The organism is Bradyrhizobium sp. Pha-3 (genome assembly GCF_042258615.1).
GTDB lineage: Bacteria > Pseudomonadota > Alphaproteobacteria > Rhizobiales > Xanthobacteraceae > Bradyrhizobium.
Map to the genome: position 1 here is coordinate 8,247,755 of NZ_CP170152.1, position 225,191 is coordinate 8,472,945.

A 225,191-nucleotide genomic window follows, 5' to 3' on the forward strand; every position below is an offset into this window, starting at 1 on the left:
CTACTCCTTCGTGGAAACGTCAATTTACTGCGTGAGAATCTCGGCGAGGACGGGTGCGATGTAGCGGCGAAACTGTTCCGGATTCTCGCTCATCGGAAAATGACCGAGCTTTTCCATGATCGTGACGCTGGCGCCCCCTATTGCCGCTGCCGTCCGCCTCGTGTCCTCGGGCGTGCAGGAGAAATCATACTCGCCCGTGAGAAGATAGAGCCTGCATACTTTAGTATCGATTGACGCGATCCGGCCGCGCAGGTCGCCGTCGACACGGTAGAAATAGAGGTCGCCCTTGAACACGCCGGGGCCGCCCTGCTTGTAGGCCCACAGCGTTTCCATCCGCGCAGGCGCCGGGCTCTGCGGCGCAATCAGCCCCGACACCAGCGCGGCGCAGACTTCGCCGCCGTGAACGTCGGGGCGGTTCAGCCAGTCGGTGTCATACCACGGCGCCTGGAAATCGGCAGCCTCCAGCCCGATCAGCGCGCGGAACTCGGCGGCATGTTCGATCGCAAGGTTGAGCACGATGCGGCCGCCGATCGAGCAGCCCATCACGACAGGCTTCTCCAGCCCCAACGCACGGCAGAAGGCGCGGATGGTCTCGGTGTAGCCCGCGGTGGTGAGTTGGTATTCATCGCCGGTCCAGCTTTTCGGCGGATTCGACTTGCCATGCCAGGGCAGATCGAAGGCAATGACGCGGAAATTTTCGGCAAATTGCGCGTCTGCGAGCAGATGCCGCCACTGCCGCGCGTCTGATCCCGCGGTGTGCAGGCAGACCAGCGGAATGCCCTTGCCGTTCTCCTCGAAATAGATCCGGTGCAGCTCGCCGCCGATCTCGACGTGGACGTAGCGGCCGACCATCGGCTCGATATGACCGTTCATGATCGTGCCGCTCATGATACGGCCGCCGCGAAATGCTGCCGCGGCAGCGCCAGCAGGTCCTTGAAGTATTGCAGGTGCGCCATGAAGGGATGCAGATCGCCTTCCAGCACCGCCTCGCCGCGCTTGGTCAGCGCCAGGAGATCGTGCCAGCCGGGTCTCGGCTCGGCCTGCCAATACGCGGCCCAGGCCTGCGGCGTCGCGCGATAGGCAAAGCGCCACGAGCGCATCAGGACCGGCGAGGGCACGAGCTCGACGATGCGCCCAGTGCGGATCGCGGCGTGAAACGGCCGCGCCATCGGGCCGAGCAGGCAGTCGCAATCGAGCAGCCGCCCGCGCGAGACCAAGAGAGGCGCCTGGTCGAGCAATGCGGGAATGCCGGCAAACGCCGTCGTCACAGCGTCGTCGGTGGCGTCAGGCGATAGCGTCATCTGTCGGGGAGGTTTTCCTGCGGCGGACGCCCCATGATGACCGGAAGGGCGCGATCCCGCAAGGCGCCGATGCCCTTGGATACCCTTGGGTTCCCTGGATTATACGCTTGACCAGACGCGGCTTGCCGGTCAGGCGCGGAGCGGCGCGCCCTCCCCGCATGCCGCCAGGAACTGCCAATAGCTGCCAATCCGTCAGACCAAAGGCCGATTGAATTCCGCGGCTCGGCACGTTGCGGCAAGTCGCGGCAGGCCAATTGTCGCAGCCGCCGCCTTCGCTCTTCCGTTGCCCACCCGGTTCTGTCCAATGCGCTCTTACGTCCCTGCGACGACAGGGACGATCTGCCAACACCGAACAAGACATGGCCGCGATCGAACGCGGCCGCACGGGAGAGATCGAGATGTCGCACCGCAATTCCTTGATGGTCCTGCTCGCCGCCGCCGGCATGCTGGTGTCAACAGCGGTGCAGGCGCAGGAGTATCCGACCAAGCCGATCACGCTGATCGTGCCGTGGCCGGCGGGCGGCTCGACCGATATCTCGATGCGCGCGATCGCCGAGAGCGCCTCGAAGGTGCTGGGCCAGCCGATCGCGGTCGACAACAAGGCGGGCGGCGGCGGCACCGTGGGCCCCGCGACCATGGCCGCCGGCGCCAAGCCCGACGGCTACACCATCGCGCAGATTCCGATCACGGTGTTCCGCCTGCCCTTGATGCAGGACGTGTCATGGGATCCGGCGAAGGACTTCTCCTACATCGTCCACCTCACCGGCTACACCTTCGGCGTCACCACCAATGCGGAGTCGCAGTTCAAGACCTGGCAGGACGTGGTCGATTTCGCCAAGAAGAATCCGGGCAAGGTGACCTATGCGACGCCGGGCACCGGCACCTCGCTGCATATCGGCATGGAGCAGATCGCCTTGATGGCCGGCGGGATCAAGCTGACCCAGGTGCCGTTCAAGGGCGGCGCCGAGACCAACGCCGCAGTGCTCGGCCAGCACACCATGCTGCAGGCCGACTCCACCGGCTGGCGGCCGCTGGTCGACGCCGGCAAGCTCCGCCTGTTGATGGTGTGGACCGGCGCGCGCTCGCCGAACTATCCCGACGTGCCGACGCTCAAGGAGCTCGGCTATCCCATGATCTACGATTCGCCGTTCGGCATCGCCGGCCCCAAGGGCATGGATCCCAGGATCGTGGCCAAGCTGCACGATGCCTTCAAGAAGGCGATCGAGGATCCGGCGGTGATCGCAACGCTCGCCAAATACGACATGGTGCCGAACTACAAGAACACCGAGGACTACAGGAAGTTCGTGGTCGAGGTCACCGAGTCCGAGCGCAAGGTGATCGACACGCTCGGGCTAACGAAGAAGTAGGTCCAAGTCCGCCACATACACTGGCGTCATCCTGAGGTGCGAGCCGCGCTTGCGGCTCGCCTCGAAGGATGGACCGAGGCACCGTCGCCCTTCGAGGGCGTCGCTTCGCGCCGCCACCTCAGGGTGACGATACAAAAAGCGGAAACATCGCGCATGAACAACGACACCAACGTCAAACTCCGTCTCAACAACTCCGAGCTCTGGGGCGGGCTGATCGGGCTCGCGCTCGGCGGCTTCGTGATCTGGTCGGGGCTCAAGCTCAAGCTCGGCACCATCAACGATCCCGGCTCCGGCTACGTGCTGTTCTACACGGGCATCCTGATGTGCGTGTTCGCGATCTCGATCATCCTCGCGGCGGTCACCGAGGGCGGCCCGACCTTCGCCTCGCGCTGGGAGAACGCGCGCTGGGGCAAGCCGGTCCTCGTCATCGTCTGCCTCGCCGCCTTCGCCTTTGCGCTGGAGCCGCTGGGCTTCCTGCTGTCGGCGATCCCGCTGATGCTGTTGCTGCTCCGCGTGATCGATCCGGTGCGCTGGTCGCTGGCGATCCCGTTGTCCATCCTTGCCCCGCTCGGGATGTGGTGGGTGCTGAAGCACCTGCTCGCGATCCAGTTGCCGAGCGGCCTGTTCGAGATCGGTTGAGCGCCCATGGATACTCTCGTCAACGTCGCCCACGGCCTCGGCGTCGCGCTGCTGCCGGTCAATCTGCTCTATTGCTTCATCGGCGTGTTCATCGGCACGCTGGTCGGCGTGCTGCCCGGCATCGGCCCGATCTCGGCGATGTCGTTGCTGCTGCCGGTGACGCTGTCAGGCACGCCGGAGTCCGGCATCATCATGATGGCCGGCATCTATTACGGCTCGATGTATGGCGGCTCGACCACCTCGATCCTGGTCAACATCCCCGGCGAAGCCGCCTCCGTCGTCACCTGCATCGACGGCCACCAGATGGCGAAACAGGGCCGTGCCGGCCCTGCGCTCGGCATCTCCGCGTTCGGCTCCTTCATCGCCGGCACCTTCTCGCTGGTCGCCCTGATGCTGGTGGCGCCCTCGCTCGCCAGCGTCGCGATCGCGTTCGGCCCGGCCGAATATTTCAGCTTGATGGTGCTCGGCCTCGTCGTGCTGACCTTCCTGACGCAAGGCTCGATGGCCAAGGCGCTGCTGATGGCCTGCATCGGTGTCGTGCTCGGCCTGGTCGGGCTCGACAGCATCACCGCGCAGCCGCGGCTGACCTTCGGCCGCATCGAGCTGATCGACGGCATCGGTCTCGTGCCTGTGGTGATGGGCCTGTTCGGCGTCGCCGAGGTGCTGCTCAACACCGAGCAAGCGATCAAGCGCGACATCATCAAGACCAAGATCACCCAGCTGCTGCCAAGCAAGGAGGACTGGAAGGCCAGCAGCGGGCCGGTGGCGCGCGGCACCGTACTCGGCTTCTTCCTCGGCATCCTTCCCGGCGGCGGCGCCGTGGTGGCGTCGTTCGCGTCCTATGCGCTGGAGAAGCGGCTCTCGAAGCATCCGGAGCGCTTCGGCCATGGCGCGATCGAGGGTGTCGCGGGGCCGGAATCGGCCAACAATTCCGCGGCCGGCGGCGCCTTCATTCCGCTGATGACGCTCGGCATCCCGCCGAATGTGGTGATGGCGCTGCTGCTCGGCGCCTTCGTGATCCACGGCCTGCAGCCGGGACCGCTGATGATCTCGCAGAACCCGACGCTGTTCTGGGGCATTGTCGCCAGCATGTATATCGGCAACCTGATGCTGCTGGTGCTCAATCTGCCGATGATCGGCATGTGGGTGCAGCTGCTGCGGCTGCCCTACAATGTCCTGTTCCCGCTGATCATCCTGTTCACGATCATCGGGGTCTACTGCTCCAGCAACAACGTATTCGACGTCCATGTCATGATCGCGTTCGGCGTGATCGGCTATTTCATGCGCAAGCTCGGCTACGAGCCTGCGCCACTGGTGCTGGCCTTCGTGCTCGGGCCGATGCTGGAGAACAACCTGCGCAAGTCGCTGATCCTCTCGCAGGGCGATCTCATGACCTTTGTGGAGCGGCCGATCTCGGCGGTCTGCCTCGCCTTCGCGCTGGTGCTGCTGGTCGGCCCGCTGCTGCCGTCACTGCGCAGGAAGCGCGAGCTGGTGGCGCTGGATGAGGGGGCTTAGTGGGTGATTGGGCGAGGTTGAGCTGCGGCCGCGTCGAAGCTGCGCTCCCTCTCCCCGTTCTTACGGGGAGAGGGTTGGCGTGAGGGGCCGTCTCCGCGGAAGCGGTGATAGCTGTGTTCGCGGAGGCTCCCCCTCACCCGCAACGCATCTGACGATGCGTTGCGGCCTCTCCCCGCGCGCGGGGAGAGGCGAAGGAGAGCGCGGCACCATTCACCCCGTCTTCACCGGACGCGCGTTCTTCGGCGCCTGGGCCATCGCGCGGGCCAGCACCTGGGCTTCCTTCTTCAGCATGTCGGCGAGCTCGCTTTCGCGGCGGCGGATGCGGTCGGATGCCGCGCCGATCGAGAGCGCGGCGACCACCTCGCCGGCATCGTCGCGGACCGGAACGCCGACGCCGCCCATGCCGGGGAATGCAGCGTCGATCAGCACCGTGTGGCCGGCCTTGCGTGCGATCGCGATCCGCTCGCGCAGGAATTTTGGCGTGATGCGCGGCGATTTCGCCAGCCGCGGCACGATCACCTCGATCACGGCCTCGATCTCGGCGTCCGGCAGCCAGACCAGGAGCGCCAGCGCGCCGGCGCCGACCCCGAGCGGACGGCGGCTGCCGATCTGCAGATAGTTCGGTTGCAGCGGATGGCTGCCGACCGAGCGCGCCAGATACAGCGCCTCGACGCCGGAGCGCACCGACAACAGCGCCGTATCGGCCGAGCGCTCCGACAGCCGGAGCAGGCTCGGCTGCGCCAGTTCGGCGATGTCGACCGAGCGGCGCGCGCCGACCGCCATCACCCGCGCCTCCTGGCCGAGCTCATAGGTCTTGGCCCCAGTGACCCGGCTGACGAAGCCTTCCTCGATCAACGAGTTGAGGATACGCAGCGCGGTCGCCTTGTTCAGCGAGGTGGTGTCGGCGATGTCGGTCAGCCGCAGCGGCGAGCGCTGCGCCAGCACGCGCAGGATCGCGCAGACCTTCTGGATCGCGTTGAACTTGTCGGGTTGGCCCGGCTCCGGCGGCGGCCTCTTGCGGCTGGTCCGTGCGGTCGCAGTCGTGGAGGCGTTCATGCCTTGATCTTCCTTGCCTCAATCCAAGATCCTGAACCGGGCGCGACGAGGGACGCGCCCGGCGGACAACATCCTAAGACGGATGCCGCGCGCCGGACATCGTATACTTTCGTCAGATGAAACTTTGATTGCGACTATCTACGCTGCTTTGCAGCAACAACGACATTCGAATTTCGCTTCACGAAATCCACCACCATTTGAGCATGATCTTTTCGAAAAACCGCTTCGCACTTTTTCGGATCATGCTCTATGCCAGCCGCAGCCGGCGGATCTTGAACAGCGACCACAGGCTGAGCAGGCAGACGCCGGTGAGGTAGTAGCCCGGCGCGAGCTCGCCGATCGGCGCGAAGCCGCCCATCCAGGTCATGATCGCCGGGCCCATGCCGCCGAACAATGTGACGCCGATATTGTAGCTGAGGCCGAGCCCGGTCGCACGTGTCGCCGCCGGAAACAGCTCCGACATCAGCGCGGCGAGCGGCCCGTAATACAACGACTTGAGGACGCCGAGCCATAGCACGCCGATCAGGATGAAGGTCGGCGTCGGTCTGCCGGTGAGCAGCAGGAAGGCCGGGAAGATCGAGACCAGCAGCAGCAGCGCGAACAGGATCATGTGCGTGGTGCGCCCGATCCCGTCGGAGACGAGACCTGCGATCGGCGCCAGCAGCGCGACCGCCGTCTGCGCGGCGAATGCGGCGATGAAGCCGACCGACGGCGCGAGGTTCAGCGTCTTCACCACATAGGTCGGCATGTAGACGATCAGATAGTTGACCGCGGTCGACACCGCGAGCGCGCCGATCGCCAGCATCGTGGCGAGCTTCTGCCGCGCGAACACTTCCCTGACCGGCGAGTCCTGCTTGCCCGCCGCCGGCGGCGGCGTCGCATCGTCGACATGGTTGCGGATGTAGATGCCGACCGGGCCGATCAACACGCCGAACAGGAACGGCAGCCGCCAGCCCCAGGATTGCAGGTCCTCCGGGCTCATCAGCGATGTCAGCAGCGCACCAAAGCCGGCCCCTAACAGGCCGCTGACGCCCTGGCTGGCAAACTGCCAGCTCGCCACGAAGCCGCGCCGCTCCGGCATGTGCTCGACCAGGAACGCGGTCGAGGAGCCGAACTCGCCGCCGGCCGAAAAGCCCTGCACCAGCCGCGCCAGCATCACCGCGATCGGCGCCAGGATGCCGATCGTCTGATAGGTCGGCATCAAGGCCAGCACCAGCGTGCCCGCCGTCATCAACACGATCGACAGCATCAGCGAGGCCTTGCGGCCGTGACGGTCGGCATAGGCGCCGAGCACGATGCCGCCGATCGGGCGGATCAGGAACGACAGGCCGAAGCTGCCGAGGGTCAGCAGCAGCGAGGTGGTCGGATCATTGGCCGGGAAGAACGCCTTGGAGAGGTAGACCGCGAAATAGGCGTAGACCGAGATATCGTACCATTCGAGCGCATTACCGACCGAGGTCGCGACGATCAGGCGGGTGATGTTTTTCTTGGCGGCCGCAGTCGTGTGCTGCGCGTCAGCCGGCGTTGATAAAGTCATTCCGTTTTCCTTGCTGGCGTCGGGCGCCAGTTCTCCGCTCGTCATGCCCGGCCGTAGACCTCTTCCCCGTCACCCTGAGGAGCGCGAAGCGCGTCTCGAAGGGTCGACGGCCCCGCTGGTGGCCGCGCATCCTTCGAGACGCGCGCAAGGGCGCGCTCCTCAGGATGACGGGGAACAAGCGAGCCTAGCTCACCCCTTGCGCGGTGCCTCGCCGAGGTCCCAGAACAGGCCGGCCATGATGGTCAGCGCCTCCTCGGTCACCGGCAGCAGGATGTGCTCGTCGGGCGCGTGCTGCGAGCAGCCCGGATAGGAATGCGGCACCCAGATCGTCGGCAGGCCGAGGCCTTCCGAGAACACGTCGTTCGGCAGCGAGCCGCCGAAGTTCGGCAGCACCGCGGGCTCCTTGCCCGTGGTGGTGCGGATCGAGTTCGCCGCCCAGTCGATCCACGGGCTGTCCATGTCGGTGCGCGAGGCGCCAAAGCGCTGCGCGCCGGAGACCTCGACCATCGGAAAGCCGTTCTTGTGCAGATAGTCGCGCACCCCATCGATCACTTCGAGATACCTGGTACCGACAACGAAGCGGAGCTGCAGCACCGCGTTCGCCTTGCCCGGAATTGCGTTGGCGGGCTTGTCGATATTGCCTGACGACATCGCCAGCACTTCCAGCGTATTCCAGGCGTAGAGCCGCTCGGCCGCCGTCAGACCCTCCTCGCCCCAATCCTCCGCTAACGCCGGCTCGTCGGCCGTCGGCTTGATCTCGACGTCGGCGAGCGCGGCGCGGACGCGGTTCGAGATCGGCGGCGGCTTCAGGATATCGAGCTTCATGCGGCCCTTGCCGTCGACCAGACTCGCGATCGCGTTGACCAATATCGTCGCCGGATTGGCCAGCACGCCGCCCCAATTGCCGGAATGGTTGCCGCCCTCGCGCAGATTGACGTCGAGATGGATGCGGTTGCCGCCACGGCAGCCGAGGAAGATGGTCGGCCGCTCCACCGACAGCCGCGGCCCGTCCGAGGCAATGAACAGATCGGCCTTCAGCTCCTCGCGATGCGCCTCGCAGACCTCGCGCAGATCGGGCGAGCCGATCTCCTCGCCGGTCTCGATGATGAATTTGGCGTTGAAGCCGAGCTTGCCGCCGCGCGCCTGCTTCACCGCGCGCAGTGCGGCCATGTTGATCGAATGCTGGCCCTTGTTGTCGGCGGTGCCGCGGCCGTAGACGCGATCGCCCTTGACGGTGGTCTGCCAGGGATTGAGACCGTCGCGCCATTCGCCGACCATGCCGTCGACGACGTCGCCATGTCCGTAGGTCAGCACGGTCGGCCGCGCGGCATCCTCCTGGTAGTCGGCGATCAGGTAGGGGCCACGGCCGGCCGGTGACTCGATCAGCCGGGTCGTGAAATCGAGCTCGGCAAAAGCCGGCTGCAAATTCTCGACCAGATAGGCGCGCAGCGCATCGGCCTTGTCGGCATTCAGGCTCTCGGTCTGATAGCCGACCCTGCGGTCCAGATCCTGCAAGAACTGTCCCGATTGAAAATGCTCTCGCACATTTGCGATTGCGTCGGCCCGTGTCGCCATGATTGTTCCTTCGTCCGGTCGCGTCTTGGCATGATCCCGCCGGAAAGCTGTCTCGCACATCCGGATCATGCTTCTGCAGTGGCGCAACCTATCGGGATCGGATCGCGACCGGAAGGGCGTGAAATGCGAATGGGCCTTGCCAAAACGTGGGAAGTCGCAACAAGTTGATGCGGGACGCCCGGCATCGAACGGGCCACATTCGAGGCGGCGCTCAAGGTTTCGACCAAGGTTTCGACAATGACAAAACAAATCCGGCTCAACGCCTTTGCCATGAACTGCGTGGCGCATCAGTCGCCGGGGCTGTGGACACATCCGCGCGACCGCACCAAGGACTACAACAAGCTGTCCTACTGGACCGATCTGGCGAAGACGCTGGAGCGCGGGCGGTTCGACGGCCTGTTCCTCGCCGACGTGCTCGGCGTCTACGACGTGTACGCTGGCAACCCGGACGCGGCGCTGCGCAACGCGGCGCAGACCCCGGCCAACGAGCCGTTGATGCTGATCCCGGCGATGGCCGCGGTGACCGAAAATCTCGGCTTCGGCGTCACCAGCAACCTTTCGTTCGAGCCGCCCTACCCGTTCGCGCGGCGGATGTCGACGCTCGATCACCTCACCGGTGGCCGGGTCGGCTGGAACGTGGTGACCGGCTATCTCGATTCCGCGGCCCGCGGCGCCGGCAAGGACAAGCAGACCGCGCATGACGACCGCTACGAGCTCGCCGACGAATATATGGAGCTGGTCTACAAGCTCTGGGAAGGCAGCTGGGAGGACGACGCCGCGATCCGCGACGTCGCGCGCGGCATCTTCACCGACCCAAAGAAAGTCCATCGCGTGCAGCACGAGGGCAGCAACTACCGCCTCAACGCGATTCATCTGTCGGAGCCGTCGCCGCAGCGTACGCCGGTGCTGTACCAGGCCGGCACCTCGCCGCGCGGCCGGCAGTTCGCGGCCGAGCACGCCGAATGCGTCTTCATGTCGGGGCCGTCGGCGAAGGTGATCGGCCCGCGGGTGTCGGCGATCCGCGAGCTCGCCGCCGAGAAAGGCCGCAACGCGGCCGAGATCCTGATGTTCTCGATGATGTGCGTCGTGGTGGCGCCGACCGAGGCCGAGGCCAAGGCGAAATACGCCGAGTATCGCAGCCATATCAGCCACGAGGGCGCGCTGGCGCTGATGTCGGGCTGGACCGGTGTCGACTTCTCGACCTATTCGCTCGATCAGGAGGTCCGGCACGTGCAGAACGACGCCGGCCGCTCCGCGATGGACAACGTCACCCGCGCCGACCCCGATCGGGTCTGGACGGTGCGCGAGGTCGCCGAGCATGTCGGCATCGGCGGCGCCGGCCCCGTGGTGGTCGGTTCGCCCGAGCAGGTCGCCGACAAGATCGAGCAATGGTTCGAGGACACCGACGTCGACGGCCTCAACGTCGCGTTCGCGATCTCACCGGGCGATTTCGAGGATATCGCCGACATGCTGGTGCCGGAGCTCGTCAAGCGCGGCCGCTACAAGCGGGAGTATGCCAAGGGCACCTTGCGCGAGAAGCTGTTCGGCGCGGGCCGCGCAAGGCTCGACGCGACGCATCCGGCGGGGCGATATCGGGTGAAGTCGAACGCTGCGGCCGAGTGATCCTCCGTCATTGCGAGCGAAGCGAAGCAATCCATCGTTCCGCATATGCGGGACCATGGATTGCTTCGTCGCTTCGCTCCTCGCAATGACGAGGTTACGCCCAGCTCACCATCCCGTCATCCTGAGGAGCGCGCACTAGCGCGCGTCTCGAAGGATCGACGGCCACCGGCCGGGCCGTGCACCCTTCGAGGCTCGCTACGCGAGCGCCTCAGGATGACGGGGTGATTGCTCAGCTTGCTCAGTGTCATCACCCGCGCATGCGGGTGATCCAGTATCCCAGAGACCGCGGTGCTTGAGCCGAGAGGTCGCGGCGTACTGGATCGCCCGGTCAAGCCGGGCGATGACAGCGGTGGACGAGGATATAGCCTCACATCCTCTCAGGGTGACGGAGACGGATTGAACGCAACCCGCTCAATTCACCGAATTGCTGACCATCACCTCGATCAACTTCGCGCCGGGCCGGCTGAACGCCGATGTCATCACACCCTTCAGCTCCTGCGGGTCGGTGACCTTGATCGCTTCGAGCCCGAGCGAGCGGGCGACGCCGGTGAAATCGACCGGCGGATCGATGAAATCCATGCCCACATAGTTGTCGTCACCATGGAAGGCGAGCAGGCGCTGCTTGATGATGCGGTAGCCGCCATTGTTGACGATGACGAAGTTGAGCGGCAGCTTGTGATTGGCCGCGGTCCACAGCGACTGGATCGAATACATCGACGAGCCGTCGCCCGAATAGCACACCACCGGGCGCTGTGGATTGGCGAGGCTGACGCCGACCGCGGCCGGCAGGCCCCAGCCGATGCCGCCGGAGGCGAGCGCGTGATAGCCGTAGCGGTCGCGATGCGCCCGCAGCGCGAGGATCTGCCGCGACGAGGTCAGGCCCTCGTCGACCAGGATCGCGTTGTCCGGCATCGCCTCCACGACCTGCAGCGCCAGCCAATCGGGATCGATCGGCGAGGTCTGGCTCGCCTTCGAGATCTGCTCGACCAGCGCCTTGCGCTTCGCTGCCCAGTTCTTCGTCGATAGCGCTGCGAGGCCTTGCCCCGCACGCGTCTCCAGCGCGCCGCCGCCGAGCTCCTTCAATGCCGGGACCAGCGCGCGCAGCGTTTCCTTGACGTCGGCCTTGACCGCGATCTCGGCGCCATAGTTCCTGGCGAGATCGCTGTCGACCAGGCCGACCTGCACGATCGAGAGCCCGTCCGGCAGCGGATCGACCTCGCTATAGACCGACATTCGCAGCGGATCGCCGCCGAGCGCGATCAACAGATCATACGGCGCGAGCACATCGCGGGCGACCTTTTGAAGCCGCGCGATCGCGCCCATGAAGCTCGGGCTTTCGGACAGGAAATGCGAACCATAGGGCGTCGGCGATTGCCAGGCCGGGCAGCCCAGCGTCTCGGCGAGATCGGCCGCCTCGCGCAGTGCGTCGCTTTTGACGATCTCGTCGCCGACGACGATCACCGGGCGCTCCGCTTTGAGGATGCGCGCGGCCAGCGCCTTCAACGACTCCTCCGACGGCAGGACGCTGGTGTCGACCCGGGTGGAGCGGCCGAGCTCGATGCCGGCCTCAGCGTTGAGAATGTCGCCGGGCAGCGAGATGAACACCGGTCCCGTGGGCGGCGTGGTCGCGATCTTGGCGGCGCGGCGCACGATGCGCGGCAGGTCCTCCAGCCGCGTCACCTCGACGGCCCATTTGACCAAGGGAGTGGCCATCTGCACCAGCGGGCCATAGAGCACCGGCTCGGTCAGGCCGTGGCCCTGCTCCTGCTGGCCGGCAGTGAGGATCAGCGGCGTGCCGGTGAAGCTCGCATTGTAGAGCGAGCCCATCGCATTGCCGAGACCGGGCGCGACATGGACGTTGCAGGCGACCAGCTTGCCTGAGGCGCGGCTGAAACCATCGGCCATCGCGACGACCAGGCTCTCCTGCATCGCCATCACATAGGTGAGGTCAGGATGGTCCTTCAGCGCATGCATGATCGGCAATTCGGTGGTGCCGGGATTGCCGAACAGATGCGTGACGCCCTCGTCCTTCAGCAGCGCCAGGAATGCCGAGCGGCCGGTAATGCGATTCTTCATGTTCCCTCCAGGCCTGCCGGCGCGTTGGCCGACGGGGCGGGACGAGATGACCAAACTTGCGCCTGGGGAGCAATCGAGCGGCCGGTCATGGCCGCATTCCGCTGGCGCGCGCCTGGCTCTCGGGGCTCTTGATTTCACTGCGCCGGCCAGTCCCTCGAAAGCCGGCGTTGGGCAGACGTGAACCTCGACGGGAGCCATCGAATTGCGCGGCTGACTTTAACGCTACTTTAGCGAGAGTGTCCTAAAGCGACGATGGTTTGCCTTCATCAAGCACACAGACAAGCATGCAGGGCCCGCAGACGGCTCGCTTCGATCGCGGGGGTTCAGTCATGGACGCGCTGGCGGCCTGGAACGGAACCAGGCTCGATAGAGGACCGGGAGCGATCGGGCGCGAGAAGCCGGGGCTCTATGTCTTCCTGATCGCAGTCACGTCTGTGTACTACCTGTCGAACGGGCCGCTCCTGCTCGGCCACCTTGATCTCGGATGGCACCTCGCCGCCGGAGACCTGATCAGGGAGCGCGGCAATGTCCCCTTCCAGGATCCATGGTCATTCACCCTCGGCGACAGGCAATGGTACAATCTGTCCTGGCTCTGGGACGTGATCGCCAGCATGGTGTTTCAATACACGGGGTATATCGGTCTCACACTGTCAGTCGTTGCATGTGGCGCCGTCATCACCGGCTATCTTGCATCGATCTGCCTGCGCAGCGGCGCCTCGACACTTGCGGTTGGCATTTCCGTTCTCTCCGCGTGCCTGCTTTACCCGGCGTTCGTGACCGCGCCGAATTCCTATCTCGCCGCTTCGCCAAACACGCCCACCATGCTGTTCTGCGTCGTTTTCTACGCAGAGTGCCTGAAGCGAACCAGATGGTTCCTGCTGCCGGTGATGATGGTGCTTTGGGCCAATCTGCATGGCGGCTTTGTGCTCGGGCTTTTCATCATCGGCCTTTTTGGCGCCGCCTCCGTGCTCAGGCGGGACTGGGCAGGTCTTAAGATCTACAGTTTCGCAGCTGCCGGCTGCCTTGTCGCAATCCTGATCAATCCGCTCGGCTGGCACATCTACGACGGCGTCACGACGACGCTGGGCCACTTTGCGCAGGCGAACATCACCGAGTGGTGGTCTTATTCCGCGAACTTCTCCGTGCCCGGAAGCATTCCCGGTATCGTCTACATCGCGATATTTGCCGCGTTCGAGCTGCGTCATCCGGCTGCCTCGCCCGCTCCTCTGGAGTCGCGGCTGCTGTCCTGGCTGTTCCTCCTGCTGGGATTCTATCAATACCGGTACATGTCGTTCTTCTTCATGTTCGCGACGGTACCGCTGGCGCTTCACATCGACCGGGTGCTGCCCAAGCAACTGAACGACCTCAAGGTCCAGAGTTCGTTGCTGGTGGCCGGCATCGTCGCAATGTGCGCGCTGCCGCTGACGCTGGCATACGTCAAGCCGGCTCTCGCACTTCCGCAGCTGCTGTCGGAGCAGGATGCGCGCTATCTTCAAACCCATTTTCCGCATGCACGGCTGCTGAACCACTGGAACGTCGGCGGGCTCCTGATCTTCTACACACGGGGTGCGGTGCCGGTGTTCATCGATGGCCGGTCGGCCACCGCCTATCCCGATGAGCTGCTGCGCGACTATTTCAGCCTGATCAAATGGGAGATCGACGAGGCCGCCTGGGACGCCGTCCTCGCCAAGTACAAGATCGATACGGTGCTCTGGGTGAAGGCGCACGAACCGCTGAAGAGGTTCCTCGTGGACAAGAGAGGGTGGACAGAGGAATACGCAGGAACGGACGAGGTCATCTACGTGAAGCACTGACGCAGCTTCGGTGCGACCGCGGCCCGAGATTCAATCGGAACCGAAACTCCGCTAGAACATCCCCTCGCGCTCGCTGCGCTTCTTCTTTTTCGAGCGTTGCCAGACCACGCCGGGATAGCCCTTCAGCGGCACCAGCGGCTCGCCGGTGTAGGCCCAGTCCTGCAATTCCTCGATTGCGATGTGATAGAGCGGCTGCCGGCCGGTGCGTCCCGAGAACAGCGCGCGCGGGATGTTCACCATATGCGGCGACCGCGCGCGCTCGTAGATGACGGGCGTGCCGCAATTGGCGCAGAAGCTGCGCGCGGTCTTACTCTTCGCGTCCTCATAGCGCGAGAGCTCGCCCGCGCCTTGCGTGACGCGGAAGCGCTTCTTCCAGCTGCCGACATAGGTCGCATAGACCGCGCCATGGGCGCGGCGGCTCGCGGCGGTGTGGTCGTGCCAGGCCCAGCGCGCCGGCACGTCGATCTCGAACCGCACCTTGCCGCACAGGCACTGGCCGGCCGCGGGTTTTGCCAGCGCCACGGGCTTGGGCTTTTTCGTCGGCTCGAACTCGTCGTCCGGAAACATCGGGGTCTCCCGGTTTTGCTGGCCGAGCTATCGTAGCCCGGATGCAGCGAAGCGAAATCCGGTAACGGTTGATCCGCCGACAAAAAGGCCCCGGATTGCGCTGCGCTTCATCCGGGCTACGAAGTCAGGCCCGCGCCAGCTCGTCGTGGACAGGATAATCCGTGTAGCCCTTCTCCTCGCCGGCATAGAAGGTCGCGCGGTTGTACTTGGTCAGCGGATAGCCGCGCTGCAGGCGGCGCGGCAAATCCGGGTTGGAGATGAAATAGCGGCCGAACGCTATCGCATCGGCATGGCCTTCGGCGACCGCGCTCTGCGCGCTGTCGCCGACGAAATTGCCGGCCGTGATCAGCACGCCGCTCCACATCGGGCGGTACAGCACCATCGCGGACGGCACATTCTGCCAGTCGACCTCGGCGCGGCCGGTGCCCGAGGCGCGCGGCTCGATGAAATGCAGATAGGCGAGCCCGAACTTGTCCAGCGCCTTGATGGCGTGGCTGTAGAGCGGCATCGGGTCGGCCTCGCCGCTGCCATTGGCAATGCCGTAGGGCGAGAGCCGCACGCCGACCCGGTTGGCGCCCCACACCTCGGTCACCGCCTGCGCCACTTCCAGCAGGAAGCGGACACGGTTCTCGATCGAGCCGCCATACTGGTCGGTTCGCAGATTGCTGCGCGATTGCAGGAACTGCTCGATCAGATAGCCATTGGCGCCGTGGATCTCGACGCCGTCGAACCCGGCGGCAAGCGCGTTCTTCGCCCCCTGCCGGTAGGCCTCGACCATCAGGGCGACCTCGCCGGTCTCGAGCGCACGCGGCGTCTCGTAGTCGACCACCTTGCCGTCCGCCGTCATGCACTTGAACTCGGAGGGGATCGCGACCGCCGACGGCGCCACCGGCAGCGCGCCATCCGGCTGGAACGAAGAATGCGAGACGCGGCCGACGTGCCAGAGCTGCAGGAAGATCAGCCCGCCCTTGGCGTGCACCGCATCCACCACCTCGCGCCAGCCCGCGATCTGGGCCTCGCTGTAGATGCCGGGGACGCCGGGATTGCCGAAGCCGGTGGCGACCACCGGCGAGGCTTCCGCGATCAAGAGGCCGCCGGGCGTGGCGCGCTGCGCATAATATTCCGCGTTCATCGGCCGCGGCGCGAGGCTCGGCCGCGCCGCCCGCATCCGCGTCAGCGGCGCCATCACGACGCGATGCTTCAGCTCATAGGGACCGACCTTGAGCGGCGAAAACAGCGATGGAGAACTCATGCCTACCCCAATTATTCTTGTGTGGTTTCCGTTATAGTGTGAAAACCGGTTACCACTTTTCCGGACCATGCCCGTTATGTCACGGGTTCATCTTGTTCGCAAAAGCAGGTAGTGGCAATCTAGCGAACAGACAAGCAGGCTTGCCATGTCGAAAACGAGCGCCACATCGCTCCCCTCGTTGAGCGTCCGCATCGATCTCGATGCCGAAGACCGCATCGGACCGGGCAAGATCCTGCTGCTCGAGCGGATCAAGGAATGCGGCTCGATCTCGGCCGCCGGCCGCGCCATGGACATGAGCTACAAGCGCGCCTGGGACCTGGTCGACGAGATCAACCGCATCTGCCGCCAGGCGGCGGTGGAACGCCAGACCGGCGGCAAGAACGGCGGCGGCGCGGTGCTGACCCCGTTCGGCCTCTCCCTGGTGGCGCGCTACCGCAAGATCGAGCGCGATGCGGCCACCGCCGTGCGCAAGGATCTCGAGGCCCTGCGCAGCGACATCGGCAAGCCGAAGAAGGCCGCGGGGCGGTAAACGCAGGAACCGGCGGCCGTCGCAAGGGCGCTTACGAAAATATCGAAAACAACCCCATGCACAGTAGCCGGCGGCGGCCGGCGTTCGACAAGGCAGCTTGACGCGTCGGGCAAATCAGGGGTATATTTCTAATATTCCGAAATCTTGATGCGAAGCCGCGGCTCCTCCAACACGTCGTCCCTGCGAAAGCAGGGACCCATACGCCGCGGCAGGCCTTGTTGAACGGACTCGCCGTTCCGGCATCGCTCAACAATTGGCATTCGTGGTTATGGGTCCCTGCTTGCGCAGGGACGACGATGGGGATGGTTCTCGTTTCAAGGCGTCACAGGGTGGGCGCCAAGGGGCAAAAGCAATGCCTCTCCCCGCAAGCGGGGAGAGGTGAGAAGCCAGCCCTAGCCCGTCTTGATCCAGACCGCCTTGACGTTGAGATACTCCTCGACGTGCTGCTTGCCGGACTCGCGGCCGTAGCCGCTCATCTTGTAGCCGCCGAACGGCACTGCCGGATCCATCGCCTGGTAGCAATTGACCCAGACCGAGCCGGCGCGCAGGGCCTTGGCGAGCTGGTGCGCCTTGCTGACATTGGTGGTCCACACACCCGAGCCGAGGCCGAAGGTGGTGGCGTTGGCGCGCTTGATCAGCTCGTCCGGATCCTTAAAGGAGATCGCCGAGATCACCGGGCCGAAGATCTCCTCCTGCGCGATGCGCATGTTGTCCTGCACATTGGCAAACACCGTCGGCTGCACGAAATAGCCCTTCGAGAGCGCGCCTTCGGTGAGACGGCCGCCGCCGGCCAGCGCCTTGGCGCCTTCCTTCTGGCCGATGTCGAGATAGCCGGACACCCGGTCCATCTGCTGCTGCGACACCAAGGGCCCGATCTGGGTGTTGGGATCGAGGCCGTTGCCGACCTGCAGCTTCTTGCCAAACTCGGCGACGCGGCCGACGAATTCGTCATAGACCTTCTGTTCGACGAACAGCCGCGTGCCGGCGCTGCAGATCTGGCCGGAATTGGCGAACACCGCCATCGCAGCGCCCGGCACCGCGGCGTCGAGATCGGCGTCGGCGAACACGATGTCCGGCGACTTGCCGCCGAGCTCGAGCGAGACACGCTTGAGGTTGCCGGCCGAGGCACGGATGATCGATTGTCCGGTGACGTGCGAGCCCGTGAAGGCGACCTTGTCGACATCGGGATGCGAGGCGAGCGCGGCGCCCGCGGTCTCACCGTAGCCCGGCACGACGTTGACGACGCCGGGCGGAATGCCGGCCTCCATGCAGAGCTCGCCGATGCGCAGCGAGGTCAGCGGCGATTCCTCGGCCGGCTTCAGCACCACGGTGCAGCCGGTCGCGATCGCGGGGCCGATCTTCCAGATCGAGGCGGTCAGCGGCCCGTTCCAGGGGATGATCGCGCCGACCACACCGATCGGCTCCTTCAGCGTGTAGGAGAATATCTCGCCGGGCAGCGAGTTCTCGATGGTCTCGCCATGGATGGCGGTGGCCTGGCCGGCATAGTAGCGCAGCATGCCGAGCGAGCGCAGCTTGTTGCCGCGGGTGCGGCTGATCGGCGCGCCCATGTCGAGCGTGTCGAGCTGGGACAGTTCCTCGAAATTGGCCTCAACCAGCTCGGCGAGCTTGAGCAGCATGTTCTGCCGCTCGAACGGCTTCACCTTGCTCCACGGCCCTTCGAAGGCGCGGCGCGCCGCCGCAACCGCACGGTTGATGTCCTCGGCATCGCCCTCGGCGACGGAGGCGAGCAATTCGCCGGTGGCGGGGTTGTGGGTTTCGAATTTCTTGCCGGAGGCGGCGTCGACCCATTTGCCGTCGATCAGCATCTTCTTGTAGGAGCCATCGGCATAAGGATGGCGCGTGATCGGAATAGCCTGCGAAACAGCCATGTTTGCACTCCCTGTAAATGTCGGCTGAGGTCTTTTGGAAGCGTTATATCGGCGATTCTACAGCGCGGCCGCGAAACCGTAAAGCGAAGCAAGCGTTGTCGAGGGTGCCGCGCATGAAAACCTCCCATGCGCCTGCGTGGTGCGTGCAGTATGATAGGTAAGGGTTCTCTTGTTTGACGCGTTTTCTTCACGCGAACCGGGAACCACTTCGCTTGAAAACGCTATGCTAACCTCAGCCACAAATGTGTCCGGAGACCGACGATGCCCCACCCCGTGATATCAGCCGATCATGTTGCCGTGATCACCGGAGGCGCATCCGGCATCGGGCTTGCCGCCGCATTGCGGTTTGCCCAAGCCGGCATGAAGGTCTGCATCGCCGATCTCGGCGATGACAGGCTGAAGGCGGCTGCAGCAAAACTGTCATCTGCCGCACCCGGCGGCGCCGCCGACATCATGACGGCTGCGGTCGATGTCAGCCGCGCCGATGAGGTCGCAGGCCTTGAGGCCGCCGTCGCGAAGAAGTTCGGCGGCACCGACATCCTGATGAACAATGCCGGCATCCAGCCCGGCAGCGCGATGTTCGGGCCCGCGGACAATTGGCAGCGCATCCTCGGCGTCAATCTGTGGGGCGTCATCAACGGTACGCAGGCGTTCGCGCCCAACATGATCAAGCGCGGCCGGCCGGGACTGATCATCAACACCGGTTCCAAGCAGGGCATCACCACGCCGCCGGGCGATCCCGCCTACAACGTCTCCAAGGCCGGCGTGAAGGCGTTCACCGAGGCCCTGCAGCACGAGCTGCGCAACACCGACGGCTGCAAGATCACGGCGCATCTCTTGATCCCGGGTTTTGTCTTTACCGGGCTGACTGCGCGCGGCCGCACCGAGAAGCCGGCCGGCGCCTGGACGTCGGAGCAGACCGTCGACTTCATGATCGAGCACCTCAAAGCCGGTGATTTCTATATCCTCTGTCCCGATAACGACGTGCCGCGCGCGCTCGACGAACGCCGTATCCTCTGGGCTGCCGGCGATATCGTCGAGAATCGCCCGCCGCTGTCGCGCTGGCATCCGGATTACGGCGATGCGTTCGCCGCGTTCGTGAAGGGGAAGTGAACTTGTAGGGTGGGTGGAGCGCAGCGATACCCATCATCTCGCGGTGAACGCGATTGGTATCGCTTCGCTCCACCCATCCTACGCGGCTATTTATCCCGTCACCCTGAGGAGCGCGAAGCGCGTCTCGAAGGGTCGACGGCCCGACTGGGGCCGATTCATCCTTCGAGACGCCGCTTCGCGGCTCCTCAGGATGACGGTGTGGGTTAGCGAAGCGTAACCCACCTCTTCTCCCGCCGCGGCGCAAATGGTGGGTTACGCCTTCGGCTAACCCACCCCGCGACTCCGCTAATTCGCCCGCACTCGCACCGGCGTCGCCGGCTGCGCCACCAGCGCCTCGCCGAGCTCGCTCTGCTGGGCGCGCGGGATCGAGAAGCAGACGCTGAAGCCGTCCGACGTCTTGAGCGTCATCATGCCATGGGCCGGATCGGTCGACTGCTCGAGCACCCATGAATCCAGCGGATAGGCGTAACGCAGACTCTGGTCACCGAAACGGGTCTGCAGCGCCTTGCTGATCAGCCCGGGCAACGTCATGACCAGCGCGCCGACCTGGTTGATCGACAGGCGGATGGTCGCGGGCTCACCCTTGCCGTCGACGAATCCCAGCGAGATGGCGCAGCCGTCGGGCGCGACTTCGCAGGTGGTGAGCTCCTGGGTTTCGATCTGCATACCGGCACTCCGGGTCATTTCTTCATTATATTCATAAGAATATATCGCTCGGGCTGCCGGCGTCCAGCCGTTATTGCGGACCTCGCTTTGGCCGTGGCCCACCTGCCGCAACCGTGATATATGAAAGGATATAGCGAGGCCCGCGAAGGGCCCGTTTGACCAGGGAGAGCAAAGCCTATGAGTGATTACAAGCTTCTCATCGACGGCAAGATGGTACCCGGCGACCAGACCATGCCGGTGCTCAATCCGGCGACCGAAGAGGTGGTGGCGCAATGCCCCCGCGCCTCCAAGGAACAGCTCGACAAGGCCGTCGCCGCCGCGAAGGCCGCCTACCCGGCCTGGGCCGCCACGCCGATGGAAGAGCGCCGCAAGCTCATCATCAAGATGGCCGAGGCGATCGAGGCCAACACCAACGAGCTCGCGCACATCCTGACCAGTGAGCAAGGCAAGCCGCTCGCGGATGCCACCGGCGAAGTCATGGGCATGGCTGGCTTCTTCCGCTACCTCGGCTCGCTCGATCTGCCGATGCGCGTGGTCGAGGATTCCGGCGACCGCAAGGTCGAGGCCTATCGCCGCCCGCTCGGCGTGGTCGGCGCGATCATTCCCTGGAACTATCCGCTGCTGATCCTGGCGTTCAAGCTGCCGTCGGCACTGCTCGCCGGCAACACCCTGGTGGTGAAGCCTGCGCCCACCACGCCGCTGGCTTCGCTGCGCTTTGCCGAGCTGGTCAAGGACATCCTGCCGAAGGGCGTGCTCAACTTCATCGCCGATGCCAACGATCTCGGCGATCACATGACCAAGCACCCTGACATCCGCAAGATCTCCTTCACCGGCTCGACCGCAACCGGCCAGAAGGTGATGGCGAGCGCGTCGCAGACGTTGAAGCGGATCACGCTCGAGCTCGGCGGCAACGACGCCGGCATCGTGCTCGACGACGTCGATCCGAAGAAGGTCGCGCCCGGCATCTTCGAGGGCGCGTTCCAGAACTCCGGCCAGGTCTGCCTCGCCATCAAGCGGCTCTATGTGCACGAATCCGTCTATGACGAAATCTGCAACGAGCTGGTCGCGATTGCGAAGAACACCGTCGTCGATGACGGCTCCAAGCAGGCACCAAGCTCGGCCCGCTGCAGAACAAGATGCAGTACGAGAAGGTGAAGGCGTTCCTCGACGACGCCCGCAAGAACGGCAATGTGATCGCCGGCGGCGCCGCGATGGACCGTCCCGGCTATTTCATCGAGCCGACCATCGTGCGCGACATCAAGGAAGGCTCCAAGCTGGTCGACGAGGAGCAGTTCGGCCCGGTGCTGCCTGTCATCAAATACTCCGACAAGGATGACGTGATCCGCCGCGCCAACGCCACCACCTACGGCCTCGGCGCGTCGGTCTGGTCGTCGGATATCAAGCGGGCGCACGAGATCGCGACCCAGATCGAGGCCGGCACGGTGTGGATCAACAAGCACCTCGACATGGCCCCGAACATTCCGTTCGGCGGCGCCAAGCAGTCGGGCATCGGCACCGAATTCGCCGAGGAAGGTCTCGCCGAATTCACCCAGCTGCAGATCATCAACGGCCCGCCGGCCGCCTGATCCGAAGAACATGCGGCCGCGACGCCTTGGCTCCCCTTGGTTCCCCTTGGCTCCCCTTGGCGCCCCCTTGGCGCCGCGGCCGCCGCTTTCCTCCAAAACGAACAGAGCCCTTCATGTTCGATGCCCAATGCGACCTTGCCGCCCTTGTCTATGACGGCCATGACGATCCCGACGCCATCCTGCGCGACTTCGCCGGCGACCTGAAGGCGTGCGGCGCGCGCGTGGTCGGCATGGTGCAATTAGGCCAGTGCGCGGATTCCAGCCTGTCGGCAGTGCTGGTCCACAGCGGCGAGACGATGCTGCTGGCGCAGCCGCCGGCCCCGAGTACTACAAGTCCCGGTGCGACCGGCTGCAAGCTCGATCTGTCGCGGCTGCAGGACGCCGGCGTCCGCGTCGCCGATGCGCTCGCTGAAGGCGCCGATCTCGTCATCGTCAACCGCTTCGGCAAGCGGGAACGCGACGGCAAGGGCCTCGGCTTCGTGATCGAACGCGCGCTCGACGCCGATATTCCCGTCGTGATCGCGGTGTCACGCCAAAGCTTTGAGGACTGGATCAAGTTCGCCGGCGGGATGAGCGTGAAACTCGCCCGCGACCGCCACGCGCTGGATGCCTGGTGACGCAACGTCTCGCTGCGCACCGCGGCCCGGATCGCGCCGGATCACACCACGGTCTGCGAGGCGTTCAAGTAGAGGCGCTTTGTGGGGTGGGTTAGCTAACCCATCCAATTCTACTTATCCCGTCATCCTGAGGTGCGAGCGGAGCGAGCCTCGAAGGATGAACGGCCCGGCCGGTGGCCGTCGATCCTTCGAGACGCGCTACGCGCTCCTCAGGATGACGGGACATGCAGCGCTTGAAGGGTGGGTTAGCCGAAGGCGTAACCCACCGCCGGCTTCTCATCCGCACCCGCGTGTGTTGGACCAAGATGGTGGGTTACGCTTCGCTAACCCACCCTACAAGGCTATCCCCGTCATCCTGAGGTGCGAGCGGAGCGAGCCTCGAAGGATGAACGGCCCGGCCGGTGGCCGTCGATCCTTCGAGACGCGCTACGCGCTCCTCAGGATGACGGGACATGCAGCGCTTGAAGGGTGGGTTAGCCGAAGGCGTAACCCACCGCCGGCTTCTCATCCGCACCCGCGTGTGTTGGACCAAGATGGTGGGTTACGCTTCGCTAACCCACCCTACAAGGCTATCACCGTCATCCTGAGGAGCCGCGCTCTTGCGCGCGTCTCGAAGGATGCACGGCCCGGCTGGTGGCCGTCGATCCTTCGAGACGCCGCTTCGCGGCTCCTCAGGATGACGGGACATGCAGCGCTTGAAGGGTGGGTTAGCCGAAGGCGTAACCCACCGCCGGCTTCTCATCCGCACCCGCGTGTGTTGGACCAAGATGGTGGGTTACGCTTCGCTAACCGACCCTACAAGGCTATCCCCGTCATCCTGAGGAGCGCGCTCTTGCGCGCGTCTCGAAGGATGCACGGCCCGGCTGGTGGCCGTCGATCCTTCGAGACGCCGCTTCGCGGCTCCTCAGGATGACGGGACATGCAGCGCTTGAAGGGTGGGTTAGCCGAAGGCGTAACCCACCGCCGGCTTCTCATCCGCACCCGCGTGTGTTGGACCAAGATGGTGGGTTACGCTTCGCTAGCCCACCTACAAGGCTATCCCCGTCATCCTGAGGAGCGCGCTCTTGCGCGCGTCTCGAAGGATGCACGGCCCGGCTGGTGGCCGTGCATCCTTCGAGACGCGCGTTCCGCGCTCCTCAGGATGACGGGAGATGTAGAGTTAGCGAGCCCCACCATACAGACCACGCACGCGCCTACAGCGTTTCCTGCTTGTGGTCACAGTTCTTGCAGGTGAACTTGACGCGGGACTGGCCCTTTTCCGCCTGCACCCGGTTCGGCGCGCCGCATTTGCCGCAGACGGCCTCGATCCTGGTCGTCCCCTGCTTGATGACCAGGTTCCGCTTTTCCATGGTCTCGCGGATCAGGCGCTCGGCCTCCTCGCGCAACGATTGCTTCGACATTAACCCCACCGGTCATTGGTTTTGCGGGCGGCGTCATAGCACGACCCCGTGAAGCTTTGACAGCAGATATCGAACTCTAATTGTGAGTACATCCTAGAGCGTTTTCGAGCGAGGTGGATACCGGTTCGTGTGACGAAAACACATCGAAACGAAAATCTGGAGCCCGTTCCAGAACGAAAACGGCCCTAGACGATGAGCCGATCGACCGGCAGCCGGAAATGCCGCGGTTTCAGCGGCTTTGAGGGCCGGCCGATGCGGAACACGTTGATGAGGCGCAGATCGGTGCCGATCCTGCCGAGTTTGCGCAGCCGGTCGTTGAAATCAGGGTGATCGGCCAGCGCCGAGATCGGGCATGCCACGAGCCCGGCGCGATCGATCTCGAGCCAGCTGCGGTAGAAATGCCGTCCCGTCGTGAGTGGATCCTCACCGACCGGACGACAGAACAGGACGATCGCCGCGGCCGAGGCGGTCTTGGCGCTGTCTGACAGCAGCGATGCGGCGAGGCCGAGACGATCGAGCGGTTTGAACAGGGTGCCCAGCACAAAGCGGGCGGCGGTGGCCTCGACTGCGTTCATGGCAAGTGCGTCGCGATTGAGACCATCCAGCAGATAATGCGGATGGTGGGGCGACAGTCGCATCCATTCGAGCAATTCGGCCCGATACTCGTCGCCGTGGACAAAGGAGAACTCGGCCTGGTCGGCCCAGCCGGCGATATCGGCAATTGCCCGGCGATGACAGATGCAGATCAGATCGTCACGCGCGACGGCGAGCTGCACCAGCGGCGCGGGCTCATCCGGCGACGCCGCGAACTTGCCGCGCCACGACATGCGGTGCGCCACATGGCCGGCCAACGGATCGGGCACGACACCTTGCCTGATCGCAAAGCTGCAGAGCGCGGTAAATTGCGCCGACAGCGGCTGCTCGATCGTGGTCATAGCCGTGATCGCGAGGCCGCGGCGGTTGAGCGCGAGGCTCATGCCTTCCAGCGCCGCACCGTGCGACACAAGCACGTCGTGTCCGGCGGGATCCGCGACCGGCGCGCGCACGCAGGTGTCGTCGACCAGCGCCAGCCGCCCGTCGCCGAGCAGGCGCCAACGGGTCGGCTGGATGTTGTGGACGCTCGGCGCCAGCCGCGCCTCGGCGACCAGCTCGCGCAGCAAATCCGGTGTCAGCTCGCTCATGCCGCAGCCAGCCGCTTGGTGAACAGATGCAGCCGGTGCAGCGGCGTGGCGCCGGCCTTTTCGACCTGGCGCAGCGACGGACCGTTGATGTCGGCGATCCAGGTGCCGCCGAGCGTGCGGTAGCCGGCCTGCTGCAACGCCAGCGCGGTGCGGTACAGCATCGCGCCGTTGAGGCCGCGATTGTGCAGGTCGCGGCAGACCGACTGATAGATCAGCACCGCGCGCGTGTTCATCATGCGGTGCTGCACGAATTTGAACGGCGCTGATAACCCGATCCGGCCGCCGATCGCCTTGATCAGCGGATCGAGATCGGGGATCGCGATGATCGCGCCGGCGGGCCGGCCGCGATGATAGACCACGGTCGAAATCCGCTGGTCGATGATCCACATCATGTCACCGGCCTGGAACAGATATTCGGCCGCCGTCGGCGGCACGAACATCGGGTTGTCGGCAAAGCCGTCGTTGAGGATCAGGCGCGCATCTTCCAGCCGGACCTTGAAGGCGGAGCGCTTGATCGGCTGCCAGACGAAATCCGGATCGGCCAGCACCGCGCGCTGCTTGTCGCCGAGCAGCTGCTCCGGCTTGCCGCCGTCGAGCGCGATCTCGAACGTCGTCATCGGGAAGGTCGCGGCATAGCCGGCACGTTCGAGGTGGCGTGCGATATGCGGCGGCGACCACATCATGTCGGTGAACGGCGCATGATCGAACCCGTCGGTCATCACGCCGATCTGCTGCATCGCCGTGAGATTGAAATTGCCGGCGATGCGGGTCATGCCGCGCGCGGACAGCCACTGCTCGGCGGCGCGCAACAGCGCATCGGCGACATCGGGCTCGTCGACGCAGTCGAAGAAGCCGAACGCACCGTGGCGCGTGCCGTGCTTGCGGTTGGAGGCGTCGTGGATCGAGGCGGCGACGCGGCCGACCGGGCGGCCGTCGCGATGCGCCGAGAACAGCGCATAGCGGCCATGGCCTTCGCTGACGAACGGATTCTTCGCGGCATCGAACATCCGGTCGAAATCGCTCCACAGCGGCGGCGCGTAGAGGCTGTCGGGCCCATAGGCATTGAGGGCGGCGTCGAATGCCGCCTTGCGGTCGCCCTCCCGGATCTCGAGCGTCATTTGGCCTCCGGCGTCAACGCCAAGAGCCGCCGCACCAGCGCCAGCGCGGTTTCGGTGGCGGGATCGGCCGCGGTGACAGGCACCGCGAGCACGATCAGGTCGAGCGGATCATGCGCGAGCACGATGACATGGGAGGCGTTGTTCGCTGTCATCAGCGAGACCATGCGCTCGGCGGCAGGGTCGGTCGGTGCCAGCCGCCACGGCGCCTCGGAGCGGCGCAGCACGCGCCTCGCCGACAAGAAGTCGCGGAGCAGCGGCGGATCGTAGGGTACCAGCTCGTCTTCGCGGAAGCGCCGCGCGCTCTCGAAGATCGGATGCCGTGCGAGCTCGGCGATCAACTGCTCCCGTGTCTGCGCCGGCGACGCCGCGACCGAGTTGAGCACGCCCGGCTCCTGCGATTCGAACAGCGCCCGCAGCGCGTCCGTCATCAGGCCGATGGTCAACACGCCGGCGATCGCGACCGCGACGAACCGGACCATCTGCGCGGCGTCGACATCGGGCGCCATGAAGGCGGCGGCGAGCCCGAGCAGGCCCGAGGAAATCAGCCGCAGCGCCATCATCGCAAGGCCATGCCGGCGCGTCTCGGCGCCGCCGCCGGCGATCAGCATCACGGTCACTGTGAGCAGCGCCCCCAGCGCGCCAAGCCGGACCGGAATGTCGGGAAACAGCGTGCGGAAATCGGTCAGGATGAACGGGATCACGACCAGCGCCCCGACCGCCATGCGGCCGATGCTGCGGTTTTCCGAGGCCATCAGCGAGGCGCGGTCGCGCGTCGCCAGCAGCAGCGCGCAGGTCGCAAAGCCAACCAGCTGGAACAGGGCCAGCGCGACTGCATAAGTCATCGCAAAGCGCTGCAACCCGAACAGGCCGCCGAGGCCGAGCAGGATGCCGCCCGCGAGCGCTGCGATCTTGACCGCGCGCGGCGCGTGGCGGCGCAGGATGCCTTCGGTGACGATCAGCGCACCGAGCGGAATCAGCGCGGCCGGGATCACCGAGAGACGATCGAGCAGCCAGCTCCCGCTCCACCACGCGAGGCCACGGTCGAGGAACAGGGTTGCGATCACGCCGAGCGCGAGCAGCAGGCGGCGGGTCAGCGGGCTCCTTGGATCGCGCCGGTAGAACGTCATCATCGCCACCGCGACGCCGATGGCACCGCAGAGATTGACGATGGAATCGGCGATCACCCCCGAGGTCATGCGACGCCCGTCAATTGATCGATCGCCCGCCGCACCACCGGACGCATCAGGGCCGCGATCAGCGCATTGCGCGGCTTCTCGATCGTCGGCCGGTGCGGGTTGAGGAACCAGCCGCGGCAATCGGTGCCGGAGGTGCGGCCGAGGATCAGCGCGACCGCCTCATAGGCCATCAGCATGCCGGTCGAAATCACCATCGGCGCGAACGACATCCGGCTGCGGCGACCGGCCGCGACTTCGCCGGCGATCGCGAGGTCGACGTAGTTGCGCGAGGACGAATGCAGCATGACGTGCTCGATCTCGGCACGCATCGCGGCGCGACGGTCGTCCTCGGTGATATCGGTCCAGTCCTTAGCCAGGGTCGGGAAGCCGAGGCGCTCCTCGGGCCGCGGATCGTGCGGGCGCACCACGATCACCGACGGCAACGGCGACATATAGGCGTCGATCACGGTTGCGTCCGCGCGCTTGGCGGTCCGGTACAGATGCACGCCGGCGGCGATATCGTCCATGCCGTTGACGATGACCGGGCAGCGCTCGGCAATCCGGGCGAGCTCGCTGGTCCAGTTCTCGCCGAGCACCTCGACCTCGATGGTCGGGTTGATGCGTCTGGCGGCTTCGGCGGCGACCGCCGCCTTCTCGCGGCCGACCTCGTCGGCGAAGGCGAACACCTGGCGATTGAGGTTGGAGACCTCGAAGCGGTCGATGTCGGCGATCACGAACTTGCCGACGCCGGCGCGCGCCAATGCCATGAAGGCCGCGCCGCCCATGCCGCCGACGCCGCAGACGAACACCCGCGCCTGGCGCAGCAGCTGCTGCTCGTGCTCGTCGATGAAGCCGATGTTGCGGCCGGTGAAGGAGTAGTAATCGAAGTTCATCGCGCGGTCCCGTTTTCCGGCCTGCGCGGCCGCAGCGTGCCGAAGGCGCGGGTGTCGTCCATCCAGTAGACCACCGGCAGCACCAGCCGCTGCAACGCCAGCATCGCGGACGCCGCGAGCAGCGCCGGCAGCGAGCCCGAGGGCACCTCGCTCATCAGATAGCGGCGCGCGCCGGCAAGATCGACGCGGCCGATCTGCAGCACATCGTCGCCGCGGCCGTAATCCAGCTCGCGCTCGCAAAACTCGTTGTAGACAGCATTGCGATGTTTCGGCGCGATCTCAAAAGTCTTCTTCAGCGCATCCGAGCCACCGGTATAGGCATCGGTGATGACCGAGCGGGCCTCGTCGAAACCGGCCTCCTCGCCGACGCCGAACACCGCGCGATGCCGCGCCATGATGCCGCGCGCGAGCTGCAGATGCGCAAAGCTCTGCCGTGCGCCCGGCAGCGGCGGCGGAAACACGTCCGAGAACGTGTCGCTGACCATGCCGACCACCGCCGGCACCTGGGTGACGTTGGAGATCCATTTCGGCCGCAACCCGTCGCGGGCGAACAGCACCAGCGCGGTCAGGCCGTAGAGCACCCAGGACAGTCCCTGCCCGCGCACATCGGGATCGACCATGACGAGGCCGAGATGGGTCACCTCAGTGGGCTCGCCGTCGAGCGGCACGTCCATCACCGACAGCGCGTTGAAGGCGATCGGTCGTCCGGTGTCTTCCTCCGAGATCAAAGTGACAACGGCGCGCGACAGCCGCTCGGGCTCGCCGGAGAAGATGCCATAGGTCAGGCTCTCCTCGGGCAGCGTCTTGGCGGCAACGATGCGCAGCTGCCCGACCAGCGCGTCGAGCTCGTCCTTGGGCAGCGACAGGCCAGGGGATTCGACGATGCGGGTGCGCTGGCCGGCCTGGGTGCGCAAGGTGAGATCGATGGTCGGCTGCGACAGCGCCTTGAGCCAGAAGCCGCCATGGCTGCGCAGGCCGTCAAAGGCCGCGCGCGCCTTCGCAAAGCTCCTGCTGCCGCGCGAAGCGGGCGTGCGATTGTCGGTGGACGCCATTTCTCTGTCCCTCGGGCGGATCTCTGCACTTTGGCCTGTTAAAGAGCCATGAGCGCAACCTGACGCTGTTTGCCGCAGGGTAAACAAGGCCTTCCGGAAACGGAACAAGTTGGTCGTAAGAGGCCTGCGGCCTATCCACACCGTCATTGCGAGCGCAGCTCGTGGCTGCAGAGCGCCAGCTCCTTCACCGTCACCCTGTGAGGAGCGCGGAACGCGCGTCTCGAAGGGTCGACGGCCACCAGCCGGGCCGTGCATCCTTCGAGACGCGCTACGCGCTCCTCAGGATGACGGGACTGCCAAGTCTAGCGCCCGATCGGCGCAAAGCGTTTTAGGCAAAAGCGGCGAGTGCGAGACACCCGCCGCTCCGTCTTCGCTCCGGCTCAACCCGCCTTGGACACTTCCATCAGCAGGCGCTCGGCCTTGGCGTCCTCGATGCGGTTCACGAGCTTGCCGCTCTCATGGTTGTCTCGAATCGTCTTGGTCAGCGTGACACAGGTCTGGATCAGCATCACGATGCCCATCGTGAGGTAGCCCTTCATCCAGAGGTCGATCGGCAGGAAGAACACGCCGAGGGCAACGAGGAAGGCGGAGGCTGCGAAGGACGCGTAAGTGAATGTCACCCAGCCACTGCTGTGGGGTTGGATCGTCTGGTTCATTGTCGTCTCCTTGATGTTACGAGGTTTGAAGCTGGCTTGGTTTCAGGCTTGAGTTCTCAGGCGGCAGGCGGGCGCTTGGCTCTCAAGCGCGCCAGCACGTCGTCGGCCGTCGATTTCATCCGCGGGCCAAAGCCCTGCTCGGCGAGCTTCTCGGCGGTCGCGAGCGGACCCGAGGCGGTGTCGATCTCGAACAGCGCGTCATCCGCCGCCTGGATCTCCATCTGCCGCTCGCGCAGGCGCTTCAGCGTCGCTTCCGCTTCCGGCAGCGTCGATTCGTAGGGCCGCGCCGCCTCGATGCCGCTCCGGCGCAGCGAACGCACGGCTTCCGAGGCGCGGGCGAGACGCCGGCCGCGATCGAGTTCGGCAATGCGCGCCTCGGCGTTGGCGACGTGGCGCTTCAGCCGGGTGATCTCGGTGGCGAACAGCGTGCGCGCGGTCATCGCGGCGTCGCGTTCGGCTTCGAGGTTGGCGATCGCCTGCGCGGCTTCGCGGGCGAGGTCGTCCCGGCCGCCCTCGAGCGCCGCCGACGCGCGCACCTCGAGATCGGCGATCCGGGCATTGGTCGCCTCGAGCCGCCGGCCCTCCTGCGCGTCGCCGGCGATGGCCAGCGCCAGGGTTCGTTTCGAGCGGTCGACCGCGGCGGCGGCATCGCGCATCTGCTGGTCGAGGACGACCAGCGCGGTCCGATCTTGCAGTTCCTCCTCGGCTGCCGCCACGCTGCCGCGGAAAATCGTCAAAACAGTTTTGAACATTTGCCTACTCCCTGTTATGAGCATCGCTCATGAATATCTTCTACCACATAATGAGCACTGCTCAAGAATTATTTGAGCGACGCTCACGTATTCGGTTAACGACGGGTGAAACATGTCCAAGGCATTGGAACGACGAGCGAAACTGCGCGAAGCGCTGATCGAGGCGGCGGAACGGGCGATTGCGGCAAAGGGTCTCGGCGGCCTGAAAACCCGCGAACTGGCCCAGGAAATCGGGGTCGCCAATGGCGGCGTCTACAATCTGGTCGAGGACGTCGACGAGCTGATCCTGCGCGTCGGCTCGCGTACGCTGGCCCGGCTCGACGCTTCGCTGTCGCTGGCCGAGATCGGCGGCGCGGCGGCGCCGCGCGAGATGCTGGTGCGGATTGCGGTCGCCTATTGCGACTTCGCCGCCGACAATCTCGAACTGTGGCGCGCACTGTTCGAGCATCGCATGCAGCCCGGCAAGCCGGTGCCGGAATGGGCGATCACCGAGCAGATGGAACTGTTCCGCCACATCTACAAGCCGCTCGCCGCACTGTTTCCGCAGCGCTCGCCGGCGCAGCTCGGCGTCACCGCGCGCAGCCTGTTCTCCGCCGTGCATGGCATGGTCGCGCTCGGGCTCGAGCACAAGCTGATCGCGGTGCCGATCGGGGCACTGCGCAGCGAGATCTCGACCTTGACGCGCGCGATGGTCGACGGCCTGACGGCGAAGAAGGATTAGGCCGCCTGGCCCCAGGGGGCGCAGCGGTCGAGGTCAGAAAAGGGGGCAAGGCCACTTGCGGAATAGCCGGACCGTAGCTATCTACCTCGGATCGAGTTTCGGCCGAACGACTTGGCCTCGCCGCTGATAGCGTGCCTGACTGACGACCCTCACCCCCTGAACTTCGAATTAGCCTGCTGCGCCCTCGGGTGCGGCTCCAAACACGCATCTATACCAAAGGACGATGTTCCATGAGCATGGGAACTGTGAAGTGGTTTAACGGCCAGAAGGGTTTCGGCTTCATTCAGCCGGACGACGGCGGCCAGGACGTTTTCGTTCATATCAGCGCTGTCGAACGCGCCGGCATGAGCACCCTCAACGAGGGGCAGAAGATCTCCTTTGAGATCGTTGCAGACCGCCGGACCGGCAAATCTGCTGCGGACAATCTGCGCGCGGTGTAAGCTGCGACAATTAGCCATGCTGCTTTGACCACGGATGAACTGGCAAAGCCTCTGGTTACCCGACCCCGCGACTGGTCACCCGGCCGCGGGGTTCGCTTTATCAACACCGCGCGCAAGGCCCGCCAGGACCAGGACTTGAACCGTCTGCCGGCAAAGCGGCCTGCGCATCGAAGCAGCTGAGGTCGCGAGCGTGTCCACCAAGATCGATCCAGCTCCGCAGCACGACGACATCATGTACCCGCAGGTGCTCCCGTTCGTGCTGGTCCATTTGGGGTGTCTGGCGGCGATCTGGTCGGGCGTCTCATGGCCGGCGATTGCAATTTGCGTCGCGCTGTATTGGCTGCGCATGTTTGCCATCACGGCCGGGTATCATCGCTACTTCTCGCATCGGGCTTATTCGACCAGCCGGGCGTTTCAATTCATCCTCGCATTCCTTGCCCAGAGCAGCGCCCAGAAGAGCGTCCTGTGGTGGGCTGCGAAACATCGACATCACCATCTTCATTCCGATACTGAGCAGGATGTGCATTCACCCCGGCACAAAGGCTTCGTGTACAGTCATCTCGGCTGGATCTTCTATCGACAGCACGATGCGACCGATCTGACGAAGGTTGCGGATTTTGCGGCGTATCCGGAGTTGATGTGGCTGCACAAATTCGAGGTCTTGCCGGCGGTCGCGGTCGCAGTCCTGTGCTTCCTCATTGCCGGGTGGCCAGGGCTGCTGGCCGGTTTCTTCTGGAGCACCGTGCTGGTCTATCACGCGACGTTCTGCATCAACTCCCTCGCACATGTTCACGGACGCAAGCGATATGTGACGGGCGACGACTCCCGCAACAATTGGCTGCTGGCTCTGGTTACGATGGGCGAGGGTTGGCACAACAATCACCACGCCTATCAAAGCAGCGCGCGGCAAGGCTTCCGCTGGTGGGAGATTGATGCGACCTATTACGTCCTGGTGGCCCTGTCCTGGCTCGGTATTGTCTGGGATCTGAAGGCGCCGCCCGCGCAGGTTCTCCGCAACGAGCAGCGCCTGGGATCGCGTGTGATCAAGCGGACGGCTGAGCAGCTTGCCGGCCGTTTCAACCCCGAACACATTGCGCAGGCGATCAAATCCTCAATCCACGAAACCGGATTGTCGGTGCGGGACGCGCTTTTCCTGTTGCAGCATCGTGCCGATTTGCATCTGCCCAGCATGCCGACGCGCGAGCAGCTCTTGGCTGAAGCCCAGGCCATGTTTGCGAAGACGCCATCGTTGGACGACATCGTCGACCGTGCACACGAACTCCTGGTGGAATCGGTTTGCTTCCTTCTGGCCGTTCCGCCGCCGGTGGCCGCCGTAAACCCGAAAGCTTGAGGCAGCGGTAGCATTTTGCCTCGGGCATCCCCATATAAAGTCAATGAGCAACTGGCAAAAACCGAGCAAGCGCGAACCACCCAAGACCAAGGCAGAATTGCGCGAGATGCTGACCGAGGCCGTGCGTAACACGCCGAGCCCGGACCAGGTGTCGAAGCAGCGCCCGGTAAAAGCCAAAAAGACCGCGGCTGGTGCCGCCGACCTCGATTAAGCCCCACGCACCACCCGACCGGATCGCCCGCCCCGGGATACGACCGAATTCCATTCGCGACGAGCGCGAAGAATTTCGTGAAGGAGCAGCATGCGCAAGCTTCCCAAGCCCACCGAACAAGAGATCAATGAGGGACCCCAAGCGGTGTCTTTTCAGATTGCGAACGGAAACGCGCGGCAGGACTGCATCCTGCAAACCACATTCCCGACGAAGATGCAGGCGCACAAATATCTGCTTGCGAATTGGCCGACCTTCGAAAAGATGGCTCGCGATGCCCTCGCGGCGGGGACCATTGAAGGCGGCCAGATCAAGCTCGCGATGATCTGAACAGCCCGCGGAAACACCCAGACCTCACGGCTCCACCGTGTAGGCGCGCCCGGGTTCGAGCGCATAGATCGTCAGAAAGCGCAGCGGCCGTTCCGGGTCGCAATTGCGAAACAGCGTGTGCGGAACATCCGCCCGATCCTGCAAGGTCTCGCCTGCCCGATATCGTCGTGGCGCCTCGTCGCCATAGGCGGACTCGGCAACACCTTCGACGATGAAGATCACGCCGCCGACCGGATGCCGGTGCAGCGGAGCAACTCCGCCGGGCGGATAGGTCACCTCGGCAACGACAAGCTCGCGCTGATCGCCGGGCAGTTGCAGACGCTCGAGGGTCTTGCGCGTGACGCCGGCAAACCCGGCCTGCCGGGCGTTTGCCGGCCCCTCGTTGCTTTCAGCCATTGGAACCCTTTCGCGTCTCGCGCACGATTGTGTTCGGATCACATCGCAGAGCGATGACTATGGGGGCGCCGCAACGGCGCAACAAGGTGCCCGGACCATTTCTATCCGTGCAACACATCTGGGCTGAAGTCCTTGCCACCCCTGCCCCGGCGTTGCAGGATTCGGTTGCCGAAAACCTTCAGCAGTGGGCCTTGCATGAGAACGAGCATTATTGCGACGCGATTGTCGGGAGCGGCCGCCCTGGCGTTCATCCTTGCGGCATCAAGTGTCACGCCGGCGTCGTCGGCGCAGGCCGTGCAGGAATGCTCGATGTCGGTGACGCTGGCGGATTGGGGCGAGAATTCGACCGGCGATATCGACCTCGCGGCAGGCGAAAGCTGCCAGATCCCGATCGGGATCCGCGGCACGGTGACGGACTCGTCGATCTCGCAGAAACCGGCCTATGGCAAACTGAAGAAGATCAACGCATCGACCTTCGAGTACAGGGCGAAGGCCAAGTACAAGGGCAGCGATACGTTTGCCATCAAGGCAACTGGTCAGGGACCGAAGGCGTCCGGCACCTCGGTCATCACCGTGCACGCCACGATCAAGTAGTCGATTTCGAGACATCGCAGATAGCTTATCGCGCGCCGGACATACGGCGCGCGACCACCTAGCGCAAAAGGGCGCTAGGGTGTGGTAAGATTAGTTGAGTTGAAACGGCATCGAATCTTCACCTCTCCTTTGGGAGAGGTCGATTTGCGCAGCAAATCGGGTGAGGGGTTACGGTCTATCGAGAGGGCAAGAGCCCTCACCCGGATTGCACTGGACGATGCTTCGCATCGCCAGGCGCAATCCGACCTCTCCCCGGCGGGGAGAGGTGAACCGAAATCGCCGCGGGCCGATTCAACCAAATCTCATCCTGCTCACGCCGGCCGCGCGCCGGTGCGGATGATCGACCCGACATGCTGACCGCGCAGCGCCGCGGTGAGCCGGCCGGGGACCAGGCCATTCACGACCTGCACGCGTTCGATGTGCCGTGCATTGGCCATCACTTCGAGCAGCGCGGGATCGAACGGCAATGTCCCCTTCAGCTTGGCAAGATCGGCGAAGCTCGTCTCACGCAGCAGCTGGGCCTTCTTGCCGTCGGGACCATTCGGATCGTCGCTGTACACGCCGTCGACGTCCTCGACGATGGTGAGGCCGGCGGCGCCGAGCGCATCGGCGATCAGGAATGCACCGGTGTCGGCGCGATGCAACGGGATGCGCGAGGCCGGGAATTCATGATGGTGATACGGCGGAAACGCGCTGCCCACCACCGCGCGGGCCGCGGAGAGATGGATCGCAAGCTGGCTCGCGATGGTCGGATGCTCGATATAGGACACGCCCTCCGGCGCGAGCAGACAGCCGAGAATGTGGCCATTCTGGCCGGCCTCGCTCGCGGCCAGCGGCGCCAGCGAGCCGACCGGCAGACCGAGGTCGAGGCCGACGCTGTAGAGATGGCGGGCGCGGATGCCGGCGCCGGTCAGGATCAGCATGCGGTGCTCGGGCAGCAGCGAGCGCAGCTCGTCGACAACAGGCAGGATCGCCTCATGGCCGCGATCCATGATCGAGCGGCCGCCGATCTTCACCACCTGCACCCAGGGCAGCAGCGGGATCGGGCGTCCGCCGGCGACGGGACGGGTGAGATCGCTGTCGAGCAGGGTCTGGCGCGCGAGCGGCGAAGCGACGTGCTTGATGGTGTCATCCATGGTCGTGTCCCTGCTCAGTTCGCGGTGATGATGGTGCCGACATGCTCGCCCGCGAGCGCGCGGGTGAGATTGCCGGGGACGAGGCCATTGACGACCTGCACCTGGCGGACATGACGCGCGGTGGCGAGCAGATCGAGCACCGGGAATTCGAGGATCGAATCCTGCAATCCCTTGGCTTTCATCTCGGCGACCGAGATCTTCGGAATGAAAGTGGCGCTCTTCGACGTCTTGGGGTTCGCGGTGTAGAGGCCGTTTTCGTCCTTCACATAGATCATCGACTTGCAGCCGAACTGTTCGGCGACCAGGAAGCATCCGGCGTCGGTGCGGTAGGGCGGGATCATGCCCTCGGCTGCGGGCCGCATCCACAGCCCGTAAGGCGGCATGCCGCTGAAGATCACCGCGTTCACCTCGGCGAGATAGAGCGGCACGGCCGAGAGGCCGGCGCCGCTGACCGCGGAGATGCCGTGCTTGGCGAGCAGTTGGCCGAGCATCACCGCGTTCTGATCGGCAACCGAGGCGCCGAGCTGCGAGAGCACGCCGGCCGGCAGCCGAAGCCCGGCCGCGATCGAGTAGAGATGGCGGGCGCGGGTGCCCGCGCCGGTCCCGATCAGCATCTTGTGCGCCTTGCGGGCAGCGACGATCTCGTCGACCAGCGGATAGACCGCGGCGCGGCCGCGGTCGATGACGCTCTGGCCGCCGATCTTGATCACCGCCGCATCCGGCAGGATCCGGAAGTTCGACGCCGCCTCCGCCGTCGCCAGGAGCTGCGGATCGGTCAGCGACCGCTGCATCAGGAGCGCTTCAAGCTCCGCCGTCGTGCTTGTCATGAGAAACGTCCTTCCTCCAATGCACCTGGCATTGCTTCCGTCGGCCCCGCGACTTCCGAACCGGTCTCCCCCGGCGGCTCGCAAGGCCCGCATCCGAACTGCACTGGTAGCGATAGTCCGGGCGGGTCTCAAGATGCAATGGCGATGATGCCGCGCATCCGGCACGCATTTTGCCGACCGGCTCGCCTCACCGATCGGTCGCCGGCAGCTTGACGGTCACGCGCAGGCCCGAACGTCCGGCACCGGTCACATTTTCGAACAGAACCGAACCGGCGGCATGATCGACGATGCGCTTCACGATCGAGAGCCCGAGCCCGGCGCCCTCTCCGCTCGGCTGACCGCCGCGGAAGAACGGCTCGCCGATCCGCGCCAGATCCTGCGGCGTAACGCCCGGTCCGGAGTCCTCGATCTGGATGACGGCCATTCCGTCCTCCCTGGCGACGGCAAGATCGACAGCCCCTCCGTTGGGCGTGAACTTGATTGCGTTCTCGACCAGGTTCCGGACCGCCGAGATCAGGGACAGCTCGTCACCGTTCACCGCGACCACCTCGACCGTCGTGAAACCGAGATCGATGTTGCGCGCTGCCGCCTCAGGCAGCAGATCGGCGACGACGCCTTTTGCGATCTTGTCCAGCTCCACCGATACACGCGCGGTGGATGGCGCAGCGTCCTGACGCGCCAGCGCCAGGAGTTGCTCGAGCAGATGCTTGGTGCGCCGCATGCCGCTCTTCAACGCATCGAGCCGGTCGCGCGTCTCCGCCGGCATGTCGAGGGAAGCGAGATTTTCCGCCTGCAGGCTGAGCGCGGTGACCGGCGTTCGAAGTTCATGGGCCGCGTCGGCGATGAAACGCCGCTGCTGGTCCATCATGATGCGTACCCGGCTCAGCAACCCGTTGATCGAGCCAAGGAACGGCTGCAGCTCGCTCGGCGCGCCCGTCGCCGGCAGCGCACCGACGTCATCCACCCTGCTCGCATCGAGATCGCCGGCGAGGCGCAACATCGGCCGGAACGATCGCGCGATCACGAATGCCGTCATCAGCAAAAGGCACGGCACCAGCGCGCCGATCGGCAACAGCGTGCGCACGGCCATATCGCCCGCGATCTCGGTGCGGATCTCGGTCTGTTGCGTCACCGCGAAGCGGCTGCCGTCCGGCCGGGTCCGAAGCAGCGCGCGGACCGGCTGGCTGTGATAGACATCGTTGTGCAGCCCATCCGTCAGCCCCCAAAGCCGGCGATCGTCGGCGGAGCCGCGCGGCACCTCACCGAGCTCGACGACGGCGACCTCGGCTTCCGCATCGATGCCGGTGACCGGGCGGCTTTGCCGGATCGGAGCGCTGAGCGCGAAGCTGCCGATCTGGATCAGGACGGAGTCCTGCATCTCGATCGCTTCGCTGTAGGCCCATCTATAGGCCAGGAGTCCGCCGACGGCGCCCGTCAACAGGATGATCGCGGTGAGTCCGACGAACAGGCGTCCGCGCAGCGATCTCATCATCTCGAACGATCCACCATCCACCCGACGCCGCGCACGTTCCTGATCGCCGCGGCACCGAGTTTTCTGCGCACGGCGTGAATCAGGAACTCGACCGCGTTGCTCTCGACCTCCTCGCGCCAGCCGTAGATCTGGCGTTCGAGCTCGGCACGGGACAGGATCGTCCCCGGCCGCGCCAGCAGCGCCTGCAGCAGGGCGAATTCGCGTGCGCTGAGCACGGCTTTTTCTTCGCAGAAAGTGGCTTCCCGCGTGGCCGGGTCGAGATGAAGCTCGCCGTTCGTCAGCACCGGCGGCGCCCCGCTACCCTCGCGCCGCAGCACGGCGCGCATGCGCGCCAGCAACTCGGCGATCTCGAACGGCTTGACCAGGTAATCGTCGGCGCCGAGATCGAGCCCCCGGATGCGATCGTTCAGCGCATCGCGAGCGGTGAGAATGATCACGGGAAGGCGCGAGGCGCGCTCCCGGATCGCCTTGAGAACATCGAGACCGTCAGTCAATGGCAGGCCGAGATCGAGCAGCGCAATGTCGTAGGTCTCGCTGCGGCTGGCTTCGATGGCGAGATCGCCATTGCGCACCCAGTCGACCGCATAGGCGGCATCCCGCAGCGCCTCGACGACGGCGGCGCCGATCATCCTGTCGTCCTCCACCACGAGCACCCGCATCGCCCGGCAATCCATCCCGATCCGCACCGGGAGTACGCCCGGCAAACTGCGTCGCACCGATCAACCGGCGACGCTTCCGCGATCATATCAGCTTCCACTTAGCCGCAACTTAGGGGCTTTCGGCGTCCAAATGGCGGCCGCTCCGCCCACCTAAGCCGGGGCTAAGTCTCGCCGTGCACGCTCGCTTTCGAACCCGGCGGAACCGCCGCCCCTGTCAAAGTGGAGCTTCACACCATGCTGGATATCAGACCCATCGGCCGCAGCATGCTGAACAAGGTCCCCGAAGTCACCCTCGTCTTCTGGCTGATCAAGATCATGTCGACCACGGTCGGCGAGACCGGCGCCGATTACCTTGCCGTGCATGTCGGCCTTGGCACCAGTGTGACCGGCCTGCTGATGATTACGCTGCTTGCCGCGGTGCTGGCCATCCAGCTGCGGATGGACCGCTACGTGCCGTGGGTCTACTGGCTGACGGTCGTGCTCGTCAGCATCGTCGGAACGCAGATCACCGATGCGCTGACCGACAAGCTCGAGATCAGCCTTTACGTCAGTACGGCCGCCTTCGCGATCGCTTTGGCCGCGACCTTCGCGATCTGGTTTTCGGTCGAGCGGACGCTGTCGATCCACAGCATCGTGACCAAACGGCGCGAATTGTTCTACTGGGCCGCGATCCTCTTCACATTCGCGCTCGGCACGGCGGCGGGCGATCTTGCGACCGAAGCGCTGGGCCTTGGCTTCAACGTCGGGGTGGTCGCGTTCGCGGCACTGATCGCGGCGATCGCGGCAGCTTACGCACTCGGCGCCAACGCGGTGCTGACCTTCTGGCTCGCCTACATCCTGACGCGTCCGCTCGGCGCATCATTCGGCGACCTCTTGTCCCAGGCCCATGAGTACGGCGGCCTTGGCTTCGGCACGATCTACACCAGCCTGGCCTTCCTGACGGTGATCGTCGCGCTGGTCGCCTGGCTGTCGTTCGAAGGCGACGCCGGCGGAAAACCCGAGGCGTCGCCCGGCGCGTGAATTCGACATGCGTCTCGACGGACACCCATCGAAGCCCCTCACAAAGGAGAACCACCCATGAACAAGACGACACTCGGCCTTGCGACGGCGATTGTTGCGCTCGCAGTCATCCAGCCGCTCCCCGATGCCAACGCAGGCCTCAGGCTGCTGCCGCACACGCAGACGGCCGCCACGAGGCTCGGCGACCTGGCGCCATTTCGCAGCATCGCCGCCGATGTCGCGGCACTGGTCGACAAGGGTGACCTGGCCGGCGCCAAGACGCGGATCAAGGATCTCGAGACCAAATGGGACGAAGCGGAAGCCGGATTGAAGCCGCGCGCGGCTACTGACTGGCACACGGTCGACAAGGCGATCGATCGCGCGCTCGAGGCGGTGCGTGAGACCAGTCCGGATGCCGCCAAGTGCAAGAAGGCGCTCGCCGAGCTGCTGTCGATCATGGACTCGATGAAGGCCTGATCCATCCATCATTTCGACCAACGCCGGCGGCATTGTCCGCCGGCGACCCGGCCTCCCGGAGTGAAGAACCCATGGAATTATTATTGCGCGACACCGCCACGGATGACCGCGCGGGAAAAGTCCCCGCCGTCACGCTCGGCTTCTGGGTCATCAAGATTCTCGCCACGACGCTCGGCGAGACCGGCGGCGACGCCGTCACGATGTCGATGAATCTCGGCTATCTCGTCGGCACCGCGATCTTCGCGGTCATCTTCGCTGCTGCCGTCGCCGCGCAGATGGCAGCGAAGCGCTTTCATCCGCTGCTTTACTGGACCGTGATCATCGCGACGACGACCGTCGGCACGACATTTGCCGACTTCGTCGATCGATCGCTCGGAATCGGATATCTCGGCGGCTCATCGCTGCTCGCAGGCCTGCTCGTTATGTCCCTTGTTGCATGGCATCGCACCATGGGAACGGTCTCGATCGAGTCGATCGACAACAAGGCGGCCGAAACCTTCTACTGGATCACGATCCTGTTCTCGCAGACGCTGGGCACCGCGCTCGGCGACTGGATGGCCGACTCCACCGGCCTCGGCTATGGCGGCGGCGCGGTCGTGTTCGCCGCCGGCATCGCGATCGTTGCCGCCGCCTATCTCTGGACCAGAGTGTCGCACACGGTGCTGTTCTGGATCGCGTTCGTCCTGACCAGGCCGCTCGGCGCCACCGTCGGCGATTTCCTCGACAAGCCGCTCGATCACGGCGGCCTTGCGCTCAGCCGCTACACGGCATCGATCGCTCTCGCCGCTGCGATCGCGGCACTGGTCTTCATCCTGCCGCAGCGGGCGGGAGAGCACGCGTGAATGGCGTGCCCGGTCCCGGGCTCCCGGCATGCTCCCTGAGCTTCGATAGAGAACCGGCTCACCTCAAACAGGATCTGCTCGAACTGTCGATCAGGTCTTGTTCGGCGTGAAGATGACCTTGCCCTTGAATGCTGCCGCCTTCGCGATGGCCTCCGGGAATCCCTCGAGGCCATAGCTCTCGACCACCGGCGCGCTGATCGCGCCTGATGCGACCATCGGCACGAGATGGTCGTACATCCTGGCCAGGGCTTCATCGGTTGCAGTCTTGCCCCAATGGCCGAGCCAGAAGCCGCGGATGGACACCTCGTTGAAGATCACGCTCAAGGCCGAGCCGGAGAACGGCTGTCCGCTCATCGCGCTGTAGATGACGAGCACCGCCTTCGGCGCCAGGCAGTTCATCAGGTTTAAAGCTGATGTGCCGCCAACGACGTCGAGCGCCAACAGGATCGGTGCCCCGCCGGTCTCCTTGGCGACGCGCTTGGCCAGATCCGGTCCGTCGACCAGCACGATATCGCCGCCGACCGACTTGACCTCGTCGATGACGTCCTCGCGCCGGACCACGTTGACGGTCTTCAGCCCGAGCGACTTGGCAACCGCGATCACCGCCCGCGCCGTCGCTGAATTGGCGCCGTTCTGGATCACCCAGCCGCCGTGCGGGATCTTCACGAAATCGGTCAGCAGCAGATAGGCGGTCGCCGGATTGACCGCGATCATCGAGAGTTGCCGGACGTCGGCTTTCTCAGGCAACGGCCGCTGCCAGGACGCCGTGAACTTGACGCGTTCGGTCCAGGTCGGGACCGTGAACGGGATCAGCGTGCGGTCGCCGGCCTTCAGGTTCTTGACCTGCGATCCCGCGGCAACCACCCGCCCGACGCCCTCGATCCCGAGCGTGGCCGGCGGCGTCGGCAAATAGCCGTAGCGCCCCGCGATGATCATGAAATCCGAATTATTGATCGGCGCAGCCTCCACCGCGACCACGACCTCGTTGGGGCCCGGACTGCCGACATCGGGCACCTCGTTGAGCTTGACCACATCCTGAGCACGTCCGAACGCAACGACCTGAACAGCCTTCATGGCATCATCTCCCGGTTTCGTTGTGTACTACTAAGTACAAAATATGGATGGCGTCAATGGTCCCGACCGCCTTCACGGCAAGGTGAAGGCTTCACATCCGACGCGGGAGTACATAAAAGAGCGGTATGGCAAGGCCGCGCAGCTTCGATCCGGACGACGTCCTGGAAATCGCCCGTCAGGTATTCTGGCAGAAGGGTTTCCAGGCGACCTCGCTCGACGAGATCACGGCGGCGAGCGGCGTCGCCAAGCCCAGCCTCTACGCGGCCTTCGGCGACAAGAACGCGCTGTTCCTCAAGGTGCTGGACCGCTATCACGACGGCATCCTGGGCTGGGCCGAGCGCGTGCTGGCACAGCCTGTGCCCGCCCGTGAGGCGATCAGGCAGTGGCTCACCGGCTTCATCCCCTATTGCTCGGGCGAGAAGGGACAGCGCGGCTGCCTGTCGATCAATTCCGCGACCGACGGCTCGCTCGACCAGGCCGAGCTCCGCAGGAGCATCGAGCGCTACAACCGGCGGCTCGAAGAGCTGTTGCGCACGCGGCTGCGCACCGACCGCGCCCAGTTCGGCAAAGGCTTTGATCCCGACACCACCGCGCACACCATCATGGTGGTGCATGCCGGCCTGCTGGCGCTCGCGCACCAGAGGCCGGATTCGAAGCGGGTGAAGGCCGTGATCGACCAGGTGATGGGCCTGCTCGCCTGAACTTGCCGGCTCCGGCGGTACACTGCGCCCTCGCATGAATGTGAATATATGACTGACATCATCTTATTGATGCCGCGCGGGCGATGACCATGTCCGGATTGGCTGCTGGGCCTTTCCGGATCTGGGATCAGATGAACAAACCGTTTTGGCGTGCGATGCTTTTTGCCACCGGCTTGCTGGCGCTGCCGGCGATCGGCCCAGCGCAAGCCCATGATCACCAGCATCCCGAGTTGAACGGCTGGTACGAGAGCCTGCACAGCGGCAAGGGACCCTGCTGCGACGGCAGCGACGCGCAGCGCGTCGATGATGCCGACTGGGACACCAGGGACGGTCACTATCGCGTCCGCCTCGAGGGTGAATGGGTCGACGTTCCCGACGAGGCCGTCGTCGCCGGACCGAACCGCGCCGGCCGCACCATGGTCTGGCCGTATTACCTCGATGGCCATCCGCGGCCGCGCTGCTTCATGCCGGGCAGCATGGGCTGAACGTCAGCGAAGACGGCGCGCGTCGACGAACTCGGCTGATCAAAGATCCAGTTGGACCCGGTCCTCGCCGTCGCCATCCGGCTTCGCCGGCACGGCGCAGCAGATCAGTACCTCGTCACCGGCGACTTCGGCAGTCGGCTCCTTCAGATAGGTCACGGCGCCTGCCAGCAATCGGGTTCGGCAGCTTCCGCAATTGCCTTCCCGGCAACTGAACGCGGGGCTGAGGCCGCGCGCCTCCGCCAGTTCGAGCAGCGTTCCCGACTCCGGCGTCCAGCGCGCTTCTTTCATCGATGCGGTGAAGGCGACCGGGACCGGCGCGGTCGCAGCCGGCCGGCGCGGCGGCACTGTTGTGGCCACGTCCGGCTTCCGCACCAGCGACGATGGACCGAACGCCTCGGCGTGAATCCTGCCGTCGGCAATGTTGTAGCCGCGCAGGGCGTCATAGAGCGATTGGGTGAATTGCGGCGGCCCGCACAGATAGAAGTCGTAATCGTTGAACGGCAGAAGGCGCGACAGCAGCGCCATGTCGATCCGCCCCGCGGCGTCGTAGTCGACACCCTGCTCGGCGCCATCGACGTCACCGAGGACGCGGATGATCCTGACTGCGCCGCCTGCGGCATCGACCAATTGCTGCAATTCATCGCCGAACGCGCGGTCCTGCCTGGCACGCGCGGCCTGGAACAGGAAGGTCGGCCGGATGCCGCGGGTGCGCAGCCCTTCATAAACCACGTGGCGCAGCATCGCGAGCATCGGCGTGATGCCGACGCCGCCGGCGAGCAGCACCGCGGGCCGCTTCTCGCGCGCATCGATCGTAAAGCCGCCGCTCGGCGCCCGCGCCTCGATGACGTCGCCGAGATGGATATTCTCGTGGAGATGCCGCGACACCAGCCCGTCGCGCTTCACGCTGATGCGGTAGATGCCGTCCGATGGTGCGACCGACAGTGTGTAGGTGCGAATGACCGGCTTGTCGAAGCCCGGCAATGCGAGACGGATCGGCAGATGCTGTCCGGCCTGGTGCGGAAGCAGCCCCGCGCCGTCGTCCGGCTGCAGATGAAACGAACGGATCGAGCGGCTCTCGTCGACGATCCTGGTGACCCTGAACGGGCGCCATTGCGTGGCACGCTCCGCCGCGCGGAGCCGGTCGGCGGCCTGCGCCCAGTCGCCGGTCATCAGCGCATTCGGCGACCAACCTTCAGCCCGGAACGCCCAGCGCAGCGGCAGCGCGCCGCGCCTGCGCACCACGCGGCGGGCACGGAAGCGCCAGAGCCGTTCGGCACCCTGAAACGCCGCGATCTCCGGCGAGTCCAGGATCACCTCGGCGTCACCCGTCAGCTGCAGCATGTCGCCGCTTTCGAAATCGACGAACAGCAGCCCGGCCTTGCCGTTGACGAAGATGTTGCCGAGCGTGTTGAAGAACAGGTTGCCGGCGAAATCGGGGATCGTCAGCGTGCCGTCGGCGGCGACACGAACGAAACCTGCCTTGCCGCCGCGATGCGAGACGTCGACCTGGCGACGGTCCTCGCGCTCGGCATAGGACGCCACGAAGAACGTATCCGCCGCCGCGATCATCTCGCGCGCGGCCTGATCGAGCGTCGTGCCCTGCTCGACATCTCCGGTGAAAGCTGCGTCCGGCTCGCGCACAAAGGCGAAATCGCGCAGCTGGATGTATTGCGGACAATTGCCAAAGCTCTGATCGAGCTCGAAGCTGAGCGCCTTGCCTGACGACGCACGGAGCAGCCCGTTGGCACGGTTGCGACGCCGCGTGTGCAATTCTATGCCCAACAATCCGATCGCATCGCCCTCGCGCATGCCGTCGCTGACGGGATCGCTGGGGTCGGGCCGCGCATCGATCTCGAGGCTGCGCGGCGTCGGCGAGGCGATAAAGCCGGGCCGGCCGGCCAGCAGCGAGGCCCACACGTCGCCGCTCCGGTCGACGCTGCCGACCACGATGAAGGGGATCTGCGCGAAGAAATCGCGATGCTGGTCGGGCATGAAGTCCCGCACGGCGCGCTGGCCGACGGCCGCCATCTTCTCGGCGACGCCGACCTTGTGCTGGATCGCGATCTCGCCGGCATGCCAGGTCGCGAGCTTGCTCTTGGTCCGCCTGTCGCTCATCGCATCGCCCTCCCTTGCGGGGTTGGACGGGCGCGCCCGCGGGCACGCCCGATCCACCTGTCACGCAGCCGCCGCCAGGCCGGCGCGCGTCTTGGCAAAGGGCACGAAGCCCGGCAGCGCCTCGATCCGGCGCAGGAATGCATTGACGCGCGGATAGGCGGAGAGATCGACGTTGCCTTCGGGCGCGCTCGACAGATAGCTGTAGAGCGCCACATCGGCGATCGTCGGCTGCGCGCCGACCAGCCACTCGCGATCGGCAAGATGGGCTTCGAGCCGCTTCAGCAGAACATGCGCGCGAGCGATCACGTCGTCCGGATTGAACTTCGCGCTGAACACCGTGATCAGCCGCGCCGCGGCGGGCCCGAACGCGAGATCGCCTGCGGCAACCGACAGCCAGCGCTGCACGGCGGCGGCGCCCTTCGCATCCTGTGGCAGCCAGTCGGTGCGGCCGAGCTTGGTCGCGAGGTAGACCAGGATCGCGTTGGAGTCCGCAATAATGGTGCCGTCATCGTCGAGCACCGGCACCTGGCCGAACGGATTGAGCGCGAGGAATTGCGCCGTCTTGTGCGCCCCGGACCTGAGGTCGACGTCGACGACCTCGTGCGGAATTCCGAGCAAGGACATGAACAGGCGGGCGCGGTGCGCATGGCCGGAGAGAGCGAAGTGATAGAGCTTCATGGTGCCGTTCCTGATGTCGTGGACGGGATTATCCCGACCGAGACCTCAAGGTGGCCCATTGCATTGGATATTATAATTATCGCCGATGGAACTTCATTATTGCAGATATCGCAATAACGCCCATCATGGTGGGGCACAACGAAATTCGCGGCAGCCCGTCACACCTCGACAATCACGTAATTGTCCTCGATGTGCACCGGGAACGTCTCGGCGACATACGGCCCCTTCTGCAAGTCCGCGCCGCTTTCGACCGCGACCGGATAGGAGCGGATCCTGAATCGCTTGGGGTCGAACCAGGACTGGCCGTTGCGCATGTCGAATTCCCAGCCGTGCCACGGACAGCGCAGCATCTCGCCGACACGGTCGCGCTGATAGATGCCGGGCTCCGGCGACGTCAGGCGCGCCACGCAGGCCGCCTTCTCCAGCGGTGCGCCTTCATGCGGACAGCGATTGAGCAGTGCGAAGAACTCACCATTGACATGGAACACGACGATGTCGCGGCCCTCGAGGCCGAACACCTTGTTGCCGCCGGCCGGAATCTCACTGGTGCGCGCGACGATGTGACGGGCCATTGCAATCCTAGAACTTGTAAACCGCGCGGGCGTTGCTGTTGAAGATCTTGCGCCGCTCGGCGTCCGTCAGCGGCGTCTTGAAGGCGTAGCGCGCGTCGTCATAGTCCCAGTGCGGATAGTCCGACGAGAACAGCAGCCGGTCGATCCCGACCCATTCGATCAGCTGGCGCAGGTGCTTGGCTTCATCCGGCTCGTCGATCGGCTGGGTCGTGAACCAGAAATGCTGCTTCACATATTCGCTCGGCCTGCGCTTCAGATGCGGCACCTCGCTGCGGAAGCGTTCGAAATGCTGGTCCATCCGCCACATCGTCGCGGGGATCCAGCCGAAGCCGCCCTCGATGAACACGATCTTCAGTTTCGGGAAGCGCTCCGGAACGCCTTCCAGCACGAGGCTCGTGAGGTTCGAGGCCACCGTGTGCGCGTTCGACTGATGCTCCTCGCAATAATAGGACGGCCAGCCGCCGCCGGTCGGCGCATGCCCGCCATAGCCGCCGACATGGATGCCGAGCGGCAGATCGAGCTCTTGCGCGCGCTCGTAGATCGGCCAGTAGCGGCGGCGGCCGAGCGGTTCGTTGGCGCGCGGCGAGACGTTGATCTGGATGTATTCGCCGGTCTTCGCGCAGCGGTCGATCTCGGCGAGGCCGAGGTCGGAGCCGTCCTGCCCGACCAGGATCGAGGCCTTCAGGCGCGGATCGCGATGCGCCCAGAACGCCAGCTGCCAGTCGTTGATGGCGCGCTGGATCGCGGCGCCGAATTCCAGGTTCTGCTGCGAGAAGATGAAGAGGTCGAGCACCTGCAGGATGCCGAACTCGACATCGAACGGATCGAGGTGCTGCTTGCGCATGAAATCGAGATCGGAACCGGGCACGCCGCCGGTCGGCGGCCACGCATCGCGCCGCGCGATCAGCGGCGAGGAGCGCGGATACGGCGTGGTGCCGATATAGGGCGTGCGCAGATGGCTGCCATATTCCTTCAGATGCTGCTGCCAGCGCTTCGGCAGAAACTCGTTGAGATCGCTGTGCGCATGAATGCTCGGATGGATGTCGCAATCGATGATCTTGAGCCGCGTTGCGGCGGTGGTCTCCTGGTCGAGCATCGGGCGGTCGATGACGTCACTCATGCGATCCTCCATTGAATTGAGCCGGTGTGGCCGTCACCTCTCCCCATCGGGGAGAGGTCGGATTGCATCGCCAGATGCAATCCGGGTGAGGGCCTTACGGTCCCTCGTGAGACCCGCGCCCCCTCACCCGGCGCTGCGCGCCGACCTCTCCCCGCTGGGGAGAGGTATGAGACCGCCGATGTCGCGTCGAGCTTCGTCATGGTCAGGCGTCGAGCTTCAGACGCGGGAACGTTTCAATCGGGTTGTCCTCGCACATCCGCCTGACGATGCTGTCAGGCAAATACGGCGGGACCGGATCGTCGCCGTCGAACTGCCAATGCGGATAGTCGGACGCGAACAGGAACATCTTGTCGGAGCCGATCTGGTCGATGATATCGGCGACGCCGGTTGCATCCATCGGCGCATCGAACGGCTGCATGGTGACGCGGAAATGGTCGCGGATGATCGCGGCCGGTTCGCGCTCCACCCACGGCACCTCGACACGCACGCCACGCCAGGTCTTGTTGGCGCGCCACATGAAGGCGGGCAGCCAGCTGACGCCCGACTCCATCAGCACGACCGTCAATCCGGGATACTTCCCGAACACACCCTCATAGATCAGGCTCAATGTCTGCGCCTGGAACGCCTGCGCTTCGGCAAGATAATATTCGTAGCGATAGGACGGCCAGCCGATCGAGCTCGGCGCGCCGCGATAGGCGCTGCCGGCATGGATCGCGAGCGGCAGTCTGTATTTCTCCGCAGCCTGATAGATCGGCCAATAGTGCCGCCGTCCGAGCAGCATCTCGCCTTGCGAGGGCACCAGTACCGAGACGAAGCGATGATCACCGGCACGGCGCTCGATCTCCTCGACCGCAAGATCCGGTGCCTGGATCGGCACCACGATCGAGGCGCGCAGCCGCGTGTCCCTGGCAAGCCACTCCGTCGCGATCCAGTCGTTGATCGCCTTGCAGAAGTCCGCCGCCATGTAGGGATCGAACACCGCCTGCGCGCCGTAGACGACATTGCAGATGGCGTGACTTGCACCGAGCTGGTCGAACGCGCCGCGCTGCACCATGGCGAGATCGCTGCCCGGCTTGCGGCCGTCGGCCGGCCGCCAGTCGGTACGGCCCGACAGCGGCATCGACGGCGGATAGGAATTGAGGTCGAGCCCGTCGATGGCGCGGCTGACCACCTGTTCCTTCCAGTGATCGCTGAGATAAGGCAGCAGCGTGGTGCGCGTTCCCCCCACCGCGGGATGGATGTCGCAGTCGATGCGCGTGGCCGCCATGGCGTTCCCCGGAGTGAGCGTCTTGTCTTGGTTGTTGGCGGCATCGCTGCCGCAGAGCGGACTGTGACGCCGATGGCGCGATCGTGCAAGCGGGTCCGCGCGGGGCCGCCCTGCCCTGTGCGCGCAGCGCCCTCACCTGAAGTTGCAGAATGGCATGTGAACGGCATCACCCATTCAATTCACAAGGCATGCTAGCGATTCCGCGCCGCGGAAAGCGCAGATACAGGAGACGGGAATGAGACTTGGAATGAGACCTGGAATGAGACCTGGAATGAGATTTGGCCGATTGACGATCCTCGCATGTTCATTGTCACTGGCTTCGTCTGCCGTGTCGGCCGCACCCGCGGCCACCTCCGGCTCGGTCGCGCTGGCGCTTGCCGGCGTGGTGGCGCCCTATTCCTCGCTGCCGGCCAGGGAGAAGAAGGCGGTCGCCGCGTTCTTTGGCGGCGACAGCAATGTCCGCATCACCAGGAAGATCACCGTCACCGCCGACAAGGTCGTCTGCCGCGCCAGCAATGTCGACATCACCTCGCGCTCCTGCGCGCTGACCTTCGGCAGCAGGACCCACACCGTGAAGGGCAGCGAGGCCAACGCGATCTACGCGACCGTGGCGCTCGCCGGCGTTCCCGGCGACGGAGCCGCCGGGACGATCTACGAGGCGCTGTCGAAATTGTCCTGCACGCTCGATCCCACCGTGATCAAGGACAAGGCCGGCGGCGGCGCCGACTGCAGCTTCGAGCCGGGGAATTAGTGCTACGAGCCCAGGTCGAATAGCGACCGCGCCGGTGCTGCACTCCCTCTCCCCGTTCTTACGGGGAGAGGGTTGGGGTGAGGGGCCCTCTCCGCGTATCCGATGACAGCTGCGTTTGCGGAGGCTCCCCCTCACCCGGAACGCATCTATCGATGCGTTCCGACCTCTCCCCGCACGCGGGGCGAGGTGACACCAAATCGTTCGGCAAAAGCCGGGCTCAGGCCCCCACGACGACGCCCAGCCTGGCGGCCACGCGGCGTGCGGTTTCTTCCCGCTGCGCCGTGATCGCGCGCACGGCCTCGCGCGACTGCTGCAGGATCTCGGCTGGCGCGGTCTCCGGCGTGCCGCTGTCGAACGGCGGCTCCGGCGCATACACCATATAGAGCTGGATCGCGCGCGCGGCATCGTCGCCGCGCAATTCGGCCGCGAGCCGCAATGCGCCATCGATGCCTGCCGTGACTCCGGCGGCAAAGACAAAGCTTCCGTCCACCACCACGCGTTGGTTCACGGGCGTCGCGCCGAAGAATGGCAGCAGATGAAACGACGCCCAATGCGTCGTCGCCCTGCGCCCCTTCAGAAGGCCGGCCGCTCCGCAGATCAGCGCGCCGGTGCAAACCGAGAAGATGCGGCATGCCCCCGCCGCCTGCCGGCTGATCCAGCCGAGCACTTCCGCGTCCTCCATCAAGGCTTGCTGACCGAAGCCGCCCGGCACATGCAGCACATCGAGCGGCGGCGCTTCGGCCAGCGTCGCATCCGGTGTCAGCCGCAATCCCTTGATGTCGCGGATGGGCTCGGCGGTCTTGCCGTAGATGCGGTAGGTCGAATTCGGAATCCGCGACAGCACCTCGAACGGCCCGGTCAAATCGATTTGATCGACGCCTTCGAACAGCAGTGATCCGATCCGCAAGTGGACATCGTGAGCAATCATCGAACTTCCCTCAGACTTCGCGTGAACTTTCCCTGCACTATGGACAAAGCGAATCTAGCGCGGCACGTTTCGGCGATGACGCCAACCAGCCCACGTTTCTCGCCAAACGGCCGCCGCCTGATCGAAGTGCTGGCTTACCCGGCGGTGCAACTGCTCGATGTCACCGGGCCGTTGCAGGTGTTCGCATCCGCCAACGCGCTGGCGGCCAGGGCCGGCAACGCCGAGCCTTATGAGGTCCGCATCGTCGCCAAGGACGGCCCCACGATCGACGCGTCGGCCGGCGTCGGGCTCGCGGTGCACCCGCTGCCCGCCGTCAGCACTGCGGTCGACACGCTGGTGATTCCGGGCGGCGACGGCGTCAACGCAGCGGCGGCCGATCGCGTCCTGGTGGACTGGGTGCGCGGACGCGCCGGGCAAGCGCGCCGCACCGCATCGGTCTGCACCGGTGCGTTCCTGCTCGCCGCATCGGGCGTTCTCGACGGCCGTCGTGCCGCGACCCACTGGCAATTCTGTTCGGAACTCGCCGAGCGTTTTCCCGATGTTCGCGTCGAGTCCGATCCGATCTTCGTGCGCGACGGATCGTTCTGGACGTCGGCCGGCGTCACGTCCGGCATCGATCTCGCGCTCGCCCTGTTGGAGGAGGACCTCGGCCGCGCGGCGGCGCTTGCCGTCGCCCGCTATCTCGTGGTGTTCTTCAAGCGGCCCGGCGGACAGGCGCAATTCAGCGAAATCCTGTCGCTGCAAACGACCGACGACAGGTTCGGCGCGCTGCATGACTGGATCAGCGGCCATCTGGCCGACGACCTCTCGCTTTCGACACTGGCGAAACAGGCCGGCATGAGCGAGCGCAGCTTCAGCCGGCACTACGCCGATGCAACCGGGTTGACGCCGGCACGCGCGATCGAGCGATTGCGGGTCGAGGGCGCCCGGCACTTGCTCTCGGAGACGCGCCTGCCGGTCAAGCGAATCTCGCAGCGCTGCGGCTTCGGGTCCGAGGAGACGATGCGCCGCAGCTTCCTGCGCGTGCTGTCGACCACACCGCAGGACTACCGTGCCAGATTTGCGCGCTGAGACATGATGACGTTAGCGAAGGACTCCGCTTTACCTCGCCCCGCCTGCGGGGAGAGGCATAGGCCGCCTTCGGCGGCCGTTCTCAGGAACGCCGAAGCAGAGCTTCGGCTACGACGCATCGCCAGATGCGTTCCGGGTGAGGGGGAGCCTCCGCGAACACAACTATCGCCGTATTCGCGGAGACGATCCCTCACCCCAACCCTCTCCCCGTAAGGACGGGGAGAGGGAGTGCAGCGTCAACCATTCCAGGCGTGCGCCTGCAACGCCGGCTCCAGCGGTGGATTGGTCACGCTGCCGGTGTAGTTGGTGATGGTCGACGCCGCCACGATGGTAATCACCTCGAGCACGAGGTCCTTGTAGAACCCGGCCGCCAGGAATCGTTCGATCTCCTCGTCGTCGAGCCGCCCGCGCTTTTCGATCAGCGACCTCGCCAGCGTTGAGAGCGCGCCGAGGGTCTTGTCGGCAGGCGAGCGGCCGGCACGCATCGCGTCGACATCCTGGGGATCGAGGCCGGCCTGCAGGCCGAGCGCGGAATGCAGCGCGACCGCCCAGGTGCAGCCGTTGGTCACCGCATCGGTGAGCAGTACGGTCTGGATCTGCTGCTCGGTGAAGCTGCCGCCGTGAACCTTGTCGAAGATGCCGATGAAGCTCTGGATCAGCACCGGTGACGTCGCCATCGTCGCCGCAAGGTTCGGGATCATGCCAAACCTCGCCTCGACGTCACGCAAGGCGGGCCTTGCGGCTTCCGGTGCGGAGTCGAGCGTATGGACAGGAAAACGTGCCATTGAACTGCCTTTCACTGTGGTGATTGAACCCGAGGCCGCCGGACGCAACCGAGTAGTTGCGATCGACGTGCCGGCATCGGAGTTCGATGGGAGCTATCTAGCCGCGCCCGGACGCGCGCGTTCGCCAAACTCCCCACATTCCACGCCAGCCGCAGGGCCTGCGTTGACGCGCAGCTGCGTCGCGCGACACGCCCTCAAACGGCGGCACGGTCCTTCACCCGCCGCGTCACGATCCCGAGCAGGCGGCCGAGCGTGCCGGCGGCAGGGCCCTTCTTGCGGGCCAGCGCGAGCGGCGCGACGAGACCCGTGGCGCGGTCGAGGCGGAGATAGGACACGCCTGCGGTCTCCAGCCGCGCCATCGATTCCGGCACGATCGAAATCCCGAGCCCGGCCGCAACGAGGCTCAGCGTCGACACCATCCGCGTCGCCTCTTGCGCCACTTTCGGGCTGAAGCCCGCCGCACGGCAGGCGGCGATGATGCTGTCGTAGAGGCCAGGCCCGGTCGGGCGGCGGTAGAGGATCAGCGGCTCGTCGGCGAGCGAGGCCAGCGAAATCCGCCGGCGCGGGTCCTTGCGGGCGCGTGGATGATGATCGGGCAACGCGACCAGCATCTCCTCGTCGAGCAGATGCGTGATCGTGAGGTTCTCCAGCCGCTCGCTCGGCGAACGCACGAATGCGGCATCGAGCCGGTCGGCCTCGACCGCCTCGATCAGCTCGCCGGTCGAGGCCTCTTCCAGCGAGAGCGTGATCGCCGGCGCGCGCTCGCGCATTTCGCGCATCACGCCGGTGACGAAGGGATGGAAGGCGGCCGACGAGGTGAAGCCGATCGCAAGCTGCCCCTCCTGGCCGCGGCTCGCGCGGCGCGCGGCTTCCACGGCGAGCTCGGTGTCGCGCAGGATCGCGCGCGCCTTGCCGACGAAAGCACGGCCGGCGGCGGTCAGCTCGACCCCGCGCGGCTGCCGGCGAAACAGCGGCGCGCCGATCGCGGCCTCCAGCGCGCGGATCTGCTGGCTCAGCGGCGGCTGCTGGATGCCGAGCCGCGCCGCGGCGCGGGTGATGTGGCCTTCCTCGGCGACCGCGACGGCATAGCGGAGATGGCGCAGCTCGATCATCAGGGCGATCCATATGCAATAGATATGCAAATTCCCGTATCCATATATTGGATATTTGGCACGCGGCCAACTAAAGTCAGGTCAACAACGAACGAACCGGAGCCGCCCTGCCGATGGACGCCGTACCCGCCGCACAGACCGCCAAGCATGACGCACCTGATGTCGGCGAGTTGTTCACGGGCTTCTTCATTCTCGGACTGACCGGTTTCGGCGGCGTGCTGCCTCTGGCGCGGCACATGATGGTGGAGAAACGCCGCTGGCTGACCGGCGCCGAGTTCACCGACCTGCTCGGGCTCTGCCAGTTCCTGCCCGGCGGCAACATCATCAACATGTCGGTGGCGGTCGGGCTGAAGTTCCGCGGCATTCCCGGCGCCCTTGCTTCGATCCTCGGCCTGATCGCGGTGCCGACCGCGGTCGTGATCGGCCTCGGCGTGATCTATGGCCGCTTCGCCGACGATCCGGTGGTGCGTCATTTGTTCGGCGGTCTCGCCGCCGCGGCAGCCGGGCTCCTGATCTCGACCGCAATCAAGATCGCCTGGCCGTTGCGGCGCGATGTGCTTGGGCTTGTCATCGGCGCGTTCTGCGTGCTCGCAATCGCGGTGTTCAGATTGCCGTTGCTGCCGACACTCTTGACGCTCGCGCCGCTCAGCATATTCCTCCGGTCGAGGCAGGCGTCATGACCGCAACCCTCGTTACGCTCGCCCTGATCTTCGCCGAGCTCTCGCTGCTCGCCTTCGGCGGCGGCAACACCATCCTGCCGGAGATGCAGCGCCAGGTGGTCGACATCCATCACTGGATGACGGCGCAGGAATTCGGCGCGCTGTTCGCGCTGGCGCAGGCCGCACCGGGGCCGAACATGATGGTGGTTCCGCTGGTCGGCTGGCATGTCGCCGGCTTCCCGGGCGTATTGGTGACGTCGCTCGCCAAGTTCGGGCCGTCGTCGCTCGTCACCGGCTTCGCGCTGCGGCTCTGGGAACGCTTCAAGGACCGGCCGTGGCGCCGCACGGTGCAGGCCGGGCTGGTTCCGGTCACCGCCGGCCTCGTCACCGCCAGCGCCATCGTCATCACCCATTCGTCGACCTCGAGCTGGGGCACCATCCTGATCGCGGCCATGGTCGCGATCGCGACCACCACGACCCGCATCCATCCGCTGCTCGCGCTCGCCGCCGGCGCGGTGCTCGGCCTCACCGGCATCGGCCAGCCCTGACACAAGGCCGTTGCGGCGACGGCGCGTGCGCGCTTTCGCCGCAATGGATGTGACGTCGCCAGCGGCTATGTTGATGGTGCCATGATCGACACCTTGAGCATCGACACCCGCATTGCGCGCCTCGGTTTGCGCGCTGGACGTCTGCACGCAGGCACTTAGCCGGCCGGCGATCGCGCGCCGTCCGGATTCTCGACATCGTCAAAATCATAACGCCATCAAATCATTCGGCTCGTCGCGTCGCGCGAGACATCCGCGCGCCGGCGATCAACCGCAAAGATCATCCGACATGACCCGAACCATTCAGAACGACTTTACCGCTCCTGCATTGCCGCCGATCGTGATCGCCGCGAGCGAGGCGCGTCGGCTCAGCGCGCTGGCCGATTCCAGCATGGCGGTGTTTCCCCGCGTGGCCCAGTTCCTCGCCCGCGAGACCGACCGGGCCCGGGTCGTCGCCGACGATTCCGAACTGCCCGACGTGGTCCGCATGGGCGCGCGCGTGCGCTACCGCGACGACGAGACCGGTGACGTCAGGGAAGTCGTGCTGGTGTACCCGCACGAAGCCGACATCGCGCTGCGGCGCATCTCGGTGCTGACGCCGGTCGGCGCCGCGCTGATCGGGCTTTCAGTCGGACAGACGATCGACTTCCAGACGCCGAGCCACCAGACGCGCGCGGTGACGATTCTGGCCGTGAAGCAGCAGAGCTAGCGGCCGACCTGTCAACGCTCCACGTAAGGGAGCCACCAGCGGCGGGGTTCCCTCTCCCCTTGTGGGAGAGGGGTGTCACACGACGGGCTCTCTCAATATTCATACGGAGCGATCGGCGTTGCGATATCGACACCCATGCCAATCATCTCGCCCGTGGCCACCCCTCTCCCCACCCTCTCCCGCAAGGGGAGAGGGAGCCTGACGAGCGTGCTCAGCTCACGTAAACAGGTCGCGCCACTCGAGCACTAGGTAAGCGCAACTCAAGCCGCCAAATGGCACTGCCCCATCTCGAGGCCGTGCCTGCGTCCGCGCGCGATGCCCTCGGCGATCGCCTTCACGACGATCTCGGCATCGTCGGGGGAAAGATGGTCGAGCGGCTGCCAGGCGCGCAGGATATCGCGCGCGCGGTCGAGGTCGCTATAGATTGCAAGGAGAGGAAGCGATTTGATCGGCATGTCCGTGGCTCCCAACCGCAACTGCGCGAGCCTACCTCACCTGGGTAGGCGGAGCCATGCGTTCGGCAGCCGCGATTGCACGCTTTGCTGGTCGCCGATGCATGGCGAGAAGTCAGCAACCGGCTGCCATTGTGACTGGAGGCGCGACTGGCGCAGCTACAACACCAGCAACAGTCCCGAGACCAGCAAGATGCTGAGAATAATTCGCCGGAACAGCGCGTCATTGACGCAGCGAAAGACAAAAAGCCCGAGCGCTGTTCCTGCGAGGAGGGCCGGGATGCTGACGGCGAAGTCAACCAGGACCTTTGTCGACAGATCTCCTCGGATCAGCATGAGACCAAGTGCGAATATCTGCATGGCGGCGATGAAGGGTTGCACCATGCCGCGCTGTTCGGTTTTTGGCACGCCGTGGATGTCACACCATATGGTCGGTATTGCACCCGGCATTGCCGTCAGCCCGCCGACAAAGCCTCCGCCGAAACCGATCAATGCATTACGACCCGCATTCATCTGCAGGCGATGAGAAAGCACCGGCCGGAATAACGTGTAGGCCGCGTAGCAGGCGACCGCGAGACCGAAGCTCTCTCTGAATATCCGCGCGTCTGCTGCCTGCAACAACCAGACGGCGATCGGAACGCCAAGCAATCCGCCGACGACCAGTGCCGAGCTCTGCTTCCATCGGATGCTTTTTCGCAAGGCCCAAAGACCGGTGGCCTGCACGGTGATGCTGCACGCCATCATCAGCGGGACCGCCTCCAGTGGCGGGAGAACGTGTAGGAGAATCGCACCGGCCACAGCCGAAAAGGCAAAACCCGCGAGGCCCGAGACGAAAGCGCCGCAAAACACAGCGATGCTGAGCAGGCAAAACGACGCAATGTCGCCCATGAGCTAACCCTTTCGGTTCGCAATATCCGGGAATAACGACGCGGCGATCAGTCGGTGGACGACAGTCCGGGCGGCTCGGGCGCTGCCCCGGGATCGCTCTGGCGGGTCGAAGTCAACATTGTGGCTGCAAGGATGTGCACAATGACAAAGCAGATGGCGATCGTTGCCAGCAGCGTAGTCTCGCTCGGTGCCGAAACCCGAAGCTTGCGTTCGGACGACTTTTCACTGACCGACATTGTCATGTCCTCCAACATCGGACCGAGAGGCAAACCAGTGCCACCTGTCGTCGATCAGGTGACGATACCGACGACGGGTACGTTCTGCCTGCAGCCGTCGTGAATGGTGGAGTGCTTGAAGGAGGCGCCCAAGCCAGCCCTCTCTTCGGGAAGAGCTCGTGGAAGCGACGGAAAACAACGGATCGTTTCTGGTTGACGCCCTGCCGTCAAACAATGGTACGGCCGCTGCCGCGATCGACTGAAGCATCTTGCGAAACAACAACCCATAGAATACGCGGGTGAGACGCCGCGCCTTTTCTTCCAAGCGCATGACACGAGCACCTTGTGTGAGTGGCTGGATACGGCTGGAAGTATCGAACGGGACGCTGCGCCGCGCTTTAACGCGAGCTTAATTTTTTCTTATCGTTTGCTTGATTTTGCAGGGTGCGCTTGCTTTCGGGCCGGTGTACCGGTTCAATGCCCGCCTCGCGTGCACCTCCGAAGGCATTGTTTTGCTGTATTTATTTGACGAGTTTGTTCTCGACACCGACCAGCGGGAATTGCGCCGTGACGGACGTCCGATCCCGTTGCAGCCTCAGGTTTTTGACCTCCTCGAATATCTTGTCCGCCACCGCGCCCGGGTGGTGACCAAGGACGATCTGATCGGTGCGATCTGGGGCGGGCGCATCGTATCGGAGTCAGCGCTCACCACCCGCATCAACGCGGCCCGTACGGCAATAGGCGATTCCGGCGAGGCGCAACGGCTGATCAAGACCCTGCCGCGCAAGGGCGTCCGCTTTATCGGCGCGGTGCGGGAAGCACCCGGGGAGGTCGCGAACGCGGTCGCGCCTCTGAAGGTCGAAATCTCCACGCTGGTGGTCGGCCGGACAGCCTCCTTCGGGATGATCGACCAGATGACGCGGCAAGTATTGTCTGGCAAACGGCAGATGGCTTTCGTCACCGGAGAAGCCGGGATCGGCAAGACGGCCTTCATCGCCAAGGCGATCGAGCAGCTGACGGAACAGGGCTTCGATCAGCTCTATGGGCGCTGCACTGAACGCTTCGGAACGGACGAAGTCTTTCTTCCACTCATCGATGCACTGGTGAACCGCTATCGCGCAAACGGTCCGGAATTGATTTCGGCAGTTCGCACGCACGCCCCCACCTGGATACTGCAATTGCCAGGCGCCATCGACGCATCGGAACGCGCGGCTTTCCAGGATGAAGTGTTCGGCGCGACGCGCGAGCGGATGCTGCGCGAATTTTGCGATCTTCTGGAAGCGCTGAGCACCGGCCGCCCCTGGGTCGTTGTTCTCGAAGATCTGCATTGGAGCGACTTCGCGACACTCGACGTGCTGTCTCGCTTCGCGCGCGGGAACGGCAAGGCGCGCGTGCTGGTGCTCTGCTCCTATCGGCCGGCCGACAGTTCCGTCGGCGGGCATCCCATCCGTCGCCTGCACCGGGATCTCGAGATCCATGGATACTGCAGCGAATTGCGCCTCGATCGATTGTCGCGTTCGGAGGTCGAGCGTTACCTGGCGTTGCGCTTCGACGACGAGGAACTTGCCTCCAGCCTGTCAAAGCCCGTGTTTGAGCGAACGCTGGGACATCCCTTGTTCGTTGCCTCGCTGCTCAAACACTTGATCGACCAGGAGTCGATCATCGAAATCGACGGCAGATGGCGCCTGGCCTCGCAGGCGGCATTCACGCAAGATCGCATTCCGGACAGCCTCCTGCGCATGATCGGCCACGAGCTCGATCGCCTCACCGATCACGAGCGGCGTCTGCTCGATGTCGCCAGCGTTGCCGGCGAAGAATTTTCTGCGGCCCTCGTTGCGGCCGGCCTGTCCGACGATGCGATCGACGTTGAAAGGGACATCGAAGCGTCGATCCGGAAGGATCAAATCCTCGTTCGTTCGGGGGTTTCCGAGTGGCCCGATGGCACGTATTCGGGCTCCTACGCCTTTCGTCACATCCTCTATCAGAATATCATCTACCAGAATCTGCCGCCGGGGCACCGCGCGCAGACGCACAAGCGCTTGGGCAAGAGGCTGGAGGAGGCCTATGCCGGCCGCACTCCTGAAATAGCGCCCGCGCTCGCACTTCACTTTGAGCAGGGCCGCGACTTTCCGAGCGCGTTGCGCTACCTCAGGGAGGCGGCAACGAGCTCGACGAAACGCCTCGGCCATGCGGAGGCCGCAAGCTATCTCACCCGCGCGCTCGGCATACTCGATCGTTTCGATGCTGCCGACAAATTCTCGACCCGCGTCGCTCTCTTGCGGGAGCGGAGCTGGGCGCTTCGCTCGTGCGGCGACCTCGCCGGCTCGATCCGTGATTTGCGCGACATGATCGCTTGCGCCGAACAGGCCGGCGAGATCAAGCAGCAGCTCAACGGCCTCACGGCTGTGAGCAGTCTCTGCTTGCGGGTGGATCGCCACGCCTGCCTCGAAGCCGCCGAAGATGTCCTGTCGCGAAGCCAGGCGCTTGCGGACGATACCTTCAAGGCTCTGGTCCAGGGCAGCAGCGCGAGCGTCAACCTGTTCCTCAACGGCTGGCGCAAACAGGACGCCACGCTCTGCGACAGGGCGATCGAGCTGAGTGCGAATGCCACGAATTATGGCATCTTGATCAGGCGCAATGGAATATCCGGTATCGTTGATTGCTGGAGGTCGCGGTACCAGGAATGCCGCCGCGCCGGTACCGAAGGAAAGCGGTTGGCGCGGCTAGCCGGCGACGTTTACACTTTTGTTCTGTTCAACGTTCTTGAATCCATCGCGCTCATTCATCTGGGCGAGTGGCGCGAATTGCGACGTGAGATCACGACCGGCCTCGAACTGGCCGTCAGGAACGCGAACGGCCCCAGCAGCGCATTGTGCCGGCTGACGCTTGCATGGTTGCATGTCGAAGCGATGGACTTTGATGGAGCCCGGGAGCTCTGCGAAAGCGTCGACGACAGTCTATTGGTCGGCGATCAGTCGACGTACTTCCACAAGCGGGCCGTCCTCGCGAAGGCCTATGTCGGCCTGAACGATCCGTCGGGAGCTCGCAGGCAATTCGACGATATTGAGCGCCGCAGGCATGAAGAAGGCATCAACATCGAGTTTACCGCTGCGACGCAGGTGTATCATTGCCTCGGCGAATATTACTTGCAGGTTGACGACTTTAAGCAGGCTCAGAGCTGTGCACGCCGGCTCCACGACTATGTGGCTGCGGCTCCGGATCTCAATCACCTGGCCCAGGCCCACGGACTGCTCGCGCGGACTGCGCTTGCCTTGGGCGATTCGGCGGAGGCTCGGTTGCACCTGTCCCGCGCGCTCGAGATCGTCGACAGTGCCGACTTCCCGATTGCTTCCTGGCGGGTGTACCGCACGGCCGCCGAGATCTTCGCGAAGTACGGAGACCTCGACAGGGCGGCGACGTATCGCATGCGATTTGCCGAGACCATCCGAACCCTCGCGCAAAATTTCGAGCCCGAGGATCGGCTGCACAAGAGCTTGCTCGCTGTGTTGGCAACGCGAACAGCGCAACTCGAAGCGATGACCTCGCTGCCTTCGCGGCCCGCTTAGCCGACCGAAACCACAGCAAGATCAACACCGCTCATGACGGTCGGGTTGCAGGTTCGAGCCCTGCCCCGCCGTCAACGCGCGTTCCCATTACTGGGCGCCCGAGCCGCCCTGCACGATCTTCTCGTTCAGCTTCTGATCGACGGTCTCGACGGTGCGGTCGATCTCGGCGCTCGGCGTGCCGAGCTGGTGCGAGATCAGCTTCACCAGCAGATCGACGCGCTCGATGAAGGGCGCGCCGGCGGCGACCGCGCGGGCCGCCGAGGACGGCTTGAGCAGGCTTTCGGCCGCCTTGGCGTATTTCGCGAACGGCACCTGATCGGCAGGATCGGCGCCGAGCTTGCGCGCGATGGTATCGACATGGTCATAGATCGCTTGCGAGCGCGTCAGGTCGCCGTGGACGGCATCGCGGATCGATTGCGGCTCTGATGGCGTGATGCAGCGATAATTGCCGGTCAACAGCATCGACCATTTAGCCAGCGGCACGAACAGCGAGTCGAATACTTTCAACTTCACCGGAACGTCCTGGCCGTCGAGCGTCACCGCGTCGATGTCGGCCTCGAGCTCGCGCAGCACCTTGTTGTGCTTGTCGTCGGCGAAGGCGGAGGCCTTGAAGTTGGTCGGCAGGCCGACATGCAGCACGTTGGCCTTCTCTTCCGGCGGACGGAACGCCTGCGGATCCGGCGAGCACAGTGTCACGAGGCCCGGCTCGAAGCGCTCCCAGACCTGGGCGTTGGTGTAGGCCTCCTCGAGGTCCATGCCGGCGAGCGCGGGGATCCGCTTCAGATACGGCAGCGGCGGCATGTTCATGATCGACAGGCAGGGCAGCTTCGCCGCCGCGATCTTGATCATCAGCACGCGAACCGTGTGGTTGGTGTATTGCGGCTCCTGCATCGCAAGGCCGACCATGTCGTAGCGCGACACGTCGACATCGGCGGGCGTGACGGCGTCGAGCTTGCCCGGCAGGTCGCGCGAGAAGATCGAGCGATGCTCCTTCTCGTCACGCAGCTTGATGCGCACCTCGGTGCCGTCGCGGTTGATCAGGTCCGCAGTGTTCTTCCGGCACACCAGGGACACGTTGTGCCCCGCCATCAGAAGCTTGGTCCCCAGCAGGGAGCCGTAGGAAGCCCCAAGGATCAGAATGTTGCGCGCCATGCTCTCTCCAAAAGCGACTGGTGTATGGTATACCAGCGTCTATCGCAGATCGACAAGCTGCTGCCAAGGGGATTATCTCGCGTGCGGATTTTCGTTCCGCGATCAGGAAGGGCAATCGAGCTTGCAAGTCGCCGCCGACCCGACGGATCGGGCTGAAGAAATCCTCGTCTCAGCCTCCCGGCTGTTTGCCCGCCACTCCTATGCGAACGTGACGATGGAGCAGGTCGCGGCGTCGGTGCGGGCCGTGCCGGGCGCGCTGTACCACTATTTCCGCGACAAGGAAGATCTGATCTTCCACTGCTACCTGCGCGGCCTTGCGATCTATCGGCACGAAATCGAGGCGGCCGCGGAGCCCGGTATCGACGGGCTCGAGATCGTCAGGCGCTTTGTGCGCGGCAGGCTGCGGTCCGAAGCGCAGCGCATGATCCTGTTCACCGATATCGACGCGCTGGCTGCGCCCTACAGCAGCGAAGTTCATGCCAAGCGCTGGCAGAATGCCGCGTGGCTTGCGGACATTCTGGATCGGGGCGTGGCGGACGGCTCGATCGCCTGCGACGAACCGCTGCTCACGGCGGTGGCGCTGATCTCCATCCTGGACTGGGTGCCGTTCTGGCTGTCCGAACGCGACTACTACACGCGGCAGCAGGCGATCGATGCCATCGACGACATCATCACGCATGGCGTTTACCGGCGCGAGATTGCGGTTCCCGAGATGCCCGAACCGCTCAGCCTTGCCCCATTCCTGGAGTCGCGCGCGGCGTTGAACAAGCGGGCCGCGAAGTTCGACAGGATGCTTTCGATTGCCTCCGACAGCTTCAACCGCAGGGGCGCGTCAGGCACGTCGCTCGAGAGCATCGCTGTCGATGCGGGCATGACCCGCGCCGGCATCTACTATCACTTCAGCGAAAAGGAGAGCCTGTTGCTGGCTTGCCTGCGGCGCGGGCTCGCCGGCGAGATCAGTATTCGCGAGCACCTGCAGGACCACAGCCTCGGCGCATTCGATCACATCGTGCAGAGGATCCGCTTGTTGTTGATGCTGCACGACACGCCCTGCGGCCCGAAGGCGACCTACCACAACATCAACTATCTCAACGACGTCGACCGTAAAGCCTATGTCGGCGAGGTGCTGGCGACGATCCGGCGGGACCAGGACAGCTATCAGCGCTGGATCGACGAGGGCCGCTTCCGTCGCATCGATACCTACTTCGCAGAGCGCGTTCTGACCGGAATGGGCCATTGGTATCCGATCTGGTTCAAAAGCAGACGGGACTGGTCTCCAGCCGAGATCGCCGATCAGTTCGCGCGGTTGTTTCTCGCAGGTCTCAAGCCGCGCCGGCATCCGGCTTGAGCCGCCAATTCGCGGCCGCTGCTATCGCGATGCTGGAGCATCCGCGCGCTGGATGGAGGTCTTGGACGACATCGGTTCCAAGCTAGCGTGCCCGCGCAAGCCTCACCCAAAAGTTTACCTGTAATTCAAAACACCGACCCAATTCCGAAGACATATAGCCTATAACATCATGCTACCTTCCGCTAAAACTTGACGCCATATTCAAAGCGAAAGTTGCGGAGGCGCGGCAATTGGGGTTATGAGACGGCCTCGATCGCTGAAGATCAAGAAACACGAGCAAGGGAGAACGCGCGATGCATAAGCTGATCGTTGCCGCCGCGGCAGCGCTGACGGTGTTGGGAGGCGCGGCGTCCGCGCAGGAAACCATCAAGATCGGCTATATCGATCCGCTCTCCGGCGGCGGCGCCAGCGTTGGCGAAGGCGGCCTGAAGACGTTTCAGTATCTCGCTGACGAATTGAACGCCAAGGGCGGCATCCTCGGCCACAAGGTCGAGATCGTCCCGCTCGACAACAAGACTAATCCGCAGGAAAGCCTGGTGCAGGCGCAGAAGGCGGTCGACGCCGGCATCCACTACATCACCCAGGGCAACGGCTCGTCGGTCGGTGCGGCGCTGGAAGATTTTGTCACCAAGAACAATTCGCGCAACCCCGGCAAGGAAGTGCTCTACTTCAACTACGCCGCGGTCGATCCGAGCATGACCAACGAGAAGTGCAGCTACTGGCACTTCCGTTGGGATGCGAACTCGGACATCAAGATGGAAGCGCTGACCAACTACATGAAGGGCCAAGCGTCCATCAAGAAGGTCTATCTGATCAACATGGACTACTCGTTCGGCCAGTCGGTGCGCACCACGGCGCGCAAGATGCTGGGCGAAAAGCGGCCGGACATCCAGGTCGTCGGCGACGAACTGCACCCGATGCTCAAGGTCACCGACTTCTCGCCCTACATCGCCAAGATCAAGGCCTCCGGCGCCGACACCGTCGTGACCGGCAACTGGGGCCAGGACTTCGCGCTGCTGTTGAAGGCCGCGGCCGATGCCGGCCTCAAGGTCAACTGGTACACTTATTATGCCGGCGGCGCCGGTGGGCCGACCGCGATCAAGCAGACCGGCCTCGAGAACCAGGTGTTCCAGATCAGCGAAGGCGTCCCGAACTCCGGCAACAAGGCGGCGATGGATTTCGAGAAGGACTTCCGCGCCAAGACCGGCATTTCCGTGTGGTATCCGCGCGCCGTCAATGAGATGCGGATGTTCAAGGCCGCCGCCGAGAAGGCCAATTCGATCGATCCGGTGAAAGTCGCGGCCGCCCTCGAGGGCATGAAGTTCGAAGTGTTCGACGGCGGCGATGGCTTCATGCGCAAGGACGACCACCAGTTCTTCCAGCCGATCTACATCTCCTCGTTCGGCTCGCTGACCGACAAGGCCAAGGAGCCGTTCGACGAAGAGAACACCGGCTGGGGCTGGCACATCGTCTCCAAGATCGACACCGACAAGACGATGCTTCCGACCACCTGCAACATGAAGCGGCCCTGATCGGTCGCTGCAAGGCGCCTCCGCAACCACAGGGTTGCGGAGGCGTTCGTCTTCCGGCAGCGTGGTGGTGCCGTAGTTCATTTCACCGACAGGTTATTGATCACGTGAACCGTTCCAGTCTCAAGCGGGTGCGCCGTGGCTGAGCTCATCGTCATCTCGACACTCAACGGCGTCCTGTTCGGCATGCTGTTGTTTCTGCTGTCCAGCGGGCTCACCGTCATCTTCAGCATGATGGGCGTGCTCAACTTCGCGCATGCGAGCTTCTACATGCTGGGCGCGTTCTTCGGCTTTCAGCTCACCCGCTGGATCGGCTTCTGGCCGGCGCTGGTGATCGCACCGCTCTTGGTCGGCGTGGTCGGCATGGGCGTCGAGCGCTATGGCCTGCGCAACACCCACAAGCATGGCCATGTCGCCGAACTGCTGCTGACCTTCGGTCTCGCCTTCGCCATCGAGGAAATCGTCTCGATGATCTGGGGCAAGAGCCCGGTCGACTATCGGGTTCCCGCGGCACTCGACTTTCCGGCCTTCACTGTGTTCTCCACCAACTACCCCGCCTACAAGATCTTCATGCTGGTGGTCTCGGTCGTGATCTTCATCGCGCTGCTGGTCACGTTGAAGCGGACGCGGGTCGGCCTCATCGTGCAGGCCGCGCTGACCCATCCGAGCATGGTCGGCCATCTCGGCCACAATGTCGGCCGCGTGTTCATGCTGGTGTTCGGCGTCGGCAGCGCGCTGGCGGGTCTCGCCGGCGTGATCGCCGGTCCCTCGCTGGTGACGCAGTCCGACATGGCCGCGCTGCTCGGGCCGATCCTGTTCGTCGTCATCGTGTTCGGCGGCCTCGGCTCGCTGCCCGGCGCCTTCATCGCTTCGCTCCTGATCGGCTTGATCCAGACTTTTGCGGTCGCGCTCAATGGTTCGCTCGCCAGCGTGTTCGGCCCGCTCGATCCGAGCCTCGGCGCCTCGCCGCTGACCGACATCTGGAACGTGACGATCGCGCAGATCGCGCCGATCCTGCCCTATCTGCTGCTGGTGCTGGTGCTGATCTTCCGCCCCATGGGCCTGTTGGGGACGCGCGAGTCATGACGAACGCTGTGACCCCCGCTCCCGCAATGGCCAAAGAAGAGTCCAGCAGCGCCCTGAGCTTCTATGGCATCTGGCTCCTCGCAGCCGTAGCGCTGGTCGTGCTGCCGCTGGTGTTCTCCTCCGGCGGCTCGCTGACTTCGTTCAGCCTGATCGGCATCGCGATCATCTTCGCGCTCTCCTACAACATCCTGCTCGGCCAGACCGGGCTATTGTCGTTTGGCCACGCCGTGCAGTACGGCCTCGGCGGCTTCCTCGCCGTGCACGCCATGAATGCGGTCGCGAGCCACAACTGGCCGATCCCGCTGCCGGTGATCCCGCTGGTCGGCGGCATCGGCGGCATGGCCTTCGCATTGCTGGTCGGCTGGGTCATGACCAAGCGCGCCGGCACCGTGTTTGCGATGATCTCGCTCGGAATCGGCGAGCTGGTCGCCTCGTCGTCGCTGATCCTGCGCAGCGTGTTCGGCGGCGAGTCCGGCATCACCACCGACCGCACCTCGCTGATGCCGCTGTTCGGCTGGACCTTCGGGCCGCAGATCCAGGTCTACTACCTGATCGCGTTCTGGGTGATGGTCTCGGCGATCGCGATGCACGCGCTGACCCGCACGCCGCTCGGGCGGATCTGCAATGCGGTGCGCGACAATCCGGAGCGCGTCGAGTTCATCGGCTACGATCCGCATGTGGTGCGCTATCTCGCCTACATGTTCGCGGGCTTCTTTGCCGGCATCGCCGGCGGCCTCACCACGATCAATTTCGAGATCGCCAACTCCGCCTATCTCGGCGCGGCGCAATCAGCGTGGGTGCTGTTTTCCGCGTTCATCGGCGGTACCGCCTATTTCTTCGGCCCGATCATCGGCGCCATCCTCGTCACCTATCTGCAGCTCGGGCTGACCAGCGTCACCTCGGTCTGGCAGCTCTATTTCGGCGTCATCTTCATCGGCATCGTGATGTTCGCGCCGGGCGGCATCGCCGGCATCCTGATGAAGCACCGTCCGCTGATCCGCGCCGGCACCCTCGGCGCCGTGATCCCGTCCTATCTGGTCGCCGCGATCCCGACGCTGGCGTTTGCGCTTGGCATCATCCTGACCATCGAGACCGTCGCACGCTTCTCGGGTGGCGATCCGATCAACTTGCTCGGCATCCCCTTCGTCGCGACCGCGCCGACGACCTGGGTGGCCGCGGCGGTTCTGCTCGTCGGCGGCTTCCTGGTTGCGCGCATCACCTGGCGGCGCGTCGCGGAAGCCTGGGATCGCGCCGCGACGGTGGCCCGTGATCGGGGGTATCTGGCATGACCGCTGCCATCCAAGTCAACGCCGTCGAGAAGAGCTTCGGCAACGTCCAGATCATCCGCGACCTCAACCTGAGCGTCGCCAAGGGTGAGCGTCACGCCATCATCGGCCCGAACGGCGCCGGCAAGTCGACGACGTTCAACCTCATCAGCGGCCACATCAAGCCGACCTCGGGCGAGATCCGGCTGAACGGCGAGGTCACGTCGGGGCTGCGGCCGTTCGAGATCAACCGGCGCGGCCTGTCGCGCTCGTTCCAGGTCACCAACGTGTTCGCCCGCATGACGGTGTGGGAGAACGTCCGCTGCGCCGTGCTGTGGGCGACCGGCCACCGCTATGCGTTCTGGAAGAACGTCGACAATCTGCCCGAGGTCAAGCAGCGCACCGCGCAGATCCTCGACGACATCCATCTCAGCCATCGTCGCGACGTGCCGGCGGGCTTGCTCACCTATGCCGAGCAGCGCGAGCTCGAGATCGGCATCACGATTGCGGGCGGCGCCAGCGTCATCATGCTGGACGAGCCGACCGCGGGCATGAGCCACGCCGAGACCGAACGCGCCGTCGCGCTGATCCGCCGTCTCACCGAAGGCCGCACGCTCGTCATCGTCGAGCACGACATGAGCGTGGTGTTCGGCCTCGCCGACCGCATCTCGGTGCTGGTCTACGGCCACATCATCGCTTCCGGGACGCCGGAGGAAATCCGCGGCAATCCGAAGGTCAAGGAAGCCTATCTCGGCGAGGAGGTCGACTGATGCTCGAGGTCAGGAATCTCCACGCCTATTACGGCAAGAGCCACATCCTGCAGGGTGTCGATCTCGACATCGCCGCCGGCGAGGTCGTCAGCCTGCTCGGTCGCAACGGCGTCGGCCGCTCGACCACCGTCAAGGCGATCATGGGCGAGGTGCCGCCGCAGGGCACCATCCGCTTCAAGGGCAAGGACATCGCAGGCCTGCCGAGCCACAAGATCGCCCGCCTCGGGCTCGGCTATGTGCCGGAGCATCGCGACATCTTCCCGAGCCTGACGGTGCGCCAGAACCTGATCCTCGGCATCAAGGACCCGCGCCGCCCCGGCAAGTGGCGGCTGCAGGAGATGCTCGACATGTTCCCCAACCTCGCCCGCCGCGCCGACACGCCGGCCGGCGTGCTGTCGGGCGGCGAGAAGCAGATGCTGACCACCTGCCGCACGCTGCTCGGCGATCCCGAACTGATGATGATCGACGAGCCGACCGAGGGCCTCGCGCCGCTGATCGTGCAGCAGGTCGGCGAGCTGATCGCCCGGATCGCCAAGGCCGGCGTCGCCATCCTGCTGGTCGAGCAGAAGCTCTCGATCGCGATGAAGATCTCGAACCGGGTCTACATCATGGGACACGGCCGCGTCGTGTTCGAAGGCACCCCCGACCAGCTCAAGGCGAACGCCGCCATCCGCGAGGAATGGCTGGAGGTGTGAGGCGGGACGGCGGGATCAATCCGGCCGGAGCAACGCCACGACATCCCCCGCGCGCAGCGTCTGTCCGGGCTTCATCGGCACCGACGAGATGCGGCCGGCCGTGGGCGAAAGCACCGAGATCTCCATCTTCATGGATTCGATGATGGCCAGCACGTCGCCGGCCGCGACCCTGGCGCCCTCCTCCACCAGGATCTTCCAGATGTTGCCCGGCACTTCGGAGAACGCGCCGACCTGGCCATCGGGAATCCCCGTCGCAGTGGCCGTCGCGTCAATCGACTCGGCCGGCGCCTCGTCGAGCTTCATCTCGCGCCAGCGCTGGCGCTCGGCATCGAACGCGGCTTGCTGCGTCGCCTTGAACGCTGAGATCGACGGCCGCGCCTCGGCCAAGGACTTCGCATAGTCGGCGTAGGAGAACTCGCCCTGCTCGATCCTGATGTCGTATTGGCCGTGCGGGAATGCAGCGCGGGCGTCGAGCAGTTCGTCGGCGTCGACCGGGAAGAAGCGGATCTTGTCGAAGAACCGCAGGAGCCAGGGATGACCCGGCTCAAACACCCGCGTGGTGCGCCAGCTGTTCCAGACCTGGATGGTGCGGCCGAACAGCTGGTAGCCGCCCGGCCCTTCCATGCCGTAGATGCACATATAGGCGCCGCCGATTCCGACCGCGTTCTCCGGCGTCCAGGTCCGCGCCGGATTGTACTTGGTGGTCACCAGCCGGTGCCGCGGATCGAGTGGGGTTGCCACCGGCGCGCCGAGATAGACGTCGCCGAGGCCGAGCACGAAATAGTCGGCATCGAACACGATGCGGCGGACGTCGTCCTCGCTGCCGAGCCCGTTGATGCGGCGGATGAACTCGACATTCGACGGGCACCACGGCGCATCCGCACGCACCAGCTCCTGGTACTTGCGCATCGCCAGCTCGGCCTCTGGATCCCGCCACGACAGCGGCAGATGCACGGTGCGGCTCGGCACCCGCATCGCGTCGACCGGCGGTAATTCACGCTCGGTCCGCCGCAGCACATCGAGCAGCTTTGCTCGCGACAGCGCGGTGCCGTCATAATGGATCTGCAGCGAGCGGATGCCGGGCGTGAGGTCGATCAGGCCGCCGAGTTTTGCTTCTTCCAGCGCCTGCGCCAGCACATGCACGCGCAGCCGCAGCGCGATGTCGAGCTCCATCGGACCGTATTCGACCAGGAGATTGTCGTCGCCGGCGCGCCGGTAGACCACCGGGATCGGGCCGTCATCGTTGCGGCCGACGATCGCGGCGCCGAGCTCGGGCGCGCGCAGCACGGTGGGGCCGGCCACCGGATCGTCGCGTTTCACCGGAATGAAGCGGACGGTGTCGCCGGGCTTGAGCTGGCCGACTTTCCAGAGTTCGTCGCGCGCGACGACCGCCGGACAGACGAAGCCGCCGAGACTTGGTCCATCCGGTCCCAGAATGATCGGCATGTCGCCGGTGAAATCGATCGAGCCGACCGCGTAGGCATTGTCGTGAATGTTCGACGGATGCAGCCCGGCCTCGCCGCCGTCGGCGCGGGCCCAACGCGGCTTCGGACCGATCAGACGCACACCGGTGCGGGCGCTATTGAAATGTACCTCGTAGCTCGACGCGAACAGCGTCTCAATGTCATCGTCGAGGAAGAAGTCCGGCGCGCCATGCGGGCCATAGACCACGCCGATCTGCCACGCCGACGTCAGCTCCGGCCGCTCGTCCTCCGTCGCGCGCCGCGGCGCTGCAAGGCTCGACGGCTCGTCGCCGATATGCAGCACGTCGCCGGCCTTCAGCGAGCCCGTCGCATGGCCACCGAAGGCGCCGAGCGCAAACACGGCGCGCGAGCCCAGGATCTCGGGCACATCGATGCCGCCGCGCACGGCAAGATACGCGCGCTGGCCCGGGCCCTTGATGCTGCCGATGACAAGCGTCTGGCCGGCGCGCACCGCGACAGGCTCGTCGTAGGCAACGTTAGCGCCGTCGAGCGATGCCTTCATCCACGCGCCCGAGAGCGCGACGGTCGCATCGGTATTGAAACGCAAGGTCGGCCCGTTGACGGTCAGCTCCAGCGCGGTCGTGGTCTCCGGGTTGCCGGCCACGCGGTTGGCGAGACGAAACGAGCGCTCGTCCATCGGCCCGCTCGGCGGCACGCCGACATGCCAGAGATGCAGGCGGCCGGGCAGTTCCTGCACCCCGCTCTGCGCGCCGGGCGCGACGACATCGATGGTGCGGGGCCGGTAAGCGAAGGCGCCGAGCACGCTGGTCGCCACCTGCCCGCTGCGGAACACATCGGACGCCGCGATGGCGCGCAGATAATCTAGATTGGTCTCGATCCCGGCGACCACCGTGTCATCCAGCGCTTGCGTCAGCTTTGCGATCGCAGCCTCGCGCGTCTCGGCCGAGACGATGATCTTGGCCAGCATCGGATCGTAGAACGGCGACACCTCGGTGCCGGTCTCGATCCAGCCGTCGATCCGCGCGTCCGGTGAAAAGCTGACCTGTGTCAGCCGACCCGCGCTCGGGCGGAAGCCTGCGCCCGGATTCTCGGCATAGAGCCGCACCTCGATCGCCGCGCCCTTCGGCGTCAGCGCGCCGGCCTTGCCGAGCACGTCCTCGCCGGCCGCCTGCCGGATCATCCATTCGACGAGATCGACACCAGTGACCTGCTCGGTGACGGGATGCTCGACCTGGAGCCGGGTGTTCACCTCGAGGAAGTAGAAGTCCTCGCGCGCGACGTCGTAGATGAACTCCACCGTGCCGGCGGATTCGTAAGCGACCGCCTTGCCGAGCGACACCGCGGCCGCGTGCAGCCGCCGCCTGATGTCGGCGGAGAGCCCCGGCGCGGGGGTCTCCTCAAAAACCTTCTGGTTGCGCCGCTGCAACGAGCAATCGCGTTCGCCGAGCGCGACCACGTCGCCCTTGCCGTTGCCGAAGATCTGCACCTCGATGTGGCGCGCCCGGGCAACGAACCGCTCCAGATACACACGGGCATCGCCGAAGCTCGCGCGCGCCGTGCGCTGCACGGATTCAAACCGCTCACGCAGCGTCGCCATGTCGTGGCAGAGTTGCATGCCGATGCCGCCGCCACCCGCCGTGCTCTTCAGCATCACCGGAAAGCCGATCGCTTCCGCCTGTTGCACCGCCTCGTCGATGGTCTCCAGCAGGCCGGAGCCCGGCAGCAGCGGCACGCCGCTGCACTCGGCGATCTCGCGCGCGCGGTGCTTGAGGCCGAAGGCGTCAAGGTGCTCCGGCCGCGGCCCGATGAACGCGATGCCGTGCTCGGCAAGGCGCTCGGCAAAGCGTCGGTTCTCCGACAGGAAGCCGTAGCCGGGATGCACCGCCTGCGCGCCGGTCGCAAGACACGCCGCCATGATCGCATCGACGTTGAGATAGCTCTCGGCCGCCGGCGCAGGACCAATGCGCACGGCCTCAATGGCCTCGAGCACCGGCCGGGTGAAGCGGTCGGCGTCGGAATAGACCGCGACCGAACCGATGCCCATGCGGTGCAACGTCTTTCCGATCCGCCCGGCGATCTCGCCGCGGTTGGCAATCAGGACCTTGCTGAACATGCCTCACGCCTCCGGCTCGAAGATCGTGACGTCGAAGATCGTGACCTGCACCGGCGTCGGGAAGAAGCCGTTGCAGGGATTGTTGATCTGCGGGCAGTTCGAGATCAGGCACAGCACGTCCATCTCGGCGACCAACTCGATGGCGTCGCCCGGCTTCGAGACGCCGTCGACCACGGTGAAATTACCGGCGGGATCGATCGGTACGTTCATGAAGAAGTTCAGGTTCGGCACGATGTCGCGCTTCGACATGCCGTATTTCGCGGCCTCGATCACGAAGTTCTCGCGGCAGGCATGCTGGTAGCGGGTCTGGTGCCCGAACCGCACCGTGTTGCTTTCGCAGGAACAGGCGCCGGCCGAGGTGTCGTGCAGGCCGCAACTGTCGGCCACCACGCGCAGCATCACGCGCCCCTCGTTGGACATGATCCGTGTGCCGAGCCCGACATAGGCCGAGCCCTGTGCGCGCAGCGTATCCTGGCCGCTGTAGCGCTCGCCGAAGTCGTCGGCACGATAGAACAGCGTATCGACCGCCTGCTGGCCATGGGTATCCGTGATCCGCAGCGTCTGCCCTTTGCGGATGATGGCCGACCACGGCTTGCGCGCGGGAATTTCCACGTCGAGAACGGCGCGGCGACGGGTCTGAGCTGATTGCGTGGTCATCGCGCGGCTCCTTCGCTCGTCTCGCCGAGATACAGCGCATTGTTCTGATAGGCGCGGATCGCCTCGGCCGTCGCGGTACGGCACAGATCATCGGCGGCCGGCGCGCCCGCACGGTAGCGCACGATCTCCACGCTCGCTCGCGGATAGCTTTCCGCGGGATCGAGCGGATGCGGACAGTTCGACAACGCAATCACCAGGTCGATCTCCGCGCGCAGATCGACGAAATCCCCCTTCTGCCGGCGCGCCTCAGACCAGAAAAACTTGCCGTTCGCGTCGATCGCAACCGGCGCGAAGAAGCTGACGCAGGGATGGACGTCGCGCCGATCGAGCCCGAGCTTGGCCGCGGCGAGGATGAAATTGTCGCGCGTATTGCGGAAATTTCTGTCGCCGTATTTCGCCTGATTGGTCGCAGCCGTCGAGCCGCCGACCACCGCATCATGCGCGGCGCTGGTATCCTCGGTGATGCCGAGCAGCGCGCGCCCCATGTCCGACAGCAGCACGCGCCCCTTCTGCAGCCGCGCCGCCCACTGCACCTTGATGGTGTCGGCGTGATTGAGTCGCTCGGAAGGGTCGGCCGCGTTCCAGGCGAGCAGGCTGACGGTCGATGTCCCCGAATTGTTGACGATGCGCAGCACCTCGCCGCGGTTCAGCCGCGTGGTCCAGTACCAGCCGGCCGGAATCACCTCGCGATGAATGATCGCATCGGCAGCGATCGGCGCGGTGTCGCGCGAAGTCGGCTGTGGCAGCGCACGCGGCGCGTGCTCCTGCCCTGCCGCCTTCAGCTCGTTGTAGCGTCGGGTATGCGCCGCGATCTCGGCCTTCTGTTCCTCTGACAGGATCATGGTTGCTCCTTCAAGACGAGAGCGCCGGGCCGTCCCGGCTGATGCTCCGTGCCTGACCGGGTCGTCCCGATCGGAGCTGGTTGAACCGACGACCGCGGCTCGGCGCTGCGGCGTGGGAATATCTCGAGGTCGCGCGACACCGTGGCGCCGTAGCGCTCGCGCTCCTCGGGCCGATTGCGCTGCCGCTCCAGCGCGATCACGCGAGTCGCGAGCCCGAACGCCTCGCTGAGGTCATGCGTCACCATCACGACCGTCAGGTGGGTCTCGTTCCAGAGCCGCTTCATCAAGAGGTGAATGTCGGCGCGGATCCCCGGATCGAGCGCGCCGAACGGCTCGTCGAGCAGCAGGATCTTCGGCCCGCGCATGATCGCCTGCGCCAGCGCGAGGCGCTGCTGCATGCCGCCCGACAACGCGGACGGATACTTGCCCTCCTGACCCGCGAGTCCGACCTCAGCGAGCAGCTTCATGGCATCATCGGCGGCGGCGCGGCGCGCCGCGCCGAACAGCCGGGCCGAGAATTTGGCGTCGCGCAATTCGCGGCCGAGCATGACGTTCTGCAGCACGGTCAGATGCGGAAACACCGAGTAACGCTGGAACACCACGCCGCGATCGGCGCCCGGCTCGCCGGGCAGCGGCTTGCCGTCGACCAGGATCTGCCCGCGGCTCGGTTGCTCCTCGCCGAGCAGCATCCGCAGCAGCGTGGTCTTGCCGCAGCCGGACGGACCGACCAGCGCAATGAAGGCACGCGGCTCGACCTCCATCGTGATGCGCTCCAGCACGATGTGGTCGCCATATTCCTTCCAGACGTCGTCGAACCGGATTGCGCTCATTCCGCCCTCACCGACGCAAACCAGGGAAACAGCCTGCGCTGCAGGACGCGCAGTCCGACGTCGATCAGGAACGCCAGCAGCGTGATCCAGGCGACGTAGGGGATGATGACGTCCATCGCGAGATAGCGCCGCACCAGGAAGATCCGGTAGCCGAGCCCGGAGTCGGATGCGATCGCCTCGGCCGCGATCAGGAACAGCCACGCCGGGCCGAGTTGCAGCCGCAGCACGTCGATCAGCCGCGGCAGGGTTTGCGGCATCGCGACGCGCAGCGCGATCTGCCAGGTCGAGGCGCCGAGCGTCTGCGCCTTGACGATCTGCTCGCGCGGCAGCTCCTGCACCTTCATGGCGAGGTCGCGGATCATGCAGGGCAGCGTCCCGATCACGATCAGCGCGATCTTCGAGTTCTCCCCGAGCCCCATCACGATGAACAGGATCGGCAACAGCGCCAGCGGCGGCACCATCGAGGTGACGGACACGAACGGCCCGAGCAAAGCATTGGCGCCCGGCAACAGCCCGATCACGATGCCGAGGACGAGCGCCGCCACCGTCGAGATCGCCAGCGCCGAGCCCAGTCGCCCCAGGCTGGCCACGGTGTCAGCGGCCATCAGATAGCCCCCGGTGCGCGGGTCAACCTCGAACGCCATCTGCTTGACCGCCTGCACCATACTCGGCAGCGCCGGCAGCAGCTTGTCGTTGGGGTTTTGCGCGAGCCGCGCACTGGAGCCGGCAAAGTAGGCGATTGCGACCAACAGGAACGGCAGCGCGAGCAGATAGAATCGCGTCTGCCGTCCCGGCCGTATGTTCACAAGTCGCATGTCCGGCTCCTGCTTGAGGCAACGCGATGCGCGTCAGAGCTTGACGTCAAAGCTTGCCCTTGGCGGCTTCGTCCATGTAGGTCGGATCGAAGCGCAGCTTGACGTTCGACTTGTCGCCCAGCACCGACTTGTCGGCGAGCTCGATCCCGACGGCGTCGGCTGATTTCGCGCCCTTGCCCAGCAGGTCCTTGTCGAACAGGAACTTGCGGACCCGATCCATGGTCACACCGATGGTCTGGCTGCGCGTAAACGCTTCCGCGTCCGTTGCCTTGTCGAACAGTTTTGTGGTCGAGAGCTGGCTGTCGAAACCGGCGAGATCGGTGCCGGAGGCCTTGGCCATCGCCTCCTTGGCGGCCTTCGCCGCGGGATCGTTTGCCGTCATCCTGGAGACCGTCTCGTACCAGATTCCGACCAGCGCCTTGGCGAAATCCGGATTGTCCTTGGCGACCGCGGTGTTGACCACCATCAGGTCCATGATCTCGCCGGGGATCTGCGAGGAATCGAACACCTTCTTTGCGTCGGGCGAGCCGAGAATTTCCGTCACGATCGGATTCCAGGTCACGACCGCGTTGACGTCGGGCGTCTTGTAGGCGGCCGCAATATCGGCATCGGAGGTGTTGACGACCTTGACGTCCTTCTCGCTCAGCTTGCTGGTCTCGAGCGCGCGTGCCAGCAGATAGTGCGACACCGAGAATTCGACCAGATTGACGGTCTGCCCCTTGATCGCGGCGAGGTCGGATTTGTTCTTGAGGATCACGGCATCGTTGCCGTTGGAGAAATCGCCCATCACGACCGCGGTGGTGTCGACACCGCCTGCCGCCGGAATCGACAGCGCGTCCATGTTGGTGATGGTGACGGCATCATAGCCGCCGGCGGTGTACTGGTTGATCGATTCGACGTAGTCGTTGAACTGCTTGACCTCGATCGTGATGCCGTATTTGTCGGCCCACTTCTTGACGATGCCGGTGTCGGCCGCATAGCCCCACGGCATCCACCCGACATAGATCGACCAGGCGACCTTGAAGCTTTTCTTCGGTGCGGCGTCAGCGACGGATGCGGCCGCGAGCACGATCGCGCAGCCGGTGACAACAGAGCGGAGGAAGAAAGAGAACTTGTTCATTGCCGATCCCTCTTGCGAAACTTCACAAAAAGGGACTGGCGAAAAGACCATCGCTCCGCCAATCCCTTGGCTAACGAGGTCTCCCGGGCTTTTATCCCGCCGTGCACCTGCGGGGATGTCTCCCCCGCAAGCGGCTGCTCTCGGACCAGCACCTTGTCTTTCAAGGTCGGAACCCTAGCGGCCAACTCGACGCCATTGATGCACGAGGCGTGCCACAGCACCGGCGTTTGAATCTCATGAGATTTTTCGGCGCACACGGCGCGGCCGCGAGAGCGCCCTGCTTAAAAACTGCGCAGGCCTGCCCAGATTTGGCTCTGTCATTCCGTCGGCGACGTCAGCAGGATGCCTGCGGTCGCTGATGTCGAGGGGGACGTTCGATGCGCAGGCTTCTGAGTGCCATATGCGGTGACTTGTGGCGCGGACTGCATGGCCGCTTCGGTCTGATGCCGACGTGCGATCTCCAAGCACCTGGGCAGCAGTTGCCCGAATAACTTCGGATCGGTGCAGCACGGCATAGTCACGCCGGGGCACGGGCGGACTTCCTGTATTCGGCGGTCTCAGCGCGAACCAGGTCGCAGAATTGAAGCGCGAGACGGCTGCGCGGCCGTTGCGAAGGAAACAGCAGCACGGTCGTGATCTCGAGTTGTGGCGCGAACGGCTTGAGCACAATCCTTGCGCTTGCGAAATCCCGGGCCACGACCGGATCGACGATCGAGAAACCCAGTGCCTGCGCGACGAGCGCGCAGCGCTGCATGCTGTACTGGATCTCCGCGACCGTCCTGACTTCGACCTTGGCCTCATCGAAAATGCGTTCGAGGCGCAACCGATGCGGTGCGCCGGGAGCTGCGGCGATCATCGGCTCGCCGCGCAGGTCCTGTGGCACGATCGATCGCTTGGAGCGCAACCGGTGCCGGCCGGGCAGGACGCAGATCGCGTCGGTCGTCATCAGGAGTTCGTCGTCGACCGCGGCAAAGCCTGCCCGCGGCCGCGCCAGCCCGACGTCGCACTGCCCCGAAGCGACCAGGCTCCAGACCCGTTCAGGGCTGTGGACGGCCACCGACAGCATGATGCCGGGATTGCTCCTGGAGAAGCTGCTGACGATCCGCGGCATCAACGAATAGGTGAACGCCGGGAGGCAGGCGATCCTGAGCGTCCCGCTGCCGCGCTCGCGAATGCCGCGCGCGGCGCGTGCCAGATAGTCCAGTCCCACCTGGTTTCGTTCGACCTCCTGCAGGAAGATCTCGCCCTCCGGCGTCAACGTGACGCCGCCGCGCCCACGTTCGAACAGCGCGAAACCGATCTCGCGCTCCAGACGCGCGATCGCGCGGCTGACGAAAGGCTGCCCCACCCGAAGGCTCAAGGCGGCTTTCGTGATTCCGTTGTGGCGCACGACCTCGCGAAACAGGTCAACGTGTCTCGGATTCAGGGACATGACCAAACTGCATATGAACTGCCATTCCGGTCATTTGACGGCATAAGGGTTAGATGCGTCAATACGGCATGCAGCCCGCGAACAGTGATTCAAGCTTCCGTACCGACCGCATCCTGTTGACCCGGATCACCGGTCCGGAGTCCTCGCGGGTGAAGCTGCTTGGCGAGGCTGGCATGCTTCGGCAGCTCGATCGGGGCAGCTCCGACCGGGCAAATGCCGCGCGCCTCACGGCCGCGCTCAACCGGGCGAATGTCACGGCCGCGTTTGCACTCGAGGCCGCCCAGTCGGGCGACCTCGTTGGCCTCACCGCCTTCTCCACGATCGACCTGGAGGAGAAGCGGGCGACGCTGGCGCCTATCTGGAGCATCGGCCGGTTGGACGAGACGGTGCTGATGAGCCATGTCGCGCATCTCATGACACGGTACGCGTTCGAGGTGCTCGCCGTCGAGCGCGCCGAGGTGCATCTGGATTGGCGCCTGAGGCACGCGCACGATCTCTACGTCAGCCTCGGCTTCCGCTGCGAAGGAAGGCTTCGCGCCTATTTCGCGGCCGATGCGGGCCCGTCCGCCGATGCCGCGGTCCTGAGCGCGGTTCGCTGCGAATGGCCTGCCATCGCAGACCGGCAGCGCAGGGTTATCGCCAAGGAAGAATGGCGCGGCCGGCTTCCGTCCGACCGTCTCCCGTAATTGGTTCGCAGAACGTCGTCCCTGCAATGCACCGATTGCCGGTGCGGACGCTTGCGGTCTGCATCGCACTCACACCACGCCCAAGAGCGACGCGCGATCAATCAGATCTTCACGGTATTGATCGCGACACTTTCCTTGTAGGCCGGTCGCGCCGTGACGCGGTCGAGATAGGGCGTCGCGACCTCGCAAACCCCGACGCCGTAGTCGATCGCCCAAACCAGGCAGGTCGCGAGCAGGATGTCCGCGCTGGTGAACTGATCGCCCATCAGATATTGCCGGCCGTCCGACAGAGCGACTTCGACATGGCGAAGCTGCTGGCGAAAATACTCGGCCGCTTTCACGACCACATCCGGAGCATGGCCGTAGATATGGGCGAGGCCCTGGACGTCATGGCGGCGCATCACGTAGAGGCTGGTCGAGTCCAATTCGGCCACGATGAAGAAGCACCATTCCAGCCATCGTGCGAAATCGCGCTCCTCAACCGGAACGAGCGAGATGTTCGGGTTCGAGTAGTGGCGCGCCAGATAGGCGACGATGGCGGCACTCTCCCCGATCGTGAAGTCGCCGTCCTGCAGCAGCGGGATCTTCTGCCGCGGATTGAGCAAGGTGTATTCCGGCGTTTTTGTCTCGCCGGAGCGCGGCAGGATCGGCTTGCAGTGATAGTCCAGCCCCAGTTCGTGCAACGCCCAATGAGCCCGGATCGTCCGCGATGTCCCCACCCCCCATAACGTCAGCGTCTCAGGCATGACGTCACCATTTCTCGACGGAGGGCCGCAGATCCAGTTCATGGCTCCATCCGTCGCGGCTCTGCTGGTGCACGAACCAGTAGGCCTCCGCGATCGAGGACGTTCGCGTCAACGTGTCAGGCGGGATCTCTGATGCGTCGACGCCCGTGGCGGCCTTCATCCGCTGATGGATGGCCGGGCTGTCGACACCGGCATCGATCAGGAGATGCGCGACATGGATGCTCTTCGGCCCGAGCTCGCGCGCCATCGCCTGGGCGACCGCGCGCAGGCCGAACTTGGCGGATGCGAATGCCGCAAAGCCGCTGCTGCCGCGCACGCTCGCGGTCGCGCCGGTGAACAACATGGTGCCGCGGCCATGCCGCAGCATGTGCCGGGTCGCCTCGCGACCAACCAGGAAGCCGGCGAAGCAGGCGAGCTCCCAGGCCTTGAAGAACAGTTTTTCGCTGGTCTCATGCAGGTCCTTCTTGACGTTCGACCCGGCATTGAACAGGCAGACCTCGATCGGCCCGATCTCGCGCTCGACCCGCTCGCAAAGCTCCTGCACCTCGGTCTCGCGCCGCGCGTCGACACTGAGCGCGTGCACCTTGCTTCCGGCGCCGGTCAGCTCCTCCACCAGGGGACTCGATTTCGCCGCATCGCGCCGCGCGATGCAGACGGTGTAGCCGCCGGCGGCGAACCGCCGCGCCACCGCGGCGCCGATCGCATCCCCTGCACCAACCAGCAAGGCAGTCTTGTTTGTCTCGGCCATAGGACATCTCCCACCGACGGCGGTTGTTCAGTTCAGCAATAGTGACCTTGCGTGACCCGGTCGCTCAGACCGCGCGCACGGCCTTCTGCTCGATCATCTCTGCGATGGCGGCATCGCCGTAACCGAGGTCGGACAGCACCTGCTTCGTATGCTGCCCGATGCGCGGCGCCGGGCCGCCGATCGCGGCGGCATCGACGTCGAAACGCGCCGCGGGCTTGGGCTGCCGCACCGTGCCGACGCCTGGCTGCTCCAGCTCGGCGATCAGCCCGCGAGCGACCACCTGCTCGTTGGCGATGATCTCGCCGCGCCGGAGGATCGGCGCACAGGGCACGTCGGCTGCATCAAGCCGCGCCAGCCATTCGGCCGTGGTGTGTCTGCCGATATAGTCCTGCATCCTGTTGATACGCGCCGTTGCATTGACCGAGCGCGATGCCGGCGTGGCGAAGCGCGCATCGTTGGCGAGCTCCGGATCGCCGGTCGCCTTGCAGAAGCCCTGCCATTCGGAGTCGGAGATCGTCCCGCAGGTGAGATAACCGTCCGAGGTCTGAAACACGAGATCGGGACGATCGTTCGGATCGGCCGTCGCCTGCTCGCGGCCGACCACCGTGTATTGCATCATGCCTTCCGGCCAGAGATAGGCGATCATCGCGTCGAGCATCGCCACCTGGATATGCTGGCCGCTGCCGGATTTTTCCCGCGCGTAGAGCGCCGCCGTGATCGCCTGCGCGGCATAGACCGCCGTGGTCTTGTCGGCCACGATGGTCCGGATCATCTGCGGACGATTGGTCACCGGCTGCGCCTGGATATCGCAGAAGCCCGACAGGGCCTGCACGATGGGATCATAGACGCGCTTCTTTGCGTAGGGCCCGTCTTCGCCGACCCCGCTGATCGAGACATAGATAAGCCGTGGATTCTTCCGGCGCACCTCGTCCGGACCGAGCCCGAGACGTTCCATCGTGCCGGGCCGGAAATTCTGCACCAGCACGTCGGACTGCATGACCAGCTTGCCCAGCACGTCCCGGCCGGCGTCGGTCTTCATGTCGATCGAGAGCGAACGCTTGCCGCGGTTCGACGAGATGAACAGCGCCGAGAACTCGCCGGTCTTGTCGACATTGGCCCGGCTGCGGCGGGTAATGTCGCCGCCGATCGGTTCGACTTTCAGAACATCCGCGCCCTGATCGGCCAGAAACATGGTCGCGAACGGGCCCGAAACGACACCGGTCAGATCAAGTACGCGAACTCCCGCCAATGGCCCTGGCATGCTTTGCTTCCTTCTCCAATGCGCGGACGCGACCAAACCTTGGACGCAACCTCGGCATACGACGGACCGTGCGCCGGCGCTTGCGGGAAAGCGCCCCGACTTGCAAAAAAGCGCCGAAACTCACGTCCGGCCCTGCTGCCGGAACACGGACGGGCTGACACCCGTGGCTTGCCTGAACGTCGACGAGAAATGCTGGGCGTGACTGAATCCCGACGCCAGTGCGATGCTGGTCAGGCTCTCATCGGTGTCGCTGAGGCGACGCTTGGCGGTTTCGATCCGCAGGCCGAGCACATAGCGATGCGGGCTGGTGCCCATGCTCTCCTGGAACGCGCGCAGGAAATGCCGCTTGCTCAGGCCGGCAACATCTGACAGTGCCGACAACGAGATCGTCTCGCCAAGATTGGCCCGGACGAACGCCTCGATCCTCCGCAGCTTGAGCGCCGGCAGTCCGCCACGGCTCGGCGCCTTCGCCGGTTCCGCGCCGCGCGACAGCCGCGCCATATGGGCCAGCGCCTGGCTGGCCCAGCCTTCGGCGAACAGATCGAACAGATTGTCCGGCGTGGTCGCTTCCTGGCAAAGCTCGGAGAGACCGCGACAGAGCTGGTGATGGCCGAACGCAATCGCTGATGTTTCGATCAAGCCATTGAGACGGCTCTGCACGAATTTTGGGTCGAGGAAGACGACGACATAGTCGAACGCAGGCCCGACCGACCACTCGCCCTCGATCTCGGTACCGGCGGGAAACAGTGCGAGATTGGCCGCCCTGGAGAACTCATATTCGACGGGACGGCCGTTGATCGTGGCCTGCAACCGCGAGCAGCCGTTGCGGAACCAGAACAACGTCAGCTCAGGCTGGCGGAAGTGCCAGTTCATGCGGGGCCGCGAGGTCCGGCTAAGCAGCTCGACCCTGATCGGCTCTGATCGCGCGATGACGGATGACACAAGCTCACCGCCGACCTTGCGGACAAACCGCTCCGGACGCACTTCCTCCATGGGACATCTCCTCCGCGTTTGGCACGGATGGTAAGTTCCAAATCAGAATTGACGATCCGGAGCCGGAAATCCAGCCCTATGATGGCTGATCGCCAAGATGTTAGCGGGCAGCCGCGGAGGATCGCGCACGCGGCCGTGATGTCAGCCATTCTTGACTGATCATTCCAAATCTGTCATTTCCAAGCAATGGCAAGACCAAAGGAATTCATTGCGGAAGAGGCGCTCGATGCCGCGATCGGCGTATTCCGCGAACACGGCTATGAGGGCACGTCGGCGGAAATGCTGGTGCGGACGCTCGGCATCGGCCGGCAAAGCCTTTACGACACGTTCGGCGACAAGTGGCAGCTGTATCTTGCCGCGGTGCAGCGCTATGCCGCCCGGGAGACCGAGGCACATTTGTCAGCCCTGGCAAGCGAGCAGCGCGCGCTCGACGGCCTTCGCGCCATGGTCGGGCGCGTGGTGGACGACGCAGCGGAGGCGTGTCTTGGCGTCAATTCGATCTGCGAATTCGGCACCGCCAAGCCGGAGCTTACTGCTGTTCGTGACGGTTCGGGACGCGCGCTGACCAAGGCGATCGTGGCGCGAATCCGCGAAGCTCAGGCGCAGGGAGACGTGGCGGCGGAAATCGATCCGTCGAGCGCGACCGAATTCCTCCACGCATCGTTCGCAGGGATCCGGGTCGCCGCTCGCGGTGGCGCCGGCCAGCGGCGATTACGAGCACTCGGACAGCTGGCGCTGCGCGCACTCGCATGAGTTTTTTTGGTCTATTCTGGAATAAACATTCCAATAAACAGGAGATACGGAAATGATCGACACGAGATCGGAGAGACCACGTACCGCCCTCATATTCGGTGGCTCGCGGGGGATCGGCGCCGCGATTGCCAAGCGCCTTGCGGAGGAGAGGTTCTCGGTCGCCCTCACCTATGTGAGCAGGCCCGACAAGGCACGCGAGGTGTGCGACGCAGTTTCCGGAGCGGGAGGCAAGGCAATCGCGATCCACGCCGACAGCGGCGATCCCGCCGCGATCCGGCGCGCCGTCGCAGAGACCACCGATCAGCTCGGACTGCTTGATGTCGTGGTCATCAATGCGGGCGTGCTTCGTCTCGGATCGATCGAGTCATTCAATCCCGACGATCTCGATCTGCTGCTCAATGTGAACATTCGCGGCGTGTTTCTGGCGATGCAGGCCTCCACAGCCGCCATGCGTGACGGCGGGCGGATCATCACGATCGGAAGCAACACGGCCATCAGGACCGGCGCCGCCGGCGGTAGCGCCTATGCGATGACGAAGGCGGCGGTCGCCTCACTCGTGAAGACCGCAGCGCTCGACCTGGCCCCGCGGCAGATCACGGTCAACAATCTGCAGCCGGGACCGACGGAAACGGACATGACCGCCGGCATGGCCGATTGGCTGAAGGAGAGGATTCCGTTGCGCCGCCTGAACAGTCCGGACGACGTCGCATCGGCGGTCTGCTTTCTGGCAGGCACTGGCGCGAGCCTGATCACGGGCACCAGCATCACCATCGACGGCGGCTACGTTCTCTGATCGGGCGGCGTCATGTATGCGAGGAGGCGGCCGCGTTATCCGGCGACCCGGAGCGCGGTTACCGCGACGCAGGCGTTGCCGAACGGAATCAGCACCACCTGCGCGCCGTTCGGCAGCGCGATCGTCGCGAGGTCACCGAGCGCGCCGTTCTGCCCGTTGAGCTTGGCGAGCTCCGCAGCAACGGTCGGGCAGCTCTCCGCGCTCGGCGTCACCCGCACCAGATTGCCTTCGCAGGACGACCCGACCGGCGCGGCAAACACGATGCCCGCGGCGCGCTGGGCAGCGCTACCCTGGGGCGCCTGGTTTGGCGCAAGCGCGACCAGCGACTGCACCGAATGCGAATTGCCGGCCTTGGCATCCCACTGCGACTGCGCGGTGTAGTTGGAGTTCGTCGCCAGACCGCGGCCGAGCAACCCGAACAGATTGGCGCAGGTCGCGATGTTGCCCTGCCGTGCATGCTCGTCGAACACGGTCGGCTGCTGCCCCGCTTGCTGTGGCGGAACGGATGCCGCGGCCGCCGATGGCGTCTGCGCCTCCTGCGGACGTTGTTTGTGCGGCTGCGGCTTCGCAGCAGCGGCAGGCTTCCTGGCCGGCGCAGGCGTCCCTTGCTGCAGCGGCATCGGCTGCGCCTGCGCCGGCTCCATCTGCTGGGCATATCCGACGACGCCGGCCGCACTGAGCGCCGCCACGACGACCGCCGCGGAAATCAGGATGGGGGTCTTCAATCGCATCGGCGTTTTCATCTTCCTGTCCTGCAGCTCGATGCGGATCTCCGAATGCCGGGTCCGCATACCTCTCCTGGAGCCTCTTCCGTTCCGATTGAATCGGAACGGGGCTCCGGATTCTCGTTATGACGCGCTTTCTTCACGCGACCCGGCATCCACTTCGCTCGAAAACACTGTTGTGTCATTTCAGCTTCGCCAGCACGCCGGACAGTCCGTCGAGCGGCGCCTCCAGCATGATCGGGCCGCCTTGCAGCAGCGGATAGGACACCAGGCACGGCGTCGCCGCGCGGATGTGCCGCCTCAGCACATTGCCGATCGCGATCGTGGCAAAGCAGAAACTGGCGTCGCAGCGATCGGTCTGCGCGACGATGCGGTCGGGACTATCGCCCATTGCGAGCTCGATCTGCGCGCCGACGCCGGCGGCTGCGGGAACCCTCATCGCCATCAGCGGCTTGCCGTCGGCGGTCGCAATCAGCGACCAGTTGAAGGCAACCGCGCCCTGCGCGTTGACGATCGATTGCGTGATGTTGCAGACGCGGCGCTTCGATTTCAGGCTCTCGTCGCAGATCAAGGTCCAGTTCTTGAACGGCTGGATCATCCGCCTGAATTCGCCGAGCGTCTCGCCTTCCGGCACCACGACGTCCGATGGCTTCACGGCATAGGCGGGAGGCGGCGCGCCCTGCGCGCTTGCGCCCGCTGCCTCGCCGAGCCAGATCGCCAAAGCCAGACACGCTAGCCGCCTCGTCGACGTCAGGGTCAATTGAGCGTCAGGCTCACGCCGGCACTGACGCCCCACTCGCTGCCGGCGGTGGTCGCTGCCGCGTTGGTGCGCAGCCGGCCGTTCTCGCTGGTGTAGCCGATGCCGAAAGCGAGCGCGCCCTGGCTGCGCCAGACGCCGCCGCCGGCCGACGCGCTGATCTTGCCGGGCCGGTCGTCATAGCGCAGCGATGCGGCGGCCATGCCGATCGCCGCCGCGCGCCAGGCATCCTGCCGCACCTCGCCGATCTGGCCGTTGAGCTGCTGGAATGCGCTGTTGAGCTGGTTGACGTTGACCGCATCAGTACCGGCGACACCCGCCGCCACGTTGCTGATGGTCACGGGCCCGCTGCTGCCGCTGTTCAGCGTCACCTTGTTGGTGGTGTTGCCGGAAGCATCGGTGTCGTAGCGGATCGAGCTCGACGCGACCGCCTGCAGCTGGCTCACATTGACCGCGTCGGTCGCAGCCGATCCCGCGGCAACATTGGTGACGCGGCGTTCGGCCCCGGACGAGCCGACCGACACTTCGCCGGTCGCAACCCCCGCGACGCTCTTGCCGACGACGGGCGTATAGGCCGCATCGCTCAGATTGGCCGTGGTGGTCGAGTTCGCACCGAGCGCCAGCGAGTTGGCCGAAGTCGCCTTGGCGCCGGCGCCGATCGCGACCGAATTGTCGCCGGACGCGGCCGAGCCGTTGCCCATCGAGATCGCGTTCGCCCCGCTTGCGACCGACTGCGGTCCGATCGCGACGCTCTCAGCACCGACGGCAGAGGAATCCGCCGCTGAGGAGTTGGCGTGGAAATACTTGATGCCGCCGCTGCCGGTCGAGATGTTGTTGACCGTGGTATAGAGAGCATCGAGCGAGGTGTTGGTGGCCCAGAGCTGCGAGCCGTTGATCGCGTCCGTCGAGGTGGCGCTGATCTGGCCCGCGGCGACGTTGGTGACGGTGCGTTCCGCCCCGGCGCTGCCGACGCTGACGGTCGAGGTCGGCGCCGTGCCGGCGAAATTGTAGGTGGTGCCGCCGATCGAGGTGCTCTTGGTCGCGACCACTGCCTGTGTGGTCGAATTGGCACCGAGCGCGACGTCGCCGGCCTGTGCCGTCGCCTTGGCATTCGGGCCGAGCGCAACGCTGGTCGGGTTGGAGGTCTGGGATCCGGCGCCGATCGACACCGACTGGATGCCGCTGGCCTGCGCATTGGTTCCGAACGCGATCGAATCGGCGAAGTTGGATACCGAATTCTGGCCGATCGCAATGCCGCCGGGTGCGGTCTGCTGCACGGTCGCGCCAAATCCCATGCCGATGCCGTTGTCGCCATTGACCACGGTCTGCGGCCCCACCGCGACGGAATTGTTACCGACCGCAAGCGAGTCGGCGAGCGTCGAATTGGCGTGGAAGTATTTGGTCGTCGTGGTCGCGAACGATGACAGTGCGCCGGTCAGCTGCCGAACGGTGACGGCGTCACTCGACTGCGTGCCGTCGGCGACATTGGTGATCTGGCGATAGCTCGTCGCATTGCCGACCGACACCGCGCCGAGCAGCGCGAGATCGGTGGTGTTGTAGGGGATGATGGTGCCGCCAATGGTGCCGGAAGCCGGCGCGAGCGCGCGGTTGGAGATCGAACCCGAGCCGATCGCAACGCCGCCGGCCACCGTCGCCTGGGTATTGAAGCCGAGCGCCGTGGAATTGGCGGCGGTTGCCGACGCGGCGATGCCGGCGGCCATCGAATTCGCACCGGTCGCACCGTTGTTGGTGTAGTTCGCCAGCTGGGTGCCACCGTCGTTGACGCTGTAATAATGCGTCAGGCCGTTGCTGACGATGGTCGACAGGCTGTCGATCGCCGAAGTGGCGGCAAACAGCTGCGAACCGTTGATCGCATCGGTCGAGCCGTTGCTGATCCGTCCCGCGGCGACGTTGGTGATGGTGCGTTCGCTGCCGACCGTGCCGACGCTGACGGTCGAGAGCGGCGCCGTGCCGGCGAAGCTGTAGGCGGTGGTGCCGATGGTGATGCCTGACGTGCCGACCGCCGTCGTGGTCTGGCTGCCGGAGCCGAGCGCGATGTCGTTGGCATTCGCAGCGGTCGCGCCATTGCCGATCGACACCGAGCCGCTGCCGGTCGCGGTCGACACCGGCCCGATCGCAACCGAATTCGTTCCGGCGGCCGACGAGTCGGCCAGCGTCGAATTGGCGTGGAAATACTTGATGCCGCCGCCATTGTTGATGTTGTTGACGGTGGTCGCGAGACCGTCCACGGCCTGGTTGGTGGACCAGAGCTGGGAGCCGTTGATCGCATCCGTCGACCCGTCGTTGAGCCGTCCCGCAGCGACATTGGTGATGGTGCGCTCGGCGCCAACGGCGCCGACGCTGACGGTCGAGCCCGGTGTCGTGCCGGCGAAGCTGTACGTCGTGCCGTTGATCACGGTGTTGGGCGTACCGACTGCGACGGCGGTGACGCTGCCGGAGCCGAGCGCGACCGCATTTGCGTTCGAGGCGTTGGCATTGGCGCCGAGCGCGAGGGCATTCGCGACGCCGGCATTCGCATTGACGCCGAGAGCGGACGCCTGAACGCCGGCGGCCACCGAGTTCTGGCCGATCGCGGTGCTGGACGTGGCTGAGGCCTGGGCATTGGGTCCGATCGCGGTGCTGAACTGGCCCGTCGCCTTGGAGATGTATCCCAACGCCACTGAGTCGAGCGCCGATGCAGTCGATTGGTAGCCGGCGGCGATCGCATTGTCGCCGCTGGCGGCCGAGGCGTTACCAACCGAGATTGCGTTGGCGCCGGTCGCAGTCGACACCGGGCCGACCGCAACCGAGTCGGTCCCCACCGCGGCCGAATCGGCCAGCGTCGAATTGGCGTGGAAATATTTGATGCCGCCACCGGTGTTGATGTTTTCGATCGCCTGGTTGGTGGCAAACAGCTGCGACCCGTTGACCGCATCCGTCGACCCGTTGTTGAGCCGCCCCGCAGCGACGTTGGTGATGGTGCGCTCGGCGCCAACGGCGCCGACGCTGACGGTCGAGCCCGGTGTCGTGCCGGCGAAGCTGTAGGTGGTGCCGTTGATCACGGTGTTGGGCGTACCGACTGCGACGGCGGTGACGCTGCCGGAGCCGAGCGCGACCGCATTTGCGTTCGAGGCGTTGGCATTGGCGCCGAGCGCGAGGGCATTCGCGACGCCGGCATTCGCATTGACGCCGAGAGCGGACGCCTGAACGCCGGCGGCCACCGAGTTCTGGCCGATCGCGGTGCTGGACGTGGCTGAGGCCTGGGCATTGGGTCCGATCGCGGTGCTGAACTGGCCCGTCGCCTTGGAGATGTATCCCAACGCCACTGAGTCGAGCGCCGATGCAGTGGATTGGTAGCCGGCGGCGATCGCATTGTCGCCGCTGGCGGCCGAGGCGTTACCAACCGAGATTGCGTTGGCGCCGGTCGCAGTCGACACCGGGCCGACCGCAACCGAGTCGGTCCCCACCGCGGACGAATCGGCCAGCGTCGAATTGGCGTGGAAATATTTGATGCCGCCACCATTGTTGATGTTGTTGACGGTGGTGCCAATGGTGTCGACAGCCTGGTTGGTGGCAAACAGCTGCGAACCGTTGACCGCATCGGTCGACCCATTGTTGAGCCGTCCCGCAGCGACATTGGTGATGGTGCGCTCGGCGCCAACGGCGCCGACGCTGACGGTCGAGCCGGGCGTGGTGCCGGCGAAGCTGTAAGTGGTGCCGTTGATCACCGCATTTGGCGTGCCGACCGCAGCAGCCGTGACGCTGCCGGACCCCAGCGCAACATCGCCGGATTTTGCCGCTGCGGTTGCGCCGTTGCCCAGTGCGACATTGCCCGCAAGTCCGGCGGCGCCCGCGGTGGAGCCATTGCCGAGCGCCACGGAGCCCTGTCCGATCGCCTTGTTGTTGTTGCCGATCGCGACCGCGCCGTTGGCCTGGTTGGCGGCGGTGGCGCTCGCCGTGCCGTCACTGTTGGCGATGTTGTTCGCGCCGCCGGTGAAGGCGCCGGTGCCGCTGGCATAGCTGGGGTCGCCGATCGCCACCGCGCCGTTGCCAAAGGCGGTGTTGTTCGCGCCGATCGAGACCGCCTGGCCGCCGGTCGCCACCGCGTTGGTGCCCAAGGCCACCGCGTTGGCGGAACTGGCCGCGGCATTGTTACCGATAGCGATGGCGCTTGTAGCCGACGCCTTGGCGCCGATGCCGAGCGCGGTACTGGCGACCCCGCTGGCGTTGGCGCTGACGCCGGCCGCGAGAGAATTGTCTCCTGTCGCGTTCGCTGCAGATCCGAATGAGGAGGAGTTTTGACCGCTGGCAACGGCTGTGTTGCCAACCGCAGTGCTGGCGGCGGCACTTGCATTTGAGGTAGTGCCTATCGCCAGCGAACTCGTGCCGGCGGCACTGGCCCCAACGCCGGTCGCGATCGAACTTATGCCGGCGGATGCCGCATTGTTGCCGAGTGCGATGCCGCCCGTCGCTGCACTGTTGACGATCGCGCCAGATCCGATTGCAACCGAGCCTCCGGTGCTCAGCGCCTGCGCCTGATTACCCAAGGCGACGGCGAAATCCGCCGACGCCTTGGCGAGGTTGCCGGCGGCCAACGAACTGATGCCCGACGCGGCCGACTGGACGCCAAAGGCGGCGGCGTTGGAGCCGCTGGCATTGGCGAGGTATCCCACGGATGCGGCCCCTGTCGCGGAGGCGGTCGCCCCGTTACCAACTGCGGTCGCCTGGTTTGCCGAGGCCGTGGCCGACGTGCCGAAAGCGCTGGAGCCCGTGCCCGTCGCTGAAGCGCTTGGGCCGACGCTGGTCGACCAGGCCCCCGTCGCGGTTGAACCGGTGCCAAGCGCAACAGCCTCGAACGTGAAGCCGGCAGGCGCGGTCCCGCTGGCATTGGCATTCGTGCCGATGGCGATTGGAGACCCGCCGCCGGCTCCGGCGTTTGCTTTGGCGCTGACCCCGATGGCGGTGCCCGAACCGTTTGAAGATGAGGCGGAGGATGACAATCCAATGGCGATCGAGGCTCCACCGGAGGCGCTCGCCGTCGAGCCCAGTGCCAAGGCACCCACACCATTTGCAGTGGTGTTGACGCCGAAGGATGAGGATCCGTCCCCGGTGGAGTGCGCGTTCCCGCCTATGGCAAGGGCGTTGGTGCCGGTCGCGTTCGCAAACACACCCATACCGATCGCATTGAGGCCGTTCACAGAGTTGGAATAGCCCACGATGATCGAACCATCGCCGGTCGCGGTGTTGGAATCGCCGATTGCCAGGGAGTTCTGGCCATTCGCATTGGTATTAGCGCCAATGGCAGTTGCGGTGGTGCCGGCAGCGTGGGCGCCGCAACCAATAGCCGTGCTGCCTGCCGTTGCAGCGGTAGGATTGGTGCAGTTGGCGGGATTGCTCAAAACACCATTGCCGATGGCAACCTGCGCGAACGCCGCTTGCGGACTCATGATTCCCATCACGACAAGCAACGCGCAGACCGCTCCGCCGGCGCCGAGCGAACCAAGCCCCAGCCGATCGCGCTTCACGCCGAGCCTGCGATGCGCCTGGCGGAGCACCGCGATCAGCCGGCGCCGCAGCGAATGGCTGTTCGCATCGCCCGATGCGAGCCAGCTCCGGACGAAGCCGGTGCGGCCTTGACGCTTCAGCGATTCGGTTGAGTTGCGTACGACAACCATGGTGCGCCCCTTTTGTGACATCTGATCCAGACGTCGGGGGTGCCATGCCGCGGACTGGACCGACATGCGTGTCCTTTGGGAACGCATGTGGAGATATGAAGACCGCGCAAGCTGCGCCGGCCTTCCGGTCCTGGCCAACGATGTGTCGAACTCAACGAGCGCATCTTGCCACCCAGCGCTCGCTCGACTGCCCCATCAATGTGCCCCGAGTCGTCATATCAAAAATGATAGACACATATTTGACAACGTCACTCAGCAGGCCGTCCAAATAGCACGCAGATCGTCTCACAAGTTGAATGATTTGCTTGATGCACCGTGGGGTATTCCGCGCATCTTCAACCGGCAGTTGACCTGCGTCGCACGCGTTCACGCATCTCGCGCGGACTGACGCCGAATTCGCGGCGAAACGCGCGCGTGAAATCCGACGCAAGCTTGAAGCCGTGACGATAGGCGATCTCCTGCACCTGCCGGTCGGTGGATGCGACCAGTTCGGCATGTGCCGCGCGCAGCCGCTTGCGCAGGATATATCCAGCGACGCCGCCGACGTTCTCGAATGCACGGTAGAGGGCAGAGCGCGAGATCCGCAATTGCTGCGCAATGCGATCCGGCGTCAGATCGAAGTCGCCGAGATGCGTCTCTATATAGAGACGTGCACGCTCGAACAGCACCGATTCAATTGCGCCGCGCGCCTGCTCCAGCCGGTCCGAGGACAGCTGAATGCATGCGGCGATCATCTGCGCGGTCGCTCGCCCCGCCTGCCTCAACTCCTCCGGCGACATCAGGACCAGGCGCGTTTCAAGTCTGTCGAGATAGTCGGACAGCAGTTCGATCAGATTACCCGAGAGCAGAATGTTGCAGGCGTCGTTAAGCTGATCGGCGACGTCTGCGAATGACCGGCGCGGCAAAGCGAGCACCAGGCCATCATAGTCGGTGATGCTGCCGCGAAAATCGTCGTCGAGCGAGATCAGGAACATCGCGCCTGGCCCGGCGTGAACCCGCCGCTCTGCGGTTTCGAAGCGGGCTTCGCCGGAGCGCAGGCGGAACAGCCACCAGATATCGACCGGCGTGCCCTGCGAGGGCTCGACGACGCGCGCGAATGTTTGATCGGCAACGCGTCCTGACGTGAAGACGACGTCGGCCATGTTGCAGGTCAGGTACTCCACCTCGAATCCCTGCGCTGGGCTGTAGCCATCGGGCGGCGCGACGTCGATCAGCGAGGCCATCCGCGTCTTCCAGACCTCGAACTGTTCCGACGGCGGATAGAGTCGTGTCGTGAAAAGCCGCGGTACCGCCGGGACGATGTCCCTGATGTTCCGGGGTTCGCGCGGCAAGGGAACCTGTTCCAGGAGCTTCGCTGCGCTCGCCGGCCTATTGTCGTCTTCTTGCATGTAGTTTCGTCCCCGGTTGTCGCGACGAACGTCGTCTCAACGGAGGCGCATTCCCAAGGTTGCGTCGCCGGCCGCTGGCGGGCAGGCGATTTTCAGGCGGACAAGGAAGCAGCATTTTCGGATGCGGACATCACCCGCTTACGCCGGCCGCTCCTGATAGGGCCGATGGGTCCTGCGGCAGTCGGGCTCACACATGGCATTCATCATTGTCGCGTCATTGCCGGACCCGGCCCGGAAGCTCCGTCGCCGAGTCGGCCTGACTGGTCTAGAGAACAATCTGAGCGAGAACCAGAGCGGCGGCAACGCGCGCCGCGAAGAAATCCAAGATTGCGTCCATGCGATGCGATCGGGCAACGCATCATCGCCGTGTCTTCAGAAAAATTTCTCGATCTTCGCGCAGAGACGAAATGAATGTCGCGAGAGCGCAGCAGCTTAAGCACGGTACATGACACATCGCGAATCCGGCGCACGGGATTCGCGTCGACCGCGCCTGAAGACGCTTGCCTAATCATGCGGCATTCCACCTCGTGCGACGTCAATGCGATCGATGGGAACGGATCACGTGCGCCGCACGAGGCACACTCGTCGTGGCACGCTGCGGCATTTTCATATGAACGTCGAGATGAGGAAAGTAATGATGGCTCATTACATTCGCAGGTCGACCCGCCCGCTATGCCGGCGGGGCGAGCCTGATCGCCGGCACCTGCAACGCCGGCGGCGGAGCATGCGGTCCTCGATCCGCGCCGCCAGGCTATGCCTTGTGTTGCCCGATCCGGTCGAGCCATGCCGCAAAGCGCGGATGCTTCGAGAACCTGCCTTGCACGACCGCCAACTCCTGCTGGAAGACCGGCAGCGAGAGCACCCGTTCGATGTCGGGCTCCCTGATCTTCCAGATTCCCGGCGGGACGAAGCCGTGCACCTTGAGCTCATAGAGCTCGAAGATCGAGAAGATGATTTCATGCACAATTCGGCGCTCGTCCGGCGTCATCTCATTGGCGCCGCCGGTGCCCTCGTCATGGAACACCGCCGTTGGCAGGCGACGCCGCAGATCGGATATGCGCTCGGAATATCTGAGGAAGATGTCGGCGCCCAGACGCCGGTTGTTGGTGTGCAGCGCCGTGTAGATCGCGGTGATGCCGACGATGATGGTCCCGAGCGTCATGAACTTCAGGATATGATCGAGCACTGCGATGTCTCCTTCGACCTTCCGTGATCGCGCCAGGAGCCCTGTGCAAGCTGTGCTCCCTGCCCTTTATTGCCCGAGGCGCAGTGATCGTCGAGATGCGGATCACCGATTTGCACGACGGCGCAAGCCCACCGTCCGAGCCACCTCCAGGACCCTCGGCAGCGCACATTGGTAAAGATCGAGCAGAAGCCCCGCCGAATTGAGCCGGAAGGCCGCCCGCCTCGGAAGCCGGAACCATTCGGCTGGCCTTCAACCACGCCCGTTCCGGATCGCCATGCGTGGGCGCGGCGGCAGTTTGGCCCTCGACGAAAGTCGCGACAAATGGGCCGCGCGCCCGTCGTAGATTTGTAACCATCTTGCAAATCGTTATCGCGCAAAAGTCGCGGGCGGCCTTCACGCAACCTTTTGCAAACTCCAAACTGCCTACCGTCACCGGATATTATAGTGATAGTGGGGACGGGAATGGCTGGGCTGCGGCCGAATATCCCAATACGGCTCGGAACTGCAATCAGGGAACGGCATTCGGGCGTTGAGCGCGATTCCGCCGTTCCGTCGGTCGGAACAAGCTCGGAGGTCGAGCGCCTGCGCGGCGTCATTGCACGCCTGATGCACACGGCCGCGCATGACCAGCTGACCGGACTTCCGACGCGCAGCCTGCTGCTCGAGCGGCTGGATCTTGAACTGGCGCGCGAGGCCGATGACGGCGCGCGGATCGCGGTTCTGTTCGTCGATCTCGACAACTTCAAGCTGGTCAACGATTCACTTGGCCATAGCAGCGGCGACGAGGTGTTGTCCGAAATGGCCCGCCGCATCCTTGCCTGTCTCGGACCGGACGATACGGCGAGCCGGTTCGGCGGCGACGAGATGGTTGTTCTCCATCCGCGCGCCTCGGGCTCCTCCGGAGCTGATCTCGGCAGGCGGATCCTTGCAGCGCTGGCGGAACCGATCCTGCTCTCCGGCAAGGAAGTCGTGGTATCGGCAAGCGTGGGGCTCGCGCACTGCGCGCCCGGCACCAAGGGCGCCGAACAATTGCTGCGCGAGGCGGACACCGCCCTCTATGCGGCAAAGGTCCGTGGCCGTGCGCGATTGGCCGAGTTCAACGACGAGCTGCATGCCCGCGCCGAGAAGCGCGTTCAAATCGAATCCGATTTGCGGGCGGCGCTGCGGGAATCGCAGCTGTTCGTCGAGTATCAGCCGCAGGTCCGCCTGAAGGATGGACGCGTCGTCGGCGTCGAGGCGCTGGTGCGCTGGCGGCATCCCGAGCGCGGCATCATCTCGCCCGCCGACTTCATCCCTGTCGCCGAGGAATGCGGGCTGATCGTCAGGATCGGACGGCAGGTGCTGCAGGAATCCTGTCGCCAGCTCGCCGAGTGGACGAGGCTGATGCCGGGCTGCCCGCTGGCCATGACCGTGAACGTGTCGCCGCGCGAGATCGCGGAGCCGACCTTCATCCAGGAGCTCCGCCAGGTTCTCGCCAGCACCAATATCGATCCGACCGCTCTGTGTCTCGAAATCACCGAAAGCGTCATGATGAGCGCCCCGGAGGAAGTCGTCCAGGTGCTCGATCAAATCCGGCAGCTCGGCGTGTTCGTCGCGATCGACGATTTCGGCACCGAGCACTCATCGCTGTCGCGCCTGCGCGACATGCCGGCCGAAGTCCTGAAGATCGACCGTAGCTTCATCGACGGTCTCAGCAGCGAGCCCGGCGATACGGCGATCGTATCGTCGATCCTGAGCCTGGCCTACGCGATGGGCAAGCACACCATCGCCGAGGGCGTGGAACGGAGTGAGCAGGCCGCAATGCTGCTCCGCATGGGTTGCGACGTTGCCCAGGGCTATTTCTTTTCGCGGCCCGTTGCCGCCGAACAGATCGCGCCGATGCTGACCAGGGCACTCTGGCATCCGAGTTCGGGACGCGCGCTGCACGCCGCGCAGCCTGTGGAAGGACCGGTGCGGCGCGGCCATCATTATTTCATCGACGAATTCCTTGATCACATCGGGGCTCCCATGGGCACCAAGGCGACGGTCTCGCGATGATGTATCTCGTCATCGGCCTCAGCAATCTGGCGATCGGGCTGGCTTACGCGGGCCTTGGAGTCTTGTCGGCCTGGGAAACGGTCAGCCTGCATCGTTACCGCGGCTGGTCCCGCTTCGGGATCGGATTTTCGATGATGGCTGCAAGCTGCGGCCCGCATCATCTGGTGCACGGCTTCCAGGTGCTGCAGGGCGAGAGCGTGTCCTGGTCGATGCTCGCCGTCACCCTGCTCGGGCTGCCGGCAGGTTTGACATTTGTGTTCCTGCGGTTCGAGACGATATTGGGTGGGCAGGGCGAGCGATTGATCGCCCTCTCGCCGCATCGCGCGGTGTTGCTGGCCGGCGGCTTCGCCATCACGGCAGGCTGGCTGGCGGCCTGGGCGATGGCCCAGCCCGGCGCAAACATCCCGTTCCTTTGCACGTCGGCCGATCTCGCCGCGCGTGTGGCGACTCCGAGCACCTGGATCGACGTCGCCTCGGCCACGTTCTACGCCAATGTGTTCGTTACCGTGACCTACGGCCTAGTCGGTTGGTACCTGGCTGACCATCAGGTGCGCCGCTATCTGGCGACCGGTGTGTGGTCGCTGTCAGGGGCGGCATTGGCGGGCGTCTTCTTCTCCTGCGCGCTGATCCATCTCATTGACGCCACGACCCACGGCAGCGGATCGATGCTCGTCTTCGACCTGATCGGCATTCCGGCCTCGGTTTATTTCCTCTGGGTCGTCGAGCAACTGCACAGCGACTCCGTGCTGGACTGGAATCGGCGTCCGCTGGTCGGCGCCGCGGCCGCGCCGGCGCGGCCCTCACCCTGGAGCGGCAGGAACCTGCAGCACTGACCGGTCCCGTGGGTGCGATCGGCACCCGGCTTCCCTGCGCGCTCTTCAATGGAGGGCGCGAGAAGAAAGCCAGGACTCGGTCAGATCATGCCGCAAGAATGCGGCCTCATATTTTAGACGCCGTTTCGCGTGACGCCTATCCCGTCATCCTGAGGTGCGAGCGCAGCGAGCCTCGAAGGATGCACGGCCCGGCTGGTGACCGTCGATCCTTCGAGACGCCGCTTCGCGGCTCCTCAGGATGACGGAGCTAACGGCGGCGCATGCGCGGGCGATGACACTGAGCAAGCTGTTTGAGAGGTTGAACCAGAAGCCAGCCGTCAGGGCGAAGCGTGGCTTGCCGAGCCGTAGCTCGCGGCGACAGTCCGTCTTCGCTTTCACTTCGTTCAAGCTACGCCGGACACGCTTCGACCTGAAGGTCTCCGCGTGGCTGCGCCACGCGAAGCCCGAAGCAAGAAGGTCATGAAGCGTGGCTTGCCGAGCCGTAGCTCGCGGCCAAAGGCCCGCCTTCGCCCGTTGGGCTTCGGCGTGGCATCCTTCTCTCGCTGCGCAACGATAGGACCAGCTTGCTTGCGGCGACAGTCCGTCTTCGCTTTCGCAAGCTCAAGCTACGCCGGACACGCTTCGACCTGAAGGTCTCCGCGTGGCTGCGCCACGCGAAGCCCGTCAGGGCGAAGCGTGGTGGGTGCGACAGGGATCGAACCTGTGACCCCTACCATGTCAAGGTAGTGCTCTCCCGCTGAGCTACGCACCCAAAGCCGTGTTTGGATCGGGTCCCTATAACGGACGGCGGCGGGGCAGGCAAGGATACAAAGTGAAGGTTTTTTGGCGAATCAGGCCGCCAGCAACTTATTCACTTCGCTAACCAATTCCCTGAGGTGCACGGGCTTGGCCAGCACCTTGGCGTTTTTCGGCGCCTCCGAATCGGAATTGAGGGCCACCGCGGCGAAGCCGGTGATGAACATGATCTTGATATCGGGATCGAGTTCCGAGGCACGGCGCGCCAGCTCGATGCCGTCCATCTCGGGCATCACGATGTCGGTGAGCAGCATTTCGAACGGCTCCTCGCGCAGCCGCTGATAGGCCGACATGCCGTTGTCGTGCGGCGAGACCTTGAAACCCGCGTTTTCCAGCGCCTTGACCAGAAAGCGGCGCATATCGGTGTCGTCTTCGGCGAGAAGAATTTTCGGCATGGCAGGGATCGTCGAATCCGGCTTGAGGAGCAGTCCGAACAGTAAGCCCGACAGACGGTAAATTTCGGGTGAAATTTGCGTCAAGCCAGCGGCAAATGCGCGCCAGCCATTTGTGGACCGAACCACGCATCGAATCAACCTTGTGCGGCATTTCCCGCCTTTAAGACGCGTTCCAGCCCGCGCCACACTCTTTTCACTTGGCAGAATGATCGCGATTACCGACAATGCCCGCCCATAAATCTCCGCTTTTCCGGCAGAATCAGTTCTTGCGGGGCGAGGCGGACGCAAGGGACGGCGCCAAGGGAATGACCGAATTTGTTGGCGAGTTGTCGCCCCCGTTCGAGATCGTTGAGCCGCAGGCCTGGCGTGCGCCGATCATCTTCAATTCCCCGCATTCGGGCTCGGTCTACCCGGCCGAGTTCCTCGAGGCATCGCGAATCGATGTGGCGTCGCTGCGCCGCTCCGAAGACTCCTTCATGGACGAGCTGATCGCGGGCGTGAGCGATCGCGGCTTTCCGATCGTCCGGGTCAACTTCCCGCGCTCCTATGTCGACGTGAACCGCGAACCCTATGAGCTCGACCCGCGCATGTTCACCGGGCGGCTGCCGAGCTTTGCCAACACGCGCTCGATGCGGGTGGCCGGCGGCCTCGGCACCATCCCGCGCGTGGTCGGCGACGGGCAGGAGATCTACCGCGAGCGGCTCGACGTCGACGAGGCGCTGCGGCGCATCGAGGTGCTCTACAAGCCTTATCACCGCGCACTGCGCCGGCTGATCAACAAGGCGCACCAGGCGTTCGGTGCCGTGATTTTGGTCGATTGCCATTCGATGCCGTCGGTCGGGGTATCGCGCGACGAGCCGCGCCGGCCCGACGTCGTGATCGGCGACCGCTACGGCACGAGCTGCGCGCCGCTGCTGCCCGATCTGGTCGAGGAGATCATGAGCTCGCTCGGCTATTCGGTCGGCCGCAACAAGCCCTATGCCGGCGGCTTCATCACCGAGCATTACGGCAACCCGGCGAGCGGCCTGCACACGGTGCAGATCGAGCTCAACCGCGCGGTCTATATGGATGAGCGCCAACGCGAGCGCGCACCGCGCTTCGCCCAGGTGGCGGCCGACTTTGCGACGCTCGCGGATGCGCTCGCGAAAATTCCGTTCGGGGATCTCGGCCCGTTCCAGGCGGCAGCGGAGTAGACGATTTCGCCAACCGGCACCGGGTGCCGACGAAGACATGAACCAAGAATTCAAACTGGCGATGCGACAAGCGCCGAATTGGATTCTCAGTTCACTCGCAGAAATGACGGCCCAAAGAAAAAAGGGCCGCTTGAATGAACAAGCGGCCCAAGTCTAGGGAGGAAACGCCCAAGGAGGGCAGCGATAGCGCGAGGCGCTACCGCACCGCAACAATATGCGACCGCGCTGCACAAAACGCAAGAACTTTCGAAACATTTCTTCTGTAATGTTGGTAAGTCTGGCGAAACTGCAACACGGCCGGCGGACCAAATTAAGATGTTTGATATCAACATCTTACGTGAGAAATCGAGATCGGCCGGCGTTCAGCGCATAGCCTGTATACCAGAACTCGCAACTTCGTGATCCGCCCGGAAGCCAGGGAGACTTTCGAATCGAAGCCGAATCGAAAGTCCGGAACCGCGGCATCAGGCTGGGATAACGCTCCGTTAATCGTGCGCGCCGCCTGGGATTGAGCTAGGCAAGAGCACATCCGGTTTCTATCGCGTCGTTTGCGCATTTCAGGGACATGCCGTGACGGTCATCGACTTTACCGCCTTCATCGGCCGCCTCGCGACCGCATCCGGCGAAACCATCCTGCCCTTCTTCCGCACCTCGCTCTCGGTCGACAACAAGAGCTCGAGCGATTTCGATCCGGTCACCGAGGCCGACCGGGCCGCCGAAGCCGTGATGCGGCGGCTGATCAAGGCGAACTTCCCCCAGCACGGCATCGTCGGCGAGGAGTTCGGCAATGAGCGGGAAGATGCCGACTATGTCTGGGTGCTCGATCCGATCGACGGCACGAAGTCGTTCATCGCCGGCTTTCCGATCTGGGGCACGCTGATCGCGCTGCTGCACAAAGGTACGCCGGTATTCGGCATGATGCACCAGCCCTATATCGGCGAGCGCTTCTCCGGCGACAATGGCTCGGCGAACTACTCCGGGCCATCGGGCGAGCGGCGGCTCTCGGTGCGGCGCTGCGCCTCGCTGAAGGAGGCGACCGTCTTCACCACGAGCCCGCTGCTGATGAATCCGGATGACCGCGCCCGCTTCGGCCGCGTCGAGCACGCGGCGCGCCTGTCGCGCTACGGCGGCGATTGCTACTCCTATTGCATGCTCGCGGCCGGCCATCTCGACCTCGTGGTCGAGACCGAGCTGAAACCCTACGACATTGCCGGGTTGATCCCGATCGTCACCGGCGCCGGCGGCGTCGTCACCACGTGGGACGGCAAGCCGGCACAAGGCGGCGGCCGCATCATCGCAGCCGGTGATCCGCGCGTGCACGAAGCCGCGATGAAGCTGCTCAACGCCTGATCCTTGCCCCGCCTGATTTCTTGAGTTGCCGGGCGATTGATCTGCGCCCATCCTCACGGCAACGAGAAAAGTCAGGGATCGGCGCACATGACGATTTGCGGCAGTCTGCTGGCAGCCATTCTCCTGCTTCTCGCGCCAGTCACCGCGGGCGCCCAGGAGCTCCCGGCCAAGGAGTTCCCGACCAAGCCGATCCGGCTGATCGTGCCATTCCCGCCCGGCGGGCCGAACGACATCATCGCGCGGGTGATCGGGCAGAAGATCTCGGAGCTGATGAAGCAGCCGGTCATCGTCGACAACCGCGCCGGCCAGGGCGGCGTGCTCGGCACCGATGCGGTCGCGAAGGCTGCACCCGACGGCTACACGGTTGCGATCGCGAGCGCCGGCGCGCTGGCGATCAGCCCGAGCATGGAAAAGGTCGCCTACGACACGCAGAAGGATCTCGCGCCGGTGACGCTGGTCGCGACCGTGCCGGAGATGCTGGTTGTCGCCACCGACGTGCCGGCAAGGAACATGAGCGAGCTGGTCGCGCTCGCCAAGGCGCAGCCGGGCAAGCTCAACTTCGCCTCCTCCGGCCCCGGCAGCCTGCCGCATCTGGCCTGCGAATTGTTCAAGCTGACGGCGAAGATCGACATCGTGCACGTGCCCTATCGCGGCGCGGCGCCGGCGGTGAACGATCTGTTGGGTCAGCAGGTGCAGATGACCTTCCTCGACCTGCCGGTGATCCTGCCGCAGATCAAGGCGGGCACGCTGCGCGGAATCGCGCTCGGCGGCCGCGAGCGCGCCCCGACCGCGCCCGACGTGCCGACCACGGCGGAAGCCGGCATGCCCGACCTGATCATCGAGAACTGGTACGGCATGGTTGCGCCCGCCGGAACGCCGCCGGCGATCGTCGCAAAGCTGAACAAACTCGCCACCGATGCGATGGCTGATCCGACGGTCAAGACAAAACTCGCCGAGCAAGGCCTGACACTGGTCGGCGACACCCCAGAGCATTTCCGCGGCTTCATTGCCGCCGACATCAAGAAATGGGCGAAGGTGATCCAGGACGCCGGCGTGGTGACGGCGAAGTAAGCACGCGGTCAGCGCTGCGCTTCGGCCCGCAGATATTCCACCAGCTGCTTGGCCGCGCGCGGCAGTGCCTTGAAGCTGCGCGCGCAGATCGTCAACCGGCGGTTGGCCCAGGCGTCGCGGATCCTGATCGTTGTGATCGGCATCGCCGCCGCACAGCGCCGCGCCGCGGTTTCCGGGATCACCGCGATGCCGACATCGGCGGCGACCATCTGGCAGATGGCGTCGAAGCCGCGCAGGCGGGCGCGGAAGCGCAGCCGCGCCCCGAGCTTCGCCGCGTGCCGCGAAATATGGACCTGCAGCGCGGACGTCGCCGTGAGGCCGACGAAATCGCGGCCGACCACCTCCTGGAAGTCGATCTGGCGGCGGCCGCCAAGATCGCTGCGGCGTGATGCCACCAGCATCAGGCGGTCCTCGCTGAACAGGAAGCGTTCGACGCTGTCGGGCAGCGCGTGCTCGGCGGCGAAGCCGAGATCGGCGGCGCCGCTGGCGATCGCGGTCGCGATGTCGGTGCTCTCGCGCTCCTCGACGTCGACGCTGATATCGGGATGTTCGTGCAGGAACGCCGCCAGCGCCCGCGGCAGATGCTCCGACAGGCCCGAGGTGTTGGCGAGCAGCAGCACGTTGGCGCGGACGCCGCTGGCATAGGCGGCGAGATCGCTCTGCAAGGCCTCGACATTATGCATCACGATCCGCGCGTGACCGAGCAGGCTCTCGCCCGCCGCCGTCAATTCGACGCCACGGCGGCCGCGCTTGAGTAGCGCGACGCCGAGCGCCTCCTCAAGCCCCTTGATCCGCTCGCTGGCCGAGGCTAGCGCAAGGTTTGCGCGCGCCGCGCCCTGGGTGATGCTGCGTGCATCCGAAACCGCGATGAACAATTGCAAGTCGATCAGGTCGAACCGCATGACGTTTCCCGCCCCGCCCTTCGCGTGATCCGAAGGCTAACTCCGTAACCTCCAGATTGTGCCGATCGGCGCGATCGGTCAATGTGCAGTCATGGTCGACCATCTCCTGATCTTCATCGCTTTCGCCTTCCTGCTCGCCGGCTTCGTCAAAGGGACACTCGGCCTCGGTCTGCCGACGGTCGCGATGGGACTTCTAGCCACCACGATGGCGCCGGGTCAGGCGATTGCGATCGTGATCGTGCCGGCGATCGTCACCAATATCTGGCAGACCTTCGTCGGCCCCTATTTGCGCGACATCCTCAAGCGGCTGTGGCCGCTGATGCTCGGCACCGTGGTCGGAATCTGGATCAATGCCGGACTATTGACCGGGCCGTACGCGGCCTACGGCACCGTCGTGCTCGGCGCGCTGCTGGTGATCTACGCGATCGTCGGCCTGAGCAGATTCAACTTCAAGGTCAGGCGGCGCGACGAGAAATGGATCGGCGGCATCGTCGGCGTCATCACCGGGCTGATCTCCGCGGCAACCGGCGTCCAGGTCATTCCCTCGATGCCGTTCATGCAGGCGATCGGCATGGAGCGGGACGAACTGGTGCAGGCGCTCGGCGTCTTCTTCACAACCGCGACCATCGCACTCGCCTTCAACCTCACGGCCTCGGGCCTGCTGACCGCGGCCACCGCGCTGCCGGGAGCGGTCGCGATGGTGGCATCGTTCATCGGCATGTTCATCGGCCAGGCGGTTCGCACACGGATGCAGCCGGACGTCTTCCGCCGTTGGTTCCTGATCTCGATGATCCTGCTCGGCATCTATCTCGCCGGCAGCGCGCTGCTCAAGATCCACGGCTAGAGCATGATCCGGAAAAGTGCGAAGCGGTTTTCCCTCGCGACAAACGCGGAACGCGTTTGCGCGGAGATCACGCTCAAGTAACGGCTAGTGTGCTGAATGCGAAGTTCGTGCGATTTCGCGCAGCCGCTTTCACGAACTTCGCATTCATAAAGCACACTAGAATCATAAATTTGCTAGTGTCCTTATCGAATCCGAAGTTCGCTCCGAAGGAGCGGCGAATGATACGAACCTCGGATTCGGGACACTAGCGCGCCTCCAGCATGGCGACGCGGACGCCGAGATAGATGAAGAGCGCGCCGAGCGAGCGGTTGATCCAGGCGATCACGCCGGTCGATTGCCGGATGCGGCCGGCAGCCCGCGCCGCAAAGGCCGCGAGACCAAGGCACCACAGCGTGCCGCCGGTGATGAAGATCAGCCCGAGTACCAGGAAGGCGAGCGTCTTGTGGGCTGAGTCCGCCGCCACGAATTGCGGCAGGAATGCCAGGAAGAACAGCGCCACCTTGGGGTTCAGGATGTTGGTCAGCGCCCCCTGCCAGAACACACGCGAGATCGAGGTCTCTTCGCCCTGCCCGGCGATGTCAGCGATCGGCTTGGCGCGCGACAGCAGCATCTGCAGGCCGGTCAGCACCAGATAGGCCGCGCCGATCAGCTTGACGGCCAGGAACGCGGTCGACGACGCCATCAGCAGCGCCGACAGCCCGATCGCCGCGCCCAGCACATGGACCAAACAGCCGCAGCTGATACCGATCGCCGCAGCGGCTCCGCCGCGCCATCCGTGCTGAATCGTGCGCCCTATGATATAAGCGGTATCCGGCCCCGGCGTGACGTTGAGCAGCAACCCGGACAGGACGAACAGCCAAAGCTCGTGAATTCCCAGCATCTCGGCCACATTAACCTATGTAAGTAACGAACCCGAAAGGACGATCAGCCAACCTGCGCCATCGCAGCGACACACGAATTCAGTAGAGAAACGGACTGTACGATCCGTTGGTCGCATGCCAATTCCTGCTACTATGCATTATAGGTGCCCGTAAACCGCGCTTCCGCCGGACCCGGCCTGTCTTGTAAGTATGGGATTCGGTCACCTCGGCTAAGTGGCCAATTCCAGGGCACAGGAGATATGGAAAGACGGCTCGCTGCCATTCTTTGCGCTGATATCGCCGGCTATTCCCGCATGATGGGTGTCGACGAGGCGGGGACGCATGCCTCGTTCAAGGCGCACCGCAGCGCGATTTACCCGATCATCCTCAACCATGGCGGCCGCATCGTCAAAAACACCGGCGACGGCTTCCTGCTGGAATTTCCGAGCATCATCGGCGCGATCGAGGCTGCCGTCGCGATGCAGACCCTGATGGCCGAGCGCAACGAACATCTGCCGGCCGACCGCGCCATGCACTTCCGGATGGGCGTCCACATGGGCGACGTCATGGCCGACGAGGACGAGGTGTTCGGCGACGACGTCAACATCGCGGTCCGCCTCGAGACGGTCGCCGTGCCCGGTGGCATCGCGGTGTCGGACAAGGCCCGCACCGAGTCGGGGCGGCGGCTTGCCGTCAGCCTGGTCGATGCCGGCCCGCACCGCTTCAAGAACATCACCGAACCGGTCCATGTCTGGACCTGGGCGCCGGCCGGATCCGATCTCCAGGAGAAGACGCCGGACGACGGCCCGCATCTGCCGGGGCAATACCGGACCGCGATCGTCGGTGTGCTGCCGTTCGACAATCTGAGCGGCGGCGCCGACGAATATTTCTCTGACGGCCTGACCGAGGATCTGATCCACGCGCTGTCGCTGCAATCCTTCTACCGCGTGCTGAGCCGCAACTCGACCTTCGCCTATAAGGGCAAGAACGTTTCGACCCGCCTGATCGCGCGCGAAATCGACGCGACCTATCTGATCCAGGGCTCGGTGCGCCGCGCCGGCAACAAGATCCGCGTCTCCGCCGAGCTGATCGCGCCCGAGAAGGGCGAGCAGCTGTGGACCGGCCGCTACGACCGCGACATGGGCGACCTGTTCGCGATGCAGGACGAGATCACCGCCAACCTCTCCGCCGCGGTGGCCCAGGAGATCTACCGTGCCGAGGCCTCGGCACCGGCGCGCTCGCCGAACGCCGAACTGACCGCGTGGGATCGCTTCCTGAAAGGTCTGTCGCACTACTATCACCAGACCAAGGACGATTGCGAAACCGCGATCGCGCTGTTCAAGGAGGCGATCGAGCTCGACCCCGCGCTGTCGATCGCGCGCGCCTATCTCGCGCTGATCCAGATCCAGAGTGTCCAGTTCGGCTGGATTCCGAGCACGCGCGAATTGTGGGCCTCGTCGGTCAGCCTGGCCGAGAGCAGCGTCCGGCTCGACCCGCGCTCCTCGTTCGCATTTTCGCTGCTGGCCTATCTGCATGCGATGCAGGGCCACTACGAAGCCGCGATGGACGCCATCAAGCGGGCGATCGAGCTCAACCCCTACGACATGGGCGCCCGCGGCGTGCTCGGCATCTGCCATATGGTGATCGGCGATCATCGCAAGGCGGTCGATCTGTTCTCGACGGCGGTCCAGCGTGGCAACAGCGATCCGCGCTACCAATGGGCCGCGCTGAACGCGTTCAGCCATTATCTGCTCGGGCAATATGACGCATCGCTGTCGTGGTCGCGCGAGGGGCTGTATCTCAACCCGAACCATCTGCAGTGCCTCGCCGTGCGCGCCGCCGCGCTCGCCCAGCTCGGCCGCGCCGACGAAGCCGCGCAGGCGGCCGAGGCGCTGCTCGCCAACCATCCCCACCTGACGGTCGAACGTCACTTGCGCAATTTCCACTGGAAGAACCCGGCCGACATCGCGCTCTATCGCGATGGCCTCTTGAAAGCCGGCCTCCCCTTCGGCAAACTCGCTCTGGTTGCATCCAACTCGAAATTCGCCGCTGATTCCTGAGCGAATTCATCCACCGGTAATGGATGCTTTTTAAGCTGAAGCTTTTCAGGATGTGGTTTGATGTCCGATACGGCTGCAAGCGCGGCACCCGCCCCGCAGGTTTCCCCTGACAATCCCTGCCCGTTCCTGCGTGCGCTGGTCGCCGGCGACTATGTCGGCGGCCATGTCGTGCCGCTGCCCAAGCTGACCGAAACCATCGACCGTGCCACCGGCAAGACCGGCCTTCCGGCGCTCAGCGCCGGCGCCAAGATCTTCATGGTCGCGCAGATGGCCAACGGCATCGGCCCCTTCAGCCAGGTCCGCAGCCTGTTGCAGGGCGCGATCCTCGACGAATTGCGCAACGGCCCGCTCGACAAGCACGGCGCTGGCTCGCGCATCCTCGATCAGCATGCCGTCGTGCATGAGGACGAGATCGCGCGGCTCGCGACCTTCGGCTCGGACTACAAGGCGCCCGACGGCAGCGTCGAACGCGGGCTGTCGGCGGCCGAGATCAAGACGTTCATGGCCGCGAACTTCCAGCGCGCCAAGGACGAGCATCCGCCGTCCTACGCGATCCTGCACTGCTACTATCCGCTCTTGATGCTCGGCGAGTGGCCGGTGCTGCTCGACATCATGGGCAAGGGCGAAGGCAAGGACCGCTATCTCAGCGTCGCTGAGGTCAGGACCCTGTTCGTGGAAAAGCGCTTTCCCGACCGCATCGTCGCGCTGCTCAACGGCTGAGCCCGAGCCCCACAGACTGCTCACTTGAACAGCGGCGTGCCGGGCACGAAGGCGTCGAACGCCGCCCAGAATTGCCCGCGGTAGCGATCCTGCTCCTGCAGGATCTCGTGCTTGGAGCCGGCGATCACCAGATGCGAGCCGGCACGCAAATGGTAGGCGAACTCCTCGATCGCCGCCGTCGACACCACCTCGTCATTGCTCGCAGCCAGCATCAGGATCGGCTGGCGGATTTCGGTCGGATACGACATGCCGCGGAAGGTGCGCATCGCGGTGAACGCGGTGTCGGCCCAGGCGATCGTCGGCGCCGCGATGCCGAGCGTCGGGTCTTCTTCCAGGATCGCCGCGTTGCGGGCGTGGCGCACCGGGTCGCTGGTGACGGGATTACCAATGAAGGGCGCGAGGCCGACCAGTTCGTCGCCGCCGCCCGGAATGTAGCGGCCGCCCTGCCCGGCCAGTCGCATGATCCGGAGCAGCGCGCTCGGAAACAACGACACGCGCCCGCGTGGCAGGTCGATCATCGGCGCCGACAGCACCATGCGGTCGAACCAGCGCTTGCCGGCGTGCGCGACCCGCAGCATGACTGCGCCGCCCATCGAATGCGCCAGCGCGAAATAGGGCGGCGGGCAATCCGGCAGCACCACCTGCTGCACGAAGGTCTCGACGTCGACCTCGTAGTCGGCGAAGTCGCGCACGTAACCCTTGCGTGGATCACGCAGCCGCCGCGACGAGTGGCCCTGCCCGCGCCAGTCGATCATCGCCACCGCAAAGCCGCGGTCGCGCAGGTCGCGCACGGTCTCGAAATATTTTTCGATCATCTCGCCGCGCCCGCCGAACACGCAGACCGTGCCCTTGCGGCCGGGCGGCGGCGCCCAGCGCGCGAAGCGCAGCTCGGCCCCGTCAGGCGTCTTGATGGTGCCACTGACAACGTCGTCCGGAACCGGGTTGGCGGGGATCGAGACGAGCGTCATGCAGGAGACCGGAGTGGAGGGACAAGGTGGAGATCAAGGACGCCGGCGCCGAAAAAAGCGACGCGGTTTCCGCCTCTTGAACGCGACGTGACCCCTCCCATATCACCTCAGTGCAGGCCGCTACCAGTGTTTCGGACCCGGAACATCAGGCTGCACACATCTAAGCCCGGCCCGATGGCGGGCGGGTAACTGAAACAGTCGCTCATTGGAGGACTACCCTATGCGTAGCTACGACCTCACTCCGTTCTATCGTTCCACCGTCGGCTTCGACCGCCTCTTCAGCCTGCTCGATCAGGTGACCTCGGACGGCAGCCCCGGTTATCCCCCCTACAACATCGAGCGCACCGGCGAGAATGCTTACCGGATCAGCGTTGCGGTCTCCGGCTTCTCGCAGGCCGAGCTTTCGATCGTCGCGAAGGAGAACACGCTGACGATCAAGGGCGAGAAAACCGCCAACGAGAACTCCGGCAATAGCGCCGAAGTGCTCTATCGCGGCATCGCCTCCCGCGCCTTCGAGCGCGTCTTCCAGCTTGCCGACTTCGTGCAGGTGAAGAACGCTTCGCTCGAGAACGGCCTGCTCCACGTCGATCTCGTCCGCGAGATTCCCGAGGCCAAGAAGCCCCGCAGCATTCCGATCGGCGGCGGCGACAAGGCCCCGCAGGTGGTTGACGGCTCGGCCGGCAAGGTCGCGGCCTAAGCGGCACGTCCCGCGTCGGCAGATATTGGCTGAACGCGAAAACGCCCCGGGAAACCGGGGCGTTTTTTGTTGCGAAGGGCGGTAGCCCGGATGGAGCGCAGCGAAATCCGGGGTTGTTCGCCGCGGCGGGACCGCCCCGGATTGCGCGGAACCTGTCATCGGGCGCGCGTTCGCGCGACCCGTTGGCTCCATCCGGGCTACGCAGCGACGCTGGTCACTCCAGTCCCTGCACCTTGGGCATTTCCTGGGTCGGCAGGATCGCGGGGGCCGGTGCCGCCGGCGGTGGAGCGGCCTGACCGACGGTCGGAGCTTCGGCTTGCTGAACGGCCTGCGGTGCGGCCGCCTGGGCTTCGGCCGGCTTGGGCGCGGCCGCGGCCTGCTCGGCCGGAGCGGGCGCAGCTGCCTGGGTCGGCGCAGCGGTCGGCGGGACGGCCGCCTGGGCTGCCGGAGCGGCGGGAGCCTGGGCCGCCGCCGGCGCCGGACTTGGTGCTGATCTGGCCGCAAGCGGGCTCCGCTTCGGCACCGGCACGCGGCTGGCGACATGCGGGATCGGGAGCGGCGGCCGCGGCACCCTCGCCTGGATCGGCCGCAGCATCGGGCCAACCGGGCCGTAGGTGGAGCTCATCTCCTCCTCGTAATTGTCGCCGAGCCTATAGGCCGGGGTGAAGCGGACGATGTGCCCGTCGCGGGCGTCGATCACCAGCCGGCCGTCGTCGCCGCCCTGGTCGATCACCGAGATCGTGTAGACGAAGCCACGCTGCTGGGGCGCGCCGAGCGGCAGATAGCCGTTCTCGCGCAGCACGGTGTAGACCTCGACCGGCGGCAGCAGGCTCGGGACGCGGCCGAAGCGCGGCGGCGGCGGAACCTCGGGCATGGCAGCGTAGGGCCCGTCCATGTCCGATACCCTGACGAGAGCCGGGCTGCCGATCCGGGCGGACGTCACCAGCTGCGCCTGGGCCGAGGCTGCGCTGAGCGCGAGGGCGGCGGCTGCAACCGAACCTGTGAACAACTTCATCGCCGTAACTCCTGTCTGGCCGCGCCTCCAGGAGCTTCCCGCTCTCTTGCCGGCTTGCCGGGCGAAATTTCGGTTTGAATTCCGGCGGTCCTTGGTCCCTCCTTGGGCCAGATCACGGCGTGTTTGCTTCGAATCAGGGGCGCCGGGGCGCTCGCGGAGCTGTCCGATCCAAGCATGCGGGCGAGGACTTCCTCGCGCTTGTGTGATAGACAAAAATTTGGCAAGGTCGAGGTTAGGACAGCAGAGCTGTCTCAATTTCGAGGCCATTCCGGCATAGGGATTGCAACGAAACCTCGGCGCCCCGGGCTCCGAGAATGCTGCAGGCAGGGCCGTCCTTCAGGGGACGTTGAAACGCCCGTCGCCTGAATTTAGGAAAATGCGGCTCGCGGCGGACGAGCGGTGGCCCGGTGGGTGCCGCAACGTCCAAGGTGCGCCAAATGCGGTGAGGCCCCTTACGAAAGGGAGAGGACACATGAGCGGATCGGAATTCGAGCGCGAAACCATCGTGGCAGGCATGCTGTCGGCGACCGCGGACTCGAAAGCCGCCGATGCCGCGCATGATGCGTCCTTTGGGCCGCACACCCCGGAGCTTCATACCTGGCGCCCGCAGGCCGAAGGCCTGTACGACCTGAGCCTGGAAAAGGACTCCTGCGGCGTCGGTTTCATCGCCAACATCAAGGGCCAGAAGTCGCATCAGATCGTCTCCGACGCGCTGAGCATCCTGTGCAACCTCGAGCATCGCGGCGCCGTCGGCGCCGACCCGCGCGCCGGTGACGGCGCCGGCATCCTGGTGCAGATCCCGCACGCCTTCTTCGCGCGCAAGGCCGCGGAGCTCGGCTTCAAGCTGCCGAAGCCCGGCGAATACGCCATCGGCGCGCTGTTCATGCCGCGCGATGCGGCGTGGCGGAACGTGATCAAGAGCATCATCGCCGACGAGATCAAGAACGAGGGCTTCAAGCTGCTCGGCTGGCGCGACGTGCCCAGTGACAATTCCTCGCTCGGCGTCACCGTGAAGCCGACCGAGCCCTATCACATGCAGGTCTTCATCGGCCGCAACAATGCGGTCAAGACCGAGGACGATTTCGAGCGCCGGCTCTACATCCTGCGCAAGTCGATCTCGCAGGCGATCTATCAGCGCCGCGACCGCGGCATGGCGGGCTACTACCCGTGCTCGCTGTCGTGCCGCACCGTGATCTACAAGGGCATGTTCCTCGCCGACCAGCTCGGCAAGTACTATCCCGACCTGCATGAAGCGGACTTCGACAGCGCGCTGGCGCTGGTGCATCAGCGCTTCTCGACCAACACCTTCCCGACCTGGTCGCTGGCGCATCCCTACCGGATGATCGCCCATAACGGCGAAATCAACACGCTGCGCGGCAACGTCAACTGGATGGCCGCGCGGCAGGCCTCCGTGCATTCGGAAGCTTACGGTAAGGACATCAGCCGGCTGTGGCCGATCTCCTATGAAGGCCAGAGCGACACCGCCTGCTTCGACAACGCGCTGGAATTTCTGGTGCAGGGCGGCTACTCGCTGCCGCATGCCGTGATGATGATGATTCCGGAAGCGTGGGCCGGCAATCCCCTGATGGATGAGCAGCGCCGGGCCTTCTACGAATATCACGCCGCGCTAATGGAGCCGTGGGACGGCCCGGCCGCGATCGCCTTCACCGACGGCCGCAAGATCGGCGCGACGCTCGACCGCAACGGCCTGCGCCCGGCGCGCTACCTCGTCACCAAGGACGACCGCATCGTGATGGCGTCCGAAATGGGCGTGCTGAAGATTCCGGAGGACCAGATCGTCACCAAGTGGCGGCTGCAGCCCGGCAAGATGCTGCTCGTCGACCTCGAGCAGGGCCGCCTGATTCCCGACGACGAGATCAAGGCCGACCTCGCCAAGAGCCATCCCTATAATGACTGGCTGCACCGCACCCAGATCCAGCTCGAGGAGCTGCCGGATGCGCCGGCCAAGGGCGTGCGCTCCAACCTGCCGCTGCTCGATCGCCAGCAGGCGTTCGGCTACAGCCAGGAAGACATCACGATCCTGATGACGCCGATGGCCGCCACCGGTGAGGAGGCAGCCGGCTCGATGGGCAACGACACGCCGATCTCGGCGCTGTCGGACAAGCCGAAGCAGCTGTTCACCTACTTCAAGCAGAACTTCGCGCAGGTGACCAACCCGCCGATCGACCCGATCCGCGAAGAGATCGTGATGAGCCTCGTCTCGATCATCGGGCCGCGGCCGAACCTGTTCGACCTGCAGGGCGTCGCCTCGACGCAGCGCCTCGAAGTGCGGCAGCCGATCCTGACCGATGCCGACCTTGAGAAGATCCGCTCGATCTCCGACGTTCCCGAGACCCACTTCAAGTCGCGCACGCTCGACACCACCTTCCACGCCGGCTTCGGCGCGGCGGGCATGGAGCAGGTGCTCGACGAGCTCTGCGCGCGCGCCGAGGGCGCGGTGCGCGAGGGCATCAACATCATCATCCTGTCGGACCGCATGACCGGCACCGACCGGATTCCGATCCCGTCGCTTCTGGCCTGCGCCGCCGTGCATCATCATCTGATCCGCACCGGCCTGCGCACCTCGGTCGGCCTCGTCGTCGAATCCGGTGAGCCGCGCGAAGTGCATCACTTCGCCTGCCTCGCCGGCTACGGCGCCGAAGCGATCAACCCCTATCTCGCGTTCGAAACCATCCTTGCGATGAAGGATCGGCTGCCGGGCGCGCTCGACGACTACGAGATCGTCAAGCGCTACATCAAGTCGATCGGCAAGGGCCTGCTCAAGGTGATGTCCAAGATGGGCATCTCGACCTACCAGTCCTATTGCGGCGCGCAGATCTTCGACGCAGTCGGCCTCAAGGCTGACTTCGTCGCCAAGTATTTCGCCGGCACCCACACAAGGATCGAAGGCGTCGGCCTCGGCGAAATCGCCGAGGAGACCGTGCGGCGCCACACCGATGCGTTCGGTGACGGCCAGATCTACAAGAGCGCGCTCGACGTCGGCGGCGAATATGCCTACCGCACCCGCGGCGAGGACCATGCCTGGACCGCGGAATCGGTCTCGACGCTGCAGCATGCCGTGCGCGGCAACTCGCTGGAGCGCTACCGGGCGTTCGCCAAGATCCTCAACGAGCAGTCCGAGCGTCTCTTGACGCTGCGCGGCCTGTTCCGGATCAAGAGCGCCGAGGACGACAAGCGCAAGCCGGTCAAGCTCGAGGACGTCGAGCCGGCCAAGGACATCGTCAAGCGCTTCTCGACCGGCGCGATGTCGTTCGGCTCGATCTCGCGCGAGGCGCACACCACGCTCGCGATCGCGATGAACCGGATCGGCGGCAAGTCGAACACCGGCGAAGGCGGCGAGGAGTCAGACCGCTTCAAGCCGATGCCCAACGGCGATTCGATGCGCTCGGCGATCAAGCAGGTCGCCTCGGGCCGGTTCGGCGTGACGACGGAATACCTCGTCAACTCCGACATGATGCAGATCAAGATGGCGCAGGGTGCCAAGCCCGGCGAAGGCGGCCAGTTGCCCGGCCACAAGGTCGACGCGACGATCGCCCGCGTGCGGCATTCGACGCCGGGCGTCGGCCTGATCTCGCCGCCGCCGCACCACGACATCTACTCGATCGAAGACCTCGCCCAGCTGATCTACGACCTCAAGAACGTCAATCCGGACGGCCAGGTCTCGGTCAAGCTGGTGTCCGAGGTCGGCGTCGGCACGGTTGCCGCCGGCGTCGCCAAGGCGCGCGCCGACCATGTGACCATCGCGGGCTTCGAGGGCGGCACCGGTGCCTCGCCCCTCACCTCGATCAAGCATGCCGGCTCGCCGTGGGAGATCGGCCTTGCCGAAACCCATCAGACGCTGGTGCGCCAGCGGCTGCGCAGCCGCATCGCGGTCCAGGTCGACGGCGGTTTCCGCACCGGCCGTGACGTCGTGATCGGCGCGCTGCTTGGGGCCGACGAGTTCGGCTTCGCCACCGCGCCCTTGATCGCGGCGGGCTGCATCATGATGCGCAAGTGCCACCTCAACACCTGCCCGGTCGGGGTCGCGACCCAGGATCCGGTGCTGCGCAAGCGTTTCACCGGCCAGCCCGAGCACGTCATCAACTACTTCTTCTTCGTCGCCGAGGAGGTGCGCGAGATCATGGCGCAGCTCGGCTACAAGTCGTTCGACGAGATGGTCGGCCAGGTCCAGATGCTGGACCAGACCGCGCTGGTCTCGCACTGGAAGGCCAAGGGCCTCGATTTCTCCAAGCTGTTCGTGCGGCAGAAGGAGGAGAAGGGCCAGACGATCTATCACTCGGAAGGCCAGAACCATCATCTGGACGCCGTGCTCGACCGCCGGCTGATCGAGCAGGCGCAGGCCGCGCTCGATCGCGGTGCGCCGGTCAAGATCGAGGAAGAGATCAACAACACCGACCGCTCCGCCGGCGCGATGCTGTCGGGTGCGGTGGCCAAGATCTACGGCCATGCCGGCCTGCCGCTCGACACCATCCATGTCGGCCTGAAGGGCACGGCAGGACAGGCGTTCGGCGCCTGGCTCGCCAAGGGCGTCACCTTCGAGCTCGAAGGTGAAGGCAACGACTATGTCGGCAAGGGCCTTTCGGGCGGCTGCATCATCGTCAAGCCGCCGAAGAACTCCGGCATCGTGCCGGAAGAGTCGATCATCGTCGGCAACACCGTGATGTACGGCGCGATCGCGGGCGAATGCTACTTCCGCGGCATCGCCGGCGAGCGCTTCGCGGTGCGCAACTCCGGCGCGGTCGCGGTCGTCGAAGGCGCCGGCGATCATTGCTGCGAATACATGACCGGCGGCATCGTGGTGGTGCTCGGCAAGACCGGGCGCAACTTCGCGGCCGGCATGTCCGGCGGCATCGCCTACGTGCTGGACGAGAGCGGCGACTTCAACAAGCTCTGCAATCTCGCGATGGTCGAGCTGGAGCCGGTGCTGTCGGAGGAGATGATCAACGCCGACACCTACCACCACTCCGGCGATCTCGAGGCGCATGGCCGGGTCGACGTTTTCCAGAACCTGCTCGACTCCGACGTGGAGCGGCTGCACGTCCTGATCACGCGTCACGCCAAGCTGACAGGCTCGAAGAAGGCCGCCGAGATCCTCGCCGACTGGAAGAGCTGGCTGCCGAAATTCCGCAAGGTGATGCCGGTGGAGTACCGCCGCGCGCTGAAGGAAATGAAGGCCAACGCCGACGCCGAGCCGAAGATCGCGATCGGCGCGTAGTATCACCGGGCGTCATTCCGGGGGCGCGCATCAGCGCGAGCCCGGAATCTCGCCAAACCACTTCGAGACCTCCGGGTCTGCGTCTCGCGGCGCAGCCCGGAATGACGGACAACTGAGATGCAGGGGCATCGGGTTTCAATGGGTAAGATCACAGGTTTTCTCGAGATCGAGCGGCATGACCGCAAGTACGAGCCGGTCGCCGAGCGGCTCAAGAACTTCAACGAGTTCGTGATTCCGCTGAGCGAGAAGGACACGCGCGACCAGGCCGCGCGCTGCATGAATTGCGGCATCCCCTATTGCCACGGCACCGGCTCGACCGCGCCGGGCACGCCGGGCTGCCCGGTCAACAACCAGATCCCTGATTTCAACGACCTCGTCTATCAGGGCAATTGGGAAGAGGCCTCGCGCAACCTGCACTCGACCAACAATTTCCCCGAGTTCACGGGCCGGATCTGCCCGGCGCCGTGCGAGGCGTCCTGCACGCTCAACATCGACGACAACCCGGTCACCATCAAGACGATCGAATGCGCGATCGTCGACCGCGCCTGGGACAATGGCTGGCTGAAGCCGGAGATCGCAGCGCAGAAGACCGGCAAGAAGGTCGCCGTGATCGGCTCGGGCCCCGCCGGCATGGCCGCCGCGCAGCAGCTCGCGCGCGCCGGCCACGAGGTGCATGTCTACGAGAAGTTCGCCAAGGCCGGCGGCCTGCTGCGCTACGGCATTCCCGACTTCAAGATGGAGAAGAACATCATCGACCGCCGCGTGGCGCAGATGGAGGCCGAAGGCGTCACCTTCCACTACGGCAAGGCCGTGGGCGGCTCGACGCTAGGTGCGATCGATCCGCAGGAGCTCGCCAAGCAGTATGACGCGCTGGCGCTGACCGGCGGCGCGGAAGCCCCGCGCGACCTGCCGATCCCCGGCCGCGACCTCGCCGGCATCCACTTCGCGATGGACTTCCTGCCGCAGCAGAACCGCCGCGTCTCCGGCGAACCGCTGAACGGCACCGCCGACATCCTCGCCGGCGGCAAGCATGTCGTCGTGATCGGCGGCGGCGATACTGGATCGGACTGCATCGGCACCTCGTTCCGGCAAGGCGCGAAGTCGGTGACCCAGCTCGAGATCATGCCGGCGCCGCCCGAGCACGAGAACAAGGGCGTGACCTGGCCGAACTGGCCGCTGAAGATGCGGACATCGTCGAGCCAGGCCGAAGGCGCGGTGCGCGAATACGCCGTGCTGACGACCAAGTTCGAAGGCGCCGACGGCAAAGTGACAAAACTGCATTGCGTCAAGGTCGACGAAAAGTTCAAGCCGCTGCCCGGCACCGAGTTCACGCTCGACGCCGAGCTGGTGCTGCTGGCGATGGGCTTCGTGCATCCGGTGCACGAGGGCCTGCTCAAGACGCTCGGCGTCGAGCTCGACCAGCGCGGCAATGTCCGTGCGTCGCTGCAGGACTACCAGACCTCGCGCGCGAAAATCTTCTCCGCCGGCGACATGCGCCGCGGGCAGTCGCTCGTGGTCTGGGCTATCCGCGAAGGCCGCCAGTGCGCACGCTCGATCGACAGCTTCCTGATGGGCAAGACCGACCTGCCGGGGTAAGCACCTCGGCCGTCACGCCCCAGCCAACACTCAACTGTCATCGCCCGCGAAAGCGGGCGATCCAGTATTCCAGAGACGTCAAGGCTTGAACGGATAGGCCGCGGCGTACTGGGTGCCCCGCCTTCGCGGGGCACGACACCTCATTTCAGATACGGCTTCCGCGCCGCGCCGCTAGTTCTGCACCCGCACGCCCAGCATCACCACCGTCGATGCCGAGCTCTGTCCGGCGAGGTTCGAATCCAGCCAGTCGCGGCGCAGCGTGCCCTTGATCCAGAGGCTGCGGGTCATCTTGTAGATCAGATCGGCGGAGACCGAGTAGATCGTGTCGTTGCGGTTGTCGCCCTGGTAGTCGAGCGTGCCGTAGGTGAATTTGCCGATGCCGGTCAGCCAGCGGCGGAAGTCGTGGTCGACCTCGACGGTGTAGGTGCGCGACAGCACGCCGGAGGTGCCGGGCAGCGTGGTCTCGCCGAGCTGGGTATCGGAATAGAATTTCGCCGTGGTCAGCGGCGTCGCGGTCCAGGTCAGCGAGGCCGTCGTGAGCAGGCCCTCGAGCCGGTTGAGCCGTGGGTCGACGTAATCGCGCGCCGCGTAGCCGATCGAGATTTCGCCGAACAGAATCCGCGTGAATTCGAACGAGGTGCCGACCTTGGCGTAACCACCCGACGAATTGCGAGCGTAGCCGGAACGGTCGAAATAGAGATCGTGGAAGCGACTGTCGCCCTCCACTTCGATGAAGGGCTTTACCGCCGGGTTGAGCTCATAGCTGACGCGGCCGATGCCGCCATATTGCGTGAAGTTGCGGTCGTCGTTCGACGACGAGGTGCCGTCGGTCAGCTTCGACCATTGGTAGTCGGTGCGGTCGACGGTCCCGCCGAGCGAGACCTGCATGCGGTTGAAATGCTGGTCGATGCCGAAGGTGCCGCCGACCGTAGAGTAGAGCGGATATTTGGCGAGGCCGGCCTGCACGTTCGGGCTGCCGGGATTGTCGGTCGAGACCAGCATGCGGGCCTGCGCCGTAAGATGCGTATCCCTCGACACATCGAGACGGCCGTCGACATGGCCGGTGAAATTCGGACGGTCGATGTCGAGCGGCGCCGACAGCGGCGTGCCGTCGATCGGCGTGAGCTGGGAGCCGTAGCCGGTGAACGAGCCGCGCAGATCGGCGACGACGGCGTGGCGCTCCCAGTCCGACATCGCGACGAATTCCGGCGCGACCATGTAGAACGCCTTGCCTTGGGGCGAATTCAAGCGGCCCGGATTGGTATCATAGCCGGCCATCACCTCGACCGCGGTCTTGACCATGAACGAGCCGGCGTAATCGCCGACCGCGCCGAACGGATCGTCGTCGATCTTGAGCCGCCTGCGCGCCGGCTGGCCGATGATGGTGCCGGCCATCGCCGGCGGCAGCGGCGGCTTGCTGGCGGTCTCCGACGGCGGGATCGACAGCCGCAACTGCCCGGCTGCAGTCAACGGCTGTGGCGTGGGCGCCGGCGAGCCGGGCCCCGGCGGCGGCTTCGGCTTGGCCTGGCCCGGATAATATTTCGGCTTCAGGCGCTTCCGATTGAGCGAGTCATAGCCTGACGTCGCCGCGCCGTTGGCGGCAGGAAGACCGTAGGTCGGGACCTGTCCGACGCGGTCCGAGGTCGCTGTCGACGACGAGGCACGCCGGCCGGGATCAGCGTCGGGCAGCCTCAAGCCGTTGAGCGGATCCGTGGCATCGGCGGTGGTCCGGCGCAGCGGCGAATCCTGGGTGATCACCTGGCTCTGCCGGTTCGGGCTGAACAGATCCGGCGTCACGGTCTGGGCGCTGGCGAGCCCGGTCGTCGCGAGCAGCGCAAGGGTCGGCAAAAGGCATGGCAAAACCACGCGAACGCGGCGTCCGCGCCGATTTGGGCCGCTTGCTGGCCGCCGCCACACGATGGAAATACCCCAACGACTTCATGCACTTGACGTACGCATCTCGCCGGGCGGCGAAAAACGTCGTTAATGGAGTTAAAACAATTATGGTTAATGAGCCGTTGAGGATCCGCCGCCGCGCGTCGCATCGCGGAATCGAACGTGCTAAGGGAGACGCCCGGGTGCAAAACCCCTCCCCTGGAATCCGAAATGGCCAAACCGAAACCGCTGATGACCAAATCATCCGGCCCCGATGAAGGCGCCGTTCAGTCGGCGCTCCGCACCCTCGATGCCGAAGCAAGCGGCGTCGCTGCGCTTTCTGCGGCACTCAAGTCCGAGCTCGGCGCGGCGTTCACGGCGGCGGCCGAGCTGATCCGCAAGGCCAAGGGGCGGCTGATCGTGACCGGGCTCGGCAAGTCGGGCCATATCGGCCGCAAGATCGCCGCGACCTTCGCCTCGACCGGCACGCCGGCGTTCTTCGTGCACACCGCCGAAGCCAGCCACGGCGATCTCGGCATGATCACCGCCGACGACGCGATCCTGGCGCTGTCATGGTCCGGCGAGCAGCCGGAGATGCGCAATCTGATCGCCTATGCCGCGCGCTTCGGCATCCCGCTGATCGCGATGACCGCCGACAAGGACTCGACGCTGAGCAAGGCGGCCGACGTGCAGCTCACGATGCCGAAGGCCCGCGAGGCCTGCCCGCACAATCTGGCGCCGACCACCTCCTCGCTGATGATGCTGGCGCTCGGCGATGCGCTGGCGATCGCGCTGCTCGAAGGCCGCGGCTTCACCTCGACCGATTTCAGCGTGCTGCATCCGGGCGGCAAGCTCGGCGCGCTGCTGAAATATGCCCGCGACCTGATGCACAGCGGCGAGGCGCTGCCGCTGAAGCCGCTCGGCACCAAGATGTCGGACGCGCTGGTCGAGATGACCTCGAAGGGCTTTGGCTGCGTCGGCATCGTTGACCGCCACGGCCATCTCGTCGGCATCGTCACCGACGGCGATCTGCGCCGGCAGCTGACGCGCCCCGAACTTTTGACGCTGTCGGTCGACGAGGTCATGACCAGGACCCCGAAGACGATCAGCCGCGACACGCTGGCCGGCGAAGCGCTGGAGCTGCTCAACGCCTCGAAGATCACGACGCTGATCGTGACCGATGCGAATAAGCCGGTCGGCATCATCCATCTGCACGATCTGCTGCGCGCCGGCGTAGCGTAGGCCACGCTTCTCTCCGTCATTGCGAGCCAACGGGTCGCGCGAATGCGCGCCCGATGACAGGCTCCGCGAAGCAATCCATCTCTCCGCTTGCGGAGGCATGGATTGCTTCGTCGCTTCGCTCCTCGCAATGACAGCGATTACTTCGGAAACCGCGCCGCGGTCGCCTCCAGCGGCAGCGCCAGCGCGTTGGCGAGGTAGGAGACGGTGCGGTCGAAGCCGCACAGCAGGATGATCTCCAGCACCTGATCGTCATCATAATGCGCCGATAGCGCCGCGTACTCCGCGTCATCCAGCGTCGCGCGCGCATGCAGCGCATCGACTGCGGCGATCAACACCTGCTCGGCCGGCGACCAGCAGCCGGCATCGGCGGCACCGCGCACGGTGGCGCGGACCTGCTCATCCGACAGCCCGGCGGCGGCGCCGAACGCGGTGACATGCACGCCCCATTCATATTCGCAGGCGTTGAGCGCGCAGGTGCGGTCGATCACGATCTCGCGGTCCCGCAAGGGCAGCGGTCCGCGGTCGAGCAGGCTGCCGCCGCGAAACTTCTCCCAAGCGCGCGGGTGCCCCGCCATCATGCGGAACAGCACCAGCGGCGGCTTGCCGCGCATGATGCGGTCGAAATGCTGTTGAACATTCGCCGCATAGGGCGGATCGAGCGGCGCGATGCGTGACATGGGCTGATCTCGTTGCTACATTTACTGTAGCGTCACGCTACAATATCTGTAGCGACCGACGCAAGCGAGATTCATGAGGGACTGGCGACATGGCGAAGCAGGCTCCGACCGCAAAACCCGGCGTCCGCGGCTCACGGACCGGCCGCCCGATCATGGCGCTGCTCGATCTGTTGGGGCGGCGCTGGACCTTGCGCATCGTCTGGGAGCTGCGGGAGAGCGCACTGACCTCGCGTGCGCTGCGCACCGCCTGTGACGAGGCGTCACCGACGATCCTGCAGACGCGGTTGACCGAGCTGCGCGAGGCGGGGTTCGTCGAGCTGACCGATGATGGCTACGGCCTCACCGCGCTCGGGCGCGAGCTATTTGCGACCTTCACGCCGCTCAATCGCTTCGCCGAGCGCTGGAGCAAGCGCTAATTCTCTCCCTCTACCCGTTCTTACGGGGAGAGGGTTGGGGTGAGGGGCTCCCTCCGCGAGCGAGCCGATAGTTGAGACCTGTACCCCCTCACCCGCCGCGCAAGAGCGCGTCGACCTCTCCCCGCAAGCGGGGAGAGGTGACAAACAAGAGCGTCACCCGACAAAGCTAGACCGCGGCCACCGTCAGGCTCGCGCCATCGGCGCGGACCACCTTCACCCGGCTGCCGGCGGGCGCATCGGGGCCGGCGACGCGCCAGACCGTGTCGTCGATCCGCACCGTGCCTGATCCATCGACGATCGGCTTCTCCAGCGTGAATTCGCGGCCGACCAGGGCTTCGTTGCGGCGGTTGAGGAATGGATTGGTCTTGCTCGCCTCGGTCGCGCCTTTGGCAAAATGCCGCCACGCCGGCACCGCCAGCGCGGCGAACACCGCGAACATCAGGAGCTGCGTCTGCCAGGACGGCGTGAAGACGAACGACAATAGGCCTACCAGCAGCGCCGCGAGCCCGAGCCAGAACAGGAACACCCCGGGGGCCGCGAGCTCCAGCGCCATCAGGATGAAGCCGAAGATCAGCCAGTTCCAGGTACCCAGTGTCGAAAACATCTCGGCCATGACGTGACCTCTCAACGGTCTGAAGCCCCTCTCCCCTTGTGGGAGAGGGGTTGGGGTGAGGGGTAACAGTCTCTCTGCGGAGAGAGAGCCCTCACCCGGATCGCTGACGCGACGTAGCCGAAGCTCCGCTTCGGCGTTCTCAAGGACGGCCGCCGTAGGCGGCCTTTGCCTCTCCCACAAGGGGAGAGGTGAACGGAGTGCGCCGAAGCAATCATTGTCACGCCCTTACCGCTGCGGCGGCACCGGCGGTGGCGGGGTCGGACCTGCCGGCGGCACCGAGCCGCCGCGCCGCGCCGCAGCCGTGGCCGACGCCGCGCTCTCGCCAAAAGTGGCGCGGGCAATTTCGCCGATACCGGCGAGTGAGCCCAGCACGCTCGTAGCTTCGATCGGCAGCATCAGGATCTTCTGGTTCGGCGACTCCGCCAGTTGCCCGAACGCCTTGATGTACTTGTCGGCGATGAAATAGTTCAGCGCGGCGACGTCGCCCTTGGCGATCGATTCCGACACCATCTGGGTCGCCTTGGCCTCGGCCTCGGCGAGACGCTCGCGTGCCTCGGCGTCGCGGAAAGCGGCTTCGCGGCGGCCTTCGGCCTGCAGGATCTGGCCCTGCTTGGCGCCCTCGGCGCGCAGGATCTCGGACTGCCGCTGGCCTTCGGCCTGCAGGATGTCGGCACGCTTGACGCGCTCGGCCTTCATCTGCCGGCCCATCGCCTCGACGAGGTCGGCCGGCGGCACGATGTCCTTGATCTCGATGCGATTGACCTTGAGGCCCCACGGCGAGACCGCGGCGTCGACCACGCGCAGCAGCCGCTCGTTGATCTCGTCGCGATGCGACAGCACCTGGTCGAGGTCCATCGAGCCCATCACCGAGCGGATGTTGGTCATGGTCAGCACGATAATCGCCTGGTTGAGATTGGCGACCTCGTAGCTCGCCTTCGCGGCATCGAACACCTGGAAGAACGCGACGCCGTCCACGGTCACGGTGGCGTTGTCCTTGGTGATCACCTCCTGCTCGGGGATGTTGATCACCTGCTCCATCATGTTCATCTTGCGCCCGATGCGATCGAAATACGGCACGATCAGATTGAGGCCGGGCGACAGCGTGCGGGTGTATTTGCCGAACCGCTCGATGGTCCAGTCATAGCCCTGCGGAACGGTCTTGATCCCGGCGAACAGCGTGACGATGACGAGAAGAACAAACGCGATCGCGAAAATGTCGAAGCCAGTCATAAAGTCCTCCAAGGCGCCCCGAGACCCGCGAGACCGTCGCCAGGCACGGTCGTGCATTGGTCGGCAGGACCGCTCCGCCGGTTCAGCCGGCTGTTGTTCTCTCTAGCACATAGGAAGCGGTTGCCGGACTGCCAGATGCACGCAAGCTGAACGGCGGATGCATGAAGGCTGAACGAAGCGCGGTGTCCGCTGTCAGGGATCGTTAACAATCAGATCCGGCTTTCTTAAATCAAGCCGCGCTAGATCCAGCCCTGAAGCTCGCGCAGCACGAGCTGGCGGATCACGTCCATGCCGCCGTCGCTGTCGTTGAGGCAGGGGATGGCCGCGAACTGCTCGCCGCCATTGTGCCGGAAGATCTCGGCATTCTCCTGCGCGATCTCCTCCAGCGTCTCCAGGCAATCGGCGGAGAAGCCGGGCGTGACCACGGCAATTCGCCGCACGCCGTCCCTGGCGAGCTTCTCGACCGTCTTGTCGGTATAGGGCTGCAGCCACTCGGCATTGCCGAAGCGCGATTGGAAGGTGAGGGTTAGCCTGTCGGCATCAAGCCCAAGCCGCTTGCGCAGCGCGTTGGTCGTGGCAATGCACTGCGCCTGATAGGGATCGCCCTTGTCGACATATTCCTTCGGCATGCCGTGGAACGACGCGAGGATGATCTCCGGCTGGAAGGACAATGTCGCGAGATGGTCGTTGATCGAGACCGCGAGCGCCTCGATGTAGTCAGGGTCATCGTAGTAAGGCGGCGTCACCCGCAGGATCGGCTGCGCGCGCATGCCGGCCAGCACGCGAAACGCTTCGTCGCAGACGGTCGCCGACGTCGCAGCGGAATATTGCGGATAGAGCGGCACCAGCAGCAGCCGGCCGCAGCCTTGCGCCGCCAGCGCCTCGATGCGTTCCTGGATCGACGGATTGCCGTAGCGCATCGCCCAGTCGACCACAACATGGTCGTGATCGGCGATCGCCTCCGCGAGCTTGTCAGCCTGCGAGCGCGTGATGGTCTTCAGCGGCGACTCGTTCTTCTCGGTGTTCCAGATTTTCAGATAGTCTTGCGCCTTGCGGGCCGGGCGAACGCGCAGGATGATGCCATTGAGGATCAGCTTCCAGAGCAGGCCCTGGTCCTCGATCACCCGCGGATCGGACAGGAATTCCCTCAGATAGACCCGCACGCCGGCGGCATCGGCCGTATCCGGCGTTCCGAGATTGACCAGCAGCACGCCGACGCGCTCCGGCTTCGGCGCCGCGGCAGACTTCGCGCTCTCGAAGGGGATCACCGTGCTCATGATGGCCTTGCGCTTGGATACCTTCGCTTGGGGGCTTTGGGCTTCGCGCGTTGCTCCAACCTTGTCAAGCCGAGTGCGGGTTGGCTACGTTCCCGTCCCGTGAATGGGGAGGAACCATGACGATCGCCGAATGGTGCGTCTTCGGGACGCTGCTGCTCTCGCTGCTGACGATCGTATCGGTGAAATGGGCCGGCATCCGCGGTTTCGACAATTCGAAACCGCGCGATCCCGATTTCTACGACGACCCGATCCGCGCGCGGGCGCTCGGCGCCCACCAGAACGGCATCGAGGCCTTCCCGTTCTTCGCCTTCGCCGTGCTGCTCGCCGAATTCCGCGTCGGCCCGCTGCGGCTGATCGACGAGCTGGCGGTGCTGTTCCTGATCGTGCGGATCGCCTACGTCTTCACCTATATCGGCAACCGCCCGACGCTGCGCTCGATCCTCTGGAGCATCGGCTTTGCAATCAACATCGCGATCTTCCTCCTGCCGGCGATCAGGGGATATCTGACGAGCTGAGCGCGCAGCCTTCTTATCCGTCATCCTGAGGAGCCCGCGCTTGCGGGCGTCTCGAAGGATGCACGGCCCGGCTGGTGGCCGTCGACCCTTCGAGACGCGCTACGCGCTCCTCAGGGTGACGGATCAGGGGACAGCGCGGGACTAAGGACCTCAAAGACACGTCGCCCGCTCGGCCGCGACATAGCCGAACAGCAGCCCAAGTCCGAACAGCAGCACGAGCGCTGCGGCCGCGAATTCCAGGCCGCGCATGATCACCATGCCGCCGCCGTCGCGCGCGCCGCTCAGCCGCTCGGCCACGCCGCGCGCCGACACCGCGACCAGCGCGATCGCCGCCACCGTGATGGCGGTGCCGAGCCCCATCACGAAGGTCGCGGCGATACCCGCCCAGAACAGGCCTTGGGCCAGCGCGAACACCAGCACCAGGATCGCGCCCGAGCACGGCCGGATCCCGACAGTGAGGATTGCACCCAAGCCGCGCCGCCAGCCGCCGGGACCGGCGAGCTCGGCCGGCGTCGGCCCGTGCGAATGGCCGCAATGCTCGTCATGGACGTGCTGCGCGTCATGATCGTGGTCGTGATCATGATGATGATGGCCATGATCGTCATGCGCATGACGATGATGGTGCTCATGGCCGTGGTCGTGGTGATCGTGATCATGGTGGTCGTGATCGTGCGGCTGCGCGCCGGCCATCGCCAGCGCCGGCCGCGGCAGCCGCAGCGCGCGGAGGAAGCCGCCGCCCTTGACCCAGACCAGCCGGGCGCCGAACGCCGCGATCAGCGCGTAGCTGGCGATCTCGATCGCCTTCTCCGCCCCGCACATCGTCTTCGCCGTCGCGTTGAGCAGCCAGGCGCAGACCCCGACGATGACGACGGCAACCAGCGACTGCATCAGGGCCGAGGCGAACGACAGCACGATGCCGCGCCGCGCGGTCTCGCGATTGGCGACCATATAGGACGAGATCACCGCCTTGCCGTGGCCGGGGCCGGCGGCATGGAAGATCCCATAGGCAAAGGAGATCGCCAGCAGCGTCCAGACCGCCGACCCGTCGGATTTCGCTGCGCGGATGGTCGCCGAGATCTCGCGGTAGAATTCCGACTGTTTTGCCAATAGCCAGCCGACGATCCCGCCCTGCGGCTCCGCCGCGCGCGGCGCGCCGAACGGATTTTGCGCCAGCAGCGCATGAACCGCACCATCCAGCACCGCGAATGTCGCCAGCACAACGGCGGACACGGCGAGGCCACGCATCGCGCGGGAGACGATCGGCGTCATGGGCAATCCACCGTGATCTTATTGGCGAACATCATCGCGAAATTGCTGGCACTCCCATCGAGGAAATTCTGCTCGCCGAGCTTCTGCGCGGCGGCGGTGCCGTCGTTCGGCCGCTCGAACTGCATTTTGCACTCGGCCGCGGCGCCGACCAGCCTGACCGGCTCCTTCTCCGCGAACTGGAAGTCGATGAAGTAGGTCGGGTCGAACACTTCGAGCGAAAGCTGCCTGGCCTTGAACGGCGTCTTCACCGGCAGGGTGAAATGCAGCGTCAGCGCCGAATCCTTGTATTCGAGGAAGTAGTCGACCGGCTCGGTGAACTTCTGCTTCTTGCCGTCGCCCTTGGCGAAGGTGAAGTAGGCGTATTCCTTCAGCGACTCGACGTTGGTCTGCGCCAGCGGCGCCAGCTCCTCGCGGCTGTAGGCGCCCTTCACCTTGGTCTCGATGCCCTGCAGTGCATAGGTCGAGAACATGTCGTCGAAGGTCCAGGCGTGGCGGACCCCCGTGATGGTGCCGTCGGGCGCGTAGATCAGCTCGCTCTTGGCGACGATCCAGACATGCGGATGGGCCTCGGCGGCCGCCGTGCAGAGCACGACGGACGCCGCAAGCGCGAGCCCGGCGACCAGGCACTTCAGGGACTGCCGCACCTTCAGGCCGCCTCAGGCGTCTCGAGCAGGCCGCGACGGCGCAGCAGCGCGTCCGGCTCGGGCTCGCGGCCGCGGAAGGCGACATAGGCCTCCTCCGGATCGCGCGAGCCGCCCGACGAGTAGATGTCGTCGTGCAGCCGCTTGGCGGTCGCCGGATCGAAGATGTCGCCGGCCTCCTCGAAGGCGCCGAACGCGTCGGCGTCCATCACCTCCGACCACATGTAGCTGTAGTAGCCCGACGCGTAGTGGTCGCCGGAGAAGATGTGGCCGAACTGGGTCGGCCGGTGCCGCAGCGAGATTTCGGCGGGCATGCCGATCTTCTCCAGCTCCTTCTGCTCGAAGGCGCGGACGTCGCGGCTCGCCGCCGCCGGCTGGGTGTGGAATTCGAGGTCGACCAGCGCCGAGGAGACGAACTCCACGGTGGCAAAGCCCTGGTTGAACTTGCGCGCGGCGAGGAAGCGCTTGAGCAGGTCGTCCGGCAGCGCCTCCCCGGTCTGGTAGTGGCGGGCGAAGCGCTGCAGCACCTCGGGCCGCTCCTGCCAGTGCTCATAGAGCTGCGAGGGCAGCTCGACGAAGTCGGTGAACACTGACGTCCCCGACAGCGACGGGTAGGTCACGTTCGAGAGCATGCCGTGCAGGCCGTGGCCGAACTCGTGGAACAGGGTCCGCGCGTCGTCGGGCGACAGCAGCGACGGCGCGCCGTCGGCGCCCTTGGCGAAGTTGCAGACATTGATGACCAGCGGCGCGACGGCGCCGTCGAGCTTCTGCTGGTCGCGCAGCGAGGTCATCCAGGCGCCGGAGCGCTTGGAGGGCCGCGCGAAGTAGTCGCCGTAGAACAGCGCCTTGTGCTGGCCGTCGCGGCCCTTGACCTCCCAGACCCGTACATCCGGGTGCCAGACCGGCACGTCCTTGCGCTCGGCGAAGGTGATGCCGAACAGGCGGGTGGCGCAGTCGAACGCGGCCTCGATCATGTGGTCGAGCACCAGATAGGGCTTGATCGCGGAATCGTCGAAATTGGCTTTGGCCTGGCGCAGCTTCTCGGCGTAGTAGCGCCAGTCCCAGGCCGCCAGGGTGAAATTGCCACCCTCTTCGGTGATCAGCGCCTGCAGCGCATCGCGGTCGGCGAGCGCGCGCGCCCGCGCCGGCTTCCAGACCCGCTCCAAGAGGCCGCGCACCGCCTCCGGCGTCTTGGCCATGGAATCCTCGAGGCGGTAGGCGGCGTAGGTCGGGAAGCCCAGGATCTTCGCGGTCTCCTCGCGGAGGCTGAGGATCTCCACGATGGTCGCGTTGTTGTCGTTGGCGTTGCCATTGTCGCCGCGGGCCGTGAAGGCCTTGTAGACCTTCTCGCGCAGGTCACGCCGCGACGAGCTCTGCAGGAACGGCTCGACCGAGGAGCGCGACAGCGTCACGATCGCCTTGCCACCCATGCCGCGCTCTTCGGCCGCAGCCTTGGCGGCCGCCACAAATGTGTCGGACAGGCCGGCGCGGTCAGCCTCGCTGAGCTCCATGGACCACTCCTGCTCGTCGCCGAGCAGATGGTGGCTGAACGAGGTGCCGAGCTGGGCGAGGCGCTCGTTGATCGCGGCCATGCGGGCCTTGGCGGCATCGTCGAGCCCGGCGCCGGAGCGGTGGAAGCGGGTGTAGGTGCGCTCAAGCAGCCGCATCTGCTCGCCGGTCAGCCCGAGCGAGGCGCGCTTCTCGTGCAGCATGGCGATGCGGCCAAACAGCACAGCGTTCATCATGATCGGATTCCAGTGCCGCGCCATCCGGGGCGACACCTCCTTGTCGATCTCCAGGATCGCAGGGCTCGAATGGGCCGAGACCAGGTCGTAGAAAACCGCCGAGACCTTCGACAGCAGCTTGCCGGAGCGCTCCAGCGCCGTGATGGTGTTGTCGAAGTCGGGCAGTGCCGGATCGTGGGTAATCGCAGCCACTTCGGCCGAATGATCGGCGAAGGCCTGCTCGAAGGCCGGGAGGAAATGCTCCGGCTTGATCTCGGCGAAGGGCGGCGTCTCGAGCGGCGTCTGCCATGCCTTCAGGAGGGGGTTGGCGTGAGCGTCTGCGCTGGTTTCTGACATCGAATATCCCGTTTTTCGCCTTGAAAATGCGGTCCAATCTATATCACGCCATACGGCATTTTTGGGCCTTTTGCGCTTGATAGATGGGCACTTTTCGGAGAGATTGCGCCCCCTGAACAGGACCTATTCCATGAGCATGCAGCCCTCCACCGCAGGCACCGGCCGGATCCTCTGGCCGAGCGTCATCACCGTGATTTCGGCAGCGATTCTGATCGGCGCCGAAGTGTTCGGCGCGGCCTTCGCCGGCGGCTGGGCACTCGCGATCGCGCTCGGGCTCGGTGATCTCGGCGCGCATATCCTGCAGGCCGTGATGTTCGGCATCGGCGTCCTGATCATGATCGCGTTCATCCGCGCTGCGCAGCGCATCGAGCCGTTCACGCGTCGCGCGTGAGCTGAAGCGATTCAAGAAAGCGCTGCGGCACAGGGCTTAAACGCACACGCTTCGTTAGTCATTCTTAACAGCCGTTCATCTTCAGCGCCTGCTGCGCGCGAGATCGCAAGCACGCGTTAGGGAAATTTGTCGCTATCGCAAAAAAATTCTTGCGAAGCGAATTCAAAAGACTTATTTCCTGCCTTGCCCAATTTCGCACGTGCCTGTGGTCGTGTGTCAGTCGGTAGGTATCCGGACAAGAGGCCGGACAGCCGCCAAGGGGTGGAAGAACCGAGGGTCGCTTACGTCCATCAGGACACGAGGCGGCCAGCCTCCCTCTCCAGGGATGCCGTTGAAGGTCTCACCACTCTTTGCAACCGTGACTGGCAGCCGGAGGCGAACCGGCGCACCCCGCTCTCAACGGGGGACGCGACTTAAAGCAACGACGGATCGGGCTTTTTTGGTCTCTACCGGCAGTCCAACGCCGGCGCGGGCTACTGAAAAGGCTTGTCCTTCATTGCCAGGTGTGCGGGCGGGAAACTCTCCCAACCAATCCACGGCAGCACAGTCTGGTTTGAGTCTTTTGGCTTTCGTTGCGCCTCCATCGCGCAATGCGGCCAGAGCACTCTTATCCGACGTCACGTTGATGCGGATCCCGTCGCTGGGGCCGTTGGAGAGTGCCATGACCGAACGTATCCAGGAATTCCTGCGTCACCGCCGCAGCGAAGGTCTCGACACCGAGCCGTGCCTCGTCGTCGACCTCGAGGTCGTGCGCGACAACTACCAGACCTTCGCGAAGGTGCTGCCGGACAGCCGCGTGTTCTACGCGGTGAAGGCCAACCCGGCGCCCGAAGTGCTGGCGCTGCTCGCCTCGCTCGGCTCCTGCTTCGACACCGCGACCGTCGCGGAAATCGAGATGGCGCTGGCTGCCGGTGCGACACCGGACCGCATCTCCTATGGCAACACGATCAAGAAGGAGCGCGACATCGCGCGTGCCTTCGCGCTCGGCATTCGCCTGTTCGCGGTCGACTGCGCCGCCGAGGTCGAGAAGATCTCCCGCGCCGCTCCCGGCGCAAAAGTGTTCTGCCGCATCCTCTATGATTGCGCCGGCGCCGAGTGGCCGCTGTCGCGCAAGTTCGGCTGCGATCCGGAGATGGCGGTCGACGTGCTCGACCTCGCCAAGCGCCTTGGTCTGGAGCCGTGCGGCATCTCGTTCCATGTCGGCTCGCAGCAGCGCAAGGTGAAGGCGTGGGACCGTGCGCTCGCGATGGCCTCGACCGTGTTCCGTGACTGCGCCGAGCGCGGCATCAACCTCACCATGGTCAACATGGGCGGTGGCTTCCCGACCAAGTATCTCAAGGACGTTCCGCCGGTCCTGCAGTATGGCCGGTCGATCTTCCGCGCGCTGCGCAAGCATTTCGGCAACCAGATCCCGGAGACGATCATCGAGCCGGGCCGCGGCATGGTCGGCAATGCGGGCATCATCGAGACCGAAGTCGTTCTGATCTCCAAGAAGAGCGACGAGGACGAGGTGCGCTGGGTCTATCTCGACATCGGCAAGTTCGGCGGTCTCGCCGAGACGATGGACGAGTCGATCCGCTACGCTATCCGCACCCCGCATGACGGAGCGGACATGACGCCGTGCGTGCTCGCGGGCCCGACCTGCGATAGCGCCGACGTGCTGTACGAGAAGCTGCCGTATCCGCTCCCGGTGACGCTCGAGATCGGCGACAAGCTGCTGATCGAAGGCACCGGCGCCTATACGTCGACCTACTCGTCGGTGGCGTTCAACGGCATTCCGCCGCTGAAGACCTTCCACATCTAAGCCGCCTCCTGATCGCGGCCTGATAAACCGGGAGCCGGCCCCGCCGGCTCCTTTCCGATCATTTTTGATTTTTCTGAACGACGCTTGCGCGGCGTGCGACATGCCGTTGCAAGCGGGGACTGACGTGCCATGACTGCAAAACGGAACACCCCCGTTGCCCTCATCCGAAATGCTGCTCCGTTCGCGATCCGTGCGGAGCGGGCTTCGGACGTCGTTGCGCGCGAAGCGCTGCTGGATGCCTGCTTTGGCGAGAACCGCCATGCCCGCACTTGCCAGCGCCTGCGCGACGGACGCGCGCCCGCCCAAGGCCTGAGCCTTGCGGCCGTGCGCCAGGACGGCCGGCTGGTTGGAACCGTGCGGCTGTGGCACGTCAGCGCGGGGGGCCGCAGCGCGCTGATGCTGGGGCCGCTGGCTGTCGACGACGACTGCCGCGGCCTCGGCGTCGGCGCCGCGCTGATGCAGCGCGCGCTGGCCGTGGCGAAGGCCCGTGGCCACGGCGCGGTGATCCTGCTTGGCGATGCGCCCTATTACGCCCGCTACGGCTTCACCGCCGCCAGCACCGGTGAATTGTCGCTGCCCGGCGCATTCGAGCGCGAGCGGCTGCTCGGCCTCGAACTGGTCGAGGGCGCGCTGGACGGCGCCTGGGGCATGATCACGCCGACCGGCGCACCGCTGCCCAAGAGCAAGGCATCGAGCAAGGCAACCCGCAACCGGAAGGCACCGCTCGCTGTGCCGCACGCGGCGTAAGGCGGGCGCCATGGCAGAGAACCTTCCCGCAATCGACGGCGCGCGCCCGCGTTGGCGCGGTCTCGTCACCACGGTCATGCTGGTCCTGATCACGGTCATGATCGTCAGGGATATCCTGATGCGGCGCTGGGCCGGCACGCCGCCGTCGCCGCCGGACACCACGCAGCAGTCCCACTAGTGTGCTGAATGCGAAGTTCGTGCGATTTCGCGGCAGCCGCTTTCACGAACTTCGCATTCATAAAGCACACTAGAATCATAAGTTTGCTAGTGTCCTTATCGAATCCGAAGTTCGCTCCGAAGGTGCGGCGAATGATACGAATTTCGGATTCGGGACACTAGCGCCGGCCGCAAGGCCCAGAATCCCAACTCAGAATCTGGGGGTTGCGCGGGCGCCAAAAATGCCCGTAAACCCCGCGCAATGCCATTTTCAGCCGAGGTCCGAGATGTCCCGCCGCCTGATTTCCACCGGCTCGCCGTTCGAGAAGACCGCGGGCTACAGCCGTGCCGTGATCGACGGCGACTTCGCCTTTGTCGCCGGAACCACCGGCTACGACTACACCGCCATGACCATGCCTGATGATGTCACGAGCCAGTCACGGAACTGCTTCAAGACCATCGAGGCTGCCCTGAAAGAGGGAGGCTTTGCGATGGCCGACATCGTCCGTGCGACCTACTACCTCACTGACATCAGTGACGTGGATGCCCATTTCACGGTCTGCGGCGAGGTTCTCGGCGACATCCGCCCGGCCGCAACGATGCTGATCGTCGCGGGGCTCTACAAGCCCGAGATGAAGGTCGAGATCGAAGTCACCGCAAAGCGACGCAACCCCTGATCCACTCTACCCGCCGCTCGGCGCTCTCCTGGAGAAAATGATGAGCCCCTCCTCGCAGATCTACGCGAAAATCACCGGCCCCATTGTCATGATCGGCTTCGGCTCGATCGGCAAAGGCACGTTGCCGATGATCGAGCGGCATCTCGATTACGACAAGTCGCGCATCACCGTGATCGATCCCAAGGATGAGGGCCGCAAGGCCCATTGCGAGCAGCAGAATGTCAAATTCATCCAGCAGGCCGTGACCAAGGACAATTATCGCGACTTGCTGACCCCGCTGCTCACTGAAGGCGGCGGCCAGGGCTTTTGCGTCAATCTGTCGGTCGATACCGGCTCGACCGACATCATGGAGCTCTGCAACGAGCTAGGCGCGCTTTATATCGACACCGTCAACGAGCCCTGGCTCGGCTTCTATTTCGACTCGTCGAAGGGCCCGGAAGCGCGCTCCAACTACGCCCTGCGCGAAGTGACGCTGGCCGCCAAGAAGGCGCGCCCCGCGGGCTCGACCACGGCCGTCTCGTGCTGTGGCGCCAATCCCGGCATGGTCTCGTTCTTCGTCAAGCAGGCGCTGCTCAACGTCGCCGCCGACCTGAAGCTCAATGCCCCGAAGCCGAAGACCAAGGCCGAGTGGGCGGACCTGATGCGGCAGGCCGGCATCAAGGGCATCCATATCGCAGAACGCGACACCCAGCGCTCCAAGTCGCCGAAGGAACCTGATGTCTTCGTCAACACCTGGTCAGTGGAAGGTTTCCTGTCGGAAGGCGTGCAGCCGTCCGAACTCGGTTGGGGCACCCATGAAAAATGGATGCCCGAGAATGCGCATACCCACGAAGCCGGCTGCGGCGCAGCTATCTATCTGATGCAGCCGGGCGCCAACACGCGCGTGCGGACCTGGTGCCCGACCCGCGGCGCACAGTATGGCTTCCTCGTCACCCACAACGAGTCGATCTCGATCGCCGATTACTTCACGGTGCGCGACGCATCGGGCACGGCGATCTACCGGCCGACCTGCCACTATGCCTATCATCCGGCCGACGATGCGGTGCTGTCGCTGCATGAAATGTTCGGCCGCGCCGCGAAGATGCAGGAGAAGCACCACATCCTCGATGAGAACGAAATCGTCGACGGCATCGACGAACTCGGCGTGCTGCTGTTCGGCCACGACAACAACGCTTATTGGTACGGCTCGCAGCTCTCTATCGAGGAGACCCGCAAGCTCGCGCCCTATCAGAACGCGACCGGCCTGCAGGTGACCTCGGCCGTGCTCGGCGGCATGGTGTGGGCGCTGGAGAACCCGAACGAGGGCATCGTCGAAGCCGACGAGATGGATTTCGATCGCCTGCTGGAAATCCAGCTGCCGTATCTCGGCCCGGTGAAGGGTTTCTACACCGACTGGACTCCGCTGACGGATCGTCCGGGACTGTTCCCGGAAGACATCGACACAAGCGATCCCTGGCAGTTCAAGAATATCCTGGTGCGCTGACCGCGCAGCGTACGTTGAGAACGAAAATGCCCGGCTTTGCGCCGGGCATTTTGCTGTCTGGTGTGCTGAATGCGAAGTTCGTGCGATTTCGCGGCAGCCGCTTTCACGAACTTCGCATTCATAAAGCACACTAGAATCATAAGTTTGCTAGTGTCCTTATCGAATCCGAAGTTCGCTCCGAAGGTGCGGCGAATGATACGAACTTCGGATTCGGGACACTAGCGCCGTTCACCTCGCCATGTAGTCGAACGCCACCGAGCCGAGGCCGAGCGTCAGGTCCGCCTTGTAGTGCAGCGCCGAGACCACCTCGCGCACCGGCAGGCGGGCGACGTCGCACAGTGCGTGCGGAAACAGGCCGAGCGCGGCGGGGCCGGTCCAGGCCTCCTTCAAGGTGATGTCGTCGAGATGGAAGCGCACCAGCTCGCAGATCCGTGGACTGCCGTCGACATGCGGAATGATCTTCAGGATGAAGTTCGGCGCCTTCATCGCGTTCAGGACCGTGTCGTGATCGACCTTGTGGTACTTGTAGCCCATCGTGGCGGAGGCGCAGAGCACCGAGCCGTAATGTAGCGAGCCGACGAGCACGTCGCTCTCGACCGCGATCTTGGGCCGCGCCAGCTTCTTCGGAAATCCCCACAGCTCGCGGCCGCCCGCGATCGGGGCCTCGTCGTCGAGATACATCGCGTGGGTATAGGCCCCGAGCTCGCCCTTGAAGCGGACCGGGATCACCTGCCCGGTCTCGGTGTAGTCGCCGAAGCCGGTCGAGTCGGGCATGCGGATGAATTCGTACTTCACGACAGGCTCGGCGACCTCGAGCGGCTCCGGCACCACGGCCGCCAGCGCTTCGGGGTCGGTCTTGTAGGTGATGATGAAATATTCGCGGTCGAAGAACCGGTACGGCCCCGGCGGGAACGACGGGTTGGTGAGCGGCATCGAATAGGCGGTGCGCCGGACGTCCTCGATCTTCATGAAAGGCCCCATCTGTCGTTGGCAAGATGACAGATTATGGCGGGCGCGGGCGGCGGAAGCGAGACCGTATAATCGGCAGCGTCAGTCAAATGCGCGTCACAATGCGTCGGCCGGACGCACCTATTTCTTCTCGATCGGCGGCGCGATCTTCTCGGCGGGCGCCGGCGGCAGCACCGGTTTGGCGCCGGCCTTTTGCGCGTCAGCGTCGGGACGCGCAGGCTCCGGTGCCGGCGTGGTCGGCCGCTCGCCGCCGGGTTTTGTCTCGGCGGGCGGCGTTGTCTGTAGCGGCTGGGTTGCCTGCGCCATTTCCTGCGGCGGGGCAGCGTTGATCGCGTGCAGCGACAGCACCGCAATCGCAACGCCCGCCACCACCAGCGTGGAGGCGATCAGCACGTCGTTCCGCAGCCTGGTCCGATCCGCAGCCATCTCGTTCACCCCGCGATTGTCAGCGAAGTCAACGATCCGGCCGACGCAAGGTTCCTGAGTGCAGCGTGTTGGAGCCCCGCCTCAATCCGTGGTGCTGACTTCCCAGGTCGCGTGCCGCACGCCGGGCTGATGCTGCAAGTCGACCACCACCGCGTTCAGCTCGTTGGGTTCGACCGCGGTGGAGACCAGCGTCGCCACGATCTCCAGGAAGTCGTCGCCGGCCTCGACCACGTTGACGTCGGCGACCGGATAGTTCGCCGCTTCGAGCTTCTCCACCAGGCGGTCGCGCATCGCGGGCAACGCTTCGGGGGTGACGGCGAGCTTGAATTCATAGGTCGCCTCCGAGGCCTTCTCGTTCAGCGGAATGCGGTTGATGGCGTTGACCAACGGGCGCAGCAGCGTGTTGCCGGCGATCACGAACACGGTCAGCGCCGCCGCCTGCGCCACCAGGTCGGCGCCGGCGCAGGAGCCGACCGCGGCCGAGGCCCACAGCGTCGCTGCGGTGTTGAGGCCGCGCACGTCCATGCCCTGCTTCATGATGACGCCGGCGCCGAGGAAGCCGATCCCCGACACCACATAGGCGATCACCCGCACTGCGCCGTCGGCGCCGGCCAGGTGCATCGCGAGATCGACGAAGGCGGCCGCGCCGACCGCAACCAGCACATTGGTGCGCAGCCCCGCGGTGCGCTGCCGGTACTGGCGCTCGGCCCCGATCAGGGTGCCGAGCACAAAAGCTGACGTCAGGCTGACCAGCGTGTCGATGAAGTCGGCGAGCTGGAATGTGGTGAGAAATCGCATGACGCCGCCGATTCTTCCCCGCCCGAGAACGATGCAGCGATCTCTTACATTTCCACGATGCCCGCGTCACCATCTTCCGTGCCGTAGGCGAGCAGCGTGCCCTTGGCATTCCACCCCAGCGCGGACACCGCGGTACCGGCATTCCGGCGCACCAGGATCTCGGCGCCATCCTCGAGCCGGACCATCAGCACGGTACCGTCGGCATAGCCGACCGCCATGATGTCGTTCTTCGGATGGCAGGCGACGACTGCGACCCGCGCCGGCATCGGCGCCAGCATCGCCGGCTCCTTGCCCATCGGGCCGTCCTTGCTGGTGAACGGCCAGACGATCACGGTATCGGCGCCCGAGGTCGCGAGCCCCTTGCCGCCGGCGCTCCACGACATCGAGCGCACGCGGCCCGGATAGCCGCTCATCCGCATGTGCCGGTTGTCGGCGAGCCGCCAGCCATGCATCGCGGCTTCATGCATCGCCGTGACGAGGAATTTGTTGTCCGGGCTGAAAGAGACCGCGAGATGCGAGCCGGCCCATTCCAGGAATTCCGGATTGGCGGCCATGTTGGGAAACCACAAGGTCACGCCGTTGTAATGCGCGATCGCGAGCCGCAGGCCCTTCGGCGCGAACGCCAGTCCGCCGACGGTCGACGGCACTTCGAAGGTTTTCTCTTCGCCCTTGGGATTGCGCACGAAGGCGGTCTTGCCCGCGGACCACGCCACGGTGCCGTCGCTGTGCAGGGCGACATTGTCGATCCAGCGCCGCTTGGCGTCGGTCGCAATCGTCGAGATCTCGCCCCTGGCGTCGATCGCGATCAGCTTGCCGTCGTCACCGCCGGTGACGAGCCGCTTGCCGTCGGAGGCCGCGCACAGGATGGCGCCGAAATGCGTCTCGGTCCGCGTGATCTCGCCGTCGGCGGTCGCGATCGCGACACTCTCCTCGGCGCCGACGAAGAACGCGCGGTCGCCAAGAAAATGCACCGAACCGACCGCCGCGCCGAGCGGAAGCTGCTTGACGCGATCGGTGATCGACACGATGGAAGAAGGGGCCTCGCCCGGATCGAACTCTTTCATCACGTGGTGATGCACTGCTCGAAGCCGTCGCGGATCGCCTGCTCCGGCAATTCGCGACCGATGAACACGACGCGGCTTTCGCGCTTCTCGCCGTCCTTCCACTTCCGCTGGTGGTCGCCCTCCAGCATCATGTGGACACCCTGGAACACGTAGCGGTCATCATCGCCGGTGAAGGCGAGGATGCCTTTCGAGCGCAGGATCTTCTGACCCTCGGTGGCGACGAGGTTCTGCAGCCAGGGCATGAACTTGGTCGGATCGAGCGGCTTCTCCGAACGCAGCGACAGCGATTGCATGTCCTCGTCGTGATAGTGCTTCAGCCCGCCATGGCCGTGATCGTGGTGATGGTGATCATGATCATGGTGATGACCGTGGTCGTGATGATCGTGGTCGTGACCGTCGCCGGCATCGAGGAAATCCGGCTCGATCTCCAGGATGCGGTCGAGGTCGAACGCGCCGCGCTCCAGCACGTCTGACAGTCCGACCTGGCAACGCTCGGTACGGTGCAGTTTTGCGTACGGATTGATGCCGCGGATGCGGGCCTCGACCTCGGCAAGCTCGGGCTTGGAGACGAGGTCGGTCTTGTTCAGCACGATGACGTCGGCGAACGCGATCTGGTTCTTGGCCTCCGGCGCGTCCTTGAGGCGGTCGCTCAGCCATTTGGCGTCGGCGACGGTCACCACGGCGTCGAGCCGGGCGTTCTTCTGCACGTCCTCGTCGACGAAGAAGGTCTGCGCGACCGGCGCCGGATCGGCAAGGCCCGTGGTCTCGACGATGATGGCGTCGAACTTGCCCTTGCGCTTCATCAACCCGTCCATGATGCGGACAAGGTCACCGCGCACCGTGCAGCAGACGCAGCCATTGTTCATCTCGAACACTTCCTCATCGGCGCCGATGATGAGGTCGTTGTCGATGCCGATCTCGCCGAATTCGTTGACGATGACGGCGTATTTCTTGCCGTGGTTTTCCGACAGGATGCGGTTCAGCAAGGTGGTCTTGCCGGCGCCGAGATAGCCCGTCAGCACGGTCACTGGAATTTTTTGCGAAGCTTCAGCCATAACAACTCCGAGGAACTTGGGGTCGCGCTCAATCCCGGCAAGGGGGCCCCTGCCCTAGTTGGCGAGCGCGCTGGTCAGGGCCTTTATATTGTGCCTGACCATATCAATGTAAGTGGGTGCCTGGCCCTTTTCGGCCGTCAAACTGTCCGAATACAGGGTCCCGCCGACCCTGGCCCCGGTCTCGGCCGCGATCCGCTCGATCAGGCGCGGATCGCTGATATTTTCGAGAAAAACTGCCGGAATTTTCGCGAGCTTGATCTGGGCGATGATGGCGGCGATATCGCGTGCGCTGGGCTCGGAATCGGTCGAGACGCTGAGCGGCGAGAAAAACGTAATTCCGTAGGCGTCGGCGAAATAGCCGAAGGCGTTGTGGGTCGAGATCACCTTGCGCCGCGCGTCCGGTATCTTCGCTACCGCCTCATGCACCTCGCGGTCGAGCGCCTCGAGCTTGGCCAGGTTGGCGTCGGCATTGGCCTTGAAGGCGGCGGCCTGGTCAGGCGCCGCGGCGATCAGCCCGTCGCGAATATTGACGACGTAGATCTTCGCATTGGCGACGGATTGCCAGGCATGCGGATCGTCATGGCCGCCCATCTTGCGCGGCATGATCCCCTTGGTTGCCACCACAACCGGCGCCTTGCTGCCGGAAGCTTGCAGCAGCCGCGGCAGCCAGCCTTCGAAGCCGAGGCCGTTGATGACCAGCAGCCTGGCGTCGGCGACCTTCTTGGCATCCGCCGGCGTCGGCGCATAAACATGCGCGTCGCTGTCGGGCCCGACCAGCGCCACCACGTCGACGCTGTTGCCGCCGACATTGCGCACCATGTCGGCGAGGATCGAGAAGCTCGCGACGACCTTGATGCGCTCTTCGGCACGCGCCGCGCCGCTCGCCAGCATCAGTGCCAGACAGATCAACCCGAATAACCGCCGCATCGTCCTCACGCCTCGAGATGGCGGCCGGGAAACAGCTGCCGAACCAGGCCGCTGACATTGCCGAACAGCAGCGACACAATATAGAGCCCCGCCGCAACCAGGATGATCGCGGGGCCGGAGGGAATCCGGGTCTGGTAGGACAGCACGAGCCCCGCATAGCCCGAAACAATCGCGCTCGCGACCGCGATGCAGATCATGGTGGTGATGTCGCGCGACCAGAACCGTGCAATGCCGGCAGGCAGGATCATCAGCCCGACGCCGAGCAGCGTGCCGAGCGCGTGGAAGCCGTTGACGAGATTGACCACGACCAGCGCGAGGAAAGCGAGATGCGCCGGCGCGCCGGCGCGACTGACGGTGCGCAGGAACACCGGATCGACGCATTCGATCACCAGCGGACGATAGATCACCGCAAGCACCAAGAGCGTGATGGTGGCGTTGAACGCGATCACCAGCAGGGTCTGGTCGTCCATCGCGAGGATGTTGCCGAACAGCACGTGCAGCAGGTCGATATTGGTGCCCTTGATGGAGACGATGGTGACGCCGAGCGCGAGCGAGACCAGATAGAAGGTCGCGAGCGAGGCGTCTTCCTTCAGCTCGGTGGTGCGGGCGACGAGGCCCGCGAGCAGCGCCACGGCAAAACCCGCGATCAGGCCGCCGGTCGTCATCGCGAACAGATTGAGCCCGGACAGCAGGAAGCCGATCGCGGCCCCAGGCAGAATCGCATGTGCCATGGCGTCGCCGACCAGGCTCATCCGCCGCAGCATCAGGAACACGCCGATCGGCGCACCGCCAAGCGACAGCGCGATCACCGCCGCGAGCGCGCGGCGCATGAACTCGAATTCGGTGAAGGGCGTGATCAGCGCGTCAGTGAGCATCGGCGTCAGGCGGCTCGTGAGCGCGGATCGGCGGCGCAGGCCGCGGCACTGTCGTCGAACGCCTCGCACATCCGCATCGCGACGGTCAGATTGTCCGGCGTCAATGTCTCCGCGGTCGGGCCCCATTCCACCGGGCCGCGCGCCAAGAGCAGCGTTTCCGGGAAATTGTTGCGCACCATGTCGAGGTCGTGCAGCGCCGCCAGCACCGTGCGGCCCTCGCCGTTCCAGCGCTTCACCAGCGTAAGGAGATCGGCGGTGGTCTTGGCATCGATGGCGTTGAACGGCTCGTCGAGCACGATCAGGCGGGCGTCCTGCAACAACACGCGTGCGAACAGCATGCGCTGCATCTGGCCGCCGGACAGCGTGCCGATCGGGCGGTTCTCGAAGCCGTTGAGGCCGACGGAGGCGAGCGCCGCCAAAATCTTGTCGCGCGCGGCCTTGCCGATGCCGCCGAAGAAGCCGGTCGAGCGCCACAGCCCGGTACCGACGAAATCGAACACCGAGATCGGAAACGTACGGTCGATGTCGGCGGATTGCGGCAGATAGGCGATGTCGCGGTGGTCGAGCCCGTCGAGATCGATCACGCCCGACAGCGGCTTCAGCACGCCGGCTATGCCGCGCAGCAGCGTCGACTTGCCGGCGCCGTTCGGGCCGATCACGGCCAGCAGCGCGCCCGCCTCGACCGCGCCGTTGAGATGATGCACGGCCGGGTGGCGGTCATAGCCGAGCGTGACGTCGCGGAAGGTGACAAGCGCGCTCATGGTCACCTCATCGCCAGCCAGACGACGCCCCACAGGCAGGCAGAGACCGCGAGCGCCGCGGCCAGCCGGGCGGGCACCGGCATGCGGAGGATCGACCAGGGCGCGGCCTGGGCCGGATGCGCCGCGGGGCCGTGGCTGTGCCCATGGGGATGGGCGTGGCCGTGATGGTGATGGTCGTGGGTGTGCGTCTGCGCCATGGGAAAATTGTTATATTATAACATAACGCGAGTCTACCAACGAGGAACTCATGGCCGCTCCGCAAAACCGGGAGAGATTCGAGCTGCGCCGGCAGAGTGAGGCCCTCGTCTACAGCTGCGTCCGCAAAATCCGCCCCGATGGAACCGCCGGCTACCAGTGACAGGAGCAGGATTTCTGGATGGAACATCCGGCCGGACTGGGGCTGGGTGGCCTGGGATCCGGCGAACCGGTCCTGCACCGGCCGGCCCTGGGACGTGCTGCCGGCCGCCCAGGGCGGTCACCCGCCGGAAGGCGACTGGGTGAGCCGCAAGGGGGCGAAGTCATATGTCTACAGCCTCGTCTATGTGGGTTAGCCGGACGCGGGCTCGCGTGCAGTTCTCTCCAGCGTCGTCCTGGCGAAAGCCAGGACCCAGAACCACCGCATTCAGTGATGAACGGGCTCGCGGCCCCAGCGTCGCGCAACAATTGACAGTTGGGGTAATGGGTCCTGGCTTTCGCCAGGACGACGATGAGGATGGTTCTCGATTCGAAGGAGAGACGGGAGCCAGTCTACTGGCACACCGGCGCGGTCAGTTTCGGGTCGGCTGGTCTTGCTGACCAATACCCCCGCTGACCGAGTTCCGCATCGTTTGTCGCGGGAGCACATACGTAGCTTGTCTTGCCAACGCACATCGGCGAGCCAATCGAGAAGATGAGGTTTTCGTAGATGCGATAACTGCCGATCCCGGACGGCAGATCGGTCGGCGGCGAAGTGGATCCGCCCAAATAGGGCTGTGAGGAAACGCCCGGCGCCCTGTCTTGCGCCGCGGCCGCTTGAAGGGAAATCAAGAGCGTCAGACACGTGACGATGCGGAGCATGATCCCTCCGGTCAAGGAATGCCGGCGAAGCGTCGGGCCACTTCCGGCGCGGGAAACGCACGGGCAGGTCGCAACGGAAGCGCTAGCAGGCCAATATGACACTTGCTTTGCAGGTTGGTGCGCCCCGATCGCAAACAGGTTCAGGCAGCCGGCCCTGCTGACACCATGCTGTCAGCAGGACGGGCGTACGCAGACCTCGTGCGGGTACAACCCCGGCCGGGGATTGGGAGGCAGCGCGGCATGCATGATCGCTCGTCGGAGGTCGCCCAAGAGCGATCGACCCTGATCACGCTCGTTCTTGGGCTCGGCGCGTTCCTGATCCTGTTCGATGTGACCGCGGTCGTGGTCGCGATGCCCGGCATTGCGAAGGACCTCGGGTTCGCCGTTGCCGGCTCCGCCTGGGTCATAGACGCCTACAGCCTTGCCCTCACCGGCGCGCTATTGGCATCAGGCGCGCTCGCGGACCGGTTCGGGCGGCGGCGCGCGATGCTGGCCGGCAACATGGTGTTTCTGCTGGCGTCGATTGCCTGCGGCGCGGCGACGAGCGGTCCGTTGCTGCTCGCCGCTCGCATGCTGCAAGGTATCGGTGCGGCCTTCCTGAGCACAGGCGCGATTGCGCTGATCGCCGGGGCGTTTCCGCATCAGGGTCAGCGGGCACGGGCCTTCGGCACCATCGGGGTGATCTCGGGCGTCGCCATGGCGCTGGGTCCGACGCTGGGTGGCCTGCTCGCCGCGTGGTTCGGCTGGCGCTGGATCTTTTATGCCAACATCCCGGTTTGCCTTATGCTGGCCCTCGCCGTGCCGCGGGTCGTTGCCGAGACGCATGAGCCGGACGGACGTCCGCTCGATCCCAAGGGTATCGTACTGCTGACATTGTCGCTGGGTCTCGCAATCGACGCGCTGCTGAGGCACGACGCCGCATGGGTCGTGAGAGTGGCTGGCCTGATCGCGAGCGCGACGGCGACCTTCGCATTCGTCTGGCAGCAGTGGCGCAGTCCGCATCCGGTGCTCGACCCACGCGTGTTCGCGACGGCGCCGATGATCGGGGTCGGTACATCGCTGACATCCATCCAGTTTGGTTACTGGGCGGTCCTGGTCTATCTGCCGCTGTTCCTGAGCGCCGGCCTGCATGTGAGCATGGAAGTGGCGGGGGTGGCACTGTTGGCGGCGACGCTGCCGATGCTGCTGGTGCCCTTGCTGGGAGGTCGCTTCGTCACCCAATGGGGCTGGCGGCTGTTCTTCATGGTGGCGCTTGGCATCATCGCATCGGGAGATGTGTTGCTCGTGGTGGCGGCGCTGTCCGCCGACGCTGCGATGCGCGGCGTCGCAACGGTTGCCGGCATGCTGACGATCGGCATTGGAGCTGCCCTGGCCAACCCGCAATTGGGAAGCGTCGCCCTGGCGCTGGCTCCGTCCGCGCAGGCCGGTATGACCTCCGCCATGACCATGATCGTCCGGCAGGCCGGCTTTGCCATCAGCATTGCCGCGCTGGGGGCGGCGCTCGGGACAACGGAAACGGCGCCGGCATTCGCGGCTCCGTTCATCCTCGCAGCGTTCGGGGCCATCGCCGGCGTGGTTGCCGCGGCGGTCCTGTTTCCTGCAGCGGTGAGCGGAGCGTCGGTAAGCCGGACGGAGCAGCGGTAGGAGTACGCCGCCATCCTCCCGTCATTCCGGGACGCGCCTCTTGGCGCGAGCCCTCAGGTGCGCAATTGCGCACCGGGGAATGACGAGGAGAGGGATGCGCTACGCCTCCCTTGCGTAGCTCTTCAACCTTGCCTCCAGCACCGCGATCACCTGGTCGCGAACCGGATCGCGGGAGCCTTTCAGCCAGGCGGCGGCGAGCGGCAGGCGGCCGGTGCTGCTGCCGCGCTTGAGCCTTAAGGGAACGAAACGCACGCCCGGGATTGCCATCCGTGCGGTCCAGCGCGGCACGATGGCGACGCCGAGCCGCGCTGCGACCATGTTGACGATGGTCTGCTTCTCGTCGGCGATCTCCTGGATGCGCGGCGTCAGCCCGGCCTCGTCGAACAGCTTTGTCGTGAGGTCGTGGCTATGCGGCCGCGAGCGGCGCTCCGGCACGATCAAGGGCTGATCGGCGATATCGGGCAGCACGATCTGCTTGCGCCGCGCCAGCTTATGCTTGTGCGACAGCGCCACCACGGCGGTCTCCTGCAGCAGCGGAAAAAACTCGATGCGCCGGTCGGGCCGCTCCGGCGGGCGCACGAAGGCGAGATCGAGCGCGCCCGACAACAGCTTCGGAAGCAGCCGGATGGTCTTCTCCTCGAGCAACTGCACGGCAACGTCCGGATGGGCGGCACGGAGGTCGCGCAGCAGCGGCGGCAAGAGGCCGGCCGCGGCGCTGTCGATCGCGCCGATCCGGAAGCGCCGCGCCTGCGGCTTGCGCAGGCGGCGGCGAAAGCCGTCCTCGATCGCCTCGGCGCGGCCGAGCAGCGCCCGTCCCTCGCGCAGCAGCACAGAGCCGTCCTCGGTCAACGACACCGCGCGCGTGGTGCGCGCGAACAGCCGCACCCCGAGATCCTCCTCCAGCAGCTTGATGTGGCGCCCCAGCGCCGACGGCATCATCTGCAGGCGCTGCGCGGCACGGCCGAAATGCAGTTCCTCGGCAGCTGCCACGAAGCAGCGCAGCTGGTGAAGTTCCAAGATGGAGGGTTCCTTTTCCTCCCGTCATTGCGAGGAGCGAAGCGACGAAGCAATCCATCGTGCCACATATGCGGTTGCAATGGATTGCTTCGCTGCGCTCGCAATGACGGCGCCGAGATTATATCATTTTTTTGTATAAACCGGCGCGGATTGAATCGGAAGGGCGCGCGCCTCTAGGCTTTCCGGTGGCGCGGCGAAATGCGCCGTCCCAACAAACAAGACGAACCCCCGAGGAAGCCCATGGAAAGCGAGATTGGCACGCGCGTGTTGCGCAAGATCTCACTGCGCATCGTGCCGTTCATCATGCTGCTGTACTTCGTGGCCTTCATCGACCGCGTCAATATCGGCTTCGCCTCGCTGACCATGAACAAGGACATCGGTCTGTCGCCGACCGTCTATGGCTTCGGCGCCGGTATCTTCTTCTGGGGCTACTTCCTGTTCGAGGTGCCCTCCAACATCATTCTGCACAAGATCGGCGCGCGGATCTGGATCGCGCGCGTCATGATCACCTGGGGCCTGGTCTCGGCGGCGATGGCGCTGGTGCAGGGCGCGACCAGCTTCTACGTGCTGCGCTTTTTGCTCGGCGCCGCCGAAGCCGGCTTCTTCCCCGGCATCATCCTCTACCTCTCTTACTGGTTCCCGGCGCGGCAGCGCGCCGCCGTCACCGCGCTGTTCATGGCCGCGGCGCCGCTCTCGACCGTGCTCGGCTCGCCGGTGTCGGGCGCGCTGCTGGAGATGGACGGACTGTTCGGCTTCAAGGGCTGGCAGTGGCTGTTCGTGCTGGAGGCGGTGCCCGCCGTGCTGCTCGGCTTCGTCGTGCTCGGCTTCCTGACCGACCGTCCGGAGCAGGCCAGATGGCTCGCCGACGACGAGCGCGCCTGGCTGGTCAAGACCATGAAGGCCGAGACCGAAGGCAAGGCCGCCACCGCGAGCCACAGCATCTGGCGCGGCCTTGCCGATCCGCGCGTGCTGGCGCTGTCGCTGGTCTATTTCGGCACCTCGGCCGGGCTCTACACACTTGGCGTGTGGGCGCCGCAGATCATCAAGGCGTTCGGCCTGTCGTCGCTGCAAGTCGGCTTCCTCAACGCGGTGCCGGCGACCGTTGCCGTGATCGCCATGGTGTTGTGGGCGCGGCATTCCGACCGCACCGGCGAACGCACCTGGCACGTCGTGATCGCCTGCTTGATCGCGGCCGCAGGACTTGCACTTGCCGGATTGTGGACCGGCCTCGCCGCCGTGATCGCGGCGCTGACCCTGGTCAATATCGGCATCTCCTCATCCAAGCCGCCGCTGTGGAGCATGCCGACCATGTTCCTGTCAGGCTCGGCCGCCGCGGCCGGGATCGCCACCATCAACTCGATCGGCAATCTCGGCGGCTTCGTCGGCCCCGCGATGATCGGCTGGATCAAGGAACGCACCGGCAGCTTCGAGGGCGGCCTGTATTTCGTCGCTGGCCTCCTGGTGCTGTCGGCCGTGCTCACGCTGCTGCTGTCGCGCGCGCAAGCCGCGCCCGCACCAGCCGAACCGCAACCCAATCCCGTGCGAACCCACTAACCACATATCCGGAGACAACCATGCGTACCCATTCCATCGCCGCCATCCCCGCCGACGGCATCGGCCCCGAAGTGATCTCCGCGGGGGTCCGGGTGCTTCAGGCGCTGGCCAAGCGCAGCGGCGACATCAGCTTCAACGTCAAGACCTTCGACTGGGGCTCGGATTATTACAAGAAGCACGGCGTGATGATGCCGGCCGACGGGCTCAAAGACCTGAAGAACTTCGACGCGATCTATTTCGGCGCGGTCGGGGCGCCCGACGTGCCCGACCACATCACCCTGTGGGGCCTTCGGCTGCCGATCTGCCAGGGCTTCGACCAATACGCCAATGTGCGGCCGACCAAGATCCTGCCCGGCGTCGCCTCGCCGCTGCGCAATGTCGGCGTCGGCGATCTCGACTGGGTGATCGTGCGCGAGAATTCCGAGGGCGAATATGCCGGGATGGGCGGCCGCGCGCACCGCGGCCTGCCGGAAGAGGTCGGCACCGAGGTTGCTGTCTTCACCCGGGTCGGCGTGACGCGGATCATGCGCTACGCGTTCCAGCTCGCGCAGTCGCGGCCGCGCAAATTCCTCACCGTGGTGACCAAGTCGAACGCGCAGCGCCACGGCATGGTGATGTGGGACGAGATCGCCGCCGAGGTGGCGAAGGAATTCCCCGACGTCACCTGGGACAAGATGCTGGTCGACGCCATGACGGTGCGGATGACGCTCAATCCGAAGAGCCTCGACACCATCGTGGCGACCAACCTGCACGCCGACATCCTGTCGGATCTCGCAGGTGCCCTGGCCGGCAGCCTCGGCGTCGCGCCCACCGGCAACATCGACCCGCAGCGCCGCTTCCCCTCGATGTTCGAGCCGATCCACGGCTCGGCCTTCGACATCACCGGCAAGGGCATCGCCAATCCGGTCGCGACCTTCTGGACCGGCGCGCAGATGCTGGAGCATCTCGGCGAAAAGGACGCCGCAGCGCGCCTGATGGCCGCGGTCGAGAAGGTGTGCGCGGCCGGCGTGCTGACGCCCGACGTCGGCGGCAAGGCGACAACCAAGGAAGTGACCGACGCCGTGATCGACGCGATCCATGGATCGAATGTGTGAGGGGGCGGTAGCCAGCCGCGAACTCCGTCCGCCTCTCCCGCTTGCGGGCCCACAAGCGGGAGAGGCAGCCGGCCAGCGTGCTCACCTGACAAGGGCGCTGGCGCGCCCCTTCCAATACCAGCAACCGGGGAACACGCTTCCGAACGGAACGGCCAGGATGATGATATCGGCCTTGACGGCCTCCTGGACCGACGCAGCCTTGATATTCTTGCCGAGCCTACCGACGAGATCGGCCAGCGACGCAGGCCCGCGGCTGTTGGCAAGCAGAACATCGATGTCGTTGCGGGCGAATTGGGTGGCGAGCGCGGTGCCGATGGCGCCGGAACCGATGATTGCGTAGGTCATGATGCTTTTCCTTCTTGCTGGTTGCTATGGAGGGATGAGGTTCTGGCCGCGCCGACGACCGGCGCTTCGGTGGAGATCACGCCGCCCGGAACAAGCGGGCGTCGGGAAGAGGAGTGAATTCGGTTTCGCCCGGCACGCCGGGAAAGCGGCGGTCGCGCCAGTCCCGCGCCGCCTGCGCGATGCGTTCCTGGCTGCTGGAGACGAAATTCCAGTAGATGTGGCGCTTTTCGCCGAGCGGCTCTCCGCCGAGCACCATGAGGCGGGCGGCTCCCGATGCGAGCAGCACGATCTCCGCGCCCGGCTTGAACACGACCAACTGGTCCTGGCCAAAGCGGCCAGTCTGGCCTGCGACCTCGATTGCGCCGCTCACGACGTATACCGCACGCTCGACGTGCTCGGCGCTGATGGCAAAGCGCGCGCCATCCCTCAGTGCGACATCGGCATTGAACAGGTCTGAGAAGGTGCGCGTCGACGAGCGGAGACCGTGCAATGAACCTGCGATCAGTCTGAGCGTCGCGCCTTCACCCTCCATCTGCGGGACATCGGCGGCGGCGAGGTGCTGGAAGCCGGGCTTTGTCTCCTCGTACCGGAGCGGCAACGCAATCCAGCTCTGAAAGCCGAAAACCGTCCCTCCGCTGGCGCGCACCAGGTCGCCGCTTCGCTCCGAATGAACGATGCCCCGTCCGGCCGTCATCAGATTGACCTCACCCGGGCTGATCGTCTGGACATAACCTTCACTGTCGCGGTGGACGATCTCGCCGTCGATCAGGTAGGTCAGCGTGGAGAGGCCGATGTGCGGATGGGGACGCGAGTCCAGGCCTTCTCCGGCACGGAAGGTGACCGGACCGAAGCTGTCGAGGAAGATAAAGGGACCCACCATCCGCCGTTGCGCGGAGGGCAGCGCCCGTCGCACCTGAAAACCATCGCCCAGGTCCCGGACGTTCGGCAGCAAGACTTGCTCGACTTCGGCTGAGTTGAATAAGGTCATGGTCACCTCCTCGAAAGCGTCATCGCTTCCAATGGCCACGATCTAAGGCGATTTGGCTTATCTACGAAACTGGCATAATCTTGAAGGAAACGTTCTAGGAAATCGATATGGCTTCAGATCCGGGCACGCCGACACTCGATCAGTTGAGAGTCTTTCTGACTGTCGTCGATGTCGGCAGCTTTGCGGGAGCAGCCCGCAAGCTCAACCGCGCGACGTCGGTGATCAGCTACTCGATCTCCAATCTCGAGGCGCAACTCGGCGTCACCCTGTTCGACCGCGAATCGACGAGGAAGCCTCAATTGACCGAGTTCGGTCGCACGGTGCTTGCGGAGGCTCGCACGGTTTTCAACGGAATTGACGGGCTTCGCGCCAAGGTGAAAGGCCTTCTTCAGGGACTCGAGCCTGAAGTCCATCTCGCGCTTGATGTGATGCTGCCGACCGCGCGCATCGTCGATGCATTGAAGGCGTTCCGCACCGAGTTTCCGACCGTCACGCTCCGCCTGCACATGGAGGCGTTGGGCGGAGTAACTCAATTGCTGCTCGATCGGATCGCGACGATCGGGGTGAGCGGACCGCTGCCCGGCGACGCGGGCGTGGTCGGCGTCGAGCGCATCGGTGTCGGCAACGTCGTTCTGATCCCCGTCGCCTCGCCAGATCACCCGCTGGCGCGCGCCGCCAAGAACAAGCCCGGGGCGGGACGGGATCATGTTCAGCTCGTATTGACGGACCGTTCGCCCCTCACGGGCCGGACCGACTTCGCCGTTGTCAGTCCGCGCACCTGGCGTCTCGCCGACCTCGGATCCAAGCATATGCTGCTGAAGGAGGGCATCGGCTGGGGCAACATGCCGGTGCCGATGGTGCAGGAAGATCTTGATTCAGGACGATTGGTTCATCTCGATTTGCCCGACACCAAAGGGGGCATCTATAGCCTCGAGGCCATCTATCGGGCCGATACACCTCCTGGGCCCGCCGCTGCCTGGCTGATCGCGCGATTCGAAAGCCAGGTTGCGAATGCGACGATAACGGCAAAGCTAAACCGGAAGCCTTCCAGGAAGTCCGGTAAGCCAAAGAAGAAAGGTGGCCGTGCGAAGTCGTGATGGCCAGGCTTTCCTGGCGGTGCGACCCGGACCGAACGTGCTTCGTTCGATAAATTCGAACCTATGCATCGATACTATTCGGCTATTGCGACATGATCGGGACTGGCAAACCCCGAGCATTCACGGCCTTCCATAATGGATGGTCGGTTACAGGAAGGAAAACTGTCATGTCCCAATACGCTAGTATTTCGCAGAGCGACGTCTCCGGTCGGTTTGATTCAAGCCTCGCCCTGTCTGTTGCATCGCTGGCCGGGCGGGTTCTGCTCAGCGCAATTTATCTGATTTCCGGGCTCTCGAAGCTCGCCGCGCCGGCTGCCACGATCGGCTACATTACATCCGCCGGCCTTCCCTTCGCTCCGCTCGGACTTGCCATTGCCGTCGTTGTCGAAATTCTCGGCGGCGCAGCGCTGATCGTCGGTTATCGTACGCGGTTCGTCGCGTCGATCCTGGCGGTCTTCACGGTGGCGACGGCACTCGGCTTCCACAGCAACCTGGCTGACCAAGGCCAGTTCATCCACTTCTTCAAGAATATCGCAATGACCGGCGGTCTCCTGCAGGTCGTCGCATTCGGTGCCGGTCGTTTTGGCCTCGACGCTCGCCGAACTTGATCTGATACGTGGGAGGGGAGCGCGGCGCGCTCCCTTCCCACCATTGCCGCTTCAAATCGCGGCGATCTGCGAGAAGCCTCACATGTGAACGAAATCACTTTGCTTGGCCTGCCGCACAATCCGCCACCGATCGCCCCGCCATCCGCGCACCTCTGTCCGGAGCATCTACCGCCAGCTGCGCAACGCTACCGAAATTGAGTCGCGCGGGCTCGAAGGCCGCTACGGCCTGATGTCTCGGCAGCCGTAAAGGTCGTCACCCGTGAACATCCTGCCTCGGCCGTCAGGAAGCATCACCACCGATCAATCGGCTGCAGATACCACTCCAGTCGGTCTGCTACTCAGCCCGTCGATTTGCTCATGCCCTGTCAATTGTAGAATCTGGAGAAGCGCCGACGCCAGCGCTTCCTCCAGTTTATCGACGCGGCCAGAGGATCTGAACGCAATATAACGATCCGGCCCCACGAGCACCGCCCCTTCCGGCCCGAACTCTCGCTGCTTGGTCCAGGCACAGCGCGCAACGACGTAGTCACCCGAGAGGATGCCAACGCGAACCGCCAAGAGATCATACCCAGTTTGTCTGCCTGCTTTCGCGCCGCATCGATCCACGGCTGGCCATCCTCGCCGGCGATCAGGACGAACTTGCCGCCATGCACCAGAGTGTTGAGATCGAGCGCGCCCTCGTCATCCATCGCGAACTGGAGGTGAAACACCCACTCCTCCGACTTGGTGCCCCAGTTTTTGGGCCCCATGGCCACAAGAACGCCGCTCGCCCACGAGCCACCGAAGTCTGGATTGACGAGCCAGCGGATCAACACGTCCTCATCCTGGAGATGCTTTGAAAAGTCATACGACAGATGGGTGGACACCATCCGCATGAGAAGACGCGGTCGCCGAGTTCGGTATCCCAAAAGGCTTGTTGGCTCGGATTGTCTCTATGCTTTTCCAGCCAACGATCATGGGCAACGACCGCCAGTTCGTGCGCCTCACGCTCGGTCAGAGACTTCGGACCCGTCCGCAAGTTGGCCCAGCGAGCCTCCAACTCCGCGAGAGCCTTCGCGTGCCGCACCTTCGCCTCGGCGGGATCGCGGGTCTGAAGGCTGACCTTCTGCTCGCGCTTGCCGATAAGCTTGCGCAGGTCGTCGGGTACGACTTTTCGGATCTGATAGATCCCTGTTTTCGGATGCTTCCAAGGACGTGACATTGCGAGCGGCATTGTCCCACCTGTTTGTACCAACGAGGTAGCGCCAAGCCGTTGAATTTGCTGAATTGCTTTGGATATCAGGCCCTTAGGAGAGCCGTGGTGCCCAGGGGCGGGATCGAACCATCCGGCTTCGCCCTTCGGGCTACGCCGGGACGAGCCTTCGTGCGGATGGCTTGTTGGCTACGACAGCACTGAGCTGGATGGTGCCCAGGGGCGGGATCGAACCATCCGGCTTCGCCCTTCGGGCTACGCCGGGACAAGCCTTCGTGCGGATGGCTTGTTGGCTACGGCAGCACTGAGCTGGATGGTGCCCAGGGGCGGGATCGAACCACCGACACTGCGATTTTCAGTCGCATGCTCTACCAACTGAGCTACCTGGGCAAACCCGCGGGGCCGAAAAGGCCGAAGCGAGCGGGCGGTTTATAGAGAGGTCGGGGCGCTGTGTCCACCCGCCTTCGCCAAAGGCTTCGGCGCGGCGGGCCCGGCGCGCGCCCTTTCCCCAACTTGTTGGGAAATCTTGGCTATTCCGGGTCTTCCACGTCGTCCTCGCGGCCGGGAACGACATAGCGGCCGCTTAGCCAGCGGTTGAGGTCGACGTCGCGGCAGCGCGACGAGCAGAACGGGAGAAAGGCCTGCTGGGCGGGCTTGCCGCAGATCGGGCAGGCGCGCGGGGTGGCCGGCGGTGTTCGGGCTTGATCAGTCATGGCTGGGACGGAGTGTACACCCGTTGGCAATCGAGGAGGCGGCCGCGTGTTTCGCTCTCGCGCCGGCCCACTTCCCTTCTCCCCGCTTCTCCGCCGAAGCCTTGGCGAAGGCGGATGTGGGAGAAGGTGGCGCGCAGCGCCGGATGAGGGGTCTCTATCCGCGGAGGTAGACCCCTCACCCGGAATTCAAGCTTTCGCTTGAATTCCGACCTAAGAGCGAGCTTCGCTCGTCTCGGCTCCCACAAGGGGAGAGGTGCACCGCCGATGCCGCAGGAGATGTGGATTACCTTAAACCGCGACGGCGTTGAGCCAGCCGTGGCGGATCGGAAAGCCCTCGCCGCCGAGCAGGGTCACGGTCTCGTAGAGCGGCAGGCCGACCACGTTGGTGTAGGAGCCGACCATCTTGACCACGAAGGATCCGGCAATGCCCTGCACGGCATAGCCGCCGGCTTTGCCGCGCCATTCGCCGGAGCCGATATAGGCCTGGATGTCGTCGTCGCTGAGCCGCTTGAAGCGCACGCGGGTTTCGACCAGGCGCTGGCGGAACGCTTCGCGCGGCGTCACCACGCAGATCGCGGTGTAGACGCGGTGGTTGCGGCCCGACAGCAGCCGCAGGCACTGCGCGGCCTCGTCGACCAGATTGGCCTTGGGCAGGATGCGGCGACCGACCGCGACCACGGTGTCGGCGGAGATGATGAAGGAGCCGCGCAGATCGTCGTCGAGCTGCACCGACTTCAGCGCCGCGTCCGCTTTCGCACGCGCCAGGCGGTTGGCGCAGGCGCGCGGCAACTCGCCCCGCCGCGGGGTCTCGTCGACATCGGCCGGACGCAGCGCGTCGGGCTCGATGCCGGCCTGGTTGAGCAGGGCCAGCCGCCGCGGCGAACCGGAAGCAAGAACGAATTTGGGACGGCCTAGCATGCGGGCTTTTGGGCTGAATCGGGGGGACGGACGCGGGCGGAACCTATCGGATGGGGCATGGATGCACAACCTTGGAACCGGCTGCGAATCGCGCTTCCCCGTGGCCGACAAGGCCCCATAAGCACAGCTGTTTGTCAGTCTGGCGACAAGGGCCGACCTTGCGAATCGGAACACGCGGGTCCCTGCGCTGAGCCTCACAAATTCGCCACACCGGCCTTGGTGGTGAAGCGGCGGCGGATGCGCAGCAACAGGCCATCGCAGACCTCGCGATAGGCGGCGAGCTTCTGCTCGCGGTTGCCGCTGGTGCCGGTCGGATCAGGGGTCGGCCAGTACTCGACAGCGGCGGCGAGCGTCCGGGTCAGATCCAGCGCCTTGTGGTGCGCCTCGGGCGACAGCGTGATGATGAGGTCGAAGTTCAGCCCCTCCCAGTCCTCGAGCTCCTCGAAGGTCTGAGGCTTGTGGCCGGAAATGTCCTGGCCGAACTCGGCCATCACGGCGACGGCGAACGGATCGAGCTCGCCCTTCTTCACGCCGGCGGAGCGCACATAGACGCCTTGCGGAAACATCTGCTGCAGCAGGCTTTCCGCCATCGGCGAGCGCACGGCGTTGTGCCCGCATGCGAACAGCACGGCCTGGGGGTGGCGCGCGCGCGGCGCTTCCATGCGATCAGGCTTTTTTCGACCGGGGTACGCCCCCGTCGTCTGGCGAAGCGGAGATCATCTTCGGGATCATGCGCCTTCACCCTTCCAGTGCAGCACAGTGATCAGCGTGAACAGCCGCCGCGCGGTCTCGAAATCGACGCGCACCTTGCCCTTGAGCCGCTCCTGCAGCGTGCGCGAGCCCTCGTCATGGATGCCGCGGCGGCCCATGTCGATCGCCTCGATCTTGTCCGGTGTCGCGGTACGGATCGCCTGATAGTAGCTGTCGCAGATCATGAAGTAGTCCTTCACGACTCGGCGGAACGGCGTCAGCGACAAGAGATGCGCCACCACCGGCGCGCCGTCCTCTTTCCTTATATCGAACATCAGCCGGTTGCCGGTGATTGCTATATGCAGGGTATAGGGCCCCGGCCCGGCTGCGCCTTCGGGCGCGAACAGGTTCTGCTCGACCAGGTCGTAGATGGCGATCGCCCGCTCATGCTCGATGTCGGGCCCGGAACGGCCGATCGATTCCTCGTCGAGCGTCACCGCGACGATGCGATTGTTAGAATCCTCGTCGTCTGGTGGCTTGTTCATGAGAGGTTGAGGCGCAATCCGACGGAACGTGAATGGGCATCGAGACCCTCGGCCTGGCCGAGCGTCATCGCGGCGGGCCCGAGCGCACGAAGCTGATCCGGCCCGCACCGCAGGATCGAGGTTCGCTTCATGAAGTCAAGCACCCCGAGGCCCGAGGAGAACCGCGCCGAGCGCGCGGTCGGCAGCACGTGGTTGGAGCCGCCGACATAGTCGCCGATTGCCTCCGGAGTATGGGGCCCGAGGAAGATCGCCCCGGCGTTGCGGACCTCTTTCGACAGGCCCTCGGCGTCCGCGGTCATGATCTCCAGATGCTCGGCCGCGATCGCATTGGCGAGTTCGACCGCATCGTCGAGCTTTGCGACCATGATGATCGCGCCGAAGTCGTCCCACGAGGCGCGCGCGATCGCCGCACGCGGCAGCGTCGCAAGCTGCGCCTCGACCGCGCGCTCGACGTCGGCGGCAAGCCGCGCACTATCGGTGATCAGGATCGACTGCGCGCTGACGTCATGCTCGGCCTGCGCCAGCAGATCGGCCGCGATCCAGTCCGCATTGCCGGTGTCGTCGGCGATCACGAGCACCTCGGAGGGGCCGGCGATCATGTCGATGCCGACCTTGCCGAACACCAGCCGCTTGGCGGCGGCCACATAGGCGTTGCCGGGGCCGACGATCTTGGCGACCGGGGCGATCGTCGCGGTGCCGTAGGCCAGCGCCGCCACCGCCTGGGCACCGCCGACGCGGTAGATTTCCGAGACGCCGCCGAGATGGGCGGCCGCGAGCACCAGCGGGTTGAGCTTGCCGTCCGGCGCCGGCACCACCATCACGACCCGCGGCACACCGGCGACCCTGGCCGGCACCGCATTCATCAGCACCGAGGACGGATAGGCCGCGGTGCCGCCGGGCACGTAAAGGCCGACCGCATCGACCGCGCTCCAGCGCCAGCCGAGCTCGACGCCGGCGGCGTCGGTGAAGCGCTCGTCCTTGGGCAGCTGGCGGCGGTGAAAGGTCTCGATCCGGTCGCGCGCGAATGTCAGCGCCTCGACGGTCTTGGCGTCGCACGCCGCAACCGCGGCGTCGATTTCGGCGGCGGTGATGCGCAGGCCGGCGGCGTCGATGTCGAGCCGGTCGAACTTTTTGGTCGCCTCGAGCAGCGCCGCATCGCCGCGGGCCGCCACGTCATCGACAATGGCGCGGGTGGCGCGCTCGACGTCGGCCGATACCTCGCGCTTGGCCGCCAGGAATTCGCGGAAACGCTGGTCGAAATCGGCGCTCTGTCGGTCCAGGCGAACGGGCATGGCGGCTTTCTTAGGAAGAATTCGGGTCCCTGCTCAATGGCGCGGCGGATAATGGCCGTCAACCCTTGGGGCTGCGTCATTCCGGAGCGATGCGAAGCATCGAACCCTCAGGGGCGCAATTGCGTCCCGAGAATCTCGAGATTCCGGGTTCGGCCCTGCGGACCGCCCTGGAATGACAAGCTCAATTACCCCGGCGCCACCCCGAGATCGTCGGCTCCGAGATCGGTCAATTCGCACTCCAGGCACTCGACATCGAGCCGCAGCGCCGCCCCCTGGCCGAACATCAGGAGTGCACTGCCGCCCGGCGGGTCGGAGGCATGGAATTCGATCCCGAGCAGTTCCAGGGTGGCCTCCGGGGCCTCCAGGTCGATATTGCGCGACTTGCATGCCAGCACCCGGTCGAACCTGAGGGCGGCGATCAGACGGCGCGAACAGGTGGCACCGGCCAGGGTCTGCTCCCAGTCCAGCCGGTTCAGGCCGACCACGAGGCGTTTCTCGTCCTGGCGCCAGACGATGTCAGCGGGCTGGACGCGGGCGTCCTGCACATGGGCGGAGATCACCGCGAGGTCATCGGCATCAAGGGCGATCAGTTTCAGGGGAGCAGGCGAGGACATGACGGTGGTTATAACGCCTTCGGCTGCCGGAGGTAGCACGTGGCCAAAGGAAAATCCGGCTCGAGGGAACCGGTCCTGCCGCCGCCGCCGTCAGAGGCTGTTGATGTCCTCGCTCTCCAGCACCGGCCTCGGGTAGCCGTCGCGGGCCACCTTGAGCATGGCGCGGCCGAGCTGTTCCGAGGTGGTCATGTAGCTCGGGGCAACGCGCACCAGCAGCGACAGCAACGGCGAGGTCGCGACATAGATCGCCTGCACCCAGCCTGTCTTGGAACGGACCCCATGCAGCGGCTGGATGCCGGCGGGCCGGAACATGTAGGCGGCCTTGAACGGCAGCTTGAGCAGGTCGTTCTCGGTCTTGCCCTTCACCCGCGCCCACATCACCGCGCCCTGCTCGGTGGAATCGGTGCCGCGCCCAGTGACATAGGTGAACACCAAGCCGGGATTGAGCCGAGCCAGCGCCGTCGCCGCAGCCAGCGTGATGTCGTAGGTCAGATGACGGTAGCGCGCCTCGTCCATGCCGATCGAGGAGACGCCGAGGCAAAAGAAGCAGGCGTCGTAGCCCGCCAGCTGCGGCTCGATCGCGCTGTAGTCGACGAAATTGTCGCAGGTCAACTCGACGAGCTTGGCGTCGCGCTGCCCGGTCGGGCTGCGCCCAACCGCCAGCACGCGCTCGACGCCGGGATCGAGCAGGCACTCGCGCAGCACGCCCTGCCCGACCATGCCGGTCGCACCGAACAGGATGACCTTCATATCGATGCCCCGCTGCTGCTCGATCCGCTCACGCGGCGGTCGCGACCTGATCGAACGATACACCGGTCAGCGCCGCTGAGATATCCCAGAGCCGCGCCGCCACCGCCGCGTCCCTGGCATGCGGCATAATCCGCGCCGGCTTCGGCGGCCCCTTCAACTCGTAGAACCCATCCGGCCCGTAATAGCCGCCGGGTTCGGCCGCGGGCGATGTCGCCGCAAACAGCGTCGGCAGCGCGCCGGCCGCGGCCGAATGGCTCATGAAGGGCTGCAGATATCTGCCGAGCCGCCACGACAGGCTCTCGGTGCCGGGACCATTCGGGATCAACTCGGTCCGCGCGTAGCCGGGATGCGCGGCATTGCTCATCAGCCCCCAGCCATTGATCGCGCTGCGGCGTTGCAGTTCGAGCGCAAACATCAGCATCGCAAGCTTCGACTGGCAGTAGGCACGCCACGGCGCGTAGGAGCGCCGGGCCTGCAGATCGTCGAAATTGATGGCGCCGGAGCGATGCGCAAGGCTCGAGAGATTGACGACGCGGGTGTTTTGGCCGCGGCGCAGCTGCGGCAGCAGCAGCGCCGTCAGGGCGTAGTGGCCGAGATAGTTGGTGCCGAACTGCATCTCGAACTCGTCCGACGTGACCTGCCGCTCCGGCAGCGCCATCACGGCGGCATTGTTGATCAGGAGATCGAGCGCCGGATGCGTGGCGGCAAAGCGCCCGGCGAAATCGGCGACCGATGCGAGGCTCGCGAGGTCGAGCGTTTCATAGGTGACCGCAGCATCGGGCAGCTGCCCGCGGATCCGCGCCAGTGCATCCTGCCCCTTGGCACCGTTGCGCCCGGTCAGCACGACGCTGGCGCCGGCGCGTGCCAGCTCGAGCGCGGTTTCAAAGCCGAGCCCGCCGGTTGCGCCTGTGATCACGGCGGTCCTGCCGTCTTGCCGCGGAATGTCTGCAGTGCTCCAGCCGGTCATGCTTATATCTCCTCGCAACACGATTCGGTTCTGACGGTTGTTCTCGGTTCTTGCGGTTCCAGCCGCGCCCGATGAAATGTGCACTAAGTGCATTTTTGCAAGAGGTGAAACATTTGAAGCGTTCCGCGTCCGCGCGAAGGTCTGCCAAGCCCCGGCAACCCAAGGAGAATTCGGCGCCGCCCGCCGCTTCGTCCGGCCTGCGCGCGCGCAAGCGGCGGGAGACAAGGGAACGGCTGACCCGTGCGGCGATGGCGCTGTTTCTCGAGCGCGGCTTCGAGGCGACGACGCTCGACGACATCGTCGCCGCGGCGAACATCTCGCGCCGCACCTTCTTTCATTATTTCGCCTCGAAGGAAGACGTGGTGTTCGCCTGGCAGGAGGACGGCAGCGCGGCGCTGATCGCAGCGGTCGCCGCGCGCCCGGCCGCCGAATCCATGCTGCAGGCGGCGGAGAACGCGATCGCCGAGATGGTCAGGCAGCTCGATCCGCGCGAGGCGGTCGCACTGGCGCGGCTCAAGCGCGACAACCCCGCACTGCAGGCCCGCGATCAGGTCAAGTACGAAAAGCTCGAGCGCGAGCTCGCCGACGCGCTGCTCAAGCGCGGCGGCAACAAGGCGGACCGGATGAAGGCCCGGCTGGTCGCGATGATCGCCACCGGCGCGATGCGCGTCAGCGGCGATCTCTGGGCCGCCGACGGTGCACGCGAGAAACCGGAGCTGGTCGCCAAGCGACTGTTCGCCGCGGTCCGCGCCATCTTCGAGTGATCGCGCGCTCCACCCTCATACTCTCAGTGAGCCGTGCTGGCGCAAACGTAAGGTGAGCACAGCAGTCGGGCTCCCTCACCTGGCTGTCAGTGAATCTGCGCGATGTTGAGACGCGCAGCCCGCCCGTCAACCCTTGATGAACGCCAGCAGATCCTTGTTGATGGTCTCCGCCTCCGTCGTCGGCATGCCGTGCGGAAAACCCTTGTAGGTCTTCAGCGTGCCGTTCTTCAGAAGCTTGGCCGAGAGCGGGGCGGAATCGGCATAGGGCACGATCTGGTCGTCGTCGCCATGCATCACCAGCACCGGCACGTTGATCTTCTTCAGATCCTCGGTGAAATCGGTCTGCGAGAACGCGACGATACCGTCGTAATGCGCCTTGGCGCCGCCCATCATGCCCTGCCGCCACCAGTTCTGGATCACGGCTTCCGACGGTTTCGCGCCGGGCCGGTTGTAGCCGTAGAACGGCCCGGCCGGAACATCGCGGTAGAACTGCGAGCGGTTGGCCGCGAGCTGCGCCTGCAGGCCGTCGAACACCGACTTGGGCAGGCCGCCGGGATTGGCCGCCGTCTGCACCATCAAAGGCGGCACCGCGCTGAGGATCGCGGCCTTCGCCACCCGGCTCTCGCCGTGGCGGGCGATGTAATGCACCACCTCGCCGCCGCCGGTGGAATGGCCGACATGGACGGCATTCTTGAGGTCGAGATGCGCGGTGACGGCCGCGAGGTCGTCGGCATAGTGATCCATGTCATGGCCGTCGGCGACCTGGGCGGAGCGGCCGTGGCCGCGGCGATCGTGGGCTATGACACGAAAGCCGTGACCCACGAAGAACAGCATCTGCGCGTCCCAATCGTCCGACGACAGCGGCCAGCCATGGCTGAACACGATCGGCTGGCCCGAACCCCAATCCTTGTAGAAGATCTCGACGCCGTCTTTGGTGGTGATAGTGGGCATCTGATTGCTCCTTTTGGTGGCACTGCATCATTCCGGGGCACGCGGAGCGTGAACCTCAAGGGCGCAATTGGGCCCGGGGGAAGCCAGAGACTCAGGTCGAGATTCCGGGTTCGCGCTTCGCGCGCCCCGGAATGACAGGAGTGATCAGGCGAACGTAACCGGCCGGAACCGGCGCCACGCACCGATGATCACTACGGCGAAGAACACCAGCACGATGCCCTGCACCACCGCAAACACCGGCCCGGACGGCGGGTTCGGCGGCACCGCCGGCGCCAGCGCCTGCAGCGCAGGCACTTTGAGGAAGCTCTGGATAACGAGCACGAAGACGTTGAGATAGAGCGAGACCATCGCGGTCACGATATAGATCGGGCGCCAGGCGCCCTTGAGCTGCATCGCATACAGCGCGATGCAGGCGATCGCGAGCAGCACCAGCGAGAGGCCGCCGATGATGTGCGAGGGCAGCAGCTTCTCGGTCACCAGAGGCGGGATCACGAAGCCGGTGGCGTTGGTCAGGATCGTGAGGATGAGGAAGATCGCGGTCAGGCCGGGCATCGCGCGCGAGCCGAGCAGGCCGAACATCACGATCACGCCGGCGACGATTGCAATCAGGCTGATAATGACGTGCACAAGCACTAACGTCGTCATGTGGCGCACTCCCCGTTGAGACCCGCGCGCGAGGTTACGATGCGTGCCGGAAAATTGCTACATGCTTCGATGGCAGGACGGCCGACATCTCTCGAAATTCCCGGCGCCGGCCGTTGTTTAAGAATTTCGCACCGATGTCACACGCCGCGATAGCTGCGCCTCGTGAGAAGCTGAATCAATAATAGCGCGGGATCGGCCCGTTATGCGGTGTCTTGCGCTTCGACAGGTCGAACAGCACCTCGTCGACATAGCACCAGCCCCAGCCTTCCGGCGGATCGTACCCCTCGATCACGGGATGGCCGGTGGCATGGAAGTGCGCTGTCGCATGCCGGTTCGGCGAGTCGTCGCAGCAGCCGACATGGCCGCAGGTCCTGCAGATCCGCAAATGCAGCCAGCGGCTGCCGCTCTTCAGGCATTCCTCGCAGCCAAGCGCGCTCGGCGTGACATCCTGGATGCCGGCGATATGGGTGCAGCCTTTTGTCATTTCGGTCCCTCGTGCGGAAGCAATTGCTTCGAGTTCAGCTCAGCGCATTCGCTCGCCTAACCCGTCATCCCCGCGCAAAGGCTTCGCCTTTGTCGCTGGAGGAGCGCGAAGCGCGTCTCGAAGGATCGACGGCCACCAGCGGGGCCGATTCATCCTTCGAGACGCGCGTTCCGCGCTCCTCAGGATGACGGGGATAGTGCTGCACCGACATTGCTACAGCGACGGGCTGCCGTCATCGGCGAGATAGCCGTGCAAAGCCGCAACGACTTGCGCGCCCTCGCCGATCGCACCGCCGACGCGCTTGACCGATCCGGAGCGGACGTCGCCGACTGCGAACACGCCGGGCACCGTGGTCTCGAGCAGCGGCACGGCCGGCGCGCCCTCGCCGTTCTGCACGCCGGTCATCACGAAGCCGCCGCGGTCGACCTGCACGCCGCAACCCTCGAGCCAGCCGGTCGCCGGATCGGCGCCGACGAACAGGAAGAGATTGCGGATATCCATGGTGAACTCGTCGGGCGCGAGCCGGCTGCGCCAGCGCACGCGCTCCAGCGTCTCCGCGCCTTCCAGCCCGGTCACCTCGGTGTTGAACATCAATTCGATGTTCGGCGTCGCCTCGATGCGCTCGATCAGGTAGCGCGACATGCTGGCCCCGAGCCCGCCGCCGCGGATCATCATGTTGACCCTGCGCGCGTGCGCCGACAGGAACACCGCCGCCTGGCCTGCGGAGTTGCCGCCGCCGACCAGCACGACATCCTGCTGGGCGCACAGCCGCGCCTCGATCGGCGAGGCCCAGTACCAGACGCCGCGGCCCTCATAGCTCTCGAGATTGTCGATCGCCGGCCGGCGGTAGCGTGCGCCGCTCGCGACCACCACCGACTTGGCGCGCAGCGTGTGCCCGCAGCCGGTGGCAAGCGTGAACGCGCCCGACGCCTTCGAGCAGTCGAGCGATTTGATCGAGACCGGAATCAGCATCTCGGCGCCGAATTTCTGCGCCTGGTTGAAGGCGCGCCCGGCCAGCGCCTGGCCGGAAATGCCGGTCGGGAAGCCCAGATAGTTTTCGATCCGCGCGCTGGCGCCGGCCTGACCGCCGAAGGCGCGGGAATCGAACACCGCAACCGACAGTCCCTCGGAGGCCGCATAGACCGCGGTGGCGAGCCCGGCCGGACCGCTGCCGACCACGGCGACGTCGTAGAGCTTTTCGTGTGCGCTGTTGCCGATCATGCCGAGCGCCATCGCAAGCGCGGTCTCGGACGGATTGCGCAGCACCGTGCCGTTCGGACAGACCACCAGCGGCAGCTCGGCGCGCGTCGGCGAATAGCGCGCCACGAGGTCGGCGGCATCCTTGTCGGTCTCGGGATCGAGGACGTGATGCGGCTGGCCGTTGCGCGCCAGGAAATTTTGCAGCGGCGCCATGTTGCCGACCGACGCCGAGCCGATCAGCACCGGCCCGCCGGCGCCGCCCTGGATCAGGCTGACGCGGCGCAGGATCAGCGCGCGCATGATGCGCTCGCCGAGGTCAGCCTCGGCAACCAGCAGCGCACGCAGCCGCTCGGGCGGCAGCAACAGCGTATCGACGGGACCCTCGGCATGGCCGTCGACCAGCGCGGCGCGGCCCGAGAGCTGGCCGATCTCGGCGAGGAATTGCCCCGGCCCCTGGTCGATGATCGGCGTGACGCGGCCGAGGCCATCGCGCTGGGTAATCGACACGCTGCCCGACAGCACCACGAACATGCCGGGACCGGGCGTGCCGGTCTCGAACAACGCCTCGCCGTCCTTGTACGCGCGCGGCTCGCCGAAGCGGCGCATCCGCTCGATCTCATGCGCCGTCAGGGTCGGAAAGGTTTGCTCGTGGCGCGGGAAAGCGTTGGCGGTTGCGTTCAATCGGTCGATCGTCTCATCCATGGCCATCTCGGCGACTCGCTTCTTGTTGCAACACACGCCAACCGGCCGGAGTTTCGATTCTCACTAGAACCAGAACCCAGGCCCTGGCTTGTCGTTTTGCCGGATTTTCTGCACGAACTGATGTCCATCTCGCGCGAAATCGCTCTAGCGACCCGGCTCGCTTCCGCCGGCGTCGTCTCGTGAGCCGGCTTCTGGCGAGCCGTCTCCTAGTGAGCCGTCTTCTAGTGAGCCTTGGGCGGGTTCGGAAGCCACATCCTCGCGACCGCGCGCCTGCGATTTCCGCCGCTTCAGATTTTCGCGCAGCGCCAGCTTGAGACGATCCTGTCGTGAATCCTTCACGCGGGCTCCGGCCTGCCCGCCGCCCTTGTCGTGCTCACCTGTCATTGCAAAATTCTCGAACCGCCGTCGCGCCTTCCCCGAGGCCGAACATAGCCAAAGGCCGCCGCCCGCGCACCCTGCCCGGTCGGCCAGTTGCGCCAGGCCGCATGATTCGGCGGCTGGACGAAATCCGGCTTCCCGGCATGATCGGAACCCAATCTGACCAGAATCGGCCGGATTGGGCAGAATCACCGGCGAGGAACGCCGATTTCTGCCGATTTCATCGCCAACAGGGGTGCTGTTTCGCTTGCGCCAACGGGAGGCCTGTGGCAAGAACCGCCCGCTTGGACGGGCCCTTGGGGCCGATTCAATTTTTCCCGGGCACGCTGCCGTAGCTCAGTGGTAGAGCACTCCATTGGTAATGGAGAGGTCGACAGTTCAATCCTGTCTGGCAGCACCAGGATCTTCCCCAGCGATCGCTGCCGTTATTGCGGGCACCGCCGCGTTCACCGCATCAATGCGCGAGCAGCAGACCCGCCCCGCCGATCAACAGCACGACGTAGAACGCGAACACACTGCCGACCCATTTCCAATCGATCTGTCCGTGTTCGGGGCTCAGGCTTTCGATGATGCCGTGCATGATGATTTCCTCCAGAAGCGTTTTCGAGCGAAGTGGGTACCGGTTCGCGTGAAGAAAACACGTCAAAACAAGAATCCGGAGCCCCGTTCCGATTCAATCGGAACGGAAATGGCTCTAGAAGTCGCATGGGCGGCGTATAGCCTGCACCTCGATCACGTCATGTGACTCACTTCACACTTCAACGTCGCGGAACGGACCCAAGAGTGACTGGCCCAGAACTGACGAAACTGCGCGAACATCTCGGCGAGGCACTTGGGCGAAAGCTGACGGCGGCTGACATGGCAAAGCTGTGCGGGCTGCCGGCGGACGGCGGCGCCGAAAAACTCCGCAAGTGGGAGGTCACCGGCCCGACCCCGAAGGTCGCAGGCCTGCTGCGCGTGCTGGCGATGGCGAGCGAGCACTATCCGATCCTGGAGAAGTTCGACGTGTTCGATCGGCACGACGTTCCGGTCAAGGATCGCGCCGCACGCCGCCAGGCGTTCCGCGAGCAGATGCGCGACGACGTGCGCAAGCGACTGGACTAGCGGACGGCCTGGTTAACGGAGCAAGCGCGTCGCGCACGGTGCGTTAAGCCTTCCGTCATTCCCGCTTAAGCGTTCGTTAGGCACAACAAAACGTTTCACCGCAAAGGGTGCGACTTAACGTGCCAAGTCGTCATTCGGTGACAGCATTTTATTCAAATGCGGTCTAACGCATCGCCATGGATGGCGCCATTCACGCCGCGCCTCATGACTTGTCCGGAGACTGCCCTATGAAGAAGTTCCTGCTCGCAACCGCAGCCGCAGCTGTTGCCGTCGCTGCCTTTGGCGCGACCGCCCAGGCCGCCGACCTCGGCTCCCGTGGCTATTACCAGAAGGCGCCCGCGCCTGTTTACGCCGCGCCGCTCTACAACTGGACCGGATTCTATCTCGGCGGCCATCTCGGCGGCGTGTTCTCGCAGAACAACACGTTCAACGGCCTCGCGCTGTCCGACTCCAGCGCCCGCTTCATGGGCGGCGTGCAGGGCGGCTACGACTGGCAGCTGTCGCCGATGTGGGTGATCGGTCTCGAAGGCCAGTATTCCTGGGTCGGCGGCCACCAGCTCAACGCGATCTTCCCGGGCGGTTACGTCTACAACAACAACCAGCGCGGCATCGCCTCGATCACCGGCCGCGTCGGCTACACCTGGGGCCCGGGCCTGATCTATGTGAAGGGCGGTTACGCCTATTCCGACAACAACGAAACGGTGACGCTCGGCGGCGCGCAGGTACCCTTCGCGCTCAGCGACAACCACAGCAACGGCTGGACCATTGGCGGCGGCGCCGAATACATGTTCGCGCCGAACTGGTCGGCCAAAGTCGAGTACCAGTACTACGACTTCGGCGACAGCCGCTTCACCGCGCCGGGCGCGCTGGTGCCGGTCGGCAGCTTCCACAATGACGAGCACACGGTGAAGGCGGGCCTCAACTACCGCTTCAACCTCGGCAACCTCGGTGGCCCCGCTTACGGCCGCTACTGAGGTTATGGACAACCACAACCGAGAGTGGAAAGGCCGGCTCACGCCGGCCTTTTTGCGTCCGATCGCGCGCATCGATTCCGCACAGCGAACCAAGACGGCGCCGACGCGCGGCAGCCCTGAAAAATCCGGCAGATCGTCGCAATTTTCCCGATTTTGTTAACCCGCCGCACCGATACTCCCGCGCCGGGGAAACATCCAAGAGTAGTGGCCAGGGGTAGTGGTCCAAGGGGCAGGGGCAATGGCGTTTCGATTCAAGCTCGGCAAACCAAATCTCAAACGTATCCGTCTGCCGCAGATGGGCGTCAGGGGCAGCCTGTTCGCGGCATTCGCCGTGATCGCGGGCATGGCGCTGGTGATCAGCGCAGGCGCCGGCATCGTGCTGCATCAGCTCGGCGGCACCATGAGCGATCTCTCCGGCCGCGACATTCCGCGGCTCGCCGCGAGCCTGCAGCTTTCCGCGCAGAGCGCCTCGCTCGCAGCCCAGGGGCCCGGCCTGCTCGCCGTGCAGAGCGAGGATGCGCTGAACGATCGCACCAAGAAGGTGCAGGAGGTCGCGCAGCAGACCAATGCCAAGCTTGGCGAGATCATCGAACTCGGCGCCGACAAATCCGTCGTCAGCGCGCTGCAGGAGAACGTCAAGAACACCGACGAGGCCACCAAGAGCCTGATCTCGGCCGCGCATGAGCGGCTCGACGTCGGTGCGCTGCGCGACAAGCAGTACAACGCGCTGCGCAAGGCGCAGGGCGCTTTCGTCTCTGCCGCCGGTCCCGCGATGCTCGACGCGCAGACCCGGCTCAACGCCATCCTCGCCGCGGCCGACGTCTCCGCCGACGCTGCCACCGAAGCGGCCCGCACCGTCGGCCAGATCGGCAACGTGCTCGCCGCCGGCAATTTGATGGCCGCCGATATGACCGCGGCGCTGTCGGCCAATTCCAGCGAGACGCTCGATGCGATCGAGGCCGAGTTCAAGAAGGGCCGCGAGCGCGTCAAGTCCAACCTCGAGGACCTGCCGAACAATCCGGCGATCGTTGCCGTGCGCGACACCGCCGAGAGGCTGCTGGTGCTCGGCGAAGGCAAGACCGGCGTGTTCAAGATCCGCCAGAAGGAGCTCGACTCGATCGATTACGGCCAGACCATCCTGGAAGAGACCCGCAAGCTCAATGTCGGGCTCGGCATCAGCGTCCAGCAATTGGTCGACGCCGTGCAGAAGGAAACCGATGCGTCGACCTTCCAGGCGCGGCAGCAGATTTCGCTCGCCACCACGGTGATGATCGGATTGGGCGCGCTGACGCTGGTCGGCTCGTTCCTGTTCGTCTGGCTCTATGTCGGGCGCAACATCCTGCGCCGCATCCGCGGCCTGCAGCGCTCGATGCAGCTGTTGTCCGACGGCGACCTCGACACCGAGATCCCGCAGAGCCGCCAGCGCGACGAGATCGCCGTCATGGCCGACTCGCTGCAGGTGTTCCGCGAGAGCATGATCGAGGGCCGCGAGCTCACCGAGAACCAGAACAAGGACCGCTCCGCCAAGGCCGAGCGCGCCTCGCGCATGGAGAAGCAGATCGCGACGTTCGAATCGACGGTCCGCACCGCGCTCGGCAGCCTGCAGACCGCGGCGAACTCGATGCAGTCGACCGCGCAGAGCATGTCGGCGACCGCCGACCAGTCGAGCGCATTGGTCAACGCGGTCGCCTCGGCAGCCGAGGAAACTTCGGTCAACGTGCAGACGGTGTCGGCCGGCACCGAGGAGTTGTCGTCGTCGATCTCCGAGATCGGCCGCCAGGTCGTCACCTCGGCGGAGATCGCCCGCAAGGCAGTCGAGGAAGCCAGCGCCACCGACACCACCATGCAGGGCCTTGCCGACAATGCCGCGCGGATCAGCGTCGTGGTCGACCTGATCCAGACCATCGCCTCGCAGACCAATCTGCTCGCGCTCAACGCTACCATCGAGGCGGCGCGCGCCGGCGAGGCCGGCCGCGGCTTTGCCGTCGTCGCCTCCGAGGTGAAGAACCTGGCGAGCCAGACCGCCAAGGCGACCGAAGAAATCCGCCAGCAGATCGTCAGCATGCAGGAAGTGACGACCACGGCGGTCACCGCGATCCGCAACATCTCGAGCACGATCGGCGAGATCAACGACGTCACCACCGCGATCGCCGCCGCGGTCGAGGAGCAGGGCGCGGCGACCCGCGAGATCGCCCGCAACATCCAGCATGCCGCCGGCGGCACCAGCGAGGTGTCGAGCAACATCGTCGGCGTCTCGACCGCCTCGGCCGAAGCCGGCACTGCCGCCGGCGAGGTGCTCAGCGCCTCCGATGCGCTGCGCCGCGAGGCCGACGTGCTGCGCTCCGAGATCGACGGCTTCCTGTCGAACATTCGCGCGGCGTAGGCAGATATTCCGTAGCCCGGATGAAGCGCAGCGAAATCCTGGGCCGCACGTCGTGGATCGACTGGCCCCGGATTGCGCTTCGCTCCATCCGGGCTACGGGGCCACCCCATTCTCCGGACGACTATCTGATTTTTCGGCTGGCGCGGCGGCCCGGGTCCCGCTAAGTCGGTAGCATGCATACGAAGACCGACAGCCTTCCCTCCTCGGCGGAGGCACTGCGATACCCTTGGGAGAACCACCCCGGTCACGACCAGGTCGTGGAGGTGGCGCCCGGCGTGCTGTGGGCGCGGCTGAAGCTGCCGTTCCGCCTCAACCACGTGAACATCTATCTGCTCGCCGACGGCGACGGCTGGACCATGGTGGATGCCGGCTTCGGCAACGAGGAATCGATCGCGGCCTGGACCACGCTGTTCGAGGGACCGCTGAAGCACATCAAGGTCACCCGGCTGATCGTGACGCATTCGCATCCCGACCATGTCGGTCTCGCCGGCTGGATCACCGAGCGCTTCGACTGCCCGCTGTTCATGTCGCAGGTGGAATACCTGCAATCGGTCTATCACCAGAACCGCGGCACCGAGGAGCGGCGCAACGCGCAGCGGCTGTTCTTCCGCCGCCACGGCATGGACGAGGACCTGACCGAGAAGCTGCTCGGCCGCGGGCAGGATTATCTGAAGCGCGTCTCGGTGCTGCCGCCGTCCTATCACCGCCTGACCCATGGCGACGAGGTCGTGATCGGCACCCGGCGCTTCAAGGTGATCACCGGCGGCGGGCATGCGCTCGACCAGGTGATGCTGTATTGCGCCGCCGACAAGCTGTTCCTGTCCGCTGACCAGGTGCTGAGCAAGATCTCGCCCAATGTCAGCGTTTGGGCGGTCGAGCCCGAGCAGAACTCGCTCGGCGAGTACCTGGCCTCGCTGGCGAGCCTGACCACCACCCTGCCCTATGACGTGATGGTGCTGCCGGGCCATGGCGTGCCGTTCTACGGGCTGAAGACCCGGATCAAGCAGCTCGCCGATCACCATGAGGAGCGCTGCCGGCTGATCGCCGAGGCCTGCCGCCAGGTGCCGCAGACGTCCAAGGAACTGGTCCCGGTGGTGTTCCACAAACACGTGCTGGACGAGCACCAGATGGGCTTCGCCGCCGGCGAACTGGTCGCCCATGTCAATTACATGCTGGTCGAGGGCCGCCTGACGGCCGAGATGCACGACGACGGCATGCTGCGCTTCAAGACGACCTGAGCCCGGCCGGGCCGTAATGCCCCGGGCAATTTGACCAAAATCAAGCCGGAAGGACGGCCGCTAGGGCAATTTGCCCAACTCCAACGCATGCCCAGATGTGGGCCAATGCATGGACATTAGAGCTGGAAAAGCTCTAAGAAGAGGCAGCTTTTCCGGTCAGGTTCCGCTTTCTGGGTTCGCCGATGAATTACAGCCAGTTTTTCCAAACCGCCCTCAACCGCCTGCATGACGAGCGGCGCTACCGGGTGTTCGCCGACCTCGAACGGATCGCGGGACGCTTCCCGCACGCGACCTGGCATTCGCCGAAGGGCAGCCGCAACGTCGTGATCTGGTGCTCCAACGACTATCTCGGCATGGGCCAGCACCCCAAGGTGGTCGGCGCCATGGTCGAGACCGCGACCCGGGTCGGCACCGGCGCCGGCGGCACCCGCAACATCGCGGGCACCCATCATCCGCTGGTGCAGCTCGAGGCCGAGCTCGCCGACCTCCACGGCAAGGAAGCCTCGCTGCTGTTCACCTCGGGCTATGTCTCGAACCAGACCGGCATCTCGACGCTCGCCAGGCTGATTCCGAACTGCCTGATCCTGTCGGACGCGCTGAACCACAACTCGATGATCGAGGGCGTGCGCCAGGCCGGCTGCGAGCGCCAGATCTTCCGCCACAACGACGTCGCGCATCTCGAAGAGCTGCTGATTGCCGCCGGTCCCGACCGGCCGAAGCTGATCGTCTGCGAGAGCCTTTATTCGATGGACGGCGACGTCGCGCCGCTCGCCAGGATCTGCGATCTCGCCGAGAAATACGGCGCCATGACCTATGTCGACGAGGTGCATGCGGTCGGCATGTATGGTCCCCGCGGCGGCGGCATTGCCGAGCGCGACGGCGTGATGCACCGGATCGACGTGCTCGAGGGCACGCTGGCGAAAGCGTTCGGCTGCCTCGGCGGCTATATCGCGGGCCGCGCCGAGATCATCGATGCGGTGCGCTCCTACGCCCCGGGCTTCATCTTCACCACCGCGCTGCCGCCGGCGATCTGCTCGGCCGCCACCGCTGCGATCCGCCATCTGAAGACCTCGAACTGGGAGCGCGAGCGCCACCAGGACCGCGCCGCCCGCACCAAGGCGATCCTGACCGCCGCCGGCCTGCCCGTGATGTCGAGCGACACCCATATCGTGCCGCTGTTCGTCGGCGATCCCGAGAAGTGCAAGCGCGCCTCCGACCTGCTGCTCGAGGACCACGGCATCTACATCCAGCCGATCAATTATCCGACGGTCGCCAAGGGCAGCGAGCGGCTGCGCATCACGCCCTCGCCCTACCATGACGACGGCCTGATCGACGCGCTGGCCGAGGCCCTGCTCCAGGTCTGGGACCGGCTCGGCCTGCCGCTGCACCGGAAGTCGCTGGCCGCCGAGTAACCCTATCCGCGTCCACCCCCGAATTTGGGCCGGCCGTGCATCGCACCGCCGGCCCTTTGCGTTATAATCCTGACACCCGGCCCCTCCCGGCGGCCGGGACAGGAGATGAGCAGCGATGCTGCACGACTGGGGCGTTATCGCCACGGCGTTCGCCTACATCGGATTGTTGTTCTTCATTGCCAGCCGCGGCGACCGGATGTCGGCGGGTGCGCGCGGCCGCGCCAGCCAGTGGATCTATCCGCTGTCGCTGGCAATCTACTGCACCTCCTGGACCTTCTTCGGCTCGGTCGGCTTCGCCACCCGCACCAGCGTCGACTTCCTGGCGATCTATGTCGGCCCGATCGTGATGATCGGGCTGTGCACCCCGCTGCTCCGCCGCGTCATCGCGCTCGCCAAGTCGCAGAACATCACCTCGATTGCCGACTTCATCGCCGCGCGCTACGGCAAGAGCCAGGCGGTCGCGGCCACCGTGGCGCTGATCGCGATCATCGGCTCGGTGCCCTACATCGCGTTGCAGCTCAAGGCGATGGCCTCGTCGCTGGAAACCATCCTGAGCGAGGACCAGGCGTTCTCGAAAATCCCGATCATCGGCGACATCGCGCTGATGGTGACGCTGGCGATGGCGGTGTTCGCGGTGCTGTTCGGCACCCGCCACACCGATGCGACCGAGCACCAGCACGGGCTGATCCTGGCGATCGCCGCCGAGTCCATCGTCAAGCTGGTCGCCTTCATCGCCGCCGGCGCCTTCGTCACCTTCTGGATGTTCTCGCCGGTCGAGCTCTATGAGCGCGCCCTGAAGACGCCGGAAGCGGTGCGCGCGATCGAATATGTGCCGTCGATCGGCAATTTCCTGATCATGACGCTGCTGTCGTTCTGCGCGATCATGCTGCTGCCGCGCCAGTTCCACGTCAGCGTGGTGGAGAACTCGAACGGCGCCGAGGTCAGCCGGGCGCGCTGGCTGTTTCCGCTGTACCTCGTCGCCATCAACGTGTTCGTGATTCCGATCGCGATCGCGGGCCTCGTCATCTTCCCGTTCGGCGCGGTCGATGCCGACATGTTCGTGCTGGCGCTGCCGATCGAGGGCAATTCGCAACTGCTCAGCCTTGCCGTCTTCGTCGGCGGGCTGTCGGCAGCGACCGCAATGGTGATCGTCGAATGCGTCGCGCTCTCGATCATGGTCTCCAACGACATCGTGCTGCCGCTGGTGCTGCCGCGCAGCGATGACGCCCGCGCCGGCCAGAAGGACTTTGGCGACTTCCTGCTGAAGGCGCGCCGCTTCTCGATCTTCGCCATCATGGTGATGGCCTATTTCTACTATCGCGCGCTCGGCAACACCCAGCTGGTCGCGATCGGCCTGCTGTCCTTTGCCGCGATCACCCAGCTCGCGCCGGCCTTCTTCGGCGGGCTGTTCTGGCGCCGCGCCACCGCACGCGGCGCCATGGCGGGCATGCTGGTCGGCTTCGCGACGTGGCTCTACACGCTGTTCATCCCGAGCTTCCTGGAAAACTCGACCACCGGCCTGATGCTGCTGCAGCATGGGCCGTTCGGGATCGAGGCGCTGCGGCCGCAGGCGCTGTTCGGCGCCGACCTGCCGCCGCTGCTGCATGGCGTGCTGTGGAGCCTTGCGCTCAACATCCTGACTTACGTCGTGTTCTCGTTGGCGCGCGCGCCGTCCTCGATCGAGCTGTTGCAGGCCGACGTGTTCGTGCCCAACGCGCTGGCCCCGATCGCGCCGAGCTTCCGGCGCTGGCGCACCACGGTGACGGTGCAGGACATCGAGAGCACGGTGACGCAATATCTCGGCCCCGACCGCACCCGCGAGGCGTTCGCCGCGTTCGCCGTCGACCGCAACGTCGTGCTGCTGGCATCGGCGCCGGCCGATTTCGAGCTGCTGCAACACGCCGAGCGGCTGATCGCGTCCTCGATCGGGGCGGCGTCCTCGCGCCTCGTGATGTCGCTGCTGCTGCAGCGGCGGACGGTGTCGGCCAAGGCCGCGCTGAAGCTGCTCGACGACTCGCACGCCGCGCTGCATTTCAACCGCGAGATATTGCAGACCGCGCTCAATCATGTGCGCCAGGGTATCGCGGTGTTCGACGCAGATTTGCAGCTGATCTGCTCCAACCGCCAGTTCTCCGAACTGCTCGCGCTGCCGCCGCATCTGGTGCAGCTCGGCATACCCCTGCCCGAGATCCTCGAATTCATGGGCGCGATCAGCCCGCCGCCGGTCGGTGACAGCGACAACCTGCTGCAACTGCGGCTGCGCGCCTACACCACCGAGGGCGAGCCCTATCTGGAACGCTTTACCGACCGCCATCTGGTGATCGAGGTGCGCGCCAACCGCATGCCGGGTGGCGGGCTCGTCCTCACCTTCTCCGACGTCACGCCGAGCTTCGAGGCCGCGGAGGCGCTGGAGCGCGCCAATGCGACGCTGGAAAAGCGCGTCCGCGACCGTACCGAGGAGCTGACGCGGCTGAACTCGGAACTCGCGCTCGCCAAGGGCATCGCGGAAGACGCCAACGCCTCCAAGACGCGCTTCCTGGCGGCGGCCAGCCACGACATCCTGCAACCGCTCAACGCGGCGCGCCTCTATGTCACGAGCCTCGTCGAACGCAAGAACGGCGGCGAGGATTCGCGCCTGGTCGAGAACATCGACGACTCGCTCGAGGCGATCGAGGACATCCTGGGTGCGCTGCTCGATATATCGAGGCTCGATGCCGGCGCCATGACGCCGGCGATCACGAGCTTCCGGATGGCCGACCTGATGCGCTCGCTGGAGATCGAGTTCATGCCGATCGCCCGCGACAAGGGCCTCGATCTGCGCTTCGTGGCCTGCTCGCTGCCGGTCGAATCCGACCGCTCGCTGCTGCGCCGGCTGCTGCAGAACTTCATCTCCAACGCGATCAAATATACTCCGCGCGGCCGCGTGCTGATCGGTTGCCGCCGCCGCGGCGACGCGCTCCAGATCAGCATCTTCGATACCGGCGTCGGCATTCCCGTGCAGAAGCGCGGCGAGATCTTCAAGGAATTCCACCGCCTCGAGCAGGGCGCCCGGATCGCCCGCGGCCTCGGCCTCGGCCTGTCGATCGTCGAGCGGCTGGCGCGCGTGCTGAACCATCGCATCGCGATTTCAGCCAATGTGAGCGGCGGCTCGGCGTTCTCGGTCACCGTGCCGGTCGCCACCGCCGTCAACCATACCGCGGCCGTCACCACCGCCACGCCGCTGTCGAAGACGCCGATGAGCGGCTCCCTGATCGTCTGCATCGAGAACGATCCCGCCATTCTCGACGGCATGAAGACGCTGCTGACGGCGTGGGACGCCGAGGTGATCGCGGTGCTCGATGCCGACGGCGCGATCAGCGCGATCGAAGCCGCCGGCGGCCGCGTCACCGGCGTGCTGGTCGACTATCACCTCGACCGCGGCAACGGCGTCGCCGCGATCCGCGAGATCCGCCGCCGCTTCGGCGACGGCATTCCGGCGATCCTGATCACCGCCGACCGCAGCCCCGCGGTGCGCTTGGCCGCACGCGAGGAAAACATCGCGGTGCTGAACAAGCCGGTCAAACCGGCCTCGCTGCGCGCCCTGCTCGGACAATGGCGGACGCAACAGATGGTGGCGGCGGAGTAGCGGCGAAGCCTTGTGATTTCACCGTCATCCTGAGGTGCGAGCGGAGCGAGCCTCGAAGGATGCACGGCCCGCCTGGTGGCCGTCGTCCCTTCGAGACGCGCGCAAGAGCGCGCTCCTCAGGGTGACGGAACGAAGGGCGCGGCGATGACGGCTAACTCGACGGCGTGCCCTGGCGCCACTGGCCGCCTGCGATCTTCGCGGCGGCGATCACAGCCTGGGTGCGGCTTTCGACGCCAAGCTTCTGCAGGATGGCCGAGACATGGGCCTTGATGGTCGCTTCGGAGACACCGAGCTCGTAGGCGATCTGCTTGTTGAGCAACCCCTCGGACAGCATCATCAGCACCCGCACCTGCTGCGGGGTCAGCGTCACCAGACGGTCGCGCAGCCGCGTCATGTCGGGATCGCCCGCCGCCGACAGATCGGTGTCCGGCGGAACCCAGACGTCGCCCTCCATCACCTTCATGATGGCGTCACGCAGCGTCTCGACGCCGAAGCGCTTGGGGATGAAACCGGAGGCGCCGAAATCGAGCGAGCGGCGGATGGTTCCGGCATCGTCGCTGGCGGAAACGATGACTACCGGAATCGCCGGATATTGCGCCCGCAGATAGATCAGACCGGAAAAGCCGCTGATCCCCGGCATGCTCAGGTCGAGCAGGATCAGGTCGACATCGGAGTCCCGCTCCAGGAGCGCGGTCAGATCCTCGAACGATCCGGCCTCGCTGATCGTGGCCGAACTCACGACGCTGGACACCGCCTGACGCAACGCATCGCGGAACAGCGGATGGTCGTCGGCGATGACAAGATGAGTATTGGCAGCAGCAGTCATCTCAGTCCCACAAGCGGGCTTTTGCAAGCCCGCGCCGTTCGGTTGTCGCCCGCGCGGCAGTATCACGCAAGCCCTTGATAATACCAGATGCCAACGCAGTTAACCCGCCGAGCTTGTGCGCCGCAACAGACGCACGCGGGGTCGTTCCATCCAACTCACGCCTCGAAAGATAAGTTCAAGCGTGTAAAAGCCAAAAGTCTTATTGGGACGGGTTTCACTGCGATGTTACCGTCGACTTAAGCCTAAGGCCCATTCGGGCCTAACCCGCCAGCCGGGGGCGAGCATGGCAGCAAAATTTCGGGGGGAGCAATCCAGATGTCCACAATGACTGCAACTTCGGCGCGGCCCGCCGGCATGACGAAGGATGAGCGTTTCGTCATCCTGGCGTCGTCGCTCGGCACCGTGTTCGAGTGGTACGACTTCTATCTCTACGGTTCACTGGCCGGCATCATCGGCGCGCAGTTCTTCTCCGACTATCCGCCGGCGACGCGCGACATCTTCGCGCTGCTGGCCTTTGCCGCGGGCTTCCTGGTGCGTCCGTTCGGCGCCATCGTGTTCGGCCGGGTCGGCGACATCGTCGGCCGCAAATACACCTTCCTCGTCACCATCTTGATCATGGGCCTGTCGACCTTCATCGTCGGCCTGTTGCCCAGCGCCAAGACCATCGGCATTGCGGCGCCGATCATCCTGATCTCGCTGCGCCTGTTGCAGGGCCTCGCGCTCGGCGGTGAGTATGGCGGTGCGGCGACCTACGTCGCCGAGCACGCGCCAAACGGCAGGCGCGGCTATTACACCTCCTTCATCCAGACCACGGCAACGCTCGGACTGTTCCTGTCGCTGCTGGTGATCCTGTTCACCCGTTCGATCACCGGTGAGAAGGACTTCGCCGACTGGGCCTGGCGTATTCCCTTCCTGGTGTCGGTGCTGCTGCTCGGCATCTCGGTCTGGATCCGGCTGCGGCTGAACGAATCGCCGGTGTTCCAGCGCATGAAGGACGAGGGCAAGAGCTCGAAGGCGCCGCTGACGGAGGCCTTCGCCAACTGGGGGAACGCCAAGATCGTGCTCCTGGCGTTGCTCGGCGGCACCATGGGTCAGGGCGTGGTGTGGTACACCGGCCAGTTCTATGCGCTGTTCTTCCTGCAATCGATCCTCAAGGTCGACGGCTACACCGCGAACCTCCTGATCGCCTGGTCATTGCTGTTCGGCACCGGCTTCTTCATCGTGTTCGGTGCGCTGTCCGACCGGATCGGACGCAAGCCGATCATCCTGGCGGGCTGCGCGATCGCGGCGCTGACCTTCATTCCGATCTTCAAGATGATCTCCTCCAACGCCAACCCGGCGCTGGAGAAGGCGATCGAAACGACCAAGGTCGAAGTGGTTGCCGACCCCGCAGGCTGCGGCGACCTGTTCAACCCGGTCGGCACCCGCGTGTTCACCGCGCCCTGCGACACGGCCCGTGCCTTCCTCGCCCAATCGTCGGTCAAGTACGCGACGACTTATGGCGCGGCCGGCTCCGGCGTGAAGGTCGTGATCAACGGCAAGGACGTCTCCTACGCCAACGCCAAGGACGGCAATGCGGCGATCGCCGCCGCTGTGGCCGCCGCCGGCTATCCGAAGGCGGGCGATTCCGGCATTGTGAAGATGTCACATCCGTTCGACATCTTCCGCCCGCAGGTCGCGGCCGTGATCGGATTGCTGTTCATCCTGGTGATCTTCGTCACCATGGTGTACGGCCCGATTGCCGCGATGCTGGTCGAGTTGTTCCCGACCAAGATCCGCTACACCTCGATGTCGCTGCCCTATCACATCGGTAACGGCTGGTTCGGCGGGCTCTTGCCGGCGACGGCGTTCGCGATCGTGGCCTCGACCGGTGATATCTATGCCGGCCTCTGGTATCCGATTATCTTCGCGGCCATTACCGCGGTGGTCGGCGCGATCTTCCTGCCGGAGACCAAGGACGTCGATATCAGCAAGACTTGATCGGCTGACACAGCCCTTTCGACGAACCGGCCGCGGAGCGATCCGCGGCCGGTTTCATTTTTGCGCGTGCTTCGCGATCAGGCCCTGGTCGCCCCGATGAATTGCAGCACGACCTCGCGCCGGTGCGCCCGGGCGCGATGCTCGATCAGATAGATGCCCTGCCAGGTGCCGAGCGCCATCTCGCCATCCAGCACCGGGACCTGCAGCGAGGTCGCCGTCAGCATGGTCTTAATGTGCGCCGGCATGTCATCGGGGCCTTCGGTGTCGTGACGCCAACCGCCGTCTTCGGGCGCCGCGCGATCGAGCGCCGTCATCAGGTCGACCAGCACCGTCGGATCGGCATTCTCCTGGATCGTCAGCGAGGCCGAGGTGTGACGGATGAACAGCGTCACCGCCCCCTCGCCGGCGCGCACCTCGCGCAGGAATTTTGCGACCTCGCGCGTGATGTCGGTGAAGCCGGCGCCGGGCGTTTCGACCGTCAAGCGCGACGACACGATGCTGGTTGCCGGGACCGAGGCTGGCGCCGAGCGCGACGTTTGCTTCGATGAACTCATCTAATCCTCTATTGTGCTGAATGCGAAGTTCGTGCGATTTCGCGGCAGCCGCTTTCACGAACTTCGCATTCATGAAGCACACTAGAATCATAAGTTTGCTAGTGTCCTTATCGAATCCGAAGTTGGCTCCGAAGGTGCGGCGAATGATACGAACTTCGGATTCGGGACACTAGGCCGGGACGACGCTGTAGAAACAGCGCCGGCGTCACCTCAAATCTTGCCGCCGTTGACGTCGCGCTGTACGCGGTTGGCCATCTCGATCAGCCGCCGCCAGGCCCGCTCGACGAACGACATCATGCGATCCATGTCGCGGTCGCTCGGCAGCGGAATCTCGATCTTGCGCTCGCCCTCCGCGACCTTCGGCTCAGCCTTCTTCAGCGAATCCGATTTCGGCAGCGCCTCGTCGGTCTTGGCCGATGGTGCGCCCGCGGCGAGCTCGCCTTTCAGCTTGTCATTGTCGGCTTGCAGGCGGCCGACCTCTGCATCCAGCGCCGCCCGCTCGTCGGGCACCATGTAACAGGCCCAGCCGGCGCTGGAATTGGTGCAGGTCGACACCGCGCCGGTGCGGGTGTCGAGCCGTAGGAAGCCATCGCCGGCCGGCGACAGCGCATAACGGCCGTTCTCTGTATCGGGCGCGGTTTGCGCGAGCGCCGCGCCGCTTGTGATCAGGATGGCAACAATTGCGATGGACAATTTCGAGGACGACATCGCGATGGGCATGGCTTGCTCCGCCTCAACCTGATTCCTGCCCCTAGACCACAGAGCTATAGGGCTTGCGGCCTGACTTCAACGCGTCCTCCAGCAATTCGATCCGGTCCTGCCCCCAGAAGACCTCGCCATCGAGTACATAGCCGGGCGAGCCGAACACGCCGGCATCCAATGCAGTCTGGCGATTCTGCTCATAGGCGGCGCTGATCGCATCGGACCCCGAGCGCTCCACCAGCTGCCGGCCGGGCAAGCCAGCATCGTCGGCGAGCTTCACCAGCGTCTCAGCATCGGCAAGATTGAGCTCAAGCTCCCACACCGCGGGATAGGCGCGTTGCAAGAACGGCTCGGGGTCGAGGCCGGCCTCGAGCAGCGCAATCACGACGCCATCGGCAAGCCGCCCATTGAACGGCCAGTTGGCCGGCTGCAGGTGAAAATTGAGCCCGCGCTTGTCGCGCCAGCGCTGCAACTCGATCATTCGGTAGCGCTACCGCACCGGATGGCGCTGTGCGAGCGGCAGCCCGCCGGTCTCCGAGAACAAATCGACCAGCAGCACGGGCCGGTAATTTACCTTGATATCGTAAGCCTTTACGAGCCGCACGAAGGGTTTGTGGCCGATATAGGCCCAAGGCGATTGCAGCGAGAAGTAGTAATCGATCTGGCGTGACATGCGGAACCTTGACTGCGTGAGGTGGTAAGGACTTTCGGTGATCCCAGCAGAGCCGGAAATGCCAGGCAACATCGCTTCAAACCATACAAGCTGTTGCACTGCGAACACTGCGTCACTCTGACCTTGAATATCTCCAAATAAATCCAGCAGAATCAAAGCAATAACTGGTTACGACGCAATCTTGACTTGATTAGACGCGGTAAGTATGGTCCGCGCGGCTTTTGACGGGGACGGGCGCAATTTCCATCATCCGCGGCATCGGTTAGTGTTTGCAGCATGGCTGAGAACACCAACGACGGCGCAGATGGAAGTCGCGATCAATCGCCTCCTGACGAAGCTGCGCTTTCCGCAAGGCTCGGAAGTCTCGATCATCGGTTGTCAGAAATTCGCGACAGCCGCAGGAGCAAGACTGATCAATCCGGTACTGAAAGCGGGGACAGTGCCGCCAGAGCTTCGGCGATGGCGCTCGGTTTTCGTCTTTCCTCGGAGCTGATCGCGGGCGTTGCCGTCGGAGCGGCGATTGGCTGGGGGTTCGACCGTTTGCTGTCGACGTCGCCATTCGGCTTCATCGTGTTAACGCTGCTCGGCTTCGTCGCCGGCGTGGTCAACGTGGTGAGGTCCGCGGGCGTGGCCTCGGGCAAGCGCTGAGCGCTGGCGGGAAGTCACGACATTTGAAATTCGATTACCGGCACGATGGCCGGTGGACCAAGAGCCGCGCGGATGAAAATCGACCCGATCCACCAGTTCAATATCGAGCCCCTCTTCACGCTCGGCCACATCGGCAATCACACGATCGCCTTCACCAATTCGTCGCTCTTCATGCTCATCGCGGTGCTGCTGATCGCGCTGCTGATGCTGGCGAGCGGCCGGGACCTGGTTCCGGGGCGTCTGCAGTCGGTCGCCGAGATCTCCTACGAATTCGTCGCCAGCACCGTTCGCGGCAACGCCGGTGCGGAGGGCATGAAGTTCTTCCCGCTGATCTTCTCGCTCTTCATGTTCATCTGCGTCTCGAACCTCGTGGGCATCATCCCCTACACCTTCACGATCTCGAGCCATCTGATCGTTACCGCAGCCCTTGCGCTGTTGGTGTTCTTCACCGTTCTGATCTACGGCCTCTACAAGAACGGCCTGAAATTCTTCAGTATCTTCGTCCCCCACGGCGTTCCGATCTACATCCTGCCGCTGGTCATGTTCATCGAGATCCTGTCGTTCTTCCTGCGCCCGGTCTCGCATAGCGTTCGTCTGTTCGCCAACATGCTGGCCGGCCACATCGCGCTGAAGGTGTTCGCGGGCTTCGTCGCGATGCTCGGCTTCTCGCTCGGCGCGCTCGGCTGGTTCGGCGGCGTGCTGCCGCTGGCGCTCACGGTCGCGCTGTACGCGCTCGAACTGCTGGTCGCATTCCTGCAGGCCTACGTGTTCGCGATCCTGACCTGCATCTACCTCAACGACGCCATTCATCCGGGACACTAAGCGGTCCGGGGAATCTCCACCCACCAATCTGTCTATCTTTCTCAAGGAGCTACAAATGGAACCGGCAGCAGCAAAACTTATCGGCGCGGGCATCGCGTGCATCGGCATGGGCGGTGCGGGCGTCGGCGTGGGCATCATCTTCGGCAACTACCTCGCCGCTGCGGTGCGTAACCCGTCGGCCGCTCAGGGCCAGTTCGGCAACCTGATCTTCGGCTTCGCCGTGACCGAAGCGCTCGGCATCTTCTCGCTGCTGATCGCGCTGCTTCTGCTGTTCGTTCCGCTCTGAGCGGCAACCCGGTTCCGCATTAGCGGCAACCCGGTTCCGCTCTCGCGGTAACCCGTCGCGCCGCCCGATGGTCATCTCAAGGGCGGCGCGCATGACAGCAACAGGAGAACACCGTGGCTGAGAGTCATGGCGAGGCAAAAGGCCAGAATGCCGGCGCCCACACCGAGGCCGATGGCGGACATCACGGCGGAACCTTTCCGCCGTTCGATTCCTCCAATTTCGCTTCGCAGCTGGTGTCGCTGGCGATTGCATTTGTCGCGCTCTATCTGATCGTGTCGCGTATCGCACTGCCGCGCGTCGGCGGGACGATCGATGCACGCCAGAACAAGATCGAGGGCGATCTGGCCGAGGCGCAGAAGCTGAAGGACGAGTCCGACGCGGCGCTGAAGGCCTATGAAACCGAGCTGGCGAACGCGCGTTCCAACGCGCAGGCGATCGGCAACGAGACCCGCGAGAAGCTGAACGCGGCCTCGGAAGTCGAGCGCAAGGCGCTGGAAGAGAAGCTGGCGGCCAAGCTCGCCGACGCCGAGAAGCAGATCGCAACGACCCGGACCAACGCCATGAGCAACGTCCGCGGCATCGCGGCGGATGCGGCCGGCGCCATCGTCCAGCAACTCGCCGGCGTCACGCCGGACGCGAATGCGGTCAACAGCGCCGTCGACGCGTCGCTGAAGGGATAGACGATGTTTTACGAACCGGAAACCTGGGTTGCGATCGCCTTCGTCATTCTGCTGGTCGTGTTCGGCTACCTCGGCGTCCATCGCACCCTGCTGACGGCGCTCGATCATCGTGCCGAGCGCATCAAGGCCGAGCTCGAGGACGCCCGCCGTCTGAAGGACGAGGCCAACAAGCTGCTCGGCGAATACAAGGCACGCCGCGCCAGCGCGGAGCGCGAAGCCGCCGACATCATCTCCAACGCCAAGGCCGAAGCCGAACGGATCGCGGCTGAAGCCAAGGCCAAGATGGAAGATTTTGTCACCCGGCGGACCAAGACCGCCGAAGGCAAGATCGCCCAGGCCGAGGCACAGGCCGTGGCCGATGTGCGTGCCGCCGCGGCCAACGCCGCCGTGACCGCCGCCTCGACCATCCTGTCGCAGTCGGTCAAGGGCTCGGTTGCCGACGACCTCGTCGGCAAGGGCATCGCCGAAGTCCGCTCCAAGCTGAACTGACGCGATCACACTTCTTTCCGGAAAAGGCCGGCGCGAGATCATCGCGCCGGCCTTTTTCTTCGTTCCTGCTGCTTCCTTATTCTACCGGCCCCGTCACGGCGGCAGCCGCTACTTCTTCTTGTGCGGCGCGCGGGGCTTGGGCTCCGGCTTCAGCGCCTGCGGATCGAAGCCGATATAGAAGACATAATCGTCGTTCTCCGCGGCCGACGGCGCCGGATAGACGACATCCTCGGCGACCAGGCTGAACGGCACGCTGCCGCTGTCGTCCATCTGCACCGTGGTGGTGTAGGCCTTGGTGGCGATGGTCTTCTCGCCGACGCCGCCCTTCACCACGGCGACGCGCAGCGGCACCTGGATGGTCGGCGGTGCGCCCTGGGGGCCGACGATGACCCGCCCCTGGATACCGATCTTGGCCGTGATCTGGCCGCTGTTCAGATTGCATTCCCGCGCCGTGCGCGTGATCGAGGCCAGGAATTTGACGTCGTTGCCGACCGCTTCCTTGCCGTCCACAGCGACCGAATAGGTCGAAGCCCCGGAGCGGATCTGCACCGGCGGGCAGGTTAGCCCGGCGTCGGCATCGTTGAGCGGCTGCGGCGCCGCTGGCGTCGCCGGCTTCGAATCCGACGAACCGCCGCCGAACAGGCTCTTGAAGCGGTCGCTCAGCGACTGCGCCGAGCCGGCCTCCGGCAGCAGGGTGGCACCGAGACCGATCGATACCGCCGCCGCGAGCGCGAACCTGATCACCCTGTCACCCATCAATACCCTCAAATCTCAAAACCCGGTTCCCCGTTTCGCGGGCGTTATAGCAAGGCAATGGCGGCGAACCCAAGGCATCTAACAGGGCATCCAGGAGGCGCCGGGCGGCGGGCCCGCCATCAGCCAACAGGCTTAAGATTCAACCGCGGAAATCCTCGTGCAGCAGGCCGAACAGCAGGTGGTCCTGCCAGATCCCGTTGATGCAGAGATAGCGCCGCGCCAGGCCCTCGCGGGTGAAGCCGCATTTCTCCAGCACGCGGATCGACGACGCATTGGAGGGAATGCAGGCCGCCTCGATGCGATGCAGGTTGAGCTCGCCGAACAGCGAGGGCAGCAGCACCCGCAGCGCCGTCGTCATGTAGCCGCGATGGGCGTGCGGCAGGCCGACCCAATAGCCGATCGTGCCGGCCTGCACGATGCCGCGGCGGACATTGGCAAGCGTGATACCGCCGATCATCACCCCGTCCGATTCGCGGAAGATGATGAACGGATAGGAGCGGTCGGCGGCGATATCCTCGCTGTAGCGGCGCAACCTGCGGCGGAAGCCCGCGCGGGTCAGGTCGTCGGAGGGCCAGATCGGCTCCCATGGCGTGAGATAGGCGCGGCTGAACTCGCGCAATTGCGCCCATTGCGGGAAATCCGACATTTGCGGCGCACGCAGCAAAAGCCCGTGACCCCGCGGCATCAGTGCGGCCGGTCCACCAGACGGCAAACGAAACAGGGCCATGGCCCAACACTCCCCCGCCGGACTACTTCTCCCTCGCCCGCTCTTGCGGGGTCAAGACGAGCAAAGCTCGCTCTTGGAGGGTCGGGGTGAGGGCCCTTTCCGCAGCCTCAATCTGCGGCTCGACCCCTCACCCGAAGCCTTCGGCCATAGCCGAGGCTCCGCCTCGGCGTATGTCCGTCAACGGCCGCCGGTAGGCGGCCCATGCTCTCCCCGCAAGAGCGGGGCGAGGTCAGCTCAATCCCTAATGCAGCAGCGTCTTTGCCTTCGACTTCGTCAATCCTTCCGCAAAAGACACCGCCGTGTCCAGACCCCTGCCGCTGCCGAGTGCAACAACGGCGGGCCGGCTGCGCGACAGCAGCGCGCGGGCGGCGTTGCGGCTCGATTCGACGCTGACCGCGTCGATCCGCGCCACCAGCTCTTCCACCGTCTGCGGCCGGCCGTAGGCTAGCACATGGCGTGCCAGCTGCTCGGCCCGGGATGAACAGCTTTCCAGCGCCATCAAGAGGCCGGCCTTCATCTGCGCCTTGGCGCGGGCGACCTCGGCCTCGGTCAGGGTTTCCACCGCGTCATTAATGACGTCGACGATGACTTCCATCATTTCCGGCGCGTCGGCGGGATCGGTCCCGGTGTAGAGGCCGAAGAAGCCGGTGTCGGTGTAGGGGGCGTGGAAGGTGTAGATCGAGTAGCACAGCCCGCGCTTTTCGCGCACCTCCTGGAACAGCCGCGACGACATCCCGCCGCCGAGCGTGTTGGTGAAGACCTGCAGCGAGAACAGCGACAGGTCGGTCTGCGGCACGCCTTCGAGCGCCAGCGTCAGATGCGCCTGCTCGAGATCGCGATGCACCACCCGCGAGCCGCCCTTGCCGAACATCGCGGCCTGCGGCTTCGGCGCCGGCGTGGCGTCGAAGCTGGCGAATTTCGCGGCGACGTCCTCGACGACGCGCTTGTGATCGACGGCGCCGGCGGCGGCGACCACCATATCCGGGGCGCGATAATGCGTCGACAGATAGCCGCGCAGCGTGTCGCGGTTGAAGGCCTTCAGCGTCTTGGCGGTGCCGAGCAGCGAGCGGCCCATCGGCTGGTCCGGATAGCAGAGCTCGTTGAGGTGCTCGAACACGACGTCGTCGGGCGTATCCTGCGCCGCGCCGATCTCCTGCACGATGACGCTCTTCTCGCGCTCCAGCTCGTCCGGCACGAACGACGGATTGGCGAGGATGTCGGAGAGCACGTCGAGCGCCAGCGGCACGTCGGCCTTCATCACCCGCGCGTAATAGGCCGTGGTCTCGGTCGAGGTCCCGGCATTGAGGTCGCCGCCGACCGCCTCGATCTCCTCGACGATCTCGCGCGAGGAGCGCCGCGCGGTGCCCTTGAACGCCATGTGTTCCAAGAGATGCGAGATGCCGTGCTCGTTCGGCTTTTCGTCGCGCCCGCCGACCCCGGCCCAGACCCCAAGCGCCGCGGTCTCCAGATGCGGCATGGTGTCGGTAACGACGGTCAGGCCGCTCGGCAGCTTGGTGATTTCAACACTCATCAGGCAACTCCCTGCTTGGCGGCACGGCTGACCGACTGCACGAAGCGCTCGACCTCGGCGGAATCATTCTTCATGACCGTCATGTGTTCGGATTTCGTCATCAGGCTTCCGAGCCAGGCCGGCAGCTGCGGACGCACCCCGCAGGCGGCCTCGACCGCATCGGGGAATTTGGCCGCATGCGCGGTCGACAGCACGATGTTCGGGATCTTCGAGTCCGAGGTGTCGCGATCGGCAACCGCAAGCGCCACCGCGGTGTGCGGATCGACGAGATCGCCGGCCTCACGCCAGGCGGCGCGGATCGCGGCCGCCGTCTCGGTCTCGTCGGCGCGGCCGGCGTCGAAATCACGGCGCACCGCGGCCAGCGTCGCATCCGGCAGCACGAAGCGGCCGGACTGCTTCAGCGAGGCCATCAGGCGGCGCACTTGATCGGCGTCGCGGCCGCTCGCCTCGAACAGCAGCCGCTCGAAATTCGAGGACACCTGGATGTCCATCGACGGCGACGCCGTCGCATGCACTTCGCGCACCTCGTAATTGCCAGTCTTCAGCGTGCGCGGCAGGATGTCGTTGACGTTGGCGGCGATCCGCAACCAGCGGATCGGCAGCCCCATGCGCTTGGCGACATAGCCCGCGAAGATGTCGCCGAAATTGCCGGTCGGCACCGTGAAATCCACCGTCCGCTGCGGCGCGCCGAGCGCCACCGCCGAGGTGAAATAATACACCACCTGCGCCACGATGCGCGCCCAATTGATCGAGTTGACGCCCGACAGCGCCACCTGGTCGCGGAAGCGATGGTTGTTGAACATCTCCTTCACCAGCGCCTGGCAATCGTCGAAGGTGCCTTCGATCGCCAGCGCATGGACATTGGCAGCGCCGGTCGTCGTCATCATGCGGCGCTGCACCTCGGAGATGCGCCCGTTCGGGAACAGCACCACGAGGTCGGCATTGTCGAGATTGGCAAAGGCATCGACCGCGGCGCCGCCGGTATCGCCCGAGGTCGCGACCACGATGGTGGTGCGTTGCGCGCGCTTGGCCAGCACATGATCCATCAGCCGCGAGATCAGCTGCATCGCGACGTCCTTGAACGCCAGCGTCGGCCCATGGAACAGCTCGAGCAGGAACTGGTTCGGCCCGACCTGGTCGAGCGGCACGACGGCGGGATGGCGGAAGGTGGCATAGGCCTCGTTCGCCATGCGGCCGAGCTCGGCGTCGGAAATCTCGCCGGCGACGAACGGCCGGATGATCTCGACCGCGACCTCCCAATAGGGACGACCGAAGAAGGCCGCGATGGTCTCGGGCGACAATTGCGGCCAGGTCTCGGGCACGTAAAGCCCGCCGTCACGGGCAAGCCCGGTCAGCATCACATCGCAGAAGCCAAGCACCGGGGCCTCACCCCGGGTCGAAATATACCGCGTCAAACCGCCCTCCAAAGGCTTCGATTAGAGCCTTAAGCCTTTGATATCATGGATTTATCGAGTTCGCCGCATGCGACCCGATGTGGTTCACCATAGAAGATCGGACCGGCAATGGGTAGCCCGAAGCACGCGCGCCGGGGGAGCGAGGAGCGGTGAATTTCGTCGTGACGGAATGGATTGCGTGCGGCTCTCTCCGTTCGTCATCCTGGCGAAAGCCAGGATCCATAACCACTGCATTTGGTGATGAACGGGATGGCAGCCCCAGCGTCGCGCAACAATTGAGATTCGGGGTAATGGGTCCTGGCTTTCGCCAGGACGACGAGGATGGTTCTCGGCTCAAGATGCGGAATTGCGCATCGTGGAGTGGCGTCGGACAGAATTGGGAAATACGCGCCCTAACCGCTCGGCGGCGCCAGCGGCTGCACGATCTCCTGGAACGGCGGCAGCGCTTCGCAGCGCGCGGCGTGGGCCTTGAGCGCTGGATAGTGCCCATCGAAAAGATGCGGATGCGCCTCGCCGGTGAAGCGGAGCGCGCAGGCCACTGCGATATCGGCGTGACCAATGCGATCGCCCAGCCAATACGGCGACGGCACCGCCGCGCGCTCCCTCTCCAGCACCGCGAGCACGCCGGAAATCTGCGCCTCGCAACGCTCGACCCACAGCTTCAACTGCTCCTTGCGCAGCACGCGCTCGTAGACAAGGCTCACCGACTTGTCGGCGAGCCCGGTCGCCAGCGCCGTGATGCGCAGATGCCTGCGCCGCTCGGGCCCCGAGCGCGCAATCATCGCCCGCTCCGGCCCGACCAGTTCGTCGAGATAATCCAGGATTGCACTGCTCTCGATCAGCGCCTCGCCATCATCGAGCACCAGCGTCGGCACCCGCCGCACCGGATTGTAGGCCGCAACCTTCTCCGCATCGCTGAAGGTCGACCACGGCTTGTGCTCGAACGGCAGTCCATAGAGCCGCAACGCAATCGCGGTGCGGCGGACGAAGGGCGAGTCGTACTGGCCGATCAGGAACATGCTTGCATACTCGTCATTGCCGGGCTTGACCCGGCAATCCATCGCTCCAAGAACTTTCTTCGAAGCAAGATGGATGCCCGGGTCAAGCCCGGGCATAACGACGGAACAAGCGGGTTGCGCTTTGCATCATCCTAGATGGCTTGCGCTGCGTTGCAACCGGATCATGATCCGGTCTCGCTACCCGATCACCGGCACATGCCGCGCCGCATCGCGCGGCAATCTGCCGTCGAGCCTGGGATCGTCGGCCACCTCGATCTGCCGCTTGAACGCACGGAAGCCGGAGCGCTGGTAGAACGCGATCGCGGAGGGATGGTCGAAGGTGCAGGTGTGCACCCAGACACGGCTGACGTCGCCCGACCAGGCGATCTCGAGCGCGCGGTTCATCAGGAAGCGCGCGGCGCCGGTGCCGATGAATTTTGCGGTGACGCCGAAATAGAGCAGCTGGCACTCACCCGGCTCGCTGAAATCGAGTTCGAGCAGGCCTTCATCCTGGCCGTCGACGACCAGCCCGTAGAGCTCGACGCCGGGCGCGTGAATCCGCCCGGCGAGATCGGCGGCATCGAGCCCGGTGCGGGTGAACCACAGCCATTCCTCGCCGACGCGGCGGTAGAGATCGCGGTACCAATCGAGCGCCGGCGGCTCGACCCTGCGCAGGCGCCACGCGCCCGGCGGATCGTTGCGCGACGGCGGGCGCTCGGTCATTTCCAGATGTGTGACGACGGCGGCGACCGTGCCGCGGGGAATGTCGGAAGTGCCGTCGGGCAGCAGCATCGCGCAACCTTTTTTCTGCATTGTCGGCGCGACATATCCGCATGTCGCGGCAGATGCAATGCAACGCCGCGTAACAATGTTACCGATTTGTCAGTGGGCGTTTTGGCGAATCAGCGGCTCCATGTGCAGAGGGCACCGGAGCAACCACCGTGTCGCGCCATCATGCGCTGCCGCCGATCATTTATACGCCGCCGCCACCGAAGCCGAAGTCCGCGCGGCGCCGGCGAGGCGTTGGTTATGCGTATGGTGCGAATGCAACTGGTGAGGCTGCCGACATCGAGGATGGTGCATCGCTGCGCAGCGCTCCGATGCTTCCGCAACATGCGCGACCGGTCGAGACCGTCGAGCCGCGCGCGCCGTCACCGAACGGCAAGCTCAGCGACGACACGCTGCGCGCGATGTTGGAGCTGCAGGAGAAGCAGACGGGGTTACCAGCCACACCCGCTGTCGCTCACTCGAGCGGATAGACCAGCTTGAACCCGTTTTGAGGAGGGCTCCCCATGCCCTCCCGCATTCCGTTAATTGCCAACCCACACATTGCCGTAAGAGTCGAAATCGTCCTTCGGCTTGTAGCCAGAATCGCGCAGGTTCCGCGTATGCATCGCATGGTCGCTGACATCGCCGCTGAGACTGGCGTTGGCGTTGAGCACGGCAGGGCTCAGCGCTGTACCCATCACGAGGTGGCTATGGTGGGTCCGGTGTCCCGCCGTTCGTGCATCAGCAAGTGCCGCCGTGGAGAGAGAAGCAAGTGCGATCGAAACAAGAATGATTTTCGTCATGGCCAGCTCCTGTGAATTAACCAGTCGAGCTTTCAATCGCTTCCAGAAAATTCGTTCTCGCGCCGCATGTGAAAATCGCCACAGCGCGGCGTCGATCACGATCGATCAGACTAACAGGTGGAAGCCACCTCTTCTTGGACCCTCGCGCACAACGCAACGGGAAGTCCGTGCGCAAATCGCAAACGCTCGCTGCAAGAGATCCAGCCGCGTCGCCAGGTCGATGGCACAAAGTGAATAAAGTGAATTGTGGCGGACGGCCGCAGCGCTCGTTGGCATTCGCGCATGTGCGTCCCGCGTCGCGCTTCCGCCTTCAGGAGAAGCTGGAAAAGTCAGCGCGGCGCTTGCCACACACTCGCTGTCGTCCCTGCGAAAGCAGGGACGACAGCGGAGTTTGTGGCGCAGCCAGTGAGACCTGACCGCCTCTCACCGCGGCGTCAGCGCGATCGCCTCCGCGGTCGCGGCTTCCACCGCCGGGCGGCTGTAGAGCAGCGGCACATACTGGCCCGTCGCCCACAGCGGCGCTAGGTCGCGGTAGTGGCCGCTGAACGGATCGCCGGACTGGCCTGGTGTGTTGATGGTGCGGCTCGCATCCCAATTGCCGACATCGAGCACCATGCGGAACGAGGCGCCGGAGATCAGATGATAGTCGGAGCGGCGATAGGTGGCGGCGCGCGGTACGTTGGCGGCACCGCCGAAGGCGAGCGGACCGACCGACATCTGCGCGGCAGTTGCCTTGTCGGCGAGCGGCATCAGCGCGTGATCGAACCTGGCGACATGCAGGCGGCCCCAGCGCCACATGGACGCATCGGGCCCGAGCTTGTCGGCGACATCGGCAACGGCCGCGCCGAGGCTGTCGCGCAGCACGCGGTCGCGTCCGCCGGCGGGATCGCTGCCGAGCGCCGCATCAGGCTTTTCGAGATAATCGACGATCGCGGAGATGCTGGAGGCTTCTGGCGCGATCAGCTCGGCCGCCTTCGGCGCCGTGGTCTTGAGCAGCACCGGGCCGAGATGGTTCGCGATCCAGACCTCGTAGACCGCGGCCGCAGCACTATCGGCTGCGTCGCGCGCGTCCCACGCCTTCAACAGATCGAGGCCCTTCCTCACATTGGCATCGTCGGATGACAGCGGCTTCAGCAATGCGACGAGGCGCCGCGCGAGCATGCCGGTGTCATCGTTCTGCAAAGCCATCGCATCCGCCAGCGTCACCTTGCTGTTGGCCTGCAGCACCTCGACGATGCGCTGCCAGCGCGCGCTGTCGGCCCATTCGAAGCCGACCCTGCGCTCGTTGACCGGATAATCCGCCGGCAGGTTCATCTGGTTGGCGGTGGCGATGAAGCCCTGCTTCGGCTGGTACTGCTTCGGCAGCTCGTCGAGCGACAGAAAACCCTGCCACTCGTAGCGGCCATCGCCCGGCACCGGCATCAGCCCATCGAAGCTGGTGCGGCGCGGCGTCTTGCCGGCAGCAACCCAGCCGATATTGCCTGACGTGTCGGCATAGACCTGGTTCTCCGACGGCGCGCCCCAGCGCCGCATCGCGCCGAGGAAGCCGTTCCACGACTTCGCGGTCATGTAGTCGGACGAGCCGAAATAGGCCGAGGTGCCCGGCTCGAACCAGATCGAGCGCACGGCAAACGCATGCTTCTTGTCGGCGTCGACATAGATCACCGGGCCATGGCGGGTGAACTTCAGCTCGAGGTCGCGGTCGGCTTCACCCTTCACCGCCTCCTTCTCGTGCACGATGCGCATGTCCTCCCAGCCGGTGCCGTAGCGGTATTGGTTCGGATTATCAGGGTTGAGCTCGTAGATGTAGAGGTCTTCCTGGTCGACGTTGAAGATGGTGAGGCCGAACGCGATGGTATCGTTGTGGCCGATCGAGATGCCCGGCAGCGCCGGCTCGCCGGCGCCGATCACCGAGATGCCGGGTGCGTTGAGGCCGACGATGTAGCGCAGCGACGGCACCGAGTGCTCGCGATGCGGATCGTTGGCGAGGATCGGCCGTCCCGTCGCGGTGCGCGACGCGGCGATCACCCAATTGTTGGAGCCGATGGTGTCGCGCTGCTGATCGGCCTCGGCCAGGAATTTGTCGGGATCATGCGCCAGCGCCGCCTTCTGGTCCTTCGGCGCGGCGAACTTCACCGGGCGCGTGGCCAGGTCATAGGCCGCGAGCACGCCCTTCGGCACGCTGCACGGGTCGAGCCCATCGGGGATCTTGGTGGTCCAGGTGGGCTCGAGCTTGACGCGGAAGCGATCGGCATCGAGGCCCGCGGCGCAGGCGACCAGCGCGCGCTTCACCTCGGAGGCGACGTTGCGGGTCAGGCCATGGCTGCGGACGCGCACGACATCCTCCGCCGACCACAGGTCCGGCATCGTGCCCGCGATCCTGAACTCGATCGGCAGCGGCCGCTTGCCCGCCTTGACGTCGGCGACATAGGCGTTGACGCCGGCGACGAAGGCCTCGGCATAGGTTTTCGCCTTCGGGCCATAGGCGGCCCATTCCGCGTTGATGTCGCCGCGATAGAGGAAGAGCCGCAGCGCCTTGTCCTGCTCGGCATAGGCGGGGCCAAAGTCTTTCGCCAAGAGACCGAGGCCGCGCTTGCGCCAGAGATCGATCTGCGAGAGCCGGTCGCGCGCGGCGTTGAAGCCCTGCAGGAAGAACAGGTCGTGCTCGTTGCCGGCATAGATGTGCGGAATGCCCCAGACGTCGACCAGTATCTGGCCCGGAGCCTTCAGCCCGGCGACGTCGGTCTTGACCTCGCGCGCCGCGACAAGCGCGCTCGCCTTCTCGCGCGCGACGGCAGGCGCGGCGAGCCACGCGGTGCAGAGCGCGGCGGTGAGTAGTTTCGCGACGCGGTTGAGATCCGTGTTCATGTTGTTCTCCGATGGTTGTTATTTTTGGTACGAGACTTGATCCGGGTTTTTCAGCCGGCGCACTACTCCCCCTCGTCGCTCGCCAGCACGCCCTTTACCGCGCGGGCCCAGCCGGCGAGCTTGCGGTCACGCGTTGCCTCGCTCATCGCCGGCCTGAAGCGGTGCTCGAGCCGCCAATTGTCGGCGAACTTCGCCGGCTCCGGGTAGACGCCGGCCTCGAGGCCGGCGAGATAGGCCGCCCCTAACGCCGTGGTCTCCTGGATCATCGGGCGATCGACCGGCGCGTTGAGCAGATCGGCAAGCCGTTGCATGGTCCAGTCCGACGCCGTCATGCCGCCGTCGACGCGCAGCACGGTGTTGGCGGCATTGGCCTCCGGCCAGTCGGTGCGCATCGCGGCCCACAGGTCGAAGGTCTGGTAGCAGACGCTCTCCAGCGTCGCATGTGCGAGCTCGGCCGGGCCGGTGTTGCGGGTCAGCCCGAACAGTGCGCCGCGCACCCGCGGATTCCAGTAGGGTGCGCCCATGCCGACGAAGGCCGGCACCAGGTAGACGCTCTGCATCGAGTCGGATTTGTCGGCAAGCGGCCCGGTCTCGGCGGCGTGCTTGATGATGCCGAGCCCGTCGCGCAGCCATTGCACCGCGCTGCCGGCGACGAAGATCGAGCCCTCCAGCGCGTAGGTGCGCTGGCCATTGAGCTGGTAGGCGATCGTGGTGAGCAGCTTGTTCTTCGACGCCACCGGCGTGGTGCCGGTGTTGAGCAGCGCGAAGCAGCCGGTGCCGTAGGTCGACTTCATCATGCCGGGCTCGAAGCAGGCCTGGCCGATGGTCGCGGCCTGCTGGTCGCCGGCGATGCCGGAGATCGCGATCGGGCCGCCGAACAGGTCAGCCGTGCTCTCGCCGAACCGGGCGGAGGAATCCTTCACCTCGGGCAGCATCGAGCGCGGCACGCGCAAGAGGTTGACGAGGTCGTCGTCCCACGCACCGGTGTGGATGTTGAACAGCAGCGTGCGCGAGGCGTTGGTGGCGTCGGTCGCGTGTACCCGTCCGCCGGTGAGCCGCCACAGCAAATAGCAGTCGACCGTGCCGAACAACAGCTCGCCGCGCTCGGCGCGCTCACGCGCGCCCGGCACGTGATCGAGGATCCAGGCGACTTTCGTCCCCGAGAAATAAGGGTCGATGATCAGGCCGGTCTTGGCCGAGATCGCGGGCTCATGGCCTTCGCTCTTCAGTTTGGCGCAGATGTCGGCGGTGCGGCGGTCCTGCCAAACGATGGCGCGGTGCACGGCCTGGCCGGTGGCGCGGTCCCACACCACGGTGGTCTCGCGCTGGTTGGTGATGCCGATCGCGGCGATGTCTTTCGCCTTGAGGCCTGCCTTCTCCAGCGCCTCGCGGCACACCATCACGGTCGAGGTCCAGATGTCCTCCGGCTCGTGCTCGACCCAGCCGGAGGCCGGGAAATGCTGCGGAAACTCCTGCTGCGCGACCGCGGCGATGGAGATGTCGCTGCGAAACACCATGGCGCGCGACGATGTGGTGCCCTGATCGATGGCCAGCACGAAAGACATGAGCGTTTCCCTTAAGGCGTCGTAACAGGCGCCAAGGGAGCGGATTACCGCGGCGAGGTCAAGATTGCTGGTGCGTGTGGCGGGATGGTCGAAGCAAAAGCCCGCGACGGAATCAGCCCCGTCATCCTGAGGAGCGCGAAGCGCGTCTCGAAGGATGCACGGCCTCTAGCCGGGCCGTCGCCCCTTCGAGACGGCCGCTACGCGGCCTCCTCAGGGTGACGGTGACAGACTGGATGCCGGGAGAGAAGCGGCCAGACCGATCACATCGGCCGGTAGGTCCGCACGTCGGAGGGGACGTTGACGCCGATCTTGATCGCGCCGACCGAGCGGATGATGTCGTCGCCGAGCAGCTGGGCGAAGCAGGCATAGCCCCAGTCGTTCATGTGCAGGCCGTCGGCGGTGACGAAATCGTCGATCGGGATCGCCTGTTTCTCGTGCCAGTCGCGCATCACCTCGAAGCGCGGGAAGATGCCGACATGGCGGAGCGCGGCGATGCGGCCGAGCAGCTTCACCATGCCGCGCGCGCTTTCCGGGCGCTCGGTGACGCGCGGCGAATATTGCGGATCGACCAGCACGACGTCGGCGCCGTCGGCTTGGATCCGCGCCACGCCGTCCTCGACCTGCCTGGCGGTCTCGGTGGGATCGAGGTTGCGCAGCACCGCGTTGGTGCCGACCTGCCAGATCACCATGTCGGGATGCACGTCGAGCACTTCGGTCTGCAGCCGCTTCATCATCTCGGGCGCGTCCTCGCCGCCCTTGCCGCGATTGAGCACGCTGATGTCGGCGGAGGGATACTGCCGACGCAGCTGCGCGGCGAGGCGGTTGGGATAGGTGAATTCCGGCGCCGACGAGCCATAGCCCTGGGTCGAGGACGAGCCGAACGCGATGATGACGACCGGCTTGCCGGCGGCGAGCTTGGCTGCGACATGCGGCAGCGAGCCGGTGCTGTTCGGCACGCCGGTGGGCTGATGGCAGGGCACGCGGTGGAAGATGTCGCTGGCGGATTTCGCCACCTGCTTCACCTTGTCGAGCGCCTTGGCGGCAACGCTCGGCTGCTGCCGCCCGGCCGCATCGCCGGTAGTCGCGGCGGGCTTCGCTGCATCAGGCTTTGTAGCTTCAGCTTTGGCGCCGGGCGACAGCGCCGCATGCTGGTCGGCCTGGCCGGTCTGCGCGCGCAACGGCACGACCGAGAGCGGCGAGAGCAGCACGAGCGCCGCAACGGCGCACAGACTCCGCCCTGCGACAGAGCAAAAAGGGAAGGCAAAACGCATCAACTCTGCTTCCTCTAATTCTGCTGCACCGGACCCAGATGGGCCGCATCGATCACGAATTTCGCCAGTGCGCGGCCGAGACAGGCATGAACCTTCTTGGCCAGATCGACACCATGCGAGGTGCTGAACAGGTCAAAATATCCGGCGTCGCTCCACTGCTTCATAATTGCGAACCGGTCGAACAGCGGAACGTCGTGCTGCTGCGCAACCACCTTGATATTGTCGAGATATGGCGGCGCAGAGATCATCGTTTCCGTACGCGGGCTGTATTGCAGATTGACCAGCACCACGTCGGTCCCGGCGCCCCGCAACGCAACAACGCCATCGTTGATGGCGGTGCGGAAATCGTCAGGATCGACTGCTCGCATAGCATCGACCGTCCCGGTCTGCCAGATAACCAAAGTAGGCTTTTTTGCTTCGACAAGCTTAACGAGGGTTCCCGCGGTCTCCTCGGCGGTGCTCTTTGCCTGTAATTCTACGGATAGATCGATGGTTGCGGTCGGAAACGCCTCCTTCAGCGCCGCCTGCAGCGTGGCCGGATAGGCACTCGCCTCGTTGCCGGGGATGGTCGAGGAGCGGCTGCCCACCACCAGCACGCTGAGCGGCTGGTTGGCCTTCACCGCGTCGGTGACCTTCGGCAGCGAACTCTCGCTCGAAAGCAGATAGGCCGGCACGTCGCAGGGCGGCGCCGGTGCAGGCTGCTCGGGGGCGTCGCCGGCGCGCGCGGGCGCTGCCGCCAAACAGGCGGCCAGCAGCATCAGGCCCAGCATCGTCCGCGCGGACTTCATGCTCCCCCTCCCGCCAGATCGGCGTTGCCGGCGGCACCTTTTTTCGAGGCGCCTTTGTCGGCGGAGTGCTTGTACCACGAAATAATCCACGCCATGCCGCACATGATGAGGATGCCGCAGACGCTGATCAAGGCGTGCAGCGCAGCACCGCCCGACACTTCGGCAAGCACGAAGTGACCGGCAAAGGCGAGGAAGACCCCGAGACAGAATATCTCAAGCGAATGCTGGCCACACAGGATCAAAGGTCGCAGCCAGGGCGATTTCAGCCCTGGCCAGTCCCTCGGCAGGAAGCGTACGGTGAGGGCTGCGAGCGCCAGGAAATGCGCAAACCGCAACACGTCCAGGTCAGTCTTGTTGATCGGATACATCCACTGCTCGATCACCTTCGGCATGATGTGGCCGAGCTGCGGCACGTACCAGGTCAAGGTCACAAAGAACGCCGCGACCAGATAGACGATGCAGATCCACATCGTGATGTTCGAGGACAGGATGCGCGACATCCGCCGCGCGCCGCCGAGCGCGCACCAGGCGCCGAACACGAACAGCAATTGCCAGGCGAACGGATTGAACGCCCAGAAGCCGTTCGGATAGGCCGAGAGATAAAGATCGAACTGCCAGGTCAGCGCATAGAGCAGGACCGACAGGCCGAGCGTGACATCGGGCTTCCACTTCATCAGCCACAGGATCAGCGGCAGGAACAGCATCAGGACGATATAGAGCGGCAGCACGTCCATGTTCACGGGGCGGAAGCGCAGCAGCAGCGCCTGCACGATGGTGACGTCGGGCTGCTTCAGGAAGTCCATGATCCCCATTTCTTCGCTGTAGAGCGGGTTCTCGAACGAGGTCGCGACATAGGAGATCTCGGCGAGGAAGATCGTGAACAGAAAGACATGCGCGACATAGATCTGCCAGACCCGGCGCAGGATGCGCGCGGTCGCGATCACGAAGCCGCCCTCCAGCATCGCGCGGCCATAGACGAAGGCGGCGGTATAGCCGGAGATGAAGATGAAGATCTCGGTGGCGTCGGAGAAGCCGTAGTTGCGGATCGTCAGCCAGGTCAGAAGATTGGTCGGCAGGTGGTCGATGAAGATCAGCCACAGCGCGAGCCCGCGGAACAGATCGAGCCTGAGCTCGCGCTCGCCGGTCGCCGGCAGCGTGATCGCGGGCGCCGCAACCTTCGCCTTGACCTCGGCATCGGCTTTGGCGTCAGCCACCGGCGAACCGGCTATGGGATCGGCAATCGAGCTCATCAAACACCGTGTCAGCTGCGGGCGCCCGCAGGCCGTGCTGAAAAGATAATATCGGTCCGCAACTTGCCGACAAAGCACAGAGTGCGGCGACATGCGGCCGCGCTTTAGAGCGGAACTATGTTGAAACCGCGATGAACAGGCGGCCCCCGGGACCGGCTTTTCACGGCCTGCCCAGCGATTGGTTCCGGCTGACCAATTGGCTATGATAGGCGCCTGTTTGCGCGTGATCCGGCCGAGAACGGATTCTGCGCCGAGATCATCGGATTGAGCCGTATGTACCGCGCCGTTACCCGCCAGATCGAAGTCACCGTCGAGCCGAATTTCATGCCGGAGCGCTCGTCGATCGACCGGCGCGAATATTTCTGGTCGTACAAGATCGTGATCGTCAATTCGGGCCCGGAAACGGTGCAGCTGCGGACGCGGCACTGGATCATCACCGACGCCACCGGCCGCCGGCAGGAGGTGCGTGGCGAGGGCGTGGTCGGCGAGCAGCCGGTGCTCGCGCCCGGCGAGCGCTTCGAATACACCTCAGGCGTGCCGCTGCCGACCGCTTCCGGCTTCATGACCGGCAGCTACCAGATGGTCACCGAAGCCGGCGAGCGCTTCGACATCGACGTGCCGACATTCTCGCTGGATAGCCCGAGCCCGGACGGGAAAAGGGTGTTGAATTGACGCGCGTCCATGCGCGTCATCGCCGGACTTGACCCGGCGATCCATCGCTTCAGCAAACGCTTTTGCTATGATGGATGGCCGGGTCGAGCCCGGCCATGACAGACTTATGACTCCACGCCGGCTTCCTGCGGCGTGAACTCGTAGACCGACGAGCAGAACTCGCAGGTCACGACCACCTTGCCGTCCTTGACCATCTCGGCGCGATCGTTCGGCGCAAAGCTCTTCAGCATCGACGACACCGCATCACGCGAGCAGGAGCACTGCGCGCGCAGCGGTTGCGGGTTGAAGACGCGCACGCCGCGTTCGTGGAACAGGCGGTACAACAGCCGCTCGCCGGAGAGATCGGGATCGATCAGTTCGACGGCCTCGACGGTCGAGATCAGCGACTGCCCCTCGACCCAGGCATCGTCATCCGGCACGCTGTGCGTCGCCGTGCCCTCCGGTGCATCGCCGGGATGCAGATCGGCCTGCTTGGCGCGTTCGGGTGCCTTGGGCAGGAATTGCAGCAGGATGCCGCCGGCACGCCAGTGCAGCTTGCCGCCTTCGCCGCCGCGCATCTCCTCACCGACCGCAAGGCGCACCCGCGTCGGAATCTGCTCCGAGCGCAGGAAATATTCGTGGGCGGCCTCTTCCAGCCCGCCGCCGTCGAGCGCGACCAGTCCCTGGTAGCGGCTGGTGTTCGAGCCCTGATCGATGGTCATCGCAAGGTGGCCCTTGCCGAGCAGTTCACCCGAGCTCTGCCCGTCCTTGAGGCGCGCCACATCGTAGCGCGCATAGGCACGCAGCCGGTCGGGTGCCTGGAAATCGACGATCAGGAGCGAGACCGGACCTTCGGTCCGGGTCTGCAGGATGAAGCGGCCCTCGAACTTGACCGACGAGCCGAGCAGCGTCGTCAGCACGATCGCCTCCCCGAGCAGCTTGCCGACCGCGGGCGGATAATCGTGCTTGTGCAGGATCTCGTCGAGCGCGGGGCCCAGCCGGGTCAGCCGGCCACGCAGGTCCAGCGCGCCGACCTCGAAGGCCAGCACGGCATCGTCGACAGGAACCGCCGAGGGCGCGCGAATGGGCGTCTCGGCCTGGATTTTGATGTCGGGGGATTGTGAAACCATGGCGCTCTATCTGGGGTCTCGGACCATGAAATAAAGGGGTTCACTCAGCGAGAGATCGTCGTCCCGGCGAAAGCAGGGACCCAAAACCACAAGAGTTTGTCGTGACACAAGGCGTCTCCCCTTGTGCCTTTTCCACGGGCCGCGGCGTATGGGTCCCTGCTTTCGCAGGGACGACAGCATTGAACGCGTTACGCGACCGTGTCGAAACACCAGGCCAAAATGCCCTTCTGCGCATGCAGGCGGTTTTCCGCCTCGTCGAACACCACGGATTGCGGGCCGTCGATCACCTCGTCGGTGACCTCCTCGCCGCGATGCGCGGGCAGGCAGTGCATGAACAGCGCGTCCGGCTTGGCGAGCGACATCAGCTTGGCATTGACCTGATAGGGCTTCAGCACGTTGTGGCGGTGCTCGCCCTCCTTGTCGCCCATCGACACCCAGGTGTCGGTGACGACGCAGTCGGCGCCGCGCACCGCGGCTTCCGGATCGGTGCCGAGCATGATCGGCGCGCCGGTGGCCTTGATCCAGTCCCGCATCGGCTTCTTCGGCGAGAGCTCGGGCGGCGTGGCAATGTTGAGATTGAATTTGAACCGCTCGGCGGCGTGCGCCCACGAGGCCAGCACGTTGTTGTCGTCGCCGGTCCAGGCCACCGTCTTGCCCTCGATCGAGCCGCGGTTTTCCTCATAGGTCATGAGGTCGGCCATCACCTGGCAGGGATGCGAACGCCGGGTCAGGCCGTTGATGACCGGCACGGTGGCGTGAGCGGCGAGCTCGAGCAGCGCGTCGTGGTTGAGGATGCGGATCATGATCGCATCGACATAGCGCGACAGCACGCGCGCGGTGTCGGCGATGGTCTCGCCGCGGCCGAGCTGCATCTCGGCGCCGGTTAGCATGATGGATTCACCGCCGAGCTGGCGCATGCCGACGTCGAACGACACCCGTGTGCGGGTCGACGGGCGCTCGAAGATCATCGCCAGCGTCTTGCCTTCGAGCGGCTTCCTGCCCTTCTCATGCGCCTTCAGCTTCGCCTTCATGGCAGCTCCGGCAGAGAGCATGTTGCGCAACTCGCCGAGCGGCAGCTCGTTGATATCGAGGAAGTGACGGACCGGCTTGCTCATTATCCGGCCGCCTTCTTCGGCTGTGGCGCCGATAGCACAGAGCAGGCGCGCTCGAGCGCGACGATCGACTGGTCGATCTCGGCTTCGGTGACGATCAGGGGCGCCAGGAACCGCACCACATTGTCGCCGGCGCCGACGGTGAGCAGCTTCTCGTTGCGCAGCGCGGCGATCAGATCGCCCGACGGCACCACCGCCTTGACGCCGATCAACAGGCCCTCGCCGCGCACCTCCGACAGCACGCCGGGATAGCGGTCGACGACGGACGCGAGCTTCTGCTTGAGCAGCAGCGACATCTTCTGCACGTGCTCGAAGAAGCCGGGCTTGAGCATGACGTCGAGTACGGCATTGGCGGCGGCGACCGCGAGCGGATTCCCGCCGAAGGTCGAGCCGTGCGAGCCCGGCGCCATGCCGGCCGCAGCCTGCGCGGTCGCCAGCACCGCGCCGATCGGGAATCCGCCGCCGAGCGCCTTGGCCAGCGACATCACGTCGGGCGTGACGCCGGTGCGCTTGTAGGCGAACAACTCGCCGGTGCGGCCCATGCCGGTCTGCACCTCGTCGAAGGCGAGCAACAGGCCATGCTCGTCGCACAGCGCGCGCAGCGCCCTGAAGAAGGCCTGCGGCGCCGAGCGCACGCCGCCCTCCCCCTGCACCGGCTCGATCAGGATGCCGGCGGTGTGCGGGCCGATCGCCTTCTTCACCGCCTCGATGTCGCCGTGCGGCACCTGGTCGAAGCCGTCCATCGGCGGGCCGAAGCCTTCGAGGTATTTCGCCGAGCCGGTCGCAGCCAGCGTGCCCAGCGTGCGGCCATGGAAGGCGCCTTCGAAGGTGATGATGCGATAACGCTCGGGATGGCCCTTGGAGAAGTGGTGGTGGCGGACCAGCTTGATCACGCCCTCCATCGCTTCCGCGCCGGAATTGCAGAAGAACACGAAGTCGGCAAAGCTCTGCTCGCACAGCCGCGCGGCCAGCACCTCGCCGTCCGGGCTCTTGAACAGGTTCGACATGTGCCAGAGCTTGGTCGCCTGTTCCTGCAGCGCCTTGACCAGATGCGGATGCGCATGCCCGAGCGCGTTCACCGCGACACCCGAGGTGAAATCGAGATAGCGGTCGCCGTTGGTTGCGATCAGCCAGGCGCCCTCGCCGCGCTCGAAGCCGAGATCGACCCGAGCGAAGACGGGGAGCAGATGCGACGAGGCGTTGGTCATGGCGTTCACTGCCGGTTTGAAGCCGTCAATTGCTGCGCGCCTTGACGCCAACGCAGCAACCGCCAGCTTCGGAAAACAAAACGGCCGCCTTTGCGGGCGGCACGTGGCGGGCATTCTATGCTGCGGTCAGTAAGTGTCAATCGTCACGAACTGGCCTTCCTGCAATGCGAAACCAGCGCAATCCGGAGCATTCCGGTGCGGTGGAAAAGCCTCATAGCAATGCTTAACTGTGTGGGAACATGTGGACGCACGGCCGCGGACTCTTGCGCCAGAGTCACGCCATATTGTAGCGTTTGGCCTGTCGGGTACGACATCTCGTGCGGCAGTACTGGACCCTCTAAGTAGCCTTCGTGTCTCGCGTAAACGTTCGGGCGCAACACCGTGCCCGGCGAGGGCTAAGGGATTCTGGCCGCAGGGATATTTGTCCAGATTGGCTCGCAGCGCCGCTCCGATGACTGGCCGGCGCCATGCGAAAGGAAGAATGCGATGACTGTATTGACCTGGTCCGACGATCGCGTCGAGCAGCTGAAGAAGCTCTGGGAATCCGGCCTCTCGGCCAGCCAGATCGCGGCGGAACTTGGCAATGTGACGCGAAACGCCGTGATCGGCAAAGTACATCGACTTGGCCTCTCCGGCCGCGCCAAGGCCCCCTCCACGGCTGCACCGCGGCAGCGCAAGGCCCGCCCCGCCCAGCACATGATGCGGGTGGCGCGCCCGGTCTCGCGCGGCAACACCGCACTCGCTCATGCCTTCGAGGTCGAGATGGAGCCCGATCCGATCTCCTTCGACAACGTTGTGCCGATGAGCCAGCGGCTGTCGCTGCTCGAGCTCAACGAGGCCACCTGCCACTGGCCGGTCGGCGATCCCTCGAGCCCGGAATTCTTCTTCTGCGGCGGCAAGGCGCTCGCCGGCCTGCCCTATTGCGCACATCACTCGCGCGTCGCCTACCAGCCCGCCGCCGATCGCCGGAGGCCGTCGGCGAAGCCACAGATCAAGTAAGCACTCGGGAAACTGCCTGGACTGCAAAAACAAATCCCCGCCAAAGCGGGGATTTTTTTGTCCGTAGCTACAGCACGGCCTTACGGCTGCGGCTCGGCCTTCGCGAAGCGGTCGTCGAGCGCGTAGCCGGCGCCGCGCACGGTGCGGATCGGATCCTGCTCGCGGCCCGGATTGAGCAGCTTGCGCAGGCGGCCGATATGCACGTCGACGGTGCGCTCATCGATATAGATGTCGCGGCCCCAGACGCTGTCGAGCAGCTGTTCGCGGCTGAACACGCGGCCGGGATGCTCGAGGAAGAATTCGAGCAGCCGATACTCGGTCGGACCGAGATCGATCGGACGGCCCGAGCGCGCCACGCGGCGCTTCTCGCGGTCGAGCTCGATGTCGCCATAGGTCAGCACGGTCGCAAGCCGCTCCGGGCTCGCGCGGCGCAGCAGGCCCTTCACCCGCGCCAGCAGTTCCGGCACCGAGAACGGCTTGACGATGTAGTCGTCGGCGCCGGTGGCAAGCCCGCGCACGCGCTCGCTCTCCTCGCCGCGCGCGGTCAGCATGATGATCGGAAGCTGCTTGGTCTCGGGCCGCGCCCGCAGCCGGCGGCACAGTTCGATGCCGGACAGGCCCGGCAGCATCCAGTCCAGTACCACGAGGTCGGGAACGCGCTCCTTCAGGCGGGTGTCGGCATCGTCGCCGCGCCCCACTGTTTCGACATCGTAGCCTTCCGCATCGAGGTTGTAGCGCAACAGTGTCGTCAGCGCTTCCTCGTCTTCGACTACCAGAATGCGTGCGCTCATCGGTTTAAGTTCTCTCTCTGTGGTGATCCGTTGCCCAGACGCAAACCGAAACGCTTACTTTCCTGAGCATAATCCCCGCGGAAACGACTTGTCGTGAAGACAATCCGGCTCCGCGCCTGCGGATCATGTCCTAGGTACCCGGCACCGTGGTGGCAAAGTTGGTCATGTCGCCCTTCGGGCGCTTGTCGGTGATCTGCTGGCCCTCGATCATGTAGAACACGGTCTCGGCGATATTGGTGGCGTGATCGCCGATCCGCTCGATGTTCTTGGCGCAGAACATCAGGTGGATACAGAACGAGATGTTGCGCGGATCCTCCATCATGTAGGTCAGCAGCTCGCGGAACAGCGAGGTGCAGATCGCATCGACCTCCTCGTCGCCCCTCCAGACGTTCATCGCCGCCGGCAGATCGTGCGCGGCATAGGCGTCGAGCACCGACTTGACCTGCGACAGCACGAGGTCGGTCATGTGCTCGAGGCCGCGGATCAGCTTCAGCGGCTGGAAATCGCTTTCCAGTGCCGCGACGCGCTTGCCCATGTTCTTGGCGAGGTCGCCGATCCGCTCGAGGTCGGTGGCAACGCGCATCGCGCTGACGATTTCGCGCAGGTCGATCGCCATAGGCTGGCGGCGGGCGATCGTCAGCACCGCGCGCTCTTCGATGACGCGCTGCAGATTGTCGATCTCGATGTCGGCGGCGACCACGCGCTTGCCGAGCGCGACGTCGCGACGGATCAGCGCGTCGACCGACTCGGTGATCATCCGCTCGACGAGCCCGCCCATCTCGGCGACCAGGCGGGTCAACTCCTGCAGGTCGCTGTCGAATGCCTTGGCGGTATGTTCAGAAGCCATCATCTCTCTCCTCAGCCCGGTCAACCGAACCGGCCGGTGATGTAGTCCTGGGTACGTCGATCGCTCGGCGAGGTGAAGATCTTGTTGGTGTCGTCGAACTCGATCAGCTCACCGAGATACATGAAGGCGGTCTTGTCGGAGACGCGGGCCGCCTGCTGCATGTTGTGGGTGACGATCGCGATCGTGTAGTCCTCGGAGAGTTCCTGGATCAGCTCCTCCACCTTGGCGGTCGAGATCGGATCGAGCGCCGAGCACGGTTCGTCGAACAGGATCACCTCGGGACGCACCGCCACGGTGCGCGCGATGCACAGGCGCTGCTGCTGGCCGCCGGAAAGCGACAGGCCGGAGGCGTTCAGCTTGTCCTTGACCTCGTTCCACAGCGCGCCGCCGCGCAGCGCCTTCTCGACCCGGTCGTCCATCTCGGACTTCGAGATCTTCTCGTAGAGGCGGATGCCGAAGGCGATGTTCTCGTAGATCGTCATCGGGAACGGCGTCGGCTTCTGGAACACCATGCCGACCCGTGCGCGGAGCAGATTGAGGTCGAGCTTGGGATCGAGAATGTTGGTCTGGTCCAGCATCAGCTGGCCGACCGCGCGCTGGCCCGGATAGAGATCATACATCCGGTTGAAGATGCGCAGCAGGGTCGACTTGCCGCAGCCGGACGGGCCGATGAACGCCGTGACGCGGTTGGTGCCGAGCGTCAGGTTGATGTTCTTCAGCGCGTGGTGCTCGCCGTAATAGAAGTTGAGGTTGCGCACCGTGACTTTCGGAGGCGCTTCCGGCAGCGGAACCTGGGGAACCTGGCTCGCGGCAGTCGTGGAGACGGAAAGCTCGGTCATTTTGCGGCCCTTTCGGCACCAAGGATACGCGCGCCGATATTCAGCGCGAGCACGGTGAAGGTGATGAGCAGCGCACCGCTCCACGCCAGCTCTTTCCAGTAAGCGTAGGGGCTCTGCACGAAGTTGTTGATGGTCACCGGCAGGTTGGCCATCGTCTTGGTCAAATCCCAGCTGAAGAACTGGTTCGACAGCGCGGTGAACAGCAGCGGCGCGGTCTCGCCGGCGACGCGGGCGGTCGCCAGCAGCACGCCGGTGATCAAGCCGCTACGCGCAGCACGATAAGCGATCCGCTTGATCACCAGCGAACGCGGCAGGCCGAGCGCGGAGGCCGCCTCGCGCAGCGGATTGGGCACCAGCAGCAGCATGTCCTCGGTGGTGCGCAGCACGACCGGGATCACGATCACGGCGAGCGCAAGGCTGCCTGCGATCGCCGAGAAGCCGCGCATCGGCACCACCACCGCGCCATAGATGAACAGGCCGATGATGATCGAAGGCGCGCTGAGCAGGATGTCGTTGATGAAGCGGATCACCGAGGTGAGCTTGTCGTGCTTGCCGTACTCCGCAAGGTAGGTGCCGGCGAACAGGCCGAGCGGCGCGCCGATGCCGACGCCGATCACCGTCATGATGACCGAGCCGACGATGGCGTTGAGCAGGCCGCCATCGGTCGAGCCCGGCGGCGGCGTGTTCTGGGTGAACAGCTGCACGCTGAGGCCGGCAAGGCCGTTGTAGAGCAGCGTGAACAGGATCAGCGCCAGCCAGGTGACGCCGAACAACGCCGCGCCGACACAGAGTGCGCGAATGACGATGTCGCTGCGGCGGCGGGATTTGTAGATCGGGTTCATGGCGCTATTTCCCCGCTTTCGTTTCAAGCCGCATCAGCATCAGCCGGGCGCCGGCGAGGACGAAGAAGGTCAGCACGAACAGCAAGAGGCCGAGCAGGATCAGGCCGGACTGGTGCAGGCCGTCGCTCTCGGCGAATTCGCTGGCGATCGCCGCCGAGATCGTGGTGCCCGGCGCGAAGATCGACGACGAGATGCGGAACGAGTTTCCGATGATGAAGGTCACCGCCATGGTCTCGCCGAGCGCGCGGCCGAGCGCCAGCATGATGCCGCCGATCACGCCGACCCGGGTGTAGGGGATCACGACGCTGCGGACGACTTCCCAGGTGGTGCAGCCCATGCCGTAGGCGGCCTCTTTCAGAACCGGCGGCACGGTCTTGAACACGTCGACCGAGATCGCGGTGATGAAGGGCAGCACCATGATGGCGAGGATCAGCGCGGCGTTGAACAGGCTGAGATAGGACGGCGGACCTGCGAACACCGCGCCGAGCACCGGGATGCCCTCGAATATCCTGATCATGAAGGGCTGGAACGTGTTGGCCAGGAACGGGCCCAGCACGAAGAAGCCCCACATGCCGTAGATGATCGAGGGGATGCCGGCGAGCAGCTCGATGGCGATGCCGATCGGCCGTCGCAGCATCTGCGGGCAGAGTTCGGTGAGGAAGATGGCGATGCCGATGCCGACCGGAATGGCGATCAGCATCGCGATGACGGAGGTGATCAGGGTGCCGTAGATCGGGCCGAGCGCGCCGAGCACCGGCGGATCGGCCGAGGGCGCCCAGCGCTGCGTCCAGAGGAAGGCGAAGCCGTATTCCTTCATCGCCGGCCAGGCGCCGGCGATCAGCGACAGGATGATGCCACCGAGGATCAACAGGACCGAAATCGCCGAGACACGGGTGATCCAATAGAAGGTGAGATCGCCCAGCTTGAAAGCGCTGAGGGCCTTGGCGCGATCGTAAGGTCCGGCGGCTTCCATCACATCGCTCTGAACAGCCATGTCTGCCACGCCAATCCCCTCATTACCATGTGAAAGCTACGCAAACCGCTACGCCCCGAAGCGATCTTCACTGACGCATTTGGCCGGGCGTCGTTCCGGGTGCGCCTCCCGAGGCGCGAGCCCGGGACCCGCCCCGCGTTTCTTGCCGCGGTGATGAAGCCCAGGTCTCAATCGGTCGACCTGTGCCGCCCTTGAGAGGCGGCACAGGCGTCGTTCAAAGCGTCGGACTTAGCTCTTGATGTCCGACGACCAGGTCTTCTCGATCAGCTTGACGACCGAGTCCGGCATCGGGATGTAGTCGAGCTCTTCGGCCGCCTTGTCGCCCTTCTCGAAAGCGTACTTGAAGAACTTGAGCGCTTCCTGCGAGGCCGCCTTGTCGGTCGAGTCCTTGTGCATCAGGATGAAGGTCGCCGCGGTGATCGGCCAGGAGGCTTCGCCAGGCTGATCGGTCAGGATCACGTAGTAGCCGGGAGCCTTGGACCAGTCGGCATTCGACGCAGCGGCCTGGAAGGCGGCGATGGTCGGCTGCACGGTCTTGCCGGTCTTGTTGACCAGCGCGGTGTAGGTCAGCTTGTTCTGCTTGGCATAGGCGTATTCGACATAGCCGATCGCGTTCTTGGTCTGGCTGATGTTGCCGGCAACGCCTTCGTTGCCCTTGGCGCCAACGCCGACCGGCCATTCGACCGCGGTGCCGGAACCGACCTTGGACTTCCAGTCGGCGTTCGACTTGGAGAGGTAGTCGGTGAAGTTGAAGGTGGTGCCCGAACCGTCCGAACGGCGCACGACGGTGATCGCGTCGGCCGGCAGGGTCAGCTTCGGATTGAGCTTGGCGATCGCCGCATCATTCCACTTGGTGATCTTGCCGAGATAGATGTCGCCGAGCACTTCGCCCGAGAGCACGAGATCGCCCGACTTGATGCCTTCGACGTTCACGACCGGAACGATCGCGCCCATCACCATCGGCCACTGGACGAGGCCGTCCTTCTCGAGCTGCTCGGCCTTGAGCGGCGCGTCGGTGGCGCCGAAGGTCACGGTCTTGGCCTGGATCTGCTTGATGCCAGCGCCGGAGCCGATCGACTGATAGTTCAGACCGTTGCCGGTCTCCTTCTTGTAGGCGTCAGCCCACTTCGAATAGATCGGGAACGGAAACGTTGCGCCCGCGCCGGTAATATCGGCAGCGAAGGCCGACGTCGAAGCGGCGACCATGCCGGCAGCGACGATTGCTTTAATGAAATTCATGGGGTGGTCTCCATCTTGTGAGCGAAGCGCCAATTGCGCCCGATCGCGCCCACGCCGGTCCATCTAGGACCGGTCGGTGCCGCTTTTACGAAGGTTGGATGACAGTTGGATGACAGAGCTAAGTAGCTGGAAACGCTTAGCTTTGGGTCGGTAATGGGGTCTTCGGCCGGGGAAAACAGGCGGTAAAAGTCGCGCCATTCTTCGGCACGCTCTCGATCAGAAGACGCCCGCGATGACGGTTAAGAATATGTTTCACCAGCGATAATCCGAGGCCGGTTCCGCCCTGGTTACGGCTGTCGCCGACGTCCACCCGGTAGAACCGCTCAGTCAGCCGCGGCAGGTGCTCCGGGGCGATGCCGGGGCCGAAATCCCGTACCATGACACGGATTTCGGAGCTCCCCTCGCCCGATGCGCCCGAAACGGCCTGATTGAGCGACACTATGACGCGGCCGCCCGAGGCGCCGTATTTGAGGGCGTTCTCGATCAGGTTCTCGAACAGGCGGAGCAGTTCCTCTCGGTCGCCGGCGATCGTGACCGGGGTCGGTGGCAGGTCGACGTCGATCTCGACCTGGCGCTCGCTGGCGAGCGCCTCGAGCCCGTCGGCCACCTGCCGGATGATCGGCACGATATCGATCGACGCCTCGGGCCGCACATGGGCCGACAGCTCGACCCGCGACAGCGACAGCAGGTCGTCGATCAGCCGCGCCATGCGGGTGGCCTGGGTGTGCATGATGCCGAGGAAGCGCTCGCGCGCCCGCACGTCCTCACGCGCCGGTCCCTGCAGCGTGTCGATGAAGCCGGACAACGCGGCGAGCGGCGTGCGCAGCTCGTGGCTGGCATTGGCGACGAAATCGGCGCGCATCTCCTCGACCCGGCGCAGCGGCGTCAGATCGTGGAAGGTCATCAGCATGCACTTCTCGGTGCCGCCGAACTGGGTCGGCACCGGCACCGGCGTGATCACCAGCTCCATCCAGCGATCGACCGGAACGTGGTCGGAGTAGGTGGCGCGGCGCGGCTCGGTGGTCGCGATCGCCTCGCGCAACGCAGTGATAATCTCCGGCGAACGCAGGGCAAATTGCGCCAGCTCGTTCTTGCGCAGCGCCGGCGCAAGCTGGGCCGCGGCGGTGTTGAGATGGATGACGCGGCCGGCGCGATCGAGCAGCACGGCCGGGTCCGGCATGCCGGCGACGACGGCGCTGACGGCGGTCGCCTCGACCGGATTGCCGTGGCGGACATCCTCGCGCGAGGTGCCGGCATCATGCAGCCGCCATGGCACGAGCGCCGCAGCCGCGATGCAGACGAACACCGCGCAGGCGCGCACCAGCGACAACTCGCCGAGCGCGACCACGACGCTGAGCGCCAGCGCGGCAGCGAGCAGGATCAGCGCGGAATGGCGCAAGCGGTCGGGCCAAGGCGAGAAGATCGATTGCGGCGTATCGTCAATTGCCATCGCGGCGGCTTTCATCCCGTTGGTTCATGTCTCGCCCAGGCACGGTCACATCGACCTTCCCTCGGGAGGCATCGGGCCGCGTCATCAGACCCCGGAATCACCGCGCTTGCGGACCAGAACCGCCTCATGGTGCGGTTCGGCGCGGGGACCCGAATCAGTCTGCGGCAGCCGTTTGAGTCGGGCGCCGACGATAACCTCCCGAAACGTCAGCAAGATTACAGATATGACGAACGGCGCAATATAGTAGAGCAGGCGGAACAACAGCATACCGCCGAGCAGGTCCTCGCGGTCCATCTGCCAGAGGCCGACCAGCATGGCGGCGTCGAACACCCCGAGCCCGCCGGGGGAGTGGCTGGCGAAACCGAGCAGGGTCGCCGACACGAAGATGACCGCGACCACGACGAAGCCGAGATTGGGCTCGTCCGGCACCAGCACGTACATCGCCAGCGCGCAGAAGCCGAGGTCGACGATGCCGATCGCGATCTGCAGCAGCGTCAGCGGGCCGCCGGGAAGGGTCACCGTCCAGGGACCGCGGCCGACCACCCGCGGCTGGGTCCAGACCCAGACCACATAGGCGACCAGCGCAATGATGATGCCGCACGCCAGGGTGCGGTTGAGCCAAGGCGGCAGCTGGTCGATGTTGGCTGCGGCTTCCGGATGATAGGCGATGCCGAGCCCGAGCACGGCGGCATTGCCGAGCCAGAAGGTCAGGCCGGCGAGAAAGCAGATCTTGGCGACGTCGATCGCGTTCAATCCCCAGGCCGAATAGATCCGGTAGCGCACCGCGCCGCCGGTGAAGACGCTGGCGCCGACATTGTGGCCGATCGAATAGGAGGTGAACGCCGCGAGCGCATTGACGCGATAGGGCACGTGGGCGTGACCGATCGCGCGCACCGCGAACAGGTCGTAGAAGGTCAGCGTGAAGTAGCCGGCTGCGACGAACAGTCCCGCCAGCGCGATTTGTCGCGGCTCGGTGCTCTTGATGGCCTCGAGCACCTCGTTGGTGTCGATGCCGCGCAGCATGTGATAGAGGACGTAGCAGGCGATGCCGATGACGGCGATGCTGATGACAACACCGAGCCGGTGCAGGATTTGCTTCTGGCGCAGAAACGCCATCGCCCTGCGTATTGCTTCCAGCATCTAGACCTCGAATTGCGATCCCGCGACGGCGGCTCCCGGGCGAACCCCGCCGGCGCTTCGCTGTGCCCCGACCCCTGTAGCGCGTTTTAAGCCGGAGTGGAATTCGTCAAACGACAATAAAAGACGCATCTTCAAGATATTAGGGATGATTCATGACAGCGGGTGCACAAATATGCGCGTTTCTCGCCACCTTCGACAAGTCTTGACATCGACGCGCGGCAGTTGGCCCGCCCAGCAATGCGCGAGACCATCCGGGAAACTACGGGAAGCGTGAGCGACGCGGGCGCCCGCGCAGCGAAAATCGCCGCCGCAATGGTCATACGGCGGCGATGAGGCAAAGCCTGCGTCAATTTTTATGCCCGTGCCGCAGCCACTGCGGTGACGATTTCGGCGGCATCGGGGAAATGCCTCTTGGCGCGACGGGCGATCACTTTGCCGTCAAGCTTGATCTCGAAGACGCCGCCCTTGCCGGGCACGAGCTCCGGATCGAGCCCGAGCCGTTCGCGCAGCAGCGCGGCGGCCTCCCTGGCGCGCTTCTCGTAGCCGCAGGGACGGCAATAAATGATCGAGAGGTCGGTCATGGCGTGCCCTCCCATCCACTCATGCTGCGAGATGTTGCGCGTTCACGGCTTCGATCCCAGCGATCCACCCTGCAACCGAGCGACCGATCGCCTCCGGATGATCCTCCTGCAGATAATGCGCGCCGGCGCCGAGCTGAATGACCGCGCAATGCTGCAGCCTCGCCGCGAAATCCGCCGCGAAGGCCGGCGACACCAGGGCGCCGGGAGACCCCGCGAACAGCAGCTTCGGATAGGTCGATGCCGCAAGCGCTGCGTGCGCCGTGGTGAGCGCCTGATCGACATCGGCCGGCTCGCCCGCGATCGGAAGCTCGCGCGGCAGCATCAATATCGGCTTGCGGCTGTCGCGCGTCACAAACGGCGCGCGATAGGCTGCCATCTCTTCCTCACTCAGCTTGCGCAGCATCCCGTTCGGAAGAACGCGCTCGATGAAGGCATTGCCTTCCAGAATCATCGCCTCGCCCACATTTTCGGTCCTGAATTTGCGAAAGGTTTCTTCGCGCACGCCGTGATCGGGATCGAAATCGCTCCATGTCGACATCGGCCGGATAAACTCCATGAAGGCGAGCCCACGCACGAAATCGGGACGCCGGGCGGCAAGATGAAATGCGAGCGCCGTGCCCCAATCCTGCGCCACCAGGTAGGCGGATGAGACGCCAAGCGTTTCGATCAGGGCATCGAGATAGCGCACCTGGTCCCGGAAGCGATAGGCGATGTCGGGCTTGCCGGACGCGCCAAAGCCGATCAGGTCGGGCGCGATGCAATGCGCCACCGGCGCCACCAACGGCAGGATGTTGCGCCAGATGTAGGACGAAGTCGGGTTGCCGTGCAGGAACAGCGCCACCGGCGCATTGCCGGCGCCCGCCTCGCGAAAGGCCATGGTGGTCGACAAGACATCGCGATGCTGAAGGAACACAGATTCGGTCATCACAACTCCCTGAACACAGTTTGGAAGACGATTGTCTTGAAGCGCTCGAGCGGCGTGTGCCCACGCTCCACCTTCATGCGGAGAATGGCGCCCTGCCAGGACGCGAGCAGGAACTCGGCGAGTTCTTCGGGCGCAAAGTCAGAGGCGATCTCGCCGGCCTTCTGCCCTTCAGCGATGCAGGCCGCGAACGGCCCGCGCCATTCCTGAAAGATTTCCGACAACCGCGTGCGCAGTAATTCGCTCGAAGCGGACGCTTCGAGGCTGAGGTCGCCGATCAGGCAGCCCCGCAGAAAATCGTCCGCTTCGAGCCGCCCGGTGATGATGTCGAGGTAGCGCTTCAACCGCATCCGCGGAGTGAGCGAGGTGTCGTCAAGCGCCTGCGCCACAAGCGATCGCGTCTGCGCAAAATAGCGGTCGAGCACTTCGGACGCGAACCGCTCCTTCGAGCGGAAATGGTTGGTGAACGAACCCTGCGGCGCGCCGGCGGCGGCGGTGACGTCGCGCACGCTGGTGCCGTGATAGCCGGTCCGGAACATTTCCTTCAGGCCGGCGTCGAGGATGGCATCGCGGAGAGATGGTTTTGGCATGGAGACCATTTAATACGCACGTACGTATTGATGTCAAGCGACAAGATGCACGCGGCTCGCCGCGCGCCTGGGCGACGCCGCTCAGACCTGCTGGATCAAGGGTTTGGGGTCAGCTCGCGGGCCTGCTGCGCGAAACCACCCAGTCGCGCAACCAGGAGCCGATCGCGCAGCCGATGAGATAGAGCGCGAACATGACCAGGAAGAGATCGAGCCAGTAGCCGAAGCGGCCGGGCACGACCCGCGCAAACGACGCCGCCACCAGCGCGGCGGCGAGCAGCGCGAGCCAGCGGATCCACACCTTCGAGACGCCCTGCGCCCGATGCACCACCGCGATCCAGCCCATGCAGAAGCCGAGCAGCGCGGCGCCGAGCAGCCAACCCCAGAAGAATGTCGCGAGCACGGTCATCGCTACTTCACCACGAATTCGATGCGGCGGTTCTGCGCCTTGCCGTCTTCACTCTCGTTGCCGGCGAGCGGCTGCGTGCTGCCATAGCCGATCGGCGTGAAGCGATTGGCAGGCAGTCCGGCGCGCACGAGATAATCGACCACGGCCTGCGCGCGGCGCTCCGACAAGGCCTGGTTGGCCGCCTCCTCACCGTCGCTGTCGGTATGGCCGGCGACTTCGATCGTCGCATTGGGACAGCGCATCGCGGTCTCGATCAGGCGGTCGAGCAGGCCGGCGGAGTCAGGGACGATGTCGGCCTTGCCGGACTCGAAGCGGATCTTGCCCTTGGAGAGGATTTCGGAAAACAGCTGCTGGCACACCGTCGGATCGACCGGCGCCGCCGCCGGCTTGACCGTGACCTCGGCCTTGTACTGCCAGCCCTGCGGAAAGTCCTTGCCGAGCCCGTCGCGGATCTGGCCGGCCGCGGCATCATACAGCGCATCGCCCGACAGCTTCACCTCACGGTCCGAGACCACGAGCGTCCCGGTCGACAGCCGCGACAGCGCGCCGAGCGCAGGCACCACCGCCGCCGCAAAACCTGAGGGGGCGCCGATGCTGGCCTTGAGATTGTCGACCACCTTCTCGCTGAAGAACTTGCGGCCGGCGGCGGCGACCAGCGCGGCATGCACGTTGTTGTCGGGCACGTAGCCGGTCAGCGTCAGCGTCACCGCGACCGGATCCTTGTAGGCCTGGAACACGAAAGGCGGCGCCTTGATGTCGTTGGCGGCGATCGAATAGCCGTCCGGCAGGTTCTTCAGCGCCGCCGCGACCGCTTCGCGTCCGCCGAGCTCGCGCGCCATGCCGGCGAGAGCAACCTTGTTGTCGGTCAGCGTGATCTTGCCTTCCTTCAGCTTGCCGATCTGATCGAGCAGCAACAGCGCCGCCGGATCGAACCGCGACGGCGCGCCGCGGGCGAGCGCCATCTGATCCACCACCTCGACACCGCCGAGGCTGGCCTTCGCGGCCTCGGTCAGCTTGCTTTTGCTCGACGGCAGCGGCGCATTGCCGCCAAGCGTGACCCGCACCACGTCGCGTTCGGCGGACCACACAAAGGGCTTGGCTTCGGGAACGAGGCGGGTCTCGTCGTTGACCAGCCGCACGCCCGGCACGGCCTCGACCGATGCCACTGCGCTGAGACGGCCGTCCTCGGAGAAGGCGTTGGCCGCAAAGGTCACGTCGCGGCCGTCGACGCTGATGCGGCGCTTGTCGAGCACGGTGTCCTTGAGTGCGGCATTGGAGCGCGCAGCAAGATCGGCCTCGACCGTTCCGGTGCTGGTCCAGCCCGCGATACCCCACAGGACGACCAGTGGAATCACCCCCGGCCACCACTTGCTACTCCACTTGAAAAGTCCGTGCATTCAGCGTCCTGCGGGGTCGGGAAGCAGAGAGAAAACAAACCCTTGGCCTACTGTCAAACCCCAAATCGGCTGCCATGGCGGGGCCGCCATGTTGGACCGGGATAACAGTTTCTTCAGTGGTCTTTCGCTAAGTTTGCGGCGGAATGCAAATCGGCCAGCCCGTGCCCCCATGAAACAACTCCGCAACACCGTGATCCGTGCCGGGATGGAGGCGTTGTATTTCTCGGGTGCACATATCCTGCTGCGGCCGATCTTCGCCGGCGTCGGCACCATCTTCATGCTGCATCACGTCCGCCCGCGCCGCGCCGACGTGTTCCAGCCCAACCATCATCTCGAGGTCACGCCGGACTTCCTGCGCGCGATGCTGACGCATCTCCGCGCCCTCGACGTCGACGTCGTCAGCATGGACGAGGCGCACCGCCGCCTCACCGAACGGAATTTCGCGCGGCGCTTCGCCTGCTTCACCTGCGACGACGGCTACCGCGACAACCGCGATTTCGCGCTGCCCGTCATGCGCGAGTTCGGCGCGCCGTTCACGGTCTTTGTCGCGAGCGATTTCGCGGAAGGCTGCGGCAAATTGTGGTGGATCGCGCTGGAGCGGATCATCGCGGCAGCATCGGCGATCGAGGTGCCGATCGCCGGCGTCATGACGCGGATCGACACCGCGACGCCGCAAGCCAAGCGCACAGCGTTCGGCCGCATGCACGACTGGCTGCGTTCACTGCCGGGCGAGAAAGAGATGCAGGCAGAGATATCAGCGCTCTGCGCCCGCCACGGCGTCGACGAGGCCGGCATCGCGCGCGAGCTCTGCATGTCCTGGGACGAGTTGCGCGGCTTTGCCGACGATCCGCTGGTCACCATCGGCGCGCACACCATCACCCATTGCAATCTCGCCAAGCAGAGCGAGACCATCGCATCGTTCGAGCTCGCCACCAGCCGGGCGCGGATCGAGGACGCGCTGCAGCGTCCGGCGCTGCATCTCGCCTATCCCTATGGCGACCGGATCGCCGCCGGGCAACGCGAATTCGCCCTCGCCAGATCGATCGGCTTTCGGACCGCGGTGACGACGCGGCCGGGCATGCTGTTTCCCGAAAGCGCCGACCATCTGACGGCGTTGCAGCGGGTCTCGCTGAACGGCAATTACCAGGACGCGCGGCTCCTGCCGGTGCTGACCTCAGGCGCCGCCACCGCGGTGTGGAACGGCTTTCGCCGCATCGACGCGGCGTGATACGCGCCTGCCTGTAGCCCGGATGGAGCGAAGCGCAATCCGGGACAGTCGCATCGGATGACGCTTCCCCGGATTTCGCTTCGCTCCATCCGGGCTACTGATCCCTTCCCACTTCTTGACTCGATCCCCGGCCGCGCCCAGAACCATCGGCAACGCAATGGAGGAGCGCATGTTCAAGGATCTGTTCTCACTGAAGGGCCGCGTCGCACTGGTGACCGGAGGATCGCGCGGCATCGGCAAGATGATCGCAGCCGGCTTCCTCGCGCAGGGCGCCGCCAGAGTCTATATCACCGCGCGCAAGGCAGGTCCCTGCGAGGCCACCGCCCAGGAGCTCACAGCCGCCTATGACGGCGAATGCATCGCGCTGCCGATCGACATCTCGACCGTCGAGGGCTGCGAGAAGCTCGCCGGTGAGATCATCAAGCGCGAGCCGAAGCTCGACATCCTGGTCAACAATGCCGGCGCGGCATGGGGCGCGGACTTCGACGAATTCCCGGAGAGCGGCTGGGACAAGGTGATGGACCTCAACGTCAAGTCGATCTTCTTCCTGACCAAGGCGCTGGCCAAGCCGCTGCGCGCGGCGGCGACGCATGACAAACCGGGCAAGGTGATCAACATCGCCTCGATCGACGGCATCTTCGTCAACCCGATGGAGACCTATTCCTATGCCGCGAGCAAGGCCGCGGTGATCCATCTGACGCGGCGAATGGCGACGCGCCTGATCAAGGACAACATCAATGTCACCGCGATCGCGCCCGGCGCCTTCAAGTCGGACATGAACCGCGCCGCGCGCGACCACGCCGACGAAGTCGCCAAGCGCGTTCCGTCGCGACGCGTGGGCAGCGACGAAGACATGGCGGGGACCGCAATCTATCTCGCCTCGCGCGCCGGCGACTACGTCGTGGGCAACACGATCGCGGTCGATGGCGGCGTGGTCTACGCGACCGCAGGGTTGGAGATCGCGGGGTAAGCGACCGCGCCTCTCACGCCCATCAGAGCATCACTGGTCATACACAAGGGGCGCCTCGCCCGCAGCGGGGCGCCTTTTCCGACGCCTCCGGCCAGCTCCATCTGAAGCACGCCGCCAGATCTCACACACGCGATGACGTGAACTTCCGTTTCACATCACTCGCGCGAGACATCACAGGGGGCTCCGTCAAAGCGGACGCGCGCGGCATGGATATCCGAATAGCGACGGTCGGCCCAATCGATGAGGCTGGCCATCGGGTCCAGCAGGGATTGGCCTAGCGGGGAAAGGCGATATTCAACGCTCGGCGGCTTGGTCGGAAAGACATGGCGGGTGATAAGTCCGTCGCGCTCCAGGTCGCGCAACGTCTGTGTGAGCATGCGCTTCGAGATGTCGCGGATGGCTCGGCGAAGCTCGCCGAAACGCTGCGGTCGCGTCGCAAGCGTCATGATCATGAGGATGCTCCACTTGTCGCCGATGCAGTCGAGCACATCGCGCACCGGGCAATGCACGGGTTCCGCTGACTGGGCGTCGTCCGATTGATATCGGCTGAAGCGCTCGATCGCGCTCAATGCGTCGCTCATGCCGGTCCCCTTTTCCTGTCCTGGTTACAAAAAACTGCCTCCTTACGGTGCAGGCCCGAGGTCTCTATGTGAGACCTACCCTAGAATATAGACCATTTAGCACCCGGAGAATACGCATGTTTCTAGTCACTGGAATCACAGGAAAAGTCGGCGGCGCAACCGCCAGGCATCTGTTGGCGCAAGGCAAGAAAGTACGCGCGCTGGTTCGCGACCGCGCGAAGGCGGCAAACTGGGCGGACCAGGGCGTGGAACTGGTGGACGGTGACTGGAACGACACGGCCGCCATCGAGCGGGCGCTCAAGGGCGTCGACGGCGCGTTTGTCATGTTGCCTGCTGTCTGGGCTCCCTCGCCGGACTTCAAGGAAGCCAAGGGCGTCATCGCGAACTATGTCGAGGCGCTGACCAAGGCCGCGCCGCCGCGGGTCGTCGGGTTGTCATCGATGGGGGCGAACAGAACGAGCGGGCTGGGGATGATCACGGCCCTGTCGTTGCTGGAGCAAGGCTTTCGCAAGCTGACATCGCCGACCGCCCTCGTGCGCGCCGGCGGCTTTTTCGAAAACTTCCTTTACGGCCTGCACGTCGCCCAGGGCGGCACGCTCCCGGTCTACTACAACCCGACCAACCGGAAATCGACCATGGTCGCGACGAACGACATCGGTGCCGAGGTGGCGACGCTGCTGACAGGGCCGGCGTGGTCGGGGCATCGGGTCATCGAACTTGGTTCGATGATCAGCGCGGATGAAGTCGCAGCGCAACTGGGCGATGTCATGCAGCGCGAAGTCAGGGCCTTCGCCGTCCCGCGGGCTGAGTGGCCGGCGGCATTCGAGCAGTTCGGTATCCCGAAGGGCCAAACCGGACCGGCTGAAGCGATGTTCGACGCCGTCAACGCGGGCTGGATGGACCTCGGCGTAGCGGGCACGGAGCGCGTCGCCGGCACAACGCTTCCCCGCGATGTCTTCGCGGCGGCCCAGAACGCCGCGGCGGCGTAGGTCCGCGGATCGGCGATGAGATGCGACTTTCGGACCTGTTCCGGAAATTCGCATCTCCCTCGGAATGAATGCGTCGCGGCCGGCCGTCTCTCCGCGACGCCCTCATCAGAAAAGGATGGACAATGTCAAAGATTTCTCTGCGCCAAGTCTCGGCCTTGGCGCTTGCAGCTTTCTTCGTCGTGGGATCGCTCAGCAACATCTTCGCCCCTGGGTCAATCTACGAAGAATACCTGCGGTGGGGATACCCGTACTGGTTCCATTTCGTAACCGGATCGCTGGAACTCACGACCGCCGCTCTGCTGGCGCGGGCACGGACGCGGCTGTGGGGCTCGGTGCTCGGCTGCACCGTGATGTTGGCAGCGCTCGCGACCGTCACATTCCACGGCGAATACTGGCACGGCGTGGCGCCGCTTGTCGTGGCAACACTATCGATAGTCGTCGGCTGGATTGCCTGGCCGAAGCGGCTCCCCAGCCCGGCATGACTGTCGCCACTGGCGGCCGAGGAATGTCCGCGTGCGAACGGCGAGTAAGCGCCCCCTATTCGTCGTTCAAAGGCTCGACGCGAACGCGTCGACCAGCTCGTCGAAGGCTTCGGCTCTTTCCCACTGCGTGGCGTGGCCGGCACCGTCGATCACCTGAACCTGGCCGCGCCACAATGTCGGCGCGGGCAGCCGTTGCAGATAGCCGAGATCGACCATCTGTTCCTCGCTGCCATGCACGATCGCCAGCGGAACCCGGAGGCCGCGCACGATCTCGACCTCGTCCGCGAAGCGGCCGGCCTGCACGCTGGCGCCGAGATAGCCGCGCGCGTTGCCGTCGGTACGGCGGAAATCGGTGTCGACGAACGCGGGCAACGGCGCATAGTCCGGCGCGAAGACCGTTTTCAGCCAGGCCGCGATCTCTGCATCGCTGGGCGCGGGCGTGAAGGTGGTGGCCGACAGCCCCTTGAAGCCGGAGAACCCGTCAGGCGTCTTGGCGATCGGCGGCGTACCGAAAATCATCAGCCCGGCCGCCATCGGCAAGGATGGGGCTGCGTTGAGCACCGCGTGCCCGCCGAGGCTCCAGCCCACCACCACCGCGTTCTTCAGGCCGAGCTCCTTTGCGGCCGCCGCAATGCAGCTGGCGTAGCCCGCACCCGAATAACCATGCCCCGGATCGGGCGCAGGCGACGAGCTGCCATGGCCGGGAAGGTCGATCGAGACCAGCCGGTATTTGGCGCCGAGCGGCCCCTGGAGTTGCTTCTGCCAAATCTGCGACGACGATGAATTGCCGTGGATCAGCAAGATGTCGCGGCCAGTACCCGCGCTCTCGAAGCCCGCAATCGTCTGCTCACCGAACTGGAGCTTGAACGGACGCAGGGTCGGCCCCGGAAAGGTCTCTTCGCTCATGATGGCACCGCCGAAATCCCGAACCGCGGCAACCGGCGCAAGCCGTCATTGCGGTCCATGTATTGAAGCTGCGTGATCTCCGCGCGAACACATCGCGCTTGTCAAGCTGGGAAGCCCCAGCGCTTCATCGCGCGGAGCCAACGCACGTCTCAAAAAGAAAAGGGGCAAGCCAGGACCTTCTCGGCTTACCCCTTTTCGGCCCCTCCGGGAGGAGAGGAACTGCCAGCTGATGATCAGCTCTCGATTCTCACATATTCGAAGTCGCCGGGCTTGTTGTCGATGCCGACCTTGGGCGCCGAGATCCAGGAGGCGAACTCGCCGGGTTCGGTCACCGGCTTCATCAGCGAGGCGATGAAGTCGCCGTCCGCAGTCGACGGCAGCCAGTCGTTCTTGCGCTTGGCCCAGGTGGCGTCGTCGATCAAGAGGCCATCGGGCGTCGCATGGATGTCCTTGAACTCGCCGATCTGGCGGTGGAAGGCGGTGTTCGGCACCGTGAGCTTGTAGTCGATGCCTGCGGTGGAGATCACCTTGTTCCAGCGCAGCATGCCCTTGACGCAATCCTGCGTGTAGTCGTCGCGCAGCCGCATGTTGAGCGCGGTCAGCGCCGGCTCGTCGACCATCTTGATCTGGCCGTCCACCATCTTCATGACCGGATAGGTCGAGCTCTTGAGCTGGTGATCGTCCTCGATCGTGGTTTCCTTGTAGCGGCCCTTGATGCCGGCGTTGAAGGCGTTCGCCGCATTGGTCGACACTTCGGAGCCGAACAGGTCGAGCGACAGCGAATAGTGCAGGTTCAGCTTCTTCTGGATGGTCGGAAGATCGATCACGCCGAGCGCGCGGATCCTGGCAATGTCGTTCGGATCGGTGATGCCGGCTTCGTTCATCGCATCGCAGGTGCGCTGCACGACGCGGGTGATGCCGGTCTCGCCGACGAACATGTGGTGGGCTTCCTCGGTCAGCATGAAGCGGCAGGTGCGCGACAGCGGATCGAAGCCCGACTGCGCCAGCGAGTGTAGTTGCATCTTGCCGTCGCGGTCGGTGAAGTAGGTGAACATGAAGAACGACAGCCAGTCCGGCGTCGCCTCGTTGAAGGCCCCCAACATGCGCGGCGAATCCGCATCGCCCGAACGTCGGCGCAACAAATCGTCGGCTTCCTCGCGGCCGTCGCGGCCGAAATACTTCTGCAGCAAATAGACCATCGCCCAGAGATGGCGGCCTTCCTCGACATTGACCTGGAACAGATTGCGCATGTCGTACAGAGAGGGCGCGGTCTTGCCGAGATGGCGCTGCTGCTCGACCGAGGCCGGCTCGGTGTCGCCCTGGATCACGATCAGGCGGCGCAGCATCGCGCGATGCTCGCCGGGGACTTCCTGCCAGGCCGGCTTGCCGTAATCCTCGCCGAACGGAATGACGCGGTTCTCTTCCTGCGGCGCAAGCAAAATGCCCCAGCGATATTCGGGCATCCGAACGTAGTCGAACTTGGCCCAGCCGCGCGGATCGACCGAATAGGCGGTGCGCAGATAGACCAGCGACTCCTGGAAGCCGTCCGGACCCATGTCTTTCCACCAGTCCATGTAACCGGGGTGCCAGCCTTCGAGGGCTTTCAGCACCTGGCGGTCTTCGGCGAGATTCACATTGTTCGGAATCTTGGTCGAGTAATCGACGTTCATGATGTTCATGGCAGCCTCCTTGGGGCAGATTTCTTTCGTCATGGCCGGGCTTGTCCCGGCCATCCACGTCTTGCTTCGGTAAAGGAAGGAAGACGTGGATGCCCGGCACAAGGCCGGGCATGACACAGCAAATTTCCTACACGCGCGTCATGTCGAATTGCGCCTTCTGGCCGGTGCCGTAGCGGCGCAGCGCGCCGTCCTCACCGACCGCGTTCGGCCGCTGGAATATCCAGTTCTGCCACGCCGTCAGGCGCGAGAAGATCTTCGATTCCATGGTCTCGGGACCGACGAAGCGCAGATTGGCCTCCATGCCGGTGAGACCGTCGGGCGAGAACGAGGTGCGCTCCTCGAAGAACACGCGGACCTCGTCGTCCCAGTCGATGTCGTCGAGCGCGAAGGTGACGAGGCCGAGCTCCTCGGCCTCCTCCGCATCGAGCGCCTTGCCGATCGAGCCTCGCGCGCGCTCCAGATCCATTGGGTCGGCCTGGAAGCGGGATTGCAGCCGGGTCAGGCCGTGGCTCATCGGATAGGGCCCGAAATTCATCGCCGTCAGCTCGATCGCCGGCGGCGGACGGTTATCGCCCTGCTTCTGGCCGATCAGCATGTAGGAGCGGTCGGCGGCGAACACGAGCTCAGCGAGGGTGCCGACGAAGCAGGAGCCCGGCTCGACCAGCGTCACGAGGGTGCGCGAGGTAACGTCGATGCGCTTGAGCACGCGCTTCCAGTAGTGCCTGACCTCGTTGACCAGCCAGTGCGCCTTGTTGGCCTCCATGAACGCGTCATAGGACACGACATTGGCGCGGTCGCCGTGGCTCTTGAACACCAGCATCGCGATCTCGAGCTCGTTGATGCGCAGATGCAGGATCGCATCGTCGAGCTCGCGGGCGACCTGCAGCGGCCAGAACGAAGCGCCCTGTCCGATCATGCCGTCGATGTCGGCAGGCGCTGTGGCTTCCGGCGCCTTGATCGAGATGGTGGCGATGCGCGCGGCGCGATCGATGTCGACGCTGACGAAGCCGTAGCGGATGGCGCTGTCGTCGATGGTGCGCGTCAGCGGCGCGAGCGCGATGCCTTTGCCGGTGCCGTTGCGCTTCGACCTGGCGGCGAATTCCTTGACGCGCTCGGCGAGCTTGCCCTCGAGCTTGGAGTTCGGCGCGATCTCGTCGACCAGCCGCCACTGCACCGCGCGCTTGCCCTTGATGCCTTCCTCGATGGTGCAGAAGAAATCGGCGTGGTCGCGGCGCACCTTGCGCTTGTCGACCACACGCGTGAGGCCACCGGTGCCCGGCAGCACCGCGAGCAGCGGCACTTCCGGCAGCGCGACGGCCGCGGCACCGTCATCGGCCATCATGATGTGGTCGGTCGCGAGCGCCAGCTCATAGCCGCCGCCGGCGGCGGTGCCGTTGACGACGGTGATGAAGCTCTGGCCGGAATTCTCGCTGGAATCCTCCAGGCCGTTGCGGGTCTCGTTGGTGAACTTGCAGAAGTTGACCTTGTGGGCGTGCGTCGAGCCCGCCAGCATGCGGATGTTGGCGCCAGCGCAGAACACACGGTTCTTGCCCGAGCGCATCACCACGACCTTCACCTCGGGATGTTCGAAGCGCAGCCGCTGCACGGCGTCCGCAAGCTCGATGTCGACGCCGAGATCGTAGGAGTTCAGCTTGAGCTGATAGCCCTCGAACAGGCCGGCGTTCTCGTCGACGTCCATGGTCAGCGTCGCGACGTCGCCGGCGACGTCGAGCTTCCAGTGCCGGTAGCGCGACGGGTTGGTCTGGAAGTCGATGTACTTCGCCCCGCCTGCAAGGACGCGATCGTCACCAGCCATGGGCCACCCTTATCTGTTGTTCGTTTGAAGGTTCATTCGTCGAGGTCTCATGCACAATAATGCATGTTTCTGGTTTCGTCTAGTTCAAACCGCAAAAACATGCATTTTGTTTCATGTTCGGAAAATTCACTCGCTGGGCCAATGGCCTGGCACCGGCACCAAAAGTCAGGCCGCCAGCGCCGGGTCGTCGCGGAGGGCTGCGCTGGCGAATTCGGTGACCGCTTCCAGCGTGACCGCGGGCGCCTCGCGATGCGGCGAGTGGCCGGCGCCCGCGATATCAGCGACATCGACCGGGCAGTAGCACTCGTCCTGGGCGATCTCGACCTGACGCATGGTGCCGTATTGGTCGGCTTCACCCTGCACGATCAGCACCGGCACGCGGATATAGGCGAGATATTCGGAGATATCCCAGTCGCGGAATGCCGGATCGAGCCAGGCGTCATTCCAGCCATGGAAGGCGTTGTCGACATCCTTGTGCCAGCGCGCCAGCTTCTCCTTCAGATTGGTGGTCTCATACGCCGTCTTGATCTCGGCGATCGACTTCACCGAGATGTCCTCGACGACGAAGTGCGGCGCGAGCAGCGCAAGGCCTTGCAGGCGATGATCCTGATGCGCGCCGGCATAGATCGCCGCGATCGACGCGCCGTCGGAGTGGCCGACCAGCAGGCCGCGTTTAAAGCCGATCTGATCCAGAACCTTCGGCAGCACGTCCAGCGCCTCGCGATGCATGTAGTCGACCGGACGCGGCAGCTTCGCTGGCGACGAGGAGCCATAACCCGCGCGCGAATAGGCGAACACGCCGGCGCCGGTCGCAGCCTGCAGCTTCTCCGGGAAGTCGCCCCACAGCCCGACGCTGCCGAGGCCTTCATGCAGCATCACGAGGGTCGGCGCCGTCTCGGGTGACGGACCGATCATCCGGTATTCGAGATCGGCGCCGTCGATGGTGAGGAAGCCGGATGGGGAAAGGGTCATCATGTCTGTCGTCCCGGCGAAGGCCGGGACCCATACGCCGCGGCCGTTGTTTTGAGAGATGCTGTTCGACGGCTTTGCGTAACGGCGCAAGCCTGTGGTTACGGGTCCCGGCCCTCGTGCGCAATTGCGCGCTAGGCCGGGACGACGTGGGGAGCTAGTGCTCGTGTTCCCGCAACTTGAACCGCTGGATCTTGCCGGTCGCGGTCTTCGGCAGATTGTCGACCACATCGATCCAGCGCGGATATTTCCACGGGCCGATCTTCTGCTTGACGTGCTCCTTCAGCGCCTCGTGCAGGCCGGCCGCCGAACTCTCGGGCCGCAGCACCACATAGGCCTTCGGCTTGAGCAAGCCTTCCGGATCGGCCTCCGGCACGACGGCGGCTTCCAGCACCGCGGGATGGGTGATCAGTGCGCTCTCGACCTCGAACGGCGAGACCCAGATGCCGGAGACCTTGAACATGTCGTCGGCGCGGCCGCAGAAGGTGTAGCGGCCGTCGGCATCGCGCGTGTATTTGTCGCCGGTGCGGGTCCAGGCACCCTCGAAGGTGGCGCGGCTCTTGGCGCGCTGGTTCCAGTAGCTCTCGCCGGCCGAGGGTGCATCGACCAGAAGCTCGCCGACCTCACCGTCAGCGACATCGGCCCCGAGTTCGTTGACCAGCCGCACCTTGTAGCCGGGCACCGGACGCCCCGAGGAGCCGTATTTGATGTCGCCGGGCGCATTCGACAGGAAGATGTGCAGCAGTTCGGTCGAGCCGACGCCGTCGAGGATGTCGACGCCGAACCGCGCGCGCCAGGCATTGCCGACCGATTCCGGCAACGCCTCGCCGGCCGAGGTGCAGACGCGCAGGCGATCGCCGCCGGACTGCGTCTTCGTCGCCTCGTCGTTCAGCATCGCCGCGAACAGGGTCGGCACGCCGAAGAAGATGCTGGGATGATATTTGTTCATCAGCGCGAACATCACCGCCGGCGTCGGACGTTCCGAATTCAGGATCGTCGTCGCGCCGACCGACATCGGGAAGGTCAGCGCATTGCCGAGCCCATAGGCGAAGAACAGCTTTGCCGCCGACAGGCCGACATCGTCCTCGCGGATGCCGAGCACCTGTTTCGCATAGGTCTCCGCCGTCGCCGCGAGATTGGAATGCAGATGGCGCACACCCTTCGGCATGCCGGTCGAGCCCGACGAATAGAGCCAGAACGCCGGCTCGTCGGCATGCGTCGGCACGGTCGCGAACACGTCGCCCTCGCGCGCGATCTCGTCCGACAACTTCTTGTGGCCGTGCGCATCCTTGCCGGACACCACGACATGCTCGAGGTCGGGCATGCGGGCGATGATGTCCTTCACCACAGGCAGCAGCGCCTCGGAGACAAACAGCACGCGGGCGCGGCAATCACTGAGGATGTAGGCGTATTGCTCTGATGTCAGCAGCGTGTTGAGCGGCACCGGCACCACGCCGGCGCGGATCGCGCCGAGGAACACGATCGGGAAATCGACCGTATCCAGCATGATCAAGGCGACCCGCTCTTCGCGGCGGACGCCGAGCCGGTGCAGCATGTTGCCGACGCGGCGGGTCTGCTGCTGCAACTGGCCATAGGTGATTTGCGAGACCGTATCGTCGAACACGACCTTGTGGCCGCGGCCCTCGTCGACATTGCGGTCGAGCAGCCAGGTCACGGCATTATAAGGCACCGCGTTGGTCGTCATGGCCCGCTCCTCAGGTCCAGGCGCGGCGCGCCTGCCCTCTCCCGTCAAGACTTAAGAATTATAATTCATACAAAGCCACCACATTGGCTTGCTGTCAATCCTCGTCGGCATTATGTTTCCTAGACCATTGGGTCTGATTCCAGTCGGAACAGCACCCGCGCGTCGCACAGGGATCATGACCTCAGCCAACGATCCGGAAACCGACTTCCTCGAGCAGCTCGGCCAGCGTGTGCGCACGACACGCGGCCTGGCCGGCATGTCGCGCAAGGTGCTCGCCAAGGTCTCCGGCATTTCCGAACGCTACATCGCCCAGCTCGAAAGCGGCAAAGGCAATGTCTCGATCGTGCTGCTGCGCCGTGTCGCAGGCGCGATGGGCGCGCATCTCGAGGACCTGATCCCCTCGAGCGAGCCGGTTCCGGACTGGGCCGTGATCCGCGATCTCCTGCGCAAGGCTTCGCCGAACCAGATCGCGCAGGCCAAGGACATGCTCGCCGGCAGCAGCCCGCTGGCGCCGCGCGGCGCCTCGTTCTCAGGCATCGCGCTGATCGGCCTGCGCGGCGCCGGCAAGACCACGCTCGGGCGGATGCTGGCGAAGAAGATCGGCTGGAGCTTCGTCGAGCTCAACAAGGAGATCGAGGCGCAGAACGGCCTGTCGGTTGCCGAGATCATCGCGCTGTACGGCCAGGAAGGCTTCCGCCGCATGGAGCAGGCCGCGCTGACGCAACTGCTCGCGCGCAAGGAATTGATGGTGCTGGCGACCGGCGGCGGCATCGTCTCCGAGGCGCTGACCTTCGACCTGATCCTGTCGTCGTTCTACACGATCTGGCTGAAGGCCGAGCCGGAAGAGCACATGGCCCGCGTCCGCCGCCAGGGCGACCTGCGCCCGATGGCCGACGATCGCTCCGCGATGGCCGAATTG

General features: G+C 65.1%; 213 protein-coding genes, 3 tRNA genes, 2 pseudogenes and 1 riboswitch (1 of these 219 cut by a window edge). Of the genes and pseudogenes, 85 read left to right on the plus strand and 133 right to left on the minus strand.

Annotation, left to right across the window (positions count from 1 at the left end; translation table 11 throughout):
- Positions 1–24 precede the first annotated feature (24 nt).
- Positions 25–888 carry an alpha/beta fold hydrolase gene (locus tag ACE10Z_RS38550; protein ID WP_375785354.1) on the minus strand — a complete coding sequence of 288 codons (864 nt, stop codon included), beginning with the start codon at positions 886–888 and terminating at the stop codon, positions 25–27.
- Positions 885–1,301, minus strand: coding sequence for a hypothetical protein (locus tag ACE10Z_RS38555; RefSeq protein WP_375785355.1), 417 nt, complete (start codon positions 1,299–1,301; stop codon positions 885–887). Before ACE10Z_RS38555 ends, ACE10Z_RS38550 begins: the two co-directional genes overlap by 4 nt.
- A gap of 419 nt (positions 1,302–1,720) precedes the next feature.
- On the opposite strand from ACE10Z_RS38555, the gene ACE10Z_RS38560 reads away from it, so the two are divergent.
- The 3 genes from ACE10Z_RS38560 (at position 1,721) to ACE10Z_RS38570 (ending at position 4,822) form a co-directional block, all read left to right on the plus strand.
- Positions 1,721–2,668: a tripartite tricarboxylate transporter substrate binding protein gene (locus ACE10Z_RS38560; RefSeq protein ID WP_375790027.1), complete on the plus strand. Its 948-nt coding sequence runs from the start codon at positions 1,721–1,723 to the stop codon at positions 2,666–2,668.
- A 153-nt stretch (positions 2,669–2,821) separates the two neighbouring features.
- A complete protein-coding gene (locus tag ACE10Z_RS38565) occupies positions 2,822–3,307 on the plus strand; it encodes a tripartite tricarboxylate transporter TctB family protein (RefSeq protein WP_375785356.1) in 486 nt (161 codons plus the stop codon).
- Between the two features lie 6 nt (positions 3,308–3,313).
- Entirely contained in the window at positions 3,314–4,822 is a 1,509-nt protein-coding gene (locus ACE10Z_RS38570) for a tripartite tricarboxylate transporter permease (protein ID WP_375785357.1), read from the plus strand.
- Positions 4,823–5,032: 210 nt separating this feature from the next.
- On the opposite strand, the gene ACE10Z_RS38575 is transcribed toward ACE10Z_RS38570, so the two are convergent.
- The 3 genes from ACE10Z_RS38575 to ACE10Z_RS38585 all read right to left on the minus strand — a co-directional run bounded on the left by ACE10Z_RS38575 (position 5,033) and on the right by ACE10Z_RS38585 (position 8,990).
- Positions 5,033–5,878, minus strand: a complete 846-nt coding sequence (locus tag ACE10Z_RS38575) for an IclR family transcriptional regulator (protein WP_375785358.1) — start codon at positions 5,876–5,878, stop codon at positions 5,033–5,035.
- A gap of 247 nt (positions 5,879–6,125) precedes the next feature.
- Positions 6,126–7,415: an MFS transporter gene (locus tag ACE10Z_RS38580; protein ID WP_375785359.1), complete on the minus strand. Its 1,290-nt coding sequence runs from the start codon at positions 7,413–7,415 to the stop codon at positions 6,126–6,128.
- 189 nt (positions 7,416–7,604) lie between these two features.
- Positions 7,605–8,990 carry a M20 family metallopeptidase gene (locus ACE10Z_RS38585; protein ID WP_375785360.1) on the minus strand — a complete coding sequence of 462 codons (1,386 nt, stop codon included), beginning with the start codon at positions 8,988–8,990 and terminating at the stop codon, positions 7,605–7,607.
- A gap of 237 nt (positions 8,991–9,227) precedes the next feature.
- On the opposite strand from ACE10Z_RS38585, the gene ACE10Z_RS38590 reads away from it, so the two are divergent.
- Positions 9,228–10,613: an LLM class flavin-dependent oxidoreductase gene (locus ACE10Z_RS38590; RefSeq protein ID WP_375785361.1), complete on the plus strand. Its 1,386-nt coding sequence runs from the start codon at positions 9,228–9,230 to the stop codon at positions 10,611–10,613.
- A gap of 411 nt (positions 10,614–11,024) precedes the next feature.
- On the opposite strand, the gene ACE10Z_RS38595 is transcribed toward ACE10Z_RS38590, so the two are convergent.
- A complete protein-coding gene (locus ACE10Z_RS38595; protein ID WP_375785362.1) occupies positions 11,025–12,689 on the minus strand; it encodes a thiamine pyrophosphate-binding protein in 1,665 nt (554 codons plus the stop codon).
- Positions 12,690–13,018: 329 nt separating this feature from the next.
- On the opposite strand from ACE10Z_RS38595, the gene ACE10Z_RS38600 reads away from it, so the two are divergent.
- On the plus strand, positions 13,019–14,503 hold the full coding sequence (locus tag ACE10Z_RS38600) for a hypothetical protein (protein ID WP_375785363.1): 1,485 nt from the start codon (positions 13,019–13,021) through the stop codon (positions 14,501–14,503).
- Positions 14,504–14,554: 51 nt separating this feature from the next.
- On the opposite strand, the gene ACE10Z_RS38605 is transcribed toward ACE10Z_RS38600, so the two are convergent.
- Positions 14,555–15,070 carry a GFA family protein gene (locus ACE10Z_RS38605; RefSeq protein WP_375785364.1) on the minus strand — a complete coding sequence of 172 codons (516 nt, stop codon included), beginning with the start codon at positions 15,068–15,070 and terminating at the stop codon, positions 14,555–14,557.
- A 124-nt stretch (positions 15,071–15,194) separates the two neighbouring features.
- On the minus strand, positions 15,195–16,322 hold the full coding sequence (locus ACE10Z_RS38610) for an alkene reductase (RefSeq protein ID WP_375785365.1): 1,128 nt from the start codon (positions 16,320–16,322) through the stop codon (positions 15,195–15,197).
- A gap of 145 nt (positions 16,323–16,467) precedes the next feature.
- Between ACE10Z_RS38610 and ACE10Z_RS38615 the strand changes: the two genes are divergently transcribed.
- Positions 16,468–16,851: a winged helix-turn-helix domain-containing protein gene (locus ACE10Z_RS38615; RefSeq protein WP_092123946.1), complete on the plus strand. Its 384-nt coding sequence runs from the start codon at positions 16,468–16,470 to the stop codon at positions 16,849–16,851.
- Between the two features lie 392 nt (positions 16,852–17,243).
- On the opposite strand, the gene ACE10Z_RS38620 is transcribed toward ACE10Z_RS38615, so the two are convergent.
- Complete coding sequence (locus ACE10Z_RS38620) at positions 17,244–18,740, minus strand: aldehyde dehydrogenase family protein (protein ID WP_375785366.1); 1,497 nt, start codon at positions 18,738–18,740, stop codon at positions 17,244–17,246.
- 261 nt (positions 18,741–19,001) lie between these two features.
- On the opposite strand from ACE10Z_RS38620, the gene ACE10Z_RS38625 reads away from it, so the two are divergent.
- Entirely contained in the window at positions 19,002–19,853 is an 852-nt protein-coding gene (locus tag ACE10Z_RS38625) for an SDR family NAD(P)-dependent oxidoreductase (RefSeq protein ID WP_375785367.1), read from the plus strand.
- Positions 19,854–20,138: 285 nt separating this feature from the next.
- On the opposite strand, the gene ACE10Z_RS38630 is transcribed toward ACE10Z_RS38625, so the two are convergent.
- Complete coding sequence (locus tag ACE10Z_RS38630) at positions 20,139–20,519, minus strand: hypothetical protein (protein ID WP_298371532.1); 381 nt, start codon at positions 20,517–20,519, stop codon at positions 20,139–20,141.
- A gap of 177 nt (positions 20,520–20,696) precedes the next feature.
- Here ACE10Z_RS38630 and ACE10Z_RS38635 point away from each other — a divergent pair.
- Together ACE10Z_RS38635 and ACE10Z_RS38640 are read left to right on the plus strand one after the other, a co-directional pair.
- Positions 20,697–22,105: pseudogene (locus ACE10Z_RS38635) on the plus strand (aldehyde dehydrogenase family protein).
- Between the two features lie 113 nt (positions 22,106–22,218).
- Positions 22,219–22,722: a DUF2478 domain-containing protein gene (locus ACE10Z_RS38640; RefSeq protein WP_375785368.1), complete on the plus strand. Its 504-nt coding sequence runs from the start codon at positions 22,219–22,221 to the stop codon at positions 22,720–22,722.
- 1,193 nt (positions 22,723–23,915) lie between these two features.
- On the opposite strand, the gene ACE10Z_RS38645 is transcribed toward ACE10Z_RS38640, so the two are convergent.
- From ACE10Z_RS38645 to ACE10Z_RS38680, 8 genes are all read right to left on the minus strand, one after another.
- A complete protein-coding gene (locus tag ACE10Z_RS38645) occupies positions 23,916–24,122 on the minus strand; it encodes a hypothetical protein (RefSeq protein ID WP_024581255.1) in 207 nt (68 codons plus the stop codon).
- Positions 24,123–24,307: 185 nt separating this feature from the next.
- Positions 24,308–25,303: a hypothetical protein gene (locus ACE10Z_RS38650; RefSeq protein ID WP_375785369.1), complete on the minus strand. Its 996-nt coding sequence runs from the start codon at positions 25,301–25,303 to the stop codon at positions 24,308–24,310.
- A complete protein-coding gene (locus ACE10Z_RS38655) occupies positions 25,300–26,421 on the minus strand; it encodes a GNAT family N-acetyltransferase (RefSeq protein ID WP_375785370.1) in 1,122 nt (373 codons plus the stop codon). Before ACE10Z_RS38655 ends, ACE10Z_RS38650 begins: the two co-directional genes overlap by 4 nt.
- Positions 26,418–27,617, minus strand: coding sequence for a hypothetical protein (locus ACE10Z_RS38660; protein ID WP_375785371.1), 1,200 nt, complete (start codon positions 27,615–27,617; stop codon positions 26,418–26,420). Before ACE10Z_RS38660 ends, ACE10Z_RS38655 begins: the two co-directional genes overlap by 4 nt.
- The gene (locus ACE10Z_RS38665) at positions 27,614–28,489 is read right to left on the minus strand and encodes a ThiF family adenylyltransferase (RefSeq protein WP_375785372.1); all 876 of its coding nucleotides are present in this window, start codon (positions 28,487–28,489) and stop codon (positions 27,614–27,616) included. Before ACE10Z_RS38665 ends, ACE10Z_RS38660 begins: the two co-directional genes overlap by 4 nt.
- Positions 28,486–29,541 carry a hypothetical protein gene (locus ACE10Z_RS38670; RefSeq protein ID WP_375785373.1) on the minus strand — a complete coding sequence of 352 codons (1,056 nt, stop codon included), beginning with the start codon at positions 29,539–29,541 and terminating at the stop codon, positions 28,486–28,488. Before ACE10Z_RS38670 ends, ACE10Z_RS38665 begins: the two co-directional genes overlap by 4 nt.
- A 380-nt stretch (positions 29,542–29,921) precedes the next feature.
- Positions 29,922–30,197, minus strand: a complete 276-nt coding sequence (locus tag ACE10Z_RS38675) for a YiaA/YiaB family inner membrane protein (protein WP_375785374.1) — start codon at positions 30,195–30,197, stop codon at positions 29,922–29,924.
- Positions 30,198–30,253: 56 nt separating this feature from the next.
- Positions 30,254–30,949, minus strand: coding sequence for a PspA/IM30 family protein (locus tag ACE10Z_RS38680; RefSeq protein WP_375785375.1), 696 nt, complete (start codon positions 30,947–30,949; stop codon positions 30,254–30,256).
- A gap of 112 nt (positions 30,950–31,061) precedes the next feature.
- On the opposite strand from ACE10Z_RS38680, the gene ACE10Z_RS38685 reads away from it, so the two are divergent.
- The 5 genes from ACE10Z_RS38685 to ACE10Z_RS38705 all read left to right on the plus strand — a co-directional run bounded on the left by ACE10Z_RS38685 (position 31,062) and on the right by ACE10Z_RS38705 (position 33,999).
- Positions 31,062–31,670 carry a TetR/AcrR family transcriptional regulator gene (locus tag ACE10Z_RS38685; RefSeq protein WP_375785376.1) on the plus strand — a complete coding sequence of 203 codons (609 nt, stop codon included), beginning with the start codon at positions 31,062–31,064 and terminating at the stop codon, positions 31,668–31,670.
- Between the two features lie 230 nt (positions 31,671–31,900).
- Positions 31,901–32,110: a cold-shock protein gene (locus ACE10Z_RS38690; protein WP_375785377.1), complete on the plus strand. Its 210-nt coding sequence runs from the start codon at positions 31,901–31,903 to the stop codon at positions 32,108–32,110.
- Positions 32,111–32,342: 232 nt separating this feature from the next.
- Complete coding sequence (locus ACE10Z_RS38695; RefSeq protein ID WP_375790028.1) at positions 32,343–33,461, plus strand: acyl-CoA desaturase; 1,119 nt, start codon at positions 32,343–32,345, stop codon at positions 33,459–33,461.
- A gap of 43 nt (positions 33,462–33,504) precedes the next feature.
- Positions 33,505–33,672, plus strand: a complete 168-nt coding sequence (locus ACE10Z_RS38700; protein WP_375785378.1) for a hypothetical protein — start codon at positions 33,505–33,507, stop codon at positions 33,670–33,672.
- 90 nt (positions 33,673–33,762) lie between these two features.
- Positions 33,763–33,999 carry a hypothetical protein gene (locus tag ACE10Z_RS38705; RefSeq protein WP_229167215.1) on the plus strand — a complete coding sequence of 79 codons (237 nt, stop codon included), beginning with the start codon at positions 33,763–33,765 and terminating at the stop codon, positions 33,997–33,999.
- Between the two features lie 24 nt (positions 34,000–34,023).
- Here the strand turns inward: ACE10Z_RS38705 and ACE10Z_RS38710 are convergent, their stop codons facing one another.
- On the minus strand, positions 34,024–34,395 hold the full coding sequence (locus tag ACE10Z_RS38710) for a cupin domain-containing protein (protein WP_375785379.1): 372 nt from the start codon (positions 34,393–34,395) through the stop codon (positions 34,024–34,026).
- Between the two features lie 195 nt (positions 34,396–34,590).
- Between ACE10Z_RS38710 and ACE10Z_RS38715 the strand changes: the two genes are divergently transcribed.
- Complete coding sequence (locus ACE10Z_RS38715) at positions 34,591–34,989, plus strand: hypothetical protein (RefSeq protein ID WP_375785380.1); 399 nt, start codon at positions 34,591–34,593, stop codon at positions 34,987–34,989.
- Positions 34,990–35,300: 311 nt separating this feature from the next.
- Here ACE10Z_RS38715 and ACE10Z_RS38720 read toward each other — a convergent pair whose 3' ends face one another.
- The 4 genes from ACE10Z_RS38720 to ACE10Z_RS38735 form a co-directional block, all read right to left on the minus strand.
- Positions 35,301–36,125 (minus strand): molybdenum storage protein subunit alpha, encoded by an 825-nt coding sequence (locus ACE10Z_RS38720; RefSeq protein ID WP_375785381.1) that lies wholly within the window; start codon positions 36,123–36,125, stop codon positions 35,301–35,303.
- A 14-nt stretch (positions 36,126–36,139) separates the two neighbouring features.
- Positions 36,140–36,952 carry a uridine kinase gene (locus ACE10Z_RS38725; protein ID WP_375785382.1) on the minus strand — a complete coding sequence of 271 codons (813 nt, stop codon included), beginning with the start codon at positions 36,950–36,952 and terminating at the stop codon, positions 36,140–36,142.
- A 187-nt stretch (positions 36,953–37,139) separates the two neighbouring features.
- A complete protein-coding gene (locus tag ACE10Z_RS38730; protein ID WP_375785383.1) occupies positions 37,140–38,444 on the minus strand; it encodes an ATP-binding protein in 1,305 nt (434 codons plus the stop codon).
- Positions 38,441–39,103, minus strand: a complete 663-nt coding sequence (locus ACE10Z_RS38735; protein WP_223967209.1) for a response regulator transcription factor — start codon at positions 39,101–39,103, stop codon at positions 38,441–38,443. The genes ACE10Z_RS38730 and ACE10Z_RS38735 overlap by 4 nt, the downstream gene beginning before the upstream one ends.
- A gap of 234 nt (positions 39,104–39,337) precedes the next feature.
- Between ACE10Z_RS38735 and ACE10Z_RS38740 the strand changes: the two genes are divergently transcribed.
- The 3 genes from ACE10Z_RS38740 (at position 39,338) to ACE10Z_RS38750 (ending at position 41,421) form a co-directional block, all read left to right on the plus strand.
- Positions 39,338–40,123, plus strand: a complete 786-nt coding sequence (locus ACE10Z_RS38740) for a hypothetical protein (protein ID WP_375785384.1) — start codon at positions 39,338–39,340, stop codon at positions 40,121–40,123.
- Positions 40,124–40,180: 57 nt separating this feature from the next.
- Positions 40,181–40,579, plus strand: a complete 399-nt coding sequence (locus ACE10Z_RS38745; protein ID WP_375785385.1) for a hypothetical protein — start codon at positions 40,181–40,183, stop codon at positions 40,577–40,579.
- Positions 40,580–40,650: 71 nt separating this feature from the next.
- Positions 40,651–41,421 (plus strand): hypothetical protein, encoded by a 771-nt coding sequence (locus ACE10Z_RS38750; RefSeq protein ID WP_375785386.1) that lies wholly within the window; start codon positions 40,651–40,653, stop codon positions 41,419–41,421.
- Between the two features lie 90 nt (positions 41,422–41,511).
- Here the strand turns inward: ACE10Z_RS38750 and ACE10Z_RS38755 are convergent, their stop codons facing one another.
- Positions 41,512–42,495, minus strand: coding sequence for a zinc-dependent alcohol dehydrogenase family protein (locus ACE10Z_RS38755; RefSeq protein ID WP_375785387.1), 984 nt, complete (start codon positions 42,493–42,495; stop codon positions 41,512–41,514).
- Positions 42,496–42,620: 125 nt separating this feature from the next.
- Between ACE10Z_RS38755 and ACE10Z_RS38760 the strand changes: the two genes are divergently transcribed.
- Complete coding sequence (locus ACE10Z_RS38760; protein ID WP_375785388.1) at positions 42,621–43,196, plus strand: TetR/AcrR family transcriptional regulator; 576 nt, start codon at positions 42,621–42,623, stop codon at positions 43,194–43,196.
- A gap of 131 nt (positions 43,197–43,327) precedes the next feature.
- The gene (locus tag ACE10Z_RS38765; protein WP_375785389.1) at positions 43,328–43,681 is read left to right on the plus strand and encodes a hypothetical protein; all 354 of its coding nucleotides are present in this window, start codon (positions 43,328–43,330) and stop codon (positions 43,679–43,681) included.
- A 39-nt stretch (positions 43,682–43,720) separates the two neighbouring features.
- Here the strand turns inward: ACE10Z_RS38765 and ACE10Z_RS38770 are convergent, their stop codons facing one another.
- The 5 genes from ACE10Z_RS38770 to ACE10Z_RS38790 all read right to left on the minus strand — a co-directional run bounded on the left by ACE10Z_RS38770 (position 43,721) and on the right by ACE10Z_RS38790 (position 49,433).
- Positions 43,721–45,796: a pyridoxamine 5'-phosphate oxidase family protein gene (locus ACE10Z_RS38770; RefSeq protein ID WP_375785390.1), complete on the minus strand. Its 2,076-nt coding sequence runs from the start codon at positions 45,794–45,796 to the stop codon at positions 43,721–43,723.
- A 60-nt stretch (positions 45,797–45,856) separates the two neighbouring features.
- Entirely contained in the window at positions 45,857–46,474 is a 618-nt protein-coding gene (locus ACE10Z_RS38775) for a glutathione S-transferase family protein (RefSeq protein ID WP_375785391.1), read from the minus strand.
- A gap of 158 nt (positions 46,475–46,632) precedes the next feature.
- Positions 46,633–47,046, minus strand: coding sequence for a Rieske (2Fe-2S) protein (locus tag ACE10Z_RS38780; protein ID WP_375785392.1), 414 nt, complete (start codon positions 47,044–47,046; stop codon positions 46,633–46,635).
- 7 nt (positions 47,047–47,053) lie between these two features.
- Complete coding sequence (locus ACE10Z_RS38785; protein ID WP_375785393.1) at positions 47,054–48,166, minus strand: amidohydrolase family protein; 1,113 nt, start codon at positions 48,164–48,166, stop codon at positions 47,054–47,056.
- Positions 48,167–48,368: 202 nt separating this feature from the next.
- On the minus strand, positions 48,369–49,433 hold the full coding sequence (locus ACE10Z_RS38790) for an amidohydrolase family protein (protein ID WP_375785394.1): 1,065 nt from the start codon (positions 49,431–49,433) through the stop codon (positions 48,369–48,371).
- A gap of 271 nt (positions 49,434–49,704) precedes the next feature.
- On the opposite strand from ACE10Z_RS38790, the gene ACE10Z_RS38795 reads away from it, so the two are divergent.
- Positions 49,705–50,184 carry a hypothetical protein gene (locus ACE10Z_RS38795; protein WP_375785395.1) on the plus strand — a complete coding sequence of 160 codons (480 nt, stop codon included), beginning with the start codon at positions 49,705–49,707 and terminating at the stop codon, positions 50,182–50,184.
- A 217-nt stretch (positions 50,185–50,401) separates the two neighbouring features.
- On the opposite strand, the gene ACE10Z_RS38800 is transcribed toward ACE10Z_RS38795, so the two are convergent.
- The gene (locus tag ACE10Z_RS38800) at positions 50,402–51,112 is read right to left on the minus strand and encodes a DJ-1/PfpI family protein (RefSeq protein ID WP_375785396.1); all 711 of its coding nucleotides are present in this window, start codon (positions 51,110–51,112) and stop codon (positions 50,402–50,404) included.
- A 75-nt stretch (positions 51,113–51,187) separates the two neighbouring features.
- Here ACE10Z_RS38800 and ACE10Z_RS38805 point away from each other — a divergent pair, with 75 nt between their 5' ends.
- Positions 51,188–52,183, plus strand: coding sequence for a GlxA family transcriptional regulator (locus ACE10Z_RS38805; protein WP_375785397.1), 996 nt, complete (start codon positions 51,188–51,190; stop codon positions 52,181–52,183).
- A gap of 236 nt (positions 52,184–52,419) precedes the next feature.
- Here the strand turns inward: ACE10Z_RS38805 and ACE10Z_RS38810 are convergent, their stop codons facing one another.
- Both ACE10Z_RS38810 and ACE10Z_RS38815 read right to left on the minus strand, forming a co-directional pair.
- The gene (locus ACE10Z_RS38810; RefSeq protein WP_375785398.1) at positions 52,420–52,968 is read right to left on the minus strand and encodes a carboxymuconolactone decarboxylase family protein; all 549 of its coding nucleotides are present in this window, start codon (positions 52,966–52,968) and stop codon (positions 52,420–52,422) included.
- 194 nt (positions 52,969–53,162) lie between these two features.
- A complete protein-coding gene (locus ACE10Z_RS38815; RefSeq protein WP_375790029.1) occupies positions 53,163–54,077 on the minus strand; it encodes a LysR family transcriptional regulator in 915 nt (304 codons plus the stop codon).
- A gap of 116 nt (positions 54,078–54,193) precedes the next feature.
- Here ACE10Z_RS38815 and ACE10Z_RS38820 point away from each other — a divergent pair, with 116 nt between their 5' ends.
- From ACE10Z_RS38820 to rnk, 3 genes are all read left to right on the plus strand, one after another.
- Positions 54,194–54,760: a chromate transporter gene (locus tag ACE10Z_RS38820; protein WP_375785399.1), complete on the plus strand. Its 567-nt coding sequence runs from the start codon at positions 54,194–54,196 to the stop codon at positions 54,758–54,760.
- Positions 54,757–55,287 (plus strand): chromate transporter, encoded by a 531-nt coding sequence (locus tag ACE10Z_RS38825; protein ID WP_212313814.1) that lies wholly within the window; start codon positions 54,757–54,759, stop codon positions 55,285–55,287. The genes ACE10Z_RS38820 and ACE10Z_RS38825 overlap by 4 nt, the downstream gene beginning before the upstream one ends.
- Before the next feature lie 286 nt (positions 55,288–55,573).
- On the plus strand, positions 55,574–55,993 hold the full coding sequence (gene rnk / locus ACE10Z_RS38830) for a nucleoside diphosphate kinase regulator (protein ID WP_375785400.1): 420 nt from the start codon (positions 55,574–55,576) through the stop codon (positions 55,991–55,993).
- A gap of 260 nt (positions 55,994–56,253) precedes the next feature.
- Here the strand turns inward: rnk and ACE10Z_RS38835 are convergent, their stop codons facing one another.
- Positions 56,254–56,448 carry a hypothetical protein gene (locus tag ACE10Z_RS38835; protein WP_375785401.1) on the minus strand — a complete coding sequence of 65 codons (195 nt, stop codon included), beginning with the start codon at positions 56,446–56,448 and terminating at the stop codon, positions 56,254–56,256.
- Between the two features lie 156 nt (positions 56,449–56,604).
- Positions 56,605–57,333 carry a sulfite exporter TauE/SafE family protein gene (locus ACE10Z_RS38840; RefSeq protein ID WP_375785402.1) on the minus strand — a complete coding sequence of 243 codons (729 nt, stop codon included), beginning with the start codon at positions 57,331–57,333 and terminating at the stop codon, positions 56,605–56,607.
- A 141-nt stretch (positions 57,334–57,474) separates the two neighbouring features.
- Here ACE10Z_RS38840 and ACE10Z_RS38845 point away from each other — a divergent pair, with 141 nt between their 5' ends.
- Together ACE10Z_RS38845 and ACE10Z_RS38850 are read left to right on the plus strand one after the other, a co-directional pair.
- Positions 57,475–57,672 (plus strand): hypothetical protein, encoded by a 198-nt coding sequence (locus ACE10Z_RS38845; protein WP_375785403.1) that lies wholly within the window; start codon positions 57,475–57,477, stop codon positions 57,670–57,672.
- Between the two features lie 307 nt (positions 57,673–57,979).
- A complete protein-coding gene (locus tag ACE10Z_RS38850; RefSeq protein ID WP_375785404.1) occupies positions 57,980–61,114 on the plus strand; it encodes an AAA family ATPase in 3,135 nt (1,044 codons plus the stop codon).
- Between the two features lie 87 nt (positions 61,115–61,201).
- Here ACE10Z_RS38850 and ACE10Z_RS38855 read toward each other — a convergent pair whose 3' ends face one another.
- Positions 61,202–62,266: a ketopantoate reductase family protein gene (locus tag ACE10Z_RS38855; RefSeq protein ID WP_375785405.1), complete on the minus strand. Its 1,065-nt coding sequence runs from the start codon at positions 62,264–62,266 to the stop codon at positions 61,202–61,204.
- 121 nt (positions 62,267–62,387) lie between these two features.
- Here ACE10Z_RS38855 and ACE10Z_RS38860 point away from each other — a divergent pair, with 121 nt between their 5' ends.
- From ACE10Z_RS38860 to ACE10Z_RS38885, 6 genes are all read left to right on the plus strand, one after another.
- Positions 62,388–63,614, plus strand: coding sequence for a TetR family transcriptional regulator (locus ACE10Z_RS38860; RefSeq protein WP_375785406.1), 1,227 nt, complete (start codon positions 62,388–62,390; stop codon positions 63,612–63,614).
- 293 nt (positions 63,615–63,907) lie between these two features.
- Positions 63,908–65,146, plus strand: coding sequence for a branched-chain amino acid ABC transporter substrate-binding protein (locus ACE10Z_RS38865; RefSeq protein ID WP_375785407.1), 1,239 nt, complete (start codon positions 63,908–63,910; stop codon positions 65,144–65,146).
- Positions 65,147–65,281: 135 nt separating this feature from the next.
- Positions 65,282–66,229: a branched-chain amino acid ABC transporter permease gene (locus ACE10Z_RS38870; protein ID WP_173638683.1), complete on the plus strand. Its 948-nt coding sequence runs from the start codon at positions 65,282–65,284 to the stop codon at positions 66,227–66,229.
- Positions 66,226–67,518 carry a branched-chain amino acid ABC transporter permease gene (locus ACE10Z_RS38875; protein ID WP_375785408.1) on the plus strand — a complete coding sequence of 431 codons (1,293 nt, stop codon included), beginning with the start codon at positions 66,226–66,228 and terminating at the stop codon, positions 67,516–67,518. Before ACE10Z_RS38870 ends, ACE10Z_RS38875 begins: the two co-directional genes overlap by 4 nt.
- On the plus strand, positions 67,515–68,264 hold the full coding sequence (locus ACE10Z_RS38880; RefSeq protein WP_028341317.1) for an ABC transporter ATP-binding protein: 750 nt from the start codon (positions 67,515–67,517) through the stop codon (positions 68,262–68,264). The genes ACE10Z_RS38875 and ACE10Z_RS38880 overlap by 4 nt, the downstream gene beginning before the upstream one ends.
- Entirely contained in the window at positions 68,264–68,959 is a 696-nt protein-coding gene (locus tag ACE10Z_RS38885) for an ABC transporter ATP-binding protein (protein ID WP_176529142.1), read from the plus strand. Before ACE10Z_RS38880 ends, ACE10Z_RS38885 begins: the two co-directional genes overlap by 1 nt.
- A gap of 15 nt (positions 68,960–68,974) precedes the next feature.
- Here ACE10Z_RS38885 and uca read toward each other — a convergent pair whose 3' ends face one another.
- From uca to ACE10Z_RS38920, 7 genes are all read right to left on the minus strand, one after another.
- Positions 68,975–72,517, minus strand: a complete 3,543-nt coding sequence (gene uca, locus ACE10Z_RS38890) for an urea carboxylase (RefSeq protein WP_375785409.1) — start codon at positions 72,515–72,517, stop codon at positions 68,975–68,977.
- A 3-nt stretch (positions 72,518–72,520) separates the two neighbouring features.
- Complete coding sequence (locus ACE10Z_RS38895) at positions 72,521–73,174, minus strand: urea amidolyase associated protein UAAP2 (RefSeq protein ID WP_375785410.1); 654 nt, start codon at positions 73,172–73,174, stop codon at positions 72,521–72,523.
- Positions 73,171–74,016, minus strand: coding sequence for an urea amidolyase associated protein UAAP1 (locus tag ACE10Z_RS38900; protein WP_375785411.1), 846 nt, complete (start codon positions 74,014–74,016; stop codon positions 73,171–73,173). Before ACE10Z_RS38900 ends, ACE10Z_RS38895 begins: the two co-directional genes overlap by 4 nt.
- On the minus strand, positions 74,013–74,846 hold the full coding sequence (locus ACE10Z_RS38905) for an ABC transporter ATP-binding protein (RefSeq protein ID WP_375785412.1): 834 nt from the start codon (positions 74,844–74,846) through the stop codon (positions 74,013–74,015). Before ACE10Z_RS38905 ends, ACE10Z_RS38900 begins: the two co-directional genes overlap by 4 nt.
- Complete coding sequence (locus ACE10Z_RS38910) at positions 74,843–75,661, minus strand: ABC transporter permease (protein WP_375785413.1); 819 nt, start codon at positions 75,659–75,661, stop codon at positions 74,843–74,845. Before ACE10Z_RS38910 ends, ACE10Z_RS38905 begins: the two co-directional genes overlap by 4 nt.
- Before the next feature lie 46 nt (positions 75,662–75,707).
- Positions 75,708–76,781 carry a putative urea ABC transporter substrate-binding protein gene (locus tag ACE10Z_RS38915; RefSeq protein ID WP_375785414.1) on the minus strand — a complete coding sequence of 358 codons (1,074 nt, stop codon included), beginning with the start codon at positions 76,779–76,781 and terminating at the stop codon, positions 75,708–75,710.
- Between the two features lie 78 nt (positions 76,782–76,859).
- Positions 76,860–76,970, minus strand: a riboswitch (guanidine-I (ykkC/yxkD leader).
- Between the two features lie 328 nt (positions 76,971–77,298).
- Entirely contained in the window at positions 77,299–78,141 is an 843-nt protein-coding gene (locus ACE10Z_RS38920; RefSeq protein ID WP_375785415.1) for a LysR substrate-binding domain-containing protein, read from the minus strand.
- Between the two features lie 188 nt (positions 78,142–78,329).
- Here ACE10Z_RS38920 and ACE10Z_RS38925 point away from each other — a divergent pair, with 188 nt between their 5' ends.
- Positions 78,330–78,899, plus strand: a complete 570-nt coding sequence (locus ACE10Z_RS38925; protein ID WP_375785416.1) for a GNAT family N-acetyltransferase — start codon at positions 78,330–78,332, stop codon at positions 78,897–78,899.
- A gap of 101 nt (positions 78,900–79,000) precedes the next feature.
- On the opposite strand, the gene ACE10Z_RS38930 is transcribed toward ACE10Z_RS38925, so the two are convergent.
- The 4 genes from ACE10Z_RS38930 to ACE10Z_RS38945 form a co-directional block, all read right to left on the minus strand.
- Positions 79,001–79,645, minus strand: coding sequence for a glutathione S-transferase family protein (locus tag ACE10Z_RS38930; RefSeq protein WP_375785417.1), 645 nt, complete (start codon positions 79,643–79,645; stop codon positions 79,001–79,003).
- A gap of 4 nt (positions 79,646–79,649) precedes the next feature.
- A complete protein-coding gene (locus tag ACE10Z_RS38935) occupies positions 79,650–80,393 on the minus strand; it encodes an SDR family NAD(P)-dependent oxidoreductase (RefSeq protein WP_375785418.1) in 744 nt (247 codons plus the stop codon).
- A 64-nt stretch (positions 80,394–80,457) separates the two neighbouring features.
- A complete protein-coding gene (locus ACE10Z_RS38940; protein WP_375785419.1) occupies positions 80,458–81,654 on the minus strand; it encodes a CaiB/BaiF CoA transferase family protein in 1,197 nt (398 codons plus the stop codon).
- Positions 81,655–81,774: 120 nt separating this feature from the next.
- Entirely contained in the window at positions 81,775–82,647 is an 873-nt protein-coding gene (locus ACE10Z_RS38945) for a helix-turn-helix domain-containing protein (RefSeq protein ID WP_375785420.1), read from the minus strand.
- 186 nt (positions 82,648–82,833) lie between these two features.
- Here ACE10Z_RS38945 and ACE10Z_RS38950 point away from each other — a divergent pair, with 186 nt between their 5' ends.
- Positions 82,834–83,400 carry a TetR/AcrR family transcriptional regulator gene (locus ACE10Z_RS38950; protein ID WP_375785421.1) on the plus strand — a complete coding sequence of 189 codons (567 nt, stop codon included), beginning with the start codon at positions 82,834–82,836 and terminating at the stop codon, positions 83,398–83,400.
- A 52-nt stretch (positions 83,401–83,452) separates the two neighbouring features.
- Positions 83,453–84,193, plus strand: coding sequence for an SDR family oxidoreductase (locus tag ACE10Z_RS38955; protein ID WP_375785422.1), 741 nt, complete (start codon positions 83,453–83,455; stop codon positions 84,191–84,193).
- Between the two features lie 35 nt (positions 84,194–84,228).
- On the opposite strand, the gene ACE10Z_RS38960 is transcribed toward ACE10Z_RS38955, so the two are convergent.
- The 4 genes from ACE10Z_RS38960 to ACE10Z_RS38975 form a co-directional block, all read right to left on the minus strand.
- Positions 84,229–84,936 carry a hypothetical protein gene (locus ACE10Z_RS38960; protein WP_375785423.1) on the minus strand — a complete coding sequence of 236 codons (708 nt, stop codon included), beginning with the start codon at positions 84,934–84,936 and terminating at the stop codon, positions 84,229–84,231.
- Between the two features lie 163 nt (positions 84,937–85,099).
- On the minus strand, positions 85,100–85,639 hold the full coding sequence (locus tag ACE10Z_RS38965; RefSeq protein ID WP_375785424.1) for an invasion associated locus B family protein: 540 nt from the start codon (positions 85,637–85,639) through the stop codon (positions 85,100–85,102).
- A gap of 35 nt (positions 85,640–85,674) precedes the next feature.
- The gene (locus ACE10Z_RS38970; protein ID WP_375785425.1) at positions 85,675–91,350 is read right to left on the minus strand and encodes a beta strand repeat-containing protein; all 5,676 of its coding nucleotides are present in this window, start codon (positions 91,348–91,350) and stop codon (positions 85,675–85,677) included.
- A 335-nt stretch (positions 91,351–91,685) separates the two neighbouring features.
- Complete coding sequence (locus tag ACE10Z_RS38975) at positions 91,686–92,738, minus strand: helix-turn-helix domain-containing protein (protein WP_375785426.1); 1,053 nt, start codon at positions 92,736–92,738, stop codon at positions 91,686–91,688.
- 193 nt (positions 92,739–92,931) lie between these two features.
- On the opposite strand from ACE10Z_RS38975, the gene ACE10Z_RS38980 reads away from it, so the two are divergent.
- Positions 92,932–93,174 carry a hypothetical protein gene (locus tag ACE10Z_RS38980; RefSeq protein ID WP_375785427.1) on the plus strand — a complete coding sequence of 81 codons (243 nt, stop codon included), beginning with the start codon at positions 92,932–92,934 and terminating at the stop codon, positions 93,172–93,174.
- A gap of 315 nt (positions 93,175–93,489) precedes the next feature.
- Here the strand turns inward: ACE10Z_RS38980 and ACE10Z_RS38985 are convergent, their stop codons facing one another.
- Complete coding sequence (locus tag ACE10Z_RS38985) at positions 93,490–93,924, minus strand: hypothetical protein (RefSeq protein WP_375785428.1); 435 nt, start codon at positions 93,922–93,924, stop codon at positions 93,490–93,492.
- 462 nt (positions 93,925–94,386) lie between these two features.
- Between ACE10Z_RS38985 and ACE10Z_RS38990 the strand changes: the two genes are divergently transcribed.
- Both ACE10Z_RS38990 and ACE10Z_RS38995 read left to right on the plus strand, forming a co-directional pair.
- Positions 94,387–95,961, plus strand: coding sequence for a putative bifunctional diguanylate cyclase/phosphodiesterase (locus ACE10Z_RS38990; RefSeq protein ID WP_375785429.1), 1,575 nt, complete (start codon positions 94,387–94,389; stop codon positions 95,959–95,961).
- On the plus strand, positions 95,958–96,794 hold the full coding sequence (locus tag ACE10Z_RS38995) for a hypothetical protein (protein ID WP_375785430.1): 837 nt from the start codon (positions 95,958–95,960) through the stop codon (positions 96,792–96,794). Before ACE10Z_RS38990 ends, ACE10Z_RS38995 begins: the two co-directional genes overlap by 4 nt.
- Before the next feature lie 676 nt (positions 96,795–97,470).
- Here the strand turns inward: ACE10Z_RS38995 and ACE10Z_RS39000 are convergent.
- Together ACE10Z_RS39000 and cpdR are read right to left on the minus strand one after the other, a co-directional pair.
- Positions 97,471–97,545: transfer RNA gene (locus ACE10Z_RS39000), tRNA-Val, on the minus strand.
- A 79-nt stretch (positions 97,546–97,624) separates the two neighbouring features.
- The gene (cpdR, locus tag ACE10Z_RS39005; protein WP_016843340.1) at positions 97,625–97,984 is read right to left on the minus strand and encodes a cell cycle two-component system response regulator CpdR; all 360 of its coding nucleotides are present in this window, start codon (positions 97,982–97,984) and stop codon (positions 97,625–97,627) included.
- A 305-nt stretch (positions 97,985–98,289) separates the two neighbouring features.
- Between cpdR and ACE10Z_RS39010 the strand changes: the two genes are divergently transcribed.
- The 3 genes from ACE10Z_RS39010 to ACE10Z_RS39020 all read left to right on the plus strand — a co-directional run bounded on the left by ACE10Z_RS39010 (position 98,290) and on the right by ACE10Z_RS39020 (position 101,598).
- Positions 98,290–99,177: an N-formylglutamate amidohydrolase gene (locus ACE10Z_RS39010; protein ID WP_375785431.1), complete on the plus strand. Its 888-nt coding sequence runs from the start codon at positions 98,290–98,292 to the stop codon at positions 99,175–99,177.
- A gap of 570 nt (positions 99,178–99,747) precedes the next feature.
- Positions 99,748–100,527 (plus strand): histidinol-phosphatase, encoded by a 780-nt coding sequence (gene hisN / locus ACE10Z_RS39015; protein WP_375785432.1) that lies wholly within the window; start codon positions 99,748–99,750, stop codon positions 100,525–100,527.
- 87 nt (positions 100,528–100,614) lie between these two features.
- A complete protein-coding gene (locus ACE10Z_RS39020) occupies positions 100,615–101,598 on the plus strand; it encodes a tripartite tricarboxylate transporter substrate binding protein (RefSeq protein WP_375785433.1) in 984 nt (327 codons plus the stop codon).
- A gap of 8 nt (positions 101,599–101,606) precedes the next feature.
- Here the strand turns inward: ACE10Z_RS39020 and ACE10Z_RS39025 are convergent, their stop codons facing one another.
- Positions 101,607–102,500, minus strand: coding sequence for a LysR family transcriptional regulator (locus tag ACE10Z_RS39025; protein WP_176529113.1), 894 nt, complete (start codon positions 102,498–102,500; stop codon positions 101,607–101,609).
- Positions 102,501–102,591: 91 nt separating this feature from the next.
- On the opposite strand from ACE10Z_RS39025, the gene ACE10Z_RS39030 reads away from it, so the two are divergent.
- Positions 102,592–103,344, plus strand: coding sequence for a sulfite exporter TauE/SafE family protein (locus ACE10Z_RS39030; RefSeq protein WP_375785434.1), 753 nt, complete (start codon positions 102,592–102,594; stop codon positions 103,342–103,344).
- 244 nt (positions 103,345–103,588) lie between these two features.
- Here ACE10Z_RS39030 and ACE10Z_RS39035 read toward each other — a convergent pair whose 3' ends face one another.
- Positions 103,589–104,224 (minus strand): LysE family translocator, encoded by a 636-nt coding sequence (locus tag ACE10Z_RS39035; RefSeq protein ID WP_375785435.1) that lies wholly within the window; start codon positions 104,222–104,224, stop codon positions 103,589–103,591.
- Positions 104,225–104,464: 240 nt separating this feature from the next.
- Between ACE10Z_RS39035 and ACE10Z_RS39040 the strand changes: the two genes are divergently transcribed.
- Together ACE10Z_RS39040 and ACE10Z_RS39045 are read left to right on the plus strand one after the other, a co-directional pair.
- The gene (locus ACE10Z_RS39040; RefSeq protein ID WP_375785436.1) at positions 104,465–106,264 is read left to right on the plus strand and encodes an adenylate/guanylate cyclase domain-containing protein; all 1,800 of its coding nucleotides are present in this window, start codon (positions 104,465–104,467) and stop codon (positions 106,262–106,264) included.
- 60 nt (positions 106,265–106,324) lie between these two features.
- Complete coding sequence (locus ACE10Z_RS39045; RefSeq protein WP_375785437.1) at positions 106,325–106,984, plus strand: hypothetical protein; 660 nt, start codon at positions 106,325–106,327, stop codon at positions 106,982–106,984.
- Positions 106,985–107,004: 20 nt separating this feature from the next.
- Here ACE10Z_RS39045 and ACE10Z_RS39050 read toward each other — a convergent pair whose 3' ends face one another.
- The gene (locus tag ACE10Z_RS39050; protein WP_375785438.1) at positions 107,005–107,952 is read right to left on the minus strand and encodes an alpha/beta fold hydrolase; all 948 of its coding nucleotides are present in this window, start codon (positions 107,950–107,952) and stop codon (positions 107,005–107,007) included.
- Positions 107,953–108,172: 220 nt separating this feature from the next.
- On the opposite strand from ACE10Z_RS39050, the gene ACE10Z_RS39055 reads away from it, so the two are divergent.
- Positions 108,173–108,649 (plus strand): Hsp20 family protein, encoded by a 477-nt coding sequence (locus ACE10Z_RS39055; protein ID WP_375785439.1) that lies wholly within the window; start codon positions 108,173–108,175, stop codon positions 108,647–108,649.
- Positions 108,650–108,863: 214 nt separating this feature from the next.
- Here ACE10Z_RS39055 and ACE10Z_RS39060 read toward each other — a convergent pair whose 3' ends face one another.
- Positions 108,864–109,664 carry a hypothetical protein gene (locus ACE10Z_RS39060; protein ID WP_375785440.1) on the minus strand — a complete coding sequence of 267 codons (801 nt, stop codon included), beginning with the start codon at positions 109,662–109,664 and terminating at the stop codon, positions 108,864–108,866.
- A gap of 472 nt (positions 109,665–110,136) precedes the next feature.
- Here ACE10Z_RS39060 and gltB point away from each other — a divergent pair, with 472 nt between their 5' ends.
- Positions 110,137–114,900: a glutamate synthase large subunit gene (gltB, locus tag ACE10Z_RS39065; protein ID WP_375785441.1), complete on the plus strand. Its 4,764-nt coding sequence runs from the start codon at positions 110,137–110,139 to the stop codon at positions 114,898–114,900.
- 138 nt (positions 114,901–115,038) lie between these two features.
- Complete coding sequence (locus ACE10Z_RS39070; protein ID WP_375785442.1) at positions 115,039–116,496, plus strand: glutamate synthase subunit beta; 1,458 nt, start codon at positions 115,039–115,041, stop codon at positions 116,494–116,496.
- Between the two features lie 171 nt (positions 116,497–116,667).
- Here ACE10Z_RS39070 and ACE10Z_RS39075 read toward each other — a convergent pair whose 3' ends face one another.
- Entirely contained in the window at positions 116,668–118,362 is a 1,695-nt protein-coding gene (locus ACE10Z_RS39075; RefSeq protein WP_375785443.1) for an outer membrane beta-barrel protein, read from the minus strand.
- A 240-nt stretch (positions 118,363–118,602) separates the two neighbouring features.
- Here ACE10Z_RS39075 and ACE10Z_RS39080 point away from each other — a divergent pair, with 240 nt between their 5' ends.
- A complete protein-coding gene (locus ACE10Z_RS39080; RefSeq protein WP_375785444.1) occupies positions 118,603–119,613 on the plus strand; it encodes an SIS domain-containing protein in 1,011 nt (336 codons plus the stop codon).
- Between the two features lie 137 nt (positions 119,614–119,750).
- Here ACE10Z_RS39080 and ACE10Z_RS39085 read toward each other — a convergent pair whose 3' ends face one another.
- Entirely contained in the window at positions 119,751–120,290 is a 540-nt protein-coding gene (locus ACE10Z_RS39085) for a carboxymuconolactone decarboxylase family protein (protein ID WP_375785445.1), read from the minus strand.
- 89 nt (positions 120,291–120,379) lie between these two features.
- On the opposite strand from ACE10Z_RS39085, the gene ACE10Z_RS39090 reads away from it, so the two are divergent.
- Positions 120,380–120,706 (plus strand): winged helix-turn-helix transcriptional regulator, encoded by a 327-nt coding sequence (locus tag ACE10Z_RS39090; protein ID WP_375785446.1) that lies wholly within the window; start codon positions 120,380–120,382, stop codon positions 120,704–120,706.
- Positions 120,707–120,872: 166 nt separating this feature from the next.
- On the opposite strand, the gene ACE10Z_RS39095 is transcribed toward ACE10Z_RS39090, so the two are convergent.
- The 3 genes from ACE10Z_RS39095 to hemH all read right to left on the minus strand — a co-directional run bounded on the left by ACE10Z_RS39095 (position 120,873) and on the right by hemH (position 123,826).
- Positions 120,873–121,319, minus strand: coding sequence for an NfeD family protein (locus ACE10Z_RS39095; protein WP_375785447.1), 447 nt, complete (start codon positions 121,317–121,319; stop codon positions 120,873–120,875).
- Positions 121,320–121,544: 225 nt separating this feature from the next.
- Positions 121,545–122,549 carry an SPFH domain-containing protein gene (locus ACE10Z_RS39100; protein WP_298380169.1) on the minus strand — a complete coding sequence of 335 codons (1,005 nt, stop codon included), beginning with the start codon at positions 122,547–122,549 and terminating at the stop codon, positions 121,545–121,547.
- Positions 122,550–122,788: 239 nt separating this feature from the next.
- Positions 122,789–123,826: a ferrochelatase gene (hemH, locus tag ACE10Z_RS39105; RefSeq protein ID WP_375785448.1), complete on the minus strand. Its 1,038-nt coding sequence runs from the start codon at positions 123,824–123,826 to the stop codon at positions 122,789–122,791.
- A gap of 116 nt (positions 123,827–123,942) precedes the next feature.
- On the opposite strand from hemH, the gene ACE10Z_RS39110 reads away from it, so the two are divergent.
- On the plus strand, positions 123,943–124,341 hold the full coding sequence (locus tag ACE10Z_RS39110; protein WP_375785449.1) for an MAPEG family protein: 399 nt from the start codon (positions 123,943–123,945) through the stop codon (positions 124,339–124,341).
- Positions 124,342–124,491: 150 nt separating this feature from the next.
- Here the strand turns inward: ACE10Z_RS39110 and ACE10Z_RS39115 are convergent, their stop codons facing one another.
- The 3 genes from ACE10Z_RS39115 to ACE10Z_RS39125 are packed head-to-tail and all read right to left on the minus strand — an operon-like array spanning position 124,492 to position 128,332.
- Positions 124,492–125,610: a nickel/cobalt transporter gene (locus tag ACE10Z_RS39115; protein WP_375785450.1), complete on the minus strand. Its 1,119-nt coding sequence runs from the start codon at positions 125,608–125,610 to the stop codon at positions 124,492–124,494.
- Entirely contained in the window at positions 125,607–126,242 is a 636-nt protein-coding gene (locus ACE10Z_RS39120) for a DUF1007 family protein (RefSeq protein WP_375790030.1), read from the minus strand. Before ACE10Z_RS39120 ends, ACE10Z_RS39115 begins: the two co-directional genes overlap by 4 nt.
- 14 nt (positions 126,243–126,256) lie before the next feature.
- Positions 126,257–128,332 carry a M3 family metallopeptidase gene (locus ACE10Z_RS39125; RefSeq protein ID WP_375785451.1) on the minus strand — a complete coding sequence of 692 codons (2,076 nt, stop codon included), beginning with the start codon at positions 128,330–128,332 and terminating at the stop codon, positions 126,257–126,259.
- A gap of 130 nt (positions 128,333–128,462) precedes the next feature.
- Between ACE10Z_RS39125 and ACE10Z_RS39130 the strand changes: the two genes are divergently transcribed.
- Entirely contained in the window at positions 128,463–128,723 is a 261-nt protein-coding gene (locus tag ACE10Z_RS39130; RefSeq protein WP_375785452.1) for a hypothetical protein, read from the plus strand.
- Between the two features lie 396 nt (positions 128,724–129,119).
- On the opposite strand, the gene ACE10Z_RS39135 is transcribed toward ACE10Z_RS39130, so the two are convergent.
- Positions 129,120–129,386, minus strand: coding sequence for a hypothetical protein (locus tag ACE10Z_RS39135; RefSeq protein WP_212424036.1), 267 nt, complete (start codon positions 129,384–129,386; stop codon positions 129,120–129,122).
- On the opposite strand from ACE10Z_RS39135, the gene ACE10Z_RS39140 reads away from it, so the two are divergent.
- From ACE10Z_RS39140 to ACE10Z_RS39160, 5 genes are all read left to right on the plus strand, one after another.
- Positions 129,385–130,527, plus strand: coding sequence for a type III PLP-dependent enzyme (locus tag ACE10Z_RS39140; protein ID WP_375785453.1), 1,143 nt, complete (start codon positions 129,385–129,387; stop codon positions 130,525–130,527). The two genes, ACE10Z_RS39135 and ACE10Z_RS39140, sit on opposite strands and share 2 nt — an antisense overlap.
- Positions 130,528–130,656: 129 nt before the next feature.
- A complete protein-coding gene (locus ACE10Z_RS39145; RefSeq protein ID WP_375785454.1) occupies positions 130,657–131,274 on the plus strand; it encodes a GNAT family N-acetyltransferase in 618 nt (205 codons plus the stop codon).
- Between the two features lie 10 nt (positions 131,275–131,284).
- Positions 131,285–131,452 (plus strand): hypothetical protein, encoded by a 168-nt coding sequence (locus tag ACE10Z_RS39150; protein WP_375785455.1) that lies wholly within the window; start codon positions 131,285–131,287, stop codon positions 131,450–131,452.
- A 265-nt stretch (positions 131,453–131,717) separates the two neighbouring features.
- Positions 131,718–132,107, plus strand: coding sequence for a RidA family protein (locus tag ACE10Z_RS39155; RefSeq protein ID WP_375785456.1), 390 nt, complete (start codon positions 131,718–131,720; stop codon positions 132,105–132,107).
- 40 nt (positions 132,108–132,147) lie between these two features.
- Entirely contained in the window at positions 132,148–133,590 is a 1,443-nt protein-coding gene (locus ACE10Z_RS39160) for a homospermidine synthase (RefSeq protein WP_375785457.1), read from the plus strand.
- Between the two features lie 228 nt (positions 133,591–133,818).
- Here the strand turns inward: ACE10Z_RS39160 and ACE10Z_RS39165 are convergent, their stop codons facing one another.
- From ACE10Z_RS39165 to ACE10Z_RS39205, 9 genes are all read right to left on the minus strand, one after another.
- On the minus strand, positions 133,819–134,559 hold the full coding sequence (locus tag ACE10Z_RS39165; protein WP_375785458.1) for an acetoacetate decarboxylase: 741 nt from the start codon (positions 134,557–134,559) through the stop codon (positions 133,819–133,821).
- 120 nt (positions 134,560–134,679) lie between these two features.
- Positions 134,680–134,985 (minus strand): hypothetical protein, encoded by a 306-nt coding sequence (locus ACE10Z_RS39170; RefSeq protein ID WP_375785459.1) that lies wholly within the window; start codon positions 134,983–134,985, stop codon positions 134,680–134,682.
- Positions 134,986–135,066: 81 nt separating this feature from the next.
- Complete coding sequence (locus ACE10Z_RS39175; RefSeq protein WP_375785460.1) at positions 135,067–135,783, minus strand: MgtC/SapB family protein; 717 nt, start codon at positions 135,781–135,783, stop codon at positions 135,067–135,069.
- Between the two features lie 44 nt (positions 135,784–135,827).
- The gene (locus ACE10Z_RS39180) at positions 135,828–136,847 is read right to left on the minus strand and encodes a WD40 repeat domain-containing protein (RefSeq protein ID WP_375785461.1); all 1,020 of its coding nucleotides are present in this window, start codon (positions 136,845–136,847) and stop codon (positions 135,828–135,830) included.
- Positions 136,847–137,902, minus strand: a complete 1,056-nt coding sequence (locus ACE10Z_RS39185; protein WP_375785462.1) for a CobW family GTP-binding protein — start codon at positions 137,900–137,902, stop codon at positions 136,847–136,849. The genes ACE10Z_RS39180 and ACE10Z_RS39185 overlap by 1 nt, the downstream gene beginning before the upstream one ends.
- A gap of 54 nt (positions 137,903–137,956) precedes the next feature.
- Positions 137,957–138,829, minus strand: a complete 873-nt coding sequence (locus ACE10Z_RS39190; RefSeq protein ID WP_375785463.1) for a metal ABC transporter solute-binding protein, Zn/Mn family — start codon at positions 138,827–138,829, stop codon at positions 137,957–137,959.
- Between the two features lie 5 nt (positions 138,830–138,834).
- Positions 138,835–139,704, minus strand: coding sequence for a metal ABC transporter permease (locus ACE10Z_RS39195; RefSeq protein ID WP_092123731.1), 870 nt, complete (start codon positions 139,702–139,704; stop codon positions 138,835–138,837).
- Positions 139,705–139,709: 5 nt separating this feature from the next.
- The gene (locus ACE10Z_RS39200; protein ID WP_375785464.1) at positions 139,710–140,465 is read right to left on the minus strand and encodes a metal ABC transporter ATP-binding protein; all 756 of its coding nucleotides are present in this window, start codon (positions 140,463–140,465) and stop codon (positions 139,710–139,712) included.
- Between the two features lie 2 nt (positions 140,466–140,467).
- A complete protein-coding gene (locus ACE10Z_RS39205; protein ID WP_375785465.1) occupies positions 140,468–140,662 on the minus strand; it encodes a hypothetical protein in 195 nt (64 codons plus the stop codon).
- A 138-nt stretch (positions 140,663–140,800) separates the two neighbouring features.
- Here ACE10Z_RS39205 and ACE10Z_RS39210 point away from each other — a divergent pair, with 138 nt between their 5' ends.
- Positions 140,801–141,016 carry a hypothetical protein gene (locus ACE10Z_RS39210; RefSeq protein ID WP_375785466.1) on the plus strand — a complete coding sequence of 72 codons (216 nt, stop codon included), beginning with the start codon at positions 140,801–140,803 and terminating at the stop codon, positions 141,014–141,016.
- 196 nt (positions 141,017–141,212) lie between these two features.
- On the opposite strand, the gene ACE10Z_RS39215 is transcribed toward ACE10Z_RS39210, so the two are convergent.
- On the minus strand, positions 141,213–141,521 hold the full coding sequence (locus tag ACE10Z_RS39215; protein WP_375785467.1) for a hypothetical protein: 309 nt from the start codon (positions 141,519–141,521) through the stop codon (positions 141,213–141,215).
- 117 nt (positions 141,522–141,638) lie between these two features.
- Here ACE10Z_RS39215 and ACE10Z_RS39220 point away from each other — a divergent pair, with 117 nt between their 5' ends.
- Complete coding sequence (locus ACE10Z_RS39220) at positions 141,639–143,165, plus strand: MFS transporter (protein WP_375790031.1); 1,527 nt, start codon at positions 141,639–141,641, stop codon at positions 143,163–143,165.
- 99 nt (positions 143,166–143,264) lie between these two features.
- Here the strand turns inward: ACE10Z_RS39220 and ACE10Z_RS39225 are convergent, their stop codons facing one another.
- On the minus strand, positions 143,265–144,182 hold the full coding sequence (locus ACE10Z_RS39225) for a LysR family transcriptional regulator (RefSeq protein WP_375785468.1): 918 nt from the start codon (positions 144,180–144,182) through the stop codon (positions 143,265–143,267).
- A gap of 240 nt (positions 144,183–144,422) precedes the next feature.
- Here ACE10Z_RS39225 and ACE10Z_RS39230 point away from each other — a divergent pair, with 240 nt between their 5' ends.
- The gene (locus ACE10Z_RS39230) at positions 144,423–145,736 is read left to right on the plus strand and encodes an MFS transporter (RefSeq protein WP_375785469.1); all 1,314 of its coding nucleotides are present in this window, start codon (positions 144,423–144,425) and stop codon (positions 145,734–145,736) included.
- 20 nt (positions 145,737–145,756) lie between these two features.
- The gene (locus tag ACE10Z_RS39235; protein WP_375785470.1) at positions 145,757–146,830 is read left to right on the plus strand and encodes a tartrate dehydrogenase; all 1,074 of its coding nucleotides are present in this window, start codon (positions 145,757–145,759) and stop codon (positions 146,828–146,830) included.
- A gap of 81 nt (positions 146,831–146,911) precedes the next feature.
- Here ACE10Z_RS39235 and ACE10Z_RS39240 read toward each other — a convergent pair whose 3' ends face one another.
- A complete protein-coding gene (locus tag ACE10Z_RS39240; RefSeq protein WP_375785471.1) occupies positions 146,912–147,175 on the minus strand; it encodes an NAD(P)-binding domain-containing protein in 264 nt (87 codons plus the stop codon).
- A 76-nt stretch (positions 147,176–147,251) separates the two neighbouring features.
- A complete protein-coding gene (locus ACE10Z_RS39245) occupies positions 147,252–148,163 on the minus strand; it encodes a pirin family protein (protein WP_375785472.1) in 912 nt (303 codons plus the stop codon).
- Between the two features lie 107 nt (positions 148,164–148,270).
- Here ACE10Z_RS39245 and ACE10Z_RS39250 point away from each other — a divergent pair, with 107 nt between their 5' ends.
- Together ACE10Z_RS39250 and ACE10Z_RS39255 are read left to right on the plus strand one after the other, a co-directional pair.
- Positions 148,271–149,260 (plus strand): LysR family transcriptional regulator, encoded by a 990-nt coding sequence (locus ACE10Z_RS39250; RefSeq protein ID WP_375785473.1) that lies wholly within the window; start codon positions 148,271–148,273, stop codon positions 149,258–149,260.
- Between the two features lie 167 nt (positions 149,261–149,427).
- Complete coding sequence (locus ACE10Z_RS39255; protein ID WP_375790032.1) at positions 149,428–149,868, plus strand: DoxX family protein; 441 nt, start codon at positions 149,428–149,430, stop codon at positions 149,866–149,868.
- Positions 149,869–150,233: 365 nt separating this feature from the next.
- Here ACE10Z_RS39255 and ACE10Z_RS39260 read toward each other — a convergent pair whose 3' ends face one another.
- The 11 genes from ACE10Z_RS39260 to ACE10Z_RS39310 all read right to left on the minus strand — a co-directional run bounded on the left by ACE10Z_RS39260 (position 150,234) and on the right by ACE10Z_RS39310 (position 157,549).
- A complete protein-coding gene (locus ACE10Z_RS39260) occupies positions 150,234–150,683 on the minus strand; it encodes a hypothetical protein (RefSeq protein WP_375785474.1) in 450 nt (149 codons plus the stop codon).
- The gene (locus ACE10Z_RS39265) at positions 150,677–151,081 is read right to left on the minus strand and encodes a DUF6538 domain-containing protein (protein ID WP_375785475.1); all 405 of its coding nucleotides are present in this window, start codon (positions 151,079–151,081) and stop codon (positions 150,677–150,679) included. The genes ACE10Z_RS39260 and ACE10Z_RS39265 overlap by 7 nt, the downstream gene beginning before the upstream one ends.
- A gap of 293 nt (positions 151,082–151,374) precedes the next feature.
- Positions 151,375–151,450, minus strand: a tRNA-Phe gene (locus tag ACE10Z_RS39270).
- Positions 151,451–151,590: 140 nt separating this feature from the next.
- Positions 151,591–151,773, minus strand: a complete 183-nt coding sequence (gene yacG / locus ACE10Z_RS39275) for a DNA gyrase inhibitor YacG (RefSeq protein WP_375785476.1) — start codon at positions 151,771–151,773, stop codon at positions 151,591–151,593.
- 288 nt (positions 151,774–152,061) lie between these two features.
- Positions 152,062–152,691: a Maf-like protein gene (locus tag ACE10Z_RS39280; RefSeq protein ID WP_092123132.1), complete on the minus strand. Its 630-nt coding sequence runs from the start codon at positions 152,689–152,691 to the stop codon at positions 152,062–152,064.
- Positions 152,692–152,885: 194 nt separating this feature from the next.
- Positions 152,886–153,353, minus strand: a complete 468-nt coding sequence (locus ACE10Z_RS39285) for a low molecular weight phosphatase family protein (RefSeq protein ID WP_375785477.1) — start codon at positions 153,351–153,353, stop codon at positions 152,886–152,888.
- A 66-nt stretch (positions 153,354–153,419) separates the two neighbouring features.
- Positions 153,420–153,926 (minus strand): UPF0262 family protein, encoded by a 507-nt coding sequence (locus ACE10Z_RS39290; RefSeq protein WP_092123128.1) that lies wholly within the window; start codon positions 153,924–153,926, stop codon positions 153,420–153,422.
- Positions 153,923–155,218 (minus strand): histidinol dehydrogenase, encoded by a 1,296-nt coding sequence (gene hisD / locus ACE10Z_RS39295; protein WP_375785478.1) that lies wholly within the window; start codon positions 155,216–155,218, stop codon positions 153,923–153,925. Before hisD ends, ACE10Z_RS39290 begins: the two co-directional genes overlap by 4 nt.
- 185 nt (positions 155,219–155,403) lie before the next feature.
- Entirely contained in the window at positions 155,404–155,832 is a 429-nt protein-coding gene (locus ACE10Z_RS39300; protein WP_375785479.1) for a DUF2948 family protein, read from the minus strand.
- Between the two features lie 90 nt (positions 155,833–155,922).
- The gene (locus ACE10Z_RS39305; protein ID WP_375785480.1) at positions 155,923–156,582 is read right to left on the minus strand and encodes an epimerase; all 660 of its coding nucleotides are present in this window, start codon (positions 156,580–156,582) and stop codon (positions 155,923–155,925) included.
- Between the two features lie 28 nt (positions 156,583–156,610).
- Positions 156,611–157,549, minus strand: coding sequence for an SDR family oxidoreductase (locus ACE10Z_RS39310; protein WP_375785481.1), 939 nt, complete (start codon positions 157,547–157,549; stop codon positions 156,611–156,613).
- A gap of 113 nt (positions 157,550–157,662) precedes the next feature.
- Between ACE10Z_RS39310 and ACE10Z_RS39315 the strand changes: the two genes are divergently transcribed.
- A complete protein-coding gene (locus ACE10Z_RS39315) occupies positions 157,663–158,313 on the plus strand; it encodes a TetR family transcriptional regulator (protein ID WP_375785482.1) in 651 nt (216 codons plus the stop codon).
- A 126-nt stretch (positions 158,314–158,439) separates the two neighbouring features.
- Here the strand turns inward: ACE10Z_RS39315 and ACE10Z_RS39320 are convergent, their stop codons facing one another.
- The 4 genes from ACE10Z_RS39320 to ACE10Z_RS39335 all read right to left on the minus strand — a co-directional run bounded on the left by ACE10Z_RS39320 (position 158,440) and on the right by ACE10Z_RS39335 (position 162,301).
- Entirely contained in the window at positions 158,440–159,264 is an 825-nt protein-coding gene (locus ACE10Z_RS39320) for an alpha/beta fold hydrolase (protein ID WP_375785483.1), read from the minus strand.
- A gap of 144 nt (positions 159,265–159,408) precedes the next feature.
- Positions 159,409–159,909 (minus strand): hypothetical protein, encoded by a 501-nt coding sequence (locus ACE10Z_RS39325; protein ID WP_229172232.1) that lies wholly within the window; start codon positions 159,907–159,909, stop codon positions 159,409–159,411.
- Positions 159,910–160,084: 175 nt separating this feature from the next.
- The gene (locus tag ACE10Z_RS39330) at positions 160,085–160,393 is read right to left on the minus strand and encodes a UBP-type zinc finger domain-containing protein (RefSeq protein WP_057018148.1); all 309 of its coding nucleotides are present in this window, start codon (positions 160,391–160,393) and stop codon (positions 160,085–160,087) included.
- A gap of 213 nt (positions 160,394–160,606) precedes the next feature.
- On the minus strand, positions 160,607–162,301 hold the full coding sequence (locus ACE10Z_RS39335; RefSeq protein ID WP_375785484.1) for an FAD-dependent oxidoreductase: 1,695 nt from the start codon (positions 162,299–162,301) through the stop codon (positions 160,607–160,609).
- 697 nt (positions 162,302–162,998) lie between these two features.
- Here ACE10Z_RS39335 and ACE10Z_RS39340 point away from each other — a divergent pair.
- Positions 162,999–163,073 (plus strand) — tRNA-Thr (locus ACE10Z_RS39340).
- Positions 163,074–163,127: 54 nt separating this feature from the next.
- Here the strand turns inward: ACE10Z_RS39340 and ACE10Z_RS39345 are convergent.
- Complete coding sequence (locus tag ACE10Z_RS39345) at positions 163,128–163,253, minus strand: hypothetical protein (protein WP_375785485.1); 126 nt, start codon at positions 163,251–163,253, stop codon at positions 163,128–163,130.
- A 203-nt stretch (positions 163,254–163,456) separates the two neighbouring features.
- On the opposite strand from ACE10Z_RS39345, the gene ACE10Z_RS39350 reads away from it, so the two are divergent.
- From ACE10Z_RS39350 to ACE10Z_RS39375, 6 genes are all read left to right on the plus strand, one after another.
- Entirely contained in the window at positions 163,457–163,777 is a 321-nt protein-coding gene (locus ACE10Z_RS39350) for a hypothetical protein (RefSeq protein ID WP_375785486.1), read from the plus strand.
- Between the two features lie 227 nt (positions 163,778–164,004).
- On the plus strand, positions 164,005–164,751 hold the full coding sequence (locus ACE10Z_RS39355) for an outer membrane protein (RefSeq protein ID WP_176533903.1): 747 nt from the start codon (positions 164,005–164,007) through the stop codon (positions 164,749–164,751).
- 238 nt (positions 164,752–164,989) lie between these two features.
- Entirely contained in the window at positions 164,990–167,134 is a 2,145-nt protein-coding gene (locus tag ACE10Z_RS39360) for a methyl-accepting chemotaxis protein (protein ID WP_375785487.1), read from the plus strand.
- Between the two features lie 173 nt (positions 167,135–167,307).
- Complete coding sequence (locus ACE10Z_RS39365) at positions 167,308–168,372, plus strand: MBL fold metallo-hydrolase (protein ID WP_375785488.1); 1,065 nt, start codon at positions 167,308–167,310, stop codon at positions 168,370–168,372.
- A gap of 182 nt (positions 168,373–168,554) precedes the next feature.
- Positions 168,555–169,784 carry a 5-aminolevulinate synthase gene (gene hemA / locus ACE10Z_RS39370; RefSeq protein WP_375785489.1) on the plus strand — a complete coding sequence of 410 codons (1,230 nt, stop codon included), beginning with the start codon at positions 168,555–168,557 and terminating at the stop codon, positions 169,782–169,784.
- A 115-nt stretch (positions 169,785–169,899) separates the two neighbouring features.
- A complete protein-coding gene (locus ACE10Z_RS39375) occupies positions 169,900–173,409 on the plus strand; it encodes a NahK/ErcS family hybrid sensor histidine kinase/response regulator (RefSeq protein ID WP_375785490.1) in 3,510 nt (1,169 codons plus the stop codon).
- Between the two features lie 151 nt (positions 173,410–173,560).
- Here ACE10Z_RS39375 and ACE10Z_RS39380 read toward each other — a convergent pair whose 3' ends face one another.
- On the minus strand, positions 173,561–174,235 hold the full coding sequence (locus ACE10Z_RS39380) for a response regulator transcription factor (RefSeq protein WP_163153087.1): 675 nt from the start codon (positions 174,233–174,235) through the stop codon (positions 173,561–173,563).
- A 354-nt stretch (positions 174,236–174,589) separates the two neighbouring features.
- Here ACE10Z_RS39380 and ACE10Z_RS39385 point away from each other — a divergent pair, with 354 nt between their 5' ends.
- Positions 174,590–176,215, plus strand: a complete 1,626-nt coding sequence (locus ACE10Z_RS39385; RefSeq protein ID WP_375790033.1) for an MFS transporter — start codon at positions 174,590–174,592, stop codon at positions 176,213–176,215.
- A gap of 77 nt (positions 176,216–176,292) precedes the next feature.
- On the opposite strand, the gene ACE10Z_RS39390 is transcribed toward ACE10Z_RS39385, so the two are convergent.
- The 3 genes and pseudogenes from ACE10Z_RS39390 to ACE10Z_RS39400 form a co-directional block, all read right to left on the minus strand.
- Positions 176,293–176,769 (minus strand): secondary thiamine-phosphate synthase enzyme YjbQ, encoded by a 477-nt coding sequence (locus tag ACE10Z_RS39390; RefSeq protein ID WP_375785491.1) that lies wholly within the window; start codon positions 176,767–176,769, stop codon positions 176,293–176,295.
- 210 nt (positions 176,770–176,979) lie between these two features.
- Entirely contained in the window at positions 176,980–177,489 is a 510-nt protein-coding gene (locus ACE10Z_RS39395) for a hypothetical protein (protein WP_375785492.1), read from the minus strand.
- Between the two features lie 31 nt (positions 177,490–177,520).
- Positions 177,521–178,144 (minus strand): annotated as a pseudogene (locus ACE10Z_RS39400) (2-hydroxychromene-2-carboxylate isomerase).
- A gap of 276 nt (positions 178,145–178,420) precedes the next feature.
- Between ACE10Z_RS39400 and ACE10Z_RS39405 the strand changes: the two are divergent.
- From ACE10Z_RS39405 to ACE10Z_RS39425, 5 genes are all read left to right on the plus strand, one after another.
- Positions 178,421–178,792, plus strand: coding sequence for an AtpZ/AtpI family protein (locus tag ACE10Z_RS39405; protein WP_050403125.1), 372 nt, complete (start codon positions 178,421–178,423; stop codon positions 178,790–178,792).
- 72 nt (positions 178,793–178,864) lie between these two features.
- Positions 178,865–179,614, plus strand: coding sequence for a F0F1 ATP synthase subunit A (locus ACE10Z_RS39410; protein ID WP_375785493.1), 750 nt, complete (start codon positions 178,865–178,867; stop codon positions 179,612–179,614).
- Positions 179,615–179,669: 55 nt separating this feature from the next.
- Positions 179,670–179,900 carry a F0F1 ATP synthase subunit C gene (locus tag ACE10Z_RS39415; protein ID WP_016847054.1) on the plus strand — a complete coding sequence of 77 codons (231 nt, stop codon included), beginning with the start codon at positions 179,670–179,672 and terminating at the stop codon, positions 179,898–179,900.
- Between the two features lie 113 nt (positions 179,901–180,013).
- The gene (locus ACE10Z_RS39420) at positions 180,014–180,580 is read left to right on the plus strand and encodes a F0F1 ATP synthase subunit B (RefSeq protein ID WP_375785494.1); all 567 of its coding nucleotides are present in this window, start codon (positions 180,014–180,016) and stop codon (positions 180,578–180,580) included.
- Between the two features lie 3 nt (positions 180,581–180,583).
- Positions 180,584–181,069 carry an ATP F0F1 synthase subunit B gene (locus tag ACE10Z_RS39425; RefSeq protein WP_375785495.1) on the plus strand — a complete coding sequence of 162 codons (486 nt, stop codon included), beginning with the start codon at positions 180,584–180,586 and terminating at the stop codon, positions 181,067–181,069.
- Between the two features lie 108 nt (positions 181,070–181,177).
- Here ACE10Z_RS39425 and ACE10Z_RS39430 read toward each other — a convergent pair whose 3' ends face one another.
- From ACE10Z_RS39430 to ACE10Z_RS39455, 6 genes are all read right to left on the minus strand, one after another.
- Entirely contained in the window at positions 181,178–181,825 is a 648-nt protein-coding gene (locus ACE10Z_RS39430) for a hypothetical protein (protein WP_298368613.1), read from the minus strand.
- A gap of 139 nt (positions 181,826–181,964) precedes the next feature.
- On the minus strand, positions 181,965–182,552 hold the full coding sequence (locus ACE10Z_RS39435) for a GNAT family N-acetyltransferase (RefSeq protein WP_021076543.1): 588 nt from the start codon (positions 182,550–182,552) through the stop codon (positions 181,965–181,967).
- Positions 182,553–182,793: 241 nt separating this feature from the next.
- Positions 182,794–184,083: a M16 family metallopeptidase gene (locus ACE10Z_RS39440; RefSeq protein ID WP_375785496.1), complete on the minus strand. Its 1,290-nt coding sequence runs from the start codon at positions 184,081–184,083 to the stop codon at positions 182,794–182,796.
- On the minus strand, positions 184,083–185,498 hold the full coding sequence (gene thrC, locus ACE10Z_RS39445) for a threonine synthase (protein WP_375785497.1): 1,416 nt from the start codon (positions 185,496–185,498) through the stop codon (positions 184,083–184,085). The genes ACE10Z_RS39440 and thrC overlap by 1 nt, the downstream gene beginning before the upstream one ends.
- Before the next feature lie 392 nt (positions 185,499–185,890).
- Positions 185,891–186,517, minus strand: a complete 627-nt coding sequence (locus ACE10Z_RS39450) for a glutathione S-transferase family protein (protein ID WP_375790034.1) — start codon at positions 186,515–186,517, stop codon at positions 185,891–185,893.
- 177 nt (positions 186,518–186,694) lie between these two features.
- Positions 186,695–187,288, minus strand: coding sequence for a GNAT family N-acetyltransferase (locus ACE10Z_RS39455; RefSeq protein ID WP_375790035.1), 594 nt, complete (start codon positions 187,286–187,288; stop codon positions 186,695–186,697).
- A 149-nt stretch (positions 187,289–187,437) separates the two neighbouring features.
- On the opposite strand from ACE10Z_RS39455, the gene ACE10Z_RS39460 reads away from it, so the two are divergent.
- On the plus strand, positions 187,438–187,755 hold the full coding sequence (locus ACE10Z_RS39460; protein ID WP_375785498.1) for a hypothetical protein: 318 nt from the start codon (positions 187,438–187,440) through the stop codon (positions 187,753–187,755).
- Positions 187,756–187,806: 51 nt separating this feature from the next.
- On the opposite strand, the gene ACE10Z_RS39465 is transcribed toward ACE10Z_RS39460, so the two are convergent.
- From ACE10Z_RS39465 to ACE10Z_RS39490, 6 genes are all read right to left on the minus strand, one after another.
- Complete coding sequence (locus ACE10Z_RS39465; RefSeq protein ID WP_375785499.1) at positions 187,807–188,166, minus strand: hypothetical protein; 360 nt, start codon at positions 188,164–188,166, stop codon at positions 187,807–187,809.
- Positions 188,167–188,490: 324 nt separating this feature from the next.
- Complete coding sequence (locus ACE10Z_RS39470) at positions 188,491–190,935, minus strand: penicillin acylase family protein (RefSeq protein ID WP_375785500.1); 2,445 nt, start codon at positions 190,933–190,935, stop codon at positions 188,491–188,493.
- A 62-nt stretch (positions 190,936–190,997) separates the two neighbouring features.
- The gene (gene glpK / locus ACE10Z_RS39475; protein ID WP_375785501.1) at positions 190,998–192,500 is read right to left on the minus strand and encodes a glycerol kinase GlpK; all 1,503 of its coding nucleotides are present in this window, start codon (positions 192,498–192,500) and stop codon (positions 190,998–191,000) included.
- Positions 192,501–192,760: 260 nt separating this feature from the next.
- Positions 192,761–193,771 (minus strand): SGNH/GDSL hydrolase family protein, encoded by a 1,011-nt coding sequence (locus ACE10Z_RS39480; RefSeq protein ID WP_375785502.1) that lies wholly within the window; start codon positions 193,769–193,771, stop codon positions 192,761–192,763.
- Positions 193,772–193,785: 14 nt separating this feature from the next.
- Positions 193,786–194,559, minus strand: a complete 774-nt coding sequence (locus ACE10Z_RS39485; RefSeq protein WP_375785503.1) for an SGNH/GDSL hydrolase family protein — start codon at positions 194,557–194,559, stop codon at positions 193,786–193,788.
- Positions 194,556–195,809, minus strand: a complete 1,254-nt coding sequence (locus tag ACE10Z_RS39490; protein WP_375785504.1) for an OpgC domain-containing protein — start codon at positions 195,807–195,809, stop codon at positions 194,556–194,558. Before ACE10Z_RS39490 ends, ACE10Z_RS39485 begins: the two co-directional genes overlap by 4 nt.
- A gap of 273 nt (positions 195,810–196,082) precedes the next feature.
- On the opposite strand from ACE10Z_RS39490, the gene apaG reads away from it, so the two are divergent.
- A complete protein-coding gene (gene apaG, locus ACE10Z_RS39495) occupies positions 196,083–196,481 on the plus strand; it encodes a Co2+/Mg2+ efflux protein ApaG (RefSeq protein WP_092123063.1) in 399 nt (132 codons plus the stop codon).
- A gap of 104 nt (positions 196,482–196,585) precedes the next feature.
- On the opposite strand, the gene ACE10Z_RS39500 is transcribed toward apaG, so the two are convergent.
- The 3 genes from ACE10Z_RS39500 to ACE10Z_RS39510 all read right to left on the minus strand — a co-directional run bounded on the left by ACE10Z_RS39500 (position 196,586) and on the right by ACE10Z_RS39510 (position 199,910).
- Positions 196,586–197,590, minus strand: coding sequence for an Hsp33 family molecular chaperone (locus ACE10Z_RS39500; protein WP_375785505.1), 1,005 nt, complete (start codon positions 197,588–197,590; stop codon positions 196,586–196,588).
- A gap of 188 nt (positions 197,591–197,778) precedes the next feature.
- On the minus strand, positions 197,779–198,705 hold the full coding sequence (argF, locus tag ACE10Z_RS39505) for an ornithine carbamoyltransferase (RefSeq protein ID WP_298368584.1): 927 nt from the start codon (positions 198,703–198,705) through the stop codon (positions 197,779–197,781).
- Positions 198,705–199,910 carry an aspartate aminotransferase family protein gene (locus ACE10Z_RS39510; RefSeq protein WP_375785506.1) on the minus strand — a complete coding sequence of 402 codons (1,206 nt, stop codon included), beginning with the start codon at positions 199,908–199,910 and terminating at the stop codon, positions 198,705–198,707. Before ACE10Z_RS39510 ends, argF begins: the two co-directional genes overlap by 1 nt.
- 486 nt (positions 199,911–200,396) lie before the next feature.
- Here ACE10Z_RS39510 and ACE10Z_RS39515 point away from each other — a divergent pair, with 486 nt between their 5' ends.
- Entirely contained in the window at positions 200,397–200,909 is a 513-nt protein-coding gene (locus ACE10Z_RS39515) for a GcrA family cell cycle regulator (RefSeq protein ID WP_021076557.1), read from the plus strand.
- An 80-nt stretch (positions 200,910–200,989) separates the two neighbouring features.
- Here the strand turns inward: ACE10Z_RS39515 and phoB are convergent, their stop codons facing one another.
- The 13 genes from phoB to ACE10Z_RS39580 form a co-directional block, all read right to left on the minus strand.
- A complete protein-coding gene (phoB, locus tag ACE10Z_RS39520; protein ID WP_016844067.1) occupies positions 200,990–201,700 on the minus strand; it encodes a phosphate regulon transcriptional regulator PhoB in 711 nt (236 codons plus the stop codon).
- Between the two features lie 130 nt (positions 201,701–201,830).
- Entirely contained in the window at positions 201,831–202,547 is a 717-nt protein-coding gene (phoU, locus tag ACE10Z_RS39525) for a phosphate signaling complex protein PhoU (protein ID WP_375785507.1), read from the minus strand.
- Between the two features lie 20 nt (positions 202,548–202,567).
- Positions 202,568–203,386: a phosphate ABC transporter ATP-binding protein PstB gene (pstB, locus tag ACE10Z_RS39530; protein ID WP_375785508.1), complete on the minus strand. Its 819-nt coding sequence runs from the start codon at positions 203,384–203,386 to the stop codon at positions 202,568–202,570.
- Positions 203,383–204,228 (minus strand): phosphate ABC transporter permease PstA, encoded by an 846-nt coding sequence (gene pstA / locus ACE10Z_RS39535; protein ID WP_375785509.1) that lies wholly within the window; start codon positions 204,226–204,228, stop codon positions 203,383–203,385. Before pstA ends, pstB begins: the two co-directional genes overlap by 4 nt.
- 4 nt (positions 204,229–204,232) lie before the next feature.
- Positions 204,233–205,222: a phosphate ABC transporter permease subunit PstC gene (gene pstC / locus ACE10Z_RS39540; RefSeq protein WP_375785510.1), complete on the minus strand. Its 990-nt coding sequence runs from the start codon at positions 205,220–205,222 to the stop codon at positions 204,233–204,235.
- A 228-nt stretch (positions 205,223–205,450) separates the two neighbouring features.
- Positions 205,451–206,461, minus strand: a complete 1,011-nt coding sequence (gene pstS, locus ACE10Z_RS39545; protein ID WP_375785511.1) for a phosphate ABC transporter substrate-binding protein PstS — start codon at positions 206,459–206,461, stop codon at positions 205,451–205,453.
- A gap of 136 nt (positions 206,462–206,597) precedes the next feature.
- Positions 206,598–207,911, minus strand: a complete 1,314-nt coding sequence (locus ACE10Z_RS39550) for an ATP-binding protein (RefSeq protein WP_375785512.1) — start codon at positions 207,909–207,911, stop codon at positions 206,598–206,600.
- A gap of 84 nt (positions 207,912–207,995) precedes the next feature.
- On the minus strand, positions 207,996–209,051 hold the full coding sequence (locus ACE10Z_RS39555; protein ID WP_050403104.1) for a lysylphosphatidylglycerol synthase domain-containing protein: 1,056 nt from the start codon (positions 209,049–209,051) through the stop codon (positions 207,996–207,998).
- A gap of 353 nt (positions 209,052–209,404) precedes the next feature.
- Positions 209,405–209,632 (minus strand): SelT/SelW/SelH family protein, encoded by a 228-nt coding sequence (locus ACE10Z_RS39560; RefSeq protein WP_375785513.1) that lies wholly within the window; start codon positions 209,630–209,632, stop codon positions 209,405–209,407.
- 19 nt (positions 209,633–209,651) lie between these two features.
- A complete protein-coding gene (locus ACE10Z_RS39565; RefSeq protein ID WP_375785514.1) occupies positions 209,652–210,557 on the minus strand; it encodes a haloalkane dehalogenase in 906 nt (301 codons plus the stop codon).
- Positions 210,557–211,144: a TetR family transcriptional regulator C-terminal domain-containing protein gene (locus ACE10Z_RS39570; RefSeq protein ID WP_375785515.1), complete on the minus strand. Its 588-nt coding sequence runs from the start codon at positions 211,142–211,144 to the stop codon at positions 210,557–210,559. Before ACE10Z_RS39570 ends, ACE10Z_RS39565 begins: the two co-directional genes overlap by 1 nt.
- Before the next feature lie 109 nt (positions 211,145–211,253).
- Entirely contained in the window at positions 211,254–211,550 is a 297-nt protein-coding gene (locus tag ACE10Z_RS39575) for a hypothetical protein (protein ID WP_375785516.1), read from the minus strand.
- Between the two features lie 2 nt (positions 211,551–211,552).
- Entirely contained in the window at positions 211,553–212,947 is a 1,395-nt protein-coding gene (locus tag ACE10Z_RS39580) for an OmpA family protein (RefSeq protein WP_375785517.1), read from the minus strand.
- 169 nt (positions 212,948–213,116) lie between these two features.
- On the opposite strand from ACE10Z_RS39580, the gene ACE10Z_RS39585 reads away from it, so the two are divergent.
- Both ACE10Z_RS39585 and ACE10Z_RS39590 read left to right on the plus strand, forming a co-directional pair.
- Positions 213,117–214,175, plus strand: coding sequence for a polysaccharide deacetylase family protein (locus ACE10Z_RS39585; protein ID WP_375785518.1), 1,059 nt, complete (start codon positions 213,117–213,119; stop codon positions 214,173–214,175).
- A gap of 169 nt (positions 214,176–214,344) precedes the next feature.
- A complete protein-coding gene (locus ACE10Z_RS39590; protein ID WP_375785519.1) occupies positions 214,345–215,145 on the plus strand; it encodes an SDR family NAD(P)-dependent oxidoreductase in 801 nt (266 codons plus the stop codon).
- Positions 215,146–215,300: 155 nt separating this feature from the next.
- Here the strand turns inward: ACE10Z_RS39590 and ACE10Z_RS39595 are convergent, their stop codons facing one another.
- Positions 215,301–215,726: a winged helix-turn-helix transcriptional regulator gene (locus ACE10Z_RS39595; RefSeq protein WP_375785520.1), complete on the minus strand. Its 426-nt coding sequence runs from the start codon at positions 215,724–215,726 to the stop codon at positions 215,301–215,303.
- A 116-nt stretch (positions 215,727–215,842) separates the two neighbouring features.
- Here ACE10Z_RS39595 and ACE10Z_RS39600 point away from each other — a divergent pair, with 116 nt between their 5' ends.
- Both ACE10Z_RS39600 and ACE10Z_RS39605 read left to right on the plus strand, forming a co-directional pair.
- Positions 215,843–216,715, plus strand: a complete 873-nt coding sequence (locus tag ACE10Z_RS39600; RefSeq protein WP_375785521.1) for an NmrA family NAD(P)-binding protein — start codon at positions 215,843–215,845, stop codon at positions 216,713–216,715.
- 122 nt (positions 216,716–216,837) lie between these two features.
- Positions 216,838–217,197, plus strand: coding sequence for a DoxX family protein (locus tag ACE10Z_RS39605; protein WP_375785522.1), 360 nt, complete (start codon positions 216,838–216,840; stop codon positions 217,195–217,197).
- A 66-nt stretch (positions 217,198–217,263) separates the two neighbouring features.
- Here the strand turns inward: ACE10Z_RS39605 and ACE10Z_RS39610 are convergent, their stop codons facing one another.
- The 5 genes from ACE10Z_RS39610 to ACE10Z_RS39630 all read right to left on the minus strand — a co-directional run bounded on the left by ACE10Z_RS39610 (position 217,264) and on the right by ACE10Z_RS39630 (position 224,272).
- Entirely contained in the window at positions 217,264–218,103 is an 840-nt protein-coding gene (locus tag ACE10Z_RS39610) for an alpha/beta fold hydrolase (RefSeq protein ID WP_375785523.1), read from the minus strand.
- Positions 218,104–218,336: 233 nt separating this feature from the next.
- The gene (boxB, locus tag ACE10Z_RS39615; RefSeq protein WP_375790036.1) at positions 218,337–219,773 is read right to left on the minus strand and encodes a benzoyl-CoA 2,3-epoxidase subunit BoxB; all 1,437 of its coding nucleotides are present in this window, start codon (positions 219,771–219,773) and stop codon (positions 218,337–218,339) included.
- A 136-nt stretch (positions 219,774–219,909) separates the two neighbouring features.
- Positions 219,910–221,598, minus strand: a complete 1,689-nt coding sequence (gene boxC, locus ACE10Z_RS39620) for a 2,3-epoxybenzoyl-CoA dihydrolase (protein ID WP_375785524.1) — start codon at positions 221,596–221,598, stop codon at positions 219,910–219,912.
- Positions 221,599–221,763: 165 nt separating this feature from the next.
- On the minus strand, positions 221,764–222,573 hold the full coding sequence (locus tag ACE10Z_RS39625) for an alpha/beta fold hydrolase (RefSeq protein ID WP_375785525.1): 810 nt from the start codon (positions 222,571–222,573) through the stop codon (positions 221,764–221,766).
- 151 nt (positions 222,574–222,724) lie between these two features.
- Positions 222,725–224,272 carry a benzoate-CoA ligase family protein gene (locus ACE10Z_RS39630; RefSeq protein WP_375785526.1) on the minus strand — a complete coding sequence of 516 codons (1,548 nt, stop codon included), beginning with the start codon at positions 224,270–224,272 and terminating at the stop codon, positions 222,725–222,727.
- A 175-nt stretch (positions 224,273–224,447) separates the two neighbouring features.
- Between ACE10Z_RS39630 and ACE10Z_RS39635 the strand changes: the two genes are divergently transcribed.
- Positions 224,448–225,191: the 5' portion of a helix-turn-helix transcriptional regulator gene (locus ACE10Z_RS39635; protein WP_375785527.1), read on the plus strand. 165 nt of this gene lie beyond the right edge of the window; the window shows 744 of its 909 coding nt (coding positions 1–744); it begins with the start codon at positions 224,448–224,450; its stop codon lies beyond the right edge, outside the window.

Bases quoted from the DNA above. Each gene is read 5' to 3' on its own strand.
- ACE10Z_RS38550 (WP_375785354.1), bottom strand. From the start codon at position 888: ATGAGCGGCACGATCATGAACGGTCATATCGAGCCGATGGTCGGCCGC.
- ACE10Z_RS38555 (WP_375785355.1), bottom strand. From the start codon at position 1,301: ATGACGCTATCGCCTGACGCCACCGACGACGCTGTGACGACGGCGTTT.
- ACE10Z_RS38560 (WP_375790027.1), top strand. From the start codon at position 1,721: ATGGTCCTGCTCGCCGCCGCCGGCATGCTGGTGTCAACAGCGGTGCAG.
- ACE10Z_RS38565 (WP_375785356.1), top strand. From the start codon at position 2,822: ATGAACAACGACACCAACGTCAAACTCCGTCTCAACAACTCCGAGCTC.
- ACE10Z_RS38570 (WP_375785357.1), top strand. From the start codon at position 3,314: ATGGATACTCTCGTCAACGTCGCCCACGGCCTCGGCGTCGCGCTGCTG.
- ACE10Z_RS38575 (WP_375785358.1), bottom strand. From the start codon at position 5,878: ATGAACGCCTCCACGACTGCGACCGCACGGACCAGCCGCAAGAGGCCG.
- ACE10Z_RS38580 (WP_375785359.1), bottom strand. From the start codon at position 7,415: ATGACTTTATCAACGCCGGCTGACGCGCAGCACACGACTGCGGCCGCC.
- ACE10Z_RS38585 (WP_375785360.1), bottom strand. From the start codon at position 8,990: ATGGCGACACGGGCCGACGCAATCGCAAATGTGCGAGAGCATTTTCAA.
- ACE10Z_RS38590 (WP_375785361.1), top strand. From the start codon at position 9,228: ATGACAAAACAAATCCGGCTCAACGCCTTTGCCATGAACTGCGTGGCG.
- ACE10Z_RS38595 (WP_375785362.1), bottom strand. From the start codon at position 12,689: ATGAAGAATCGCATTACCGGCCGCTCGGCATTCCTGGCGCTGCTGAAG.
- ACE10Z_RS38600 (WP_375785363.1), top strand. From the start codon at position 13,019: ATGGACGCGCTGGCGGCCTGGAACGGAACCAGGCTCGATAGAGGACCG.
- ACE10Z_RS38605 (WP_375785364.1), bottom strand. From the start codon at position 15,070: ATGTTTCCGGACGACGAGTTCGAGCCGACGAAAAAGCCCAAGCCCGTG.
- ACE10Z_RS38610 (WP_375785365.1), bottom strand. From the start codon at position 16,322: ATGAGTTCTCCATCGCTGTTTTCGCCGCTCAAGGTCGGTCCCTATGAG.
- ACE10Z_RS38615 (WP_092123946.1), top strand. From the start codon at position 16,468: ATGTCGAAAACGAGCGCCACATCGCTCCCCTCGTTGAGCGTCCGCATC.
- ACE10Z_RS38620 (WP_375785366.1), bottom strand. From the start codon at position 18,740: ATGGCTGTTTCGCAGGCTATTCCGATCACGCGCCATCCTTATGCCGAT.
- ACE10Z_RS38625 (WP_375785367.1), top strand. From the start codon at position 19,002: ATGCCCCACCCCGTGATATCAGCCGATCATGTTGCCGTGATCACCGGA.
- ACE10Z_RS38630 (WP_298371532.1), bottom strand. From the start codon at position 20,519: ATGCAGATCGAAACCCAGGAGCTCACCACCTGCGAAGTCGCGCCCGAC.
- ACE10Z_RS38640 (WP_375785368.1), top strand. From the start codon at position 22,219: ATGTTCGATGCCCAATGCGACCTTGCCGCCCTTGTCTATGACGGCCAT.
- ACE10Z_RS38645 (WP_024581255.1), bottom strand. From the start codon at position 24,122: ATGTCGAAGCAATCGTTGCGCGAGGAGGCCGAGCGCCTGATCCGCGAG.
- ACE10Z_RS38650 (WP_375785369.1), bottom strand. From the start codon at position 25,303: ATGAGCGAGCTGACACCGGATTTGCTGCGCGAGCTGGTCGCCGAGGCG.
- ACE10Z_RS38655 (WP_375785370.1), bottom strand. From the start codon at position 26,421: ATGACGCTCGAGATCCGGGAGGGCGACCGCAAGGCGGCATTCGACGCC.
- ACE10Z_RS38660 (WP_375785371.1), bottom strand. From the start codon at position 27,617: ATGACCTCGGGGGTGATCGCCGATTCCATCGTCAATCTCTGCGGTGCC.
- ACE10Z_RS38665 (WP_375785372.1), bottom strand. From the start codon at position 28,489: ATGAACTTCGATTACTACTCCTTCACCGGCCGCAACATCGGCTTCATC.
- ACE10Z_RS38670 (WP_375785373.1), bottom strand. From the start codon at position 29,541: ATGGCGTCCACCGACAATCGCACGCCCGCTTCGCGCGGCAGCAGGAGC.
- ACE10Z_RS38675 (WP_375785374.1), bottom strand. From the start codon at position 30,197: ATGAACCAGACGATCCAACCCCACAGCAGTGGCTGGGTGACATTCACT.
- ACE10Z_RS38680 (WP_375785375.1), bottom strand. From the start codon at position 30,949: ATGTTCAAAACTGTTTTGACGATTTTCCGCGGCAGCGTGGCGGCAGCC.
- ACE10Z_RS38685 (WP_375785376.1), top strand. From the start codon at position 31,062: ATGTCCAAGGCATTGGAACGACGAGCGAAACTGCGCGAAGCGCTGATC.
- ACE10Z_RS38690 (WP_375785377.1), top strand. From the start codon at position 31,901: ATGAGCATGGGAACTGTGAAGTGGTTTAACGGCCAGAAGGGTTTCGGC.
- ACE10Z_RS38695 (WP_375790028.1), top strand. From the start codon at position 32,343: ATGTACCCGCAGGTGCTCCCGTTCGTGCTGGTCCATTTGGGGTGTCTG.
- ACE10Z_RS38700 (WP_375785378.1), top strand. From the start codon at position 33,505: ATGAGCAACTGGCAAAAACCGAGCAAGCGCGAACCACCCAAGACCAAG.
- ACE10Z_RS38705 (WP_229167215.1), top strand. From the start codon at position 33,763: ATGCGCAAGCTTCCCAAGCCCACCGAACAAGAGATCAATGAGGGACCC.
- ACE10Z_RS38710 (WP_375785379.1), bottom strand. From the start codon at position 34,395: ATGGCTGAAAGCAACGAGGGGCCGGCAAACGCCCGGCAGGCCGGGTTT.
- ACE10Z_RS38715 (WP_375785380.1), top strand. From the start codon at position 34,591: ATGAGAACGAGCATTATTGCGACGCGATTGTCGGGAGCGGCCGCCCTG.
- ACE10Z_RS38720 (WP_375785381.1), bottom strand. From the start codon at position 36,125: ATGGATGACACCATCAAGCACGTCGCTTCGCCGCTCGCGCGCCAGACC.
- ACE10Z_RS38725 (WP_375785382.1), bottom strand. From the start codon at position 36,952: ATGACAAGCACGACGGCGGAGCTTGAAGCGCTCCTGATGCAGCGGTCG.
- ACE10Z_RS38730 (WP_375785383.1), bottom strand. From the start codon at position 38,444: ATGATGAGATCGCTGCGCGGACGCCTGTTCGTCGGACTCACCGCGATC.
- ACE10Z_RS38735 (WP_223967209.1), bottom strand. From the start codon at position 39,103: ATGCGGGTGCTCGTGGTGGAGGACGACAGGATGATCGGCGCCGCCGTC.
- ACE10Z_RS38740 (WP_375785384.1), top strand. From the start codon at position 39,338: ATGCTGGATATCAGACCCATCGGCCGCAGCATGCTGAACAAGGTCCCC.
- ACE10Z_RS38745 (WP_375785385.1), top strand. From the start codon at position 40,181: ATGAACAAGACGACACTCGGCCTTGCGACGGCGATTGTTGCGCTCGCA.
- ACE10Z_RS38750 (WP_375785386.1), top strand. From the start codon at position 40,651: ATGGAATTATTATTGCGCGACACCGCCACGGATGACCGCGCGGGAAAA.
- ACE10Z_RS38755 (WP_375785387.1), bottom strand. From the start codon at position 42,495: ATGAAGGCTGTTCAGGTCGTTGCGTTCGGACGTGCTCAGGATGTGGTC.
- ACE10Z_RS38760 (WP_375785388.1), top strand. From the start codon at position 42,621: ATGGCAAGGCCGCGCAGCTTCGATCCGGACGACGTCCTGGAAATCGCC.
- ACE10Z_RS38765 (WP_375785389.1), top strand. From the start codon at position 43,328: ATGAACAAACCGTTTTGGCGTGCGATGCTTTTTGCCACCGGCTTGCTG.
- ACE10Z_RS38770 (WP_375785390.1), bottom strand. From the start codon at position 45,796: ATGAGCGACAGGCGGACCAAGAGCAAGCTCGCGACCTGGCATGCCGGC.
- ACE10Z_RS38775 (WP_375785391.1), bottom strand. From the start codon at position 46,474: ATGAAGCTCTATCACTTCGCTCTCTCCGGCCATGCGCACCGCGCCCGC.
- ACE10Z_RS38780 (WP_375785392.1), bottom strand. From the start codon at position 47,046: ATGGCCCGTCACATCGTCGCGCGCACCAGTGAGATTCCGGCCGGCGGC.
- ACE10Z_RS38785 (WP_375785393.1), bottom strand. From the start codon at position 48,166: ATGAGTGACGTCATCGACCGCCCGATGCTCGACCAGGAGACCACCGCC.
- ACE10Z_RS38790 (WP_375785394.1), bottom strand. From the start codon at position 49,433: ATGGCGGCCACGCGCATCGACTGCGACATCCATCCCGCGGTGGGGGGA.
- ACE10Z_RS38795 (WP_375785395.1), top strand. From the start codon at position 49,705: ATGAGATTTGGCCGATTGACGATCCTCGCATGTTCATTGTCACTGGCT.
- ACE10Z_RS38800 (WP_375785396.1), bottom strand. From the start codon at position 51,112: ATGATTGCTCACGATGTCCACTTGCGGATCGGATCACTGCTGTTCGAA.
- ACE10Z_RS38805 (WP_375785397.1), top strand. From the start codon at position 51,188: ATGACGCCAACCAGCCCACGTTTCTCGCCAAACGGCCGCCGCCTGATC.
- ACE10Z_RS38810 (WP_375785398.1), bottom strand. From the start codon at position 52,968: ATGGCACGTTTTCCTGTCCATACGCTCGACTCCGCACCGGAAGCCGCA.
- ACE10Z_RS38820 (WP_375785399.1), top strand. From the start codon at position 54,194: ATGGACGCCGTACCCGCCGCACAGACCGCCAAGCATGACGCACCTGAT.
- ACE10Z_RS38825 (WP_212313814.1), top strand. From the start codon at position 54,757: ATGACCGCAACCCTCGTTACGCTCGCCCTGATCTTCGCCGAGCTCTCG.
- rnk (WP_375785400.1), top strand. From the start codon at position 55,574: ATGACCCGAACCATTCAGAACGACTTTACCGCTCCTGCATTGCCGCCG.
- ACE10Z_RS38835 (WP_375785401.1), bottom strand. From the start codon at position 56,448: ATGCCGATCAAATCGCTTCCTCTCCTTGCAATCTATAGCGACCTCGAC.
- ACE10Z_RS38840 (WP_375785402.1), bottom strand. From the start codon at position 57,333: ATGGGCGACATTGCGTCGTTTTGCCTGCTCAGCATCGCTGTGTTTTGC.
- ACE10Z_RS38845 (WP_375785403.1), top strand. From the start codon at position 57,475: ATGACAAAGCAGATGGCGATCGTTGCCAGCAGCGTAGTCTCGCTCGGT.
- ACE10Z_RS38855 (WP_375785405.1), bottom strand. From the start codon at position 62,266: ATGGCGCGCAACATTCTGATCCTTGGGGCTTCCTACGGCTCCCTGCTG.
- ACE10Z_RS38865 (WP_375785407.1), top strand. From the start codon at position 63,908: ATGCATAAGCTGATCGTTGCCGCCGCGGCAGCGCTGACGGTGTTGGGA.
- ACE10Z_RS38875 (WP_375785408.1), top strand. From the start codon at position 66,226: ATGACGAACGCTGTGACCCCCGCTCCCGCAATGGCCAAAGAAGAGTCC.
- ACE10Z_RS38880 (WP_028341317.1), top strand. From the start codon at position 67,515: ATGACCGCTGCCATCCAAGTCAACGCCGTCGAGAAGAGCTTCGGCAAC.
- ACE10Z_RS38885 (WP_176529142.1), top strand. From the start codon at position 68,264: ATGCTCGAGGTCAGGAATCTCCACGCCTATTACGGCAAGAGCCACATC.
- uca (WP_375785409.1), bottom strand. From the start codon at position 72,517: ATGTTCAGCAAGGTCCTGATTGCCAACCGCGGCGAGATCGCCGGGCGG.
- ACE10Z_RS38895 (WP_375785410.1), bottom strand. From the start codon at position 73,174: ATGACCACGCAATCAGCTCAGACCCGTCGCCGCGCCGTTCTCGACGTG.
- ACE10Z_RS38900 (WP_375785411.1), bottom strand. From the start codon at position 74,016: ATGATCCTGTCAGAGGAACAGAAGGCCGAGATCGCGGCGCATACCCGA.
- ACE10Z_RS38905 (WP_375785412.1), bottom strand. From the start codon at position 74,846: ATGAGCGCAATCCGGTTCGACGACGTCTGGAAGGAATATGGCGACCAC.
- ACE10Z_RS38910 (WP_375785413.1), bottom strand. From the start codon at position 75,661: ATGCGACTTGTGAACATACGGCCGGGACGGCAGACGCGATTCTATCTG.
- ACE10Z_RS38915 (WP_375785414.1), bottom strand. From the start codon at position 76,781: ATGAACAAGTTCTCTTTCTTCCTCCGCTCTGTTGTCACCGGCTGCGCG.
- ACE10Z_RS38930 (WP_375785417.1), bottom strand. From the start codon at position 79,645: ATGCCTGAGACGCTGACGTTATGGGGGGTGGGGACATCGCGGACGATC.
- ACE10Z_RS38935 (WP_375785418.1), bottom strand. From the start codon at position 80,393: ATGGCCGAGACAAACAAGACTGCCTTGCTGGTTGGTGCAGGGGATGCG.
- ACE10Z_RS38940 (WP_375785419.1), bottom strand. From the start codon at position 81,654: ATGCCAGGGCCATTGGCGGGAGTTCGCGTACTTGATCTGACCGGTGTC.
- ACE10Z_RS38945 (WP_375785420.1), bottom strand. From the start codon at position 82,647: ATGGAGGAAGTGCGTCCGGAGCGGTTTGTCCGCAAGGTCGGCGGTGAG.
- ACE10Z_RS38950 (WP_375785421.1), top strand. From the start codon at position 82,834: ATGGCAAGACCAAAGGAATTCATTGCGGAAGAGGCGCTCGATGCCGCG.
- ACE10Z_RS38955 (WP_375785422.1), top strand. From the start codon at position 83,453: ATGATCGACACGAGATCGGAGAGACCACGTACCGCCCTCATATTCGGT.
- ACE10Z_RS38960 (WP_375785423.1), bottom strand. From the start codon at position 84,936: ATGAAAACGCCGATGCGATTGAAGACCCCCATCCTGATTTCCGCGGCG.
- ACE10Z_RS38970 (WP_375785425.1), bottom strand. From the start codon at position 91,350: ATGGTTGTCGTACGCAACTCAACCGAATCGCTGAAGCGTCAAGGCCGC.
- ACE10Z_RS38975 (WP_375785426.1), bottom strand. From the start codon at position 92,738: ATGCAAGAAGACGACAATAGGCCGGCGAGCGCAGCGAAGCTCCTGGAA.
- ACE10Z_RS38980 (WP_375785427.1), top strand. From the start codon at position 92,932: ATGGCATTCATCATTGTCGCGTCATTGCCGGACCCGGCCCGGAAGCTC.
- ACE10Z_RS38990 (WP_375785429.1), top strand. From the start codon at position 94,387: ATGGCTGGGCTGCGGCCGAATATCCCAATACGGCTCGGAACTGCAATC.
- ACE10Z_RS38995 (WP_375785430.1), top strand. From the start codon at position 95,958: ATGATGTATCTCGTCATCGGCCTCAGCAATCTGGCGATCGGGCTGGCT.
- cpdR (WP_016843340.1), bottom strand. From the start codon at position 97,984: ATGCCGAAAATTCTTCTCGCCGAAGACGACACCGATATGCGCCGCTTT.
- ACE10Z_RS39010 (WP_375785431.1), top strand. From the start codon at position 98,290: ATGACCGAATTTGTTGGCGAGTTGTCGCCCCCGTTCGAGATCGTTGAG.
- ACE10Z_RS39020 (WP_375785433.1), top strand. From the start codon at position 100,615: ATGACGATTTGCGGCAGTCTGCTGGCAGCCATTCTCCTGCTTCTCGCG.
- ACE10Z_RS39025 (WP_176529113.1), bottom strand. From the start codon at position 102,500: ATGCGGTTCGACCTGATCGACTTGCAATTGTTCATCGCGGTTTCGGAT.
- ACE10Z_RS39030 (WP_375785434.1), top strand. From the start codon at position 102,592: ATGGTCGACCATCTCCTGATCTTCATCGCTTTCGCCTTCCTGCTCGCC.
- ACE10Z_RS39035 (WP_375785435.1), bottom strand. From the start codon at position 104,224: ATGCTGGGAATTCACGAGCTTTGGCTGTTCGTCCTGTCCGGGTTGCTG.
- ACE10Z_RS39040 (WP_375785436.1), top strand. From the start codon at position 104,465: ATGGAAAGACGGCTCGCTGCCATTCTTTGCGCTGATATCGCCGGCTAT.
- ACE10Z_RS39045 (WP_375785437.1), top strand. From the start codon at position 106,325: ATGTCCGATACGGCTGCAAGCGCGGCACCCGCCCCGCAGGTTTCCCCT.
- ACE10Z_RS39050 (WP_375785438.1), bottom strand. From the start codon at position 107,952: ATGACGCTCGTCTCGATCCCCGCCAACCCGGTTCCGGACGACGTTGTC.
- ACE10Z_RS39055 (WP_375785439.1), top strand. From the start codon at position 108,173: ATGCGTAGCTACGACCTCACTCCGTTCTATCGTTCCACCGTCGGCTTC.
- ACE10Z_RS39060 (WP_375785440.1), bottom strand. From the start codon at position 109,664: ATGAAGTTGTTCACAGGTTCGGTTGCAGCCGCCGCCCTCGCGCTCAGC.
- gltB (WP_375785441.1), top strand. From the start codon at position 110,137: ATGAGCGGATCGGAATTCGAGCGCGAAACCATCGTGGCAGGCATGCTG.
- ACE10Z_RS39070 (WP_375785442.1), top strand. From the start codon at position 115,039: ATGGGTAAGATCACAGGTTTTCTCGAGATCGAGCGGCATGACCGCAAG.
- ACE10Z_RS39080 (WP_375785444.1), top strand. From the start codon at position 118,603: ATGGCCAAACCGAAACCGCTGATGACCAAATCATCCGGCCCCGATGAA.
- ACE10Z_RS39085 (WP_375785445.1), bottom strand. From the start codon at position 120,290: ATGTCACGCATCGCGCCGCTCGATCCGCCCTATGCGGCGAATGTTCAA.
- ACE10Z_RS39090 (WP_375785446.1), top strand. From the start codon at position 120,380: ATGGCGAAGCAGGCTCCGACCGCAAAACCCGGCGTCCGCGGCTCACGG.
- ACE10Z_RS39095 (WP_375785447.1), bottom strand. From the start codon at position 121,319: ATGGCCGAGATGTTTTCGACACTGGGTACCTGGAACTGGCTGATCTTC.
- ACE10Z_RS39100 (WP_298380169.1), bottom strand. From the start codon at position 122,549: ATGACTGGCTTCGACATTTTCGCGATCGCGTTTGTTCTTCTCGTCATC.
- hemH (WP_375785448.1), bottom strand. From the start codon at position 123,826: ATGAGCACGGTGATCCCCTTCGAGAGCGCGAAGTCTGCCGCGGCGCCG.
- ACE10Z_RS39110 (WP_375785449.1), top strand. From the start codon at position 123,943: ATGACGATCGCCGAATGGTGCGTCTTCGGGACGCTGCTGCTCTCGCTG.
- ACE10Z_RS39115 (WP_375785450.1), bottom strand. From the start codon at position 125,610: ATGACGCCGATCGTCTCCCGCGCGATGCGTGGCCTCGCCGTGTCCGCC.
- ACE10Z_RS39125 (WP_375785451.1), bottom strand. From the start codon at position 128,332: ATGTCAGAAACCAGCGCAGACGCTCACGCCAACCCCCTCCTGAAGGCA.
- ACE10Z_RS39130 (WP_375785452.1), top strand. From the start codon at position 128,463: ATGAGCATGCAGCCCTCCACCGCAGGCACCGGCCGGATCCTCTGGCCG.
- ACE10Z_RS39140 (WP_375785453.1), top strand. From the start codon at position 129,385: ATGACCGAACGTATCCAGGAATTCCTGCGTCACCGCCGCAGCGAAGGT.
- ACE10Z_RS39135 (WP_212424036.1), bottom strand. From the start codon at position 129,386: ATGGCACTCTCCAACGGCCCCAGCGACGGGATCCGCATCAACGTGACG.
- ACE10Z_RS39145 (WP_375785454.1), top strand. From the start codon at position 130,657: ATGACTGCAAAACGGAACACCCCCGTTGCCCTCATCCGAAATGCTGCT.
- ACE10Z_RS39150 (WP_375785455.1), top strand. From the start codon at position 131,285: ATGGCAGAGAACCTTCCCGCAATCGACGGCGCGCGCCCGCGTTGGCGC.
- ACE10Z_RS39155 (WP_375785456.1), top strand. From the start codon at position 131,718: ATGTCCCGCCGCCTGATTTCCACCGGCTCGCCGTTCGAGAAGACCGCG.
- ACE10Z_RS39160 (WP_375785457.1), top strand. From the start codon at position 132,148: ATGAGCCCCTCCTCGCAGATCTACGCGAAAATCACCGGCCCCATTGTC.
- ACE10Z_RS39165 (WP_375785458.1), bottom strand. From the start codon at position 134,559: ATGAAGATCGAGGACGTCCGGCGCACCGCCTATTCGATGCCGCTCACC.
- ACE10Z_RS39170 (WP_375785459.1), bottom strand. From the start codon at position 134,985: ATGGCTGCGGATCGGACCAGGCTGCGGAACGACGTGCTGATCGCCTCC.
- ACE10Z_RS39175 (WP_375785460.1), bottom strand. From the start codon at position 135,783: ATGCGATTTCTCACCACATTCCAGCTCGCCGACTTCATCGACACGCTG.
- ACE10Z_RS39180 (WP_375785461.1), bottom strand. From the start codon at position 136,847: ATGAAAGAGTTCGATCCGGGCGAGGCCCCTTCTTCCATCGTGTCGATC.
- ACE10Z_RS39185 (WP_375785462.1), bottom strand. From the start codon at position 137,902: ATGGCTGAAGCTTCGCAAAAAATTCCAGTGACCGTGCTGACGGGCTAT.
- ACE10Z_RS39190 (WP_375785463.1), bottom strand. From the start codon at position 138,829: ATGCGGCGGTTATTCGGGTTGATCTGTCTGGCACTGATGCTGGCGAGC.
- ACE10Z_RS39195 (WP_092123731.1), bottom strand. From the start codon at position 139,704: ATGCTCACTGACGCGCTGATCACGCCCTTCACCGAATTCGAGTTCATG.
- ACE10Z_RS39200 (WP_375785464.1), bottom strand. From the start codon at position 140,465: ATGAGCGCGCTTGTCACCTTCCGCGACGTCACGCTCGGCTATGACCGC.
- ACE10Z_RS39205 (WP_375785465.1), bottom strand. From the start codon at position 140,662: ATGGCGCAGACGCACACCCACGACCATCACCATCACGGCCACGCCCAT.
- ACE10Z_RS39210 (WP_375785466.1), top strand. From the start codon at position 140,801: ATGGAACCGCCGGCTACCAGTGACAGGAGCAGGATTTCTGGATGGAAC.
- ACE10Z_RS39215 (WP_375785467.1), bottom strand. From the start codon at position 141,521: ATGCTCCGCATCGTCACGTGTCTGACGCTCTTGATTTCCCTTCAAGCG.
- ACE10Z_RS39230 (WP_375785469.1), top strand. From the start codon at position 144,423: ATGGAAAGCGAGATTGGCACGCGCGTGTTGCGCAAGATCTCACTGCGC.
- ACE10Z_RS39235 (WP_375785470.1), top strand. From the start codon at position 145,757: ATGCGTACCCATTCCATCGCCGCCATCCCCGCCGACGGCATCGGCCCC.
- ACE10Z_RS39240 (WP_375785471.1), bottom strand. From the start codon at position 147,175: ATGACCTACGCAATCATCGGTTCCGGCGCCATCGGCACCGCGCTCGCC.
- ACE10Z_RS39245 (WP_375785472.1), bottom strand. From the start codon at position 148,163: ATGACCTTATTCAACTCAGCCGAAGTCGAGCAAGTCTTGCTGCCGAAC.
- ACE10Z_RS39250 (WP_375785473.1), top strand. From the start codon at position 148,271: ATGGCTTCAGATCCGGGCACGCCGACACTCGATCAGTTGAGAGTCTTT.
- ACE10Z_RS39255 (WP_375790032.1), top strand. From the start codon at position 149,428: ATGTCCCAATACGCTAGTATTTCGCAGAGCGACGTCTCCGGTCGGTTT.
- ACE10Z_RS39265 (WP_375785475.1), bottom strand. From the start codon at position 151,081: ATGCCGCTCGCAATGTCACGTCCTTGGAAGCATCCGAAAACAGGGATC.
- yacG (WP_375785476.1), bottom strand. From the start codon at position 151,773: ATGACTGATCAAGCCCGAACACCGCCGGCCACCCCGCGCGCCTGCCCG.
- ACE10Z_RS39280 (WP_092123132.1), bottom strand. From the start codon at position 152,691: ATGCTAGGCCGTCCCAAATTCGTTCTTGCTTCCGGTTCGCCGCGGCGG.
- ACE10Z_RS39285 (WP_375785477.1), bottom strand. From the start codon at position 153,353: ATGGAAGCGCCGCGCGCGCGCCACCCCCAGGCCGTGCTGTTCGCATGC.
- ACE10Z_RS39290 (WP_092123128.1), bottom strand. From the start codon at position 153,926: ATGAACAAGCCACCAGACGACGAGGATTCTAACAATCGCATCGTCGCG.
- hisD (WP_375785478.1), bottom strand. From the start codon at position 155,218: ATGCCCGTTCGCCTGGACCGACAGAGCGCCGATTTCGACCAGCGTTTC.
- ACE10Z_RS39300 (WP_375785479.1), bottom strand. From the start codon at position 155,832: ATGTCCTCGCCTGCTCCCCTGAAACTGATCGCCCTTGATGCCGATGAC.
- ACE10Z_RS39305 (WP_375785480.1), bottom strand. From the start codon at position 156,582: ATGAAGGTCATCCTGTTCGGTGCGACCGGCATGGTCGGGCAGGGCGTG.
- ACE10Z_RS39310 (WP_375785481.1), bottom strand. From the start codon at position 157,549: ATGACCGGCTGGAGCACTGCAGACATTCCGCGGCAAGACGGCAGGACC.
- ACE10Z_RS39320 (WP_375785483.1), bottom strand. From the start codon at position 159,264: ATGCCCACTATCACCACCAAAGACGGCGTCGAGATCTTCTACAAGGAT.
- ACE10Z_RS39325 (WP_229172232.1), bottom strand. From the start codon at position 159,909: ATGACGACGTTAGTGCTTGTGCACGTCATTATCAGCCTGATTGCAATC.
- ACE10Z_RS39330 (WP_057018148.1), bottom strand. From the start codon at position 160,393: ATGACAAAAGGCTGCACCCATATCGCCGGCATCCAGGATGTCACGCCG.
- ACE10Z_RS39335 (WP_375785484.1), bottom strand. From the start codon at position 162,301: ATGGCCATGGATGAGACGATCGACCGATTGAACGCAACCGCCAACGCT.
- ACE10Z_RS39345 (WP_375785485.1), bottom strand. From the start codon at position 163,253: ATGCACGGCATCATCGAAAGCCTGAGCCCCGAACACGGACAGATCGAT.
- ACE10Z_RS39355 (WP_176533903.1), top strand. From the start codon at position 164,005: ATGAAGAAGTTCCTGCTCGCAACCGCAGCCGCAGCTGTTGCCGTCGCT.
- ACE10Z_RS39360 (WP_375785487.1), top strand. From the start codon at position 164,990: ATGGCGTTTCGATTCAAGCTCGGCAAACCAAATCTCAAACGTATCCGT.
- ACE10Z_RS39365 (WP_375785488.1), top strand. From the start codon at position 167,308: ATGCATACGAAGACCGACAGCCTTCCCTCCTCGGCGGAGGCACTGCGA.
- hemA (WP_375785489.1), top strand. From the start codon at position 168,555: ATGAATTACAGCCAGTTTTTCCAAACCGCCCTCAACCGCCTGCATGAC.
- ACE10Z_RS39375 (WP_375785490.1), top strand. From the start codon at position 169,900: ATGCTGCACGACTGGGGCGTTATCGCCACGGCGTTCGCCTACATCGGA.
- ACE10Z_RS39380 (WP_163153087.1), bottom strand. From the start codon at position 174,235: ATGACTGCTGCTGCCAATACTCATCTTGTCATCGCCGACGACCATCCG.
- ACE10Z_RS39385 (WP_375790033.1), top strand. From the start codon at position 174,590: ATGACGAAGGATGAGCGTTTCGTCATCCTGGCGTCGTCGCTCGGCACC.
- ACE10Z_RS39390 (WP_375785491.1), bottom strand. From the start codon at position 176,769: ATGAGTTCATCGAAGCAAACGTCGCGCTCGGCGCCAGCCTCGGTCCCG.
- ACE10Z_RS39395 (WP_375785492.1), bottom strand. From the start codon at position 177,489: ATGCCCATCGCGATGTCGTCCTCGAAATTGTCCATCGCAATTGTTGCC.
- ACE10Z_RS39405 (WP_050403125.1), top strand. From the start codon at position 178,421: ATGGCTGAGAACACCAACGACGGCGCAGATGGAAGTCGCGATCAATCG.
- ACE10Z_RS39410 (WP_375785493.1), top strand. From the start codon at position 178,865: ATGAAAATCGACCCGATCCACCAGTTCAATATCGAGCCCCTCTTCACG.
- ACE10Z_RS39415 (WP_016847054.1), top strand. From the start codon at position 179,670: ATGGAACCGGCAGCAGCAAAACTTATCGGCGCGGGCATCGCGTGCATC.
- ACE10Z_RS39425 (WP_375785495.1), top strand. From the start codon at position 180,584: ATGTTTTACGAACCGGAAACCTGGGTTGCGATCGCCTTCGTCATTCTG.
- ACE10Z_RS39430 (WP_298368613.1), bottom strand. From the start codon at position 181,825: ATGGGTGACAGGGTGATCAGGTTCGCGCTCGCGGCGGCGGTATCGATC.
- ACE10Z_RS39435 (WP_021076543.1), bottom strand. From the start codon at position 182,552: ATGGCCCTGTTTCGTTTGCCGTCTGGTGGACCGGCCGCACTGATGCCG.
- ACE10Z_RS39440 (WP_375785496.1), bottom strand. From the start codon at position 184,083: ATGAGTGTTGAAATCACCAAGCTGCCGAGCGGCCTGACCGTCGTTACC.
- ACE10Z_RS39450 (WP_375790034.1), bottom strand. From the start codon at position 186,517: ATGTTCCTGATCGGCCAGTACGACTCGCCCTTCGTCCGCCGCACCGCG.
- ACE10Z_RS39455 (WP_375790035.1), bottom strand. From the start codon at position 187,288: ATGCTGCTGCCCGACGGCACTTCCGACATTCCCCGCGGCACGGTCGCC.
- ACE10Z_RS39470 (WP_375785500.1), bottom strand. From the start codon at position 190,935: ATGAACACGGATCTCAACCGCGTCGCGAAACTACTCACCGCCGCGCTC.
- glpK (WP_375785501.1), bottom strand. From the start codon at position 192,500: ATGTCTTTCGTGCTGGCCATCGATCAGGGCACCACATCGTCGCGCGCC.
- ACE10Z_RS39480 (WP_375785502.1), bottom strand. From the start codon at position 193,771: ATGCGTTTTGCCTTCCCTTTTTGCTCTGTCGCAGGGCGGAGTCTGTGC.
- ACE10Z_RS39485 (WP_375785503.1), bottom strand. From the start codon at position 194,559: ATGAAGTCCGCGCGGACGATGCTGGGCCTGATGCTGCTGGCCGCCTGT.
- ACE10Z_RS39490 (WP_375785504.1), bottom strand. From the start codon at position 195,809: ATGAGCTCGATTGCCGATCCCATAGCCGGTTCGCCGGTGGCTGACGCC.
- apaG (WP_092123063.1), top strand. From the start codon at position 196,083: ATGTACCGCGCCGTTACCCGCCAGATCGAAGTCACCGTCGAGCCGAAT.
- ACE10Z_RS39500 (WP_375785505.1), bottom strand. From the start codon at position 197,590: ATGGTTTCACAATCCCCCGACATCAAAATCCAGGCCGAGACGCCCATT.
- argF (WP_298368584.1), bottom strand. From the start codon at position 198,705: ATGAGCAAGCCGGTCCGTCACTTCCTCGATATCAACGAGCTGCCGCTC.
- ACE10Z_RS39510 (WP_375785506.1), bottom strand. From the start codon at position 199,910: ATGACCAACGCCTCGTCGCATCTGCTCCCCGTCTTCGCTCGGGTCGAT.
- ACE10Z_RS39515 (WP_021076557.1), top strand. From the start codon at position 200,397: ATGACTGTATTGACCTGGTCCGACGATCGCGTCGAGCAGCTGAAGAAG.
- phoB (WP_016844067.1), bottom strand. From the start codon at position 201,700: ATGAGCGCACGCATTCTGGTAGTCGAAGACGAGGAAGCGCTGACGACA.
- phoU (WP_375785507.1), bottom strand. From the start codon at position 202,547: ATGGCTTCTGAACATACCGCCAAGGCATTCGACAGCGACCTGCAGGAG.
- pstB (WP_375785508.1), bottom strand. From the start codon at position 203,386: ATGACCGAGCTTTCCGTCTCCACGACTGCCGCGAGCCAGGTTCCCCAG.
- pstA (WP_375785509.1), bottom strand. From the start codon at position 204,228: ATGAACCCGATCTACAAATCCCGCCGCCGCAGCGACATCGTCATTCGC.
- pstC (WP_375785510.1), bottom strand. From the start codon at position 205,222: ATGGCTGTTCAGAGCGATGTGATGGAAGCCGCCGGACCTTACGATCGC.
- pstS (WP_375785511.1), bottom strand. From the start codon at position 206,461: ATGAATTTCATTAAAGCAATCGTCGCTGCCGGCATGGTCGCCGCTTCG.
- ACE10Z_RS39550 (WP_375785512.1), bottom strand. From the start codon at position 207,911: ATGGCAATTGACGATACGCCGCAATCGATCTTCTCGCCTTGGCCCGAC.
- ACE10Z_RS39555 (WP_050403104.1), bottom strand. From the start codon at position 209,051: ATGCTGGAAGCAATACGCAGGGCGATGGCGTTTCTGCGCCAGAAGCAA.
- ACE10Z_RS39560 (WP_375785513.1), bottom strand. From the start codon at position 209,632: ATGACCGACCTCTCGATCATTTATTGCCGTCCCTGCGGCTACGAGAAG.
- ACE10Z_RS39565 (WP_375785514.1), bottom strand. From the start codon at position 210,557: ATGACCGAATCTGTGTTCCTTCAGCATCGCGATGTCTTGTCGACCACC.
- ACE10Z_RS39570 (WP_375785515.1), bottom strand. From the start codon at position 211,144: ATGCCAAAACCATCTCTCCGCGATGCCATCCTCGACGCCGGCCTGAAG.
- ACE10Z_RS39575 (WP_375785516.1), bottom strand. From the start codon at position 211,550: ATGACCGTGCTCGCGACATTCTTCTGGGGTTGGCTGCTCGGCGCCGCG.
- ACE10Z_RS39580 (WP_375785517.1), bottom strand. From the start codon at position 212,947: ATGCACGGACTTTTCAAGTGGAGTAGCAAGTGGTGGCCGGGGGTGATT.
- ACE10Z_RS39585 (WP_375785518.1), top strand. From the start codon at position 213,117: ATGAAACAACTCCGCAACACCGTGATCCGTGCCGGGATGGAGGCGTTG.
- ACE10Z_RS39590 (WP_375785519.1), top strand. From the start codon at position 214,345: ATGTTCAAGGATCTGTTCTCACTGAAGGGCCGCGTCGCACTGGTGACC.
- ACE10Z_RS39595 (WP_375785520.1), bottom strand. From the start codon at position 215,726: ATGAGCGACGCATTGAGCGCGATCGAGCGCTTCAGCCGATATCAATCG.
- ACE10Z_RS39600 (WP_375785521.1), top strand. From the start codon at position 215,843: ATGTTTCTAGTCACTGGAATCACAGGAAAAGTCGGCGGCGCAACCGCC.
- ACE10Z_RS39605 (WP_375785522.1), top strand. From the start codon at position 216,838: ATGTCAAAGATTTCTCTGCGCCAAGTCTCGGCCTTGGCGCTTGCAGCT.
- ACE10Z_RS39610 (WP_375785523.1), bottom strand. From the start codon at position 218,103: ATGAGCGAAGAGACCTTTCCGGGGCCGACCCTGCGTCCGTTCAAGCTC.
- boxB (WP_375790036.1), bottom strand. From the start codon at position 219,773: ATGAACGTCGATTACTCGACCAAGATTCCGAACAATGTGAATCTCGCC.
- boxC (WP_375785524.1), bottom strand. From the start codon at position 221,598: ATGGCTGGTGACGATCGCGTCCTTGCAGGCGGGGCGAAGTACATCGAC.
- ACE10Z_RS39625 (WP_375785525.1), bottom strand. From the start codon at position 222,573: ATGATGACCCTTTCCCCATCCGGCTTCCTCACCATCGACGGCGCCGAT.
- ACE10Z_RS39630 (WP_375785526.1), bottom strand. From the start codon at position 224,272: ATGACGACCAACGCGGTGCCTTATAATGCCGTGACCTGGCTGCTCGAC.